We start from the raw sequence: 230,686 nt of genomic DNA on the forward strand, positions 1-230,686 counted from the left end.
AGCGCTGTCAGCGCCGGCGGCACCGAGTTCGCAGCCGTGGAAATGAAGTCGGCCCAGGACAAGCTCAAAGAAGCTGAAATCGCGATGCACGACAAAAACTACGACAAGGCTCGTATGTTGGCTGAACAAGCCGAGTGGGACGCCCGTGTCGCAGAACGTAAAGCCCAGGCTGCCAAAGCTGAGCAAGCGGTGAAGGATTCCCAGAAGGCCGTTGACGAGTTGCGTAAAGAAGGCATGCGCCCGGCTGCTATCCAGCAGAAGTAATCCGAGCCCCTTGACTGCACCGCACCCGATATCGAATTGAAAGGACGACACGATTATGCGTAAACAACTGATGATCCCTGCCCTGTTGGCAATGAGCGTTGCCCTGGCGGCCTGCTCCACCCCGCCGAACGCGAACCTGGAAAACGCCCGCACCAACTTCTCCTCTCTGCAGACCAACCCACAGGCCACCAAGCTTGCGGCGCTGGAAACCAAAGACGCTCAGGAGTGGCTGGACAAAGCCGATAAAGCCTATCGCGACAAGGAAGACCAGAAGAAGGTCGACCAGTTGGCCTACCTGACCAACCAGCGCGTTGAAGTGGCCAAAGACACCATCGTGCTGCGCGAATCCGAAGCGAAGCTGAAGAACGCCGGCGACGAACGTGCCCGCGCCCTGCTGGATGCTCGCGATGCGCAGATCAAGCAGCTGCAGGACAGCCTGAACGCCAAGCAGACCGATCGCGGCACACTGGTCACGTTCGGTGACGTGCTGTTCGCCACCAACAAGTCCGACCTGAAATCCAGCGGCCTGGTTAATATCACCAAGCTGGCTCAGTTCCTGCGCGACAACCCGGACCGTAAAGTGATCGTCGAAGGCTACACCGACAGCACCGGTTCGGACTCGTACAACCAGAGCCTGTCGGAGCGCCGTGCCGCTTCCGTGCAACGTGCACTGGCCCAGCAAGGCGTGGATATCTCGCGCATCGTGACCCAGGGCTACGGCAAGGAATACCCGGTTGCCGACAACGGCAGCGCTTCGGGCCGTGCCATGAACCGTCGCGTTGAAGTGACCATCTCCAACGATAACCAGCCGGTCAAGCCACGTTCGTCCATGGCTAACTGATGGATTGATGCACCCAAAAAAACCACCGGAAACGGTGGTTTTTTTTGCCCTCAGAACGGGATCGGCCCTTTGCTCTCTTCGTAGCCCACCGGCTCAGGCTCCGTCGATTGCTGCAACTTTTCAGGCTGCCGTTGCGACCGCTCCTCATCGCATTCCTGGTACAGATCCAGGCTCGCCTGCGCCCTTGCCATCTCCAGCCATTTAACGATCGCACCAATCTGCATCGCGACTCTCCTGCGCTCGCTGTTTCCAAAGGGTTGGTCAGCCAGGCTGACTGCCCCGTGAGTGGCGACTGAGGCGCAAGGGTTCCAGCTATTTGCAAAGCGTGGGCATCGAGCCAACTATTGCTGCAATTGCGGGGTTTCCTGGCCCATGCAACGCACCGCCTGTTTTTTATTATTCACCAGCACGCCGCTCAGGCCTTTCTGCTCGGTATCGAACATGACCAGCACACCATCCACGCACTGTGCCACTTGGGCGGCCGGGGTCAGGGAGATCTTGTAGTCTTCGCCCGGCACGGTCTTGAGCATGGTGAAATCGCTGAGCAACAGCGCGTCTTCCGGTTTGGCGAAGTGCAGGTAGCCGTAATACCACAGGCAACCGACGGTACCGATGATGGTGCCGATGCCGGTGAGGATCAGCGGGATCATGTTGCGTTCTTCGCTCATTGCGGGCTCTCTGATGGATCAACGTTAGGAGTCGGATAGTTCGGAATTTCGCCCAGGCGCCGCAGGCCATTGAAATGTTGCGGGTCGTCCAGATAGCGCAGCATCACGGTTTGCCAGGTTTTATCGGCAAAGGTCTGCACATGCCCGCCCCGGGTCAATTGCAAGACTCTGGGCGGCGGTGCGGCCTGGTACAGGCGGATGCCATTGGCCACGGGCACGATCGGGTCATCGAGGCTGTGAAACAATAGTTTCGGCACGCCGCTCAACTGGGGCATGGCATTGATCGCACTGTCCGCGTCGGGCACGAGCCAGGATAAGGGCACTTGCAACGGCCATGTTAGCCAGGAGGTGCTCAAGGCGAATTGTCCTACGTCACGATAACTGGCCGGCACGCCGTCCAGCACCAGCGCCTTGAGCTGGGCCTGACGCTGCGGGTGCGCCGCCAGGTAATGCACGGCCAGCGCGCCGCCCAGGCTTTGACCCAGGACTATCAAGGGCTGGCCTTGGGTTTCAGGGGCCTTATCGATCCAGCGGAACGCCGCGTCCACGTCTTGATAAACCGCCGGTAGCGACGGTTTGCCCTGCGATAACCCATAACCACGGTAGTCCAGCAGCAGCACTTGGTAACCCTGCTCCGGCAACCACCAACTGCCGCCCAAGTGCCAGGCCAGGTTGCCACCGTTGCCGTGCAGATGCAGCACCGTGCCCTTGAGCGGCACGCCGGGTTTGGCCGGCAACCACCAAGCGTGCAGCTGGACGCCGTCGGCGGTGGTCAGGGTGATGTCGCGGTAGTCCAGGCGCGCTTTTTCCGGCGTGAACGGCAGGCCGGGTTCGGGATAGAACAAGAGCGAGCTGCAGCCGTTCAATGTGAGTAGCAGGCACAGAATGCCGAGGATTCTCATCCGTTGAAGCCTCGTGAATAACAGCATTTAAAGGATATTGGAGTAGTCCGCCTCGATCCGATCCAGGCTCAGGTGGTTAAGGAAGTTGGAGAAACACATCCATGCCGCCAGGGCGTTCATGTCACGGAATTGATCGGGCAGGTATTTGGGCGGCACCACCAGGCCTTCGTCTACCAGTTGGCGCAGGGTGCGCATGTCTTCCAGGGTGGTCTTGCCGCAGAACAGCAGCGGCACCTGTTCCAGCTTGCCTTTGCGCACGGCCAACTGGATGTAGTTGTAGACCATGATAAAGCCCTTGAGGTAAGACAGGTCCTTGGTAAACGGCAGACCGGTCGGCACCGAGCCACGGAACACGCGGCTGGCGTTGCCGTAGCTTTCAGCCATTTCAAAGCCTTGCTCACGGAAGAATTCGAACACCTGCAGGAAGTCGGCGCCCTCCTCCACCATATGGATGGCGCGCGTGCGGTTGGTCAATTTGCGCAAGCGGCTGGGGTAAGAGGCAAAGGTAATGATCTCCATCAGGATCGCCAACCCTTCCTGGGTCACGGTCGACGACGGCGGCCCCTTGGACAGGAACGTGCAGATCGGCTGGTTCTGGCCGTTGAGCGTGGTGCCCACATGCACCAGGCCTTCATGCACTTCCAATGCGCGCACATCGCGGTCGTTGAACATCGCGTCGGCGCGGATCTTGATGTAGTCGGCTCCCGCCGCCGCGTCGGCGACGATACCGTCGGACTCGAACACGCGGATGGTTTCCTCGGCCTCGCCAAACACCTTGTTCAGGCGGGTCTGCAGCAGGGCCACGGCGTCCTTGGCGGTCAGGGTCTTTGCTTCGTCCTTGAGGTCGCCACGGCCATCGATATTGTTCAAGTAATCGGAGAGCATCAGGCCCAGGTCCGCCAGGGTCGGGTCGCCGGCGTGGAACGCATCGGAAGCAGCGCCGTACAGTTCCTGGGAGATCAGGCCGAAATCCTCGGTGCCCCGGGCCTCCAGCATGCGCACCACCATGCGGTATTCCTTGCACATGCGGCGCATGATCTGCCCGACCGGGCTGAATTGGCCGAGACGGCGGGTGATGTCACGCTCGATATTCTGAAATTCCAGCTTCACCGCGCTGGAGTCGAAGGACAGCGGCCGGTTCAGGTAATAGTCGCGATCCACGGCCGGCATGGCTTTGCCCTTGGCCTTGAGAAACCCCTGACGGATGTTCTCGTCCCACTTCACGGCGTCGAGGACGCGGATCGGGGTTTGCGCCAGCACAATGCGATCGGACAAGGTGCGTATCGTCTGCTGGTAATCGTCCACCCGGTATTTCCTCTTTAAACGTTATTGACCCGCGCGCCGGTAGCGCACGGCTTCAACGAACACATCGGCATTGGCCGGATCATCCAGGTAGGCAAACACCTGGTTCATGGCACTGTCGACCCGTACACCGGCGCCTTCGACGGTGTCCACGGGGCTGCCCTGCAGTAGCTGTTGCCCGATGGCCTGGCGAATCTGCTCGAGGTCCAGGTTATAGACCACCAATTCGTGCTTATCGTCGAACTCGAATCCCGCCAGAAAATAGTGCCCTCCGAACCTGGCCGGCAACGGTGCCGACAGGTACCAGCGGCTGCCATGACGCGTCACGGTAAACAGGTACTCATCGCGCTGCGTCGGCGAGGCTTTAGGGTAGCTCACCGCCTTGTAACGGTGCTCACCGGCGCGGCTGATTTGCAGATTGAGCGGTTCGCCCCAGGCATTCCTGCTGGTCCAATGGCCCAGCAATTCATCCGGCGCCGCCTCATGGGCGGGCAACGGGTCCTTGAACGTTACCAGGCAACCCCCGAGCAACAGGAACCACACGGCGATTACCGCCACACGCCAGGTTTTCATCGGACTCCCCCGGTGTCAGACCGAGGCCAACACCAAATGCATATAACGCTTGAGAATCTCAAGCATCTCGTCAGCGGTCAGAGGCTCCGGGCCGCCCAGCAGGCCCTGATATTCCATCCGACCGATAATCGCCGTCAACACCTTGGCATCCTGTTGCGGCTCGCGGGAACCCAGTACCTGGAAAAACTGCCCGGTGCCCTGCAGCAGGATCTGTTGATGGGAACGCACCAGTTGCGCCAGGCGCGGGTTGAGCAAGGCTTCCTGACGGAACGCCTGTTCGGCCATCAAGTGCTCACGGCGGTTGGTCAATTGGCGCATGACGTAATCGGCGGTCAAGCGCGCGATGTCGTCCGCCAACTGCGAACGCGACTGCGGGCTGCCATCGCCATAGGCAACCATCTCGCGCAGCAAACCTTCGTTACGCACCCACAGCTTGCCCATGAACGCGGCGCTGCGCTCCACGTACTGGGCGAAGGTGTCGGTGAGCAGGTCGTCAATGTCTTTGAAGTAATAGGTGGTCGCCGACAGCGGCACCCCCGCCTCGGCCGCCACCGCGCGATGGCGCACGGCCCGCACGCCATCGCGCACCACGATGCGCATGGCGGCATCCAGAATATCTTGCCGGCGCTGCTCGCTGCCTTGGCGACTGGCCTTGCGGCCCTGGTACTGGACGCTTTCAACCACGGCAGCAGCAATGCCGGCGGCGCCTTCTTGTGGGGTTACGCGGTTCACGACTTACATCCTTGAACAGATCAAAACCTGGCGCTGTTTGCTTGACGCTTATAGACGCCACATAAAAAAGCCGCCTTATAAAAGGCGGCTCTGGATTTCGCGACGGTTACGCTTGTGGCCGCATGTGCGGGAACAGGATCACATCGCGGATCGACGGCGAGTTGGTCAACAACATCACCAGGCGATCGATGCCGATCCCTTCACCGGCGGTCGGCGGCATACCGTATTCCAGGGCGCGGACGAAGTCGGCGTCGTAGTGCATGGCTTCGTCATCGCCAGCATCCTTGTCGGCCACCTGGGCCATAAAGCGCTCGGCCTGGTCTTCCGCGTCGTTCAACTCGGAGTAGGCGTTGGCGATTTCGCGGCCGCCGATGAACAGCTCGAAACGGTCGGTGACGTTCGGGTTGTCATCGTTGCGACGGGCCAGCGGCGACACTTCGAACGGGTACTGGGTAATGAAGTGCGGCTGCTCCAGCTTGTGCTCCACCAGCTCTTCGAAAATCATCACCTGCAGTTTGCCCAGGCCTTCGAAGCCCAGCACCTTGGCGCCGGCTTTCTTGGCGATGGCGCGAGCCTTGTCGATGTCGTTCAGGTCATCGGCGGTCAGCTCGGGGTTGTACTTGAGGATCGAATCGAACACCGAGAGGCGCACGAACGGCTCGCCGAAGTGGAACACCTTGTCGCCGTACGGCACGTCGGTGCTGCCCAGGACCAGCTGCGCCAGCTCGCGGAACAGTTCTTCGGTCAGGTCCATGTTGTCTTCATAGTCGGCGTACGCCTGGTAGAACTCCAACATGGTGAATTCAGGGTTGTGACGGGTCGAGACGCCTTCGTTGCGGAAGTTGCGGTTGATCTCGAAGACCTTTTCGAAGCCACCGACCACCAGGCGCTTGAGGTACAGCTCAGGCGCGATACGCAGGAACATTTCCATGTCCAGCGCGTTGTGGTGGGTTTCGAACGGTTTGGCTGCGGCACCGCCGGGGATGGTTTGCAGCATCGGCGTTTCCACTTCCAGGAAGTCACGCTGCATCAGGAAACTGCGGATGTGGGCGATGATCTGCGAACGGACGCGAAAGGTGTGGCGTACGTCTTCGTTGACGATCAGGTCGACGTAGCGCTGGCGATAGCGCTGCTCGGTGTCGGTCAGGCCGTGGTGCTTGTCCGGCAGCGGGCGCAAGGACTTGGTCAGCAGGCGCACGTTGGTCATTTCCACGTACAGGTCGCCCTTGCCGGAACGGGCCAGGGTGCCTTCGGCGGCGATGATGTCGCCCATGTCCCAGGTTTTCACCGAGGCCAGGGTTTCTTCGGACAGGGTCTTGCGGTTGACGTAGACCTGGATACGCCCGGTCATGTCCTGGATCACCATGAACGAGCCACGGTTGAGCATGATGCGACCTGCCACCTTGACCGGAATCGCCGCTTCAGCCAGCTCTTCCTTGGTCTTGTCCGCGTACTGTTTCTGCAAGGCATCGCAGTAGTTGTCGCGGCGGAAGTCGTTGGGGAAGGCGTTGCCCTTGGCGCGCTCGGCAGCAAGCTTTTCCTTGCGCAGGGCGATCAGGGAGTTTTCTTCCTGTTGCAGGGCTTGCGGGTCGAGTTGTTGGTCGCTCATGTCTTTAGATTTTCCATCACAGGTTCGTTGCCCCCAGGCCTTCGGCCTGGGGATCGCGGGCAAGCCCGCTCCCACAGAGGGTGTTACAGGCCGGACTTCAGGCTGGCTTCCAGGTACTCGTCGATATCGCCGTCGAGCACCTTGTCGCAGTCGCTGCGTTCGATGTTAGTGCGCAGATCCTTGATCCGCGAGGCATCAAGCACATAGGAGCGGATCTGGTGACCCCAGCCGATGTCCGACTTGGTGTCTTCCAGCGCCTGGGACGCGGCGTTGCGCTTTTGCATTTCCTGCTCGTACAACTTGGCCCGCAGCATTTTCATGGCGGTGTCCTTGTTGGCGTGCTGGGAGCGTTCGTTCTGGCAGCTGACCACGGTGTTGGTCGGTACGTGGGTAATCCGCACGGCCGAGTCGGTGGTGTTAACGTGCTGACCACCGGCACCGGAGGAGCGATAGGTATCGATCCGCAGGTCCGCCGGGTTGATCTCGATTTCCACTTTGTCATCGATCTCGGGCGAGACGAACACTGCGCAGAATGAGGTGTGACGACGGTTGCCGGAGTCGAACGGGCTCTTGCGTACCAGGCGGTGCACGCCGATCTCGGTACGCAGCCAGCCAAAGGCGTACTCGCCCTTGATGTGCACGGTCGCGCCCTTGATGCCGGCCACTTCACCGGCCGACAGCTCCATGATGGTCGCGTCGAAGCCGCGTTTGTCGGCCCAGCGCAGGTACATGCGCAGCAGGATGTTGGCCCAGTCCTGGGCCTCGGTGCCGCCGGAACCGGCCTGGATGTCCAGGTAGGCGTTGTTCGGGTCCATTTCGTGGCTGAACATGCGGCGGAATTCGAGCTTGGCGAGGTTCTCCTCGAGACGGGCCAGCTCGGCGACCACATCGCCCACTGCGCCTTCGTCGTTTTCTTCAACGGCCATGTCCAGCAGGTCACGGCAATCGGCCAGGCCGGTGTTCAGCTCATCGAGGGTGTCGACGATCTGCGCCAGCGCAGCGCGCTCGCGACCCAGCTCCTGGGCGTATTCAGGTTTGTTCCAGACACTCGGATCTTCAAGCTCGCGATTGACCTCGGTCAGACGCTCATGCTTTTGATCGTAGTCAAAGATACCCCCGAATAGTTTCGGAGCGCTCGGACAGGTCCTTGATGGTGTTAAGGATCGGGTTGATTTCCATGGCGGGCAGCACTCGTTGGCGAACTTTTGAAAGCCGGCGAGTATAACGGCAAACAGCTGGAAACGGCAGCCCGCTGAGCCGAAAAGGCGGTTTCAACTCCCATGGAAATCCACTGTAAGAGCGGGCTTGCCCTCTCCCACAGTGAGTTGAGCATAGCCTCAGGTCACTCGATACCGACCTGATTGCGCCCATTGTGCTTGGCCGTGTACAGCCCCTTGTCCGCGGCCATGATCACCTGCCGGCAACTGGAGCCCTGCTGCGGCGTCATGGTCGACAGGCCGATGCTGACGGTCAGGCACGAACCCTCGGTCGGGGCGTTGTGCGGGATGTTCAACGCGGCGACGGCCATACGCAGTTTCTCCGCCACCAGACGCGCGCCACCCGGCGAAGTGTTGGGCAGTACCAGGGCGAACTCTTCGCCGCCGTAGCGCGCCGGCAGGTCCGACGGGCGGCTGCTGGCTTCGCGGATGGTGTCGGCCACCTTGCGCAGGGCTTCGTCGCCTTCGACGTGGCCGAAGCTGTCGTTGTAGGTCTTGAAGAAATCCACGTCGATCATCAGCAGCGACAACTGGGTCTGGTCGCGCATGGCGCGGCGCCATTCCAGCTCCAGGTATTCGTCGAAGTGGCGGCGGTTGGACAGCCCGGTCAGGCCATCGGAGTTCATCAACCGTTGCAGCACCAGGTTGGTGTCCAGCAACTGTTGCTGGCTGACCCGCAACGCGCGGTACGCCGCATCACGCTGCAACAGGGTCATGTAGGAACGCGAGTGATAGCGGATGCGCGCCACCAGCTCGATATTGTCCGGCAGTTTGACCAAATAATCGTTGGCGCCGGCTGCAAAGGCCGCGCTCTTGATCAGCGGGTCTTCCTTGGTGGAGAGCACGATGATCGGGATGTTCGCCGTGGCCGGGTGATTGCGGTACTCACGCACCAGGGTCAGGCCGTCGAGGCCGGGCATCACCAGGTCCTGCAGGATTACCGTGGGCTTGATGCGGATGGCCTGGGCAATCGCCTGGTGCGGGTCGGCGCAGAAATGGAAGTCGATGTTTTCTTCCTGGGCCAGGCCACGCCGGACGGCTTCGCCGATCATGGCCTGGTCGTCGACCAGCAACACCATGGCGGCGTTTTCGTCGGTCTTGATGTCGTCGATCTGTAAGTCATTCATCTGCAGTCACCTGAATTACCACCTGCAAACCAGCACCGCGCAAGGCCTTGCTCATTGTGCAAAGACCTCCAGCAGACGAGGCGCAATTCTATCCAGTGGGCGAATTTCAACAGCGGCATCGATTGCCGCCGCCGCTTTGGGCATGCCATACACCGCCGAGCTCTGCTGATCCTGGGCGATGGTCAAATAACCTTGTTCACGCAGCAACTTGAGGCCCTGGGCCCCGTCACGGCCCATGCCGGTCAGCAATACGCCGACGGCATCGCCATTCCAGTGGCTGGCGACGCTCTCGAAAAACACGTCGATCGAAGGGCGATAGATCTCGTTCACCGGCTCGGCGGTATAGGCCAGCGTACCGTTCTTCAATAAACGAATGTGATGGTTGGTGCCGGCCAGCAACACCACCCCGCTCTGGGGCGGCTCACCTTCACGGGCCAGGCGCACCGGCAGGCCGCAAGCGCTGCCGAGCCATTCGGCCATGCCGGCGGCGAATACCTGATCGACGTGCTGGACCAGCACAATGGCGGCAGGGAAATCCCGGGGCAAGCCCTTGAGCAGGGTTTCCAGGGCCGCAGGACCACCCGCCGATGAGCCGATGGCCACCAGGCGCTGGCGTTTACCCTCATGGCGCGGGGGCGCGACTTCAGCGCGCACACGGCTGCCGCGCTGGCCGATCAGCCAACCGATATTGAGGATCTTGCGCAGCAACGGCGCGGCCGCATCCCTGGGGTTGCCCACGCCCAGCGCCGGTGTATCCACCACATCAAGGGCGCCATGCCCCATGGCTTCGAACACACGACTCACGTTGGCCTGGCGGTCGACGGTCACGATCAGGATCGCACACGGGGTCTCGGCCATGATCTGGCGCGTGGCCTCCACGCCGTCCATCACCGGCATGATCATGTCCATCAGGATCAGGTCCGGGGTCAGCTCGGCGCAGCGCTGCACCGCGTCCAGGCCATTGCTGGCCACCCACACCACCTCATGCGACGGCTCGAAACTCAACGCACGGCGCAAGGCCTCGACCGCCAGGGGCATGTCGTTGACGATGGCGATCCTCATGCCCGCGCGCCTCCGATCAGTTCCATCACCGCATCAAGCAAGGCGTCGTCGTGGAAACTGGCCTTGGCCAGATAATAGTCGGCCCCGGCGTCGAGCCCGCGCCGGCGGTCTTCTTCGCGGTCTTTGTACGACACCACCATCACCGGCAACGATTGCAGGCGACTGTCACGGCGCAAGAGTGTGACCAATTCGATACCGTCCATGCGGGGCATATCAATGTCAGTGATCAGCAGGTCGAAGTCCTCGGAACGCAAGGCGTTCCAGCCGTCCATGCCATCAACGGCCACGGCCACTTCGTAGCCACGATTAAGCAACAATTTGCGTTGCAGTTCACGCACCGTGAGCGAGTCATCGACCACCAGCACGCGTTTGCGCGGTGCTTCGGTGGTCTGCTGGCTGCGGCGGGCAATGCGCTCCAGGCGGCCGGTATTGAGCAACTTGTCCACCGAGCGCAGCATGTCTTCGACATCGACGATCAACACCACCGAGCCGTCGTCGAGCAACGCACCGGCGGAAATGTCCTGAACCTTGCCCAGGCGATCGTCCAGCGGCAACACCACGAGCGTGCGCTCGCCGATGAAACGCTCCACCGCGATACCGTACACCGCGTCACGCTCGCGGATCACCACCACTTTCAGCGTTTCTGAAGGGCTCTGCCCCGCCGGGCGCTGCAGCAGCTGGCTGGCGGCGACCAGGCCGACATGCCGGCCTTCGTGCCAGAAATGCTGGCGCCCTTCCAATTGCACAATGTCCTCGGGCGCCAGGTCGCACATGCGCTCGATATGCGCCAGCGGGAACGCATACGCCTCTTCGCCGACCTCCACCACCAGGCTGCGCACCACCGACAGGGTCAGCGGCACCTCCAGATGGAAGCGGCTGCCCTGCCCCGCCGTCTGCTCCAGCACCACCGCGCCGCGCAACTGGCGCACCATATGCTGCACCGCGTCCAACCCGACGCCGCGCCCGGAGACCTCGGTGACTTTGTCGCGCAGGCTGAACCCCGGAAGGAACAGGAACGTCAGCAACTCCTCCTCGCTCAAGCGTAATGCGGTTTCCAGCGGCGACAGCTTGCGCTCGACGATAGTGCCGCGCAGGCGCTCCAGGTCCACCCCATTGCCGTCGTCGCTCAGTTCCAGCACCAGCAACCCCGCCTGGTGGGAGGCGCGCAGGCGGATCAGCCCTTCGGCCGGCTTGCCCGCCAGTCTGCGCTGCTCGGGCATTTCGATGCCGTGATCGACGGCATTGCGCAATAAATGCGTGAGTGGCGCTTCGAGCTTTTCCAGCACGTCGCGATCGACCTGGGTTTTCTCGCCTTCGATCTCCAGACGCACCTGCTTACCCAGGCTGCGGCCAAGGTCGCGCACCATGCGCACTTGCCCACCGAGTACGTCGGCAAATGGACGCATGCGACAGGCCAGCGCGGTGTCATAAAGCACCTGGGCGCGCTGCCCGGCCTGCCAGCCGAACTCATCGAGCTCGGCGGTTTTTTCCGCGAGCAGCGCCTGGGCTTCTGCCAACAGGCGGCGTGCATCGGTCAGGGCCTCCTGGGCTTCGAGGTTCAAGTGCTGGGTCTTGAGCTGACCGTCCAGGGTGTCGAGGGCGCGCACGCTCTGGCTTTGAATACGCTTGAGGCGCTGCAGGCTGACCAGGTACGGCTTGAGTCGCTGGGTTTCCACCAGGGACTTGCTCGACAGGTCCAGCAGGCTGTTCAAGCGCTCGGCGGTCACGCGCAGCACGCGCTCGCCGCCCTCGGTCATGCGCTTGCCTTGGCGCGGCGGGTCGCTGGCGACGGGCGGTGCCGGCTCGGGTTCCGGCGCCAGTGCTTCGGGCGCCGGCTCGGGTACCGTCGGTGGCGCGATTGCGGCGCTCGGTTGCGCGGGGTCCAGCAAGCGCTCCATCGACGCCACGTATGCCTCGATATCCGCCGGCCCTACGTTATTGCCAGGCGTGGCGATGCGCATCAGCAGGTCGGTGCCTTGCAGCAACGCATCGATATGTTCAGGTTGCAGGTACAGACGACTTTCCTGGGCGCTGACCAGGCAGTCCTCCATGACGTGGGCCACGCTGACCCCGGCATCCACCCCCACGATGCGCGCCGCGCCCTTGAGGGAGTGGGCCGCGCGCATGCAGGCCTCAAGCTGGTCGGCCTGGGTCGGGTTACGCTCCAGCGCCAGCAGCCCCGCGCTCAGCACCTGGGTCTGCGCATCGGCTTCCAGGCTGAACAGCTCCAGCAGCGAGGCATCGCGCATCTGGTCGGGGGTCATGTAAGGCTCCGGGTCACGGCAGACAGCAATTGTGCCTCGTCCAGCCAACGCAGACTGCGGCCTTTCCACTGCAGCACGCCCTGGGTGTAGCGCGCGCTGGCCTGGGTGCCGGACACCGACGCCGCGCTCAGCATGCGCTCGTCGATGGCGTGGATACCGTCCACTTCATCCACCGGCACCACCACCGGGCCATCCTGGGCGGAAATGATCAACATCCGCGGCATGCTGCGCCCGCCACCGGGGCCAGCGCCGGCGGCGTCCAGGCCAAGCAGTTCCACCAGCGACAGGCACGCCACCAGCGCGCCGCGCACATTGGCCACGCCGAGCAGGGCGCGTGAGCGCTGGTGCGGCAAGGAGTGAATCGGTTGCAGCGGTGCCACTTCCACCAGGCAACGGGTAGCGATACCGAGCCACTCCTCGCCAAGGCGGAACATCAGCAGTGAACGGGTGACCACGTCCTCGTCGACTGTCTCGGCGACGTGGGCGCGATGATCGCCCTGCTGCAACGCATAGCGGTCCAGCAGGCGCGTGGCGGCGGCGGAATACACCGAGCAGTTCCGGCAGTGGATATGCTCCACCAGCAGCGGGCAGGATTTGTCGCCATGGATGCCGATGCGATTCCAGCAATCGTCGATGGCTTGGGTGTCGGCCAGGGTCAGGTCCAGGCCGGTGGTGTCGAGCGCGTCACTACTCATGGTTTGGACTCACTGTCAGCTCGCTCGCTGCGCACGGCCCGCGCCTGCAAACGACGCGCCCCCGCACGGTCGCCCTGGGACTCCAGCAACGCGGCCAACTGCATCAGGGCCTGCGGATGCTGGGGTTCCAGGTACAAGGCTTTTCGATAATACCCCTGCGCCTGCAGGGCGCTACCTTCCACATCGCTGAGCAGCCCCAGCCAATAAAACACCTGGGCGGCCGGCGGGTGGTTGCTCAAATATTGTTCGCACGCAGCACGCGCTTCGGCACTTTTGCCTTCGTTGGCCAGGGTCGCGATACGGCTGAGCAAGGTGCCCGCCTCGGACGGCGACACCTGGATCGGCATCACCTGGGCACTCACCGTGCTGAACGGCCGAGGCTTGGCGGGAATCGGTGCTGCGCTGCGTTGCGGCCTGGGCGTCGGTACAAAGGTCGGCGCCGGCTTGGTCGGCTCGACATGTCGGCTGAAGGCAAAGGACTGCGGCACGCCAATCGAACGCATGCCATGACGTCCAAGCAGACTGCCCTCGGCCGGGCCGATGAACAGCACGCCGTCAACGTGGGTCAAGCGCTTGAGCACGTCGAACACTTGCTGTTGGGTCGGTTGGTCGAAGTAGATCAACAGGTTGCGGCAGAACACGAAGTCATAACTGGCCTCACTGGCCAGCAGCGCCGGGTCGAGCAGGTTGCCCACTTGCAGGCGCACCTGCTCACGCACGCGCTCGGCGATGTGGTAACCGTCGCCATGCTCGGTGAAGTGGCGTTCGCGAAACGCCAGGTCGCCGCCGCGAAACGAATTTTTGCCGTACACGCCGCGCCGGGCGCGCTCCACCGACAGTGGGCTGACGTCGACGCCCTGCACCTTGAACTGATGCGGCGCCAGGCCGGCATCAAGCAAGGCCATGGCGATCGAGTAAGGTTCTTCGCCGGTGGAACACGGCAGACTCAGGATGCGCAGCGCACGCATCTGGTTGATCTCGGCCAGGCGCGTGCAGGCCAGGCGCGCCAGGGTTGCAAAGGATTCGGGGTAACGGAAAAACCAGGTTTCAGGGACGATCACCGCTTCGATCAGCGCCTGCTGCTCGTCGTGGGAGCGCTGCAGGTGCTGCCAGTAATCATCCGGCGTGCGCGCCTCGACAGCTTTGCTGCGCTGGCGCACCGCGCGCTCGATGATGGCCTCGCCCACCGACGCCACGTCCAGGCCTATGCGCTCCTTGAGAAAAGCGAAAAAGCGCGGGTCGTTACTCATAGGCTTTGCTCGTCGGCGAACAACAGGGCACGCACGTCGTCGGTGAGCAGATCGTTGACGCCGATCCACTGCATCAAGCCCTGTGCATCCTCACGCACCAGCCCCAGGTACGGCGCCTCGCGGTTGTCCAGGCCATACGCTTGGAACTCTTCAAGGCCGCAACGCAGGGTGTCGGTGGCCTGCTCCAGAATCAGCCCCAGCCGGCGCGCCGCAACCCAGGGCTGCGGCTGGTAGTGCACCAGTACCAGCCGCGTGCTGGTGCGGGCCTGGGCCGGTGTGCCGAAAGCCAGGGCGCTGAGGTCGATCACCGGCACCAGCGCGCCCCGATGGGCAAAAATCCCCGCCACCCACGCAGGCGCGTGAGCGATGGGCTTGAGCGGCAGGCGCGGCAGCACTTCGGCCACTTCGGTGGCCCGCAGGGCATAGCGTTCGCTGCCGATATGAAATACCAGGAACAACGCTTTTTTCGCTGCCGGGACGGCGCCGCGTTTAGCCGCGAGGTCGCTCATCAGACTTTGAAACGCGACACGCCGCTGCGCAGACCCACCGCAACCTGGCTCAGTTCATCGATGGCGAAGCTGGCCTGACGCAGAGACTCCACGGTCTGGCTGCTGGCGTCGCCCAGTTGCACCAGCGCATGGTTGATCTGCTCGGCACCGGTGGCCTGGGCCTGCATGCCTTCGTTGACCATCAGCACCCGCGGCGCCAGCGCCTGGACCTGATGAATGATCTGCGACAGCTGCTCGCCCACCTGCTGCACTTCGAACATGCCTCGACGCACTTCCTCGGAGAATTTGTCCATGCCCATCACCCCGGCCGACACCGCCGACTGGATCTCACGCACCATCTGCTCGATATCGTAAGTCGCCACGGCGGTCTGGTCGGCCAGGCGCCGCACCTCGGTGGCCACCACGGCAAAGCCGCGCCCGTACTCACCGGCCTTCTCGGCTTCGATGGCGGCATTGAGCGACAGCAGGTTGGTCTGGTCGGCGACCTTGACGATGGTGACCACCACCTGGTTGATGTTGCCGGCCTTCTCGTTGAGGATCGCCAGCTTGGCGTTGACCAGGTCGGCGGCGCCCATCACCGAGTGCATGGTTTCTTCCATGCGCGCCAGGCCCTGCTGGCCGGAACCTGCGGCCACCGATGCCTGGTCGGCGGCGGTGGAGACTTCGGTCATGGTGCGCACCAGGTCCTTGGAGGTGGCGGCGATTTCGCGGGACGTGGCGCCGATCTCGGTGGTGGTCGCGGCGGTTTCGGTGGCGGTGGCCTGTTGCTGCTTGGAGGTGGCGGCGATCTCGGTAACCGAAGTGGTCACCTGCACAGACGAGCGCTGGGCCTGGGACACCAGGGCGGTCAGCTCGGTCATCATGTCGTTGAAGCCGGTTTCCACCGCGTTGAATTCGTCCTTGCGCGACAGGTTCAGGCGTTTGCTCAGATCGCCGGTGCGCATGGTTTCGAGGATTTCGACGATACGCTGCATCGGCGACATGATCGCGCGCATCAGCAGCAGGCCGCACAGGCCGGCGGCGAGGATCGCCACGGCCAGGGACACGAACATGCTGACTTTGGCGGCAGCTACGGCTTCATCGATAGCGGAGGTGGCGTTGTCGGACACGCCTTTGTTTTCGGTGATGATGTCATTGAGCTTCATACGGCCTTCGGTCCAGACAGGCGTCAGTTGCTCTTCGAGCAGGTCGTGCGCGGCCGGTAAATCATTGGCCTGGATGCGCTCGATCACCTGGGCCAGAACCTTGTTGTAATTGATGTGCGCAGCCTTGAAGTTATCGAACTCCATGCGGTCGGCCTGGTTGCCGATGGTTTTCTCGTAGTTGGCCATCTGCTGTTCGATGCGCTTTTCAAAACTCTGATAATCGCTCTTGTCGGCGCTGGTGAGGGTCTTGTCTTCACGCATGCCGATGATATCGAGGGTCAGCAGATAACTGTCGACCCATGCGCTGCGGATCATGGAACTGAGATACACCCCCGGCACCGCGTCATCGCGCACGGCCTCTTGCCCGGCTTCGATTTTCATTAACCGTGAATAGGAGACCACGACCATTAACAGCATGATGGCGATAACGACCGCAAAACTTGCCAGGATCCGTTGGCGCAAGGTCCAGTTCTTCACAGTAATTCCTCGAAGGCCCATTCAAATGGGGGGGAGTATAGCTGAGCAGCAGCGCTCATTTATGAATGGGTTTTGGTGGGGTACCGACATAAACACTAAAACGTCGGTGGGAGGGGCAGGCCCCTCCCATACTTTGTTTGAAACCGGTGGTTATGGGTTAAGGCGTACCTGCTTTTCCAGTTCCAGCTTCAAGCCCGGCTCCAGTTTGAGCTGGCGCGCCAATTCATCCAGATAGGCCTTTTCCATAAAGTTTTCCTCATCCACCAGCATCACACTGGCGATGTACATCTCGGCGGCCATTTCCGGGGTGCCGGCGGCGCGGGCGACATCGGCAGGGTCCAGGGGCTTGTTCAGTTCGGCGTGCAGCCAATGCTGCAATTCGCGGTCGTTGTCCAGCTTGGTGAATTCGCCTTCGATCAGTGCGCGCTCGCGCTCATCCACATGCCCGTCGGCCTTGGCGGCCGCGACCAATGCCTTGAGGATGCCCTGACTGTGCTGCTCGGCCTGGGCCGGTGGCAGACGGTCGATGGTCTGCGGCTCGCCCTGGGGCGCGCTGGCCTGTTGCGCCTGCCAGTTACCGTAGGCTTTGTAGGCGATGACGCCCAAGGCGGCCAGCCCGCCGTAGGTCAGCGCCTTGCCGCCGAATTTGCGGGCTTTCTTGTTGCCCAGCAACAGCCCCATGGCACCGGCAGCCAGGGCCCCGCCACCGGAGCCACCGAGCAGACTGCCCAGGCCGCCACCGCCGAGCAGACCGCCCAAGGCGCCCTTGTCTTCCTGTTTGCGCTGGCCGCCGGCCTTGTTCTGCAACATGTCCTGGCCGGACTTGAGCAACTGATCGAGCAATCCACGGGTGTTCATAACAGCCTCCAGATACTTGAGTTCATAGGACCAATAGGCCGCCAGCGTAAAACTAAGTGCCAAAAAGCCTGGATCTAGAGTGCTTCCAGATGTAACGCAGCTGCCCTTCGCTAAAACCGATATACACTCGCGCACATCTATAAAAACAGCCTTCTGGTAATTCCCGCATGATGACCTTGCGTCAAATTCGCCACTTCATTGCGGTGGCCGAGACCGGCTCGATCTCCGCCGCAGCGCAGACTGCGTTCATTTCCCAGTCGACTCTGACCCTGGCGATCCAGCAACTGGAGCAGGAGATTGGCGTCAACCTGTTCAATCGCCACGCCAAGGGCATGACCCTGACTCACCAGGGCCATCAGTTCCTGCGTCAGGCGCACCTGATTCTCGCCACCGTCGACAACGCCAAGCGCAGCCTGCAACAGAGCACCGACCAGGTAGCCGGGCAATTGATCATCGGCGTGACCAGCCTGGTGGCCGGCTATTATCTGGCCGACCTGCTGACCCGCTTCCAACGCGCCTACCCCAATGTGGAAATCCGCGTGATGGAAGACGAGCGGCCGTATATCGAGCACTTACTGGTCAGCGGCGAAATCGACGTGGGTGTCCTGATCCTCTCCAACCTTGAAGATCGTCACGCCCTGCAGACCGAAGTCCTGACCCATTCACCTCATCGCCTGTGGCTGCCGGCGCAGCATCCATTGCTGGAACACGACAGCATCAACCTCGCCGACGTGGCGCGCGAACCGTTGATTCAACTGAACGTCGACGAAATGGACCATAACGCCCAGCGCCTGTGGGCCGGCGCCGGCCTGCAACCGCGCGTGACCCTGCGCACGGCCTCCACCGAAGCGGTGCGCAGCCTGGTGGCGGCGGGCCTGGGGGTGTCGATCCAGCCGGACATGACCTACCGCCCATGGTCGCTGGAAGGCGACATCATCGAAGCGCGGCCGATTGCCGACCTCAGCCAGACCCTCGACGTGGGCCTGGCCTGGCGCCGTGGCACCGCACGGCCAACCCTGGTGGACCCGTTCCTCACCGTGGCGCGCGAACAGCCACACCCACGCAAGCCATCTATTTAATCGAATGCTGCATTCAGTATTTAGTATTTGTTGACCTCGCGCCCGCGCTCTACTCTCGGCTCATCCATAAGAGAAAGCCGGGCGCCTTGTAAGAGAACGCCCATGGCCACACAAGAAAAGAGATCGCGAAAAATGTCCGGCGCGCCCACCCCGCTGCTCACTGCGTTGCTGATCGACGGCGAATTGGTTCAGGGCCAAGGATTTGTCGAGCCGATCCTCAACCCGGCCACCGGTGACGTGCTGACTCACATCGCCGAAGCCAGCACCGAGCAAGTCGAAAGCGCCATCCTCGCCGCCCATCGTGCATTTGCCGGTTGGTCGCGCACCACGCCGCAGCAACGCTCCAACCTGCTGCTGGGCATCGCCGATGCCATCGAAAAACAAGCCGACTACCTGGCCCGCCTGGAATCGCTGAACTGCGGCAAGCCGTTGCATCTGGCGCGCCAGGATGATTTGAGCGCGACGGTGGACGTGTTCCGTTTCTTCGCCGGCGCGGTGCGTTGCCAGACCGGCCAACTGAGCGGCGAATACCTGCCGGGCTACACCAGCATGGTGCGGCGCGACCCGATTGGCGTGGTGGCCTCGATTGCGCCGTGGAACTACCCGCTGATGATGGCCGCGTGGAAGATTGCCCCGGCCCTGGCCGCCGGCAATACCCTGGTGTTCAAGCCGTCGGAACACACGCCGTTGTCGATCCTGGCCCTGGCGCCCGTGCTTAAAGCGCTGTTGCCACGCGGGGTGATCAACATTCTGTGCGGCGGCGGCGAAGGCGTTGGCAGCCATCTGGTCAGCCACCCCAAGGTGCGCATGGTGTCGCTGACCGGCGATATCGTCACTGGCCAGAAGATTCTGCAAGCCGCGTCCAAGACCCTGAAACGCACGCACCTGGAACTGGGCGGCAAGGCACCGGTGATCGTGTGCAACGACGCCGACCTGCAGGCCGTGGTCGAGGGTGTGCGCGCCTATGGCTATTACAACGCCGGGCAGGACTGCACCGCCGCGTGCCGCATCTACGCCCAGGCCGGGATTCACGACAAATTGGTCGCCGAACTGGGTGCCGCCGTCAGCAGCCTGCGCTTTGCCGGCAAACGCGATGCCGATAACGAACTCGGCCCGCTGATCAGCACACGCCAGCGCGACCGCGTCGCCAGTTTCGTCGAACGCGCCCTCGGCCAGTCCCACATCGAACGGGTCACTGGCGCCGCGGTGCATTCCGGTGCCGGTTTCTACTACCAACCCACGCTGCTGGCCGGTTGCAAGCAAGGCGATGAAATCGTCCAGCGCGAAGTGTTCGGCCCGGTGGTCACCGTGACCCGCTTCGATGAATTGGAGCAAGCGGTGGACTGGGCCAACGACTCCGAATACGGCCTGGCTTCGTCGGTGTGGACCCAGAACCTGGACAAAGCCATGCAAGTGGCCGCGCGCCTGCAATACGGCTGCACCTGGATCAACAGCCATTTCATGCTGGTCAGCGAAATGCCCCATGGCGGCTTGAAGCGTTCGGGGTATGGGAAAGATCTGTCGAGCGACTCACTACAAGACTACAGCGTGGTGCGCCACATCATGGCGCGTCACGGTCAGCACCTTTAAAACAACAACTAAGCTCATGCGTCACGGCTTCACACACTGCCCCGACCATAATTAAAGAAGAGGGAACCCCCATGTCCGCGCACAAGACCGCACTGCTCAGTGCCTTGACCACCGCGCTGCTGGCCAGCGCCAGCCTGCAGGCCGCCGAACCGCTCAAAGCACTCGGCGCCGGCGAAGGCCAATTGGATATCGTCGCCTGGCCCGGCTATATCGAACGTGGCGAAAGCGACAAAGCCTACGATTGGGTCAGCGGTTTCGAGAAGGAAACCGGCTGCAAGGTCAATGTGAAAACCGCCGCCACCTCTGACGAAATGGTCAGCCTGATGGCCAAAGGCGGCTATGACCTGGTGACCGCCTCCGGCGATGCGTCGCTGCGGTTGATCGTCGGCAAGCGTGTGCAGCCGATCAATACGGCGCTGATTCCCAACTGGAAAAACATCGACCCGCGTCTCAAGGATGCGCCGTGGTACGTGGTCGGCCAGCAGACCTACGGCACCCCGTACCAGTGGGGGCCGAATGTGCTGATGTACAACACCACCGTGTTCAAGACCGCACCCACCAGTTGGAGCGTGCTGTTCGCCCCGCAGAACCTGCCGGACGGCAAGCCGAACAAGGGCCGCGTGCAGGCGTATGACGGCCCGATCTACATTGCCGATGCGGCGCTGTACCTCAAGGCCACCCAGCCGGAGCTGGGCATCCAGAGCCCCTACGAACTGACCGAAGCCCAGTACAAGGCCGTGCTTGACCTGCTGCGTGCCCAGCAACCGTTGATTCACCGCTATTGGCACGACACCACCGTGCAGATGAGTGACTTCAAGAACGAGGGCGTGGTGGCCTCCAGCGCCTGGCCATATCAGGTCAACGGGCTGGTCAACGAGAAACAACCGATCGCCTCGACTATTCCCAAGGAAGGCGCCACCGGCTGGGCCGACACCACCATGCTGCACAGCGAGGCCAAACACCCCAACTGCGCCTACAAGTGGATGGACTGGTCGCTGCAGCCGAAGGTCCAGGGCGATGTCGCCGCATGGTTCGGCTCGCTGCCGGCGGTGCCGGCCGCGTGCAAGGAGAGCGAACTGCTCGGCGCCGAGGGTTGCAAGACCAATGGCTTCGACCAATTCGACAAAATCGCCTTCTGGAAAACCCCGCAGGCCGAGGGTGGCAAGTTCGTGCCGTATAGCCGCTGGACCCAGGATTACATCGCGATCATGGGCGGCCGGTAACGACCTTCAGGTTATCTGAAGGTCTCCTGTGGGAGGGGGCAAGCCCCCTCCCACATTGACCGCACTCACAGATGTTTTGTTTTTTCAGAAGTCCAGGCCGGGCCGCTGCGACGACCCGCGCCTTTTTGGAGCACCGCACCATGACGCTTGCAGTCCAATTCACCCACGTTTCTCGTCAATTCGGCGAAGTGAAGGCCGTTGACCGGGTGTCCATCGATATCCAGGACGGCGAGTTCTTTTCCATGCTCGGCCCCTCCGGCTCGGGCAAGACCACTTGCCTGCGCCTGATTGCCGGTTTCGAGCAACCGAGCGCCGGCTCGATCCGCATTCATGGCGAGGAAGCCGCCGGCCTGCCGCCGTATCAGCGCGACGTAAACACCGTGTTTCAGGATTACGCACTGTTCCCCCATATGAATGTGCGCGACAACGTGGCCTACGGTCTGAAGGTAAAGGGCGTAGGCAAGGCCGAACGCCTCAACCGCGCCGAGGAAGCCTTGGGCATGGTGGCGCTGGGCGGCTACGGTGAGCGCAAACCCGTGCAGCTCTCCGGCGGCCAACGCCAACGGGTAGCCCTGGCCCGGGCGCTGGTCAATCGTCCGCGCGTGCTGTTGCTCGACGAGCCATTGGGCGCCCTCGACCTCAAGCTGCGCGAACAAATGCAAAGCGAGCTGAAAAAGCTGCAACGCCAGCTCGGCATCACTTTTATCTTCGTGACCCACGACCAGACCGAAGCGCTGTCGATGTCCGACCGCGTGGCGGTGTTCAACAAGGGCCGTATCGAACAGGTCGATACTCCACGCAACCTGTACATGAAACCGGCCACGGCGTTCGTCGCCGAATTCGTCGGTACCTCCAACGTGATCCGCGGCGAACTGGCCCGGCGCCTGGGCGGCAGCGCCCAGCCGTTTTCGATCCGCCCGGAGCACGTGCGGTTTGCCGAAGGCCCGCTGGGCGCCGGTGATGTGGAGATCAGCGGCGTGCTGCATGACATCCAGTACCAGGGCAGCGCCACCCGCTTTGAGCTGAAATTGGACAACGGCCAGACCCTGAACATCAGCCAGGCCAACAACCAGTGGCTGGACACCAGCGGCGCCCATCAGGTCGGCCAGCCCCTCACCGCGCGTTGGGCGCGGGAAGCCATGACGCCGCTGACTGACAGCGCAGGCGAGGTGTGACATGAGCCTGGCCCTTTCCCAACACGCGCCGATGCGCAGGTTTTCCAACCTGCTGTACCGCAAGCCCAACCTGTACCTGGCAATGCTGCTGGTGCCGCCGCTGATCTGGTTCGGCGCGATCTACCTGGGGTCGTTGCTGACCCTGCTGTGGCAGGGCTTCTACACCTTCGATGACTTCACCATGGCGGTCACTCCAGACCTCACCTTGGCCAACTTCGCCGCGCTGTTCCAGCCGTCGAACTTCGACATCATCCTGCGCACCCTGAGCATGGCGATCGTGGTGTCGATTGCCAGCGCCATTGTCGCCTTCCCGATTGCGTACTACATGGCGCGCTACACCACCGGCAAGACCAAGGCGTTTTTCTACATCGCCGTGATGATGCCGATGTGGGCCAGTTACATCGTCAAGGCCTACGCCTGGACCCTGCTGCTGGCCAAGGGCGGCGTGGCGCAGTGGTTTGTGCAGCACCTGGGGCTGGAGCCGGTGCTGCATTTCGTGCTGGGCATCCCCGGCGTGGGCGGCAGCACCTTGAGCACCTCGCACCTGGGACGGTTCATGGTGTTCGTCTATATCTGGCTGCCGTTCATGATTCTGCCGATTCAGGCGTCCCTGGAGCGTTTGCCGCCGTCGTTGCTGCAAGCCTCGGCCGACCTGGGGGCCAAGCCGCGCCAGACCTTTATGCAGGTGATTCTGCCGCTGTCGGTGCCGGGGATCGCCGCCGGGTCGATCTTCACGTTCTCGCTGACCCTGGGCGACTTTATCGTGCCGCAACTGGTGGGCCCGCCGGGCTACTTCGTCGGCGGCATGGTGTACGCGCAACAAGGTGCCATCGGCAATATGCCCATGGCGGCGGCGTTCACCCTGGTGCCGATCGTGCTGATCGCGATTTACCTGTCCATCGTCAAACGCCTGGGGGCCTTCGATGCACTCTGAAAAAGCCACTCTCGGTCTGCGCATGGCCGCCTGGGGCGGCCTGTTGTTCCTGCACTTTCCGATCCTGATCATCTTCCTCTACGCCTTCAACACCGAAGAAGCCGCGTTCAGCTTTCCACCCCAGGGCTTTACCCTGAAGTGGTTCAGCGTGGCGTTCGCACGGTCCGACGTGCTGGAAGCGATCAAGTTGTCGCTGCAGATCGCTGCCATCGCCACCCTGATCGCCATGGTGCTCGGCACGCTGGCCTCGGCGGCCTTGTATCGACGGGAGTTCTTCGGCAAACAGGGCGTGTCGCTGATGCTGATCCTGCCGATTGCGCTGCCGGGGATCATCACCGGTATCGCTCTGCTGGCGACGTTCAAGACCCTGGGCATCGAGCCGGGGATGTTCACCATCATCGTCGGCCACGCGACCTTTTGCGTGGTGATTGTCTACAACAACGTCATCGCGCGCCTGCGCCGTACCTCCCACAGCCTGATCGAGGCGTCGATGGACCTGGGCGCCGACGGCTGGCAGACGTTCCGCTACATCATCATGCCCAACCTGGGCTCGGCGTTGCTGGCCGGCGGCATGCTCGCGTTTGCGCTGTCGTTCGACGAAATCATCGTCACCACCTTCACCGCCGGGCATGAACGCACCTTGCCGCTGTGGTTGCTCAACCAGTTGAGCCGGCCACGGGATGTGCCGGTGACCAACGTGGTGGCGATGCTGGTGATGCTGGTGACGATGTTCCCGATCCTGGGCGCTTATTACTTGACCCGCGGCGGTGAAAGCGTGGCGGGGAGTGGCGGTAAATAACTTGGCCACTGAAGGAACGCGGTTCAAATGTGGGAGGGGGCTTGCCCCCGATAGCGGTGTGACAGCCAACACAGCTGTCACTGAACCACTGGCATCGGGGGCAAGCCCCCTCCCACATTTAAATCCGGTTTCTTCAGGGAAATAACACGCGTTTTTTGGAGGACTCAATCATGCAAACCAAACTGCTGATCAACGGCCAACTGGTACAAGGCGAAGGCCCGGCACAAGCGGTGTTCAACCCGGCCCTGGGCCGTGTGCTGGTGGAAATCAACGAAGCCAGCGAAGCCCAGGTCGACGCCGCCGTGCGGGCCGCCGATGCCGCGTTTGAGAACTGGTCGCAGACCGCGCCCAAGGACCGCTCGCTGCTGTTGCTCAAATTGGCCGACGCCATCGAAGCCCACGGTGAAGAGCTGGCCAAGCTGGAGTCGGACAACTGCGGCAAACCCTACAGCGCCGCGCTCAACGACGAGATCCCGGCGATTGCCGACGTGTTCCGCTTTTTTGCCGGCGCCAGCCGCTGCATGAGCGGTTCGGCCGGCGGCGAATACTTGCCCGGCCATACCTCGATGATCCGCCGCGATCCGGTAGGCGTGATCGCGTCCATCGCGCCGTGGAACTACCCGCTGATGATGGTCGCGTGGAAAATCGCCCCGGCCCTGGCCGCCGGTAATACCGTGGTGCTCAAACCGTCGGAGCAAACCCCACTGACGGCGTTGCGCATGGTGGAACTGGCGTCGGAGATCTTCCCGGCCGGCGTGCTCAATCTGGTGTTCGGCCGTGGCCCGACCGTGGGCAGCCCACTGGTGCAGCACCCGAAAGTACGCATGGTGTCACTGACCGGTTCCATCGCCACCGGCGCGAACATCATCGCCAACACTGCCGACAGCGTGAAACGCATGCACATGGAGCTGGGCGGCAAGGCACCGGTGATTATCTTCAACGATGCGGACATCGACGCCGCCGTTGAAGGCATCCGCACCTTCGGCTTCTACAACGCCGGCCAGGACTGCACGGCGGCGTGCCGCATCTATGCCCAGGCGGACATCTACGACGCGTTTGTCGAGAAGCTCGGCGCGGCGGTCGCCAGCATCAAGTACGGTTTGCAGGATGACCCGAACACCGAGCTGGGGCCATTGATCACCGCGCAACACCGCGACCGCGTGGCCGGGTTTGTCGAACGTGCCGTGGCACAACCGCATATCCGTTTGATCACCGGCGGCAAGGCCGTGGAGGGCAATGGGTTCTTCTTTGAACCGACCGTGCTGGCCGACGCCCAGCAGGACGACGAAATCGTGCGCCGCGAGGTGTTCGGGCCAGTGGTGTCAGTGACCAAGTTCAACGACGAAGCCCAGGTGCTGGGTTGGGCCAACGATTCGGACTACGGCCTGGCCTCGTCGGTATGGACAGCCGACGTAGGCCGCGCCCATCGCCTGGCCGCGCGCCTGCAGTACGGCTGCACCTGGGTAAATACCCACTTTATGCTCGTCAGCGAAATGCCCCACGGCGGTCAGAAACTGTCGGGGTATGGCAAGGACATGTCCATGTATGGCCTGGAGGACTACACCACGGTCCGGCATGTGATGTTCAAGCACTGATTCGCCGCCCCCCCCTGCACGCAGGCGCTTGCAGGGGGCTCATAACAATAATTTTCAGGATTGCCCATGGACATCACCCGCCGCGACTTCCTCAACGGCGTCGCCATCACCGTCGCTGCCGGCATGACGCCGCTGCAGATCCTTCGGGCCGCGCCCGACGGTCGCTATTACCCACCCGCCCTCACCGGCCTGCGCGGCAGCCATGTCGGCGCCTTCGAAGTGGCGCACCAGATGGGTTGGGAAAAGAAAGTCTTCGACACCGATAAATTGCCCATCACCGAGCACTATGACCTGGTGGTGGTCGGCGGTGGCCTGAGCGGCTTGTCGGCGGCGTGGTTCTACCGCGAGAAACATCCGAATGCGAAAATCCTGATCCTGGAGAACCACGACGACTTCGGCGGCCACGCCAAGCGCAATGAGTTCCAGGCCGGCGGCCGCATGATCATCGGCTACGGCGGCAGTGAGGCCTTCCAGTCGCCCAACCACCTGTTCAGCAAACCGGTGAACGGCCTGCTGAAAAAACTCGGGGTGACTATCAAGCGCTTCGAAACGGCCTTCGACCGCCAGTTCTACCCAAACCTGGGGCTGTCGCGCGGGGTGTTCTTCGACAAGGAGAATTTCGGCGAAGACAAACTGGTGACCGGCGACCCGACGCCGATGGTGGCTGACGACATCGCCCCGGACCAGTTGCATGCGCGTGCCCTCGGTGACTTCATCAATGACTTCCCACTGCCGACCGCCGACCGCCAGGCGCTGATCGAGCTGCACACCGCCCCCAGGGACTACCTGCCCGGCAAGAATGCCAAGGAAAAGGCTGACTACCTGGCAGCCACCAGCTACCGGGATTTCCTGCTCAAGAACGTGGGATTGTCGGAAGGTGCGGTGAAGTATTTTCAGAGCCGTACCAACGACTTCATGGCCTTGAGCATCGATGCCGTGGCTGCGTCCGATGCCTACAATGTGGGTTTCCCAGGTTTTGGCGGAATGAATCTGGCACCTATCAGCGAAGAAGCCGCCGCAGAAATGGAAGAGCCCTACATCTACCATTTCCCGGACGGCAATGCGTCGCTCGCACGCCTCCTGGTGCGCAGCCTGATTCCGGGGGTGGCGCCAGGGCACAGCATGGACGATATCGTGCTGGCGGCCTTCGACTACGCCAGGCTCGATCAACCCAAGGCACCGGTGCGCCTGCGTTTGAACAGCACGGTGGTGAGCGTGCGCAATGTCGGCGATGGCGTGCATATCGGCTACAGCCGAGGCGGACAACTCGCACAGGTGCGCGGCAAACGCTGCATCCTGGCCTGCTACAACATGATGATTCCTTACCTGCTCAAAGGCCTGCCCGCGCCTCAGGCCCACGCCTTGAGCCAGAACGTGAAATTCCCGCTGGTGTACACCAAGGTAGTGATCCGAAATTGGCAAGCGTTTCAGAAGCTGGGGGTGCATGAAATCTACGCGGCCACCCAGCCGTACAGCCGCATCAAACTGGACTACCCGGTGAGCATGGGCGGTTACGACCACCCGCGCGACCCCACGCAACCCATCGGCCTGCACATGGTCTACGTGCCCACCAGCCCCAACAGCGGCATGAACGCCCGCGACCAGGCCCGCGCCGGACGTGGCCGCTTGTATGGGCAGACATTCGAGCAACTGGAAGCGCAGTTGCGTGACCAACTGCAACGCATGCTCGGCCCAGGCGGATTCAACCATGAGACGGATATTCTGGCGATCACAGTGAATCGCTGGTCCCACGGCTATGCGTATTTTTCCAACAGCCTGTTCGATGACGCCGACGAAAGCGAAGCGCTGATGAACCTGGCGCGCAAACCCCTGGGGCATGTGAGCATCGCCAACTCGGACGCGGCGTGGAGTGCGTACGCCCATGCGGCGATCGACGAGGCGTACCGAGCCGTGGGCGAAGTGGCCTGAAACACACCTCTGACAGACAATACAAAACTCTTTGTGGGAGGGGGCTTGCCCCCGATAGCAGTGGGTCAGCACTGAAATAGTTGGCTGATACACCGCTATCGGGGGGCAAGCCTGCTCCCACATTGGATTTTCATAATTCTTGAGTAATGTGTTCGTCCACAGCCCCGGAAATGTCTTGTCGCATTTGCAATGCCATCACCCCGCCACCAATCAATTTTCCTCCTCCACCGAACCGCTTAAGCTATCCGGCGTCTGTTTAATGTCCGTAGCGTTTGGCCGAAGGCATGTCCGAACCGTATTTTCTGATCCAGCACGTGCCAGGAACGGCGCGGGATTTGCTCACGACAGGTTGTCTCTATGCATCGCAGGAATTTGCTCAAAGCGTCCATGGCCATTGCGGCTTATACCGGTCTGTCGGCCAGTGGCCTGCTCGCTGCCCAGGCCTGGGCCGGGAACCGCGCCGCCGATGGCAAAGCCGTGGCGTTCGACTTCGAAACGCTCAAGGCCCAGGCCAAACAACTGGCCGCAACCGCCTACAAAGACACCAAACAAGTACTGCCGCCGACGCTGGCGACCATGACTCCGCAGAACTTCAACGCGATCGGCTACGACGGCAACCATTCGCTGTGGAAAGAACTCAATGGCCAGCTCGACGTGCAATTCTTCCACGTCGGCATGGGTTTCAAGACGCCGGTGCGCATGCACAGCGTCGACCCCAAGACGCGTGAAGCGCGTGAGGTGCATTTCCGCCCTTCACTGTTCAACTATGAAAAAACCACGGTCGACACCAAACAGCTGACCGGCGACCTGGGTTTCTCCGGCTTCAAACTGTTCAAGGCGCCGGAGCTGGACCGTCATGACGTGCTGTCGTTTCTCGGCGCCAGTTACTTCCGCGCGGTCGATTCCACCGGTCAGTACGGGTTATCCGCCCGCGGTCTGGCGATCGACACCTACGCGAAAAAGCGTGAAGAGTTTCCCGATTTCACGCAGTTCTGGTTCGAGACCCCGGACAAGAACGCCACCCGCTTTGTGGTCTACGCCCTGCTCGATTCGCCGAGCGCCACGGGTGCCTATCGCTTCGATATCGACTGCCAGGCCAACCAGGTCGTGATGGCCATCGACGCGCATATCAATGCGCGCACCGCAATCGAGCAACTGGGCATCGCGGCGATGACCAGCATGTTCAGTTGCGGCACCCACGAGCGCCGCATGTGCGACACCATCCACCCGCAGATCCACGATTCGGACCGCCTGGCCATGTGGCGCGGCAACGGCGAGTGGGTCTGCCGTCCGTTGAACAACCCGGCCAAGTTGCAATTCAACGCATTCGCCGACACCGACCCGAAAGGCTTCGGCCTGGTGCAGACCGACCATGAGTTCGCCAGCTACCAGGACACCGTGGACTGGTACAGCAAACGCCCAAGCCTGTGGGTAGAACCCACGACAGCCTGGGGTGAAGGTTCGATCGACTTGCTGGAAATTCCCACCACCGGCGAAACCCTGGACAACATCGTGGCCTTCTGGACCCCGAAAAAACCGGTGGCCGCCGGCGATTCGCTCAACTACGGCTACAAACTGTACTGGAGCGCCCTGCCGCCGGTAAGCACGCCGCTGGCGCAGGTGGATGCCACCCGCTCCGGCATGGGCGGTTTTACCGAGGGCTGGGCACCGGGCGAGCATTATCCAGAGGTATGGGCACGGCGTTTTGCCGTGGACTTCAAAGGCGGCGGCCTGGACCGCCTGCCGGCCGGCACCGGGATCGAACCGGTGGTCACCTGCTCCCACGGCGAGGTAAAGGATTTCAGCGTGCTGGTGCTCGACAACATCAAGGGCTACCGCATTCTGTTTGACTGGTACCCGACCAGCGACAGCGTGGAGCCGGTGGAATTGCGCCTGTTCATTCGCACCCAGGACCGCACCTTGAGCGAAACCTGGCTGTACCAGTACTTTCCGCCGGCACCGGAGCAGCGCAAGTACACGTGATAACAAGGGGGGAGCACCCGCTCCCCCCTGACTGGAGGGCGGATCAGAACCGCGACACGCTTTTCATCGCGCCAATCAAATAGCGCATGGCCACCTGATCGTCCTCCGTCAATGCGCGATACTGCGCCAGCAGTTCCACTTCGTCCGAACTCAACCTTCGCCCCCGCAAAGACACCCTGCGCGTCAGAAATGACGTCACCACACCCGCTACACCATAGGACTTGGCCATGGACTGCTTCTCCTGATATCGAACAACTACTCCTTGCGCCCATCACCTGCGTCCCGTGAAGCGCAACGCCCCGACGGCAAGCCGACTGACTTCCTGGGCCAGAAATCAGGCTTACCGTAAGCGTAGAAACAATCTCGCAGCGCGTGGGATTTTTTTAGAGTATTCACTTAAAAAAATACTTGGGTAACAAATACCTACAGCCTTTTCCCCATCGCGAGGCGTAAAAAAACCCACCGGGCCAGGGCAATGCCAGTCAGTTAAGGAGGAACACTGTAACTGTGGTGAGCGGGCTTGCCCCGCGTTGGGCTGCGCAGCAGCCCCAATAGGAGCGTCGCAGTATGCGAGGCAGCTCCGGGACTATGTTTTGGGGCTGCTTCGCAGCCCAACGCGGGGCAAGCCCGCTCGCCACAGGGTACTGGTTGCCCGTTCCGTCTCTTAACTGACCGGCATTGACCGGGTCAGGGTGGGTTTTGAAGCGACGAAGGCTAATTCTTCAAGTCAGACTCATGGATCGGCTGATCCCGATGGGTCGCGCGCTGATATTGCGCCGGCCAGGTCGCCTTGCGCCCGCCCAGGTCGTCGTCGGCATGCAAGGGCCAATACGGATCGCGCAGCAGCTCTCGGGCCAGGAAGATGATATCGGCCTGGCAGGTACGCAGGATGTGCTCGGCCTGCGCCGGCTCGGTGATCATGCCGACGGTGCCGGTGGCGATGCCCGCCTCCTTGCGCACGCGTTCGGCGAAACGCGTCTGATAGCCCGGCCCGGTGGGGATCTCGGCGTTGGCGGCGGTGCCGCCGGACGAGACGTCGATCAGATCCACCCCAAGGTCCTTCAGGCGGCGCGCCAATTCCACGGTTTCATCCGGGTTCCAGCCATCTTCGACCCAGTCGGTGGCCGATACCCGCACGAACAACGGCAGCTCCCGTGGCCACGCCTCGCGCACGGCCTCGGTCACTTGCAGCACCAGGCGAATGCGATTTTCGAACGAACCACCGTATGCGTCCTGGCGCTGATTGCTCAGCGGCGAGAGGAACTGATGCAACAGGTAGCCGTGCGCCGCGTGGATCTCCACTATCTTGAAGCCGGCCGTCAGGGCGCGTTTGGCCGCCGCGACGAAGTCGGCGATCACCTGCTGGATCTGGGTTTCATCCAACGGTTTGGGCTGGGTGTGCTGGGGGTCGAAGGCAATCGGCGACGGCGCGACCGGCACCCAGCCACCGTCTTCAGGCTTGACGCTGCCGTGCTTGCCGAGCCACGGGCGGTGAGTGCTGGCCTTGCGCCCGGCATGCGCCAGCTGGATTCCGGCCACCCCACCCTGGGACGCAATAAAGCGCGTAATGCGTTGCAGCGGTTCGATCTGTTGGTCGTTCCACAGCCCCAGGTCCTGGGCAGTAATGCGACCATCGGCGCTCACCGCAGTGGCTTCGGTGAAGATCAGGCCAGCGCCGCCTACCGCACGGCTGCCGAGGTGCACCAAGTGCCAGTCATTGGCCAGGCCATCGGCGCTGGAGTACTGGCACATCGGCGATACGGCGATGCGGTTGGGCAAAGTCAATTGGCGCAGGGTGTAGGATTCGAGCAGTTGACTCATGGCGCACCTCTTCTGGGTTCTGTGGGCACTCTTCAAAGCGTGCTTAGAGCCTAGTCGACAACGCGCGATCGCACAGGGTTCAGCACAACACGGGCGCCGATGGCCGGCGCCCGTGCTGCGTGGGCTTACATCTCGACCTGGGTACCCAGCTCGATCACCCGGTTAACCGGCAGTTTGAAGAAGCGCAGGTTGCCGTTGGCGTTTTTCAACATAAACGCGAACAAGCCTTCGCGCCAGCGCGCCATGCCCTTGATGCGCGAGGCAATCACCGTTTCACGGCTGAGGAAATAGGTGGTACGCATCGGGCTGAAATCCAGTTCGTCCAGATGACACAGCTTCAGCGCCTGGGGTACGTCCGGCTCGTCGGTGAACCCGAAGTGCAGGATGACGCGGAAGAAGCCTTCGCCGTAGGCATCCACCTCGAAACGTCGGGTGGCCGGTACGCGTGGAATATCTTCGTAGACCACGGTCAACAGCACCACCTGCTCATGCAGCACCTGGTTGTGCAGCAGGTTGTGCAACAGCGCATGGGGCACCGCATCCGGGCGCGCCGTGAGGAACACCGCCGTACCCTGCACCCGATGGGGCGGTTGCACGCGGATGCTGCTGATAAAGATCGGCAGCGGCAGGCCGCCTTCGTCGAGGCGCTCCACCAGCAATTGCTTGCCGCGCTTCCAAGTGGTCATCAGCACGAACAGCACGATGCCCGCCAATACCGGGAACGCGCCGCCCTGGATGATCTTCGGCACGTTGGCGGCGAAGTACAGACCGTCGACCAACAGGCAGCAGACCAGCACCGGCACCGCCAGCACCGGCGGCCATTTCCACAGCAGCAGCATCACCGCCGACACCAGGATGGTGGTCATCAGCATGGTGCCGGTTACCGCCACGCCGTAGGCCGAGGCCAAGGCGTTGGACGATTCGAAACCCAGTACCAGCAGGATCACGCCGACCATCAACGACCAGTTCACCGCGCCGATATAGATCTGGCCCTGTTCGGCGCTGGAGGTGTGCTGGATATGCATGCGCGGGATGTAACCGAGTTGGATCGCCTGGCGCGTCAGGGAGAACGCACCGGAAATCACCGCCTGGGAGGCAATCACCGTGGCCAGGGTGGACAACACCACCAACGGGATCAGCGCCCAGCTCGGCGCCAGCAGATAAAACGGGTTGCGCGCGGCTTCGGGATCGCCCAGCAGCATCGCGCCCTGGCCGAAATAGTTGAGTACCAACGCCGGCAACACCAGCATGAACCACGCGCGGGCAATCGGCTTGCGACCGAAGTGGCCCATGTCGGCATACAGCGCTTCGGCGCCGGTCAATGCCAGCACTACCGCGCCGAGGATCGCCACGCCGATGCCTGGATGGGCCTCGAAGAAACGCACGGCCCAGATCGGGTTCAGGGCATGGAGTACCTCAGGGTGCAGGGTGATGCCGTACACACCCAGGCCGCCCAGCACCAGAAACCAGGTCACCATCACCGGCCCGAACAGTTTGCCGATATGGTCGGTGCCGTGCTTCTGGATCAGGAATAGCGCCACCAACACCACCAGGGCAATCGGCACTACCCATTTTTCCAGGCCATCGAACGCCAGTTCCAGGCCTTCCACGGCCGACAATACGGAAATTGCCGGGGTGATCATGCTGTCACCGTAGAACAATGCCGCGCCGCACAGGCCACAGACCACCAGGAAACTGCGCAGCCGTCTGCGCTCCCCCGCCGCCCGCCGCGCCAGCGCGGTGAGGGCCATGATCCCGCCTTCGCCCTGGTTGTCTGCGCGCAGTACAAACAGCATGTACTTGATCGACACCACCCAGATCAGCGACCAGAAGATCAGCGCCAGAATCCCCAGCACGCCATCGTGGTTGACCTGAACCCCATAACCGCCGTTGAACACCTCTTTAAGGGTATAGAGCGGGCTGGTTCCGATATCGCCATAAACCACCCCGACCGCTGCCACCAGCATGCCAATCGGTTTGGCGTTTGAATGCTCGGCACCTACTGCCTGACTACTTGCCTGACCCATCAACCACTCCTGCCCTTTGACCTGAGGTCTTATATGAACAACGCGCCTAAGCCGACGCTAGCATGCGCCGTTTTACTTCTCGTAACAGACGTTTTATTGACCCAAGGGTTTTACCCATGCGCAACGGCGCGAAGCATAGCGCAGCGCTCGTCGTATTTCCCTGCATAAAGCTGGTCAAGTGCGTTGCCCATCGCTAGAATTGCGCACTTTTTGATCAGAGGCGCGCCAAGCGCCCGTCCGCTGCCCTGCCCTTTGCGGCGGCGGCGTCATTCAATACCGAGGTTAGACATGTCCACCACTCCCGCAACGGCCAACCCCAAGGTCGGCTTTGTATCCCTGGGTTGCCCCAAGGCGCTGGTCGATTCCGAGCGCATCCTGACCCAACTGCGCATGGAAGGCTATGACGTGGTGTCCACTTATCAGGACGCGGATGTGGTGGTGGTCAACACCTGTGGCTTTATCGACTCGGCCAAGGCGGAGTCGCTGGAGGTGATCGGTGAAGCCATCAAGGAAAACGGCAAGGTCATCGTGACCGGCTGCATGGGCGTGGAAGAAGGCAATATCCGCAATGTGCACCCCAGCGTGCTCGCGGTGACCGGCCCGCAGCAGTACGAGCAAGTGGTCAACGCTGTGCACGACGTGGTGCCGCCACGCCAGGATCACAACCCGTTGATCGACCTGGTGCCGCCCCAAGGCATCAAGCTGACCCCGCGCCACTACGCGTACCTGAAGATCTCCGAAGGCTGTAACCATAGCTGCAGCTTCTGCATTATTCCGTCGATGCGCGGCAAGCTGGTGAGCCGTCCGGTGGGCGACGTGCTCGACGAGGCCCAGCGCCTGGTCAAGTCTGGCGTGAAGGAGCTGCTGGTGATCTCGCAGGACACCAGTGCCTACGGCGTCGATGTGAAATACCGCACCGGCTTCTGGAACGGCGCGCCGGTAAAAACCCGCATGACCGAACTCTGCGAAGCCCTCAGCAGCCTGGGCGTATGGGTGCGCCTGCACTACGTCTACCCGTACCCGCATGTGGACGAGCTGATCCCGCTGATGGCCGCCGGCAAGATCCTGCCGTACCTGGACATCCCGTTCCAGCACGCCAGCCCGAAAGTGCTCAAGGCCATGAAACGCCCGGCCTTTGAGGACAAAACCCTGGCGCGCATCAAGAACTGGCGCGAGATCTGCCCGGACTTGATCATCCGCTCCACCTTTATCGTCGGCTTTCCCGGCGAGACCGAAGAAGACTTCCAGTACCTGCTGGACTGGCTGACCGAGGCCCAACTGGACCGCGTCGGCTGCTTCCAGTACTCGCCGGTGGAAGGCGCCCCGGCCAACCTGCTGGACCTGGCCGTGGTGCCGGACGACGTCAAGCAGGACCGTTGGGAACGCTTCATGGCGCACCAACAGGCCATCAGCTCGGCGCGCCTGCAACTGCGCATCGGCAAGGAAATCGAAGTGCTCATCGACGAAGTCGACGAACAAGGCGCCGTGGGCCGTTGCTTCTTCGATGCGCCGGAGATCGACGGCAATGTGTTTATCGACGATGCCAGCGGTTTGAAGCCGGGCGACAAGGTCTGGTGCACCGTGACCGACGCCGACGAATACGACCTGTGGGCCGAAAAACGCGACTGATCGCTGGAAACTTGAAAAAGCCCTGCTTCTGGACAAGATGCGGGGCTTTTTTCGGTCTATTGTTTTGCCCATCGGCGCACACATCGGCAAGAGGCAACGGGCATGCGGCAGCATTCGGTCATTCATACACCTAACACCCGCGATTACCCGGAACTGGTCCGGGTGTGGGAAGCGTCGGTGCGCGCCACCCATGATTTTCTGCCCGACAGCTACATCGTATTACTCAAAGACCTGGTGCTGACCCGCTACCTGGATGCGGTGATGCTGGTCTGCACCAAGGACGCCCGCCAGCGCATCACTGGGTTTGCCGGGGTAGCGGCGGGAAAAGTCGAGATGCTGTTCATCGATCCGCAACACCGTGGCCAAGGCTTGGGCCGCCAGTTGCTGCGCTACGCGGTGGAGTGCATGAACGCCGACGAGCTGGAAGTCAACGAACAGAACCCCCAGGCCCTGGCCTTTTACCTCAAGCAAGGTTTCGAGGTGATCGGACGCACCGAGCATGACGGCCTCGGCCAGCCTTATCCGTTGCTGCGCATGCGCTTGCGCCAGCTGTCGTCGCAGGCGCGCCAGGGCTAAATGAAATGGGGCCGGGATTAACCGGCGCCAGGCAGGTACAATAGCCGCCCCCTTTTGTTACGGCCCTTGTCATGACTGACCCCATACGCCTCTCCAAACGCCTTATCGAACTGGTCGGTTGCTCCCGTCGGGAGGCTGAGCTGTTTATCGAAGGCGGCTGGGTCTCGGTGGACGGTGAAGTGATCGACGAACCGCAGTTCAAGGTCACCACCCAGAAAGTCGAACTCGACCCCGAGGCCAAGGCTACCGCGCCGGAACCGGTGACCATCCTGCTGCACGCCCCGGCCGGTGTGGATGCTGATACCGCGATGGCGATGATCAGCGCCGATACCCTGTCGGACGAACATCGTTTCGGCAAGCGTCCGCTCAAAGGCCACTTCCTGCGCCTGAGCGCCAGCGCCGACCTGCAGGCCAAGGCCAGCGGCCTGCTGGTGTTTACCCAGGACTGGAAGATTCTGCGCAAGTTGACCGCCGATGCCGCCAAGATCGAGCAGGAGTATGTCGTGGAGGTCGAAGGCGAGATGGTTGCCCACGGCCTTAACCGCCTGAACCACGGCCTGACCTACAAAGGCAAAGAGCTGCCAGCCGTAAAAGCCAGCTGGCAGAACGAAAATCGCCTGCGCTTTGCGCTGAAAAATCCGCAACCCGGCGTGATCGCGCTGTTCTGCGAGGCGGTCGGCCTGAAGGTCGTGGCTATTCGCCGCATCCGCATCGGCGGGGTGTCCATTGGCAAGGTTCCAGTGGGCCAATGGCGTTACCTGTCCGGCAAAGAGAAATTTTAAGCTGCTCCCCCTTTCGACAGCGCCCCGCCGGGCGTTGTCCACCGTTGAAAACCAGGATTGCCCACCATGATTCACAACGACGTACTGCGCAGCGTGCGCTACATGCTCGATATCAGCGACAACAAGATGGTCGAGATCACCAAGCTCGGCGGCATGGACATCACCAAGGATGACCTGCTGACTTACCTCAAGAAGGACGAAGAAGAAGGCTTCGTGTTCTGCCCGGACGAGGTCATGGCGCACTTTCTCGATGGCCTGGTGATCTTCAAGCGTGGCAAGGATGAAAGCCGTCCACCGCAGCCGATCGAGACGCCGGTCACCAACAACATCATTCTCAAGAAGCTGCGCGTGGCCTTCGAACTGAAGGAAGATGATATGCACGCCATTCTCAAGGCCGCCGAATTCCCGGTGTCCAAGCCGGAATTGAGCGCGCTGTTTCGCAAATTCGGCCACACCAACTATCGCCCGTGCGGCGACCAGTTGCTGCGTAACTTCCTCAAGGGGCTGACGCTGCGGGTGCGTGCGTAAGCCATGAGTCACCTGGTCTCCCCCGTCGGCTTCGTGCGCTCCTGTTTCAAGGAGAAGTTCGCCATCCCGCGCCAACCGCAACTGGCGCCGGCCGCCCGCGGCGTGCTGGAGCTGGTGGCGCCGTTCGACCAGGGCGAGGCCGTTCAAGGCCTGGAGCAAGTCAGCCATGTGTGGCTGCTGTTTCTGTTCCATCAGGCGTTGGAAGACAAGCCGCGCCTGAAAGTGCGCCCGCCACGCCTGGGTGGCAATACGTCCATGGGGGTGTTCGCCACCCGTGCGACCCATCGGCCCAATGGCATCGGCCAGTCGGTGGTGAAACTGGACAGGGTCGAGCCGGGTCGGTTGTGGATCTCCGGGATCGATCTGCTCGACGGCACGCCGGTGCTGGACATCAAGCCTTACGTGCCTTACGCCGACATCATCGACACGGCAAGCAACCGCATCGCCAGCGGGGCGCCGGCGTTGATTCCCGTACAGTGGCTGAAGACTGCGCTGCAGCAAGCACAAGGCCATGCCCAGCGTCTCGGCGAGCCGTTGGTGGAATTGATTGATCAGTGTTTGGCGCAGGACCCCCGGCCCGCGTACCAGACGCCTGGTCCGGAGCGCGAGTACGGGGTGCGCTTCTGGGATGTGGATGTGCGCTGGCACTATCCCGAGGCTGGGGTGATTTGCGTATTAGAAGTGGTGACAGCAGGATAAACCGCAAACCAACTGTGGGTGGGGACAAGCCCCCTCCCACATTCAGGTCTTCTGTATTGTCCAGTCAGCACATGGTTTGGCTGCTTTATTTCTCGACGAATGCGCGTTCGATCAGGTAATCACCTGGCTCGCGCATGCGTGGCGAAACTTTCAGGCCGAAGCTGTTGAGCACTTCGCTGGTCTCGTCCAGCATGCTTGGGCTGCCGCACAGCATGGCGCGGTCGTCCTCGGGGTTGATCGGCGGCAAGCCGATGTCCCGAAACAGCTTGCCGCTGCGCATCAGGTCGGTCAGGCGGCCCTGGTTTTCAAAGGGCTCGCGGGTCACGGTGGGGTAGTAGATCAACTTTTCACGCACGGCCTCGCCGAAGAATTCGTTCTGCGGCAGGTGCTCGGTGATGAACTCGCGGTAGGCCACTTCGTTGACGTAGCGCACGCCGTGGCACAGGATCACTTTTTCAAAACGCTCGTAGGTTTCCGGATCCTGGATCACACTCATGAACGGCGCCAGGCCAGTGCCGGTGCTGAGCAGGTACAGGTGTTTTCCGGGCTGCAAGTCGTCCAGCACCAGGGTGCCTGTCGGTTTCTTGCTGATGAGGACCTCATCGCCTTCCTTCAGGTGCTGCAATTGGGAAGTCAGCGGGCCATCCGGCACCTTGATGCTGAAGAACTCCAAATGCTCTTCCCAGTTCGGACTGGCAATGGAGTAAGCGCGCATGAGCGGGCGGCCGTTGGGTTGCTGCAGGCCGATCATCACGAACTGACCGTTCTCGAAGCGCAGGCCCGGATCGCGGGTGCACTTGAAGCTGAACAGAGTGTCGTTCCAGTGATGAACACTGAGGACACGCTCGTGGTTCATGTTGCTCATGTACGGGGAACTCCTGGAAATGGGTCTGCGCCAAATGTGAAATGCGCAATTGCAGCGCATTCTAATGGCGGCGACAATATCTGTTAACTGGATTATTAAGATAAGGGTTATCGGTTATATCGATATGCGATTTACTCTCCGTCAACTGCAAGTCTTCGTCGCCGTCGCCCAGCAGGAAAGCGTTTCGCGCGCTGCTGGCCTTCTGGCTTTATCCCAATCCGCCGCCAGCACGTCGATTACCGAACTGGAGCGTCAATCCAGCTGCCAATTGTTCGACCGCGCCGGTAAACGCTTGAGTCTCAATGCCCTGGGCCATCAGCTGTTGCCCCAGGCGGTCGCGCTGCTGGACCAGGCCAAGGAGATCGAAGACCTGCTCAACGGCAAGTCCGGCTTCGGCTCCCTGGCGGTCGGGGCCACCCTGACGATCGGCAATTACCTGGCGACGCTGCTGATCGGCAGCTTCATGCAGCAGCACCCCGAAAGCCAGGTGAAATTGCACGTGCAGAACACCGCACATATCGTGCATCAAGTGGCGCATTACGAAATTGATCTGGGTCTGATCGAAGGCGACTGCAGCCACCCGGATATCGAAGTACAGACCTGGGTAGAAGACGAGTTAGTGGTGTTTTGCGCCCCACAGCACCACCTGGCCAAACGTGGCGTGGCGAGCATGGACGAGTTGACCCATGAAGCGTGGATCCTGCGCGAACAAGGCTCAGGCACACGCCTGACGTTTGACCAAGCCATGCGCCATCACCGCAGCGCACTGAACATCCGCCTCGAACTGGAACACACCGAGGCGATCAAGCGTGCGGTGGAGTCGGGTCTGGGGATCGGCTGTATCTCAAGGCTGGCGCTGCGTGACGCGTTTCGTCGTGGCAGCCTGGTGCCGGTGGAAACCCCTGATCTGGACTTGGCACGGCAGTTTTACTTCATCTGGCACAAGCAGAAATACCAGACCTCGGCGATGCGCGAGTTCCTGGAACTCTGCCGCGCATTCACCGCCGGCGTGCAGCGCAGCGACGAAATCGTGCTTCCCAACATTGCCTGAGGCTTAGATCAGGATGACGACCCACACCAGGGTAATCATGGTCAGGGCCACGAATTGCGCGGCGCTGCCCATGTCCTTGGCGTTTTTCGACAAAGGATGACGATCCAGGGAGATGCGATCGATGGCCGCTTCCACCGCCGAGTTGAGCAGCTCGACAATCAACGCCAGCAGGCATACGGCAATCAGCAACGCCCGCTCGACACGGCTGACATTGAGGAAAAAGCTCAGTGGGATGAGGATCACATTGAGCAACACCAACTGCCGGAATGCCGCCTCGCCGGTGAACGCTGCGCGCAGGCCGTCCAGGGAATATCCCCCAGCATTGAAGATACGTTTGATACCGGTTTGACCCTTGAAAGGCGACATAGATGTAGGCAACTGAACCAAAGGAGTGGGGAAACTAGATCACGCAAAGTCAAAAAAGCGTGAATCGGTGAGATCTTAATGCTGCGAAATTGACTCAAGTTGTTGCAGGAGCAACGCCGCCTGGGTGCGGGTGCGCACGTTCAACTTGCGGAAAATGGCAGTGACGTGCGCCTTGATGGTTGCCTCCGAAACTTTCAACTCGTAGGCAATCTGCTTGTTCAACAAGCCCTCGCAGACCATGGTCAATACCCGGAACTGTTGAGGGGTCAAGCTGGCCAAGCCATCACGAGCGGCCTTGGCTTCGTCGGATACATTGACGTGTTCAAATGCTTGGGGCGGCCAGGACATATCGCCATCCAACACGGCACGCACCGCCTTCTGGATATCTTCCATGGCGCTGGACTTGGGAATGAACCCGCTGGCACCAAATTCCCTGGATCGCACCACCACATCGGCCTCTTCCTGCGCCGAGACCATCACCACCGGAATCTGCGGGTACTGGCCGCGTAGCAACACCAGCCCGGAGAAGCCATAGGCACCGGGCATGTTCAGGTCAAGCAACACCAGGTCCCAGTCGGTTTTATCGGTCAGGCAGCTTTCCAGCTCGGCAATGCTGGCCACTTCGACCAGGCGGACATCCGGCCCAAGGCCCAGCGTCACCGCTTGACGCAACGCACTGCGAAACAGCGGGTGATCGTCGGCTATCAGGATTTCGTATGTGGCCATTGATTAAATGATCCTGTTTTTTATGGGAGCCCCAATGGGTTCAAGGGTTCACCAATACACAAGGCGGCGACCAGGCAGCCATCGCCAGAGGGCGTGCTCGACGCAAAACGACGTCGAATCTCCATGCTGGCGCCTCAATCGGCGCACAGCATGCCCAGCGTAGCCTGGGGGGTCAAGCACTACGCCCCTGGGCAGTTTAGCGGGGGAGCGGGTAAGGTGCCATCATGCAAACGTCGTCTGGCTAAAGCGCTGGGACATAGGGCGCAAGACGCGTGTGCACGACATCCGTCGGGTCCAGCGGCAGCTGGAACTTGGCGGCCAGGTAGTGGGCGCTGAATACGTCAAGGTAAGCGTCCAGCACCTCGCTGGCGACCGCATCCTCGGCCAACTCCAGGCACAGCGCCGCCACTTCGGCGGTGCAGAAATGATCATCGCGCTTGGAGCGCCGCAGTTTGTAGCGCGACAGCTGCTCAGGCGCCAGGCTCAGCACCGGCAGATGTTCCAGATACGGGCTCTTGCGGAACATCTTGCGCGCTTCACTCCAGGTGCCGTCCAACAGGATGAACAACGGTCGTCTGCCCTCTTCCACCGTCACGGCACTGACGACCCGCTCCGGCGCCACGAACTCGCCGGGGAACACGACATAGGGCTGCCACTGTGGGTCGGCCAGCAGGAGCAGCAGCTCCGGATCCACTTCGGTGCGCGACCAGGCGAACGCCGTGGTGTCCTTGATGACATCAGCGATCAGCCAGCCGGTGTTGCTGGGCTTCATCGGTTCGACATCGTGCATCAGCAGGCACATGGCAGACCTGGCGGCGACCTTGGGACGCCAGGCGCACAGGCAATATTGCGCAATCACGCGGCAGCCGGAACAGCGCTCAGCGCGCGAGCCACGATTAACGAAGGGTTTGATGGCGCGCGCCAGACGCTGAGCACGCAGGCGGGAGACGGCGTGGCTCATCGGATGCGCCGCATGGACGGGTAAATCGACACAGGGTCACTCAAAATGGGTTGAAGTGGCGGCAGTTTACCAGCGATACGCCTGGCTGTAGTGGCGACGCCTCACCTATAATCGCCCGCCACTGAACGCACAGCGCAGTGGCGGGTCTATGCACCTGTAACCGAATCAGGAGAATTTCATGCTGCGTTCCATGCTGCGTCTTGTCGCCCCATCCGTCGCGCTTGCGCTGGTCCTGCCCATCGGCGCCCAGGCGGCCTCGCTGCTGGAGGCTCAAATGAACAGGAAGCTGCAAAGTGTCGCTGCTGAAAGCAACAAAGGCCTGCCGCGGGAAATCGACGAAAAAACCCTCGAAGTGGCCTACACCGTTGAAGGTATGCAGTTAATTGACCACCTGAGCGTGATGCCTGACCGCGCCGAACAGATGCGCGCCAATCCCAAGGCTGTGTACTTTCAGTTGGGCCGCAGCGTTTGCACGAACGCGGGCTACCGCGAATTGATGGCCAAGGGCGCGGTGATGCGTTATGAAATCACCGAGAACAAAAGCAACCGTCCAGTGGCCTCGGTGAAGTTTGCGGAAGCGGACTGCCCGGCGCCATCGAAGAAGAAAAAGTAACCTGGCCTTATCCTCGCGCTGCGGTCCCGCGGCGCGCTCCCCCGCTTTGACATTGTTCCTCGCCCATCTGACCGACCAATAAGCGGTTGCCAGACAAGGCTTTTTCGGCCCATGATCAGGCCATCCCAGCCCCCCTTGCACAACGGCGCTCACGCCGTCCTGTAACATTTCCCGGGCACAAGAGGGTTGCCCTCCCGCGGACTTGAAGTGCAAAGGTTTTTAAATCAAAAGGACTATACAGAGCGCGCTTTGCCAACAGGCAAACAGGTACAACGCCTATGGCATGCAGCGACACATGCAGTGTCGTGGCCTGCGGACGATCGATTGCCGTCGGTCCAACCTCTGTGAAGAAGGAGACGTTGAATGCCTTACCAACCGAATGACAGTTTGCTACGCCATTTTGAAGAACACGGGCCCCAGCTCGCACAGCAAGTCGACGCGCAGCTCGAGCAGATAGCCCCCAACAGCCCGAATACCCCTCTTTATCGCGACATGATTCTCACCGTGCTGCGCATGGCCCAGGACGACCGCGACCGCTGGAACGCCAAAATCACCCTGCAGGCCATCCGCGAATTGGATCATGCGTTCCGGGTTCTGGAACAGTTCAGGGGCCGACGCAAAGTCACGGTGTTCGGCTCAGCACGTACCCCCGTAGAAAGCCCGCTGTATGCCTTGGCTCGCGAGGTGGGCGCAGCTTTGGCGCGCTCTGACCTGATGGTGATCACCGGCGGTGGCGGCGGCATCATGGCGGCAGCACATGAGGGTGCCGGCCTGGAGCATAGCCTGGGGTTCAACATCACCCTGCCGTTTGAACAACACGCCAACCCCACCATTGATGGCACGGAAAACCTGCTGTCATTCCACTTCTTCTTCACCCGCAAGCTGTTCTTCGTCAAGGAAGCCGATGCGCTGGTCTTGTGCCCTGGCGGCTTTGGCACCCTGGATGAAGCGCTGGAGGTGTTGACGCTGATCCAGACCGGCAAGAGCCCTCTGGTGCCGGTGGTGTTGCTGGACGCACCAGGTGGCGGGTTCTGGCAAGGCGCCTTGGACTTTATCCGCAATCAACTGGAGGCCAATCGCTACATTTTGCCGACCGACCTTAAGCTGGTAAGGCTTGTGTACAGCGCCGAAGAAGCTGTAGAGGAGATCAATCAGTTCTACGCCAACTTCCACTCCACGCGCTGGCTGAAACGCGAGTTCGTGATGCGCATGAACCATCCGCTCAGCGAGCGCGCCCTCACCCACTTGCAGACGGAATTTGCCAGCCTGCGTTTGAGCGGGGAGTTCCAGCAACTGGCATATACCGGGGAGGAACATGATGAGGCGAAGTTCAGCCACCTGACGCGATTGGTGTTCAACTTCAATGGACGGGATCAAGGTCGGTTGCGGGAGCTGGTGCACTACATCAACCTACCGGAGAACTGGGCGCACGCCCAAGGCACGGCGCAGCAGCGGGTGGCACCGGAGCCGGCGTGAATCCATAAACGCAGAACGCAAAAAAGGCCCGCTATTTTCATAGCGGGCCTTTTTGGGTGTATCAGGGGATCGTATTGAGTGGCTATGGGTTACGTCACAGTTTGTCGGAACAAATCTCCGGCTCTCAGTCGTCCATCTCTCGACCGCTGAGCAAGCGGCTGATCATGTCCATCGGAAACCCGCGATAACTCAAAAAGCGTCCTTGTTTTGCACGTTCCCTGGCATCGATTGGCAAATGACCAGAGAACTTGCGGCGCCAGGTATCCTCCAGTTGCGACTGCCAATTGATACCGCACTCGCGCAACGCGAGGTCGATATCGCCACGCTGCAAACCGCGCTGGCTCAACTCCTCGCGAATTCGCGCGGGGCCGTAGCCGGAACGGGCTCTATAGGACACAAAGCTTTCAAGGTAACGGGATTCGGAAAGCAGACCCTCTTCCGTCAACCGGTCGAGGGCGGTTTCGATCATTTCGGGCTCCGCGCCGCGCTGACGCAGCTTACGCGTCAGCTCGACTCGACCATGCTCGCGGCGAGCGAGCAGGTCCATTGCAGTGCGCCGAACGGCGACGAGTGTATCCAGTACAACAGTCATCGCTGGCTTCAGATGTCGGTATCGGCTTCTTCCATCTCGTCAACCGGCTCACGGTTGGCGGCAGCTTTCACATCTGGTGCTGCGGTCAGCAGCTTGTCGCGAATCTGCTTCTCAAGCGTAGCGGCGATGTCCGGGTTATCCGCCAGGAACTTGGCCGAGTTGGCCTTGCCTTGACCAATCTTGCTGCCGTTGTAGGCGTACCAGGCACCGGATTTTTCAACGAAACCGTGCAACACGCCCAGGTCAATCATCTCGCCGTTCAGGTAAATGCCCTTGCCGTAGAGAATCTGGAATTCAGCCTGACGGAATGGTGGAGCCACCTTGTTCTTCACAACCTTGACGCGAGTTTCGCTCCCGACAACCTCGTCACCTTCCTTCACCGCGCCAGTACGACGGATATCCAGGCGGACCGATGCGTAGAACTTCAACGCGTTACCACCCGTGGTGGTTTCCGGGCTGCCGAACATTACGCCGATCTTCATACGGATCTGGTTGATGAAGATCACCAGGCAGTTCGCGTTCTTGATGTTACCGGTGATTTTACGCAGTGCCTGGGACATCAGGCGGGCTTGCAGACCCACGTGCATGTCGCCCATTTCGCCTTCGATTTCAGCCTTGGGCACCAGTGCCGCCACGGAGTCGACCACGATCACGTCGATGGCATTGGAGCGCACCAGCATGTCGGTGATTTCCAGGGCCTGCTCACCGGTGTCCGGCTGGGAAACCAGCAGGTCATCGACGTTGACGCCCAGCTTGCCGGCGTACTCAGGGTCCAGGGCGTGCTCGGCGTCGACGAATGCGCAGGTGGCGCCCATCTTCTGCGCCTGGGCGATCACCGACAGGGTCAGGGTGGTTTTACCGGAAGATTCAGGACCGTAGATCTCAACGATACGGCCTTTTGGCAGGCCGCCAATGCCGAGTGCGATATCCAGACCCAGAGAGCCAGTGGAAATAGCCGGGATCGCCTGACGGTCGTGATCGCCCATACGCATTACGGCACCCTTGCCGAATTGACGTTCGATCTGACCCAGGGCCGCAGCCAAGGCTTTCTTCTTGTTGTCGTCCATTAAAGTCCTCACGTAATCAATAAGGCCTGACGGCCAACACCTGTATAAGTAGACAGTATTGTTCCACAAAGATCGGAGATCGCCTACCCCTGATTTTCTATTTCTAGTGCAGCTCGTCGCAACAAGCCCTCCAGCGCAGCTTTTACCGTTTGTCGACGGACTTCGTCGCGGTTGCCGGAGAAGTGTTCGCGCTGTGCCGTGACCGCCTCCCCCACGCCGAACGCCAGCCACACCGTACCCACCGGTTTTTCCGGCGAACCACCATCCGGCCCTGCCACGCCGCTGACCGCCACGGCGAACCGCGCCAGACTTTTCTCCTGCGCGCCACGCACCATCGCCTCCACCACCTCCTGGCTGACAGCGCCCACCTTGTTGAACAAGCCCTCCGGTACATTCAACTGTCGAGTCTTCTGCCGGTTGGAATAGGTGACGTAACCTGCTTCGAACCACGCCGAACTGCCGGGAATCCGCGTGATAGCCTCGGCAATACCGCCACCGGTACAGGACTCGGCAGTGGTGACATGAGCATTGAGCACCTGGAGTCGGCGCCCCAGTTCAGCGGCAAGTTGAGTGATTTCGTTCACGGTCGTCTCCGGGAATGAGCGGGCGTTCGCCTACCCTACAGGAGCAAATCGCACACGCAAGCGACAGGCTGCATCAGGATGCTAACGCGCGACGGCGTGCACATACGCCTGGCACGCACGCAAGGCAATCACGGCGTTATCGCCGTCATCGGTGATGGCGATAATTCGTTGAGCATGCGCCGGGTCAAGTCGGGCTCGCGGGGCTGCATGAACCACGCCGCCGGCGGGGGCGGGGGCTGGCACCGAGCTGCCATTGGCGGGTTCGGTGGCGTCGAGAAGGACTGACAACCGCACATCAGCAGTGGCCAGGCGATCACGCAAAACCGCTTGATGACGTTGGGCATCGCTTAACTCCTGAGCATGCTGTCGGTCGCTGGCATTGAGCTGTTGCTCAAGAGCCAGGCGCCTGTCTTGTTCGGCCTGCTGCTGATGCAACGCCTGCCGGGTTTGTTGATCGAGCGCCTGCGCGTGCACGGCCGACAACCGCTCAAGCTGTGCGTCATATCGCCAGGCCTGAACCTGCCAGGTCAATCCCGCCGCCATAACCAGCAGCAGGAAATAACCGAGCAAGCGGTAGGACGCTAGGAAGCGCATAACACCGCCTTCGCCCTCGCCCATAGCTGCATACGATGATCCAGGCCATTGAGGCCGCCATTGATACGTCGAGTAATGGTGGTGAACTGGTCCTTGTCGGCCAACTCGTTCAGGCCGTTGCTCTGCCAGAACCAGGCGGCGGATTCACATGCCCATTGGGGTTGTTCCAGCAGTTGAGGCTGGGCCAATAACCGTTCGTCACCGAACAGCGCCCGACTGCACGCCAGGTAATTGCGACGCCCGGTGATCTGTATCAGCCCCCTGCCCCGGTACTGCTGGCCGTCGCCATCCGCTTCAGGGGTATTGCCCAGTCTGGCGGCAAGGGGTCCGATGTCATATTTGCTCAGGTAGCGATCACTGCCCAGTTCGCGCAGGTACTGCAGTTCGCCGGATTCGTGACCGATCTGGGCGAGGAACGCAGCGATGCGCTGGGGGCTGGTAATCGAGTGCCGGGCCATCGCCGCATTTATGGCAGGCAAAAAAAGACCCGCTGTGAGGCGGGCCGTTGGCATGACGTGGACAAGTTGGGGAAGCGAAATCAGCATGGTTTCTACTCTGCAAAAAGGTCTAGATTGACAACCCACCCGCCACAATCGAACTGCGATACCCCGTCACCGGGTCGCCCACATGGGTAACCTGGATAATCGACCAGCGCCCTTGCATATACGAGGGCCAGCTTTCATCCAGGCGCAGCAACCCTTCAGCGGCGAGCAGCGGGTTGCCAGGGCACTCGATCTGCAGTTTCAAATCTTCCCGGCCCACGCGTCGCAGTTCGGCTTCGGCCACGGCACGGGCTTCGGCTTCGTTCTGGCAGCGTTGGCGCAGGTTTTTGAACGGCGCGATGCCCACCTCCACTACATGCTGCTTAGCCCCCACGGCATCCCACCAGGTCACGCGGCAGCCCATATATTTGGAGCGCGACTGCTCGTCGAGCTTGGCGGTGATGAATGCCCGGTCGCCGGGGCGGTTGTCTTGGGTCACGGATAGCGTCACCTCCGGCAGCAGCTGGCCCGAGAGCGAATGGACCTTGCCGGCTTCCGCCAGCACGTACAGTTCGTTGATCGGTTTGGTGACGGCGCTGTAGCGACTGGCCAGGCGCGTGATAAATGCCATGTCGCTTTCGTTGGATTGATCGATATGGGGGATCGGAATGCTTTCCAGTGCCGGCGCGACGCGGGGTGAATAGCCATGTCGACCGATGACCTGGCGAAACAGCGCGCCCAGGGTGGTGGGGCCGTAACTGGCGGAGCGGCGCTGTCGGTAATGGCTGGGGTCCACCGCGCTGAAAGGTGCGGCGGTAGCGACGATCAGCAGGCGCATCGGAAACAGCACGGGAGTGCGCTGCATGATGACAAACTGGCCTTTTTCCACCAATCCCGACTCCTGATAGCCGACTCGCAGGCCGATCTTGCCGCTCAGGCTCGGCAACCCTTCCAGGCCCTCGATGTTCAGTGTCAGTTCGAGCCTGTCGGCTTTGATACCGGCGGCGTCGGTGTGGCTCCAGTGCATCAAGCGTTGATTGAGCAGCGCCGCATTGACGCCGTAGAACTCGACGATCGGGGTGAATCCCTGTGCCATGCAGCCTCCTCAATCCCACGCTGAAACAGGTTGCGACACCGTCGGCCGCGCGGGCATCTCCGGCACCACCACCCACACGCCGGCCGGCAACACCGGGCCATGCTCGGCCAACTCGGGGTTCAAGCGCCAGAGGGTTTCTTCAGCTGCGTCGTCGCAGCGCCCCAACTCGCGGTAAAGCAACAGGTTGACCGAATCGCCGGCAATACTTCGCACTCTACGCATTGACGAATTCCTCCAATTCAAGGGTCCAGGCCACGACCATGGCGGTGCCGTCATCGATCACGTTGCTTTGGGTTTCCACCAACGAATTGATACGCCACAAGCCCCAGTTACGGCCAATGCCATCGACCAGGGGCAATGGCGCCCGCGCATCCTGCAACGCGCGCAATTCGTCCAGGCGCTGCATGCCCACGGCGTACATCGCCATGCCGCTGAACGAGAGCTTTTCCAGTTGCTGGCCGTTCTGCCGTGACTGCGGCTTGCTGGCAATGATTTCCAGGTTGCTCCAGCCGCCGTAACTGCTATGGATGAGCGAGGCGTAGGCGAAGCCACGGGACAGGCCAAAAATAAAATCGCCCAGTACCATCTGTTGTCGCATCAATCACCTCCTGTATCGGTCAGTGCCGCGTTGCGTCGAATGCCCAGGGAATCGGTGACCATGGGCATGCATTGAAACTGCAGGGCTTGCATCACCTGGTTGACGACCTGCTGGGCCTCGGCGGGGTTGACGCCAGTGATCTGGATACTCGGTGAGATCGTGACCTGGACGTTATCGGTGCGAGCACTATTGAGTTCCTTGCTCAGCGTATTCGGCGCGGGCAGGCGATCACTCGATCCGAACAGTTTGTCACCGATCCAACTGCCCGCTTCGCTGCCCAGCAAGCCGCCAATGGCGCCGCCGACCGCGGTGCCGACTCCGGGAAAAATCAAGGTGCCGATCGCCGCGCCAGCGGAAGCCCCGGCCCAGGCGCCACCGGCGGTGCTGAGACCGGCGCCGACAGCCTTCGCGTCGCCATTGCGCACGCCCTGCACCACGTCAATGGCGGTGTCGACATACTTCAGCGGCCCGAGACGGCGGGCGCCGGCGGACTCCAGCTTACTCATCACTCCGGTCAGCCCGGAGGCCGGTATTTTGGGCGCGTGAGTCACCCCAGGCACGGCTGAACGCTCGTGACTGGAGTTCTGCGTGTGCGGCTGGGTAGTTGCGCGCGCGTCGGCAGGCAGAGGCACGCCGCCACGTTCCAGGTTTTCAATCAGCCCAGGGGCTCTGGCTGGGAGCGATTGGCGCAGGTCGGCGTGGCTCGTTCGGCTATTGACCTGCGCGTCGCGCGGCTGCAGGCCCTGCACCGGGGCAACGGCATGGAAACCTGTGGACTGAGCCGGGAAAAACGGTTGCATCAGGCGCTCAGGCAAACCACGCAGCATCGACATCGCGCCGCGACCTTTCAGGGGTGCAAGCCTTGCGGCAGGCGACCGCGCCCCAGATGCCGGTTTCTTCTGAGGGCCCTGTTTCTTCGACGTGCTCTGCGCTTTGCGGTTTTTCTGGGACTTAGGCTTGGAGGTAGGCTTTTTCCCGGCGGACGGGGCTCTGCGACCAGGACGGCGGCTACTCACCGGGGCTTGGGTCGCGGTGGCGCAGCAGCATGGTTGGCTCTTTTTGAAGCCATCGCTTTTGAAGAGCTTGCCAAGCCCGCCAGGCAGTTTGCCCAGCGTCAGATCGAGCACGTTGCCTGTCACCCGGCTTTTGATCGTGTCTCCCATGCCCGAGAAAAAGCCGGTAATCACCGGTGAAAACATCGGCAGAACCACGGCCTCCGCGGTTTTGACAGTGGTGGCGGCGGCTGGCGACTCGCCGGCCCAGGCGTTGGCTTTGTCGGTCACAGCGGTCTTGGTTCGCAGCCACACGTCTTCCCAGAGTACCGGTGCGGGTTTAAGCGTCGTGGAGAGGCGCTCCTCACTCTTTGCCGACGACTCCCGCAGTTGCGCTATTGTTTTTTCCTTGACGGCCGGCGCAGCGAACGATTGTTGAAAAGCGGCAACGGGATCAAGGGCCTTTACGTCGAGCAGCGTCATAGACTCACGGACCAGATGCTGGTCTTTCGATGTACTCGGCTTAACTTCAGTCGTTGCCTTTTGTTCGGTCCCCTTGCCGATTTTAGACGCCTCACTGTCCACCGCCTTAAGCTGCGACAAGGAGGTTTGCAGCGCGTCCACACTGTCACGCAGTAACCCCAGGGCCAGCGAAAGACCGTTGAGTTGCACGCCGGCGTTGGTCAGCGCCAGACTCATCGAAAACAACGGCGCCGCCTCTGCGTGACTTCCAGACGCCAGAGGGCCTGGGTTAACACTGTCGGCACCCTGCGCGCCGTCTGCGTGGCGAAATACACCCTGGCCATCCTTGACCACGGCATACGCGAGCGAATACTTGTCCTGCATCCCGCTTACTCCTGTTTAACGCCAAGGCGAGTGATCGCAATGTCGTAGCGGCGCAATGCTTTTCCGGCGTCCCAGTCGAGGATCTCCGCCTCGTTGACCGAGTAGATCAGCGGCACCACGTCGAGAATCACCTCGATGTCGCGTTCCGAAAGAAGTCCGCCGGTTGATTTAAAAAATCGTCGATCCGCTCCTGCAGCTCGGTCCAGTCGGGCACGGTCAACCCCGCCAGGTCAGGGATCATCAACCCTGTGCAATGGGCGGTAATAAACTCGGCGCGCTCTTTATTGGTGGCGAGCTTTTTCATCACCTTGGTGGCGCGCAGAGCCGGCATCTCCAGAGGCAGTTCAGTCAGGGTTCGGCCGGCTGCTTCCAGGGGCAATAGCAGTTGGACGGGCTGGTCGTAAGGTGGCGCCTCGTGGGCATTCAGGAAAAACGACGCCGGGCGTGTCGACATATCGTGCACGTATTGAGCGATGCTTACGTAGTCCGGGCGTTTCAGCTGATCCAGCTCTTTTTCCGACAGGCCGGTGGCGAGTTTCGCCAGTTCAAAGAACTGGTCGTCCTCGTCGTCACCGGCCCGGGCCAGCGCATCTTTTTGCGCGGCGTAGTACAGCGGTTTGAGTTGCACCTGCTCGATCGTTGCACCGGTGTCGGCGGTGATCGGAGACAGCAGGTGATGCAGCGGTGGCATCCAGGCCATGAGGCAGTTCCTTGTTCAAACAAGGGGCGAGCGTGCTCGCCCCAAGGGGTTTAAGGCATCAGCACGGCGCGGCGGGCATCGCCCAGAATATCGACACCGTTGAGCACGAATTTCTGGGTGCGCACGTCGATATCAATCACCGGGATGCCATTCTCCAGTCGGGTGTAGGTGCGGCAGGACAACTCCAGCGTAGTCAGGGCTTTGTCGCCCATTTTCAGCTTCGCTTCATCGAGTGATTTGAGCTTGCCGCCGACGGTGTGGTAAGTGAAATACGTTTTGCCGTCCTGGTCCTGGCCGGCCTCACGCACGTTCAGCAGGATGTCGTCGCCCATGCGCACGCCCAGGGCCAGCATGATTTCCGGGCCGGCGCCTTGCAGCACCAGCGTGGCGCCGAGCACCTTGCCGCTCTTGGCCATTTCCTCGGCAATAAAGCGGCCGCCGGACATGGATTCCATCTCGAACTCGATCTTCGGCGGGGTGAACTCTTCCACGGTCGCGGACAACGGCAGGCCTTGGAGGGTGGCCGCAATGGCCTGTCTGACTCGGTTGGTAAACATTAGAGAACGTCCTCCAGGAACTGCTCGATGATTTCATCGCGGGCGTTGAGTTGATAAATCATGTGTTCGTTTGGCGCGTAGCGGCCGTAGTCGATGACGATGAACCAGGTGCCGTTCTTGTACTTCTCGACGCTGTTCAACTCCGGGTGCAGGTACACGCTGCCGCCGGGAATGGTTTCGTCGACGACCAGGGTTTGCAGCCAATCGTTGATGCGCTTGACCTCCTGGTCCATGAAGGACTTGGTGAGGTTCTTGGCCATGGCTTTCTGGCCGGCCTTGACCAGCTTGCGGCTGATGGCATCTTCCAGGCCCACATAGCTGATGAACTTACCGGTGATGGAACGGTTACCCAGCAACGAAAAACCGCCAAGGATGGTGCGGGCGTAGTAGCTGACGCCATAGCGATTGAGCAGGTCGCCTTCGGTGGAGGTATCGAGGATGTTGTACTCGACGACGCGGGAAACGTCCTCGGCGAACGTCACCTGATTACCAGGGCTTTCCCACTGTTTGACCTTGGCAAGCGCAGCGATGGCCAGGGACGACGGCGACAGGAACACGTTTTTCTTCGCCGCCTTGGAGTACACCGACGGCATGTTGTGCACCAGCAGGCAACGGTCGAAACCGAGGTCGGCACCGCCCAGTTCGCCGCTGTAGGTGACCTGGTCGGCAACACTGGCATCTTTGCCATCGAGCACGACACGTGCCTTGATGCGCTTGCCGAACGCGGCGAACTCGCCGGCCACGGCCTTGGTGCCGGTGAAGCCTGGAGCGCCGATGATGGTCAAGTCTTCGGGGACGCTGCTCAGGGCGGCCAGGCCCAGTTTGCGGCCGGTCACCGGCTCGTTGCCGCCGATCACGTTGTTGAGGGTGTCAGCGGGCGTCGCGCCCTCCTCCACAATCACCACGTAGACCGGCACCTTTACGACTTTGAGAATCTGGTAGACGGCGTGGAACAGCGTGCCCGACTCGGCCCCGGTGGGGTCCAGCAGCGCCTGGGTGGTGAAGCTATTGATGCGAAACGGTGCGTTTTTCGGAATCGACGCATGGGCGTTCGGCGCGGTGCCGACCAGACCGATCACGTTGTCACCCAGGCCACCCATGGCCTCGGGGGATTCGGTGGCATTCACGGTGATGCCGTTGTGCTCGAAGTTAAGAACCTCAGCCATGGTTATTCAGCCTTCTTGGGGGTGGAGTTGAGGACGCTGGTCAGTTCCAGACGGCCGGCGGTGCGCAGGGCGGATGCTTCGACGTCCAACAGTTCGAGCTCCTCGCCGACGGTGGACCAATGGCCCTTGCCGGTGGGGAATGGGATGAGGACGGTGTAGGTTTGGCGGTCAGACATGAGTGGAATTCTCCGGGTGTAGAACGCCAAAGCCCCTGCGGGGAGGGGCTTTGGGGAGGCGAAAAAAAACCGCTTTCGCGGTGGTTATTTCAAAAAGGCGGGCTTTTCAGGCCATGCAACGATGAATGGATCTCCAACATTTTGCGGAACATCCCGCAAAGCCTTCCGGTAATTTGCAACTTGAATACGCTGTTCCTCATTAAGAGGGCTGTCCTGAACTTGGGTATGATCCGTTTCACGCAATAATTGGTCTCGACGAACTCGAATACATGCCCACTCCAGGAGTTCCAAACCTGCCTGACTAGGGATACGCGACGGAACAGTATCTGCGGAAAATTCGCTCATTTAGAAAACCACCGTTGGAGAAAGAGAAAGTTTAGATTTTATATCACCCACATCAATCGAATGATAATGACCAATCTGCATAGTATCAATTCGCAAAGAAGTCACGTACACATTAGGAATCTTTATGCGACAGATCGCATTACCTGCAGTGTCCGCATAGATGGCTGGCTCAAACTTTCCAAAGCAAGACTGATTGATAACCGCTCTCTGAGGTGAGTAAACGTAACCTGCAAACGTTTCATCCAACACTAGTGAGCTACCGTAACTATAGCCCCGAATATTCAGCCAAAACATCTGATCATCGGTATTAATGGAAAACGGAAGTTTGAAATGAGCGTAAACGCTCAATGACGACCCGAGATCGGTTGCAACCATTCCTCCAGTAGCGCCGACATCGTAAGGAGCGCCAGTCCCCCATATCAGTCCTTGAAACACACTCATCAGAAGTGTCCCCGGCTCACCAATGGTACCAACGACATCTTTTAGCGCTCGAAACTTATCGAACTCTGCACGCGCCTGATCCATTCTCGCGTCGATAGCATCAATTTTCCCGTTCACAGCATTTGTCAGGTTATTTGAAGCCTGAACCAAGTTTGCTATTTGCGTTTCCGTACTCAAAATAGTAGCTCCTTTACTTACCATTTTTAGGCCTCAATGCACCCTGATCGAGTGACAAATCGCGAGACCCGACATATTATCTAATACTTAAACTATGCCTTGCCTAACTTTCCGACACGAAATAGCAAACCTAGGTGCCGAGCCATATTGTCAATGTTAGCAGTAGCGATCACTGCCAACTCATTAGCAATAAGAACGTTCAAGCTCTCAGTACCCACCACAATCGTCACGCTATCCCCCGGCAACGGCGAAACATCCAGCGTAAACTTCTGCAGTACCCGAGCCGCCGCCGCTTTATACGTCAGCAACTTTCCGGCGACGGAATACACCGCCAACAACGTCCCACTGGCGAGATAAAAACCAAACTCGCCAATTTCATATTCACCGTCGCCATCAAACAGCGCGGCCATCCTGAGTTGGTGGTTGCCCAGGTCTTCATAATCCACGATGGCGACCCGCTGGCGTTCGTCGCGCAAGGCCACTTCGCTGCCGTCCGGGTTGTAGCGCCCGGTGCCGGCGCCAATGTGGGTTATTTCACCTTTCAAACCCTGGTTCTTTGCCTGCAGCACTTCATCCAATCCCTTGGAGGTGAAGCGCACCAGGCGCGTAATGTCATCTGTCATGGCTGCGCCCTGAGGTCGTAGTCGTTAATGGTGTAGTGCCGGGCGACGCCTGCACTGTTTAGCCCAGCAACCAGCGCCAATTCAGGCAATGCGCCGCTGAGCGAAAACTCCCCGTCGCTTAAGGGGGCCTCGAGGACTTGCGCAAACGCAAGCTGACCTGCGGTTTCATGCACGATGGTGATCGTCGCCTGATCCCGCTCGCTCTTGGCAGCGTTGATACGCCGGATCAACCGGTTATGGTCGCCACTGGACCAGCTGCGCCCAATAATGGCCTGCACGTCGAACGTATAGGGCACACCCAAAGGCCGCTGCTGGTACCAAGCGCTGATGTTGGGAGTAAAACCCAGTGACTCCACCGCATGGCTCAACGCCTTGGGTGTGCCTGCCTGACGCTGAATCTGCCAGGACAGGCCCACGGTCAGGCGCTTCTCTGTTTCGGTAGCGTGTGCATCCCATTCGCTGACACCGCGGTCGGCCGCCAGGTAGGGAAGAAACTCGACGGGCGTCAGCAGCGGGTTCATTAAGGCGGGAAACGGCGGTATAACGCGGTCGAGCAATGTGCCGAAGCCTACGTCCAACGCCTTCTCCAACGGTGAGCTATTGGCCGGCAACAGGCTCGCGGTGATGTCACTCATAGCGTGCGTACCTCCACCTCGACACCGGTGCAGTAAGGGGCCTGGAAGGCCGTGGTGACGATAGGCTCCAGGGGTTCGAGAATCTGCAATTGCGCCGCGCCGGCGCTGTGAATGGCGTAGTCGATCCAGCTGGGGTCGACGCGTCCTTCAAGGCGATGGCAGGATTCCGCATAGGTTTGCAGCAGACGTTGCGCCGCGACCTGGGTCAAGCCGGAGTCCGGACCGGCGTTGATCCTGGCCACTACGCGGATCTTGTAGGGAAGGATCTGCGCACTCTGCACGCTGACCAGGTCGGTTTCCGGCCGCACATCCGGCCGTGCGAAATGTCGTCGTACACCGTCAAGCAAATCGGCGGAAGCAGTGCCATCACCCTCTCGGGACAGCACGGTGACCATCACTTCGCCTGGGGCGGTGCGTCGTCCATTGCCGTCCTTGACCTGGGCTGCATAGCCGTCCGGATCAAAGGTGTAGCTGACCGTGACCAGCCCCGGTGTAGCGCTTTGCACCTTCACCGACGGCCGCTCGCCCAGGGTGAAGACCTCGCGGCGGTACTGCATCCGCGAACCCGCCGCCGGCGCATGGGGCGCCAGGTAATAGCGCAGGCGGGCATCGTCGTCACTTTCCAGGGTCGGCGGCACGGGCGGGAATGCCGCCGGGTCGCCGGGGTCGAGCACCTGGCGCTCCAGCCCCATGTCGGCCAGGCGTGCATCCAGGTTGCTGCCGTTGGCCCACCAGGCCAGCATCTGCTTGATGCGGGCGTTGTATTTGCGTTCATGGGTTTGCAGGCGCACGCAGAACGCTTCCAGGGCCAGGGTCAGCAGTTCGCTTTCATTGTCCAGGCTGACCTTGAGCTTGGCCGCGCTCTGCGGCGCACGGCTGGCAACGTAGTCGATGACGAACGCTTTGAACTCCGCCAGCAAGGGTTCGAACGCATCCACGGCGATAAGGGCCGGCTCCGCCAGTTGGTTCTGGCCTGGGATCAACATACTCATGTCACGACCTCGAAGGTTTGTTGACGGTTTTTCCAGGTGCCGGCAAAGCGCAGCAACAGGCCGGCGCCTTGCCGCGTGGCGACGATGACGTCGGGTTGAAAGTCGGCGATGCCGTTCTGGGTGTTGTAGAACGCCTGTGCCGCGTGGCTCTGGGCGAGGATCAGCAGGTCGTCGCCCAAGTTCCGGCCGAGCAACTGCGGGATCAGCGAGCCGTACAACGGACGTTTCTGGCGACTGCCCACGGGGGTAGTCAGCGCTCGGGTGGCACGCTGCACAAACTGCAGCCAGTCATCGACGGCTGCCCCGGTATTCCTATCGATTCCGATCATGGCAAATCCTTATGCGCTGCTGATCACGCGGCCCTGGTGATCCACCACCGGGCCGCTTAAATGCACGCCGCCGGCATCCAATCGCAGACCGGCAGCGCCGAGTTGCAGAGTGATGCTGTCGGCCATCATCACCAGATTGGCGGCGCCGACGTTTACGATCACTTGTTCACGAGAGCCTGTGACGGTGGTGGGACCATTACGCCAATTGAATACGTGACTGGCGTCGTCATATTCGCTTTGAGTACCGTCCTGATGCTGGCGACGGGTCAAGGTTGCAAGGCTGGAGACCGGTGGAAACAGACTACTGTTCAGGCCGAACAGGGCTACGGACTGTGCGCCGCCTTCCCCGCTGCCATAGTTGAGCAGCAGGCACTGTTCGCCCACTGAAGGGATGCGGGTTTCCGTCTGCGCACCGGCACTGGGATTGAAAAAACGAATGGCCGGGGTGAGCAGATCGCCGTGGCTGACCTTGCAGGTATGACTGGCGGCGTCGACTTGCTGGCATGTGCCGATGCGGCAGAAGCTGTCGGCGCGGCGGTACAGGTCCTCGAGCTGGGTTTCCATTTCCGCCAGCCGTTCGATGATCGGCCCCAGCTGCATGCGTAGCAGTGCTTCGAACATGGACTACTCCTGCAGTGGGCGGTATTGATCGGGGTCGTCGATATTCGAGACTTCCCAGATGCGGGCAACCAGCGGTATGCCCGTGGGATCGTCGAGCAACGACGGGCCGAGGTAGAGGTTTTGGGTAAAGGAAACCGTCCAGGTGTCGTAGTCCGTTTCGCTACTGACGGATATCGAGGGCGCTGCAACGATGGACATGGGCAGGTCGCAATGCTCGGGCGGCAAGCCCCAGCGGTTGTCCAGGGCCAGGTCCATCAGTTGACTGGCCAGGTCACAGGTATCGAAAGGCGCCGAAGCGTTGGTGATGGTGGCCGTGAGCGAGACCAGCAAGGCATGTGCCTTGCGACCTTCAAGGGTGCGAGTGCCGGAGCCGTTGCGCTCCACGTTGATCAGGATGCCGCTTGTATCCGCAGCGCCCGCGAAGTCCCGGTGATTGCCCACCCTCAAGTGCGGAAACACCGACTTCAATACCGCTGCGATCGCGGCAGGCAACTGGGAAGGTTTTTCGATAAGTGTCATGTCGTTGCTTCCTTGCAGCGATTACTGCTGATCCGGGCGTGAAGTCGGCGTCTCGTTGACCCCAATTCGTTTGGCCGCCCAACGCTCGTAAAGACCAATGGCCACGTCGGCCCCCGCCATAGCGGTGAGGCATCCGATGGCGCCGGCGGTCCAGACCGACATTCCGGCGGCGTAACACAGCATCAGGGCTGAAACCCCACAGACCATGCACGCTCCGGACCTCAAGGCCAGACGTCGAATCAACGACCAGCCGCGGGCACCCTCTTTGTCGGCGCGCCACATTTCGCCGGACACTCCGCCGATCAGGGCCAGTGCGATCACCAGCCAGATAGGCATTTCCGCTAACGCTTGCTGCTCGTTTGTCATGTCACGCCTCCTGGCTGAGCAATGCCGGCTGAACGCCGGTTTTCCGGGTAAATCCATTTATAGGTAGGCATTCCAAAAAGCCCGGTCGCCCGGGCTTTTCAGTAATGCTGTCCTCGAACGTTCGGCGCTACTGGCGCGGTACGGTTCTTTCCTCAATGTTTTTCCGACCACGATCCCTGTCTGCCGGATAACTGCTTCTGGTGCTTTACGCTGCACACCCGGGTCAGTTGCCAACCCTCTGAACCGTTAAGGCCGGTTCATCGCTGCCTGTTCTTGTAAAGCAGTGCCACTAAAGAGCGTCGGCATCCTTGCCGGTGTTGCCTGGCCTCCCTGCCATCGCTCGGATGGCGTCCTTGCCAGTGTTACGTGCCTTCCTTGTCTTCCTTGGCAGCATCCTTGCCGCCTCCACCAGGCCTTGTCGGCTGGCTTGAGACACAGAATATGCATGTATGCATATACAGTCAATGCGTAAATGCATTTATTTTTGCTCAGCATATGCTCCAATGCATTTTTGCGTAGGCGTTCAAGGGGTTGCCAGCTTTTTGCAGGCGAAAAAAAACCCGCAGCTTGGCGGGTTTTGTCCTATTGAACTGGGTTAACGAGCGTACATGCCCCACCAGAACACATGGCCGAGGATACTGATCTGCTCGTCCTGGATGTCCTGGAAGCTATAGTCCTCGTCCGGATGTTCGTCACGATTGAAACTGCGCAGACGAATGCCGGAAGGCAGGCGGTAGAGCTGCTTCACACGCAACTGACCATTGTGATTGATGGCATACAAGTCACCATCAACGATGTCGCCAATGCCGCTCTTACCGGCATTCACCCCGACAGTCGCGCCATCGCGCAGCACCGGCAACATACTGTTGCCTCGCACCGTCACGCACTTGGCCTGGTCGAACTGCACGCCATTGTGCCGCAGGCTGCGCTTTCCAAAGCGCAGGCTGGCCTTCTCGCTTTCCTCGATGACGAATCTTCCTGATCCAGCAGCCAATTCAACCTCGCGCAGAAAGGGGATCGACACCTCATCGTCATTGATAGGGGTGTCGTCGTCCCACAGGCTTATGTCCTTGAGTTCCGAGTGCACCGGGTCGCGCCCTTCGTCCCGCGCCGCGCCCACCGACATGCGCCCGCGCAGTTGGTCGGTGCTCACGCCGAAGTATTCGGCAATGCGGGAGATATGCTTGTCCGACGGATCGACGATCTTGCCGCTGAGGATCCGGGACAGCGTGGATTGAGGCACGCCGGTGCGCCGGTGAAGCTCCGTGGGGGAGATCCGGTCGCGGTCCAGCAGCTCTCTTAGTACGATAGAAACGTTGCGTTTTTGCATAACCGGGATAGTGAACGGAGTTTTTAACGTTGGCAAATGCTATTTTGCATATTTTATGCATAAAGGGCAGATAACCCGTGGCGCCGAGTTTGTGTTTTACCCGGCTGTTTGCGAACTGCGAAGGGCCGACCTCGCGTGTTAACCTTGCGCCCATCGCAAAAAATGCTGGGCCAAGCGCCCCCTTTGCCCCATCACTTTCAACGAATTTGCCTACTACCCAATGAGTAAAAACACGTCCGACCTGTCCTCCCACACCCCGATGATGCAGCAGTACTGGCGCCTGAAAAACCAGCACCCTGATCAACTGATGTTCTACCGCATGGGCGACTTCTACGAGATCTTCTACGAAGACGCGAAGAAGGCCGCCAAGCTGCTGGACATCACCTTGACCGCGCGCGGGCAGTCGGCGGGGCAGTCGATTCCGATGTGTGGGATTCCTTACCATTCGTTGGAAGGCTACCTGGCCAAGCTGGTGAAGCTGGGCGAGTCGGTGGTGATCTGCGAGCAGATCGGCGATCCGGCCACCAGCAAAGGCCCGGTGGAACGCCAGGTGGTGCGCATTATTACGCCGGGCACGGTGAGTGACGAGGCGCTGCTGGATGAGCGTCGCGATAACCTGATCGCGGCGGTGCTGGGTGACGAGCGTCTGTTCGGCCTGGCGGTGCTGGATATCACCAGTGGTAATTTCACGGTGCTGGAGATCAAGGGCTGGGAGAACCTGCTGGCGGAGTTGGAACGCATCAACCCGGTTGAGCTGATGATCCCGGACGACTGGCCCAAGGATTTGCCTGCGGAAAAACGTCGTGGGACAAAGCGTCGCGCGCCGTGGGATTTCGAGCGTGACTCGGCATTGAAAAGTCTGTGCCAGCAGTTCTCGGTGCAAGACCTTAAAGGCTTCGGCTGCGAAACCCTGACACTGGCCATCGGCGCCGCCGGTTGCCTGCTCAGCTACGCCAAGGAAACCCAGCGCACCGCCCTGCCGCACTTGCGCAGCCTGCGCCACGAGCGCCTGGACGATACCGTAGTGCTCGACGGCGCCAGCCGGCGCAACCTGGAGTTGGACACCAACCTGTCCGGCGGACGCGACAATACCCTGCAATCGGTGGTCGACCGCTGCCAGACCGCCATGGGCAGCCGTCTGCTGACCCGCTGGCTGAACCGCCCGCTGCGGGATTTGAAGGTGCTGCAAGCGCGCCAGTCCTCCATTACTTGCCTGCTGGACGGTTACCGTTTTGAAAAGCTGCAACCGCAGCTCAAGGAAATCGGCGATATCGAGCGCATCCTGGCGCGGATCGGCCTGCGTAACGCACGCCCGCGCGATCTGGCACGACTGCGCGACGCCCTTGGCGCCCTGCCGCAACTGCAAGCCGCCATGGCTGAACTGGACGCGCCGCACCTGCAGCAGTTGGCCGTCACCACCAGCACATACCCTGAACTGGCGGCGCTGCTGGAAAAAGCCATCATCGACAATCCTCCGGCAATCATCCGCGACGGTGGCGTGCTGAAGACCGGCTACGACAGCGAACTGGACGAACTGCAGTCGCTGAGTGAAAACGCCGGGCAGTTCCTGATCGACCTGGAGGCCCGCGAAAAAGCCCGCACCGGCCTGGCTAACCTGAAGGTCGGCTACAACCGGGTGCATGGCTACTTTATCGAGTTGCCGAGCAAACAGGCCGAGCAGGCACCGATCGACTATCAGCGGCGCCAGACGCTCAAGGGCGCCGAGCGCTTCATCACCCCGGAACTCAAAGAGTTCGAGGACAAGGCACTGTCGGCCAAGAGCCGAGCCCTGGCGCGGGAAAAAATGCTTTATGAGGCGTTGCTCGAAGACCTGATCGGCCAATTGGCACCGCTGCAGGACACTGCCGCCGCGCTTTCCGAGCTGGATGTACTGAGCAACCTCGCCGAGCGGGCGCTGAACCTTGACCTCAATTGCCCGCGTTTTGTCAGCGAGCCGTGCATGCGCATCGTGCAAGGGCGTCACCCGGTGGTGGAGCAGGTGCTGACCACGCCGTTCGTCGCCAACGACCTGTCGCTGGATGACGATACTCGCATGCTGGTAATCACCGGTCCGAACATGGGCGGTAAATCCACCTACATGCGTCAGACCGCGTTGATCGTGCTGCTGGCGCACATCGGCAGTTTCGTGCCGGCGGCCAGTTGCGAGCTGTCCCTGGTAGACCGGATCTTCACCCGGATCGGCTCCAGCGACGACCTGGCCGGTGGCCGCTCGACCTTTATGGTGGAAATGAGCGAAACCGCCAATATCCTGCACAACGCTACCGACCGCAGCCTGGTGCTGATGGACGAAGTAGGTCGAGGCACCAGTACCTTCGACGGCCTGTCCCTGGCCTGGGCAGCGGCCGAACGCCTGGCGCATCTGCGCGCATACACGCTGTTCGCCACCCACTATTTCGAACTGACGGTATTGCCGGAAAGCGAACCCCTGGTCGCCAACGTGCACCTGAATGCGACCGAGCACAACGAGCGCATCGTGTTCCTGCACCACGTACTGCCTGGGCCGGCGAGCCAGAGTTACGGTCTGGCCGTAGCGCAACTGGCCGGCGTACCAAACGATGTGATCACCCGCGCGCGCGAACACCTCCGTCGCCTGGAAACCACGGCCCTGCCTCATGAAACCGTGGTCGCGCGCCCATCCAAGGCCGCCAGCAAGCCCAGCGCACCGCATCAGAGCGATCTGTTCGCCAGCCTGCCCCATCCAGTGCTGGATGAGTTGGCCAAGCTTGACCTGGATGACTTGACGCCGCGTAAAGCGCTCGAAATGTTATATGCACTGAAGACTCGGATATAACGCATATGCGTGCAAGCTGGTAGACTCTCGCGCGGTTTGGGATGCTGCAGACTCTTAGCCTGGCCTGCAGACTATCGCTCCCGAACCTCGCGAGCCCTGCCATAAAGGGTTTCGCTGCCGCCGCCTGAGGAGAAAATTAGAAATGACCTTCGTCGTCACCGACAACTGCATCAAGTGCAAGTACACCGACTGCGTAGAAGTCTGTCCGGTGGACTGCTTTTACGAAGGCCCGAACTTCCTGGTCATCCACCCGGACGAGTGCATCGATTGCGCCCTGTGTGAGCCAGAATGCCCGGCCAACGCGATCTTCTCTGAAGATGAGGTGCCTGCCGGCATGGAGAACTTCATTGCGTTGAACGCTGAGCTGGCTGATATCTGGCCCAACATCACCGAGAAGAAAGACGCGCTGCCTGACGCCGAAGAGTGGGATGGCAAGCCAGGCAAACTCGCCGACCTCGAACGCTGACAGCGTCACCGTTCGTCAAAAGGCCCCTTGCGGGCCTTTTTGCATTTATTGGCATCTGTTTTTACTTTTCTACAGGCAAAAAAAAGGGGCGGTATGACCCGCCCACATTTTTTCCCTAGTCCCTGTATTCCTTTTCATCATCCTGATGAATCGCGTCCTGCGATATTCCTTGAACCATCGTTCCGTGATGGCCGTGCCAATCCGTGGACACAGGGCTGATGTTAGAGAGTTCCAAGGGAAGTTCAACGGGATGCTACATCCGCACCAGCACCCGACACCATTCAAGCGCACCTAAATAATTGTTATTTTTCAATTAGATAGAAAAAGACTGCATGTTTTTTAGCGTCTTGGTTCGGCTAAAAAACCCATTCGCTTACGAAAAAGTAAGCGAATGCTTACACGTGCAATTGGGCAAAAGCGTAACGACTCCCTACACGCTTCAATCTTCGCTGACGGTAATTGTCGGCATGGCCGGCATTGCGGCTTCCTGCAAGACAATCCGCGCGCCCACGTGACGGGCCAGCTCCTGATAAATCATTGCGATCTGGCTGTCGGGCTCTGCCATCACCGTCGGCTTGCCGCCGTCGGCCTGTTCGCGAATCAGCATCGACAGCGGCAGCGACGCCAGCAACTCGACACCGTACTGAGTCGCCAGCTTCTCGCCACCACCCTCGCCAAACAAATGCTCGGCATGGCCGCAGTTGGAGCAAATGTGCACCGCCATGTTTTCCACGACCCCCAACACTGGGATGTTGACCTTGCGGAACATCTCCACGCCTTTTTTCGCGTCGAGCAGCGCCAGGTCCTGGGGCGTGGTAACGATCACAGAGCCGGCTACCGGTACCTTTTGCGCCAGGGTCAGCTGGATATCGCCGGTACCGGGCGGCATGTCGATAACCAGGTAATCCAGGTCGCCCCAGGCGGTCTGGGTGACCAATTGCAGCAATGCACCGGAAACCATCGGCCCACGCCACACCATGGGTGTGTTGTCATCGGTAAGGAACGCCATGGACATCACTTCCACGCCCAGGGACTCGATAGGCACGAACCACTTCTGATCCTTGACCTGCGGCCGCGTGCCTTCGGCTATGCCGAACATGACGCCCTGGCTCGGACCATAGATATCGGCATCGAGGATGCCCACCCGCGCACCTTCGCGAGCCAGGGCCAGGGCCAGGTTCGCCGCCGTGGTGGACTTGCCCACGCCACCCTTGCCCGACGCTACCGCTACCACGTTCTTGACGTTGGCGAGGCCAGGGATCTGTGCCTGGGCCTTGTGAGCGGCGATCACGCAGTGGATGTCGACGCTGGCCGAACGCACGCCGTCCAGGCCTTCGATGGCCATCTGCAGCATCTGCGCCCAACCGTTCTTGAACAGGCCGGCGGCGTAGCCCAGCTCCAACCGGACCGAGACCTGATCGCCCAGGACCTCGATGGAACGCACACATCCGGCACTGACCGGGTCCTGGTTCAAATAGGGGTCGGTGTACTGGCGAAGAACGGCTTCCACCGCTGCGCGATTCACGGCGCTCATGGGCTACTCCCGAAAAAGACTGACTGAAACAGGCGGCTATCCTAACCGTTCCAGGCGCTTAACGGCATGCTTTCGACAGTTTGCAGGAGGCTGAAACAGCACCACGGGGTGAAATAAATTTGCCGGCGCTTTATAGTGGCCGACCTCCGTTTCATCAAGTAGCCGAGCCCCATGTCCGAGCCACGCAAGATCCTCGTCACCAGCGCCCTGCCCTATGCCAATGGTTCCATCCATCTTGGCCATATGCTTGAGTACATCCAGACCGATATGTGGGTGCGCTTTCAGAAGCATCGCGGCAACCAATGCATCTATGTCTGCGCGGACGACGCCCACGGTTCGGCCATCATGCTGCGCGCCGAAAAGGAAGGCATCACCCCGGAACAACTGATCGCCAACGTGCAGGCTGAACACAGCGCCGACTTTGCCGAGTTCCTGGTGGACTTCGACAACTTCCACTCGACCCACGCCGATGAAAACCGTGAGTTGTCGAGCCAGATCTACCTGCGGTTGAAGGACGCCGGGCACATCGCCACGCGCTCGATCACCCAGTATTTCGACCCGGAAAAGAAAATGTTCCTGGCCGACCGCTTCATCAAGGGCACCTGCCCCAAGTGCGGCACCGAAGACCAGTACGGCGACAACTGCGAGAAATGCGGGGCCACCTACGCCCCCACCGACCTGAAGGACCCGAAGTCGGCAATCTCCGGCGCCACCCCGGTACTCAAGGATTCTCAGCACTTCTTCTTCAAGCTCCCGGACTTCCAGCAGATGCTGCAGACCTGGACCCGCAGCGGCACCTTGCAGGACGCCGTGGCCAACAAGATTGCCGAATGGCTGGATGCCGGCCTGCAGCAGTGGGACATCTCCCGCGACGCGCCGTACTTTGGTTTTGAGATCCCGGGCGAGCCGGGCAAGTATTTCTATGTATGGCTGGACGCGCCGATCGGCTACATGGCGAGCTTCAAGAACCTTTGCGACCGCACGCCGGAGTTGGACTTCGACGCGTTCTGGGGCAAAGACTCCACCGCCGAGCTTTACCATTTCATCGGCAAGGACATCGTCAACTTCCACGCGCTGTTCTGGCCGGCGATGCTTGAAGGCTCGGGCTATCGCAAGCCGACCGGCATCAACGTACACGGCTACCTGACCGTCAACGGGCAAAAAATGTCCAAGTCCCGTGGCACCTTTATCAAGGCGCGCACCTACCTGGACCACCTGTCGCCGGAATACCTTCGCTACTACTACGCCTCCAAACTGGGCCGTGGCGTCGACGACCTGGACTTGAACCTGGAAGACTTCGTACAAAAGGTCAACTCGGACCTCGTAGGCAAAGTCGTAAATATCGCCAGCCGTTGCGCCGGGTTTATCCACAAGGGCAATGCGGGCGTGCTGGTGGCCGAGAATGCCGCGCCGGAACTGACCGACGCCTTCCTGGCCGCCGCGCCAAGCATTGCTGATGCTTATGAAGCCCGTGACTTCGCCCGCGCCATGCGCGAGATCATGGGCCTGGCCGACCGCGCCAACGCCTGGATCGCCGACAAGGCGCCGTGGTCGCTGAACAAGCAGGAAGGTAAAGAAGCTGAGGTGCAGGCGATCTGCGCCACCGGCGTCAACCTGTTCCGCCAACTGGTGATCTTCCTCAAGCCGGTACTGCCCCTGCTGGCCGCCGATGCCGAAGCGTTCCTCAACGTTGCGCCATTAACCTGGAACGACCACGCCACCTTGCTCGGCAACCATCAGTTGAATGCGTTCAAGCCCCTGATGACCCGAATCGACCCCGTGAAGGTGCAGGCGATGACCGACGCGTCGAAAGAAGATCTGGCCGCCAGCCAGACCGATACCGGCGAAGCGACTCCGGCCGGCAATGGCGAACTGACCAAGGACCCACTTGCCCCGCAAATCGATTTCGACGCCTTCGCCGCCATCGACTTGCGCGTTGCCCTGATCGTCAAGGCCGAAGCCGTTGAGGGCGCCGACAAGCTGCTACGCCTGACGCTGGATATCGGTGACGAGCGGCGCAACGTGTTCTCGGGCATCAAGAGTGCTTACCCGGACCCGTCCAAGCTCGATGGACGCCTGACCATGATGATCGCCAACCTCAAGCCGCGGAAAATGAAGTTCGGTATTTCCGAAGGCATGGTGATGGCGGCAGGGCCTGGCGGGGAAGAAATCTACCTGCTGAGCCCCGACAGTGGCGCCAAGCCGGGTCAGCGCATCAAGTAAGTCTGCACAACAGCCCTGTCGTTTCGGCGACGGGGCTATAGAGCAGGTCCCCCTTCTTGCCTGCCGGATAATCAGGCTCTGTTTGGTTCAATCAACCGGCATGCAAACGATCTCAGCATGAACCTCATTCAACATATCGACGCGCTGCTGCCTCAGACCCAATGCGGCAAATGCGGACACCCAGGTTGCAAGCCTTACGCAGAAGGCATTGCTAAGGGCGAAGCAATTAACAAGTGTCCGCCTGGTGGTCAGGAAACCATTGCTGGGCTTGCGCAATTGCTGAGCGTGCCGTTGCTGGAACTGGACACCAGCCGAGGCAACGCTCCAGCCCAGATCGCCTACATCCGCGAGGCCGAATGCATCGGCTGCACCAAGTGCATCCAGGCCTGCCCGGTGGATGCCATCGTCGGCGCCGCCAAGCTGATGCACACGGTGATCATCGACGAGTGCACCGGCTGTGACCTTTGCGTGGCGCCCTGTCCGGTTGATTGCATCGAGATGCGTCCGCCGCTCGGCACCGTTGTGCTTGTGGGTGGTGTGGCGAGCAACGATAAAGAACGCTTTGAGCGCGACGCCAAACGCAGTCGCGCCCGTCGCCGCTTCGAGCAGCGCAATGCGCGTCTGCAGCGCGAAGAAACACACAAACTCGCCGAACGCCTGGCCCGCTCCAAGCGTTCGGCGCCGGTAGAAGCAATGCCGACAGACGCGGCAAACGCTGCACGCGATGCGGCGGTGAAAAAGGCCAGGATCAATGTAACCATGAGCCGCGCCCAACTGCACAAATCCTTGAAAGCCTTTGGGCATCCGCCGACGTTTGAGCAACAATCGCAGCTGGTTGTCCTGCAACAGCAGTTCGAGGCAGCGGAACAGGCCCTGACAGCACTGGAGATCAATAGCGCTCCGGCAGCCGAACAACCCAACAGCAAAACCGCTGACCTTAAACGCGCCAAGATTCAGCTGGCGATGCGCCGCGCCGAGTTGAAGAAGGCCCAGGACCAACAGGCCGACGCGCAGCGACTGGCGGATGCACAACACAGACTCGATGAAGCCCAACGCCAGGTGGATAGCCATGGCGACTGAGCTGTAACAGGCACTGAACCTGGCGCCATTGGCCTTTCGACGCGCAGCCTCAGACATCACATTGATGCCCGTCGGGTTTATTCTGCTTGAACTGTCGTCCATAGGCCCCCCCACATAGGGGTGCCCCACTCGACATCCCGCTGACCGCCTGTAAGGAACACTTCGCCCCATGAATGCCGCAAAACGCCTGGAAATTTTTCGCAGGCTCCACGAAGACAATCCGGAACCCAAGACGGAGCTGGCTTACTCGTCACCGTTCGAGTTGCTGATTGCGGTGATTCTGTCAGCCCAATCCACAGATGTGGGGGTCAATAAGGCCACGGCCAAGTTATTTCCCGTGGCCAATACCCCCGAAGCCATCTATGCCCTGGGGGTTGAAGGGCTGTCGGAATACATCAAGACCATCGGCCTTTACAACAGCAAGGCCAAGAATGTGATTGAAACCTGTCGTTTGCTCGTTGAACAGCATGGCAGCGAAGTACCGCAGACTCGTGAAGCGCTGGAAGCCCTGCCAGGCGTGGGCCGCAAGACCGCCAACGTGGTGCTCAACACCGCCTTTCGACAACTGACCATGGCCGTGGATACGCATATATTCCGGGTCAGTAACCGCACCGGTATCGCTCGCGGGAAAAACGTAGTGGAGGTGGAGAAGCAGCTGATGAAGTTCGTGCCCAAGCCTTACCTGCTCGATTCCCACCACTGGCTGATCCTGCACGGGCGTTACGTGTGCCAGGCCAGAAAGCCGCGCTGCGGCAGCTGTAAGATCGAAGATTTGTGTGAATACAAAGACAAGACTTCTGACGATTGAGGAATTGTTGACTTTCCATATCCTTCGATTGAAAAAATCTTTTTTACCCATTCGCAGATTATCGCTATAAGGAGCGCCAACGGCAGTCTTAGCCTGGAGTTAACCTTATGAGCACTGGCAAAGAAGAATTGGAAATCGAAGACGACCTTGTGGAGTCGGAGGAAGATGGAACTGATGCACCTGTTGCGGAAGTGGCCAAGACCAATCTGAGCAAACGCCGCACCATCGACAATCTTCTGGAAGAGCGACGCTTGCAGAAACAATTGGCCGATTACGACTTCGACCTTTGATCAAGCGGTCGACGACCGGAAGCCTCCCTGACGGAGGCTTTTTTCTGCCGGACACCCTGAGCACGCAGGGTGTTGCGCCCTCCTCTAGACCAGACCGTTGCGTTGAGCCAGCTCGATCAGATCCACCAGGGAACGGGCATTGAGCTTGAGCAGCAGGCGAGTCTTGTAGGTGCTGACAGTTTTGTTACTGAGGAACATGCCGTCGGCGATCTCTTTGTTAGTCTTGCCGCGGGCCAATTGCTGCAACACCATCATCTCGCGCCCGGACAGGCGTTCGACCATGTCGGCTTCACTGGCGTTGCCTATGGTGGAGCGCACCGAGTTGAGCGCCTGGTTCGGAAAATAGCTGTAGCCCGACAGGACAGCCTTGATCGCACTGAGCAACTCGGTCAGGTCCTGTTGCTTGCATACATACCCGGCGGCCCCCGCCTGCATGCAGCGCATTGAAAAATGGCCAGGGGCCTGAGAGGTGAGTACCAGCACCTTGAACGGTGAAGGTTGCTTGGTGGAAGACAAGCGGCATATAACTTCCAGCCCATCCAGTTTGGGAATTCCAATATCCAGTATGACGATATCCGGCATATGTTCCCGTGCAAGTTGCAACGCATCGACACCGTTATCAGTCTCGGCAACGACTTCATAACCATGACGCTCCATTAGCATACGCACAGCAAGACGAATGACAGGATGATCATCCACGATCAGCACTTTATTCATGAGAAAGTCCAATTTCGCTGTTCGAATTATTCAGAGCAAGCACAATAGCCTAGTCGTTTCCTAGTTGGCATAGCGCTCCCCCCCGAGCAACAGCAAGCAGAGACCCAACCCACAACGATAAAGGAATTGCCCTACAAAAAAACACCAACTCGGATGTATCCAGTTTTATGGAGCCTTTCAGACCTTTCCGGGGTTTTACATATTTCGAGTGAAATCTCCTTTGAGAGAGGGGCTTGAGGTAAACGCGGCGCACAGGACTTTCAGCAAATGCCCCTTGCCCGCAGGCACGGGAAGCTGCGGCACGCAGCAAATATCTGATTGTTTCAGTTCCATTCAACATATTTATTTACATCCATTTTTCCTACAGAACTTTCTATGACTTACAGGTCATTACGTTTACATGAGTGAATTTCCTGTAAGACCAGTTCCTACATGGACATAAAAAAATAATTAATTCCTACAAAAAGCTTATGGAGCTCATACACGCCCTCTAGTCTGATAGGCATTATTTGAACCAAGGACTTGTTTTTTAAACAGGAATAAACATCGAACAATGGCTAAAAAAGCTCAAAAAAAATGGCCCCTTGAAAAGGGGCCATTTTCACAACGGGTTCACTCAGAACAACGAGCGGCCCTTATTGGCAGCGATACGCATGCGCAGCGCATTCAACTTGATAAAGCCCGCCGCATCCGCCTGGTTATAAGCGCCGCCATCTTCTTCGAAGGTGGCGATGTTGGCGTCGAACAACGACTCGTCGGACTTACGCCCGGTGACGATCACGTTGCCCTTGTAGAGCTTCAAACGTACCACGCCATTTACGTGAGCCTGGGACGCATCGATCATCTGTTGCAGCATCAGGCGCTCAGGGCTCCACCAGTAGCCGGTGTAGATCAGGCTGGCGTACTTGGGCATCAGCTCGTCTTTGAGGTGAGCCACTTCGCGGTCCAGGGTGATGGATTCGATGGCACGGTGAGCGCGCAGCATGATGGTGCCGCCGGGGGTTTCGTAACAGCCGCGGGACTTCATGCCCACGTAACGGTTTTCCACGATGTCGAGGCGACCGATACCGTGTTCGCCGCCGATGCGGTTCAAGGTGGCCAGTACGGTGGCAGGCGTCATTTCCACGCCGTCCAGCGCCACGATGTCGCCGTTACGGTAGGTCAGCTCCAGGTACTGCGGGGTATCCGGCGCCTTTTCAGGGGAGACGGTCCAGCGCCACATGTCTTCCTCGTGCTCGGTCCAGGTGTCTTCCAGCACGCCACCTTCATAGGAGATGTGCAGCAGGTTGGCATCCATCGAATACGGAGATTTTTTCTTGCCGTGACGCTCGATCGGGATCGCGTGCTTTTCGGCGTAGTCCATCAGCTTTTCACGGGACAGCAGGTCCCATTCACGCCACGGCGCGATTACCTTGACGCCAGGCTTGAGCGCATAGGCGCCCAGTTCGAAACGCACCTGGTCGTTGCCCTTGCCGGTAGCACCATGGGAAATGGCGTCGGCGCCGGTTTCGTTGGCGATCTCGATCAGGCGCTTGGCGATCAGCGGACGTGCGATGGAGGTACCCAGCAGGTACTCGCCTTCGTAGACGGTGTTGGCGCGAAACATCGGGAAAACGAAATCGCGGACGAACTCTTCGCGCAGGTCGTCAATGTAGATCTCTTTCACGCCCATGGCTTGCGCCTTGGCACGTGCAGGTTCGACCTCTTCGCCCTGACCCAGGTCAGCGGTGAAGGTCACCACTTCACAGTTATAAGTATCCTGCAGCCACTTGAGGATCACCGAAGTGTCCAGGCCGCCGGAATACGCGAGAACGACCTTGTTTACGTCGGCCATGCCATCACTCCACGGGGTTGTACGGAAAGGCGTCGATTCTACCGATCAAAACCGTGAATTTACAGGGGCGCGACAGCAAATGAAGATAAAGCGACAGATTATGTCGAAGGGGCGACCGATGGTCGCACCTCAGGAAGTATGCGCCGGGTTGCTCGGAGCGGTCGCTTGGGGCGCCGGTTTCTCCGGCGCGGCCACCCTTTCCAGCTGAATATTCACGCGGCGGTTACGGGCACGGTTGGCCGCATTGGTGTTGGGGGCCAAGGGATAGCTTTCGCCATGGAAGCGTAAGGTAATCTGAGATTCCGCGATGCCATTGGCCTTGAAGTAGTCCATGACCGCCAACGCGCGTCGGCGCGAGACATCGCGGTTGGTCAGGCGATTGCCGCTGTTGTCCGAGTGGCCGTTCAACTCGATATGGTTGACGGTGGGGTCCGCCTTCATGAACGCCAGAATCACCGACAACTTTTGCTTGGCAGCCGCATCCAGCTCGATGCCACCGCCGGGGAAGCCGACCTCGGTCTGCTTGACCTGATCGTAATTCATCGGCAGCAATTTGGCTGTGCACAGCTGGTAGTCACTGTAGGCCTTGTTGAATTTCACCGGCAGCAAACGAATTTCCGAATAACCGCCTTCACGCCCGTAATGCCGTACGGTGGGTGAGCGGCCCTCGAGCAAGCCCGTAAAAAGACGCCCCGCCTGGGCCTGGGAACTGTTGAACAGGACATCGCCGCTGCCGGCGCGCACCGCTCCCAGGTTAATATCGCCGCGCCCCGGCTGCCACGGAGCCGCAGCGGCCAGCAAAGTGGCCGATCCTGCGCCCAGGGAACCGTTATAGGCTTTGAGTCGAAATGTTGCCTGCTCGCCGGCCCGGCGCACGAACTCACCCGATCCGAAATCCGTGATCGGCTGGGTCAGGCGGCACTCGAACTGATCGCCTTCCACCTTCCACTCAATGTTCTCCAGACGGGTCTGGAACGTGAGTGCCATCGCAGGCAGGCTGGCGAACACACTGAGCAGGGCTAGATAATGCTGGCGCACGGGAGGCTCCACTGGTTTCTACAACACTTCAAAGCGTCATACATCGTTAAGGCATACCCAGAGCTATCGGTCGCATCCTGCAAAACTTGATAGCGAGTGCCTGCACGAGTCTTTTCCGGTAGCATTCCCACCAGATTGACCCGCCTGGAATCCCCAATGTCCGACCGCCTGACCCTGCTGCGTCCCGATGACTGGCACATTCATCTTCGCGATGGTGCCGCGTTGCCCCATACCGTGGCCGATGTTGCGCGCACGTTTGGCCGCGCCATCATCATGCCTAACCTGGTTCCTCCGGTGCGTAATGCCGCCGAAGCCGACGCCTATCGCCAGCGTATCCTCGCGGCACGCCCGGCCGGCAGCCGCTTCGAACCGCTGATGGTGCTCTACCTGACCGACCGCACCCAGCCCGAAGAAATTCGCCAGGCCAAGGCCAGCGGTTTCGTACACGCCGCCAAGCTGTACCCGGCCGGGGCCACTACCAACTCCGATTCCGGCGTGACCAGCATCGACAAGATCCTGCCGGCCATCGAAACCATGGCTGAAGTCGGCATGCCGTTGCTGATCCACGGTGAAGTCACCCGTGGCGATGTGGACGTGTTCGATCGCGAGAAGATCTTTATCGACGAGCATATGCGCCGCGTGGTCGAGTTGTTCCCGACGCTCAAGGTGGTGTTCGAGCACATCACCACGGCCGATGCCGTGCAGTTCGTCACCGAGGCCCCGGCCAACGTCGGCGCGACCATCACTGCGCATCACCTGCTGTACAACCGCAACCACATGCTGGTGGGCGGGATTCGGCCGCACTTCTATTGCCTGCCGATCCTCAAGCGCAACACCCATCAGGTCGCCCTGCTGGATGCCGCCACCAGCGGTAATCCGAAGTTCTTCCTCGGCACCGACTCGGCACCTCACGCCCAGCACGCTAAGGAAGCCGCGTGCGGCTGTGCCGGTTGCTACACCGCCTATGCCGCGATCGAGTTGTATGCCGAAGCGTTCGACCAGCGTAATGCGCTGGACAAGCTCGAAGGCTTTGCCAGCCTCAACGGTCCGCGTTTTTACGGCCTGCCGGCCAACACCGACCGCATCACCCTGGTCCGTGAAGACTGGACCGCCCCTGCCAGCCTGCCGTTCGGCGAGCTGACTGTCATCCCGCTGCGCGCCGGTGAAACACTGCGCTGGCGCCTGCTGGAGGAAAGCAAGTGAGTGAAGACCATTACGACGACGAACACGAGCACAATGGCGGCGGTTCCCGTCACCCGATGGCCGAGCGTTTTCGTGGCTATCTGCCGGTTGTCATCGACGTAGAAACCGGTGGCTTCAATTGCGCCACCGATGCCTTGCTGGAAATCGCTGCCACGACAATCGGCATGGACGAGCAGGGTTTCGTGTTCCCGGAACATACCCACTTCTTCCGTGTCGAGCCGTTCGAAGGCGCCAACATTGAAGCCGCCGCGCTGGAATTCACCGGGATCAAGCTTGATCACCCGCTGCGCATGGCTGTGAGTGAGGAAGCGGCGCTGACCGATATCTTCCGCGGTGTGCGCAAAGCGTTGAAGGCCAATGGCTGCAAACGCGCGATCCTGGTTGGCCACAACAGCAGCTTCGACCTGGGTTTCCTGAATGCCGCCGTGGCGCGACTGGACATGAAGCGCAACCCGTTTCACCCGTTCTCAAGCTTCGATACCGCCACCCTTGCCGGCCTCGCGTATGGGCAGACGGTACTGGCGAAAGCCTGCCAGGCCGCCGGTATCGACTTTGACGGTCGCGAAGCCCACTCGGCACGCTATGACACCGAGAAGACCGCCGAGCTGTTCTGCGGCATCGTCAATCGCTGGAAGCAGATGGGCGGCTGGGAAGACTTCAGCGACTGAAGCCAGACCCTGCGCATAAAAAAACCGGCCTTCACAGACCGGTTTTTTTGTACCTCAACCCTGGCTTACAGCTTGCCAGCGTTCTCGGTCAGGTAAGCCGCAACACCTTCGGTGGAAGCAGTCATGCCTTTGTCGCCTTTTTTCCAGTTGGCAGGGCACACTTCGCCGTGCTCTTCGTGGAATTGCAGCGCGTCAACCAGGCGGATCAGCTCTTCCATATTACGGCCCAGCGGCAGGTCGTTGATGATCTGCGAACGCACGACGCCCTTGTCATCGATCAGGAACGCGCCACGGAAAGCCACGCCGCCTTCGGACTCAACGTCGTAGGCCTTGGCGATCTCGTGCTTCATGTCGGCTGCCATGGTGTATTTGACTTTGCCGATGCCGCCATCGTTGATGGCAGTGTTGCGCCAAGCGTTGTGGGTGAAATGGGAGTCAATGGACACCGCAACCACTTCCACGTTGCGCGCCTTGAAATCGTCCATGCGGTGATCCAGGGCGATCAGCTCGGAAGGGCAGACGAAGGTGAAGTCCAACGGATAGAAGAACACCAGGCCGTATTTGCCTTTGATGGCTTCAGACAGCTTGAAGCTGTCAACGATTTCGCCATTACCGAGGACGGCAGGTACGTCGAAATCCGGGGCTTGTTTACCGACGAGTACGCTCATGGGGTATCTCCTGATAGGTGAAGATTGAAGTAATGGGACCGGACAAAGTCTGCCGTGTTCAAGCGACAGGCCTGTGACGCGGTCACGCTTCGTGAAGACCGACCATCATACACGGAAAAAACCGTTCGTCAGCGCGAGGGCCGCCCCGCGAAAAGTGCACGATTCTACTTTGACAATCATTCTCGTTAACATTAAGATCCAACGCACTTAAGCCCTAAACCCGCGACGGTTCTCCCTTATGTATGTGTGCCTGTGTACCGGCGTCACCGACGGAAAAATCCGCGAAGCAATCTACGAAGGTTGCTGCAGCTACAAGGAAGTGCGTGAAGCCACCGGCGTCGCCAGCCAGTGCGGCAAATGCGCCTGCCTGGCCAAGCAAGTGGTAAGGGAAACCCTGACCCAGTTACAGACAGCCCAGACTGCACTCCCCTATTCAGCAGAATTTACACACGCCTGATCAGACGTGTTTTAAAGAACCGGACTTGATGTCCGGTTTTTTTATGTCTGTAATTCAAACAGTTAGCGCCAAGACGCGGAACACAAACATTCTTATTCCGATTAATTTTCATTTATTATTCAATAACTTAGGTTTGACACCAAAGAGTTCGCCGCTCAAACTCCGTCTTATACACAGCTATTACAGGGCAGGACCCCAGTCATGAAAGGCGACATCTCAGTCATCCAGCAACTTAACAAAATCCTTGCCAATGAACTGGTCGCGATCAATCAGTACTTCCTGCATGCGCGCATGTATGACGATTGGGGCCTGGAAAAGCTGGGCAAGCGTGAATACAAAGAGTCCATCAAGGCCATGAAGGACGCCGATGCGCTGATCAAGCGCATCCTGTTCCTGGAAGGCCTGCCTAACGTTCAGGACCTGGGCAAGCTGACCATTGGCGAGCACAGCCAGGAGATGCTCAGCAGCGACCTGGGCTTTGAACGCAAGAGCCACAGCGACCTCAAGGCCGCCATCGCTCACTGTGAAGCGAGCGCCGACTTCGGCAGCCGTGAACTGTTGGAAGACATCCTGGAAGACCAGGAAGAGCATATCGACTGGCTGGAAACCCAATTGGGCCTGATCGATAAAGTCAGCCTGGAGAACTATCTGCAATCGCAAATGGGTGAGTAATCCTTCGCTGGCAGATACAAAAAAGCCCCGCTCTCTTTCGAGAAGCGGGGCTTTTTAATGCGGTCGAATCAAGCGTCTGTCTTGGCCGCCGCGTTTGCCACTGCGTCTTTGATCAGCGCTTGCAACGAACCATCATCCGCCATCTCGACGATGATGTCACTGCCGCCGACCAACTCACCGGCAACCCACAGTTGCGGGAACGTTGGCCAGTTGGCGTACTTGGGCAAGTTGGCGCGGATTTCAGGGTTTTGCAGGATATCCACGTAAGCGAATTTCTCGCCGCACGCCATGATGGCCTGGGACGCCTTCGCGGAAAAACCGCATTGAGGAGCGTTCGGGGCACCCTTCATGTAAAGCAGAATAGTGTTGTTGGCAATCTGCTCTTTGATCGTTTCGATGATATCCATGGAACACCTCTGCAGGAACTTTGCGACTCACAGGTCGGCACTTTGGCGCATTGTAACGCAAAATTCCAGCACGGTGCTCAGGCAAGCTTACGCCGCCGCTACCTGCACGGGCACGCCATTCAAGGCCGCATTGCCGGATAACTCGTCCAATTGCCGCTCGTCGGTCAGGTCATTGGCGCTGGCCCCTGGCTGCTCGCTGGCAATGCTCATCCGCACACCGGGACGGCCATGGCCCCAGCCGTGAGGCAGGCTGACCACGCCCGGCATCATGTCGAGACTGGCGACCACCTCCACCTCGATCATCCCGATACGCGAGCTGACCTTCACCCGCTGGCCATCATGCAATTGACGACGGGCCAGATCGTCGGGGTGCATGTGCAACTGATGGCGCGGCTTGCCCTTCACCAGGCGATGGTAGTTATGCATCCAGGAGTTATTGCTGCGCACATGCCGACGCCCGATCAGCAGCAACTCATCGGCGGTCGGCACCGGCTGCGCCGCGAAGCGCGCGAGGTCAGCAAGAATTACCGCCGGAGCGGCCTGCACCTTGCCATCCGCCGTTTTCAGCCGCGTGGCCAGATTGGGCCGCAGCGGACCCAGGTCCACGCCGTGGGGATGGTCCGCCAGCATTGCCACCGACAGGTTATGGCTGGAGCCATCGCCGTACGCCCCGGCACGCAGCCCGAAGTCGATCATCTGCGCGGGCGGCAGGGTCGGCTTCAGGGCGGCGCCGGTCTTTGCCGCGAACGCTTGGGCCAGGCCCACGAAGATTTCCCAGTCATGCAACGCGCCCTCGGGTTTGGGCAGGATCGCGCGATTGAACCGGGTGACATTGCGTACCGCGAACATATTGAACGTGGTGTCGTAGTGATCGTTTTCCAACGCCGACGTAGACGGCAGGATCAGGTCGGCATGGCGCGTGGTCTCGTTGATGTACAGGTCGACGCTGACCATGAACTCCAAGCCCTCCAGCGCCTGCTCCAGTTGGCGACCGTTTGGCGTGGACAACACCGGGTTGCCGGCCACCGTCACCAGGGCGCGGATTTGTCCTTCGCCCTCGGTAAGCATTTCTTCCGCCAGAGCCGATACAGGCAGCTCGCCACCGTACTCCGGCCGGCCGGAAACCCGGCTTTGCCAGCGGTTGAAATGACCGCCGCCGGTTGACGCCACCAGATCCACCGCAGGCGAGGTGCATACTGCGCCGCCGACACGGTCCAGGTTGCCCGTCACCAGATTGATCAATTGCACCAGCCAGTGACACACGGTGCCGAACGCCTGGGTCGACACCCCCATGCGCCCGTAACAGACCGCCTTGTCCGCCGCTGCGAAATCCCGCGCCAATTGACGGATCTGCGCGGCCGGTACAGCGCACTGGCGACTCATCGCTTCGGCGGTAAAGCCGCTGATCGCATCGCGTACCTCACCCAGGCCTTCAACGGGCAAATGGCTGGTGCGCGTCAGATTCTCGCTGAACAAAGTATTGAGCACGCCAAACAGCAATGCCGCATCGCCGCCAGGCCGTACGAACAGGTGTTGGTCGGCAATCGCGGCCGTTTCACTGCGTCGCGGGTCGACCACCACCACTTTGCCACCCCGGGCCTGGATCGCCTTCAGGCGCTTTTCCACATCCGGAACCGTCATGATGCTGCCGTTGGACGCCAGCGGATTGCCACCCAGGATCAACATGAAGTCGGTATGGTCGATATCCGGGATGGGCAGCAAGAACCCATGCCCGTACATCAGGTGGCTGGTGAGGTGATGGGGCAATTGATCCACGGACGTTGCGGAAAACCGGTTGCGCGTCTTGAGCAGGCCTAGAAAGTAATTGCTGTGGGTCATCAGTCCGTAGTTATGCACACTGGGATTGCCCTGGTAAACCGCGACCGCATTCTGCCCATGCTGCGCCTGGATGCCCGCCAATCGCTCTGCGACCAGGGCAAACGCATCATCCCAAGGGATCGGCCGCCATTCGCTGCCCACCCGCAGCATCGGCTGGCGCAGGCGATCGGGGTCATTCTGGATATCCTGCAGCGCCACGGCTTTGGGGCAGATATGACCACGACTGAACGTGTCATGTGGATCGCCCTTGATCGACGTGATCGCCAGACTGCCGTCGTCGGCTCGAGTGGTTTCCACGGTCAGGCCGCAGATGGCCTCACACAGATGGCAGGCACGGTGATGGAGAGTCTTGGTCATGGCCAGTCTCTTTATAGGGGCTTTGGCCTGACTATGGGCCGTGGCCGCGGCGGGCGCCAGCATCGTTCGTGCCGTGAATCGACAGGCATCAGGCCGGGCCATGCGGGAGTAAGCATGAGCAAATGTTACAGAACCTGGCACAGGCCCACTGAAACCGACGCGGCCTGCCCCAGCCCCGCCCCCGCACATTGCAAAAGGTTGCAGCGCCAGTGTACAAATGGCCCGCTGCTGTCAGGAAATTGTCTTCAAACGCGCCTCGGCGTCCTGCTTGAACACCCCTAAAAACGTAGCCCCTATTGGTAAGACGCGACATTTAATGTCAATATCGCGCCTTCCCCTATTTCGTCGCCCCCGTGCGGCTTCCGCCGCAGGTCTCGCCCGTTGTCACAATAAACAAGGCTTTGAGAATCTGCGGTCTGTTGCAAAAGGTAGTTAATGATGAGCGCAAGGCACTTTCTCTCGCTGATGGACTGCACGCCCGAAGAGCTGGTCAGTGTGATCCGTCGAGGCATTGAGCTTAAAGACCTGCGTAACCGCGGCGTACTGTTCGAGCCTTTGAAAAACCGCGTGCTCGGGATGATTTTCGAGAAGTCGTCCACCCGCACCCGCTTGTCCTTCGAAGCCGGCATGATTCAGCTGGGCGGCCAGGCGATCTTCCTGTCGCCGCGTGACACCCAACTGGGCCGTGGCGAGCCGATCAGCGATTGCGCCATCGTCATGTCGCGCATGCTCGACGCGGTGATGATCCGTACTTTTGCCCACAGCACCCTGACCGAATTCGCCGCCAACTCGCGCGTGCCGGTAATCAACGGCCTGTCCGATGACCTGCACCCCTGCCAGTTGCTGGCCGACATGCAAACGTTCCTTGAACACCGTGGCTCAATCCAGGGCAAGACCGTGGCCTGGATCGGCGATGGCAACAACATGTGCAACAGCTATATAGAAGCGGCGATCCAGTTCGACTTCCATCTGCGCATCGCGTGCCCGGAAGGTTTCGAACCCAATGCCCAGTTCCTGGCCAAGGCCGATGGGCGCGTACAGTTGCTGCGCGATCCGAAAGACGCCGTGGTCGGCGCCCATCTGGTGACCACCGACGTCTGGACCTCCATGGGCCAGGAAGACGAAACCGCCAAGCGCATGGCCCTGTTCGCGCCCTATCAGGTCAACCGCGACCTGCTCGATCTGGCCGCGACGGACGTGCTGTTCATGCACTGTCTGCCCGCGCACCGTGGCGAAGAAATCAGCCTCGACCTGCTCGACGACCCGCGTTCGGTCGCCTGGGATCAGGCTGAAAACCGCCTGCATGCGCAAAAGGCGCTGCTCGAATTCCTGGTCGAGCCGGCGTACCACCACGCATGAGCCATTCATTACTGCTGAACCTGCGCAACCTGGCATGCGGCTATCAAGACCAACGGGTGGTGCAGAACCTCAACCTGCACCTCAATGCCGGTGACATCGGCTGCCTCCTAGGCTCCTCTGGCTGCGGCAAAACCACCACGCTTCGTGCAATTGCCGGGTTCGAGCCGGTGCACGAGGGCGAAATAAGCCTGGCGGGCGAGGTCATCTCCAGTGCCGGCTTCACACTCGCTCCGGAGAAACGTCGCATCGGCATGGTGTTCCAGGACTACGCGCTGTTTCCTCATCTGAGCGTGGCCGACAACATTGCCTTTGGCATTCGCAAGCATCCGCACAAAGAACGCGTGGTCGCCGAGCTGTTGGAACTGGTCAATCTGAAAAACCTGGGCAAGCGCTTCCCCCACGAGCTTTCCGGCGGTCAGCAACAACGCGTGGCCCTGGCCCGCGCCTTGGCGCCGGAGCCGCAATTGCTGCTGCTGGACGAACCGTTCTCCAACCTTGATGGCGAATTGCGCCGCAAACTCAGCCATGAGGTGCGCGATATCCTCAAGGCGCGCGGCACCAGTGCGATCCTGGTCACCCATGACCAGGAAGAAGCCTTCGCCGTGAGCGATCAGGTAGGTGTGTTCAAAGAAGGCCGCCTCGAGCAGTGGGACACGCCCTATAACCTCTATCACGAACCGCAGACGCCTTATGTGGCCAGCTTTATCGGCCAGGGCTACTTCATTCGCGGGCAGTTGAGTTCGCCGGAATCCGTGAGTACCGAACTGGGCGACCTGCGCGGCAACCGTGCCTACACATGGCCCACCGGAGGCGCAGTGGATGTGTTGCTGCGCCCGGATGACATCGTCTATGCGCCGGACAGCGCGTTGAAGGCAAGGATTGTCGGCAAGACTTTCCTCGGTGCATCGACGTTGTACCGCCTGCAACTGCCGACCGGCGCACAGCTGGAGTCGATTTTTCCCAGCCATGCCGATCATCAGGTGGGCACGGAGGTGGGCATTCGTGTTGCGGCTGAACACCTGGTGCTGTTCCAGGCGTCAGGCAGCGTTGCGGCGCAGATTCCGCAAGTCGAATCCGGCGTACGGCGCTACAGCCCTGTCAGTTGATAAATAGGTGGGAGGGCGGAACGTCCCTCCCACATTGGATTCCCGGCTACTTGAATTACGTCCGGCCAATCTCGGCGAACTTGGCCTGGGTATGTTCCGCCAGCACCGCGGCGGGCAACTCCACTTCCAGCCCTCTCCTGCCCGCACTGACAAAAATCGTCGCGAACGGCTGCGCCGTCACATCGATAAACGTACGCAAGCGTTTTTTCTGCCCCAGCGGGCTGATGCCGCCCAGCAAATAACCGGTCGAACGCTGCGCCGCCGCAGGATCGGCCATTTCGACTTTCTTGACCCCCGCCGCATGAGCCAGTGCCTTTAAGTCCAGACTTCCGACGACCGGTACTACGGCCACCAGTAACTCGCCTTTCTCGCTGCTGGCCAGCAGCGTCTTGAACACCTGCGCCGGGTCAAGGCCCAATTTCTCTGCGGCCTCCAGCCCATAGGAGGCGGCCTTGGGGTCGTGTTCGTAACTGTGAATGCGATGTTCGGCGCGAACTTTTTTCAACAGATCCAATGCAGGGGTCATGGACGCTCCAGGCGTGGCGAACGGATGGCCAATTCTAAGCCAACCCCGCACAAAACGCTCTAGTGCGCCGCCTGCCTTGGCACGCGCCACGCTACGGCGACGTGATCATTCATCAGACCAATAGTTTGAAAGTGACTGACAGTTCACTTTCGACCTTTGACAGCGGTCATTCTTGTCTATATTTTTTCGTTTCCGAATACCGTGGAAATAATCCTACGCATTCGAGCAGTAAGCCGTGACGGAGATGGGGATCCCCGCCACGGTGAAAATCGCGCCAGGCCCAACGAGGCCAAACGCCAGACAAGAAAAACAATTGAGGTTTTCCATGACAACTGCTCTTCAACAGCCTTCACTTTCAAGCCAATGCATGGCCGAGTTTCTGGGCACTGCGCTTCTGATCTTCTTCGGTACCGGTTGCGTCGCTGCGCTCAAGGTTGCGGGCGCCAGCTTTGGCTTGTGGGAAATCAGCATCATCTGGGGGGTCGGCGTGAGCATGGCGATCTACCTGAGCGCCGGGATTTCCGGCGCCCACCTCAACCCGGCGGTCAGTATCGCCCTGTGCCTGTTCGCTGATTTCGACAAGCGCAAACTGCCGTTCTATATCCTCGCCCAGATCGCCGGCGCTTTCTGCTCCGCCGCCCTGGTGTACACCCTCTACAGCAATCTGTTTTTCGATTACGAACAAACCCATCACCTGGTGCGCGGCACTCAAGCCAGCCTCGAACTGGCGTCGGTGTTCTCTACCTACCCCCACGCCCTGCTGAGTACCGCCCAGGCATTCCTGGTGGAAATGGTCATCACCGCCATCCTGATGGGCGTGATCATGGCCCTGACCGATGACAACAATGGCCTGCCACGCGGCCCGCTGGCGCCGCTGCTGATCGGTTTGTTGATCGCGGTGATCGGCAGCTCCATGGGACCACTGACCGGTTTCGCAATGAACCCGGCGCGAGATCTGGGGCCGAAGCTGATGACCTTTTTCGCCGGCTGGGGTGAAATGGCCCTTACTGGCGGACGCGATATTCCTTACTTCCTGGTGCCGATCTTCGCGCCGATTGTGGGTGCATGCCTCGGTGCCGCTGCCTATCGCGGGCTGATTGCCCGCCATCTGCCAAGCGCCGCGCCTGCGGTAATTGAAACACCTGACACGGCTGTCAACGGTAATACCCGTATTTCCTGAAAGCGCCGGCCTGGCGCCCTGCCCTTCGCGGCCCAGGCTGGTTTTTGACTTCCTATTTCGTTCAAGGCAATCGACATGACCGACCTTCAGAATAAGAACTACATCATTGCCCTCGACCAGGGCACCACCAGTTCGCGGGCAATCATCTTTGATCGTGACGCCAACGTGGTTTGCACCGCCCAGCGCGAGTTTGCCCAGCATTATCCGCAGGCGGGCTGGGTCGAACACGACCCGATGGAAATCTTCGCAACTCAGAGCGCGGTGATGGTCGAAGCGCTGGCCCAGGCCGGCCTGCACCATGACCAGGTTGCCGCCATCGGCATTACCAACCAGCGGGAAACCACGGTGGTCTGGGACAAAGTCACCGGCCGCCCGATCTACAACGCTATCGTCTGGCAGTGCCGTCGCAGCACCGAGATCTGCCAACAGCTCAAGCGCGACGGTCACGAACAGTACATCAGCGACACTACCGGCCTGGTCACCGACCCGTACTTCTCCGGCACCAAGCTCAAGTGGATCCTCGACAACGTCGAAGGCAGCCGCGAGCGTGCACGCAACGGCGAACTGCTGTTCGGCACCGTCGACAGCTGGCTGATCTGGAAATTTACCGGCGGCAAAACCCACGTCACCGACTACACCAACGCCTCGCGCACCATGCTCTTCAACATCCACTCGCTGGAGTGGGACGCGAAGATGCTGGAGATCCTCGACATCCCGCGCGAAATGCTGCCGGAAGTGAAGTCCTCGTCGGAAATCTACGGCCGCACCAAAAGCGGCATCGCCATCGGCGGCATCGCCGGTGACCAGCAGGCCGCGCTGTTCGGCCAGATGTGCGTGGAAGCCGGCCAGGCCAAGAATACTTATGGCACCGGCTGCTTCCTGCTGATGAACACCGGTGACAAGGCCGTGAAATCCAAGCACGGCATGCTCACCACCATCGCCTGCGGCCCGCGTGGCGAAGTGGCCTACGCCCTGGAAGGCGCCGTGTTCAACGGCGGTTCCACCGTGCAGTGGCTGCGCGATGAGCTGAAGATCATCAACGATGCCCATGACACCGAATACTTTGCCGGCAAGGTCAAGGACAGCAACGGCGTGTACCTGGTGCCGGCATTCACCGGCCTGGGCGCACCGTATTGGGACCCCTATGCCCGTGGCGCGTTGTTCGGCCTGACCCGTGGCGTACGTGTGGATCACATTATTCGTGCCGCCCTGGAGTCGATTGCCTACCAGACCCGCGACGTACTGGACGCCATGCAGCAGGATTCCGGCGAACGCCTCAAAGCCCTGCGCGTGGATGGCGGCGCGGTGGCCAACAACTTCCTGATGCAGTTCCAGGCCGACATCCTCGGCACCCAGGTGGAGCGCCCGCAAATGCGCGAAACCACAGCCCTTGGCGCCGCATACCTGGCCGGCCTGGCCTGCGGCTTCTGGGGCAGCCTGGACGAGTTGCGTGGCAAGGCGGTGATCGAGCGCGAATTCGAACCTCAGCTGGACGAAAAGGAAAAGGAAAAGCTCTACGTCGGCTGGCAGAAAGCGGTCAGCCGCACCCGTGACTGGGAGCCCCACGAAGGCGCTGAATAAGCCAACGTCGGGTTGTAACTGGCAGGGAGCAGATTCCTGCGTCATCATGGGCCACTTTTGTATGGCAGCCCAAAGGACGCCCCATGAATCTGCCTCCCCGCCAGCAACAAATCCTCGAACTGGTCCGCGAGCGCGGCTACGTCAGTATCGAGGAAATGGCGCAGTTGTTCGTTGTCACCCCGCAAACCATCCGCCGCGATATCAATCAACTGGCGGACGCCAATCTGCTGCGCCGCTACCACGGCGGCGCGGCCTATGACTCCAGCGTCGAAAACACTGCGTACGCCATGCGTGCCGATCAGATGCGCGATGAAAAACAACGCATCGGCGAAGCCATCGCCGCCCAGATCCCCGATCACGCCTCGCTGTTCATCAATATCGGCACCACCACCGAATCCATTGCCCGTGCGCTGCTGAACCACAACCATCTGAAAATCATCACCAACAACCTCAACGTTGCCACCATGCTCAGCGCCAAGGACGACTTCGACGTGCTGCTCACCGGCGGCAATGTGCGACGCGACGGCGGCGTGGTGGGCCAGCCAAGCGTGGATTTCATCAATCAGTTCAAGGTCGACTTCGCGCTGGTGGGCATCAGCGGCATCGACGAGGACGGCAGCCTGCTGGACTTCGATTACCAGGAAGTGCGCGTGTCCCAGGCGATCATCGCCAATGCGCGGCAAGTGATACTGGCGGCGGATTCCAGCAAATTCGGGCGCAATGCCATGATTCGCCTGGGGCCAATCAGCCTGGTGGATTGCCTGGTAACTGATCAGGAGCCGGTGCCGGCGCTGGTGCAGTTGCTGAATCAGCATAAGGTTCGGCTGGAAGTCGTGTAGGACCCTCTCCCACCTCGAATGGGTTCACCCACCAAAATGTGGGAGGGGGCTTGCCCCCGAAAGCGATCGATCCGCCCCACATAGGTTGAGCCTGATACAGGCTCATGTTCACAAATTTTCCTTTCCTCGCCCTTCGATGAGTTTTTTCAATCGAAGTCGGGTGGCTGTGCCCGCGTTTATCAGCTACCATTTTCGCAAATGAACATTAATGTTCGAATTCCAATACGAAAAGATCGCGAGGCCAGCCGATGAACCCTTCTACCTTGCCTGCTCCACCGCTTGCCGAAGTCTATGACGTTGCCGTGATCGGTGGCGGGATCAATGGCGTCGGCATTGCAGCAGACGCAGCCGGTCGCGGGCTGTCGGTATTCCTTTGCGAAAAGGATGACTTGGCCAGCCACACCTCTTCCGCCAGCAGTAAGTTGATCCACGGCGGCCTGCGCTACCTCGAGCATTACGAATTCCGCCTGGTGCGTGAAGCCCTGGCCGAACGCGAAGTGCTGCTGGCCAAGGCGCCGCACATCGTCAAGCAAATGCGTTTTGTCCTGCCGCACCGCCCGCACCTGCGCCCGGCGTGGATGATTCGTGCCGGGCTGTTCCTCTATGACCACCTGGGCAAGCGCGAAAAACTCGCGGGCTCCAAGAGCCTGAAGTTCGGCCCGGACAGCCCGCTGAAAAGCGAAATCACCAAGGGTTTCGAGTATTCCGACTGCTGGGTCGACGATGCCCGGCTGGTAGTGCTCAACGCCATGGCCGCCCGTGAAAAAGGCGCCCATATCCACACTCAGACCCGTTGCATCAGCGCCCATCGCAGCAAGGGCCTGTGGGAAATGAACATGGAACGTGCCGACGGCAGCCTGTTCTCGATCCGCGCGCGCGCGTTGGTGAATGCTGCCGGCCCATGGGTGGCCAAGTTCATCAAGGACGACCTGAAACTGGATTCGCCCTACGGCATTCGTCTGATTCAGGGCAGCCACCTGATCGTGCCAAAACTGTACGAAGGCGCTCACGCGCACATCCTGCAGAACGAAGACCAGCGTATCGTTTTCACCATTCCTTACCTGAACCACTTGACCATCATCGGCACCACCGACCGCGAATACACCGGCGACCCGGCGAAAGTGGCGATCACGGAGGGCGAAACCGACTACATGCTTCAAGTGGTCAACGCTCACTTCAAGAAGCAACTGAGCCGCGATGACATCGTGCACACCTACTCCGGCGTGCGCCCGCTGTGCAACGACGAGTCGGACAATCCGTCGGCAATTACCCGCGACTACACCCTGGCACTGTCCGGGGGCACCGGCGAGGCGCCTATCCTGTCCGTGTTCGGTGGCAAGCTGACCACTTACCGCAAGCTCGCCGAATCGGCCATGGCCCAACTGGCGCCGTACTTCACGCAGATGCGCCCGAGCTGGACCGCCACGGCCAGCCTGCCGGGCGGCGAAGACATGAGCACGCCCGAAGCGCTGGCCGAGGCGATTCGCGCCAGGTTCGACTGGGTGCCGAGCGAGATTGCGCGTCGCTGGTCCACCACCTACGGCAGCCGCACCTGGCGCCTGCTGGAGGGCGTGCAATCCCTGGCCGACCTGGGCGAGCACTTGGGCGGTGGCCTGTACACCCGCGAAGTCGACTACCTGTGCGCTGAAGAATGGGCCACCCAGGCCCATGACATCCTGTGGCGCCGGACTAAGCTCGGCCTGTTCACCACCGAACAGGAACAGGAAGGCGTACGGCGTTACCTCTCCAAGGTTGAGCAGAACCGCAGCAAGATCGAAGCGGCCTGATGACCGCGCTGTACTGAGCGAGCTTGCTCGCTCCCCCCGGAAGGCCGCGTTTATTCGGAATAAACGCGGCGTTTTTGCAGTGCTCACGTAGGAATTCGTACCCGGGCCACTGCAGGACCATTCGGATTTCCGAACGCCACACCCCGAGCTATTCGGTTTGCCGGATCGCAGCGCTGGAAAAAACCTATCATACAAACTTAATCTTTATGTAAATCATATATTTAAGCTTTTGTTTCGAGCCTGGCACGACTCATGCTCTACACTCTTGGACGATTGCCGAGACGCCTCAGGAGCCGTCACGGACATTCGCTGTACAAGAGAGCCGTTTAGCTGGCTTCATAAAAAAAACAAATGTCGAGGAAGTATTGATGCGCATCGTTCCCCATATCCTGGGCGCAGCTATCGCTGCTGCTCTGATCAGCACTCCAGTTTTTGCCGCCGAACTCACCGGCACTCTGAAGAAAATCAACGACTCCGGCACCATCACCCTCGGGCACCGCGACAGCTCCATCCCGTTTTCCTATATCGCGGATGGTTCGGGCAAACCTGTGGGCTACTCCCACGACATTCAGCTGGCCATCGTTGAAGCCCTGAAAAAAGACCTGAACAAACCCGATCTGCAGGCCAAGTACAACCTGGTAACTTCGCAGACCCGTATTCCACTGGTTCAGAACGGCACCGTCGACATCGAGTGCGGTTCCACCACCAACAACGCCGAACGCGCCCAACAAGTCGCCTTCACCACCAACATCTTCGAAATCGGCACGCGCCTGCTGGTCAAAAAGGACAAGGACGGCAAGCCAAGCTACGCCGACTTCGCCGACCTTAAAGGCAAGAACGTGGTGACCACCGCCGGTACCACGTCCGAGCGCATCATCAAGTCGATGAACGCCGACAAGCAGATGGGCATGAACGTCATCTCCGCCAAAGACCATGGCGAATCCTTCCAGATGCTCGAAGGTGGTCGCGCGGTAGCGTTCATGATGGACGACGCCCTGCTGGCCGGCGAAGAAGCCAAGGCCAAGAAGCCGGATGACTGGGTCATCACCGGTACCCCACAGTCTTTCGAAGCCTACGCCTGCATGGTCCGCAAAGACGATCCAGCGTTCAAGAAAGCCGTGGATGACGCCATCATCGGCCTGTACAAATCCGGTGAGATCAACAAGATCTACGCCAAATGGTTCGAAAGCCCGGTTCCACCAAAAGGCCTGAACCTCAACTTCCCGATGAGCGACAAGGTCAAGGAACTGATTAAGAACCCGACCGACAAGCCGGCTCCGGAAGTAAAGATCTAAAAGCTGACTAACCTTATCTCCTGAGGGAGCCAACCCTCCCTCAGGCGTCTGCTACTACCTGCTGGTTTTAACTTGGAACACTCGACCTGGCGGTTTTCGAGCCGATCGCGTGTGCCTGGCGTTCAACGTCAGGCGGGAATGGATTTTCCCCAAGCGGGTGCTTGTACATCGATCGATTTCGAGGGGAGACCCTAATGAATTACAACTGGGACTGGGGCGTGTTCTTCAAGTCCACCGGCGTGGGCAGCGAGACCTATCTCGACTGGTACATCGCCGGTTTGGGCTGGACCATCGCCATAGCTGTCGTGGCATGGATCATCGCTTTGCTGCTGGGCTCCATTCTGGGGGTCATGCGCACCGTGCCGAACCGTTTGGTATCGGGCATCGCGACCTGCTACGTGGAGCTGTTCCGCAACGTACCGCTGCTGGTGCAGCTGTTCATCTGGTACTTCCTGGTGCCCGACCTGCTGCCGCAGAACCTGCAGGACTGGTACAAGCAGGACCTGAACCCGACCACCTCGGCCTACCTGAGCGTCGTCGTGTGCCTGGGCCTGTTCACCGCCGCCCGTGTGTGCGAGCAAGTGCGCACCGGTATCCAGGCGCTGCCGCGTGGCCAGGAATCCGCCGCGCGCGCCATGGGCTTCAAGCTGCCCCAGATCTACTGGAACGTGCTGCTGCCCCAGGCCTACCGCATCATCATTCCGCCGCTCACCTCGGAATTCCTCAACGTGTTCAAGAACTCCTCCGTGGCGTCCTTGATCGGCCTGATGGAACTGCTGGCGCAAACCAAACAGACCGCCGAGTTCTCGGCCAACCTGTTCGAAGCCTTCACCCTGGCCACGCTGATCTACTTCACCCTGAACATGAGCCTGATGCTGCTGATGCGCCTGGTCGAGAAGAAAGTCGCAGTGCCCGGCCTGATCTCCGTGGGGGGTAAATAATGGAACTCGATTTCAGCGGCATCATCCCCGCCATACCGGGCCTGTGGAACGGCATGGTCATGACCTTGAAGCTGATGGTCATGGGCGTGGTCGGCGGCATTATCCTGGGCACGCTCCTCGCGCTGATGCGCCTGTCGTCCAGCAAACTGCTGTCGCGGCTGGCCGGCGCCTATGTGAACTATTTCCGCTCGATCCCCCTGTTGCTGGTGATTACCTGGTTCTACCTCGCGGTGCCGTTCGTGCTGCGCTGGATCACCGGAGAAGACACCCCGATCGGTGCGTTCACCTCCTGCGTCGTGGCCTTCATGATGTTCGAAGCCGCGTACTTCTGTGAAATCGTGCGGGCCGGCGTGCAGTCGATCCCCAAGGGCCAGATGGCGGCGGCGCAGGCGATGGGCATGACCTATGGCCAGACCATGCGCCTGATCATCCTGCCCCAGGCGTTCCGCAAGATGACCCCGTTGCTGCTGCAACAGTCGATCATCCTGTTCCAGGACACCTCGCTGGTCTACACCGTGGGCCTGGTGGACTTCCTCAACTCCGCCCGCTCCAACGGCGACATCATCGGCCGCTCCAATGAGTTCCTGATCTTCGCCGGTGTCGTCTACTTCATCATCAGCTTTTCCGCCTCGCTGCTGGTCAAGCGTCTGCAAAAAAGGTTTGCCGTATGATCTCTATCAAGAACATCAACAAGTGGTATGGCGACTTCCAGGTGCTGACCGATTGCAGCACCGAGGTTAAAAAAGGCGAAGTGATCGTGGTGTGCGGGCCGTCCGGCTCGGGCAAATCCACCCTGATCAAGTGCGTGAATGCGCTGGAACCGTTCCAGAAAGGCGACATCGTCGTCGATGGCACCTCCATCGCCGACCCGAAGACCAACCTGCCGAAACTGCGCTCGCGCGTCGGTATGGTGTTCCAGCACTTCGAGCTGTTCCCGCACCTGACCATCACCGAAAACCTGACCATCGCGCAGATCAAGGTGCTCGGCCGCAGCAAGGAAGAGGCCACCAAGAAAGGCCTGCAACTGCTTGAGCGCGTCGGCCTGTCGGCACACGCCCACAAGCACCCTGGCCAGCTCTCCGGTGGCCAGCAGCAACGTGTGGCGATTGCCCGCGCCCTGGCCATGGACCCGATCGTCATGCTGTTCGACGAACCGACCTCGGCGTTGGACCCGGAAATGGTCAACGAAGTGTTGGACGTGATGGTGCAGTTGGCCCAGGAAGGCATGACCATGATGTGCGTGACCCACGAAATGGGCTTCGCGCGTAAAGTGGCCGACCGCGTGATCTTCATGGACGCCGGCAAGATCATCGAAGACTGCCCGAAGGAAGAGTTCTTCGGCGACATCAGCGCCCGCTCGGAGCGCGCGCAGCACTTCCTCGAGAAAATCCTGCAGCACTAAGCAATTAAGCCCGAGCCAGTGTGGGAGGGGGCAAGTCCCCTCCTACATGGCAGCTCTGGTTGACCCAAGGCATCTGTGATGAAATGCGACCCCAACCAATTTCGCGCCGCACCGCCATCACTTGCCGTGAAACCTCGTCTGATTCGCCAGTTGTTCCTGCCGCCGTTGATCATCGCCCTGATGGTCGGCCTGGGTTACATCGGCTTCTGGATCAGCGAGTACTATGGCATCCGCACCCTCAGTGACAATGGCGAGCGCCAACTGGAACTGCATGCCCGCACCGTCGAAAGCGAGATCAGCAAGTACACCTACCTGCCCAGTCTGCTGGAGCTGGAAACCAGCGTCTCCACACTGCTGGCCGATCCGAATCAGGAAACCCGCAAAGCCGTCAACGAATACCTCGAAGGCCTGAACCGTCGCAGCCGCAGCCGCGCCATCTACGTGATGGACACCACTGGCCGCGTGCTCGCCACCAGTAATTGGCGCGATGCCGACAGTTACCAGGGTGAAGACCTGTCTTTCCGCGCCTATTTCCAGAACGCCGTGCGCGGCCAGCCCGGCCGTTTCTACGGCATCGGCAGCACCAACGGCGAGCCCGGCTATTACCTCGCCCATGGCCTGGAAGAGCACGGCAAGATCATCGGCGTCGCCGTGGTCAAAGTGCGCCTCGAAGCCCTCGAAGAACGCTGGCAGCGCGCGCGCCTCGAAGCATTCGTGAGCGACGAGAACGGCATCATCATCCTCTCCAGCGACCCGGCCCGCCGTCTCAAGGCCGTGCGCCCCCTGAGCGATGAGGTCAAGGAACGCCTGGCCCACAGCCTGCAATACTACTGGGCCACCTTGAACGAGCTGGAGCCCCTGGCCCGCGAGCGTTTGAAGGAAGGCACCGAAAAACTGACCTTCCCGGCCAACAGCGAAGTGGTCAATGACGAGCACGCCGTCAGCTACCTGGCGCAGACTCGTCCGCTCAACGACACACCGTGGAGCTTTACCCTGCTCACCCCGCTCAACGACCTGCGTCGCGCGGCCATCAACCAGGGCATCCTGGTGGCAGTGGCCTTCGGCCTGGTCGCCTTCCTGCTGATCGCCTGGAACGAGCGACGCAAGGTCATCGCCACCCGCCTCGCCGCGCGGGAAGCCTTGCAGGAAGCCAACAGCCAGCTGGAGCGCAGGATTGCCGAACGCACCACCGACCTGCGCGCCAGCAACGAACGGCTCAAGGGGCAGATCCGCGAACGGCGCCAGGCCGAAGAAACCCTGCGCCGTGCCCAGGATGAACTGGTACAGGCCGGCAAACTCGCGGCCATCGGCCAGATGTCCACCAGCATCGCCCATGAACTCAACCAGCCATTGGCCGCGCTGCGCACGTTGTCCGGCAACACTGTGCGTTTTCTTGAGCGCGGCGCGCTGGACACCGCCAGCGCCAACCTCAAAACCATCAACGAACTGATCGACCGCATGGGCCGCATCACCGCCAGCCTGCGCTCCTTTGCCCGGCGCGGTGATGACCAGGGCGAGGCCAGCCTGGCCAAAGCGGTGGACGCCGCGTTCCAGGTGCTGGGCGCGCGTCTGGACAACTTGCCGCTGACCCTGCACCGAGACTTCGCCGACGCTGCCTTGCAGATCGATCAGACCCGCCTGGAGCAGATCCTGGTCAACCTGATCGGCAACGCCCTTGACGCCATGCAGGCGCAACCGGCCCCCGAACTGTGGCTGGAAGGCAGCGGCAGCGAGGGCAAGTACCGCCTGCAGGTGCGCGACAATGGCCACGGCATCGACCCCGAGGCGCGCAAGCATTTGTTCGAACCGTTCTTTACCACCAAACCCGGCGAACAGGGCCTGGGCCTGGGCCTGACCCTGTCGGCCAGCCTGGCGGCCGCCACGGGTGGCAACCTCGCCGTGGAGCATCCGGCCAGCGGTGGTACGGCCTTTGTCCTGAGCCTGCCGTTGGCGGGCGCTCAACCCACTGAGTCGACATGAATACAGACCGCAATGACCTCACCGTCCTGATCGTCGAAGACGACCCCCATGTGCTGCTCGGTTGCCAGCAGGCCCTGGCGCTGGAGGACATCACCAGCGTGGGCGTGGGCAGCGCCGAGGAAGCCTTGAAGCGCGTCGGCGAGAACTTCGCCGGCATTGTCATCAGCGATATTCGCCTGCCGGGCATCGACGGCCTGGAGCTGCTCACCCGCCTCAAGGCGCTGGATAAAAGCCTGCCGGTGGTGCTGATCACCGGGCATGGCGATATTTCCATGGCCGTCGGCGCAATGCGCAACGGCGCTTATGACTTCATGGAAAAACCCTTCTCCCCCGAACGCCTGGTGGACGTCGCCCGACGCGCCCTGGAGCAGCGCGGGCTGGCGCGGGAAGTCTGGGCGCTGCGTCGTCAACTGGCCGAGCGCGACTCCCTGGAAGGCCGCATCATCGGGCGCTCGCCGGCCATGCAGAACCTGCGCGAGCTGATCGCCAACGTCGCCGACACGTCGGCCAACGTGCTGATCGAAGGCGAAACCGGTACCGGCAAGGAACTGGTCGCCCGTTGCCTGCACGATTTCAGCCGGCGTCACGCCCACCAATTTGTCGCCCTGAACTGCGGTGGCCTGCCGGAAAACCTCTTCGAAAGCGAGATTTTCGGCCACGAGGCCAATGCCTTCACCGGCGCGGGCAAGCGACGCATCGGCAAGATCGAACACGCCCACGAAGGCACGCTGTTTCTCGATGAAGTGGAAAGCATGCCGATCAACCTGCAGATCAAATTACTGCGGGTCCTGCAGGAACGCACCCTGGAACGGCTGGGGTCCAACCAGAGCGTGGCGGTGGATTGCCGGGTCATTGCGGCCACTAAATCCGATCTGGACGAACTGAGCCGCGCCGGTCAGTTTCGCAGCGACCTGTATTACCGCCTCAACGTGGTGACCCTGGAGCTGCCGCCCCTGCGCGAGCGCCGCGAAGACATCCTGCAACTGTTCGAACATTTCCTGCAGCAGTCGTCCCTGCGCTTCGACCGCACGGCGCCGGAGCTGGACAACCAGACCCTGTCCAGCCTGATGAGCCACGACTGGCCCGGCAATGTCCGCGAACTGCGCAACGTCGCCGAACGCTTCGCCCTGGGCCTGCCCGCGTTCAAGAAAAGCGGCACCGGCAGCGGCGGCCAGGGGTTGGCCTTTACCGAGGCGGTGGAAGCCTTTGAACGCAACCTGCTGATGGACGCCCTGCAACGCAGCGGCGGCAACCTCACACAGGCCAGCCAGGAATTGGGAATGGCCAAGACCACGCTGTTCGACAAGGTCAAAAAATACGGGTTGAGCCACTGATGGATCTGTTTCTGAAGGCCGCCCTGGGCGCGGCGGTGGTGCTGATACTGGCCGCGCTGGCCAAGACCAAAAACTATTACATCGCCGGGCTGGTGCCGCTGTTCCCGACCTTTGCGCTGATCGCCCACTACATCGTCGGCAAAGGCCGCTCGGTGGAAGACTTGAAGACCACCATCCTGTTCGGCATGTGGTCGATCATTCCGTACTTTGTGTACCTGGCTGCGTTGTATGTGATGGTGGACCGAATGCGCCTGGAAGCTTCTTTAGCCGTGGCGGCGCTGGCTTGGCTGATGGCCGCCACAATCCTGGTGAGCATCTGGGTACGCCTCCATACCTGACCGGACTCGGTCAAAAACTGTGGGAGGGGGCTTGCCCCCGATAGCTGTGTGACAGTCAGCTCATCTGTAACTGGGCCACTGCAATCGGGGGCAAGCCCCCTCCCACAGTTTTATCCCGGTTGAGTCAACGGACGATCTTGTCGACCTGGATGCCCAGCTTCTTCAACCGATACCAGAAGCTTCTCTCGGAAATCCCGATCTTGGCCGCCGCCGCGGCCTGCACGCCGTTGCTCTCCTGCAACGCCGCGAGGATGTAGGCTTTCTCGACCTCGGCCAGCGCCGCATCCAGGTCCTGGGGAATGCCCGGTCCGTCGCTGAGAATCGTCGTCACGCCGCCCTCGCTCGGCTTGGACGCAAACAGATAACCCGGCAAATCAATGTCTTCGATCACCGGCGTGGCGGCCACAATGGTCGCGCGTTCCACGCAGTTCTGCAGTTCACGGATATTGCCCGGCCAGTGATAAGCCGCCATGGCCTGCAACGCCTCAGGGCTGAAGCCGGTGATCCGCTTGCCCGCCGTGGCGCTCAGCGCCTGGGCGAAATGCCGGGCCAGGGGTGCGATGTCTTCCACCCGCTCGCGCAGGGCCGGCAGCGGGATCGGGAACACATTGAGGCGGTAATACAGGTCTTCGCGAAACTCCTTGTTGGCCACCGCCTCCAGCAGGTTTTTATTGGTGGCGGCGATTACGCGCACGTCCACCTTGCGCTCGCGCGGGTCACCCACCGGCTCGATCACCCGCTCCTGCAAGGCGCGCAGGATCTTGGCCTGCAACGCCAGGGGCATATCGCCCACTTCATCCAGAAACAGCGTGCCCTTGTCCGCCTGCTGGAAGCGCCCGACCCGATCCGACACCGCGCCGGTGAACGCGCCCTTGCGATGCCCGAACATCTCGCTCTCCAGCAGGCCTTCGGGAATCGCCGCGCAGTTGACCGCCACGAACGGTTGGTCGGCACGGCTACCGTGCTTGTGAATGGCGCGGGCCACCATTTCCTTGCCGGTACCGCTCTCGCCAGTCAGCAGGATGGTGGCGCTGCTGTCGCGCACCGAATCCACCGCCTGCAGCACCTTGCGAAACGCCGGGCTGTCGCCCACCAGGCTGTCGAACTGCGCATGCTCATCCAGCTCGGCGCGCAGGCGTGCGTTGTCGCGCAGGATGTCGCGAAACTGTAGCGCTTTGGCCACGGTGATATCGAGTTCGTCGATATCGAACGGCTTGGCGATGTAGTCGTAGGCACCGTTACGCATCGACTGCACAGCGTTTTTCACCGTGCTGTAGGCAGTCATCACGATCACCGGCACCTGGGGGTAGCGCGTTTTGATTTCCGCCAGCAGCGCCGCACCGTCCATGCCCGGCATGCGCCAGTCGCTGATCACCAGGTCGATGTCTTCCTGCTCCAACACCTTGAGCGCGTGCAGGCCGTTGCCAGCGGTGAATACTTGAATGCCGTTCTGGCCCAGGGCCGAGGCGAGCAAATCACACAGTTTGGGCTCATCGTCGACCACTAATACGTTATGCGTCATGACTGTCCTCCTCGTCTTCGCCCCGCGCCGGAATGTACAGGCTGAACGTGGCGCCGGCCTCTTTCTCACTTGTGCATTCAATGCTGGCGTCGTGACTTTCCATGATCGAATAGACCTTGGCCAGGCCCAGCCCGGTGCCGGAGGCCTTGGTGGTGACGAACGGCGTAAAGATACGCTCGATCATCTCGGCAGGAATGCCTTGGCCGCTGTCGGCAATGCTGATGACCGTATTCTCGCCGACGCTGCGGATGCCCAGGGTCAAACGCCCGCCGTCGGGCATGGCGTCGATGGCGTTGATAATCAGGTTGAGGCAGGCCTGCTTGAGTTGCCGGGCGTCGGCATACAGCGTCGCGCCCGGCGCCTGGTCGTCGATCTGCGCATCGATGTTATGGGTGGCCAGTTCCGGCGCGCAGAAACCGAGGATCTCCTCCACCAGTGCACGCGCCGGCTGTACCACGCGCAGCGGCGGGTTGGGCTTGGCGAAGTCGAGGAATTCGGTGATCAGGTCATTGATGCGGCTGACTTCGCTGATCACGTATTCAAGGTGGCGCTTGTCGGCGGCCGGCAGGTCGGCGCGACGGTGCAGCAACTGGGTGGCGGTCTTGATGATGCCCAATGGGTTGCGGATCTCGTGAGCCAGGCCCATGGCGACTTCGCCCAGCGCGTGCAGGCGGTCGCGGCGACGCAACTGGGCTTCGAGCTGGTGCAATTCGCCCAGGCGCTCGGTCATGTGATTGAAGGTGCTGCTCAACTGCGCCAGTTCATCGCCGCCGCTGACCTCGACGCGGTGTGCGTAATCGCCGGAGATCACCGCGCTCACGCCCTGGGACAAATCCCGCAGCGGCCGGGTCAGGCGCCGCGACACCAGCACCCCGGCGGCCAGTGACAGCGCCGAGCTGAGCAGGAAGATCAGCACGAACAGGTTGCTCTGGTTGACCAGCCCCACCAGGCTGGTGTGGCGCAGCAACCCGCTGAAAATCACGCCTTGCAACTCGCCGGCATCGTTGAAGATCGGCCAGTACAGCCCGCTGTAGTTATGGGTGAACTGCTCGCTGGGTTGGCGCGTGCTGCGCATCGCCGCCTCGACATCCTTGGGGATCCGCGAGGGGTGATCCTCGAAACGCTGGGTCGAGAAAATCTCCGAGAACCCTTCCGGGTTGGCCAGGTACAGCCGCAGGTCGAGGGAATGCACATCGGCCACGCTGGTGAGGAAGCTGCTGTCCAGGTAGGTGCCGACCAGCAGCACGTAATCCACGCCGTCCTGGGTGGTCTCGAAGGTCGAGACCACGATGCCGGTGGACACGCCGCCCACCTGCACGGTCTGCAAGACGGTGTTCCTGGCCAGGCTGATCTGTTTGACGATGTCGTCGGCGGCAGTGCTGAACACCGGTTTGTTGTCACTGACGCGAATCAGCGCGACCACATCGATGTCGGTGGCATCGGCAATGTCCGCCGTCAGCCGGTCGTGCTTGGCCGCCTGTCTGCTCGCGGGCGGGCTGGTGTAGCGCAGGAACAGCTTGGCCATGCGCGCGTTGTCGTGAAGGATATCGCCGATCTCGTCCTTGACGATCTTGGTCGACTCCTGCAGCCAGATGCGCACGTTGCTGTCGAAAATTTCCGACAGCGTGGTGGCGGCCAGCTCCGCCGCGATCATGGTGGGGATCACACTGACCAACCAGAACGCCAGCACCAGCTTGCGCTGGACACTCCAGCGCGAAATGGCAAACGGACGGGCTTTCTGGCGGGTCTTGGTGATCATCGGGATTCGCTTATTGCAGCAGCCATGGCAGGGTCGGAACGATCCGGTCGGATAAACAGTTTTACCAGCGCGAGCAGACCGTTGACCAGGCGGTTACGGTGCCGGAAGAACACCTGGTTGCCCTGGAACTTGCAGCCCAGGCGCAGCTTACTGGCATACCCGGCCTGCCCGCACTCGTACGCTGCAATTTTGTGTTGAATACAGTAGTCGACATTGGTCAGCCAACTGCGAAAGTACAGGTTGTGGTCGCGGGTGAAGGCGACGTCATGCCCGAAGAACTTGTCCACCAGCCGATGTTCGTCCATCAGGATCAGGTTGAACGCCACCAATTGCTCCTCGACCCAGTACAGCACACAGACCGCGCGGCCTTCGAGGCGTTCGAGCACGCCGGTGAAGTAGCTGGCGGGCAGGCGCTCGAACTGCAACTCGGCGCGGGTAAGCGTGGCTTCGTACAGCCTCATGACCTCGGGCAGCACATCATCGATATTGTCTCGCCATTCGACCCGCGGCCCCGGCGCGCGCAGTTTGCGGCGCAGATCCTTGCGCGTGGATTTGCCCAACGAACCGAGGTAGGCGTCCACCGAGCCATAGGGCAGCGGCAGTACGCCAGTAGGCAGGCTCGGCATACTCTGGAAACCGGCGGCGCGGCAGCTTTCGCGCCAGTGCGGGTCGTGGCTGGGGGCATCCTTGACCGCCAGCAGGCCGATGCCGAGGTCATCGGCGTCCTGTCGGGCGGCCTGCAGCAGATGCGTGAGCACCAGCGGGCGGCGCACCTGCGGTACCTCGCTGGCAAACCCGACGTCACAGCGCTCGGCCAGCGGCGAGCCCAAGGCATACAACCCCAGCTGCAACGCCCCCGGCCACAGGCGTTGCAGGCGCGTGGTCAAGCGCTTGCCAACGCCGGACACGGTGGTGTCGAGACGGTAATGGGTAATAAAGGCCGGCGCCACGGCCACCAGCGTTCCATTGTCGTACACGGCCAGGTAGCGCCATTGGAAATCCTCGACGGCGGCGTTTTCCACGGCGACGTAATAGTCCCAATCTTCAAGCGCACCGGGAAAACAATCGTTCCAGGCACTGCGCTGCAGAGCCCGGATGGTTGCAAAGGCTTGGGTGGTGATCACGTGTTCCCCTTTTTTGGCTGAGGATCTGGTTGGGTCAGTTCGAGTGGTGAGCAGGCTTGCCACAGAGCCCGCTCAGCACACCCGTCGCGTTAACCACAACACGCCAACACATCGTCGGTCGCCCGTTCGCGGATAAAAGCGGCGCTCAGTTCGATCACACGCCGGTATTGCAGGTCGACGGTGATCATGTGGTAGCAGTCGTCCAGCAGGATCTTGGTCACCGGTCCGCCCAGGTAGCGCTCGACGTAGTCGGCGTTCCAGCGGCTGGTGATGTCGTCTTCGATCGAATGCAGCACGAGCGCCGGGACGTTGATCGACGGCATGCGTTTCTTCACCACGGCGTTCATCCAGTGCAACTCGCGCACCGTCACCCCTTCCATGGTCAATAACCCCGCCTCGCTGCTTTCACCCTCCTTCATCTGCCGCTCGACGATTGCCCGTAACCGTTGGTTCTTGATGCCGTAGGGCGGCTTTTCAGTAAACCGGAACAGGCGCACGCCGAACGGGATGCGGATCAGCAACGGCGTGATGAACGCCATTTTGCTGATGCTCCAGCCATCGTACTTAAGGGTGGTGGAATACATCAGCAGCCCGGCGACCTGGCCCGGATGCTCCGAAGCCAGGTACATCGACATCACCGCGCCCATGGACAAGCCACCGACGAACACTTGCCCATGCCGCTGGCGCACCTGCACGAAGGTCTTGCGCACGCCTTCGTACCAGTCGCGCCAGCCGGTGGCCTGCAAGTCGCTGTTGCCGCCGCAGTGTCCGGCCAGGGTCGGCACGTACACCGTGCACGTACCGTCCCTGGCCAGGCCCTTGGCGACCTGGCGCAATTCATTCGGGGTGCCGGTCAGGCCGTGGATCAACAGGACCCCGACCGGACCGTTGCCGAGCACGAAACCGGCATCACCTTCACCGAGGTCGAACCCGTGACCGTTCACCGCTTGGTCGCCCGTACCAGCAGTTGTTCCAGCAGCTTGAGGCCCAGTTCGATTTCCGGGTAGCTGATTTCCAAGGACGGCGCCAGGGTGATCACGTTTTTGTAGTAACCGCCCACGTCGAGGATCAGGCCGAGTTTCTGCCCGTCGACCACCATATCGCCCTTCATGCCTTCCTCGACCATGTAGTCCAGGGTCGCCTTGTCCGGGGTGAAGCCATCCGGACCGCAGATTTCGCAGCGCAGGGCCAGGCCCAGGCCGTCCACGTCGCCGATGATCGGGAAACGCTTCTGCAAATCCTGCAAACCTTCAAGGAAGAACTTGCCCTTGGCCATGACCATCGCGCCGTAGTCGACTTCGTTGGTCATCTTGAACATTTCCAGACCCACCGCCGTGCCCAGCGGGTTGGAGGCGAAGGTGGAGTGGGTCGAGCCTGGCGGGAAGATCTTCGGGTTGATCAACTCTTCGCGAGCCCAGATGCCGCCCAGGGGGTTGAGCCCGTTGGTCAGCGCCTTGCCGAACACGATCACATCCGGCTGCACGTCGAAGTGTTCGATCGACCACAGCTTGCCGGTGCGGTAGAAGCCCATTTGGATTTCATCGGACACCAGCAGAATGCCGTGCTGATCCAGTACCTGCTTGAGTTCGCGGTAAAAGTTCATCGGCGGGATCACATAACCGCCGGTGCCCTGGATCGGCTCGACGTAGAACGCGGCGTATTCGCTCTGGCCGACTTTCGGGTCCCACACGCCGTTGTATTCGGTCTCGAACAGCCGCGCGAATTGCTGCACGCAGTGGCTGCCATACTCTTCCTTGGTCATGCCCTTGGGGCCGCGGAAGTGGTAAGGGAACGGAATGAACTGCGCACGCTCGCCGAAGTGGCCATAGCGGCGACGGTAGCGATAGCTGGAAGTGATCGACGAGGCGCCGAGGGTGCGCCCGTGATAGCCGCCTTCGAAGGCGAACATCAAACTCTTGCCGTTGGTGGCGTTACGCACCACCTTCAGGGAGTCTTCAATCGATTGCGAACCGCCGACGTTGAAGTGCACGCGGCCGTCGAGGCCGAATTTGTTCTTGGCGTCGACGGCGATCATTTCCGACAACTCGATCTTGCCCTTGTGCAGGTACTGGCTGGCGATCTGCGGCAGGGTATCGATCTGCTGTTTCAGCGCATTGTTCAGGCGCGGGTTGGCGTAGCCGAAGTTGACCGCCGAGTACCACATTTGCAGGTCGAGGTAGGCCTGGTCTTCGGTGTCCCACACGTAGGAACCTTCACAGCGGCTGAAAATGCGCGGCGGCTCGATGTAATGGACGGTATCGCCGTAGGAGCAGTACTTGGCCTCTTTGTCCAGAAGCACCTGGTCTTCGGCGGTTGCGATGCGGATATCAGACATGATGGAAGAGTTCCTGGGAGTCAGTAGCAAAGGAGGATGTGTTGGCGGCAATGCTCTGCGGGAGCCGCGCCAGCAATGCCGTCACTTCGGCAAAGGTGTCGAAGCGCGCATGGGGGATGGCGTTGGCGACGCAGTACTCGGCGAGGCTGCCCTTGGCGAACACGAAGTCAGCGGTGGAGGCCACGCACATGTCGGACTTGCCGTCGCCGATCACCAGCACCCGCTTGTTGCGCGGGGTGGATTTGCACTTGCAGTTGCCGGACGCGGCGCGGCAGGCATCGCTTGAATAGGGAAAATCGATGCGCCAGCTGTTCTGGTCGACCTGGCGCAGGCGGTTGGCGAGGATCGGCAGCAAGGTCACATAGTTGCGCGACAGAATCCGCGCGATGCCTTGTTCGATGCCGTCGCTGACCACTTCCAGACTCGCCCCCAGGCCGAGGACGTGATCGACGAAATCCGGAAAATCCGGGTCGATCTCGACGCTGTCGAAGTACGTCAGCAATTCGCTGGGCGTGGCCTTGATCAGCGCCAGTTGGCGGCTCAGGCATTCGCGTGAACCGATATGCCCGTCCAGCCATTGCTGCTCGATGGTTTCCCACTCGGGGCCGGCGAAGCGTTGGAGGACGTTGTCGATGACATCGGTGGGCGTGATGGTCCCGTCGAAGTCACACACGATATGCCAGTCAATCATCTGCGTTTACCTTGAAGAGGGCGCGCTGCATGCGCTTGCCCAAGGGGTAGAGCAGAGACTGTGCCAAGTGGCCATCACCCCGTGCAGCCGGGGCTTTGCTCGGGGTGCGGGGCTCATATGCGTCGTGACAGCTACAATTTTTGTAGCTTGCTACAAACAACATGAGTGCTTGCACGGCCACCGTGCTTTGCGCGTTCATGCGCGGGTATTCAATCAAGGAACAGTGACCATGTTGAGGATCACCTGCGCGGCACTCGCCGGTTTGCTTGGCCTGTGGGGCGTTTCCAATACCGCGTTGGCCGACGGCATCAGGGGTGAAGTCGGCGCCGGCCTGAGTTATCAGCCCCACGACCCGACCGGCAGCCGCTACGAAACGCGGCCCGTGCCCTATGTGGATCTGGACTGGGGCAATGTCAGCCTGAGCACCGACGACGGCCTGACCTGGAGCGCGGTGGACACCCACGGTTTCAGCGCCGGGCCGTATATCAATTACCTGCAGGGGCGTACGTCCAACGGCTCGCTGCAGGGGTTGCGCAACGTGTCGGACATGGCCGAGGTCGGTGGCTTCGTGCAATACGCACCGGCTGACTTCTGGCGGGTTTACGCGCAGTTGGGCCAGGCCGTCGGCGGCGGCCACTCCCAGAGCGGCACATTGGGCAAGCTGGGTGGCGAACTGGGCTACCCGCTGGGCGGTGGGATCATCGGCAGCAGCGGCCTGGTGGCGCATTTTGCCGACGCGCGCCAAGCCAATACGTTTTTCGGCGTGGACGACCACGAGGCCGCCGCCACCGGTTTTCGCCCGTATAACGCCAGCGGCGGTTTCCAGAATGTAACGCTGACCCAGAGCTTTGAATTTCCCCTGGCGCCTCACTGGTCGCTGTTGACCAGCGCCAGCTGGGTGCACCTGGTGGGTTCGGCGGCGAACAGCAGCATCGTCAAGCAGACTGGCGATGTGAACCAGGGTCAGGTGCAAACGGCGATCAGCTACAAGTTCGATTGATCCACTGTGGGAGGGGCTTGCCCCTCCCACCCATGAACATCGGGGGGCCAAGCCCCTCGACCATCAGTTCTCTTCGCCTTCGGCCAGCAGGGCGATGCCACCGATGATCACTGCAACCCCCACCCAGTGCAGCGGGCTGATATGTTCCCCCAGCCCCAGCCACGACCCCAGCAGCACCACCACGAACACCAGTGAACTCAGGGGAAAGGCCAGTGACAAACTGCTGCGCCGCAGGATCAGCATCCACACGAAAAACGCGCCGATGTAGCAGGCAATCGCCGCCAGGATGCCGGGGTTATGCGCGACTTCCACCAGCCACTGCCAATTGAAATCCATCTGTCCCAACTGATCGCCGGCGATCTTGGTAAACAGCTGGCCGGCACTCTCGGTGCAGATCAACAAGGCCCACAACACCACCGTGCCCAAGCGTTCGTGCAGCCAACCGGCATTGACGTTTTGCGTACTCATGCCTGCCCTCCTCCAATCGCCACCAACATCACCCCTAATGTGATCACCAACGTGCCCAGCCAGCGCCGGCGGCTGACGGTTTCCCCCAGCACCAGTTTGCCCGCCAGTACCACGCCGCAGTACGCCAGCGCTGCCGCCGGAAACAGCAGGCTCAGCGGCGCGCGGGACAAGGCTTCGAGCCAGACGAAAAACTCGATCACATAGGCGCCGATTCCCGCCCACAACAGCGGCGCGTTGAACACCTGGCCCCAGAACGCATTCAGGCGAAAATCGCCCTCCAGTTCGGGCAAACGGTCCAGGCCCATCTTGAAACACAGCTGGCCGATCACATCGAGCACGATGGAAAACGCCACCAGCACCACCACGGTCAGGCTCACGGGAACAATTCCTCGAACAGGTCGATCAGGGCCGCATTGGTGGCGGCATTGCGCTGCAGATCCTCAGGGCTCCAGCGCTCGGCGGGAGGCTGGTCGGACTTGGCCTCCCAACGCTTGAATGCGTTGCTGAACGTCGGCGTGGCGAACTCGCCGCAGACGTCGATGCCGATGATGCGTTTGTGTGCGGCCAAGGCGCGCAGGGCCTGCAGCAAGTGGGTCAGGCGCATGCCGCCCTGGTCCCAGTTGGTGGCTGCGTCTTCGCTGGCCAGCACGTCTTTATCCACTGTGATCCAGACCGCGTCGGTGGGCAGGCTGCTGATCATCTGTTCGAGAAATGCAGTCCAATCCAGCTCGGCCAGGTTGCGCCAATACAAGTGATCTTCGCGCTGCTGATGCCCGGCGCCATCGCCGATCCGCCCCCATACTTTCGACGGCGCATGCTGCCAGGGAAACAGCTGCAACTGCCCGCGCTTGAGCGCAGCGAGGTTGCCGCCGCGCAGTTGCGGGTTATGCAGGTCATCGCTGCACGGGCCGAGGGTGACAATGCGTTTGATCGCCGGCATCTTCAACGCGCGGTTGACCCATGACCCGCAGTGGCGCTTGGGCGCCAGGCGCACCCAGTCGGGGTGATTGTCAAAGTGGATCAGGCTGACCGGCTCTTTCAAGTCGGCCAGGAACGCCGGCGTGAGGTGGTGGTAATCGCCGGAGCCGACAAACAGGATCTCCGGCCGCGCGTCCGTGGGCCGCGGCCGCCGGGCCAGGCGTTCGACGAAGCGTTTCCAGGTCTTTTCGGTAGACCAGAGGCGCAGCTTCGGGCCCAGGTCCAGCAGATCGATACGCGTCGCCTGTCCGCTGGCCAACCGCCGGGCAATCGGCGCCTGCGCGGTGAGGCTGTGGTCTAGATCGAGAATATTCACGGCAGTGTTCCCCTAAGGCTTTAGGGGGTCAATGCAAGGCGCGGGCCAGCACCTACCCCAAGCACACTGCCAAACCCTGGGGGAGAGGGCTTGCCCTCGCTAGGTGGTTGGGGCGCTACAGGCGCTGACTGACACTCAGCCATCGAATCGTCGCAGCGCCCCTCCCACCTTTGGATATGGGGTTCTAGTTTTTGGCCTCGTTGATGATCTGGCGAATCGCCCCCACAAACGCTTCGGCCGGCTGGCCACCGCTCACGGCGTACTGGTCGTTGAACACGATGGTCGGCACCGAACTCACGCCACGGGAAATCCACAGCTGCTCCTGCTCGCGCACGTCGGCGGCGTATTCGTCGCTGGCGAGAATCGCGGCCGCGCGCTGGATATCCAGGCCGACGCTTTCGGCGATGATCGCCAGGGTGGCGTGGTCGGAGGGGTTCTGCTGGTCGGTGAAGTAAGCCTTGAACAACGCTTCCTTGAGGTTGTACTGCAAGCCTTCAAGGCCGGCCCAATGCAGCAGGCGATGCGCATCGAAGGTGTTGTAGATGCGGCTCTGGCCATCGGTGCGAAAGGCAAAGCCCAACGCCGCGCCCAGATCGCGGATGCGCGCACGATTGGCCTGGGACTCTTCGGCGCTGGAGCCGTATTTCTCGGTGATATGTTCGACGATGTTCTGCCCCTCGGCCGGCATGTTCGGGTTGAGTTCGAACGGCTGGAAGTGGATCTCGGCCTGTACCTCGGCGCCCAGTTGGTCCAGGGCGTCGGTCAGGCCGCGCAGGCCGATGATGCACCAGGGGCAGGACACATCGCTGACGAAATCGATTTTCAGGGGGGTACTCATGCTAGGCAACCTCGCAGGCCATATGCGCCACAAAGGTTGCACCATACACCAATGTCACAGCACCTTCGAAGGTGCCACCGGCTCGATGCGTGCCCAGTGCGCGGCATCCTCGCGATGGGCTTGCAGGTACGGCAGCACCGCCATCAGCAGCGGCGCCTTGAACGCTTCCTGGAACCGGTGGGCCATGCCCGGAATCAGCTTTAACTGGCTGCCCTGGATATGCGCCGCCAGGTGCACGCCGTGCATCACCGGCAGCAACGGGTCGGCGGTGCCGTGGACCACCAGCGTCGGCACGCGCAGCTGGTTGAGCAACGGCACGCGGCTAGGTTCGGCGAGAATCGCCATGATCTGGCGCTTCACGCCTTCGGGGTTGAACGCACGATCGTAGGACAGTGCCGCCTGGTGCAGCAGGGCCTGGCGGTCGTCCTTGATGTTCGGGCTGCCCAGCGCCGCGAGCAGGTCGGCCTGCTGCTCCAGGGCCACTTCGCGGTTGGGCGCACTGCGCCGCGACAACAACTGCACCAACGCCGCGTTCGGCGCCGGCAGCCCTTCGGCGCCGGAGCTGGTCATGACCAGGGTCAGGCTCTCGACCCGCTGCGGCGCCATGGCAGCCAGGTGCTGGGCGATCATGCCGCCCATGCTTGCGCCCAACACATGAAATTGCTGGATCTGCAACGCATCCATCAGGCCCAGGGCGTCATCGGCCATATCGGTCAGGGTGTAGGGCGCCGCCACCGGCAGGCCGAGCTTGTAGCGCAATACTTCAAAGGTCAGATTGGCGCTGGCCGGGGTCTGGCGCCAGGTGGACAGCCCGACGTCGCGGTTGTCGTAGCGGATCACCCGAAAGCCCTGCTGACACAGGGCGACCACCACTTCATCCGGCCAGTGGATCAACTGCCCGCCCAGGCCCATCACCAGCAGCAAGGCCGGGTCGGACGCGCGACCGATGCTCTGGTAGGCGAGGCTCACCTGATCCAGGTCGACCGTTTGGGTCGGGACATTGATATCGCAACGAGAGGCCGCAAAAGACGGCAGGCCGAACAGGAAGGCGGCCAGTAACAGCAACACACGCATGAAAAACACCAAAACGCAGAACCCCAGTAGAGCGCGAGTCTGATGAAGTTTGTTCAAGCGCGCTGCCACAGTTCGATGACAGTTTGATGAAGAGTGCCCGAAGGTCATGGTCGACAGGTTCTACAACATGAGCCAAACTCACGCCATTGTACGCCGTCACAAATTATCTTCATGGAGAGCCCGTGCTCGAGATCCGTCACCTCAAGACCCTGCACGCCTTGCGCGAAGCCGACAGCCTGGTCGAAGCCGCCGAGCGCCTGCACCTGACGCAATCGGCGCTGTCCCATCAGTTCAAGGAGCTGGAGGAACGCCTGGGCATGCCGCTGTTCGTGCGCAAGACCAAGCCGCTGCGCTTCACCAGCGCCGGCCTGCGCCTGTTGCAATTGGCCGATGCCACCCTGCCCTTGCTGCGCGGCGCCGAGCGCGATATCGCGCGCCTGGCCGGCGGCACCGCCGGGCGGTTGCACATGGCGATCGAATGCCACAGTTGCTTCCAGTGGCTGATGCCGACCATCGACCAGTTCCGCGACGCCTGGCCGGAAGTCGAGCTGGACCTGGCCTCGGGCTTTGCCTTCGCACCGCTGCCGGCCCTGGCCCGTGGCGACCTGGACCTGGTGGTGACTTCCGACCCGCTGGAACTGCCGGGCATCACCTATGTGCCGTTGTTCACCTACGAGGCGATGCTGGCCGTGGCCAACCAGCATGCGCTGGCGAACAAGTCCTACATCGTGCCGCAAGACCTGCTCAGCGAAACCCTGATCACCTACCCGGTGGAACGCGACCGCCTGGATATTTTCACGCGCTTCCTGGAGCCGGCCGATGTGGAACCGGCCCAGGTCCGCACCTCGGAGCTGACGGTGATGATGATGCAGCTGGTGGCCAGCGGCCGTGGCGTATGCGGCATGCCCCATTGGGCGCTGCACGAATACAGCTCGCGCGGCTACGTGAAGGCCAAGCGCCTGGGTGAGAAGGGTTTGTTCGCAACGCTGTACGCCGGCATCCGCGCCGACATGCTGGATGCGCCCTATATGCGCGACTTCCTGCTGACGGCCAAGGACACGTCGTTTTCTACGTTGGACGGCGTGAGTGCGGTGCGCTGAGGGGCGAGTCAGCCGACACGGGCCGTCAGGGACGAGCGATAGAACGGCAGGATCAGGTCACGCGTCAGCGGCGCCAGGACCAGGCCGCCGTCGCCGGCCGGGTCGATCCAGCGCACTTCTTCGATTTCGGCGGCGGGCGTCACCGCCACATCGATGTTGACCTGGAACAGCTCGGCTTGCACGGTAAAACCCGGCTCGTTGGCCGCCGGCGCCGAGAAATGGCCCAGGTAGACGGCGGCGTCGGGGTTGATGCGCAGGTTCAATTCCTCGAACAGTTCACGGGCCAGGGCCTCGGCAGGTTGCTCGCCGGCGTCGATCTTGCCGCCGGGTTGCATGAAGGCCTGGGTGCCGCGCTTGCGCACCAGCAGGGTCTGGCCGTCGCCGCCGATCAGGAGCGCGGCAGCGATGCGGATAGTGGTGGACATACGATAAAAAGCCTTGAATTCAAATCAGTAAAAATCACCGCACAAGGCTTACGCCTCGTCCGGTTCCTTGATAAAGACGCTGTACTTGGCACCCTCCATCGCCTCGAACGCAATCAGCTTGTCCACCAGCGGCAGGTTCAGCACCTTGCCGGCGTTGAGCAGCAACATGCCGTTGTCGGCGTTGAGGTTGCGCGCCAGGATCATACCGTCCTGCAGTTCGCGGGTGGTCAGCACCTTGACGGTCGGGTCGCCCAGGGTCACGTCACTCAGGAAGGTGGCGCAGGCCTGCACAAAGCCCTCGACCAGTTCAGGATCATACAGGCGCCCGGCGTATTTGCGGATGAACAACAGCGCTTCATCACTGTTCATCTGCCGCTCCAGGATCAGGCCCTTTTGCAGCTCGATAAAATCCACCGCCAGTTTCAGCAGACGCGAACCGAAGGGGATCGCATCGCCCTTGAGATGGTCGGGAAAGCCGCTGCCATCCCAGCGCTCCTGGTGATGACGAATGATCCGCGCGGCATCTTTCATCGGCTCCAGGGTCATCAGCAGCGATTCGCTTTGGGTGGGATAGCTGCGATAGCGCTCGCGGTCGGTGCTGTGCAGCTTGTCCGAAGGTTCTATCAGCATGCTGTCGCTCCAACTCAGCTTGCCGATGTTGTACAGCGCAGCGGCCATCGCCAGGTCGCGCGAGCTGGCTTCATCGATAAATTGGGCGGCGCAGTACACCCGCACCAGTTCAATCAGCGCGCGGTTGGTTTGCTTGTTCTTGGGCAAGCGCAGGTTGGCCAGCAGCGAGAACACTTCCGTACCGGTCACGTAACTGCGCTTGAGTTCGTCGTAGGCCAGGTCAAGCATGTCGGCGGTCTGCTGCAGCTCGCTGGTGCGCGCCGCCACGCGTTTTTCCAGGTTGGCGTTGAGTTGCTTGAGCTGATCGTTCTGCACCTGGGTCAGGCGCTCCAGGCGCTGGTGCTCCAGGGTCTGGCGCAAGACCAGCTGCAATTCTTCGTCGTTCCAGGGCTTGCTGATGTAGCGGTGGATCTGCCCTTCGTTGATCGCCTTGACGATCGTCGGCAGGTCGGCGTAACCGGTGAGCAGGATGCGGCTGGTGCCCGGGTACAGGCGATGCACTTCGGCCAGCAGCTGCGCGCCGTCCATGCCCGGCATGCGGGCGTCGCTCATTACCAGGTCGATGGGTTGGGCGGCCATGATTTCCAGGGCCTGAGCACCGCTGCCGGCCAGCACCACATCGAACGGTTGACCGCGCAACAGCCGGCGCAGGCTGTTGAGGATCGACTCTTCATCGTCGACCAGCAAAATCGTGGGTTTCGTCGCCAGTTGTTCATCCATGCGTGCTGCGCCTTCAAATTAAACCGAATTGAGCTACATTGAACCGTCGTGCCGAGCCATGATCCCTCGCCGAGGCGCGGGCTTGATTTGACGCCAACTGGCCATCAATTTCAAGGGAGCTCGACTATGCTGTCACAGTAGTCGGCCCCGTTCAGAAGTGAAACCAGGGAAGGAACCGTTATGTCATCGAGCCCTTTGGAAGTACCGGATGCAGGCTCGGCGCGCGCCAACCGCCGCATCCTGATCGTCGATGACGCCGCTTCCATCCATGAGGACTTTCGCAAGATCCTGTGTGCCGACGCAGAAAGCGAACAATCCCTGGACAGCCTCGAAGAGGCCCTGTTCGGCACCACCGCCGCTGTGCGCCAGGCCTTCGTACTGGATTCCGCCTACCAGGGCCAGGAAGCGCTGGCACTGGTGAACCAGGCCCTGGCCGCCAATGCGCCCTACGCTCTGGCATTTATCGACATGCGCATGCCGCCCGGCTGGGACGGCCTGCAAACCATCGAACAGCTGTGGAACGTCGACCCCAACCTGCAGATCGCCCTGTGCACGGCGTATTCGGACTACTCCTTCGAGGCCATCGAGGCACGGTTGAAATACAACGACCAATTGCTGATCCTGAAAAAACCCTTCGACCACCTCGAGATCCGCCAGATGGCCAGTGCCCTGACATGGAAGTGGCAACTGGCCCAGGACGTGGCCCTCAAGGTGATCAGCCTGGAACGCACCATCGAAGAACGGGTGCAGGAACTGCTGAAAGTCTCGCACCTGCTGCAATACGACGCGCTCACCGAGCTGCCCAACAGCACCCTGCTGGGCGACCGCCTGACCCAGGCCATTGCCCTTGGCCGGCGGCACGACACACAGCTGGCGGTGATGTTTATCGGACTCGACCGGTTTAAACGTATCAACAACGCCCTGGGCTACCCGGTGGGCGACGAGGTGCTCCAACAGGTCAGCCACAGCCTGGTCGCAGCGGTGCGCGCGTCGGATTCAGTATTCCGCTACGGCTCCGATGAGTTTGTGATCCTGCTCCACGACGTGCAGCACCCGCAGCAGACCCAGCACATCGCGCACAAGGTGCTCAAGGCCATCAGCGTAACGCGCCACGTGGCCGGGCATGACCTGAGCGTCACCGCCAGCCTGGGCATCAGCCTCTACCCGAACGACAGCTGCAACGCAGTGGAATTGATCAAGCACGCCGAAACCGCCATGCACACCAGCAAGGAACGCGGCGCGAACGACTTCAGTTTTTACACTGAAGACATGAACCTGCGCGCCCAGCGTCAGCAAACCCTGGAGAGCGCGATTCGCCAGGCCCTGGACCGCGATGAATTTGTGCTGCACTACCAACCCAAGCTGGACCTCAAGTCCGGGCGCATCGTCGGTGCAGAGGCGCTGATACGCTGGTTTCAGCCGCGTTCGGGCTGGGTCAGCCCGGTCGATTTCATCCCGGTGGCCGAGGACAGCGGTTTGATCGTGCCGTTGACCCAATGGGTGCTGCGCCAGGCCTGCGAACAGGCACAAGCGTGGCGCGGCATGGGCCTGCCGCCGTTGTGCGTGTCGGTGAATGTCTCGGCCATCGACTTCCGCCAGCGTGATTTCGTCGACAACCTGGCCGCGATCCTCAAGCAAACCGGCCTGCCGCCGGCACGACTGGAGCTGGAGATCACCGAAAGCGTGCTGATGCAGAACGTCGATTACACCGTGGACATCCTGCACAAGATCAAGGCTCTGGGCGTGCGCCTGGCGCTGGACGATTTCGGCACCGGTTACTCCAGCCTCAGCTACCTGCGCCGCTTTCCCATCGACGTGTTGAAAATCGACCAGTCGTTCGTGCGCGGGCTAAACGTAAATAGCCAGGACGCGCAGCTGATCAGCGCTATCATCGGCATGGGCAAGAGCCTGGAGCTGAACATCATCGCCGAAGGGGTGGAAACCCTCGAACAGCTCGCGTTCCTGAAAAGCCAGGCGTGCGAAGAGGGCCAGGGCTTTCTGTTCAGCAAGGCCGTACCGCCGAAGGATTTCGCCCAGTTGCTGCAAGTGGGCAGTCCCACACTGATGCCCAACCCATAGGCCGTGCCTGCAAGGAGTGCTCGCTTGAGCGAAGTCTCACGTTACCGTTTCGGCGTCATGCTGGTGTTGTGCTCGGGCTTGACTCAGTCGCTGGCGGCCGCGCCGCTGGACGAGGCGCTCAAACCGCTGCCGCCGGTGCCCGCGCTGGACCCGGCCAAGGTCGAACTGGGCCGCCGGCTGTTCAATGAACCGCGCCTGTCGGTCAATAACACCCTGTCCTGCGCCAGCTGCCATCAGCTTGAAACCGGAGGCGCCGATAACAAGCCGTTTTCCCTGGGGTTCGACGGCAAGCCGGTGCAGGTCAATACCCCGTCCGTGTTCAATGCCAGCCTGAACTTCAAGCAGTTCTGGAACGGCCGGGTGGACACCCTGCAAGCGCAGATCGAACAGGTGGTCATCAGCCCCATGGAAATGGGCAGCGACTGGAACACCGTGGTGCAGAACCTCACTGCCCTGCCGCTCTACCAACGCGCCTTCAGCCAGGCCTACCCCGACGGTGTCACCGCCGCCAATGTGCAAAACGCCCTGGCCACCTATGAGCGCACGCTGCTCACGCCCAATTCACGCTTTGACCAATACCTGCTGGGCAACACCGAGATCCTGACCCTCCAGGAAAAGTACGGCTACCAGCGCTTCAAGGATTACGGCTGCATCGCGTGCCACCAAGGCATCAATATCGGCGGCAACATGTTCCAGAAGTTCGGCGTGATGGGTGACTACTTCAAGGCCCGCGGCAACCCGGTCGAGGCCGACCTGGGCCGCTACCTGGTGACCCAGGAAGAAGATGACCGTCATGTGTTCAAGGTGCCCAGCCTGCGCAACGTGGCGGTGACCGCGCCGTATTTTCACGATGCCTCGGCCAAGACTCTGGAAGAAGCCGTCGACGTGATGTTCAAGTACCAGTTGGGGCGTAATCCGAACCAGGAAGACAAAGACTTGATCGTGCAGTTTCTCAAGACATTGACCGGTGAATGGGCGGACAAGCCACTATGACGACTCAGTCGCGCCGTCGCTTCACCCAATTCGTGCTTGGTCTGGTGACCGTGCTGCTGGCCTCGACCCTGGTGTTTCTGTACCTGAAGGCCGCCCGCGACCAGACCGCCAGCTACACCCAGTCGCGGGACCTGATCCGCCAGCTGCAACAACTCAATGCGCAGTGGGACAGCGAAGTGCTCAAGGCCAGGATCGCGATCACCCACAATTATGATCCTCTGGTCACACCGCTCACGGAAATGACCCGGATCTGGGCCGAACTGAACCGCCGCGACACCTACCACAACCCAAGCGACCTGAGCGGTTGGCAAGCCACGCAAGCCGCCTACCAGATCGCAGTCCAGGAAAAAGCCCGGCTGGTGGACCAGTTCAAATCCCACAACGCCGTGCTGCGCAACTCCCTGGCATTCCTGCCGACCGCCGAAGACGACATCCAGGCCCAGTTCAATCGCCTGGACGACGAAGGCCGGTTGCAATTGCAAGGCGTGGCCACCGACACCTACGACCTGCTGCTCAGCAGCCTGGAATTCGCTCAGGTCACCAGTGACGATCGGGCCGCCGATATCCTGGTGGGCCTGGGCAAACTGGCCACCAACAAGGAACAACTGCCGAGCGAGTTCCAGGGCCCGGTGGATCTGCTGAGCAATCACATTGCGCTGATCCTGCGCGAACAGCCGGTGGTCAACAACCTGCTTGAGCGAATCGCCGAAGTGCCCGTGGCCGAACGTCTTGACGACCTGACCACCCACCTCGACCAGGATCAGCAGGCGGCTGACCGCATCGACCACCAATACCACCGCTACCTGCTGATCTTCTCGACCCTGCTGGTGGCGATGCTGCTTTACCTGGCGGTGCGCCTGTTGCGCAGCTTCGCCGAGATCAACCGGGTCAACCGCGAATTGCAGGCCGCCAACGAAACCCTGGAACAGCGCGTGGAGCGACGCACCCAGCAGCTCAAGGATGCGCAGAGTGAATTGCTCGACAGCGCACGCCAGGCCGGCATGGCCGAAATCGCGACCAACGTGCTGCACAACGTGGGCAACGTGCTCAACAGCGTGAACATCTCCGCCGATCTGGTCACGCGCAAACTGCGCAGCAGCAAAGCGCTGGGCCTGGGCAAGGCGATGCAGTTGATCAATGAGCATAAAGCGGACCTGGGCACGTTCCTCACCGACGATGAGAAAGGCAAGCTGCTGCCCGGCTACCTCAACCAACTGGTGGACGCCATCGCCTCGGAACAGCAGGCCATGACCGATGAACTGGCGCAATTGAGCAAAAGCGTGGACCACATCAAGGACATCGTCTCTACCCAGCAATCCTATGCCGGCGCCTCCACACTGCTGGAGCCGGTGCATATCAGCGCCTTGATGGAAGATGCGCTGCGCATGAACGCCGGTGCGCTGAGCCGCCATCACGTCACGGTGGTGAAGGAATACGCGCAAATACCGGAAATCCTCGCCGACAAACACCGCCTGCTGCTGATCATGGTCAACCTGATCAGCAACGCCAAGTACGCCATGTCCAAACTCAGCGACCGGCCACGCCAGATAACCCTGAAAGTCCAGGCGCGGGAAGACAACATCTTGCAGATCAGCGTGAAGGACGACGGCGAAGGCATCCCCGCCGAGAACATGACGCGGATCTTCACCCACGGTTTTACCACCCGCAAGGAAGGCCACGGCTTCGGCCTGCACAGCTGTGCGCTGGCCGCCGTTGAAATGAATGGCCAGCTCAGCGCCCACAGCGACGGGCCTGGCCTGGGTGCGGTGTTTACCTTGACGATCCCTATGACCCCTGCCGGAAGCCCCGCATGAACCAGCCTCCCAATCGGCGCATCCTGTTGATCGATGACACGCCGTCGATTCACGACGATTTCCGCAAGATCCTCATGCCAACCGTCGAGAACAACCAGGTTCTCGACGACCTGGAGTCGGCGCTGTTCGGCGACACCAGCAAAACCGAGGTCCAGGCCTTCGAATTGCATTCGGCGTACGGCGGCGAAGAAGGCCTGCAACTGCTCACCGTCGCCATGGCGGAAAAACGCCCCTACGCCCTGGCGTTCGTCGACATGCGCATGCCCCAGGGCTGGGATGGTGCCAGGACCATCGAAGAGTTATGGCAAGTCGACCCCGGCCTGCAAGTGGTGGTGTGCACGGCGTATTCGGATTATTCCTGGGATGACCTGCTGTACCGCCTGAAGGGCCATGATCGCTTGCTGATCCTGAAAAAACCCTTCGACAACATCGAAGTGCAGCAAATGGCCAATACCCTGTCCAGCAAGTGGGACATGGCCCGGCGCGCCTCCTTGAAAACCAGCCACCTGGAACAACTGGTGGCGCAGCGCACCGTGGCGCTGACCCAGGCCAGCGAGGCGTTGCAACTGGAAATCGACGAGCGCAAGCAGTTGGAGAGCCAACTGGTGCAGTCGGAAAAACTCGCGTCCCTGGGGCAACTGGCGGCCGGCGTCGCCCATGAAATCAACAACCCGGTGGGGTTCATCTCCTCCAACCTGAGCACCCTCGACAGTTACTTCAACCAGCTGCAACAGATGCTCGATGCCTACCGGCAGGTCGAAGACAGCCTCACGTCGGCCGAGCAGCGCGACCCGCTCAAAGCCCTGCGCGACGAGCTGGAGCTGGATTTTCTCAAGGAAGACATTCCCATCCTGATCAGAGAGTCCAAGGAAGGCATCGGGCGAGTGGTGCAGATCGTCAAGGACCTGAAAAACTTCTCGCGGGTGGACAATGACCAGACCTGGCAGTGGGCCAACCTGCAACAGGGCATCGACTCCACGCTGAACATCGTCGCCAGCGAACTCAAGTACAAGGCCGACGTGATCAAGCAGTACGGCGCGCTGCCGGAAATCGAATGCCTGGCTTCGCAGCTTAACCAGGTGGTGATGAACCTGGTTATCAACGCCGCCCAGGCCATGGGCCCGGAGCGCGGCACCATTACCATCAGCAACGGCGTGGAGGGCGATAACGTGTGGCTGGAAGTCGCCGACAACGGCTGCGGCATTCCGCCCGAAACCGTGCAGAGAATCTTCGATCCGTTCTTTACCACCAAACCGGTGGGGGAAGGCACGGGGCTGGGGCTGTCGCTGTCGTACGGCATTATCAAGAAGCATCACGGTGATATTTCCGTGAACAGCGAACCGGGCAAAGGTACGACCTTTCGCGTGGTGTTGCCGATTCGGCAGACGGCGGCGTAGGGCTACACACCGCCCGGGCATGCAAACCGGCATCAGCCGCGCCGCAAAACCGGGCACTGCCGATTATCGGAAATACCTGCCGACCTGTTATTTCTGACAGTAGACGCTACCGTTCCTTCCGCTCAAAACTCCAGGCAAGCCACAGGGTTGCCTGACCGCGTAGTACCGATCGTGGTGCCTGGTTACTTTCTTCGAGCAAAGGCCACCATGTCTACGCGCCGCGAGTTTCTGACGTACGCTTCAATGATCGCCCTCCTCACGCCCCTGAGCCGAGGAGCCCTGGCTGCCGACGATGCCGAGCAAGCCAGCGCCTTTTCTTTCGAACACCTGATCGAACAGGCGCAGGCCGATGCCTTGAAACCCTATGTTTACCCCAATCATGCCTCCGCCGCGCTGCTGGCCAAGCTGGACTACAGCGCCCACGGCCAGATCCACTTCAAACCTGAGCAGGCATTGTTCGCCAAAGGGCCGGGGCCGTTTCCGGTAACGTTTTTCCATCTGGGCTCATTCTTTCGCACCCCCGTCAGAATGTATGTCCTGGACAACACCGTGGCACGCGAGATTGTGTACGACCCGGCGCACTTTGACATGCCGGCCGACAGCCCGGCCCACGATCTGCCGCGTAACAGTGGGTTCGCCGGTTTTCGTATCCAGGAGAGCCGCCTGGGCAACCAGGCCAATCTGGCATGGGAAAGGAACGATTGGGTGGCGTTTCTCGGTGCATCGTACTTTCGCGCCATCGGCGAATTGTACCAATACGGTCTGTCGGCACGTGCCATAGCCCTGGATGTGGCCCAGGCCGGTAAAGCGGAAGAATTCCCGGACTTCACCCACATCTGGTTCGAGCCACCCAAGAACGAACACGCCCAATCGATGACCCTTTATGCACGGCTCGACGGACCCAGCCTATGTGGCGCATACCGTTTCGTGATCAGCCGTACCCACGGCGTGATCATGGACGTGGACTGTACGGTTTTCCTGCGTCACAACGTCAGACGATTGGGCATCGCCCCGGTGACGTCGATGTTCTGGTTTGGCGAAGCTGCCAAGCGCACGGCCGCCGACTGGCGACCCGAAGTGCACGACAGTGACGGCCTGGCGCTGTGGACCGGTAACGGCGAACGCATCTGGCGCCCTTTGAACAACCCGCCGCGCACGATGGTATCGGCATTCAGCGATCGTCAGCCGAAGGGCTTTGGCCTGTCGCAGCGCGATCGCAACTTCGACCACTACCTCGATGGCGTGAATTACCAGCGGCGCCCCAGCCTGTGGGTCGAGCCGTTGGGGGATTGGGGCGAAGGCAGCGTGCAACTGATGGAAAACGGCACCGACGACGAGATCCACGACAACATCGTAGCCATGTGGGTGCCCTCGGCGCCTGCGGAAGCGGGCAATCGGTATGACCTGCGTTATCGCCTGCACTGGCTGGCCGATGAGCCCTACCCATCGTCCCTGGCGCGTTGCCTGGCCACGCGCCTGGGCAAGGGTGGTCAACCCGGCCGGACGCGGCCGGCGGGCACACGAAAATTCGTGGTGGAATTTCAGGGCGCGCCCCTGGAAAAGCTCGCGCCCAGCGTCAAACCCGAGGCCGTGATCAGCTGTTCCAGAGGCGAACTCAGCCTGGTCTTGACCGAAGCAGTGCCGAACGGTGTGGCCGGCCATTGGCGCGCTCAGTTCGATCTGACCGTCGACGGTAACGACCCCGTGGAAATGCGACTGTTTCTGCGCCTGGATGGCCAGCCTTTGTCTGAAACCTGGCTGTATCAGTACCACCCCTTCCGCTCGGAATCGACGGCCATCGGTACCCCTTGGCCGGTCGACAACGGCCCACCGACATGAAGTTTTACCGTCAACTGGCACTGATCTACCTGACATTGAGCATGACCGGCGGTGCCGTGCAGGCCATCGAGCAGGACACGGTGGAAGACCTGCTGCGGCAGATGACGCTGCAAGAGAAGATCGACCAGCTCAGCCAGCTCGGCATTCAAACCACGCCGACCGGTCCGGTCATTGACTACGGTGAACTGTCCCCGGCGCCCATCAACACCGTCGGTTCGGTGCTTGGCGCCTATGGCGTCGAGCAGACCCGGCGGTTGCAGGAACAGGCGGTCAACCAATCGCGCCTGCATATTCCGCTGCTGTTTGCCTTTGACGTAATCCACGGTTATCGCACGATATTTCCGGTGCCGCTGGCCGAAGCCGCGGCCTGGGACGCGGACCTGGCCTACCGCACCGCCCGCGCGGCCGCCGTCGAAGCCACGGCCAGCGGCGTGCATTGGACGTATGCGCCGATGGTCGACATTGCCCGTGACCCACGCTGGGGTCGGGTAGTGGAAGGCGCCGGCGAAGACCCGTTCCTCGGTGCCGCGCTGGCGGCGGCCAAGGTCCGTGGGTTTCATGGCGCAGGGCCGCCGGACCGCTCTTTTATGCTGGCGACCGCGAAACACTTCGTGGCCTACGGCGCGGCAGAAGGCGGACGCGATTACAACGTGGCCGACGTTTCAGAGCGCACCTTGCGCGAGGTCTACTTCCCCCCGTTCCAGGCAGCCGTGGCGGCGGGTGTCGACGCGATCATGCCATCGTTCAACGAACTGGCCGGCGTTCCGCTGCACAGCAATACGGCGCTGTTGAGCGATGTGCTTCGCAATCAGTGGCGGTTTACCGGGCTGACTATCAGTGACGCCAATGCCGTCTGGGAACTGAGCCAGCATGGGATTGCCGATGTGCCCGGCGACGCGGCCCGTCTAGCGTTCAACGCTGGGATAGATATCGAAATGGTCAGCCACGCCTACCGAGGATTTTTACCCTCACTGGTGCGCAATGGCCTGGTGCCCGTGGCTGCCGTGGATGACGCGGTGCGCCGCGTCCTCAAGGCCAAGCAGCGTCTGGGCCTGTTTGCCGACCCCTACCGCTACAGCGATGAGGCACGGCAGCGGGCCAGCGTCCTCACGCCGCAGCACCGTGCCCTGGCCCGAGAAGCGGCGCAGCAATCCATCGTGCTGTTGAAAAACACCGACGCGCTCCTGCCGTTGCCCAAGCACCTGCGCAACCTGCTGGTGGTCGGCAGCCTCGCCACGGATGCCCAGGCCACGATCGGCCCATGGTCCGCACAAGGGCGTGCCGACGATTCGATCACCATCCTGCAGGGGATATGCAACGCCGTTGCACCGAACACCGAGGTCGTTTACCTGCCCGACGCCTCCCCGCTCAGTCAAAAGGTTCAAAACCTTCAGGCCATCCGACAGGCTGCGCAGAAAGCCCAGGTCGTGATCGCCGTGCTGGGGGAGAGCGCTGACCAGAGCGGGGAAGCGCACAGCCGCGCCGACCTTGGCTTGCCGGGCAATCAGGACGTTGTATTGCGCGCGCTTCTGGACGCCGGTCAGCCGGTGATCATTGTTCTGATGAATGGCCGCCCGCTGGTGCTCTCTGAGAACGTTCAACGGGCGCCCGCTTTACTTGAGACCTGGTTTCTGGGCACGGAAATGGGCAGTGCCGTGGCCGACATCCTGTTCGGCGATGTCAGCCCCAGCGGTAAATTGCCGATTACCTTTGCCCGTAGCGTCGGGCAAATCCCTCTTTATTACGCACACAAAAATACCGGCCGCCCCCCTCGCGAAGGGGAGAGTTGGGTCAGTGCCTACATTGACACGCCGTGGTCACCGCTGTATCCCTTCGGCTTCGGCCTGAGCTACACCACGTTCAGCTACTCCACGCCTCGGCTCAGCGCTGACCGGATTGCCTCCACCGACACCCTGACGGTGCAAGTCAGCGTCACCAATACCGGCCAGCGCGCGGGCGATGAAATCGTGCAGCTATACCTGCGCGATGACGTCGCCAGCGTGACCCGCCCGGTCCGCCAGTTGCGCGGCTTTCGCAAGGTCCACCTGGAGGCCGGTGAAACGCGGAGCGTGAGTTTTACCCTGGACGCGCAGGACTTTGCCTTGCTGGACGAACACTGGCTGCCGGTGGTAGAAGCCGGTCGCTTCACGGTGTTCGTCGGGGCCGATTCGACGACCGCCAACCAGGCGTGGTTCGACGTCACCGACAGCCGCGCGCTGTCTGAAACGGGGCTGTCCAGGCCGCCCTGAGTGCAGCCTGCGGTTGTCCGGGCCTTCCTTTGCGGCGCAGAATGCCGCACCGACCTGTAAGAGTCCGACCCCAAGGAAACCGTATGAGCCTGTCCTTGCTAAGCCGTTACGCCTTCTTTGCCGTGTGTGTCCTGTTCACCCTCGCCAGCCTGCCGTTTATCCACCATGACTGGCTGTGGCCGATCACCGGGGTTACCGGCCTGCTCAGCCTGATCGGCCTGTTCGACCTGCTGCAAAGCCCCCACGCGGTACGCCGCAACTACCCGATCCTGGGCAATATTCGTTACCTGGTGGAAGCCATCCGCCCGGAAATCCGCCAGTACCTGCTCGAATCCGACAGCGACGCCCTGCCCTTCTCCAGGGCCCAGCGCTCGCTGGTGTACTCGCGCGCCAAGAATGAAACCGCCGACAAACCCTTCGGCACCTTGATCGACGTGTACCAGTCGGGCTTCGAATTTATCGGTCACTCCATGCGCCCCGCGCCGCTGAGCGACCCCAGCGCATTTCGCGTGATGGTCGGCGGCCCGCAGTGCACGCAGCCGTATTCGGCGTCGGTGTTCAATATATCGGCGATGAGTTTTGGCTCATTGAGCGCCAACGCGATCCGCGCGCTGAACCAAGGCGCCAAGCTGGGTAACTTTGCCCACGACACAGGTGAAGGCAGCATCAGCCCCTACCACCGCGAACATGGCGGCGACTTGACCTGGGAGCTCGGCAGCGGCTACTTCGGCTGCCGTACCAGCGACGGCCGTTTCGACCCGGAACGCTTCGCCGCGCAGGCGCAAAACCCGCAGGTGCGCATGATCGAAATCAAGATGAGCCAGGGCGCCAAACCCGGCCATGGCGGAATTCTACCCAAGCACAAAGTGACGAAAGAGATCGCCGAAACCCGCGGCATCCTGATGGGGGAAGACTGCGTCTCACCGTCGCGCCACAGTGCGTTTTCCACGCCGATCGAGCTGATGCAGTTCATCGCCCAACTGCGTGAACTGTCCGGCGGCAAACCGGTGGGCTTCAAGTTCTGCCTGGGCCACCCATGGGAATTCATGGGCATCGCCAAGGCCATGCTCGAAACCGGCATCCTGCCCGACTTTATCGTGGTCGACGGCAAGGAAGGCGGCACCGGTGCGGCACCCGTGGAGTTCACCGACCATATCGGCGTGCCGCTGCGCGAAGGTTTGCTGTTCGTGCACAACACCCTGGTGGGCCTGAACCTGCGCGACAAGATCAAACTCGGCGCCAGCGGCAAGATCGTCAGCGCGTTCGATATCGCCAGTGTGCTGGCCATCGGCGCCGATTGGGCCAACTCGGCGCGGGGCTTTATGTTCGCCATCGGCTGCATCCAGTCACAGAGCTGCCACACCAACAAATGCCCCACCGGCGTCGCCACCCAGGACCCGCTGCGCCAGCGCGCCCTGGTGGTACCGGACAAGGCCCAGCGCGTGTTCAACTTCCACCGCAACACGCTCAAGGCCCTAGCCGAAATGCTCGCGGCGGCGGGGCTGGATCACCCATCACAACTGTCGGCCAAGCACTTGGTGCGGCGCATGTCGGCGACGGAGATCAAGTTGTTCTCGCAGTTGCATGTGTTCCTCAAGCCAGGGGAGTTACTGAGCGGGGAAGTGAACGGCGAGTTTTATTCGCGCATGTGGCAGATGGCGCGGGCCGATAGCTTTGAACCCCTTGAAGTTGCTGCTGCCTGATCTACGCCCTCAGCCCGCCCAACTTGGGCGGGCTGTCGAGACATTCAGTAATACCCAGCCTTTGCAATTGCTTACAAATACCGCCAACCTGCGCCCGCCCGACATGCGGCGTACGACATCGCCGCCACTTGCCCGCCACGACTAAACCTACTGTTCAAGAGCCCGCTGCCATGCTGAACGGACGCGACCCGCGCATCGATTTTTTTCGGGGCCTGGCGTTGATCTTCATTTTCTGGGATCACGTGCCCCACAACCCCCTCGGCCAGATCACCCTGCGCAACATCGGTTTCAGCGATGCCGCCGAGGTCTTTGTGTTCCTTGCCGGTTATGCCTCGGTGCTGGCCTACAGCAAGGTGCTGCAACGCGAGGGCTACTGGATGGCCTGCCTTAAAATACTGCGCAGGGCCTGGGTGTTGTACGTGGTGCATATCTTCCTGCTGGCGATGCTGATGGGCATCGTGTTCTTCGCCAACAGCAAGGTAGAGACCCGCGACCTGGTGCAGGAGATGGGCCTCACGCACTTCATCACCCACCCGCAGCAGGCGTTGACCGATGAGCTGCTGTTGCGTTTCAAGCCCAACCTGATGGACCCGCTGCCGCTGTATATCGTGCTGTTGCTCGGCCTGCCGCTGGTGCTGCCGATACTGGTGCGGGCGCCGCTGGCGGTGGTGGCGGTGTCGCTGACGGTGTACCTGTTGGCGCCGAAACTGGGCTGGAACCTGGCGGCAATCGCCGACGGTGTGTGGTACTTCAACCCGGTGACCTGGCAATTGTTGTTCGTGCTCGGTGGCGCCGCGTCGATTCACTACCGCGCACCGCGCGCGTCTGACACCCGGCCATTGATGCGCCAGCCGTTGTTTGTGGCAGCGGCGGTGTATGCGCTGGCGGCCGGCGTGATCACCCTGTCGTGGCGCTGGCCACACGTTCACGACGCGCTGATGCCGGCGCTGCTCGGCGAATGGTTGTACCCGATCAGTAAGACCGATCTGTCGCCGGTGCGCCTGCTGCACTTTCTGGCCCTGGCCTATGTCACCGCCAAGCTGCTGCCCACCTACGGCTGGACGCAGAACTGGCCGGCGCGGCAGTGCTGTCGCATGGGGCGTTATTCGCTGGAAGTGTTTTGCCTTGGGGTGTTGCTCGCACCATTGGCGGACATGCTCAACGCCCAGGTCGAGGATGCCTGGCCGATGCAGGTATTCAGTGCGTTGCTGGGTTTACTGTTGATGGCGGTGCTGGCGGCCTGGCTGGAATTGAATCAGCGTTTGAGCGCGCCACGGCCGGCCCCGCCGGGCACCGACCGGTAACGCCGACCTGCGACCGCCTTGCGCGATCGCAGGGTTCACCGGCTCAAGCCGACTGCGCCGCCGCTTGGGTCGGTTGCAGCTTGAACACGTAAAACAGCACGGTCAGCAGCACCAGGAACGCGGGGCCGATATACAACGCCACGCGGGTGTCCGGGAAGTACGCCATCAGGCCCACGACCAGCACCAGGAATGCCAGCGCCAGGTACGAGCTGACCGGGTACAGCCACATGCGGTATTTCAAGGCTTTCTGTTCGGCAGGGCTCAGGCTTTTACGGAACTTGAGCTGTGCCAGCAGGATCATCACCCAGGTCCAGATTGCGCCGAAGGTGGCGATCGACGTTACCCACACAAAGACTTTTTCCGGCACCAGGTAGTTGAGCAGCACACCCAGCAGCAGCGCGGCGATCGACAGCAGCAGCGCCCGGCGCGGTACGCCATTGCTGGAAGTCTTGGCGAAGGTGGCCGGTGCCTGGCCGTTCTGGGCCAGGCTATAGAGCATGCGCCCGGTGCTGAAGATGCCGCCATTGCATGACGACAGCGCGGCGGTGATCACCACGAAGTTGATGATGCCGGCGGCGGTCTTGATGCCCAGGCGCTCGAAGGTCATCACGAACGGGCTGCCCTGGGTGCCGATTTCGTTCCACGGGTAGATCGACAGGATCACGAACAACGCACCGACGTAGAACAGCAGGATGCGCCAGAACACCGAGCCGATGGCATTGGGAATGGTCTTCTGCGGGTTGCGCGCTTCGCCGGCGGTGAGGCCGATCATCTCCACGCCCAGGTAGGCGAACATCACCATTTGCAGGGACATCAGCACGCCGGTCATGCCGTTGGGCATGAAGCCGCCATGGGCCCACAGGTTGGAAATCCCCAGGGCCACGCCGTCGTTGCCGAAACCAAAGGCAATGATGCCGACGCCGCCGACGACCATGGCAATGATCGTGACGATTTTGATCAGGGCAAACCAGAACTCGAATTCACCGAACGCCTTGACCGCGATCAGGTTGATGGTGCCCATGCTCACCAGGGCCGCCAGCGCCCAGATCCAGCGCGGCACGTCGGGGAACCAGACGCCCATGTACACCGCCACGGCGGTGATCTCGGCGACGCAGGTCACCAGCCATAGGAACCAGTAGTTCCAGCCGGTCAGAAAGCCCGCCAGAGGGCCAAGGTAATCCTGCGCATAACGGCTGAACGAGCCGGCCACCGGGTTGTGCACGGCCATCTCGCCGAGGGCGCGCATGATCACCAGGATCGCCAGGCCGCCGATGATGTAGGACAGCATGATTGCCGGGCCGGCCATTTCAATGGCCTTGGCCGAGCCGAGGAACAGGCCGACGCCGATACAGGCGCCCAGGGCCATCAGGCGGATATGCCGTTCACCGAGTTCGCGTTTGAGCGGGCCGCCTTGAGCGGTCTCGCCATGGGGCAGGTGGTTGCCGGAGGGCATAGGGATACAACCTCGTCTTGTTATTGGATTGATCCACCGAGTCGTGGGCGTTCGCGCGGGTGAGCGCGTGTGCCTGGAGAACCGCGCCGGCCTCGTGGGCGGACGCGTCTGACAGAACAATCGGGCAGATCAGCGGGCGTGCAGTATAAAAAGCCCGCGACAGGGCTTTTCACTCAATAAATGGCAAAATTTGGCCAGAACTCGCGGCAAAACCCGCTCACACGGAGGGGCATTAACTACCTGGCGGAGCATTGACCCAGCGAAACGGCGGCGAGTATTGCACAGCCTGGGGGCGGCATCCTATCCCTAGGCGCAGCTTCAGGGCTAACGGCGAAGGCTCTGGATCAAGCCTTTGACCAACACCTGGGCCTGCATCCGACACAATCGCCGATGCCTGGCGAACCCCGCGATGCGAGCCCGTCCCGCATTGGCGACGACGATAAAAAAGGACGTGTACGCACGCCTTGCGCACGCCAATCAGCGTCTAAGCTTCATTCAAGTCCGATCAATCTGCGTGAATGGATCAATCGACTATGGGCGCTTTATGGCAAACCGCTTCAACCCAGTGCGCAGCCTCCACCAGCAGCCTGGATGAGCAGCCATTGCCAAAACGCCCGCGTAGAAAACGCTACGGGTGGCGCATGGCAGGGCTGCTGCTGACAATGCTGCTGATTGCCGCCGGCGTGGCCGCCCATCGGGAAATGCGCACCGCCCAATGGCAGTCCCAACAGCTGAGCCGCCTGGCCGCCACCCTGACCTACCAGGTACAGGCCGGGCCCAGCGATGCGATCGTCTATCCCGGCGCCGGGCCCTTCGACAAGCGCCTGGGCTACAGCGACCTCGACACGTTCCTGCCGCGCCTGCTCAAGCGTAATTACCTGATTGAACGCCAGGCACGTTTTTCCGCGCCGTTGATGGCCTATGCCGAGCGTGGCCTGTTCGTGCCTTACGCCGAAAAAATCCAGGCCGGCCTGTCGATCACCGACTGTCGCGCCGCGCCGCTGTACCAGTTCACCTACCCACAGCAGTCGTACCAAAGCTTTGCCGCCATACCGCCGGTGGTGGTCGACAGCCTGCTGTTCATCGAAAACCGCGACTTGCTCGACCCGAATCCGCTCGAAGCCAACCCGGCGGTGGATTGGCCGCGCTTCGCCAAGGCCGCCTGGTCGCAGGTGGCCAGGCTGTTGCATCTGCCGGGGCAGACCGCCGGCGGCAGCACCCTGGCCACGCAGTTGGAAAAATATCGCCATTCGCCCGACGGCCTGACCCTTTCGGGCGGCGAGAAAATCCGCCAGATGATTTCCGCCAGCGTGCGCGCCTATCAGGACGGCCCGCAGACCTTGCAGGCCCGGCGGACTATCGTGCGCGACTACCTCAACAGCGTGCCGTTGTCCGCCGTGCCGGGGCATGGCGAAGTGCATGGCATGGCTGAAGGCTTGCGGGTCTGGTACGGCGCCGACTTCGACAAAAGCAATGCGTTGCTCGCGAGCAGCGACCCCGGCGACCTCGCGCCAAAAGGCCTGGCCCTGCGCGAAGTGCTGTCGCTGATGATCGCCCAACGGCGGCCTTCGCATTACCTGTCCAAGGGCCGTGAAGAGCTGGCGCAGTTGACCGACAGCCACTTGAGGCTGTTGGCGGCAAACGGTGTGATCGAACCGGCACTGCTCACGGCGGCGCTGGCGAGCAAGGTCGATTACCGCGACTGGCAGCAGCAACCGACGATCCAGATGATCGATACCAATAAAGGCGTCAGCGTCGCGCGCAGCCGGTTGGGCGCCCTGCTCGACCGCCCGCTGTATGACCTCGACCGCCTTGATCTCTCCGCCACCAGCACCTTGCAGGGCCAGTTGCAGGAACAGGTCACGGCGTACCTCAAGCACCTGGCCGACCCCACGTTCGCCGGCCAGGTCGGGCTGTTGGGCGAGCGCCTGCTTACTCCGACCAGCACGCCGCAGGTGCGCTACAGCTTTACCCTGTTCGAACGTACCGACGACAGCGCGCGAGTGCGGGTACAGACCGACAATACCGACCAACCTTTCGATATCAACGAAGGCAGCAAGCTGGAACTGGGGTCCACCGCCAAGCTGCGGGTGCTCACGACCTACCTGCAAATCGTCGCCGAACTGCACGACCGCTACGGCGCCCTGGCGCCGGCGGCGTTGAAGAAGGTCGAGGTAGACGAGCAGGACCGCATCAGCCGCTGGGCCGTGGACTATCTACTGCAAAACCCCGGTAAAACACTGGCGAACATGCTCGACGCCGCGCTCGATCGCACCTATTCGGCCAGCCCCGCGGAAAGTTTCTTCACCGGTGGCGGCCTGCATCGCTTCCACAATTTTCGCAACGAAGACAACGGCCGCAACCCGACCCTGCGCGACGCCCTGCGCGAATCCATCAACTTGCCTTTTATTCGCCTGATGCGTGACCTGGTGCGCTACACCACCTACGCCGGCGCCAACAATACCGCGCAATTGCTCAAGGACGACAGCGAGCCTCGCCGCCAGGAATACCTGGCGCAGTTCGCCGACCGCGAAGGCACTGCGTTCCTGCTTAAGTTCTGGAAGAAGTACCAGAAGAAAGAGACCCAGGCTCGCCTGGAAACTTTCCTCGACGGGCTGCACCCCACGGCCAGTCGCCTGGCCGCCGTGCACCGCTACCTGCTGCCGGAAGCCAGCCGGGAGAGTTTCAACGCGTTCGTGCGCGCCCACCTGGTCAGCGCCAAGGGCCAGCAGGCGCTGACCGACAAACGCCTGGACACGCTGTACGACAGCTATGGTCCCGGCGCCTACGACCTCCCCGATCAGGGCTATATCGCCAAAGTGCATCCCCTGGACTTGTGGCTGCTGGGCTACCTGCTCAACCACCCGCAGGCGACGTTCAGCGAGGTGGTCAAGGCCAGCCAATTCGAGCGCCAGGAAGTCTACAGCTGGCTGTTCAAGAGCCGGCACCAGCGCGCTCGCGACAGCCGCATTCGCACCATGCTGGAAATCGAAGCGTTCCTGGAGATTCACCAACGCTGGAAAGCCGTCGGCTACCCGTTCGACCACCTGGTGCCGTCGCTGGCCACCGCCATCGGCAGCTCCGGCGACCGCCCCGCCGCCCTGGCCGAGTTGATGGGCATCATTCTTAACGACGGAGTGCGCATTCCGGTGCTGCGCATCGACAGCCTGCACTTCGCCGCCGACACGCCCTATGAAACCCGACTGGTCAACAATCCCAGCCAGGGCCGAAGGGTCATGCCCTCCGAAGTCGCCACCGCCCTGCGCGGCGCGCTCTCCCAAGTGGTGGACGCCGGCACCGCCAAGCGCGTGGCCGGCAGCTTCAAACAGGAAGACGGCACCCCGATGGCCATGGGTGGCAAGACCGGCACCGGCGACAACCGCATCGAAGCCATCGGCGCCGGTGGGCGCATCCTCAGCTCCAAGGCGATCAACCGCACCGCGACGTTCGTGTTCTACATCGGCGATCACCACTTCGGCACCCTCACCGCGTTCGTGCCCGGCAGCACCGCGCAGAACTTCACCTTCACCTCGGCGTTGCCGGTGCAGGTGCTCAAGGGCATGGCGCCGTTGTTGATGCCGTATTTGCAGGGGGCTGGGGCAGTGGGCTGTCAGCGGCTCTGAATCTTCTCTCACGCATTTAGATACGCCAATTATTTAAAGCTTCAAGCCAACTTCACCAGCATAGGCTCACGGTTTAACCCACCGACAAGCCAACTCCTATGCCTGACGTAAATACGCTTCACCCTCTCGCCGATCCCCTTCAAACAGCGGCCGCCGATGACAAAGGCCCGCACTATCAGTTGATCAAAACCAAGACCCCAGACTGGCTCGCCAATGCCGATCTGGAGAGGGTCTACCCGCTCAACGACCTGGCCCTGCATCGACCCAACTGGCATGTGAACGCCAGCCTGCAACAGCAAGCCACCCTCAATGCGCTCAACGGCCAGGCCTGGGCCGCGCAAAACAAGGTGGACCAGAAACTGCGTCACGTGCAGGACGTTTATGCTTTCGCCGAGCCGTTACTCACACGGGCGATCAAGGACCAGTACGGCCTGGACCTTGATGTCAAAAACACCTATCTGCATATTTACACGCCCAAGCAGCTGCCCTGGTATGCCTTGGCGCTATCCAATGGCGTCACGTCCAGGGACGTGTCCTTACTCGACGCTGCGCTGCATAACTTTGCCCGTCACGAAAGGTTCGAACGGTACTCCTGCTACATCACCCGGCCCGACTATCGCGGCCACTTCAACATCCTGCGCCTGGAGCGCACGATGAGCCTTGAGCAGTTCAAGCAGTTGTGTCGCGGCTTGGACCTTGGAGCGCGCTATCAACGCCATCTCAACGAAAGCCTGCTACCGTCTGAACCGGTAGCCCAGGCGTATCTGCAACTGCACGTTATCGCCAGTCAGAAAGCCGCGCTCAAGGCTGCCGCCCAAGTGGCCCTGATGAAAAATGACCTGGACGCGTCCGGCCATGCGGTCGTAATGGGTGTGCTCGATGGCACGGAAAAACGCGCCACCTTCTACCAACTGAATATGCTCGACACGCCGCTCACCGGAATCCTGTTGATCACCAGTGATCTTGAGAAAGCCAGCCACATCGCCAAGGTCATCGCCTACATACCCCATGACCCGGTCAGCCCGCTCAAGCAATACGCTTCAACCGCCGAGTTCGCGCTGGAACTGTCGCGGCGCCTGCAACTCAACGCGGCACTGGCGTCCAGCAAACACCTGCCGCAACACACCTATCAGCAGTTTTTCAGCCAGTTCGTGCCCCACTCACGGCGCGGCCTGTTTTTCGCCACGCTGGCCGAGCGTTTGTACCACGTGCAATGGCATGAACGCGGCCCGCTGGACCCGGCCCCCGCCTGGTGCGAAGACCCGGTGAGCAAACCTTTGCTGCAATTCGACGTAACCCCGATAACCGGTGACCTGTGGCGGCAGCTGTACCAGGCCAGCTTCAACAAGATCCTCAACGACGCGCGCAGCCTTGCCGTCTCCACGGCCCAGGCGGATGACAATGAGCGTCGCAGGTGGTGGGACAACACCCTGAAGATCGCGTCAAGCCTGTTGAACATGGCGCTGTTGGTGGTGACCCCGTTCGTGCCGTTGCTGGGCGAACTGATGCTGGCGTACACCTTGTACCAACTGACCGACGACGTGATGGAGAGTATCGTCGAGCTAAGCGAGGGCCAGGCTGACGAAGCGGCCCAGCATGTTATCAGCGTGATCACCGACGTGATGCAACTGGCCATTCTGGGCACCGGCGGGGTGCTGGCCAAGGAGGTGCTGTTCAAACCGTCCACGTTTGTCGACAGCCTCAAGGCGGTCACAGTGAACGACCAACCGCGCCTGTGGAACCCGGACCTGACACCTTATGCGCGCAAAGACTTGAGTGTGCCGGAAGGCAGTCAACCCGATGCATCAGGCCTGTATGAGCACCAAGGGCAAAAGGTGCTGCGTCTTGACGACCAGCACTTGATCGTCGAGCACGACGCGCAGAGCAACCTCCACCGGGTCAAACACCCGAGCCGGCCCGGTGCTTATGCCCCCTTGATCGAACGCCATGCCAGTGGCGCCTGGGTGCATGAAGGCGAAGCCCCGGACACCTGGGGCAGCGAGACACTCCAAAGCCGCCTGGGACCGTTGGTCGAGGGGCTCACCCCCGCTCAACGCGAACTCGCCTGCGAGATCAGCGGCACCCACGACGGCGCGTTGCGCATGATGTACGCCAATCGCGACAGCGTGCCGCCCCTGTTGGCCGATAGCCTCAAGCGTTTGAAGCTGCGTGATGAAGTCCAGCTTGGGCCGGAAAAAATCCGCGCCGGGGCCGCCATCGAACTGCCCACCAACTGGTCGGTGCAGGTCACCAGTGAGCTGCCGGGCTGGCCGGCGGGCAAGGCCATCAAGGTGTTCACGAACAGTGATTTGAGCGGCTATTCCATGACCTACGGCGCCATCGACGCGACCGAGGCCAACACCCTGAGGATCAGTCACCAGGCCGTCGAAGCGAACCAGCTACCCGAGCAGCTAAGCGGCTTTTTAAGCGAAGCGCAATTTCGCGCCTTGCTTCCGGGCGCCTTGGCTGAATCCTCGGCAGAACGAACCCAGGCCTTGCGCAACTATCTGGCCGATAAGTTGGAGCAGGAGAACATCGTCATCTTCAACCACCTCTACAGCACCGGTGAGGTACTCGACACCGTTCAGGGCCAACTGCTCCAGCAACAGTTCCCGCAACTGCCCAAAGACCTGGCGGCCAGCCTGCTGCTGCGAGTCTCGCCCCGAGAGCTGGCGGTGATGAGCAGCGAGCAACGCATCCCCCTGCGCCTGAAAAACCTTGGCCGGGCACTGGCCAACGAAGTTCGGGCCAGCCACGCCAGTGAAGGGTTCTACAACGACGCCTGGCTGACACCGGATACCGAGCGCATGGCCCTCAATATCCTGCGCCTGCATACCGATGCGCTGGGCGACCTGACCATTGCCATCCACGAGCAGACCGCCAACGGCGCCTTGCGTTGCCAGTTGGGTCCGGCCGAGGCCGGCAGTCAGAGCATTCTGTTGTACAAGGGACAGGGCCGATATCAGATTCATGAGCCACGGCAACCGGCGCCCCAGGCGCAGTACAGCTTTTATGAGGCGGTGCTGCGTGCCGTCCCGCCGGACGCGCTCGACTACCGACCTGGCCAGGGCGCGATCTTCAAGGCGTGGTTGAAGGAGAAACTGGAGCCACCGGTTGAACGGCGCACCGTGCTGCAAGCGGCGACGCGACGCCGGGTCGACGAGCGTACAGTGCAAACCTTGTTGCAAAGACCCCTGTTCAAAACCTTCCGCCGCTGGCTTCGGGATGACCCGCCCAGGCAACGCCCGACGGTTAAACAGACCTTGACCCGATTGTGCCCTCGCCTGAGCGAGGAACAGATACAACAGGTGACGGCATCGCTGAACACATCGCAAGGCGAAGAACTGCTCAACGCGCTGGAAGCTGACCACACGAAGCTGCTTAAAGAACTGGAAAAGTTCCGCAACAGCCACCCCACACTCGTGCGAGCAGAAGACCTCCTTACGCTTGATGAACGGCTCATGCGAGCCAAAATCATCATTGAATTGCGAAGCAACTGGGAAGACGGCGCCTATCTGCGCATGCTCCCTGCGCAACCGAGAGCTCGCGGCACCCTGCTGGACCTGAGCGAACTGGTACTGGGCCGTTACATACGGCGCCTGGAGCCGCTGGCGGCTGATTTCAGCCATGTCACCCGCTTGAATCTCAGCGGCACGAGGCTGGGGGACGGGGACAGTACCTTCCTGGAAAACTTCCCCAACCTGCGGGCCGTGGACCTATCACACAATAACCTCAGCGCCCTACCGCCCCAACTGCCGAAGATGAATAACCTGCGCGCGCTGAACCTGAGCGAGAACCCCATCGCCTGGCGCCCCTCCGACTACGCGATCCTTGCACAATGTCCACACCTTCGGTCATTGAACCTGGAAGGCAATACCCAACTGGAAATTGCGCCGGACATCAGCCACATGAAGGACCTGCGCCAGCTGGTGCTGCGCCGAACCCGCATCAGCCAATGGCCGAACGGGCTGGAAAGCCCCAGGCTCGATATCCCGGAACTGGACCTGAGCAACACCGCGATCACGACTGTTCCCGAGTTCGCACTGGATTCGGTGGGCGCCCGGATCGTGGCCAGCAGTTGGTTGGACCGCACAAAGCTTGAACGCCTTGATGAAGACCGGTTCGTCAGCTATCGCCGAGGCTTCGGTATCGACCCTTACCGCACCGTTCCGCGCGGCGGCAGGGCTGCCAGCCAGTATTGGGTCGCGGGCCTGGAGGGCGAATCGCTCGCCGTCGCCAGAAAAGTATGGGATGACCTCGAGCGGGAACACGGCTCCCAAGGCTTCTTCGACGTGCTCAGGCTGTTGCAACCGCCCGAACAGTTCCAGACCGAACTCGATGCACAGCTCTATGAGGCGGGCCGCTCGGACCTTTCCATCCGAGTCTGGCAGATGCTCTTCGCGATGGATGAGAACCCACAATTCCGTGAACGGATGTTCAGCCTGGCCGGCGTGCCGGACAATTGCGCCGACGCCGGCGCGTATACGTTCAATCGCATGGGCGTCGAGACCCTGCTGGAAGAGATACACCGAGACAACAGCGCGCCAGGGTTGGCCACCCGGGAAAGCCGCCTGGCACACCTGGCCATGCAGTCCTGGCGACTGGATGAGGTCAACCGTCTGGCCGGCAAGGAAATCGAGTACCGTGTCAAACCCGTCAGCAAGGGCGGACTGGGGTTGGCCTTTGGCAGCGGTGCCAACGAGGTCGACGATGTGCAGGTGCACCTGGCCTACCAGACCGGGCTCAAGACGCGCCTCGACCTGCCGTGGTTATCCGAACATATGGTGTACCGCAACACCGCCAGGGTCACGCAGACACACCTCGACAACGCGGCCATCAAGATTGCCGCGGCCGAAGAAGGCGACGGCCTGGTCGACGGCATGCTGAAACAGCCGTTCTGGAGCGATTATTTACAGGACACGTATCTGGAAGCGTTCAACACTCGACGCGAGGCTCGCAACCAGGCAGGCAGCCAACTGGAAGACTTGCTGGACCTGCAAAAGCAATGGGCCGACGCGTCCGTATCGACTGAGCGCAAAGCCCGCCTGCGCGAGCAACTTGTCGCACTGGCGGACGCTTTGGAGATCGCACAGGACGAGGCGCTGAGCGACCAACCACTGGCGGACGACACCGTGCTGCGGCTCTACACCCATATCCAGCGTGATTACATCGAACTGGGCCGGCAACTGACGCACCAAGCCCTGGCCGACATGATTTGACCGGCATAGGTATCTTCACAAAGGCTTGTCCGCGGTGGCCGTCAATATCTACATAAACCGCACAGGCTGCCACACCACGCTGTGGTGAGCAGGCTTGCCCTGCGCTGGGCTGCGAAGCGGCCCCAAACCCAGGCACCTCGGTGTGTCAGCTAAACCACTTCGCCTCAAATGGGGCTGCTTCGCAGCCCAACGCGGGACAAGCCCGCTCACCACAGCAAGCCCGCTCACCACAAGAACCTCATTTTCTCAGGCTATGTTTTCACCGAAGATGTGTAGCCACCAACCCTAACCACGATGCGAAGCGAGCCGCTCTTGCTCTCGCTTTTGACCTCAGGCGCCCCGTTAACCACGCTGGCCGGAATTCGGCATTGATTTGGAGGGTAAACCGGCAGGGATGCCGGTTTAGCCGCCCCGCGCCATGGATGGCGCGGGGCGGCGGCCCCCCAAATCAATGTCGGATTCCGGGCACACCAAGCCTGAGCGAGGTGCCGAGTGGTGGGGCGAAGCGTTTTTGGTTACTTTTGGCGCTCTTCCAAAAGTGACCCGCCGTAAGGGCGGAACCCATAGCCGCCATGACCGCAGCAACGGATATGTACTCGGTCTGACCCAACATCCTGGTCGGCTGTCAGGCCGCCATCGGGGGCAAGCCCCCTCCCACAGTTAGATTCCTCTGGGTCAGAGAGGGATCACCACTCGCTACATCCAAACACCTAACTCAGCAACACCGCGCCATCCGGCGACTCGGTGCATTTGGCCCCGATAGCCATAGATATCTACACACGTTTCAAAGGTTGAAATAACTCTGTGGTGAGCGGGCTTGTCCCGCGTTGGGCTGCGAAGCAGCCCCATTTGAGACGAAGTGGTTTAGCTGACCCAGCGCAGGGCAAGCCCGCTCACCACAAAAGAATCGCTTATTTTCACCGCAGAAATGTAGATACCCGTGCTGTGCGCCGTTTAGCCGTTCACCTCCACAAGCCTTTGGCTGTCGCCTTCGACCAGATAAAAACGATACGTGCGCCCGGCCTGTTTTTCGAAGCTGAAAGTACGCCCCGGAAAGATATGGTTCTTGGTGGTCGGCGCGCACGACGTGCGCTTGGCCACCGAGCAATCCTTGAACTCATCCACCATCACCACGGTGTTCCCGGCGTTGCGCAACGTATAGCGCTGCCCGCCGTTTTCGATGCGCGTATCGAAGCGGCTGTTATCGGGCCGCACAAAGAATACCGTGCCATACCCAGCCATTACCTGGACACCGCCCACTACGGTTTCTACATAAGCTTTGCGTTCCTCCTCACTCACACCAAACTCGTCGCCTTTCTCCGGCGCAACCGGCAGGTAGCGCACGCGGAAGTAGCGTTCGCGCTGACGGTCGCCGATGAACACAAACCGCGTACTTTGCATGCCATCAGCCGGCACGATCAGGCGCGCGGGGCTGGCGATCAGGCCATTGCGCGTACGGCCGTCCGGGCCGACCTCCAGTGGCACTTCATCGTAGGTGCCGTTGGGCTTGTAGAGCATTTCGCTGATGTTGACCTTGACGAAGGCAGTGGAAGTGCCGCCGTTGTATATCCGCTTCAGATAAGTGCCTTTGTCGCCCGGCAAATAGTCGTAGAAATCGCCGACGCTGATGTTCGGCCCCGCCTGAGCGCCCAGGGAACACAGCAATAAAGCCAGGCCCGCACATACACGTTTCATAATGACTCCTTGGAAAACCATCACGGCCGCACCGCATCGAACAGCAGCTCGACGCTGCCGTAGTACTCACCCGGGGTAAAACCGTCCGCCGGCTGCACCGCCGAGATGTCCAGCAGGACACGCTTGCCCAGCCGCGCCTCGTCATGGGACACCACCAACCTGTCGTCCAGGCCCAGCACCTGGCCGTTGAAGGTCACGCTGAGGTCGATGTAGGTACGCCCTCCATTGAACAGCGTGGGCAACGCGCCCAGGCGTGCATTGATGCCGCCCGCCGAGCTTTTCACGTCGAAGTGTTCGCGCAGCGGCCGCAGGCGCCCCGGCACCAGCTCCCAGACCATCTGCTGCTCACGCTCCAGGAACCCTGGGTCCACCGGCAACACGTAGAAGTCCTGGGTAGGAATGGTCACCGAAACGTCGAACACCTCGACTTCGCGAATCGCCTGCGCCGGGGTGCTGAGCAATACGCCCACCAGCAACACCAGGCCCATCAGGATTTTGTACAGCGCGTCATACGCTGGCCGGGGCCACTCGGGTTGGATTTTTTCACTGACCATCAGCCTTTGACCTCATAGGTTTTTTTCTCGCTGCCTTCGATCAGGCTGAAGCGGTACACCCGCCCCGCCTGCTTATCAAAGCCGAACGCACGGCCCGGCAAAATGTGGTTCTTGGTAGTGGGCTGGCAGTCCGTTGGGTCGGCGGTGGAACAGTCCTTGAACTCATCGACCACCACCACGCTGTTGCCGGCGTTGTTCAACTGATAACGGCCGGCGCTGTCGTCGACGCCGGTTTCGAACCAAGCGGCCTTGGGCCGCACGAAAAACACCGTGCCGTACCCCGCCAGCACCGTAACCCCGGCCGACAAGGCGCCTTTGTAGGCTTCGCGTTCTTCCTCCGGGAGGGCGAACTCGTCGTCCTTCTCGGGCATTACCGGTACGAAGCGCACGCGGAAATAACGCTCTTTTTCCCGCTCGCCGAGGTACAGCAAGCGGGTGCTCTGGACGCCATCGGCCGGCACAATCAGGCGTGACGGGCTGGCCATCAGCCCCTCCCGTACGCTGGGGTCTGCGCCGGGCTTGAGCTCCACCTCTTCGGATGAGCCGTCGGCGTTGTAGAGAATTTCCAACACTTGAATACGCACGAAGGCGGTACTGTCGCCGGCGTTATAGACCCGTTTGAGGTAGGTACTTTTATCGCCGTCCAGGTAGTCGTAGAACACCCCGACGTTGAGGCTGGGGCCAGCGTTCGCGCACAGCGGAAAACCGCACAATGCGCCCAGCACCAATAGATATCTGATCCACATGACTCTCTCCAATAAGACGCGGTACGCCATTACAAATCCGAATCCCAAATCACCGTGGCCTGCCCGGAATAGGTGCTGCCGCCCTGGGTGAGCATGGCCTCGACGTGTTCCCTGGCGACTTCGAAATGCAGGGTTCCAGGACGACGGTTCACGTAGTACCGAGGGTCGAACTGCTCGGTGCCGGCGCCGCTGAGCAGCAAGGGCTGGCGACTGACGGCGGAGCCATCGGGGCGGTTTAGGCCGTTGGGCAGGCTGACGCTGAGGTTGAGCGGCACCTGGTGGCCGGCGGCGTTGCGCAGCGCGCAGGTGTCGCCCATCACGCGCTCGCATTCCAACTGCATCTTGAAACGCGATGAGGCCGAGATCGTGAAGGTCTGGTCGCGGAACAACCGCGCCGGTTTGCGGCCCTGGTTCAGCCAGGCTTGCCAGCCGCCCTGGGGCACCAGTTCAATGCGATTACCGCCGGGGGGGACTTCGACTTTGAGGTCATGTTCAACCCTCAGCGTGAAGTTCAGCGTGAGCAGCGAGTCGTTGGGCAGCATTACATCGCCCATATCGAAATCCTGATGCGGCCCTAGGGTGTACTGATAAGTCCCCTCGTATTCCCCAGACGACATGCCCAGCGGATTAGGCGTGATCAACTCGTAGGTAAAGTCCAGGTAGTTGTAACGCAGCCAGGGAATATCGAAACGGGCCGGCTTGGCACAGACCCCTTCTACAGGCGTTCTCCAGAAAAAAGTGTAATAGGTATCTGTATACGCCGCGAGCCCCGACCCCGTGCAGGGAGGCGCGCTTCTGAGCCAGCCCCCGCCAGTCCATAAGAGCCCGTGTGCCCCGGCAGCGGGGACACCGCCACCTACCAGATCAATCACGTTTTCCGTCACATATGACGAGCCGAAGCCTGCCATGCGTATCTTTACCGTTTCCTGCTCCTGCGTCTGGCGATGCACGACAGTGAGCTCCCTCCATTCAGTCGGGGCGTCGAACATGGCACCTTGCCGGGGATCGGTATGGAGCGCCGCGATGGGTTGGCTGGAATCAAACCGAATGGGCGCCCGCAAGCTGAATATCCCAAGACTCTGGCATTGCGTCGGATACGATGCGCAGTAACCACTGTTGGGTGTCTTGTTTTCAAACTTGTTCAAGTGAGGGTTGGCAGGGTCCGGCTTGAACTCTGCCTCAATGGGCATATCCACGCCCGATGCCGGCATTGCCAGCAATGCCAACAGCAGGCAGGCGCCTGCGCCCAGACATTGCTCTATCGATTGCGATACGTTCACGTGATTGCTCCACATACGTGTCAAAGCTCTGAATCCCAGATCACCGTGGCCTGCCCCGAATAGGTGCTGCCGCCCTGAGCCAGCATGGTCTCGGTGTGTTCCCTGGCGACTTCGAAATGCAGGGTTCCAGGACGACGGTTCACGTAGTACCGAGGGTCGAACTGCTCGGTGCCGGCGCCGCTGAGCAGCAAGGGCTGGCGACTGACGGCGGAGCCATCGGGGCGGTTTAGGCCGTTGGGCAGGCTGACGCTGAGGTTGAGCGGCACCTGGTGGCCGGCGGCGTTGCGCAGCGCGCAGGTGTCGCCCATCACGCGCTCGCATTCCAACTGCATCTTGAAACGCGATGAGGCCGAAATCGTGAAGGTCTGGTCACGAAACAGCCGCGCCGGTTTGCGGCCCTGGTTCAACCAGGCTTGCCAGCCGCCCTGGGGCACCAGCTCGATCCGGTTGCCGCCGGGGGGCACTTCAACCTTGAGATCGTGTTCCACGTTCAGCGTGAAATTCAGCGTCAGCAAAGAGTCGTTGGGTAACATCACGTCGCCCATATCGAAATCCTGATTGGGCCCCACGGTGTATTGATAACTGCCGGTGTACTCACCGGATGACATGCCCAGAGGGTTGGGCGTGGTCAGTTCGTAGGTGAACTCCAAGTGGCTGTAGGTCATCCTTGGGATATCGAACTTGGCCTGTTTGGCGCAGACCGAGCCATCGGGCACTCTCCAGAAAAATGCATAGGACTCTTGTCCAAAGAATGTCCCCCACCCGGTACCCAGGCACGACACCGGCGGGTATACCCAACGCCCGCCCCATAACAGCGAGTGAGCCGCAGCAACGCCGACGCCTCCTCCGACCACTTCAATCAGATTCGGCACGCCATACGTAGAGCCAATCCCGACGATGCGAACCTTCACGGTCTCCACTTCCTGCGTCTGCCGATGCACGACGGTCAAATCGCGCCAATCGGTGGGGACTTTGAACATCGCGCCTTGCCTTGGGTCCGTGTGCAAGGCAGGAATAGTGGCGACGGAATCAACCCGAATGGGCGCGCGCAGGCTGTGAATGTTCAAACTCGTGCATTGGCCGGGGTAGATCACACAAAACCCCACGTTCGGCGTCTTGTTCTCGAACTTGTTCAAATGAGGCTGTGCGGGGTCCGGCCGGAACTCTGCGCGTATATCCAACTCGGCCGCCATGGCGGGCAGTGCACCGGCCCCGCCTAACAGCACGGCTTTCAGCGCAAACCTCAACAACGTCGATGCGTTCAACAGCTTCACCCTCATCACCCCGCCGTTCCAGTGTTAAAGCTTGAGTCAGCCAAGGTATCCGGCGTGCAACGCAGGTCGCCGATCATCAGGACGTTGCTCTCAATGCGCGCCTTGGACGGATCGAGTCGGAACTGGCACAGCAATTGGTTATCGCGGCGAACTTCGAGGGTGGGCGAGCTGGCGTTCATTTCCAGCGAGAAGAAGCCGTCGACCTCACTCACCCCGCGCGTGGCGTGATTGATGATGTGCAGGCCCTTGAGCGGCTTGCCTTGGGAGTCGACCATGCGCCCCAGCACCGTCACGGTCTGCATTACGCTGATCTTGCGATACTCCACGCCGCCCTTGTTCAGGTGATAGCGGGTGCGGGGTGGCTGGATAGCGGCCGACGGCGCGTGATTGCCTTCGAAGTCGAACGCTACCGAGCTGCCCTTGTAGGCGGTGATCGGAATGAAGTTGCGCCCAGGGCGCAGGGCCACGCTGCCGCCGCTCATGTCGTCGGCCCGCAGGGCGATGTCGTCGAGGTCGGTCTCTACGTCGACGATCAGCCCGGAGCCACCGCCGTGGTACTGGCTGGTAAGCACCATCTGGCGTTGCCCCACGGCAAAGGTGCTGTCCAGGTTCAGGCCGCCGCTGAGCTCATCGTTGAATGAAGAGCGCTGGACGAAGCCGTCGCCCCGAACGAAGTCATTCTCGAAGCTGGCCATGCCGGACAGACCGACGCCGTAGGTATCGGTCGTCGCAGTGGCGGAGACGCTCTGCAGCACGTGGTCCTGCAAGTCTTTGCGGTAGGTCAGCGAGGCATTATTGTCGCGCGAGCCATCGCGGGCGGTGCGCGTGCCGATGCTGGCGGACCACTGCTCGCCCGGCGCGCCGAGGGCCAGGCTGACGCTCAGGTCGACCCCGCGATTGCGCTGGTCGCCGGTACTGGCGGTGGCTGGTCGGTCGAACACCGACAAGCGCCAATGGGCATCGTTGTCGAACAGACGCGTACGCTCGGTCCAGCCCAAGTCCAGGCCGACGCCCTCGACATTGCCTTCGCTGTACGAGAGACGGCCATTGATCGAGCGCAGGTTACTCAGGCGGTGATTGACGGACAGCGACGAGTTGCTGGTCTGGCCGACGAAGACATCACGCTGGCGGATGCGCGTGCCATCGGGCAGGGTCTCGTAGGTGTTGCGGGTGTCGAGCCAACTACGGGTGTGGTTGAACACCACGCTGCCGGCACCGTAGTTGTACAGGCCGTTAAGGTCCAGGCCGGTGCCATACTTTTCGGTCCGGTAAATGTTGGCATACAGGTTGGCCTGGTCGGCGACCGTCCAGTCCACCGAAGTACCTAACTGCATGTTGTCCTTGACCTGGCGTCCGGACACGCCCAGCACCACGCGCGGGTGGGCCAGGTAGTTGACGGACACACCGGCGGTGGCGCTGCCGCTGGTCTGCTCGTCGAAGTTACTCAGCAGCTTGCTTTCCTGGCCGGCGAACAAATTGTAGCGCCAGCGCTCTTCGTGGTTGCTCCAGTTGTTGGGCTTGTACACCAATTCCTGGGTGGTGCTGGTGATCTGGCCGTCCTCTACCAGTCGCACCTCCACTTCATAGATGCCGCCAGGCAATGACCGGGTATCCAGGCTTTGCAGGCCGCTGCCAACGGCCTGGGTATTGAGCAACAGGCCATTGCGGTAAATCTCCACCGAAGCCTGGCGGCTGGCGGTGACGTAGATCGGGAACACGGCGGGCTTGGCATTATTGATCATCAAGCTGTCGGAGCTGCCGTACATCACGCCGATGGCTGTATCCGGGCTGGCGCCGAAGGTACGCAACTGGCGCGTCAGCCCTTCGGCATTGGGGGTGAAGTAGCCCAAGCGAAAGAAACGGCCTTCCAGCTCGCGCTGGGTATAAAGCGAATAAACGGCATGGTTGAGGTCTTTGTCATCCGGCCCGCTCAGTCGTGAAAACTGCATGTTCAGGGTCTGGCTCCACAAGCCCAGGCTGCTGCTGGCGTCGATGCCGAAGCGGCCGCCGACGTCCTGGTCCTGGCCACCGGTGAGATTCAACTGGTTGCGTACGATCAGACCGGTGCTGCCACCGGCAGGCAGGAAGTAATAACGCTGCGCCTTGTCGTCGCGCTCGACGTTTTCGGTGAGCAGGGAAACCGTGGAGTTTTCCAGGTTGTAATGCACGGCCATGAGCCTTTCGGGGCAGGCGCTTTCACATGTGCCCAGGGCCACGCCCTGTTTTAGGTATTCGGCCCAACGGTCGCGCTCTTCATCCTGGATCACGCTGCCGTCGTGGTCGGTAAAGTCGAGCAATGTCAGGCGGTCATCACGGGACAAGACAATCATTGCCTCGGAGACAAACTCTCTATCCAGTTCAACCCTGACCGCCAGTGGCACATCGAAAAAGTGCTCTTCAAAGTCCGCCGGCAAACCCTTTGCCTGGGATAACAAACTACGAGGTGTCGTGCCGTCGGTGGTGCCGGCCGCGAGCGCGCCGGCACAAAACAACAAGGCAAGCGCTGCCGCGATGGGAGTCATCGGGAACATGAACTGAATTCTCTGAATTTCGGACTTCATGGGAAAACCGGTCGACCGACAGAAGCTGCCTGTCGACCGGTATCGCTACCCGGCAATAAAACGGTGCTTATTGCTCAGTTGGCTATGCCTCAAGGGGTTACACGTGGCTCGTGGTCAAACACCACGGTGTAGCTGGTGGTGAACAGACCGGCAATGCCAGCCGCTGGCTTGGCGGCAGTCACCACCATGTCGGCTTGGGTACCTGGGGTGGAGCTGGGGTCATCGACCACTTCCAGCGGCGAACCGGTGAGGGTTACGTTGTTGAAGGTGGTGGTCAGCGCGATGGAGTCGGTGCCGTTGGTCAACGACGCTGGGCCGCCTTCGATGTACGCCTTGATGGAGCCGTCGGTGTTTTTCACGTTGTAGGTGGCGCGCAGCGAACTCAGGTCACCGGTGACGGTGTTGTAGTTCATGGTTTCATCGCGACCCCAGTTCGGATCAACCGGCTGTGCATGGAACTGCTGGGTCGGAATCGTCGCCTTGATGTTGATGATGCTGGAGGCTTCACCGGCAGCGAATACGCTGGAGGAGCCGAAAGCCAGCGCCATCAATGGCAGTACGAAAGCGGTCTTCTTAAGCATTTTAAGTACCTGTTTTATCACGTCAGAAAGTTAGTTGAACAACGCATTTCCGTGCGTCGCACAGCCCAATTCGAACCGGGTCTTGCGAAGCACGTAAATAGTCCCTCGAAAACCAACTTAATGAAGCCAGCCGTTTCGCATTAAAGCGTAGTAATGCACAACATGAGCAGAAGGAAAAAAATCATTAAATTCAATATGATGAATAATTACTGTAGTCCGATTACCACAACTAATTAAGCCCAGATACTACTTATCTAATGCACTTAACTGTAAGAAATGTACTACACGCCACAGCCTGCCTGACCATTACTTGTTTTAGAGTAATAACTCCAACTAACAACTGTAAGCGTTATTCACGAAAATGCTATTTATTTAATCGACAACTCTCGATATAGGCGCGGCTTCTCCCTGCCGTTTTCCGTTCTTCGACGCGGGGTGCGGCAGTCGATACCGCTGGTCAGACAACGTTGCTCTTTGCGTAAGATATATCTTAAGTTGTATCTAAATCAGACAGAGGCTACGACCATGAGAGACCCTCATCATCACCGAGACCACGGTGACAGCCGCGACGGCTTCGAAAAACGCCCCGGCCGCGAACGCGGCGGACGTGGCCCACGTGTATTTGCGCCGGGTGATCTGAAATTGCTGCTACCGGCACTGATCGCCGAGCAGCCTTGCCACGGCTATGACCTGATCCGCAAGATCGAAGCCCTGTTCGACGGTGCCTACAGCCCCAGCCCGGGCGTGATCTACCCCACGCTGACCTTCCTGGAGGAAAGCGAATTGATCAGCGGCGACGCCGAAGGCGGAAAAAAACGCTACACCATCACCGACGCCGGCCGTCTCTTCTTGAGCGAACAAGCGGTTGCCCTCGATGGCATTCGCCTGCGCATGGACGTAAGCAAGCGCTCGCTGCGCGGGCATGATCGTCCGCCGGAAATCCACGAGGCGGTGCATAACCTGCGCCACGCCTTGCATTCGCACCACGGGCGCTGGAGCCCGGAAGAAATCGTGCGGGTCGCCGCGTTGCTCAACGGCACCGCCCAAGCCATCGCTGACGGGAAAGCTCAATGAATAGGCCAGTCATCCACCGCGTCACCCACGAAATCAAACGCCGCCGCCTCGACGTGCTGCGCGTTGTCGATATCACCCCACGCATGCGCCGCATCACCCTGGGCGGGCCGCAGCTGGCGGGCTTTATCAGCCTGGGCAGCGACGACCACGTCAAGCTGTTGTTCCCGCGCGACGCCGCCGAACAGGCCGCACTGGAGAGCCCGACGTTCAACATCAAGGGCGATGGCCCGCAACCGGCCATGCGCGACTACACGCCACGCCGCCATGACGCGCAACGCGGCGAACTGGACATCGACTTCGTGCTGCATGGCGACGGCCCCGCCTCCACCTGGGCCGAACAGGCCACACCCGGCCAGCACCTCTACATCGGCGGGCCAAGGGGCTCGTTGATCGTGCCCGACATATTCGACAGCTACCTGCTGATCGGCGACGAAACCGCGCTGCCGGCCATCGGTCGACGCCTGGAAGAACTGCCGGCCGGGCGCACGGTATTGGCGGTGATTGAAATCGCCGATGCGGCGGAGCAACAGCTACTGCACAGTGCAGCCAATGTGAAGGTCATTTGGGTGGTGCGTGGCCAGGATGACCTGGTTCAGACGGTGCAGAACCTGAGGATGCCTGAGGGTTCGCTGTACTGCTTCGTGGCGACCGAAACCAAGGTGTCGCGCCAACTGCGCCGGGTGCTGCTCGACACGCACCGTGTGAACGAGGAGTACCTCAAGGCTGTCGGTTACTGGCGCGCCGACGGTAGCGAAGAGGAATAACTCGTCCCTCCAGAACAGAGGATGATCCAATCCCGATAGCAGCATGTCAGCCAACGATGAACCGGCTGACATGCCCACATCAGAGCGATGGCGACCGCAAAGACTTGTCCACCCCCACCACCACTGCCGCAATCAGCACAAACCCCGCCAGAATCCCCCCGGCATTCACGAACACCTGGGGATAACCCAGCGTACTCACGTCGATGAACGGGTACTGATATTGCCCGAGCAGATCGCCACGCAGCAGCGCGTAGCCGAAATACACCAGCGGGTAGATCACCCACAGGCCGATGTGCGTAAAGCGCAACTGCCCCTTGGGCACGTACCGCCACCAATACACCGCGAACAGCACGGGCATGACGTCGTGCAGCAGTTCGTCGGCAATGAATTGGAAACCTTCGGGCTGCCACAAATGCCGCAGCAACAGGTTGTAGGCCAGGCCCACCACCACGATGCTCACCGCGATGCCACTGCTCACCGCTGGCGCGAGAAAAAATCGCCGCGCCGCCGAGGGGCGATTGACCAGGACATAGCTGAGCACCACCACCGCCAGGGTGTTGGTCAACACGGTGAAGAAACTGAAAAAGTTGATCAGCCCACCCATCAGGCTGGCGCCGGACGTCCAGCGCGAATAGAAAATCAGGTACTGCTGAATCGCCAGGCCCACCCAGCCGGCCAGTGCCGCTGCCGCCGCATACCGCTTCATGGGTTCAATCCAACGGTCGTTTGGTGCGCATCAGCTTCACGTATAGCCCTTCGACTTTTTCCCGCGCCCATGGGGTTTTGCGCAGGAAGGTCAGGCTCGACTTGATGCTCGGGTCGCTCTTGAAACAGCGAATATCAATGCGCTCGGCCAGGCCTTGCCATTCGTAATGCTCCACCAATGTGGTGAGGATGTGTTGCAGGGTGACGCCATGGAGAGGGTCGTTGCTTGTCGCGGTCATGCCAGGCCTATGAAGAATCGGGTCGGAAGGGTGCACACCTTATCACCCCGTCAGACCAGGTAAAAAAGTTCCCGTTCCCCGGCAAAAAGGAATGTTATATTGTAACTATAACTTTCAAATCTTTTCGTCGCTTTTCCAAGGAATGTCCGATGTCCCTCCCCTCCTTCTGGCGCTTGACCCCACTCGCCGCCGCGCTGCTGATCTGCACCGAAACCCACGCCCTTGAGCTGCCAACCCAGGTGGTCACCGGCAACCCGCTGGGCAGCGAACAACTGGCCTCGCCCACCACCGTGCTGGAGGGCGATGAACTGACCCTGCAGCAAAAAGGCAGCCTGGGTGAAACCTTGAATAAACAGCCGGGGGTGTCCTCGTCGTACTTTGGTCCAGGTGCCAGCCGGCCGATCATTCGCGGCCAGGATGGCGACCGCATTCGCCTGCTGCGCAATGGCGTGGGCGCGCTGGATGCGTCGTCGCTGTCCTACGATCATGCGGTGCCGCTGGACCCGGTCAATGTGGAGCGCATTGAAATTGTGCGCGGCCCGGCGGCGCTGTTGTATGGCGGCAGCGCCATCGGTGGCGTGGTCAATACTTTCGACAACCGCATCCCCACCGAAGCCATTGAAGGTATCCAGGGCGCCGGTGAGCTGCGCTACGGCGGCGCGGACACCACCCGCAGCAGCGCCGGCAGATTGGAGGCCGGCAACGGTGCGTTCGCCCTGCACCTGGACGCCAGCGCGCGGGCGTTCAACGATCTGAAAATCCCCGGCGACGCACGCAGCCGGCACGCACCGGACAGCGACGACGGCCCCGGCAGGAACGGTCGCCTGGGCAACAGCGACGGGCGTCAGGACGGCGGCGCGGTGGGCGGTTCCTACACCTGGGACGACGGCTACGCCGGGCTGTCCTACAGCAACTACGACAGCAACTACGGCTCGCCCGCCGAACAGGACGTGCGTATCCGCATGCAGCAGGATCACTACGCCTTCGCGTCGCAGATCCGCAACCTGCAGGGGCCGTTCACCTCGGTAAAACTCGACGCGGGCTACACCGATTACGAACACCGCGAAATCGAAGGCGGCGAGACCGGCACCGTGTTCAAGAACAAAGGCTACGAAGCCCGAGTGGAAGCGCGGCACCAGCCTATCGGGCCGCTCAATGGTGTGGTCGGCGCGCAGGTGACGCGCAACGAGTTCTCGGCCCTGGGCGAAGAAGCCTTTGTGCCGCAAACCGACACCACCGCTGGCGCGCTGTTTATCCTCGAAGAACTGCAGGCCACCGAACGCCTCAAGCTCAGCCTTGGCGGGCGCCTGGAGCACACCCAGGTCGACCCCGACGCCAAAGGCAACGCACGTTTCGCCGGTGCCGACCAAAGCAATACCTTCACCGCCGGCAGCCTGTCGTCGGGCGCGGTGTATACGCTGACGCCAATCTGGTCCCTGGCCGCGACCCTGGGCTACACCGAACGGGCGCCGACATTCTATGAGCTGTACGCCAACGGTGCGCACGTCGCCACCGGCACCTTTGAATTGGGCGATGCCAACCTGAAAAAAGAAAAAGCCGTGTCCAGCGACCTGGCGCTGCGTTTCGACAATGGCACTCACAAGGGCAGCTTCGGCGTGTTCTACAGCCACTTTTCCAATTACATCGGTTTGTTGGGCACCGGTCGTACGCTGAACGACGAAGGTGAAGAAGATCCGACGGGCATCCCCGAGTACGAATACTCCGGTGTGCGTGCGCGATTCGCCGGCTTCGAAGCCCAGGATCACTGGAAACTCGGCGAAAGCGCCTACGGCAAGTTTGCGCTGGAATTGTCAGGCGATTACACCCGCGCCACCAATCTGGACACCGGCGAAGCCTTGCCGCGCATTGCGCCATTGCGCCTGAACAGCGGCCTGCTGTGGGAACTGGACCGCTGGCAGGCGCGCATCGACGTGGAACACGCCGCCGGCCAGGGCCGCGTACCGGATAACGAAAGCGGCACCGACGGCTACACCACCCTGGGCGCCAGCACCGGTTACCGCTTCAATGTCGGCACCAGCCAGTGGCTGGCATTCGTGAACGGCGAAAACCTCACCAACCAGACCGTGCGCTATGCCAGCTCGATCCTGCGCGACATCGCCCCGGCACCGGGCCGTAGCGTGCAGGTGGGCGTTCGCACGACCTTTTAAAAAGCCGAGGCTCTTGTGGTGAAGGGGCCGGCCTCGCGCGAGGCAAGCTCGCTCACCACAAAAAAATCGCTTCTTTTCAGCAAAGAAAATGTAGACACCCGTGCTGTGCGCTGTGGGAGGGGGCTTGCCCCCGATGGCCATCGAGTCTCACAGGCTGACCCACAACGGTGTGGTGAGCGGGCTTGCCCCGCGCGGGGGCAGTTCGTTCGCCATTCAACTCAAGGCTGAAACCACCGTGTATGCAGCGACGTTCTGTCACTGTTACCAAATCGGAAATGATGCATCTTGCGATTTGCGCTTTCTCTCGGCGCGTCATCTCTTTATCCTTGCCGCAACAAACTGAAACGTTTCACGCCTGCGGTCGATCCCATCTTGCCGAATATCTCCCATACCCAAGACAGCGCTGTCTTATCTCGACCTGCGCCTGGGGTTCAATCGCCCGCCGGTGGATAACCCGCCATCCCCCACAAAAACCGAAATAACGCTGAACCAAGCCCGCGCCGAATCGTCATCTACAGTGAGTGAAGCACGGGGTTACACAACTATTCCAACGTCACGGAGAAACACACTATGAGCACTGATGGTGCTTCGAGCCCAAGCCGCCTGCTGCCTAGGCTGCTCGGCGTCTTGCTGCTGATCATGGGCCTGGCCCTGCTGGCCGGCGGTATCAAGCTGACTACGCTCGGCGGGTCGCTGTACTACCTGTTGGCCGGTATCGGTATTACCCTCACCGGCGTTCTGCTGCTGGCCACCCGCCGCGCGGCGCTGGGCCTGTACGCACTGGTGCTGTTTGCCAGCACCGTGTGGGCATTGTGGGAAGTCGGCCTGGATTGGTGGCAACTGGTACCGCGCCTGGCGCTGCTGTTCGCCCTGGGCATCGTCATGCTGCTGCCGTGGGTTCGCCGTCCGTTGCTGCGCGGCCAGCCTGCGCCGCTGGGCACCGGCGCGCTGAGCGTGGCCGTGGTGCTGGCCGGTGCGACCGCCCTGGCCAGCCAATTCACCAACCCCGGTGAAATGGTCAAGACCGGCGAACTGGACCGTGACGCCGTGCCGGGCATGGCCAGCGCTGCGCCGGCCCAGGCCGATGGTGACTGGAATTCCTACGGCCGTTCGGCCTTTGGTGATCGCTACTCGCCGCTGGCGCAGATCACTCCGGAGAACGCGCACAAACTGGTGCCGGCGTGGACCTACCGCACCGGCGACATCCCAGGCCCTAACGATCCGGGCGAGACCACCGCGGAAAACACCCCGCTGAAAGTCAACGGCATGCTCTACGTGTGCACACCGCACAGCCAAGTGATCGCGCTGGACCCGGACACCGGCAAGGAAATCTGGCGCTTCGATCCGAAGATCAGCAGCCAGGGTGCCGAGAACTTCAAAGGCTGGGCGCACATGACCTGCCGTGGCGTGTCGTATCACGATGACGCCGCCTATGCCTCCGAACAGAGCCCGACCGGCAGCGCCAGCCCGGCCGCCGCGCCGAATGCCTGCCCGAAACGCATCTTCGTACCGACCGCCGATACCCGCCTGATCGCCCTGAACGCCGACACCGGCAAAATGTGCGAAGACTTCGGCGACAAAGGCCAGGTCGACCTGCGTGCCAATATCGGTAGCTTCGCCCCAGGCGGTTACTACTCCACTTCGCCACCGGCCGTGACCAAAAACCTGGTGGTCATCGGTGGTCATGTGACCGACAACGTTTCCGTCGACGAGCCAAGCGGTGTGATCCGCGCATTCGACGTGCACACCGGCAAGCTGGTGTGGAACTGGGACAGCGGCAACCCGGACGACACCACCCCGTTGGCCGAGGGCAAGACCTACACCCGTAACTCGCCGAACATGTGGTCCATGTTCGCCGTGGACGAAAAACTCGGCATGCTCTACCTGCCGATGGGCAACCAGATGCCCGACCAGTATGGCGGCGACCGTACCGATGATTCCGAGAAGTACGCTGCGGGCCTGACCGCGCTGGACATCGACACCGGTCACGTGAAGTGGACCTTCCAGTTCACCCACCATGACCTGTGGGACATGGACGTCGGCGGCCAGCCTTCGCTGATCGACATCAAGACCGAAGCCGGCGTGAAGCAGGCGGTGATGGCGTCGACCAAGCAGGGCAGCATCTATGTGCTGGACCGTGCAACCGGCCAGCCGGTGGTGCCGATCCACGAAGTGGCTGTGCCGCAAGGCGCAGTGGCGGGCGACCGTACCTCCCCGACCCAGCCGAAGTCCGAGCTGAACTTTATGCCACCGCCGCTCAAAGAGCGTGACATGTGGGGCGTGACGCCATTCGACCAGATGCTGTGCCGTATCGATTTCAAATCCATGCGCTATGACGGTCCGTTCACCCCGCCGTCGCTGCAGGGTTCGATCGTGTACCCAGGTAACTTCGGCGTGTTCGACTGGGGTGGCATTTCCGTCGACCCGGTACGTCAGATCGCGTTCGTAAACCCGAGCTACATGGCGTTCAAATCCAAACTGATCCCGGCCGCCGAGATCGCCAAGCAAGGCCCGCGCGTCAGCGAAACCGAAGGCGTGCAACCGAACAAAGGCGCGCCGTACGGTGTGATCCTCGAAGCTTTGCTGTCGCCGATGGGCTTGCCTTGCCAGGCGCCGGCGTGGGGTTATGTGGCGGCGGTCGACCTGACCACCCACAAAACCATCTGGATGCACAAAAACGGCACCGTGCGTGACAGCTCGCCGGTTCCAGTGCCGCTGACCATGGGCGTACCGAGCCTGGGCGGCACCTTCACCACCGCCGGTGGTGTGGCGTTCCTCAGCGGCACCCTGGACCAGTACCTGCGTGCCTATGACGTGAAAAACGGCAAGCAACTGTGGGAAGGCCGCCTGCCAGCCGGCGCCCAGACCACCCCGATGACCTACACCGGCAAGGACGGCAAGCAATACGTGCTGGTCATGGCCGGCGGTCACGGCTCCCTGGGCACCAAGCAGGGTGATTATGTGATGGCGTTCAAACTGCCGGACTAAGCGTTACCGGCAGCAAGATAAAGGCGGCTTCCCTTACGGGTAGCCGCCTTTTTCATGGGTTCAATACGGCTGCTGGTCAGCCAATAAAAAGTTCTCACTGCCCCGCCGCCATAGGGGCACAGCTATCTACAAGCCTTCGAAAACATGCGGTTCTTGTGGTGAGCAGACCTGCTGTGGTGAGCAGGCTCACCACAAGGTTGTGGGTCAGCCTGTGAGGTTTATATAGATGCCGCAGGCCATCGGGGGCAAGCCCCCTCCTCCACTGGAAAGGGGTTGGAGCTGAAGTCAGTGCTCGATCACTTCGCCGCGCATGGGCGCCAGGCGAGCGAGCAGGCGGTTTTGTGTGGGCACTGGGATCCCTTCGCTGTCCATCGCTTTGATCAGATCCTCCACCAATGCGTTGAAGTCACTGCGGCTGACGTTCTGGCCTTTGTGGCTCTCGGCCATGCTGTCGCCGGTGTAGGTGCATGGGCCACCGGCTTCGACGCAGAACTGTTCGATCAGTTTGTTGCGCAGGCGCTGGATGTCGATACGCCGGAAGCGCTCGACGATGCGGTCGTCGCGGGCGATGTTGAGCAGCATGCCTTCGACGATGCGAGTGATGCCGGGCATGGCACCGAGGTCGCGGTAGAGGCTGTCGTCCTTGGGCGGTTGCTGGGCGCAGGCGCTGAGCAGCGCCAGCAGCAGCACGGGTAATACACGCATCAGAAACTCCCCTGGACAGACAGGTAGGTGCCGTTCTGGTTATCCAACGTGGCGATCTCGCCAAGGCGGGCATAGGCCAGGACAAACGACACCTGCTTGCTGGGGAAGTAAGCCAGAAACACATCCGCCCAGTCGCTTTCACCGGCGAACGACAGGTTGTTGGGTTTCTCGCGGTACTCCACGCCCAATGCCCAGCGTGGGTTGAACAACAGCGCCACCGAGCCCTCCTTGAGCAGGCTGCGACGGTCGCGGCGGTCGCCACCGAAGCCGAGCAGGCCGGTTTCATTGGCGCGGCTGTAGCGCAGGCCGCCGTTGACCAGCACGTTGTAGCCAAAGGCTGCGCCCATGAACAGACGGCTGGCGGCCAGGTAGCCTTCCACGTCGCTGTCACGCTTGGCGCCGACCAGGCGCGGAATATCGAACGTATTCTGATGCTTGTATTGCAGGCCCAGTGAAACCTGGGGCAAGCGGTCGTAGATCACATCGCCGAGCAGCCGCACTTTTATCCCCAGCACATCCTGGCCGAGGTGGTCGTCGGGTAGGTTCAGCTTATGCACCAAGGTGCCCAGGTCAAAACGTTGCCGAGCGAAGGAGACTTCCACGCGGTTGTCGTAGGCCAGCGCCAACCCGGCGACATCGAGCCGATAATCCGGCAGATTGACCGTGGTGGCGAACGCCGTCGCGCCCCACTCGTGTTGTTCGCCATAACCGCTGAGCACCGCCCACGGCGTGATGCCGCCACCCGCCGCGCCCTCCAGGCTGCTGGCGCCGCCGGTGGCGATCAGGCGACCGTTATCGGCCAGGGCGGCGGGCAGGCTCAGGCTGGCCATGCAACCGATCAGTAGAGAAAGACGCACGTCATAGCCCTCAATGCACCTGCGAAGTTTGCGCACTGAGAGGCAAGGCCACCCAGGCTTCAAAAGCGTCGGCGCTCAAGGGCCGACTGATCAGATAGCCCTGCGCCGTATCGCACTGCCAGCGCTCCAGCAGGCGCAGGCTGTGGGCGTATTCGACGCCTTCGGCGACCACCTTGAGGCCCAGGTTGTGGCTCATCTCGATGGTCGAGCGCACGATCACCGCGTCTTCACTGGTTTCATCCAGGTTGCGCACGAACGACTGGTCGATCTTCAGTTCCTGCACCGGCAGGCGCTTGAGGTGGGCCAGTGACGAATAGCCGGTGCCAAAGTCATCCACCGACAGGCTGATGCCACAATCACGCAGCAGGTGCAGCACCTTCAGGGCCTTTTCCGGCTCGCGCATCACCGCACTCTCGGTGATTTCGAACACCAGTTGTTCGGCCGGCAGGCCATAGCGCCGCAGCAGCGTCGAGACGCGGTGGGCCAGCTCATCGCCGAGCAAGTCCTCGGCCGAGATGTTCAGCGACAGTTGCAGGTACAAGCCGCGTCGGTTCCATTCGCACAACTGGCGGATACCCTCCTCGATAACCCACTGGGTCAGCAACTGAACGCTGCCCGAGCGCTCGGCCAAGGGAATGAATTCCGCCGGCGAGACCATACCGAACTGCGGATGCTGCCAGCGCAACAGGGCTTCGGCCTGGCGCACGTGGCCCTGGCGAATATCCAGTTTGGGCTGGTAATGCAGCAGCAGTTGCCCCTGGCCGGGCGCATGGCGCAGGTCGCGGATCAGGGTGATCTGACGACGGTGGGCGAGGTCGCGCCCCGGTTCGTACACCTGCAGGCGACCGGGCATCTGCGCGGCATCCTTCATGGCGATCGCCGCGCGCTCAAGCAGGCTGTGGGCGGTGTCGCCATCGGCCGGATACGCCGCAATGCCCAGGCGGCAGTCGAGTGCCAGGTCGTGGTCGCCGATACGTTGCGGACGCAACAGCAGTTGCTGGAGCTTGTCGGCCAGGCCTACCGCTTCGTCGCGGCCCGCGCCATCGAGCAGCAGTAAAAACTCGTCGGCCATCAGGTGCGCCAGCGTATCGCGTGGACGCAACGCGGCCTGCAGGCGCCGGCTGACGTTGAGCAGCAGCGCGTCGACGGCCTCCGGCCCGGCGGTTTCGCTGGCGGCGCGCAGGTTGTCGATGCCCAGGCAAATCAACGCCATTGGCCGCTGCATGGCAATCGCACTGCCCAGGCGCTCCACGGCCAGCGCGCGGTTGGGCAACCCGGTGAGCCGGTCATGCAGCGCATTGTGGGCCAGTTGCCGCTCGCGCTCGGCGATGCCGCTTTGCATCGCATTGAGCGCCAGGGCCAGGCGACCCAGTTCATCGCTGCGGGTCAGGGTCACCGGGGTCTGGTAGTTGCCCTGCCCGATGCGCTCGGCCGCCTGGGCCAGTGTCTGCACCGGCCGCGATACACCACGCGCCAGCAGCAAGGCGCCGATCAACGACGCCGCCAGCGCGACCAGGGCGATGGCGAGGATCTTTTCGTCCAGCGGCACAAAGGCTTGCATCGCCGAATCCAGTGGGCTTTGCAGCAACGCCAGCACCTGACTGTCGGCATTGGTGGCCAATACCAGCGATTGGCTGAGAAAACGGTGTTCGAGGTGCTCGGTGGTGGACACACCCTCATGCCTGGATGGCCCGAGCATCAGGCTGACGATACTGTCGCGCAGTACCTGGGGTTGGGTGCTGACCAGCGTTCCCGGCTGCTGGCGGTCGATGGCCAGGAACGACACCTCCAGGTTGCTCAACGAGCGCAATTCATCGGCGAATGCCGTGTCCATGCTGAAGCCCATCACCACCCGTGCGATCGGCAACGGCGCCAGCACCGGCGCTTCCACCAGCAGGTGCGGGGTGCCCTGCAATGGCACGATCAACAGCGCGGCCTGGCGCTGGCGGCGCATTTCGCGCAACGCCTGGTCATAGCGAAAACTGGAACCCTCGGCGACTTCGTCGACGGTGCTGGCCAGGACTGTGCCGTCCATGCCCAGCAGGATCATGTCGCTGGCATTGATGCGTTTGCCGTGGTTGAGCAGCACCGAGCGCATCGTCGCCGAATCGCCACTGGCCACGGCATCGCGAAAGCCGAAGTCGGCGGCCAGCAATTGCACACCGTCGGCCAGGCGCCGGCCGCGTACATCCAGCAAACGCTCGAACACCCGCGTCCCCACCTCCAACTGTGCCGATGCCTGGCCCTGGACAGCCTGGCGGGTGGCGACCTTGACGCTGAAATACAACGCACCGATCACCACCAGCAGCAGCAGGATCAGGACCGTGGCGACCCGCGCCTGGTAACTACTGCGCAGTTTCACGGGCAGCTCGATTGAAAGCGTCGCCGAAGGCCGTCGGGGCCGGGGGCAGGTCCGCCGACGCGGGCTCAAGTGTGAGCAGCATACGGTGGCTCAGGCCTGCGGCGGGAATATGCAGGGTGCCACCGTCCATCGGCTGCAGATCGGCCAGTTGCGGGTGCCACACCGTGGCGCGGTAATCGCCCGGAGTCAGTTGCTCCAGGCGCACGCGGCCCTGGGCATCACTGACGCCGAAGTGCGGATCGTCGGTCACGTAGATGTAGCCGAGCATCCAGTCATGGATATTGCAGCCCAGCACTACCACACCCGGCTTGTCGAACAGCAGCGGCGCCGTCGGCGTGCCTTCGTACAGGCGCAGCTCGAAGCGCTTGGCGGTCGAAAAGGAATACACCTGGTGGCGAATATTGTCGCTGTTGGGGAACCGCACCTGCGTGCCGGTATGCACCGCCAGCACATGCGGCGCGAAGCGCTGGCCGCGTTGGTCCATCTCGGCGCTGGATACGACGGCCGCCGCGCCGGCCGGGCCTTGCAGCGTCACCACCGCGTCGGCGACCGGGCGCCCGTCGGCCTGCTGCATCAGCACTTCAAGGGTCGCTGCCGAAGCAGGACCGGCCGCCGCCAGCAACAGTATTAGGTGGGATAACAGGTGAACACATCGGGCCATGGGAGATCCGGTAGAAAACGGCCAGCCTTGGCGAAAAAGAACGATCACAGCCATGATGCCGCAATCAAGGCAAATTGCCACCATTGAGCCACGGGAGACGCCAAACCGTTGGTCGGTAAAAAACGCTGCAATCGGTCAGGCTGCATCACTGTTATCGACCCTCTGCGAAAAAGCTGAAGCCGGCCAAGGCGATTGCTAGACCGCCGTGCGTTCGCGCCGCATCCACATTTCAAAGGCCATCGCGTTGAGTGGCCGGCTGATCAGGTAACCCTGGGCGGTATCGCAGTTCCATTGCTTGAGCAGCCTCAGGCTGGGTTCGAACTCCACGCCTTCGGCGACCACCTTGAGTCCCAGGTTATGGCTCATCTCGATGGTCGAGCGCACGATCACCCCATCGCCGCCATCGCTGTCGAGGTTGCGCACGAACGACTGGTCGATCTTCAACTCCTGCACCGGCAGGCGCTGCAACTGGGCCAGAGAAGAATAACCGGTGCCGAAATCATCCACCGACAGGCTGATGCCGCAGCCACGCAATTGCTCGAGTACGCTCAGGGCCTGCCGCGGGTCGTGCATGATCGCGCTCTCGGTGATTTCGAACAGCATCTGGCGGGCCTCCACACCATGCTGCGCGAGCAACGTGGTCACACGGATCGCCAGGTCGTCGTCGGCCAGGTCGTCCACCGAGATGTTCACCGACAGTTGAATCAGCAGGCCTCGCCGTGCCCAGTCGGCGATCTGGCGGATGGCTTCCTCGATCACCCACAAGGTGAGGCTGGACATACTGCCGGTGCGCTCGGCCAGGGGGATGAACTCGGCGGGCGAGACCAACCCCAGCCTGGGATGCTGCCAACGCAGCAGCGCCTCGGCCTGGCGGACCTGGCCGTGCTTGAGGTCGAGCTTGGGCTGGTAGCACAGGTGCAGCGCGCCTTCGGCGGCGGCGCGGCGCAAGTCGCGGATCAGGGTGATCTGGCGTTGGTGGGCCAGGTCGCGGTCCTGCTGATAGATCTGCAGATGGCCCGGCAGGGTCGCCGCGTCGTGACGGGCGATGGCGGCGCGGCTGATCAGCTCTTCCACCTGCTGACCATCGGTGGGGTACGCCGCGATGCCGATGCTCACTTGATGGCGCAGTTCGTCGCGGCCGATGCGCTGGGGTTCGGTGAGCAGCGCATAGAGACGGTCGGCGCGGGCCACGGCACGGTCGACCTGGGTATTTTCCAGCAACAGTAGAAATTCGCTGCCGGACACACGTGCCGCCGTGTCGCTGGCCAACAGGCTCATGGACAGGCAGCGGCTGGCTTCGCGCAACATCTCTTCGACGCCCTGGGGGCCGAAGCCTTCGTTGATTGCGCGGTAGTTTTCGATACCCAGGTACAGCAGCACCACCGGCCGCCGCGCACTGATCGCACTGCCCAGGCGTTCCATGGCCAGGGCACGATTGGGCAGGCCGGTGAGGGGGTCGTGCAGAGCGTTATGGGCCAGCTGCCGTTCACGCATGGCAATCGCGCTTTGCATGGCGTTGAACGCCCGCGCCAGCAGGCCGAACTCATCGTGGCCCCGCACCCGCACCGGCGTGCGGTAGTCACCGGCACCGATCCGCCCGGCAGCTTCCACCAGGGCAGTGAGCGGCCGCGACACGCGCCGCGCCAGGAACAATGCGCCGGCCAGTGACACCACCAGCACCGCCAGGGCAATCCCGAGGAATTGCCGATCCAGCGGCGCGAAGGCTTCCACGGCATGGTCCAGCGGGCTTTGCAGCAGCACCCGCACGTCATCACCCTCGCCCGTGTTGCCCAGCGACCGCACCTGGCTGAGCACACGCTCGCCGTAGAAGCGATGGATATGCGCCTCGGTGCCCGGGTGAGCGCCACGCAACAGGTTGAGCACTGCGGCCTGATAGGCGTCGGGCTGGGTGCTGAACAATTGACCGGCCTCCCCGTCCCGCACGCTGAGGAACGACACCTCCAGGTTGCTCATGGAGCGCAGCTCATTGGCGAACAATGTGTCCATGGGAACGCCCATGACCACACGAGCGATGGGCACGTCGTCGACCACCTCGTCCTGCACCAGCAGGTAGGGGCGCCGATCCATGGTCACAATCAATATTTGCAGGCCGCTGCGCCGTGCGCGACGCAGTGCGTCGGCATAGGGGAAGGCCTGGCCGCGGGTGAACCCAGGCGCGGTGCTGACCCTTACCGTACCGTCCAGGCCCAGCACCAGCACTTCGCTGGAACGAATGCCGCTGCCGTGGCGCTGCAGCGCCGCCAGGATCGACGCGCTGTCGCCGTCGGCCACTGCATGCACGAAGGGGCCATCGGCGGTGAGCCAGTCAAGGTCGTATTGCAGGCGCCGGCCTCGCAGATCCAGCAGGCGTTCGAACACCTGGCTGCCGGTTTTCAGTTGGGCTCGCGCCTGGTTTTCCACGGCGCGAGTGGTGGCGGCCTGGACCGCCAAGTAGGTAGCGACGACCACCACCAGCAGCAGCAACGCCCACACGCCGGCGATGCGGGTCTGGAACGTATGGCGCCACGTCATCGGCGTGCCCTCTGGCAACGTTCGTATGTTTGTGCCACTGCGTCCCTGTGTCATGTGCATTCCCTGCGACAGCTGACCTGGCGTCAAAAATACCCGTCCCATTCGGGTATTCGTGTTGAGCAGATTAGCTCGCGGCAGGCGCTTGTCCACCCAATAAAACCGGGGGCCTGGCCGTCAGCTTATTGGCGACAGAGGGTTGGCTTTGCGCGTCAGGCCGGCCCTCGCGCGCGCATGAAATCACCCCAGCGGCGCACCAGGTAATTGTGCTCGTCCATTACCGAGTTCCACACCGCGATATGGCCCATGCGCTGTTCGTAGGAACCGCCGTCGCGCACCTCGCCCCGGTCGATCAGCGGCAGGCCGTCGCTGCCCGGCAGTTCTTCGCGTGCGGGTTTGCCGGCGTACCAGTAATCCCACTCGGCGGCGCTCAGGTGGTCGCGACTACGGGCCGGGTTGCCGATGTAATAGCCCTGGCGCGCCATCACCGCACCGGGCCAGCCCGACAGCCACCAGTTGAGGTAGGCATAGGCGGCGTCCAGCACCGGCCCCTGGGCATGGCGTGACAGCGACAAGCCACCGAACCAGGCGCGATAACCTTCACGCGGCACCGCCAGGCGGTATTTAACGCCGGCACGATGCAGGCGCATCAGGGTCGGCGACCACAGACTCTGGATATCAATATTCGGGCTGAGCATCAGTTGCGCGGCTTCTTTGTCGTCCGACCAGAACGCTGCGAAGTGCCCTTCCTTCTGCTTGCGCACCAGGATATCGGCGAGCACGTCGATGTCTTCGATGCTCATGTTGCCAATGTCCTTGAAGCTGGCGAGCCCGGCGCCCTGCACCGCCAACGCGGCATCCAGCGCGCCGATGGCGGCGTCGCTTTGCAGCGCGGTACGCGCGCGCCATGCCGGGTCCAGCAGCCAGCCCCAGCTTTCATTGCCGTGGCAAAAGCCGTCGGGCAGACGCTCCGGGCGGTAGGCAAAACTGTCGGCATTGTGGGTCAGGGGCAGCATGCTGATGCGTTCGGTCACGGTGCTGCCGAGGCTGCCGTCGTGCTGCACGAACAGGCGCTCGCTGGGCACGCTGCCGCTGCCCAGGCGGTCACCGGGGCTGAGGCGCCCGCGCTTGGGCAGGTCGTTGATCTCGTGCCACAGCGCGATGCGTCGCGTGTCGATGGGCTGGATCGCCCGCGCCGGCCAGACGAAATCGACGTTATGGAACCATTGGTCATAAAGGTCGTAGCTGTCGGGTTGCATCACCGCAATGCGCTGGGCCTGCTCGACATCGTGCACCTGGTAGACCAGGCGGATGCCAAGTTCCTGCTCGGCCCGCACGCGCAAGGTTTCGAGCAAGGTCACGGAGGTGCCGAGGACGCGCAGCGTAATCATCGGGCGAACCGCCGCGAAAACACCTCGAACGATCGGCGTAACCGCGCGGCATCCAGGCCGCGCAGGATAAATACCAAGCGTGATTGGCGGTCGCTGCCCGGCCATGCAGGCAAGTGCACCGGCGCATGCAGGCAATGCTGCACGCCATGAATGACGATGGGGGCGGTACTGGCGTTCACGTTGAGCAGTCCTTTGACCCGGAGGATTCGGTCGCCGTGGCATCTTAGCAGCATCGACAACCACACCCCGAAGCCCACCCAGTCCAGCGGCTGTTCGAAGGTCAGGCAGCACACCTGCGCGGCGCCGTGGGTCGCGGTGGTGGATCGGTGCAATTGCCAGCGCTGCACCTCCAGCGCGGGCTCGGCGCTGCGCACACCTTCGCCCAGCAGCAATTGGTCGCCGCTGAGGATGGCGTGGGTATCGAGGATCGGTGTACCGGCGTTCAGCGCCCGCAAATGCGCGCGCAACCACGTGCAGTCGCCGGCCAGGTCGGTCTTGCTCAGCAGCAGGCGGTCGGCCGCCGCTACCTGAGCCAGCCACTCAGGGTGCAGACGCTCCTGCAGGGCGGCGTGGCTGGCGTCCACTAACGTGATGACCAGGCCTATATGGAAACGCCCGCGCAGTTGCGCGTCATTGTTCAGTGTGGCCAGGATCGGCGCCGGGTCGGCCAGGCCGGTGGTTTCCAGGATCACGCGCTTGAACGCCGGGATCTCACCGCGCTCGCGGCGCTGCAACAGGGCCAGCAGCGCGTCTTTCAACTCGCCGCGAATCGAACAGCAGATACAGCCGCCGGGCAGCAGCACGGTGTCCGGCGCGACCTCTTCGACCAACAGATGGTCAATGCCCACATCGCCGAATTCGTTGATCAACAACGCCGTTTCGCCCAGGCTTTCACCTTGCAACAGGCGCGTGAGCAAGGTGGTCTTGCCGCTGCCGAGGAAGCCGGTGATGACATTCAAGGCAATGCTCATGAGGTTGACTCCAAGTGATCCAACAGCCTTGGGTCGAGCGGGTCCAACGGGCGGCCGAGCATGCTTTCGGCCGCCTGCCAGAGCTGATCCAGGCCGCTGGCCAGGGCCTGTTTGCCGGTCGCGCCCATCAGCAAATAGGAGGCGCCCTGGAAGTCTTCGACTTTGAGGCGGAACACTGCGAGCACCTGGTTGATCGCGGCGATGCGGCGCAGGCGCTCACGGCGCCTGGGCACGGCATCGCCCAAGGGGTCGCTCCAATGCAGGTCTTCGCCGAGCAGTCCGCAGAGTCCGCACATGGCTATACCCCGCTCATGGCATGACATCGCCGGCATTCGGGCCCAGCGTCTGGCCGACGAACAGATTGCCGCCCGGCTCGCTGGCCAGCAGCACGGCGGTGGGCGCCACTTCATCGGCCAGGCCGAAGCGACCCAGAGGTAACTCGGCAGCCTTGGCGCGTTTCCAGGCCGCGCTGATCCCGCCTACCAACGGCGTTTCGATCGGGCCGGGGGCGATGGCGTTGACCAGCACGTTGTCCTTGGCGACTTCCAGAGCCAGGGACTTGGTAAAGCCAATCACCCCGGCCTTGGCGGCGGCGTAGTGGCTCAGCTCGGCGCCGCCCTTGATGCCCAATTGCGAGGCCACGTTGATAATCCGCCCCCAGCGCTGCGCCAGCATGTGCGGCAAGGCGCGCTGACTGGCGACGAATACGCTGGTGAGGTCGACGCGCAGCATGTCGTTCCACCTTTCGATGGACAGATCGACGCAACGCGCCTGGGTCAGCATGCCGGCGTTGTTGACCAGAATATCGATGCCGCCGAAGTGCTCGACACACCGGTCGACCCCGGCCTGAGCGCCTTCGACCGTACCGACATCGGCCACGCACTCGACCACCTCGGCCCCCAGGTTGCGGCAGGTGATGGCGGTTTCGGCGAGGCTGGCGGCATTGCGGTCGGCCAACAACAGGCGCGCACCTTCAATTGCAAAGGCCCGGGCAATGGCGGCACCAATGCCGCTGCCGGCACCGGTGATCACAGCGCGACGATCAGTGAGTTGGGGCATATCGATTCTCCAGAAACAAACACAATTCCAATGTGAGAGGGGTCTGCCCCCCGATTGCAGCGGTTCAGCCAGGACAGCTGTGTCTGGCACACCCCCATCGGGGGCAAGCCCCCTCCCACAGTTGAAGCCAGTACATCCGCCGGGCCAGTGTCCTTCCAATGTGAGAGGGAGCTTGCCCCCTCACACCGTTAAAGCGAGTACATCCGTCGGGCAGCGGCATTCCAATGTGGGAGGGGGCTTGCCCCCTCCCACCGTTAAAGCGAGTACATCCGTCGTCCAGCGGCATTCCAATGTGGGAGGGAGCTTGCCCCCTCCCACCGTTAAAGCGAGTACATCCGTCGGGCAGCGGCATTCCAATGTGGGAGGGGGCTTGCCCCTGATTGCGGCGGTTCAGCCAGGACAGCTGTGTCTGACCCACCACCATCGAGGGCAAGCTCCCTCCCACCCATCAGTCAGGCCAGCGTACGGTCAGGCCACCGTCGATGACGATGCTCTGGCCGGTCAGGTAGCTGGACGCATCACTGGTCAAGAACTGCACCAGCGACGCCACTTCATCCGCCCGCCCTACCCGGCCCAACGGAATAGCGCGGGCGGCTTTGGCCAGGCCTTCAGGGCCGAGGGAGTTTTTTGCGTCCAGGGACTGCGGCGTCTCGATCAACCCCGGGATCACTGCGTTGCACCGAATGCCCAGTGGCGCCAGTTCCACCGCCAGGGAGCGGCATAACCCCGGCACACCAGCCTTGGCGGCGGCGTAGTGACTATGGTCCTGCCAGCCATACACGCCGCCGGCAATCGACGAGATTGCCACCAAGGCGCCGCCCTCGCGCATATGCCGGCTGGCGGCGCGGAACGTGCGCATGACGCCGGTCAGGTCGACATTGAGCATCTCGTTCCACAGCGCATCGGTCATCTCCAGCAACGGTGCGCGACGCAGCAGGCCGGCGTTGGCCACCGCATAGTCGAGCCGACCGAAATGCTGCATGGCCTGTGCGGCCAAGGCGTCCACCGAGGCGGTGTCGCCCACGTCCAGCGGCAGCATCAGGCACACGCCGCCGGCCTGTTGCACCAGGCTCACGGTGGTGTGCGGGTCATGGGGATCGGCCGGGAAATACCCGCCCACCACCGTCACGCCGCTGCGCGCATAGGCCACGGCGAGGGCTTGGCCGATGCCGCTGGCGGCACCGGTGATCAAGGCAACTTTACGATTCATCTCCCACTCCTTACTGCACGGTTTCCGGGCGGACATGGCGCGCGGCGAACATCAGCGCACCGGACAGGAAGCACGGCACCGCGCCGAACCACAGCGCGGCGGTCTGCCAGTCGCTGCCGGCGGACAACACCTGGGTGGCACCAAAGCCTGCCACCACCGCACCGATAGGCCCCATGGCATGGATGATCGCGCCGCCGGTGGCGCGGATGCTGGTGGGGAAGCTTTCGCTGATAAAGAACAGCGCCGCCGAGTACGGCCCGATCAGGAAGAACAGGCCCAGGCTATACAAACCGACCACCATGGCCATGTTGCTGGGGCCGAACAGCATGCCGGCGAACGACAGGCCGCCAAGCATCCAGCCCAGGCCGATCACATTGCGGCGGCCGATCTTGTCGCCCATCCAGCCATGGCTGAGGTAGCCGCAGTAACCCACCAGGTTCGACAGCACCAGGATGATCAGCGAGTTCTCGAACGAGATGTGGTGCACGCTGACGATCACCGACGTGCCCAGCACACTGAACACCTGGATCGCCGCCCAGTTGAGCAACAGCGCGGCGCCGATCACCAGGGTGGCGCGGCGTGCCGGACCACGGAACGCAGCTTTGAGCCCGGCCTTGCTGTGTTCGTCGTAGTCCACGCCATAGGTCGCGGCGACGTTCTGCGCTTCGTTCACCGCGCCGCTTTTACGCAGCTCGCTGATGCGCTGATGGATCTGGAACTGCGGGCTCTCCTTGAGCTTGCGCGCCATGATTGCGATGACGATGGCCGGGATCGCCGCGAAGATAAAGCAGCCCTGCCAGCCGATAACCGGCAGCAATAACGCGGTCAACCCCGCCGCAATCAACGCCCCTACCGGCCAGCCGCCCTGCACCAGGCTGTAGATGAAGCCGCGACGTTTGGTCAGTCGCGGGTCTTGCGAGGCGCCGTACAGTTCGGTCAGGTAGGTGGCGTTGACGGTTTCTTCGGCATAGCCCAGACCGCCCAGGGAACGGATCAGAATCAGCGGCGACTTGCCCCATGCCCCGCCGATCGCGGTCAGCGCCGAACACAGCGCCGACCCGGCCACGGTGAAAATAATCCCTTTGCGTCGCCCCAACTTGTCGACGATGGGGCCGATGGCCAGGGCGACTACGGCGGTGCCCACCGCCACCCAGGTCGCGATCTCGGCTTGCTCCACTTCGCCCCAGCCGAAATGCCGGCCGATCTCCGGCAGCAAGGTGCCGAACAGGATGAAGTCGTACACCGCAAACACCCAGGCGAAAAACGCGATCCAGGTGGCGAAGCGCACTTCCTGGGACGACAGTTGCCGGGGCTTCCAACCGGTCAGGTCAAGCTTGTTGTAGATGGACATGGGTGGCGCCTCAAGGGATGGGGTCAGGTACGCGGTTGGCGACGGATAAAGTCGTCGGCGATTTCATCGAACGTGACAAAACGCACCCCGGCATGGCCCTGGATGTGCTCGATCAGGCGCTCGAGCATCAGCAGCACTTGCGGACGGCCGGATACGTCGGGGTGGATGGTCATGGTGAACACCGCGTGTTCGTGTTCGCGGTAGACCCAGTCGAACTGGTCGCGCCACATTTCTTCGAGGTGACGCGGGTTGACGAAGCCGTGGCTGTTGGGGGCTTTCTTGATGAACATCATCGGCGGCAGGTCATCCAGGTACCAGTTGGCCGGGATCTCCACCAGGTCGGTTTCTTCGCCGCGCACCAGGGGTTTCATCCAGGTGTCGGGGTGCTGGCTGTAGTCGATCTTGGTCCAGCTGTCGCCCTTGCGTACGTAGTAGGGGTGGAAGTCGTTGTGCATCAGGCTGTGGTCGTACTTGATGCCTTTTTTCAGCAGCAGCTCGTTGGTGACCTTGCTGAATTCCCACCACGGCGCAACGTAGCCGGTGGGGCGTTTGCCGGTGACCTGGGTGATCAGTTCGATGGACTTGTCGAGGACGATTTCTTCCTGCTCGGCGGTCATCGCAATCGGATTTTCGTGGCTGTAGCCATGCACACCGATTTCGTGGCCGGCCTCGGCCACCGCCTTCATCTGCTCGGGGAAGGTTTCCATCGAGTGACCGGGAATAAACCAGGTGGTGCGCAGGCCGTAGCGCTCGAACAACTTGAGCAGGCGCGGCGCGCCGACTTCGCCAGCGAACAGGCCGCGGGAGATGTCGTCCGGCGAGTCTTCGCCGCCGTAGGAACCGAGCCAGCCGGCGACGGCGTCAACGTCGACGCCAAATGCACAGAGGATGTCTTTAGCCATGGTGTGTCTCCTTAAACGTTAAGTACGGATTCGACGGACAACGCGGCGCGCAGCAGGCGCGCGTCCTCCCCCGTCGGGGCGCTGAGCAGCATCCCGGTGGGCAGGCCCAGGGCGTCGCGGCCGCTGGGCAGGGTCACGCCGGGCATGTCCAGCAGGCTGCCGGGCATGGTCAGGCGCAGGGTGGCGAGGTTGGTGGTGGCGAAGAGTTGATCGTCGGCTTCCAGTGGGGCCAGGGGCGGGGCGACGTGGGCGACGGTGGGTGTGATCAGGATCGCGCCGTCGAGGTCGTCGACCACGTGTTGTTGCAGGCGTTGGCGCGCTTCGATCAGGCCGATCAACTGGCTGGCCGGCAGGCCGCGCGCGGTTTCAAGGCGGCGCCGCACGCGTGGATCAAGTTGCGCGGCGTGGCAGCTGTCGAGCAGGGCCTCGTGCAGGGCGAAGGCTTCGAAGGCACCGAGCCAGCCTTGTTGCTGGATCAGTTCCAGCGTGGCCTTGAAAGCCGGGCTTTCCCGATTTTCGATCAAAGCACCGGCGGCCTTCAGTTGCTCCACGGCGCGCAGCAGGTTATTGCCCACGGCCGGCTCAACGTTGCTCAGCACACTGTGCTCCAGCACAAACCGCTGCCCCTTGAGGCTGCGCGGCATGTGACGTTGAGCTCGGCCGTGGAGCAGATCGTCCAGGGTCAGTGCATCGCGCACGCTGCGCGTCAACGGGCCAAGGCTGTCGAGGGTACGGGCCAGGGGGAAGACGCCGTCGCGGCTGTAGCGCCGGCTGCTGCTGCGATACCCCACCAGGCCGTTGAGCGCCGAGGGGATGCGGATCGACCCGGCGGTGTCGGTGCCCATGGCGATCGGCACGATACCGGCGGCGACGGCCACCGCCGAACCGGACGACGAGCCGCCGGGTATCCGCGGCTGATCGCTGCCATAGGGGTTGTGCGGCGTACCGTAATGCGGGTTGAGGCCCAGACCGGAATAGGCCAGTTCACTGAGGTTGGTTTTGCCGACGCTGACCATCCCAGCGCGGCACAACAGGCCGACAATGGGCGCATCGAGCACGGCGGCGGGCGCATTACGACGGTAGGCGGTGCCGGCGGTGGTGACGCTGCCGGCGACGTCGAACAAGTCTTTCCACGCCAGGGGCACACCATCGAACCCGCTCAGTGGCTGACCGGCACGCCAGCGGGCGGCGGCGGCCTCGGCTTCACGGCGGGCGCGCTCGGCGGTGAGGCTGATAAACACGCTGCTCGACCGTTGGGCCTGGTCGAGCGCATGTTCAAGCGCTTGCACCGGATCGCTGCGACCGCTGGCGAAATCCTCGGCCATTGACGTGGCATCTGGCATCATCACACCCCCACCCTAAAACGTACATATTAATAAAATGTACATTTTGCAAAGGCAGTATCCGTGCCAGCCTGTGTTCGTGGGTTGACGATTAATCCGTGGCTGTCGCTAAGAATCGCGGGATAGAGGCTTTTCCAACGTTGGAAAAATCTGACGGGTAAAGGAAATCTCCGCCAGGCCCAAATAATGTATGTTTTATTAATAAATACATTTTGGTGCAGAAAAGTAACAACGCCTCGGCCAAGGCCCCAAAAAAGTGCCTCCGGCGTGGCGCAGAGTGACAGGCGCTTCTATGAGAGAATCCCCGGCCATCGTCCTACATGCCTTTGAGAAATCGATGAAAGCAGCATCCGCCTCGGCCTCCCGTTACGCGATGATTCACCAGGTGTTGCGTGACGCGATTGTGAGCGGCACCGCGCGGCACGGGCTGGTATTGCTGGAAGCGCCCCTGGCCGAACTGTTCGGCACCAGTCGCGTGCCGGTGCGCAAGGCGTTGGATCTGCTGCATGACGAAGGCCTGATCTGCCGCTTCAACGGCCGTGGTTATCTGATCAACCCCGAAGGCCTGGCGATGGAGCCGCTGCGCCTGCCCTTGAGCCATGCGCACCTGGGCCTCAATGGCGAGGCCGAACTGATGGACACTCGGCCGCTGGGCGAGCGCATCGTCGAGGAGATCGGCGCGGCGCTGTCCACCTGTATCGCCTTCGGCCATTACCGCCTGGATGAGCAAGCCGCCGCCGACCATTACGGGGTAAGCCGCGCGGTGGTGCGTGAGGCGCTGATGCGCCTGCGCGACCGCGGCCTGGTGGAAAAGGAGCCCTATTCACAATGGCTGGCGGGGCCTCTGACCGCGCGGGAAGTCACCGAAGATTACGAATTGCGCGCCTGCCTGGAACCCGAAGCCTTGCGCCAGAGTGCACCGAACCTCGACCGCGACATGCTGGAAGCCATGCTGCAGCGCGTACTGGATGCCCAGGCCAGCCCCCAGTGCAGCCTGGAAGCCATCGAGCAGATCGAAGAGGACTTGCACCAGCGCTGCCTGGCCGGCCTGCAAAATCGCAAGATTGCCGCGTTGATTCGCCAGGGCCAGAGCCCGATGATCATCAGCCGGATCTTTTACCGATTGCTGGGGATCGGCGCCGACCCGGCGATGCTCGCCGAACATCGCTTGATTTTGGAGCTGCTGCTGCATGGCGCATTCGATGCGGCGGCGTTGAACCTGCGCGAGCACTTGCAACGGGCCCGGCAGCGGATGCTGCAGCGCTTGAAAGTGCTATCGGTGCTGCCGGAACAGCCACTCCCCGCCTACCTTCATAAAATCAGCTGACCCAATGTGGGAGCAGCCCCCTCCCCCATGAGCGGGTCGCCGCAGTAATTTCATGCAATATGTTGCTATCTCACCCCCACCATTGAAACCACCGCTACCTCGCCCCATCTAAGCACCATACTTCCTGATGCAGGTGCCCCATGAGCGACCAGCAAGAATTTCCTGATTACGACCTTAACGACTACGCCGATCCCGAAAACGCTGAAACCCCCTCGACCAATACCGGCCTGGCCCTGCCCGGTCAGAACCTGCCGGACAAGGTCTATATCATCCCGATCCACAATCGGCCGTTTTTCCCCGCGCAAGTGTTGCCGGTGATCGTCAATGAAGAGCCCTGGGCCGAAACCCTGGAACTGGTGAGCAAGTCCGAGCATCACTCCCTGGCCCTGTTTTTCATGGACACGCCGCCGGAAGACCCGCGCCACTTCGACACTTCCAGCCTGCCTTTGTATGGCACCCTGGTGAAGGTGCACCACGCCAGCCGCGAAAACGGCAAACTGCAATTCGTCGCCCAGGGCCTGACCCGCGTGAGGATTCGCACCTGGCTCAAGCACCACCGCCCGCCGTATCTGGTGGAAGTCGAATACCCGCACCAGCCGTCCGAGCCGACCGACGAGGTCAAGGCTTACGGCATGGCGCTGATCAACGCCATCAAGGAGCTGCTGCCCCTCAACCCGCTGTACAGCGAAGAGTTGAAGAATTACCTCAACCGCTTCAGCCCCAACGACCCGTCGCCGCTGACCGACTTCGCCGCCGCCCTCACCTCCGCCACCGGCAACGAGCTGCAGGAAGTGCTGGACTGCGTGCCTATGCTCAAGCGCATGGAGAAAGTACTGCCGATGCTGCGCAAGGAAGTCGAAGTCGCGCGCCTGCAAAAAGAGCTGTCCGCGGAGGTGAACCGCAAGATCGGCGAGCACCAGCGCGAGTTCTTCCTCAAGGAACAGCTCAAAGTCATCCAGCAGGAGCTGGGCTTGACCAAGGACGACCGCAGCGCGGACGTCGAGCAGTTCGAGCAGCGCCTGGAAGGCAAAGTGTTGCCGGCCCAGGCGAAAAAACGCATCGACGAAGAACTGAACAAACTGTCGATCCTGGAAACCGGCTCGCCGGAATACGCGGTCACGCGCAACTACCTGGATTGGGCCACCTCGGTGCCATGGGGCGTGTACGGCAAGGACAAGCTCGACCTCAAGCACGCCCGCAAGGTGCTGGATAAACACCACGCGGGCCTCGACGACATCAAGAGCCGCATCCTCGAATTCCTTGCCGTGGGCGCCTACAAAGGCGAAGTCGCCGGTTCTATCGTGCTGCTGGTGGGCCCGCCGGGCGTGGGCAAGACCAGCGTGGGCAAATCCATCGCCGAATCCCTGGGCCGGCCGTTCTACCGTTTCAGTGTCGGTGGCATGCGCGACGAGGCCGAGATCAAGGGCCATCGCCGCACCTACATCGGCGCCCTGCCGGGCAAACTGGTGCAGGCGTTGAAAGATGTGGAAGTGATGAACCCGGTGATCATGCTCGACGAGATCGACAAGATGGGCCAGAGCTTCCAGGGCGACCCGGCGTCGGCGCTGCTGGAAACCCTGGACCCGGAGCAGAACGTCGAATTCCTCGACCACTACCTGGACCTGCGCCTGGATCTGTCCAAGGTGCTGTTCGTGTGCACCGCCAACACCCTGGATTCCATCCCCGGCCCATTGCTCGACCGTATGGAAGTGATTCGCCTGTCGGGCTATATCACCGAAGAAAAAGTCGCCATCGCCAAGCGCCAACTGTGGCCCAAGCAACTGGAAAAAGCCGGTGTGGCGAAGAACAGCCTGACCATCAGCGACGGGGCATTGCGCGCGCTGATCGACGGTTACGCCCGTGAAGCCGGGGTGCGCCAGCTGGAGAAGCAGCTGGGTAAACTGGTGCGCAAGGCCGTGGTCAAGTTGCTGGATGCGCCGGACACGGTGATCAAGATCGGCAACAAGGATCTGGAAAGCTCCCTGGGCATGCCGGTGTTTCGCAACGAACAAGTACTGTCCGGCACCGGGGTCATCACCGGCCTGGCGTGGACCAGCATGGGCGGCGCGACCTTGCCGATCGAAGCGACGCGCATCCACACCCTCAACCGTGGCTTCAAGCTCACGGGCCAGTTGGGTGAAGTGATGAAGGAGTCCGCCGAAATTGCCTACAGCTACATCAGTTCGAATCTGAAATCGTTTGGCGGCGATCCGAAATTCTTTGACGAAGCCTTCGTGCACCTGCACGTACCGGAAGGCGCCACACCGAAGGACGGCCCGAGCGCCGGGGTGACCATGGCCAGCGCGCTGTTGTCGCTGGCACGCAACCAACCGCCGAAAAAAGGCGTGGCCATGACCGGCGAGCTGACGCTGACCGGACATGTGCTGCCGATTGGCGGCGTGCGCGAAAAAGTCATCGCGGCGCGGCGTCAGAAGATCCATGAACTGATCCTGCCGGAGCCCAATCGCGGCAGCTTCGAAGAACTGCCGGAGTACCTGAAAGAAGGCATGACGGTGCATTTCGCCAAGCGTTTTGCAGATGTGGCGAAGGTGCTGTTCTGATGGACCGTTAGCGCTTGCACTGGCCTCATCGGGGGCAAGCCCCCTCCCACACTTGAATGGGTTCACAACTCAACCTGTGGGAGGGGGCTTGCCCCCGATGGCGTAAGTGACCGCAACCTGTATCCAGCGTGTAACACCCGGTCTTATCTTCGGTTATGCTCGGTCTTCGTCGCCAAACAACGGAGCCCTCATGACCGCTGCCCGCCTGCTTCTCCCCTTGAGCCTTGCCCTGCTGACCGCGTGTGCCAGCGCGCCGAAGCAAAATGTCAGCGTGGACAATCAGAGCGCCTGCCCGCTTCAGCTGAAAAGCGGACAAAACCTGATCCTCACCCTGCCCAGCAACCCCACCACCGGTTACCGCTGGGCCATCCAGGATTCAGCCGGCGGGGTGTTGCGCGCGCTGAGCCCCGAGGTCTATAGCAGCAGCGAATCCGGGGTGATCGGCGGGGGCGGCCAATCGACGTGGCGCTTCCAGGCCTTCGCACCGGGCCAGGGCCGTTTGCGCCTGACTTCCCAGCAACCCTGGGAGCCCGAAGCCGAGCCCGTCGAGAGCTTCGACTGCGCCATTACGGTCAACTGACATGCCTTGGCTGATTCTCGCGCTGATGGGCGCCGGCACCTTTATCTACGGCCTGACCACTCACGCCACGCTGTTGTGTCTGCTGGTCAAGCCGTTGCCGGTGCTGGCGCTGTTGGGCTGGCTGCATGATGCGCCACCCACCGACTATCGACGCTGGATCAGCCTGGGACTGATTTTTTCGCTGCTGGGCGATGTACTGCTGGCCTGGCCGGGAGACCTGTTTATCTTTGGCCTGGGCGCGTTTTTGCTGGCGCATCTGGCGTACCTCAAGGCTTATTTCAGCGATTGCCGGCGTCTGGCGCTGCTGCCGTTGATCCTCGCGCTGGGCGTGGGCGCCGTGTTGCTGAGCATCCTGATTGGCCACGGCCTGGGCGACCTGCTGGTGCCGGTGGTGGTCTACGCCCTGGTGATCAGCGCCATGCTCTGGCGCGCGCTGGCCCGCTTGGGCAGCGATGTGCCCAAGCGTTCGGCGCTGCTCGCCGCGGCGGGGGCAGCATCCTTTGTGTTTTCCGACACGCTGATCGGCATCAATCGTTTCGTGGTGGCGTTTGAGGCAGCTCCCTATTTGTTGATCGCAACCTATTGGCTGGGCCAGTGGGGCATCACGGCCTCGGCTTTCCATCAGACAACCCGCGCATCCGCTGACCAACTTGGCTAAAATGCCGGCCTTTCCCCCACCGTCGCCGGAACAACCGTGAGCCAAGAACCCGATCGCCTATTCGCCCAGCCCCTTCCCCAGGTGCCGGACTTCGCCTTTAACGAGGACGTGGTGCGGGTGTTCCCCGACATGATCAAGCGTTCGGTGCCCGGTTACCCGACCATCGTCGAAAACCTCGGCGTGCTGGCCGCGCAGTTCGCCCAGCCCCACAGTGTGCTCTACGACCTCGGTTCGTCCCTTGGCGCAGTGACCCAGGCGTTGCGGCGCCATGTACGCACTGAGGGTTGCACGGTGATCGCGGTGGATAACTCGGCGGCAATGGTCGAGCGCTGCCGCCAGTACCTCAATGGCCAGGACTCGATGTTTCAGGAGTTGCTGCCGGTGGAGGTGGTCGAGGGCGATATTCTCGCGCTGCAATTCCAGCCGGCCTCGGTGGTGGCGCTGAACTTCACCTTGCAGTTCATCGCGCCCGAGGAGCGCCTGGCATTGCTCGGGCGTATCCGTCTGGCGCTGCTGCCCGGCGGAGCGCTGATCCTCTCGGAAAAACTGCGCTTCAATGACCTTGAAGAACACGCGCTGCTCACCGACCTGCACATCGCGTTCAAACGCGCCAACGGCTACAGCGAACTGGAAATTGCCCAGAAGCGCAGCGCCATCGAAAACGTCATGAAGCCCGACAGCCTCGAAGAACACCGCGAACGCCTGTTGGCGGCCGGATTCTCGAAAGTGGTGCCGTGGTTCCAGTGTCTTAACTTTGCCTCGTTGATTGCCTTGCCATGATTGATTTGTCCCCCCTCGCCCGCCATCTGGTCGGTACTCCCCTGGCCGTCTGGGCCCAGGGCCTGCAGGCGCAGCTCGACAGCAAGATGGAGAAGGGGCATGGCGACCTTGCGCGCTGGCAAAGTGCGTTGGATGCGCTGCCAGAGCTTCAGCCCAGCCAAGTCGACTTGCTCAATGGCCTGACCCTGGACGCCGATTGCGACGACGCCACCCGCGCACAAATGCACACCGCGCTGATGGGCCTGAGCCCGTGGCGCAAAGGCCCGTTCCATTTGTTCGGCGTGCATGTGGACACCGAATGGCGCTCGGACTGGAAGTGGTCGCGCGTGGCCCCGCACCTGGACCTCAAGGGCAAACGCATCCTCGATGTCGGTTGCGGCAACGGTTACTACATGTGGCGCATGCTCGGTGCCGGCGCCGACAGCGTGATCGGCGTGGACCCCAACTGGCTGTTCTTCTGCCAGTTCCAGGCTGTGCAGCGCTATCTGTCCGAGCCCAGGGCCTGGCACCTGCCGTTCCCCTTCGAAGACCTGCCGGCGAACCTGGAAGGCTTCGACACGGTGTTTTCCATGGGCGTGTTCTACCACCGTCGCTCACCCATCGAGCATTTGCTGGCGCTGAAGGACACCCTGGTCAAGGGCGGCGAGCTGGTGCTCGAAACATTGGTGGTGGAAGGCGATCAGCAACAGGTGCTGGTGCCGGAAGACCGTTATGCGCAGATGCGTAACGTGTGGTTCCTGCCGTCGGTGCCGGCGTTGATGCTTTGGCTGCGGCGTGCGGGGTTCAGTGAGGTGCGTTGTGTGGATGTGAGCGTGACCACGGTGCAAGAACAGCGCGGCACGGAGTGGATGAAGTATCAGTCGCTGAGTGACTTCCTGGATCCGGATGATCACAGCAAGACCATTGAAGGGCTGCCGGCGCCTATGCGGGCCGTCATCATCGCCAAAAAGTAAGCCCCCGTCCCGCTGGAAAAATGAAGCTCAAAATATGGGTGGAGGCTTGCCCCCGATTTCAGAGTGTCGGTCAGCATAGCCTTAGCTGACCCGCCGTCATCGGGGGCAAGCCCCCTCCCACATTTGATCTGCTGTGTTCTTTAGAGGGCGGGTTTGGCCCGGCGGGCTTTGAAGAATTCGCTCAGCACCGTGCCGCACTCCTCGGCCAGCACACCGCCTTCAAACAACACCCGATGATTCAAAAAAACCTGGGTGAAAAACTGCCCCTGGCTTTGCACAATCCCGGCCTTGGGCTCCAACGCGCCATACACCACCCGCGCGATGCGTGAATGCACGATCAGCCCGGCGCACATGCTGCACGGTTCCAGGGTCACGTACAGCGTACTGCCCGGCAGGCGGTAGTTGCTGACAGCTTGCGCGGCGGCGCGGATGGCGACCATCTCGGCATGCGCGCTGGGGTCGTGGGTGCTGATGGGGCAGTTGAAGCCACGCCCGATGATTTCGCCGTCCTGCACCAGCACCGCGCCGACCGGCACTTCACCCAGCGCCGCGCCTTGGGCGGCGAGGGCCAGGGCTTGGCGCATGAAGTCCTGGTCACGGCTGCGGTCGATGATTGCGATGGGGCGAAACTGGCGCATCACGCCACCTCGATGGCGGCCATCAGGCCGGTTTCCATATGGTCGATCACGTGGCAGTGGAACATCCACACCCCTGGGTTATCCGCCACCAGCGCTACGCGCGCGCGTTCGTTCTTGCCCAGCAGGTAGGTGTCGGTGAAGTACGGGATCACCTTGTGGCGGTTCGAGGCGATCACCTTGAAGCTCATGCCGTGCAGGTGGATGGGGTGCTGGTACTGGGTCATGTTCTTCAATTCGAAAATGTAGCTCTTACCCTTTTCCAGCCTGGCGATCGGGCGGTCGGCGCAGGTCTTGTCGGTGATGTCCCAGGCCTGCCCGTTGATCTGCCACAGGCTCGGCGGCTTGCCGTTGTCGACATTGACCGAGACCGAACCGACCCACTCGAAATTGAAGTTGAGCTTCTCGGCATTGGCCAGGTCCGGCTCGCTGATCGGGTTGGCGGGCAACGCCGCGGGCCACTCGGCGGGCGCGTCGGAGCCAGGCACCGAACGAAAGGTGCCCAGGCGCACCGGGCCGTTGCGGATCGACAGTTCTTCACCCGCCGGCGGCGCCTTGATCGCCAGGCAGATGCGCATGCCCGGGCCCAACCAGTATTCCTTGCCCAGCGGGCGCGGTTCGACGGGATTGCCGTCCAGCGCGTAGATCCGTGCTTCGACGTCGGGAATATTGATGCGATAGGTCAGGGTGTTATCGAGGTTGAGCAGGCGCACGCGGGTAATCTGCCCGGCCGGCAGATCGATCACCGCCTGGGACACGCCATTGATCGTCGACAAGCGCCCGGCCGTACCGCCACGCGCGGCCTCACGGGGAATGCTGAAAGCGACAAAGGCGCCCTCGTCATCCACGTGCCAGCTTTTCAGGCTCAGGGTGCGTTCGTGCTTGAAACCGGTGGGTTCGCGTTCTTCGATGATCAACGGCCCGACCAGGCCCCGGCCAAGTTCTTCGCTGCTGTTGACGTGGGGGTGGTACCAGTAGCTGCCAGCGTCGGGCACGCGGAATATGTAGTCGAAATATTCGCCGGGCAGCACCGGCAACTGCGAGACGTAGGGTACCCCGTCCATTTCCAGCGGCAGGCGGATACCGTGCCAGTGGATGGTGGTGGCGACCGGCAGATGGTTGATAAAGCGCACCCGCAACCACTCACCCTGGCGCACACGCAACTCGGTGCCCGGCGCCGATGGGCCGAACGCCCAGGCTTGAGTCTTGTGTCCCGGCACCAGCTCAACATCCAACGGTGCCGCGATCAGTTCGTAATCGTGCCCCGCTTCGGCCTCGGCGACTTTCCCCAGCCAGTAGCGGTAGGCGCCACCGGCACCGACGCCCACTACGGCCAGGCCTGCCAGGCCACCCAGGATTTGTCGACGGGAAAAGGATCGGGACACAACAACCTCACGTATCGGCCGCAGGCGCGTGGCCTGCAAAGGGCAGATACGATACACCTGCGCGGGCTAAACAGTAAGGGTTCTCATGTGGGAGGTGACGCCCTCCCACATTGCAGCTTGGCTGTTTTTAGTGCTTGGCGGCGGCCAAGATCAGGGCCTTCATTTCGGCAACCGCGCCTTTGAAGCCGACGAACAGCGCGTGGGCCACCAGGGCATGGCCGATGTTCAGTTCGTTGATGCCCTTGATCGCGGCGACGGCCTCGACGTTGTGGTAGTGCAAGCCGTGACCGGCATTGACGATCAAGCCTTCATTGAGACCGCAGTTCACGCCTTCGATAATGCGTTGCAGCTCGTCTGCGACCTCTGTCGGCGTGGTGGCATCGGCGTAGCGGCCAGTATGCAGTTCGATGGCGGGCGCGCCGACGCGGCGCGAGGCCTCGATCTGGCGCGGGTCGGCGTCGATAAACAACGACACTTCGCTGCCGATCTTCGACAAACGCTGCACCGCCGCCTTGATCCGCGCTTCCTGGCCCGCCACATCCAGGCCGCCCTCGGTGGTCAGTTCCTGTCGGGTTTCCGGCACCAGGCAGATATGCGCCGGACGAATGCGCTCGGCGAAGGCCATCATTTCTTCGGTAACGCCCATCTCGAAGTTCATACGGGTTTGCAGCACATCCTTGAGCAGCAGCACATCGCGCTCCTGAATGTGGCGGCGGTCTTCGCGCAGGTGCACGGTGATGCCGTCGGCGCCCGCTTCTTCGGCGTCCAGCGCGGCCTTGACCGGGTCCGGGTAGCGCGTGCCCCGGGCCTGGCGCAGGGTAGCGACGTGGTCGATGTTGACGCCAAGAAGAATGCGATTGCTGGTGGTCACGGAAGCGCTCCTGAAAAGGGGAAAGAAACGCTGCACAGCATACACGGGGATGTCAGGGCTTTCGAAACAACTCGCGACTGACCAGCGGTCGCCCGCCCAGGTGCACGGCCAGGGCCTGGCGCATCAGGCGCTTGGCGGCGGACAAGGCGCCGGGCGCGGTCCAGTCGGCTTCGCTCATGGCCAGCAGCTCGGTGCCCTGAAATAGACCGGGTTGCAGCAAGTAGACACGCTCCAGCCCCGCGTCCACTTGCAGGCGATACATGCCATCGGCGGCGATGGGGTCGCCGTGCAGGTCGTTGTGCAGTTCGAAGCCGTAGCCCAGGTCGTCGAGCAGGCGCCATTCGAAGGCGCGCAGCAGCGGCTCCAACGCGCGTCCTTCGGCCAGGGCCAGCAAGGTGGCGGCGTAGTGATCGAAGACCGCCGGGTGCGGGTCTTCGGCGGGCAGCAGGCGAATCAGCAGCTCATTGAGGTAGAGACCGCTGAACAAGGCATCGCCATTGAGCCAGGCCGATGTGCCGACACTTTCCAGGCGGCCGACGTTCTTCAGCTCGCCCTTGCCGCGAAACTCCACGTCCAACGCCACAAAGGGCCGCGCCAATGTCCCGGCCTTGCCCCGCGCGCTACGCAACACCGCGCGCAGGCGGCCTTGGGGCGTGAGGAAATCCACCAGCGCGCTGGTCTCGCGGTAGGCACGGCTGTGCAGGACATAGGCGAGTTGGCTGGGGGGTTGGGATTGGGACATGGGTTCTCTATCGTGAAAACAACACAAACCTAATGTGGAAGGGGCTTGCCCCCGATGGCGGTGGCTCAGTCACGTATTTATTAACTGATCCACCGCTATCGGAGGCAAGCCCCCTCCCACATTTTTGGCCCTGCGGCGTCCTTACAGGTCGCCGTAGCCAAGGGAACGCAACGCGCGCTCGTCATCGGACCAGCCGCCTTTCACCTTCACCCACAGGTTGAGCATGATTTTGGAGTCGAACAGCAATTCCATGTCCTTGCGCGCTTCGGTGCCGATGCGCTTGATGCGCTCACCCTTGTCGCCAATGATGATCTTCTTCTGGCCATCGCGCTCCACGAGGATCAGCGCATGGATATGCAGGGTCTTGCCCTGCTGTTTGAATTCTTCAATTTCGACGGTGATCTGGTAAGGCAGCTCGGCGCCCATCTGGCGCATGATTTTCTCACGCACCAGTTCGGCGGCGAGGAAACGGCTGCTGCGGTCGGTGATCTGGTCTTCCGGGAAGAAGTGCTCGTTCTCCGGCAGGTGCTCGGCGATTACGCGCTCCAGAGCATCGAGGTTGTGGCCGTGCTGGGCGGAGATCGGGATGATCTGCGCGTTCGGCAGTTGTTCCTGCAGCCAGCTCAGGTGCGGCATCAGCTCGGCTTTGTCTTCGATGCGGTCGGTCTTGTTCAGCGCGACGATCAACGGGCCGGTGACGTATTGCACACGCTCCAGAACCATTTGGTCTTCGTCGGTCCACTTGGTGCGGTCGACCACGAAGATCACCACGTCGACGTCTTTCAACGCCGCCGAAGCGGTCTTGTTCATATAGCGGTTGAGGGCTTTCTCGCCACCTTTATGCATGCCCGGCGTGTCGACGTAGACCGCTTGCACGTTGCCTTCGGTCTTGATGCCCAGCATGTTGTGGCGGGTGGTCTGTGGCTTGCGCGAGGTGATCGCGAGTTTCTGCCCGAGGATGTGGTTGAGCAGCGTGGACTTGCCCACGTTGGGGCGGCCGACGATGGCAACATAGCCACAGCGTGTTGCGGTTGAATCAGTCATGGCCATTCTCCACGCCCAGGGCAATCAGTGCTGCGGCGGCCGCTACCTGTTCGGCAATACGACGGCTCACACCCTGACCTCGGCTTTTTTCGTTCAATAAGGTGATTTCACATTCCACGAAGAACACGCGGCAATGGGGCTCGCCCTGGATATCCACCACTTCGTAGCGTGGCAGTTCGCACCCGCGCGATTGCAGGAATTCCTGCAGGCGGGTCTTGGGGTCTTTGTTGGTGTCGACCAGGGTAAGGCTTTCGATTTCCGACGTCAGCCACGCGGTAACCCGCTCCTTGGCCGCTTCCATGCCTGCATCCAGGTAGATCGCACCGATCAGCGCCTCGAGGGCATCGGCCAGGATCGATTCACGACGAAACCCGCCGCTTTTCAATTCGCCGGAACCCAGGCGCAGATATTCGCCCAAGCCAAAGCCACGAGCCAGTACGGCCAGGGTCTCGCCTTTCACCAGGCGTGCGCGCAAACGCGACAGCTGGCCTTCACGGGCTTGAGGGAAACGCTCAAACAGCGCTTCACCGGCAACGAAATTGAGAATGGCATCACCGAGGAATTCCAGGCGCTCGTTATTGCGCCCGGCGAAACTGCGGTGTGTGAGGGCAAGGACCATCAGTTCCTGGTCCTTGAAGGTGTAACCGAGCTGGCGCTCGAGACGACTGAGAGAAACGGTCACGGTTTATCCATATTGAGTTGGTGGCACCGGCGGCCATCGACGATTGACGCAGTGTTCAAATTCAAATCCTGGTGGGTGCTGCCTGAGGGCGGAATTGTCCACGCCCCAGAAAAGCATTCGGCGCTGTGTTCACAGCGCCGTCTGTATTACTTGATCAACCCGACCCGCGAGAAATTCGGCAGGTGGCTGAGCTTGGGTTCCGGCCAGCTCATCCAGACGGCGAAAGCCTTGCCGACGATATTCTCGTCGGGGACCATGCCCTGGAGCTCCTTGGGAATCGTTGCATCATCCCAGTAGCGGCTGTCATTGGAGTTGTCGCGGTTATCGCCCATCATGAAGTAATGGCCGGCCGGTACTTTCCACTGACCTCCCTGCATGGTACGGCTCATGGCCTTGTGCACCAAGTGCTCGGAGTCTGCGCCCAGTTGTTCCTTGTACACGGCGACATCACCCAGTTGCGGGTCGTACGTGGTGCCGATCATCTGATCGGTGATCAATTGATCGTTCACATACAGATGCTTGTCGTGCGTATAGCGAACGGTATCGCCGGGCAAGCCGATCACGCGCTTGATGTAGTTGACGCTAGGGTCCGCGGGGTAGCGGAACACCATCACATCGCCGCGTTGCGGGTCGCCGACTTCAATGACTTTCTTGTCGATCACCGGCAGGCGAATCCCGTAGGAAAACTTGTTCACCAGAATGAAGTCGCCCACGTCCAGGGTAGGTTTCATGGACCCCGAAGGGATCTGAAACGGCTCCACCAGGAACGAACGCAGCACCAGCACGATGAACAAAACCGGGAAGAACGACTTGCCATATTCAACCAGCAGGGGCTCTTTGTTCAGCTTCTCGATCACCACGCCATCGGGCTGGCTGACGCTGCCCTGATAGGACGCGATAGCCGCCCGACGACGCGGGGCGAAGAACACCAGATCGAGCAACGCCAGGAGGCCGCACACGGCAACGGCGATGACCAGCAACAGCGGGAAATTTAGCGACATAGGACCTAACTATCCAACCTGAGCACCGCAAGGAAGGCTTCTTGTGGAACTTCCACGTTGCCCACTTGCTTCATGCGTTTTTTACCGGCCTTTTGCTTCTCAAGCAGCTTGCGCTTACGGCTTACGTCACCGCCGTAGCATTTGGCCAGTACGTTCTTTCTGAGTGCCTTGACGGAAGTTCGCGCGATGATCTGCCCGCCGATGGCGGCCTGGATCGCAACGTCGAACATCTGGCGCGGAATCAGTTCTTTCATTTTCTCGGTCAACTGGCGACCTTTGTAGTGCGCGTTGTCCTTGTGCACGATCAGTGCCAGGGCATCAACCTTATCGCCGTTGATCAACACATCCAGTTTCACCAGATTAGCCGATTGGTAACGGTCGAAATGGTAATCCAGCGAAGCATAGCCGCGACTGGTGGACTTGAGACGGTCGAAGAAGTCCAGGACCACTTCGTTCATCGGCATGTCGTAGGTCACTTGGACCTGGGTACCGAGGAACAGCATATCGCGCTGCACGCCGCGCTTTTCGATACACAGGGTAATGACGTTGCCCAAGTGTTCCTGCGGAACCAGGATATTGGCCCGCACGATAGGCTCGCGCATGTCTTCGATCGCCGACAGATCCGGAAGCTTGGAGGGGTTGTCGACGTAAATCGTTTCACCGGTTTTGAGCAACAGCTCGAAAATAACGGTGGGAGCGGTGGTGATCAGGTCCAGGTCGTATTCGCGCTCGAGGCGCTCCTGGATGATTTCCATGTGCAGCATGCCCAGGAACCCGCAGCGGAAGCCGAAGCCCAGGGCGTCGGAGCTTTCCGGGGTGTACTGCAACGACGAGTCGTTGAGGGTCAGCTTTTGCAGGGCTTCGCGGAAATCTTCGAAATCGTCGGAGCTGACCGGAAACAGGCCTGCATATACCTGCGGCTGAATGCGCTTGAAGCCCGGCAGCACGTCGACGTCCGGCGTGGAGCTGAGCGTCAGGGTGTCACCCACCGGCGCGCCGTGGATGTCCTTGATGCCGGCGATGATGAAGCCTACTTCACCGGCTTTCAGATCAACGGTCGCGGTGTGCTTGGGGTTGAACACCCCGACGCTGTCCACCAGGTAGATCTTGCCGGTGGATTTGACCAGAATCTTGTCGCCCTTCCTTACGCGGCCGTGACGCACGCGCACCAGGGAGACGACGCCCAGGTAGTTGTCGAACCAGGAGTCGATGATCAACGCCTGCAGCGGATCTTCGATATTGCCGGTGGGGGCCGGAATGGTGTGGACCAGGCGCTCGAGCACTTCGTCGACACCCAGGCCGGTCTTGGCGCTGCAGGTGACGGCGTCGGTGGCGTCAATGCCGATGATCTTCTCGATCTCTTCCTTGACGCGCTCGGGCTCGGCCTGCGGCAGGTCGATCTTGTTCAGCACGGGCATGACTTCCAGGCCCTGCTCGATCGCGGTGTAGCAGTTTGCAACCGACTGGGCTTCAACGCCCTGGCCGGCGTCGACCACCAGCAGGGCACCTTCACAGGCCGCCAGGGACCGGCTGACTTCGTAGGTGAAGTCAACGTGGCCCGGGGTATCAATGAAGTTCAGCTGGTAGGTGATGCCGTCTTTGGCCTTGTAGTACAGCGTGACGCTGTGGGCCTTGATGGTGATCCCGCGCTCGCGTTCGAGGTCCATGGAGTCCAGGACCTGGGCTTCCATTTCACGCTCGGCAAGGCCGCCGCACATCTGGATGAATCGATCGGCCAGCGTCGACTTGCCATGGTCAATGTGGGCGATGATGGAGAAATTGCGGATATGACTCAAATCACTCACGGATCAACACTCAAAAAGGCTGCAGGCAGATTGCCCGCTGAAAAATAGCCGGGAATTGTACCTGATGGTCAGGCCAGGCGTCATCTTTGCTGACCAGAACAAAAATGCCCCGATCTTCCAACCGGGGCATTTTTTATTCATAAGCGCGCTATCAACCGGCTCGACGCAGCAGCCAGAACCCGGCCAGGGCGCAGATGGCGGTGGGCACCAGCACTGCGAACAGTGGCGAGAAGCCAAACACCAGGCTCGAGGGACCGAGCAGGTCCTGGGCAATCCGGAAGGTAAAGCCCACCAGCACGCCGGTGAACACCCGCTGGCCAAGGGTCACGGAACGCAGCGGCCCGAAGATGAACGAGATCGCCATCAGCACCAACGCGGCGGTCACCACCGGTTGCAATACCTTGACCCAGAAAGCCAGCCAGTAACGACCGTTATTCAAGCCTTGATCCTTGAGGTAGTGGATGTAGCTCCACAGGCCGGAGATCGGCAGGCTTTCCGGGATCATCACCACCGTATTGAGCAGTTCCGGCTTGAGGGCGATGTCCCAGGCCTCGGTCGGCACGTTGATCACTTCGGTGCTGGCCTTGGTGCCTTGGCCGGCGTTGCGGAAATAAGTGGTGGTGACATCGCTCAGTTGCCATTTTTCCGCGTCGTACTGCGCACGTTTGGCGAAACTGGACGACAACATGTGGCGTTCTTTGTCGAAGGTATAGCGCGTCACACCGATCAACAAACCGCCAGGTTGCACGGCGTTGATGTGGATGAATTCTTCACCCTGACGATGCCAAAGGCCGTGCTTGGCGCTTTGCGCGTCGCCCGAACCCTGGGCCAGGGCGCGGTTGGCCTGGGCCGTGGACTCGGCTGGCGGCGCCACGTATTCACCGATCAGCACGCTGCACAGCATCAACAGCAGCATGGGTTTCATCACCGCCCACACGATACGACCGATGGACACACCGGCGGCACGCATGATGGTCAGTTCGCTGTTGCTGGCCAGGCTGCCGAGGCCGATCAGGCAACCGATCAGCGCGGCCATCGGCATCATGTCGTACAGGCGACGCGGCGCGGTGAGCGCTACGTAGCTGAGCACGTCGGTGACCGTATAGGTATCGCTGACGTTACCCACTTCATCGATGAAGGCAAACAACGAGGCCAGGCCCAGGATGATGCCCAGTACCGCCAGGATGGCGATGAGCACACTGCTACCGATGTAGCGATCAAGCTTAGCCACGGGCCAACTCCTTCTGGCCACGACGGCTCTTCATCTTCAAACGAACAGGTTCCCAATAAAGCAGCCCCAGGCCGATCACCAGGAAGATTGCGTGCACCCCCCACAGGCCTAAGACCGGCGAAAGCTTGCCTTTCTCCAGGGAACCACGAGCGGAAATCAGCAGGGTGAGGTAAGCCATATACAGCAGAATTGCCGGCAACAGCTTGAGGAATCGGCCCTGGCGTGGGTTGACGCGCGACAGCGGCACGGCCATCAAGGTCACGATAAACACCAGCAGCGGCAGGGAAAGACGCCATTGCAGCTCGGCGATGGAGCGCAGCTCCGGGTTGCCGAACAGCTGCGCCGTAGGAATTGCGTCGCGGTCGGTGACTTCGTTGCTGACGTCCGGACGAGCCAGCATCACACCGTACGTGTCGTACTTGATCGCGCGGTAATCGGCCTGGCCCGGGCTGCCGTCATAGCGGTAGCCGTTTTCCAGGATCAGATAGCGGCTGCCGTCGGGACGCACTTCCTGGCGACCCGAGTCGGCCACCAGCACGGAAATGCCACGGTCCTTCTTATCCTGGCCCAGGCGTTTTTCGGAGATGAATACCCCACCCAGGTTGGCGCGGTCTTCGGTCATGGTTTCGGTGTAGGTCACCCGAGTGCCATCGCTGAGCGCCTGGAAACGGCCCGGCTCAAGGGTGTCGAACTCGGTCATGGCATCCTGTTTGTTCAGCACCAGCTGGAACTGCATGGCGCCCTGGGGGGCCAGGCTCAGGCTCAGCCAGGCTACGATCAGAGCAATGCCGGCTGCCGGGATCATGGTCATGGCCAGCAGGCGCTGCTGGCTCATGCCGGTGGCCGAGAGCACGGTCATTTCGCTTTCGAGGTAGAGGCGACCGTACGCGAGCAGGATCCCGAGGAACAGGCCCAGCGGCAGGATCAGTTGCAGGAACCCCGGCAGGCGAAAGCCCATGATCAGGAACAGTGAACCTGGGTCCAGGGCGCCGGAAGCCGCCTGGGCGAGGTATTTGACGAAACGACCACTCATGATGATGACCAGCAGCACCGCACTCACGGCACTCAGGGTCAACAGGACTTCGCGGGACAGATAACGGAAGACGATCAAACCAGACACTCCAGGGTTGTCAGGCTAAGGCGGCCAAACAAGCAAGCATACCGAGTCAGCCCCCTTTACGAGGGGCCGGCTAAAAAGATGGCGCATTATCCTGTGATTGACCGCGCCTGTCACTGCGCAACCTCACGTGCATGCACAAAGGCTGCGCCAAGGGTTGTCAGGCTCCGCCGGCGAGGTTCAAACTGCGGCCTTTGTCGCTGGCGGTTTACACGACTGCCAAGCTTTAAAGCCTGGGTACAGACGCCAGGCTCACAGACCTTTATAAGGGACCCGAACATGGAATTGGTTGTAAAAAGCGTTAGCCCCGAAACGTTGAAGACCGCCACCCTCGTGGTCGCCATCGGCGAAGACCGCAAGCTCGGTGTCGCCGCCAAGCAACTGGATGAGCTCAGCGGCGGCGCGATCAGCGCGGTGCTCAAGCGCGGTGACCTGGCCGGCAAAGTGGGCCAGAGCCTGCTGCTGCAAAGCCTGCCCAACCTCAAGGCCGACCGCGTGTTGCTGGTGGGCGTGGGCAAGGACGCCGAACTGGGCGACCGCCCGTTCCGCAAGATCATCAGCGGTGTGCTCGGCACCCTCAAGGGCCTGGGCGGCGCCGATGCGACGCTGGCACTGGATGAAATCGTGGTCAAAGGCCGCGACAGCTACGGCAAGACCCGCCTGCTGGCCGAAACCCTGGTGGACGGCGGCTACGTATTCGACCAGTTCAAGAGCCAGAAAGCCGAACCCCGTGCCCTGAAGAAAATCACCCTGCTGACCATCAAGGCCGCCCAGGCTGAAGTGACCCGCGCCGTGACCCATGCACAAGCCATCGCCAAAGGTATGTCGTTCACCCGCGACCTGGGCAACCTGCCGCCGAACATCTGCCACCCGACGTTCCTGGGCGAGCAGGCCAAGGCGCTGGGCAAGGAATTCAAGGGTCTCAAGGTTGAAGTGCTGGACGAGAAGAAGATCAAGGACCTGGGCATGGGCTCGTTCTATGCCGTGGGCCAGGGCAGCGACCAGCCGCCACGCCTGATCGTGATGCAATACAACGGCGCCAAGAAATCCGAGAAGCCATACGCCCTGGTAGGTAAAGGCATCACGTTCGACACCGGCGGTATCAGCCTCAAGCCTGGCGCCGGCATGGATGAGATGAAGTACGACATGGGCGGCGCCGCCAGCGTGTTCGGCACCCTGCGCACCGTACTGGAGCTCAAGCTGCCGATCAATCTGGTGTGCATCCTGGCGTGTGCCGAGAACATGCCGAGCGGCGGTGCTTCGCGACCAGGCGATATCGTGACCACCATGAGCGGCCAGACCGTGGAAATCCTCAACACCGACGCCGAAGGCCGCCTGGTGCTGTGCGATGCCCTGACCTACGCCGAGCGTTTCAAGCCGCAGGCCGTGATCGACATCGCCACCCTGACCGGTGCCTGCGTGGTCGCTTTGGGCGCTCACACCTCCGGCCTGTTGGGTAATAACGACGAACTGATCGAGCAACTGCTCAGCGCCGGCAAGGCCGCCGACGACCGCGCCTGGCAACTGCCGCTGTTCGATGAATACCAGGAACAGCTGGACAGCCCGTTCGCCGACATCGCCAACATCGGTGGGCCGAAGGCCGGCACCATCACCGCAGCGTGCTTCCTGTCGCGCTTTGCCAAAAACTTCAACTGGGCTCACCTGGATGTCGCCGGTACCGCCTGGACCAGCGGCGGCAAAGACAAGGGCGCCACCGGCCGTCCAGTGCCGTTGCTGACTCAGTACCTGCTCGATCGCGCCAAAGCTTAACCAACGCCCCCTCCCCCCTTTGCCTCTATAAAAGGGGGGCGGGCCGTTGCAGGAACCCACATGCCCCAAGTCGACTTCTACATATTGCCCAGCGCCGATCCCTCCGCGCGCCTGGACTTTGCCTGCAAACTCACGGAAAAAGCCTGGCGCATGGGCCATCGCATCTACCTGCATTGCAGCGATGACGCCCAACGCGAGGAACTCGATGCCCGCCTGTGGCGCTTCAAAGGTGAGAGCTTCGTGCCCCACGGCCCTGCGGAAGCCGAACCCGAAGGCCGGGTGGTGCTGGGGCTGGGCGATAACTGCGGCGACCACCAGGACCTGCTGGTCAATCTGGACTTGAAAGTCCCCTCCTTTGCCGGAATATTCGCCCGCGTAGCGGAGGTGGTGGTGGAAGATCCGGCTATTCGTCAGGCTGCGCGGGAGAGTTTCCGTTTCTACCGCGAACAGGGCTATCCTTTGCAAGATCACCGGTTACAACGACTTTGAGCACACGATGGACACTTCCAACCCGTTAAAAAAAGATGACCACCTGCTGGACGACCTGGAGTCGATCCGTCAGTTGCTGGGTGATGAGGGTTTGCAACCGCCACTGCTGACCGAAGCGGTCAATGGTGAGGTACAGATCCCACTGTTGTTCGACATGGTCGGCGGCAAGCCGGTTGCGCCGCAGCCGAGTGTCGAAGCCCCGGCCGTCGTGGAAGCCGCGCCTGCCGAAAAGGCACCCGACGCCTTGCTGCTGCACCTGGACAACGAACTGCGCGCCGCCGCACAACTGATCATGCAAGACGTGATCGACGACTTTGCCCCGCATATCGAAACCGAGATCAAACGCCGGATGGATGCGCGGATGGAGCGGCTGATCGCCGCTGCTACAAACAACTAGCCACAAGCCGCAAGTTAAAGCACTGCACGCCACTTGCAGCTTGTGGCTTATAGCTTGCAACTGCTTCACACCGCTATACTTGCCGGCTTTCCTGAATAAATGCCAACTAGGGTCCCGCCGCGCATGGATAAGACCTACCAGCCCCACGCAATTGAAACTTCCTGGTACCAGACCTGGGAGTCCGAGAACTATTTCGCCCCACAAGGTGCGGGCGAGTCCTACACCATCATGATTCCGCCACCGAACGTCACTGGCAGCCTGCACATGGGCCATGGCTTCAACAATGCGATCATGGATGCACTGATCCGTTTCCGCCGCATGCAGGGCCGTAACACCCTGTGGCAACCGGGCACCGACCACGCCGGTATCGCCACGCAGATGCTGGTGGAGCGTCAACTCGAAGCCACTGGCCAGAACCGCCATGACCTGGGCCGCGAGAAATTCCTGGAAAAGATCTGGGAATGGAAGGATCAGTCCGGCGGCAATATCAGCCGTCAGATCCGTCGCCTGGGTTCGTCCGTCGATTGGAGCCGCGAGCGCTTCACCATGGACGACGGCCTGTCCGAGGCCGTAAAAGAAGCCTTTGTGCGCCTGCACGAAGACGGCCTGATCTACCGCGGCAAGCGCCTGGTCAACTGGGACACCAAACTGCACACGGCGATTTCCGATCTCGAAGTGGAAAACCACGACGAGAAAGGCTTCCTGTGGAACCTCAAGTACCCGCTGGCAGACGGCGCCAGAACCGCCGAAGGCAATGACTACCTGATCGTGGCCACCACCCGTCCGGAAACCATGCTCGGCGACGCCGCCGTCGCGGTTAACCCGAACGACGCGCGCTACCAGGCGCTGATCGGCAAGTTCGTCGAGCTGCCATTGGTCGGTCGCCGCATCCCGATCATCGCGGACGACTACTGCGACCCTGAATTCGGCACCGGCTGCGTGAAAATCACCCCGGCCCACGACTTCAACGACTATGAAGTCGGCAAGCGCCACAACCTGCCGCTGCTGAACATCTTCGACAAGAACGCCACTGTGTTGCCGGCCTGCCAGGTCTTCAACCTGGACGGCAGCCTCAACGACAGTGTCGACGGCAAGATCCCGGCTGAATTCGCCGGTCTCGACCGCTTCGAAGCACGCAAGCAGATCGTTGCCGCCTTCGACGCCGCCGGCCTGCTGGTCAGCGTTGACGACCATGGCCTTAAGGTGCCGAAAGGCGACCGTTCCGGCACCGTGATCGAGCCGTGGCTGACCGACCAGTGGTACGTCTCCACCAAGCCGCTGGCCGAGCCTGCGATTGCTGCCGTGGAAGATGGCCGCATCCAGTTCGTGCCTAAACAGTACGAGAACATGTATTTCTCGTGGATGCGCGACATCCAGGATTGGTGCATCAGCCGTCAGCTGTGGTGGGGCCACCGTATTCCGGCCTGGTACGACGAGTCGGGCAAGGTCTACGTAGGCCGCGACGAAGCCGAAGTGCGCGCCAAGCACAACCTCGGTGCCGACGTTGCGCTGCAGCAGGACAACGACGTACTGGACACCTGGTTCAGCTCGGGCCTGTGGACCTTCTCCACCCTGGGCTGGCCGCAGCAGACCGAATTCCTGAAGAAATTCCACTCCACCGACGTGCTGGTCACCGGCTTCGACATCATTTTCTTCTGGGTTGCCCGGATGATCATGCTGACCATGCACCTGGTGAAGAACGAGGACGGCACCCCGCAGGTACCGTTCAAGACCGTGTACGTGCACGGCCTGGTCCGCGACGGCCAGGGCCAGAAGATGTCCAAGTCCAAGGGCAACGTGCTGGACCCGCTGGACATCATCGACGGCATCGACCTGGAGACCCTGGTGCAGAAACGCACCTCGGGCCTGATGCAGCCGAAACTGGCGAAGAAGATCGAGAAACAGACCCGCGACGAATTCGCCGACGGCATCGCCAGCTACGGCACCGACGCCCTGCGCTTCACGTTCTGCTCGCTGGCGTCTACCGGCCGCGACATCAAGTTCGACATGGGCCGCGTCGAAGGCTATCGCAACTTCTGCAACAAGATCTGGAACGCCGCACGCTACGTGCTGGACAAGGGCGAAGACTGCGGCCAGAACGGCGAAGCCTACGAGCTGAGCCTGGCCGACCGCTGGATCATCTCGCAGTTGCAGCGCACCGAAGCCGAAGTGACTCGCCAGCTCGATCAGTTCCGTTTCGACCTGGCGGCCCAGGCGTTGTACGAGTTCATCTGGAACCAGTATTGCGACTGGTACCTGGAACTGTCCAAGCCGGTGCTGTGGGACGAAAACGCGCCGGTGGAACGCCAGCGCGGCACCCGCCGTACCCTGGTGCGCGTGCTGGAAGTGGCGCTGCGCCTGGCGCATCCGTTCATGCCGTTCATCACCGAAGAAATCTGGCAGCGCCTGGCGCCGCTGGCCGGTATCGAAGGCAAAACCATCATGCTGCAACCTTGGCCGGTGGCCAATGAAGCCCGCATCGACGAGGCGGCCGAGAGCGATATCGAATGGCTCAAGACCCTCATGCTCGGCACGCGCAACATCCGCGCCGAGATGAACATAGGTCCAGGCAAGCCACTGGCCGTGTTCGTCAAGAACGCCAGCGCTGAGGACCAGCGTCGCCTCAGTGAGAACGATGCGCTGCTCAAGAAGCTGGCCAAGCTGGAGTCGATCACCGTATTGGCTGCCGATGCCGAAGCACCGCTGTCCGCCACCGCACTGGTCGGCGACATGGAAGTGCTGGTGCCGATGGCCGGGTTGATCGACAAGGGCGCGGAACTGGCCCGTCTCGACAAGGAAATCGCGCGCCTGCAAGGCGAAGTGCAGCGGGTGGGCGGCAAACTGTCCAACGCGGCGTTCGTCGACAAAGCGCCGGCCGAGGTGATCGAGAAAGAACGCGCCAAGCTGGCTGAAGCTGAACAGGCTTTGGGCAAACTGGCCGAGCAGCATGCGCGGATTTCCAGCCTCTAAGGCTTGATTCGCGTGAAGAAAGAGACCTTCGGGTCTCTTTTTTTTGCCTGCATTTTCCCAAGCCCTTGCCTGCAACACTGCCATAGGGGCAAGCCCTCCCCCACATTTGCCCGAGTTGAGCTCAGGATGTGTGACAATGGCCGCCACATTGAGCCAAACCCAGAATCAACATGACCGCCCCCAGCACACCGAAACCTCCGCGCAAGAAGCCTAAATCCGCCGCCGCAGCCAAGCCTGTGGTGCCGCGCAAAGAGGCAACCCTGCACCCGCGCAACCGCCACACGGGCCGTTACGACTTCCCGGCCCTGATCAAGACCACGCCGGAACTGGCGCAATTCGTGATCATCAACCCCTACGGCAAAGAGAGCATCGACTTTGCCAGCCCGGATGCGGTGCGGGTGTTCAATCGCGCGTTGCTCAAGGCGTTCTATGGTGTCCAGCACTGGGACATTCCCGCCGATTACCTCTGCCCGCCGGTGCCGGGGCGTGCCGATTATGTGCACTTCCTCGCCGACCTGCTGGCCAGCGTCAACGACGGCAAGATCCCGCGCGGCTCGATCGTCAAGGTGCTGGACATCGGCATGGGCGCCAACTGCGTCTACCCGCTGATTGGCTACATGGAGTACCGCTGGAACTTCCTCGGTTCGGAGGTCGACCCTATCGCCGTGGCGGCGGCCAAGGCCATCGTGCAGTCCAACGACCTGAGCAAGGTCATCCAATTGCGCCAGCAGACCAACCCCAAGCAGATCCTGCTGGGCCTGCTCGAACCGGGCGAACGCTTTGACCTGACCATGTGCAACCCACCGTTCCACGCGTCCATGGAAGAAGCCACCAAGGGCAGCGAGCGTAAGTGGCGCGCCCTGGGCAAGGCCGACCCCAAGCGTAAGTTGCCGGTGTTGAACTTCGGTGGCCAGTCTGCCGAGCTGTGGTGCGAAGGCGGCGAAGCGCGGTTCGTAACGCAGCTGATCGCCGAAAGCGCACATTTTGCTCACAAGGTGTTGTGGTTCAGCACCCTGGTGTCGAAAGCGTCGAACCTGCCAGCCATCGAAACCGCACTGAAAAAGGCCGGGGTGCTGGAAAGCCAAGTGGTGGAAATGTCCCAGGGGCAGAAGCAGAGCCGCTTCGTGGCCTGGACCTTCCAGACCAAGAACGAGCAGCAGATCTGGCGCCAGCGCTGGGTGCGCTAGCGCCCGAATCGCAGGCAACAAAAAACCGTGCCCGGATCGCTCCGAAGCACGGTTTTTTTTGCTGCGTCTTACTTGTTAACAGCGTCGGTCAGGCCTTTGGCCACAACCAGCTTGATAACTTTCTTGGCAGCGATTTCGATGGCAGCGCCAGTCGAAGGGTTACGGCCAGTACGGGCAGGACGCTCGGTCACTTTCAGTTTGCCAACGCCTGGCAGAGTGATTTCGCCGCCGTTTTCCAGCTGATCGGCAACAACCTGGCTCAGTTGGTCCAGCAGAGCGCGCACGGTGGTTTTCGGTGCGTCTACTGCTTCAGCCAGATCAGCGATCAGTTGGTCTTTAGTAATAGCCATTGTGGTGTTCCTTCCCTATCAAATTCATATGGATTGCAGAGTGCAGTGTCAGCCGTCGAGCCCGACCGTCTAGGCCTGGCACCCCTGGCTATAACCGCGGAGATCGGGGTTATAGATGCTTGAAACGGGGATTGGTTCGACCTGACAAATGCTGAATGCACGCTTATCGCCGAGACTTGGCGTAAGACGGGGCAAAACTAGCACAGAGACGGGGAAATATCCGCTTCTACCTACCCATTTGGTCAGCTTTATCGCTCTAAACCGTGAAAAAAAGGCATATGCCCCGTCGGACGGCATGCAAAACCCCGTTCCAGGCGCGTCTTGACCAATGGGTGCGGTACACTGGGCAACTTTTCGGGGAGGCCGACCGCTCCCCTTCAACCAGCCGAGAAGCCTATGCCGATCCGTCATTGCATCGTCCACCTGATCGACAAAAAACCCGACGGCACACCTGCGGTTCTCCATGCCCGCGACTCCGAGCTTGCCGAGTCCGCCGCCATCGAGAACATGCTCGCCGACCTCAACGAGAGCTATAACGCCAAACAAGGCAAGGCCTGGGGTTTCTTCCATGCCGAGTCCGGCGCGCACCCGTTCAGCGGCTGGTTGAAAGAGTATTTCGACGGCGGCCAGGATTTCACCGCGTTCAGCCGCACCGCGGTCGAGCACCTGCAAAAGCTGATGGAAGAGTCCAACCTTTCCACCGGCGGCCATGTGCTGTTTGCCCACTACCAGCAAGGCATGACCGACTACCTGGCCATCGCCCTGCTGCACCACAGCGAAGGCGTGGCGGTGACCGACGAGCTGGACGTGACGCCCTCGCGTCACCTGGACCTGGGCCAACTGCACCTGGCGGCGCGTATCAACGTCTCCGAGTGGCAGAACAACAAACAGTCCAAGCAGTACATTTCGTTTATCAAAGGCAAGAACGGCAAGAAGGTCTCGGAGTACTTCCGCGACTTTATCGGTTGCCAGGAAGGCGTCGACGGCCCGGGCGAAACCCGCACCCTGCTCAAGGCCTTCAGCGACTTCGTCGAAAGCGAAGACCTGCCGGACGAATCCGCCCGCGAGAAAACCAAGACCCTGGTGGATTACGCCAGCAGCCAGGCCAAGCTCGGCGAGCCCATGGGCCTGGAAGAATTGTCCGGGCTGATCGATGAGGACCGGCCCAAGGCGTTCTACGACCATATCCGCAACAAGGACTACGGCCTGTCGCCGGAAATCCCCGCCGATAAGCGCACCCTCAACCAGTTCCGCCGCTTCACCGGGCGCGCCGAGGGCCTGTCGATCAGCTTTGAAGCGCACCTGCTGGGCGACAAGATCGAGTACGACGAGGCCGCCGGCACCTTGATCATCAAGGGCTTGCCGACCCAACTGACCGACCAGCTCAAGCGCCGCAACTGATGCTTGGCGGGGTTTTCAAGAAAGTCCTGCTGGTGTTGCTGGTGGTGGTGGTCATTCAGAACTGGGGCAAGATCGAGCGGGTGTTCAACCCATCCCAGGCGGTGTCCGAGCAGGTACGCGCCCAGGCGCGCGTGGTGCTCTACACCACCGAGTGGTGTGGCTACTGCAAGCAGATCCGCCGCTTCCTGGACCAGAAAGGCATTCCCTACCAGCAATTCGATATCGAAAAAGACGCTCAGGCGCGCAAGGTGTACGAGGCGCTGGGCGGTGGCGGGATTCCGTTTGTGGACGTCAATGGCACGCTGATTCGCGACTACCAGCCTGAACAGATCATGGCGGCGCTGAAATAGTCAGCGCACCACGATCACCCGGTCCAATAAGCTGTGCTGTTGGAAGCCCAGCACCGCCTGCAGCGCATTCAGCACTGCTTGCGGGTCCTTGCTCGGGAAACTGCCGCTGACGCGCTTGGCGCCCATCTCCTTATTAAACAACAGGATGCGGCCCGGGTAATAACGTCCAAGATCCTCGACCACATCGGCCAACGCAGCCTTGTAGTAATTGAGCCAACCGTCGCGCCAGGCCAGGCGCGATTCGCTGTCGACCGCTTGCAAGGGTTCGGCGATGCCATCGGCATAAGCTACCTGCTGGCCGGCGATCAGCACCTGCTGCTGGCCGTTTTTAGAGGGTGTGACCCCGACACGCCCGGTCAACACCGTCACCTGCGCGCCCGCCGGTTGCAGGCGCACTTCGAATTGCGTCCCCAGCACACGCGCTTCACCACTGCCGGCCTCCACCACAAATGGCTCACCGGTGTGGGTCACGCTGAAAAAGCCGGCGCCGCGACGCAACTGGATATGCCGCTCGCCGTGGCTGTAATCCACCGCGATGGCACTGTCGGCATCCAGGGTCACTTGAGTGTTATCCGCCAGGGTCACGGTCTTCACCTCCCCCGGCGCGCTCACATAATCGGCACCGAAGTCATCGATCCAGCGCGACGGCTGCCACCCGGCGCCCATCGACATCATCAGCAGCAGGCACGCGGCCATGGCCAGTGCGCCGGACCAACGCAGCGCCCGCGAGCGCTTCGCGCGGTTCATAGCGTCGAGGTAGCCCTGCAGCGCCTGGGCATCTTCATGCACGAGCTGGCGCGCGGGCACTTCGCTCAACTCCCACAGCACCTGAGCCTGGGCGTAGGCTTCGACGTGGGCCGGGTCGGCGCGCAACCAGCGGCTGAACGTGGCCTGATCGCCACTGCTGGGCTGGTCGTGCAGCAGACTCAGCCAGGCCAGGGCGGCTTTTTCCTGCTCGGGCGTGGGGGTGAGGTTCACAGTGCTTTCCCTGGCGTGCGTGGGGTCGATGGCTCGCGAAGGCTGGCCTTGCAGGCTTCGAGGGCACGCATCATATGTTTTTCCACGGCGCTTTGGGACAGGCCCATGGCCTTGGCGATGTCGGCGTATTTACGCCCATGGATGCGGTTGAGCAGGAATATGTGCCGGGTGCGCTCCGGCAGGCTGCGCAGGGCGGCTTCGACATGCCGCAGATCATTGCCTGCCTCCAACGCGGCCTGGGGTTCGCAGCCATGATTGTCGCGCTGCTCCGGCAACCAGCCTTCGTTGCTGCGCACCCGCGCGCCTTCGCTGCGCAGGTGGTCGATGGCGATATTACCTGCGCAACGCAACAGGTAGGTGCTGAGCTCTTCGACCTGCACCAGGGGCCGGCGCCAGAAGCGCAGGAACAAATCCTGCACCAGGTCGGCCGCCGTGGCGCGGCAGCCGACGCGGCGATTCACCAGAGCTTCCATCTGCGCACGCTGGGACAGGAACACCTGCAGAAAATGCGCGCGCCCACCCGGCGTGTCGGGCTGGGGCGAGTCCTGGGAATCGGGTGGGTTGCCGATCATGATGCAAACACACTCAGAGGATGGCGAAGGCCGCAACGGGACTGGCCAGCAGGCCGACGCCCGCCAGAATCAAGGCCAGCCTTGGCCGATACGGCAACAACAGCACCAATAGCAAAGCGCTGAGCATTAACACCGCGCACCACTCCACCAGGCCCTGGGCCCAACCGGACACCCAGACCGCCGGCCCTATGGCCAGTGTCAGCAACAGCCCGCCCGCCACACGCAAGCCCAGACGCCGAGCCGGCGACGGTTTGCTGCGCAGCAGTTCGCCATGATGACGGTCGGTGGCCAGGCACAATGCGGTGAAACCCGCGTAGCACATCAACATCGCGATCAGCATTCAGTGGGCCTCACGTTTGAGGGTCAACGGGCGTGCGCGCTCAGCCTTGGGCGCTGGCACGCCGCGACGCTGCATCTTGCGGGCTGCCCAGGCGAAAAATACACCGCAGGCCAGGCAGGTCAGGTCGAAACCGGCCATAGCCCAGTCGCCGCTGGCCAGGGCCACGCCCAGGTGATGGGACGTGGTCAACGCATTGATCACCGGGATCGCCATAAACAGCAGCGCGGCGACGCTCAGTTGCTCGACCCACCCCCGGCGGCCACGGCGCACACTCGCGTGCAGCAGGCTCAAGCCCCAGGCAATGAAGAAGGTTTGAACTTCCCAGCCGGAACGTTCGGCGAAGCTCACCGGCAGCAGACGATTGGCCCAGAAGAATGCGGCGATGGCGATCAGCAGGCCGGACATGCTGGCGATGTTCAACACCTCCACCAGACGTAATTCAAACGGCATTGCGTGGGCTTTGGCATGCTTGAGTTGACGCTTGCCGAGCCAGATCACCAGCCCGGTGCCGATCATCGCCGTGCCCGCCAGGCCGCAGATAAAGTACAGCCATCGCAGCACCGGCCCGGCGAAACGGCCCATGTGCAGGCCATAGAAACTGCCGCCGACCACCGCCGGCAACGACGGCTCGCCGCTGACCCGCAGCAGCTCGCCGGTGGTGCCGCTGAACGACACGGTGCTGCCAAAGTCGTGCACCACGCTGTCGGAACCGGCGCGGAACACATTGACCGACGCATTTACATCGCTGGGGTTATTTACCGCCACCCGGTCAACATGGCCACCCGCCCATTGCGCCCGCGCCTCCTGATACATCGATGCCAGCGGCAGCAAGCGACCGGGCTGGCCGAGCGCGGGAGCATTATCGGTGGCCGGGAATACGTCGCTGAAAAACGCCTGGGTGTCATTGCCATAGGCGGCCAGAATCGGCGCCGGCATCACCATGCTCATAAAAATCACCAGGCTGCTGTAGGTAATCATCAAGTGGAACGGCAGCACCAGCACTCCCACGGCATTGTGTCCATCGAGCCAGGAACGCTGGCCTTTGCGCGGGCGGAAGGTGAAGAAGTCCTTGAAGATTTTCTTGTGGGTGATGATGCCGGTGATCAGCGCGACGAACATCACCATCGCGGCCAGGGTGGAGAGCCAACGCCCCCACGGATAGGGCATTTGCAATTGGAAGTGGAAGCGATAGAAGAACTCGCCGCCCATGCTTTCGCGCGCCTGCACGGCAAGGCCGCTGACCGGGTCGAGGGTTTTGCGCATGAAATTGCCGCGCTGGCCGGGGTCTACCTTGTCCTGCCACATCACCGACAGGCCGGGCTCGCGGGCGTCCGGCAGGTTGATAAACCAGCGCGCGGCGGTCGGGGCGTTTGCCTGCAGGTACTGCTGCGCCACATTCAAGCTGCGCACGTCATCGACCGGGTGGGTCTGTACTTCGGGCTGCATCCAGTGGCTGATTTCTTCCTTGAAATAGGCCAGGGTGCCCGTCAGGAAAATCGCGAACAGCAGCCACCCGAAGATCAATCCGGCCCAGGTGTGCAACCAGGCCATCGCCTGGCGAAAGCCCTCTCTCATGTGCGCGTCATCCAAAAACCAACGCCCGCCAGGGTCGCAAACAGGGCACTGGGCAGCATCACGCCAAGCCATGCACGCGCGGCGCTGCGGCAGGCGAAGCACCAGAGCACCGCCAGCAGGTAGAACACAAACGAGCTCATCATCCCGGTGATCACCGCGTCGGCACGCGCGGTGGGCAACCACAGTGCCAGGCAGATACTGGCCAGGGAGGCCATGAGGTAACCGCCAATCACCGCCGCCAACACGCGCGAGGTGACAGCAAAGCGGTAAGCCAGGGGCAATGAGGTTTTGCTTTTCATGGGGAACGGCGCCAGGTTCGTCAGCGCGCAATATTAATGATAAATATTCTCATAAGCAAAACAGAACGGATGAATCACCTCCCCGTGCCGATTGCCGAACCTCGGTGCCGGCCCTACAATGCGAACAATTCTTGTTCTCTAACGCCTGCCGATGCCTGCGGAGTGTTCGCGTTGTCGCCGTCCAACACCGTCGAAGTTTTGTACAACGACCATCATCACTGGCTCACGGGCTGGTTGCGACGCAAGCTCGGCTGCCCGGAAAGTGCCGCCGACCTGGCGCAGGACACCTTTATCCGCGTGCTCACCGCCCGCGAAACGCCCACACTGATCGAACCGCGCGCCTTCCTTACCACCGTCGCCAAGCGCGTGCTGTACAACTTCTATCGCCGCCAGGATCTGGAGCGCGCCTACCTCGACGCCCTCGCGCAGATGCCCGAGCAATTAGCCCCCTCGGAAGAGGAACGCGCGATCATCCTGCAAACCCTGATGGAGCTGGATCAACTGCTCGACGGCCTGCCCGTCCAGGTTAAACGCGCCTTTCTGCTGGCCCAGCTCGACGGTCTCACGTACGCGCAGATCGGTGCCGAACTGGGCATCTCCATCGCCACCGTCAAACGCCACCTGCATAAAGCGACACTGCGCTGCTACTTCGCCCTATGAACATTTCCAGCCATGTCGCCGACCAAGCCGTGCACTGGCTGCTGGAAATGCAGCAAGGCACGCTCACCCCACGTCAACAGGCGGCCTGGCAGCAGTGGTTGAACGCCCACAGCGAACACCAGCGCGCGTGGGAGCATATCCAACGCGTCAATCAGCGCCTGCGCGGCATGCCCTCGCCCCTCGCCCATGCAACGCTTACTGCTCCGACCAGCAGTCGGCGTCAGGCGCTGAAGCTGTTGTTGCTCCTGGGTGCCGGCTCGGCCGCGGCCTGGGGCTTGCGCCGACAGCACATCCTGCCGCCGCTGACTGCCGATTACCGCAGCCCAGTCGGCCAGCGCCGCCAGGTGCAGTTGGCGGACGGCAGCCAGCTGCAGCTCAACACCGGCAGCGCGGTGGATGTGCATTTCGATGGTGAACAACGCCTGGTGCGCCTGCTCGAAGGCGAGATCCTGCTCAGCGCCAACGCCGGCAGTTCCGCGCTGCAGGTACTGACCGGCCAGGGCCTGCTCAGCAGCCAGGCCGCGCGCGTCAATGTGCGTCAGTTCAACGACCACACTCAGGTGGCCGTGCTCAAAGGCCGCGTCGAGGTGATGCCCAACACCTACAGCGGCCTGCCGCTGGTGGTCGAAGCCGCGCGCCAGGTCAATTTCACCCGTAAGGGCTGGGATACCCCGCGCGCCACCGACGCCAACAGCGGCGCCTGGGCCGAAGGCATGCTGATGGCCGCGCATATGCGTCTGGAGGACTTCCTCGACGAACTGGGCCGCTATCGCCGAGGCCAGCTCAACTGCGATCCGCAGGTAGCCAATCTGCTGATTTCCGGCAGCTACCCGCTGGATGACAGCGAACGCATTCTCGACCTGCTGGAAATCAGCCTGCCGGTGAAAGTCCGCCGCTTCACCCGCTACTGGGTCACGGTGCAGGCCCGCGCATAAATTATTTTTCAACACCGTGAGCCGTTTTCCGTACCTCGCGTGACAGAGAAGGAAAGCCCCCTTGATCCTTCCTTCTCAGGACCGCCCTTCATGCCCCAGCAACCGACCCTTCTTGCCCGCACCCTGCGCCAACTGCTGCTCGGCGCCAGCCTCAGCCTGACGGTGCTGCCGTCGGTCATGGCGGCCCAGACCCAGCCTTATCACATTGCCCCCGCCTCCCTTGAAGCAGCGTTGAATCAGTTTGGCCGCGAAGCCGGTGTGTTGATTTCGTTCGGCTCCGAGGTAACCGCCGGCCTGCAGAGTCGCGGCCTGTCCGGCAACTACAGCGCCGCCGACGGCCTGCAAACGTTGTTGGAAGGCACCGGCCTGCAAGCACGCGCCGAAGGCGCCAACGCCTACAGCGTGCAACCGGCCAGCGCGCCCGCGACCATTGAGCTGGGCACCTCCAGCGTGGTCGGCGACTGGCTCGGCGATGCGGCGCAGACCCATGTGTTCGAACACCCCGGCGCCCGTGACGTAATCCGCCGCGAAGACTTCGAACGCCAGGGCGCCACCCAGGCCCGCGACGTGCTCAACCGCATCCCCGGCGTCAACGCGCCGGACAACAACGGCACCGGCAGCCACGACATGGCGCTCAACTTCGGCATCCGTGGCCTCAACCCGCGCCTGGCTTCGCGCTCCACCGTGCTGATGGACGGCATTCCGGTGCCGTTCGCGCCGTATGGCCAGCCGCAGCTGTCCTTCGCGCCGATCAGCATGGGCAACATGGACGCGGTGGACGTAGTACGCGGTGGCGGTGCCGTACGCTACGGTCCGCAGAACGTCGGCGGCGTGGTCAACTTCGTGACCCGTGCGATTCCGGATGCGCCCACCGTCAAAGGCGGCCTGCAGACTGAAACCAGCCCATCCTCCAGCCACGATGGCTTCAAGACCACCGGCAACCTGCTGGCCGGCGGCACTGCCGACAATGGCCTGGGTGGCGCGCTGCTGTACTCCGGCACCCGTGGCGGCGATTGGCGCGAACACAGCGACACACGCATCGACGACCTGATTCTCAAGGGCAAGTACCAGCTCGACGACGCCAACAGCTTCAACGCCATGGCGCAGTATTACGAAGGCCAGGCCGATATGCCGGGCGGCTTGAACGTCGCGGATTACAAGGCCGACCCGTATCAGTCCACCCGCCCCTACGACAAATTCTGGGGCCGCCGCACGATGTTCAACGTCGGCTACCGCTACGAGCAGGACCGTCGCGAGTTCACCGTCAACAGCTTCTTCACCAAGACCCTGCGCAGCGGCTACCTGGACCAGGGCTCGTTCCTGTCGTTGTCGCCGCGCGAATACTGGGTACGCGGTCTGGAAACCCGCTTCGCCCAGGGCTTCGACCTCGGCCCGACCAACCATGAAGTCGGCGTCGGCTACCGCTACATCAACGAAGCCGGCCACGAACTGCGCTACCGCACGCCGATCAACGCCAATAACCAGCAGATCCCGAGCACCGATAGCCGCAATGACCGTGACACCCGGGGCGGCACCGAAGCCAATGCGTTTTTCATCGATGACCGGATTGATATCGGCAAATGGACCTTAACCCCAGGCATTCGCTACGAGATGATCGAGTCCCAGCAGACCAACAACCTCAGCAACGTCAAGTACAAGGGGGATTACAACACCGCGCTGCCGGCGCTCAATGTGCTGTATCACGTGACCGACGACTGGAACCTCTACGCCAACACCGAAGGCTCGTTCGGCAGCGTGCAGTACAGCCAGATGCCCAACCGCGTGACCAGCGGCGAAGTCAAACCGGAAAAAGCCCGCACCTGGGAACTGGGCACCCGTTATGACGACGGTACCCTGCGCGCGGAAATCGGCGCGTTCCTGATCAACTTCGACAACCAGTACGAAAGCAACCAGACCAACGACTCGGTGATCGCCCGAGGCGAAACCCGGCACCAGGGCATCGAGACCAGCGTCAACTACGCGCTGGACGGTTTGAACCCGGCGCTGGCCGGCTTCGATGTCTATGCGTCCTACGCCTACGTCGACGCCACCATTCGCGAAGACGGCCCGAACAAAGGCAACCGCGTGCCCTTTTCCTCCAAGCACAAAGGCACGCTGGGCGTGGGTTACACCGAAGGTCGCTGGAAACTCAACCTGGACAGCAGCTACCAGAGCAGCCAGTTTGCCGACAATGCCAACACCCGCGCCGAAACCGCCGACGGCGCCAACGGACGCATCCCCGGCTACATGCTGTTCAGCAGTCGCGCGGCGTACGACTTCGGCCCGCAGCTGTCGGACCTGAACGTGGCCGTCGGGGTGAAAAATATCTTCAACAAGCAGTACTTCACCCGTTCGTTCGATGACAACAACAAGGGCAAATACGTCGGCGAACCGCGCACGGTGTATGTACAGACGTCCATCGCGTTCTGATCAGCTGCCCGCCAGGCACGACGGCGTGCCGGCCACCAGCGCATCGATGGCACAGCGCGTCTTGGCCGGCATGTGCGTGGCCGTCGGCCAGATCACATGGATCGGCGCAGGCTGCTCACGGCAATCCGGCAGCACCGCCTCCAATTGCCCACGCAGCACGTAATGCGCAATCAACCAACTCGGCAACCAAGCCAGGCCGACACCCGCAATCGCGGCATCGGCCACGGCCTGGAGGTCGTCCATGATCAACGGCGAGGCGATACCGGCACGCTGCGAGGGTTGGCTGCGGTACGCGATGCCACGGTGATTGGCGAGGTCTTCGACCCGCAGGATCGGCCCCAGGCGCTTGAGGTAAGCCGGGGACGCGGCCAGCCCCACCACCTGTTCGCCCAGGCGCCTGGCGCTGAGTCGATCGGTGTCGGGCAGCGCACCGATGCGTACGGCAATATCGAACCCTTCCTGCGCCAGGTCCGTCAGTCGATCGGCGAAGCAAATCTCCACCTCCAGCCCCGGATAACGGTCCATCAAGCCCCACAGCGCCGGCGCCGCATAGTGATGACCGAACGCCAACGGTACGCTCGCCCGCAGGCGCCCGCGCGGTTGCTGCCGACCGCTGTGCAGCACCGATTCGGCGGCCTCCAGTTCGGCTTGCGCGCGCAGACAATGCTCGTAGTACGCCTGGCCATCCTCAGTCAGACGCTGGCGACGGGTGGAGCGCTGCAACAGACAGGTGCCAAGCCGCGCCTCCAGCCGTGCCAGGCCCTTGCCGACGGCGGACCGGGTGAGGTTCAGGCGTTCGGCGGCCTCGGTCAGGTTGCCGCTTTCCACGATCTGCAAAAACAATTCAACGCCATCGAAACGGGGGGTGACCATAATGTGATTGTCGCCTTGAATTCCCTAACTGACGGAAAAATTATCACGGATAAAGAATTAAATTCCCCTGAAAATGGCTAATCCATCCGTTTACAGGAGAATCCCATGCCCGCCGCCGCTACCTTGACCGCCAGCCCCGAGCGCGCTCCCCGACAGGCCGTCGCCCTCACCGCCGTGTGCCTGGTGGCGCTGATGTTCGGCCTGGAAATCTCCAGCGTGCCCGTGCTTCTGCCCACACTTGAACATGCACTCGGCACGGGTTTCCAAGACGCCCAATGGATCATGAATGCCTACACCCTGGCCTGCACCAGTGTGCTGATGGCGGCGGGCACCCTGGCTGATCGCTTTGGCCGCCGGCGCGTGCTGGTGCTGTGCCTGTGGGTATTCGGGCTGGCCTCGCTGGCCTGCGGGCTGGCCGACAGTGCCGCCACGCTGATCGCGGCGCGCTTCGTCCAGGGCATCGGCGCCGGCGCAATGATGATCTGTCAATTCGCGATTCTCTCGCACCTGTTCCGCGAACCGGCGGCGCGGGCACGGGCGTTCGCCATCTGGGGCGTGATCGCCGGTATCGGCCTGGGCTTCGGGCCGATGGTCGGCGCGCTGATCGTCGCGGTCGCGGATTGGCGTTGGGTGTTCCTGGTGCATGTGCCGCTGACGCTGTTCACCCTGGTACTGCTGCGCGTCAGCGTGCAGGAATCCCGCGATCCGGCCGCCCATCGCCTGGATATCGGCGGCATGCTGACCCTGACGTTGGCGGTGTTTGCCCTGGTGTATTTCATCACCCAGGGCAGCGAAAACGGTTTCGCTACGCCGATGATGCTGGGCTGGGCAGGCGTGTCGGTGCTCGCCTTGCTGTTGTTTGTGCTGATCGAACGGCGCAGTGCGCACCCGATGTTCGATTTTTCGGTATTCCGCATCCGCCGCTTCAACGGCGCGTTGATGGGGTCGATCGGCATGAACGTCAGTTTCTGGCCGTTCATGATCTACCTTCCGCTGTATTTCCAGTCCGGCCTGGGCTACGACACCCTGACCACCGGCCTGGCCCTGCTCGCCTACACCCTGCCGACCTTACTGGTGCCGCCCTTGGCCGAGAGGCTGGCATTGCGCCATGGCGCCGAGCGCATCATTCCATTGGGCCTGGGTTTGATGGGGGTGGGTTTTCTGGCGATGGCGGCCGTCAACCGAGTCGAGCACGCTGCTGTCGGGTGGGTGCTGGCCAGCTGTGTGATCGCCGGGGTGGGTCTGGCACTGATCAACTCGCCGACCACCAATACCACCACCGGTTCGGTGTCGGCCGATCGCGCGGGAATGGCCTCGGGCATCGATCTGAGCGCGCGCCTGATTACGTTGGCGCTCGCCATTGCGCTAATGGGCCTGGTGGTATTGCTCGGCATTGGTCATTACCTGGCCGGCGTATTACCCACTAGTTCGGCGCAGGAATGGCGGGCCATCAGCCAGCACCTGGCGTCGGGCAAGCTTACCGCGGTGGGGCTGAGCTCGGCCGATGCGCAGGCGGCGCTGCGCCACGGAGCAGGCTGGGCGATGGTATTTGCCGGGCTGGGCGCGGCTGGACTGGGGCTATTGAGCAGGTATTTTTTCCGACGAACCCAGTAACGAAAAACGGGCCTGCATGTGCAGGCCCGTTTCCAGAGGGGATGACAGAACGGTCAGTGATCAGCCGTTGAAAACGGCGCGTTCTTTTTCCAGGAACTCCTGTTCAAGCTCATCTTCGTTGACTTTGGTGGTCGGCTGGCCTTTGCCGGCAGCGCGGGGCTTGCCTTGCAATTTGCCGAAGAGGTGTTCCAGCGCGTGGTCCAGCTTGGTCGCCGCACCGTCGATGGCCTGTTCCAGGGTATCGGCCTTGTGCAGGACCGACAGCGGTTGATGGCCTTTCGGCCGCGCTTCGAGGCGGCAACTCAGATCATGGGGGCCAGGCTTGTCGCCGTTCTCATCCCGCAGGTAGACCTCGACACGGGTCAGGTCTTCTTCATAACGTTCGAGCGTGCTCTCAATGGTAGTACGTACCCACTCCTCCAGTCGGATGCTGCTTTCAATATGGTTATCGCTATTGACTTGGATTTGCATAGTTCTTCCCTTATTTCAGCTAGCTCGCGAGAGGTCACAAACTGCAACACCGTTGTGGTGAAACCATGACCTCTTGATTACACAATTGAGCACCTGCGGAAACAATTCAACCCCTTTGCAAAGATAAATCCTACATTACAAATTAACCCTGACGACGAGCAAAAACGCTGTTAGGGTGGGGAGTTAGTTACATCTTCTTACGTCCTCTCGATCGTCATAATTGCCCCTCTCCCAACGGGTGCACACTGCGAAAAACCGCCGCTTCCTCCACCAGCCAGTCATGCACCGCACGCACGCCTGGGTGGCTCAACGCGCCTGGGGCATACAGCAATACGTAGCGTTTGTGGTTCGGCACGGCAAGGCCGAACGGTACGATCAAGGTGCCGCGCTCCAGCTCATCATTGAGCAGGGTACGTCGTGCAATGGCCACGCCCATGCCGGCGATGGCCGCCTCGATGGTCAGATGGTTACGGTTGAAGGTGTGGCCGCGTCGCACATCGGCGTCGTGATAGCCGATGGCATTCAAGTAGAACTCCCACTCGGCGTACTCATAACTCCCACGCCAGGCGGTGATGTCGTGCAACAGCGGGAAATGCGCCAGGTCGGCGGGGCCGTGCAGCGGTGGCCGTCCGCGCAGCAGGCTCGGCGCGCACACAGGGAAGATCTGTTCGTCGAGCAAGGCTGTGGATAAAAGTCCGGGGTAGCTGCCGTCGTTGAGGTCGATGGCCAGGTCGAAGTCGCCTTCGTGCAGGGCGACGCTGCTATCTTCGGCGACCAAGCGCAGTTGGATATCCGGAAAGCGTTGCTGCAGACGCGGCAAGCGCGGGGTCAACCACTTGCCGAGAAACGACGGGATCGACCGCAGCCGCAAGGTGCCGCTGATCATGCCCGCGTCCAGCCGCTGCAACTCTGCGTCAATGCTGCCGTAGGCCTCCCCTACCGTCGCCGCTAATCGCTGCCCTTCGGCACTGAGTTCCACACCTCGGGCGCGCCGATGGAACAGGCGAAAGCCTAGGCGCTCCTCCAATTGACGAATCTGCTGACTCACCGCCCCCGGCGTGATGTGCAGTTCTTCGGCGCAGCGGGTGAACGACAAATGCCGCGCCGCACAGGAGAAAACATGCAGCCAGACGTAAGTCTGACCATGGAGTGGCCGAGCCATATGGTTTAGTCCTGCTAAAGAGTGTCTTAGGAGAATTCGTTGGTCAGTGGTGTTACAGGCGCTCAGTATCGCGCCAATTGCGCTCGTCCTACAAAAAATGGCAGCGATTCCTACTCCATTGCTTGTAAGGCTTTAGCATGGCTATCAGTGTTTTCGATCTATTCAAAATCGGCATCGGCCCGTCCAGCTCCCACACCGTCGGGCCCATGCGCGCGGCGGCGACCTTTGCCCAGGCGCTCACCGAGCAACAATTGCTCAGCCAAACGCGCCGGGTCGAAGTACGCCTGTACGGCTCGCTGTCCGCCACCGGCGTCGGCCACGCCACTGACCGCGCCTGCGTGATGGGGTTGATGGGCGAGTGGCCCGATCAGGTCGCCCCTACCTCGATCAATCCGCGTATTCAGCAACTGCGCGACAGTAGCCGCTTACTGCTGGCAGGCACCGAGGACATTGCCTTCAACTGGCACACCGACCTGCTGCTGCTCGAAGAGAGCCTGCCCTACCACCCCAACGCCATGTCCCTGCACGCCTATGGCGACCATGGTCTGTTGTGTGAAGAAACGTATTACTCGGTGGGCGGAGGTTTCATCATCGAGGCTGCCGAGGCGGCGTCGGGCATCGCGCCGGTCAGCGATGTGGCATTGCCTTATGACTTTTCCAGCGCCGCCGAACTACTGGCCCTGTGCAAACAGCACGGCCTGCGGGTGTCGGAGCTGATGATGGCCAACGAACGGGCGTGGCGCAGTGACGAAGAGATCCACAGCGGCTTGCTGCATATCTGGTCCGTGATGCGCGAGTGCGTGGAACAAGGCCTGCGCGATGAAGGCATCCTGCCTGGCGGCCTCGACGTTCCGCGCCGCGCAGCGAAATTGCACCGTAGTCTGTTGGAAATCGGCAAACCAAATGTGATCACGTCCACCTTGTCGGCAATGGAATGGGTCAACCTGTTCGCCCTGGCCGTTAACGAAGAAAACGCCGCCGGGGGGCGCATGGTGACCGCGCCGACCAATGGCGCGGCCGGGATCATCCCGGCGGTGCTGCATTACTACATGAAGTTCAACGCCGACGCGTCCGACGATGACGTAGTCAATTTCTTCCTGGCGGCGGCGGCCGTCGGCATTTTGTGCAAGAAAAACGCTTCCATCTCCGGCGCCGAGGTCGGTTGCCAGGGCGAGGTCGGCTCAGCCTGCGCCATGGCCGCCGCCGGTCTGGCGGACATCCTCGGCGCCACACCCGAGCAATTGGAAAACGCCGCCGAAATCGGCCTGGAACATAACCTGGGCCTGACCTGCGACCCCGTCGGCGGCCTGGTGCAAGTGCCATGCATCGAGCGCAACGCCATCGCCGCGGTCAAGGCGATCAATGCCACTCAAATGGCCTTGCGCGGAGACGGCAAGCACTTCATTTCCCTCGACCGGGTGATCCGCACCATGCGCGACACCGGCGCCGACATGCATGACAAATACAAAGAGACCTCACGGGGCGGCCTGGCGGTGAGCTGGGTGGAATGCTGACTGCGCTGTGTGGGATCGTTTTGCTGACAGTGCCCTGAAATAGATCACGGGCCAGAAACAATTGTGGAAAGGGGCTTGCCCCCGTTATCGGCGTGTCAGCCAATAAATACTCAGCTGAAAGAGCGTTATCGGGGGCAAGCCCCTCCCACTTCAGGACGGTCGTTATACGGCACGGCCCTTGCTGTACAGCTCACGAGGCAAACGGAATTTGTGCCCCTCAGCGACGAAGTGGCCGGTGGTCAGGCGATGCGAACTAATCCTGACACCGGTCGTCAATGACTGCATGTTCTTATCAGGCGGTAACGCACCATGGACAATCCTTTTCAGATCATCACCGATACCTTCAGCCCAAAGTACCGCGTCAACTTGAGCATCCAACGGCTCGACGGCAGCATCATGCTCACCCTCTCGGATGAGACGGGCGTGGTGGCCAAGCGCATGATCAGCGCCGAGCAACGCAACGACCCCGAACGGCTCAAACGCCTGGTGCAGAGCATCCAGTTCGGCATCGCCATCGAGCAGGGCCACAGCGCCATGGAAATCCTGGCGGTGATGACCGACGGCGACAGCCACAAACTGATGCAGCCACCGCCGGCCCGCGACCTCCCGCTCAGCGTCGGGCTCTAGAGCTCGCCCTTCTCGGTCTCCAGGCTCGCCTCGCCCTTGCGGCGCGGGCCTTCGACCTTCACCGAGGGGAACGCCGACGACGCATAGCGCACCACCAGAATCGCGAACGCCAACAGCAGAATCCCGCCGCACAGGTAAATGATGCCCAGATCCGGCGGATTGTGGTGGGACACGTTCGAGATCAACAGACGCGTGAGCGCGGTGATCGCCACATAGATCAGGAAGCGCACGGGCATGTGGTTGGTCTTGAAGTAAATCCCGACCATCGCGCCCAATTCCAGATAGATGAACAACAGCAGGATGTCATCGATCTTGATATGCCCGTTTTCCAGCATACCCAGAAACTCCATCACCGCTGCCCAGGCGGTTACCGCACCAATGGCGAACAGCGCCAGATAGTGAAACGACTCGACAAACAGATTACCCAGCGACTCGGCCAGGCCATGGACCTGGTGGCGCAGCTTTTCGGCCCAGTTGATTTTCACGATGATGCTTCCTTAGGTCGACTCGACCGGATAATGCGGGTTGGACGTGACGGTTGTTCTGCATGCAGAAAAAAGGCCAGAGGCGGGTATAAGATGATGGCGGGGTGACATGAGACACGTGGGAGGATGAGCAGAGTGGATACTTTGCCCATTCGAGAAGCGGATTTTTCAAGGATATCGCTGGCGGTCGTGTAAAACCGAGATGACCCGAATGTTGTCTGTCACTTTATAAACGACCAGATAATTCGGGTGTACCACCATCTCTCACGTACCGATGACACGCCCAGGGCGGTAAAGATGGGGCCTACGAGAAAGAGCCAGCACGGAGGCTTCTATTGCTTGGTTTACCTCAAGCGCAGCAACTGGACTGCAGTCGCTGATGTAATCAGTAATTTGCCGGAGTTGCACCCGCGCTGCGGGAGCCCACTCAGCATCGCCTTACTTGCGTTTGGATTCGATGAAGAAGGAGTCTAGTCGCTGGAGTTTTACTGTCGTGCTCCGAGCGATGAAGTGAGCAACAGGAAAACTCGAAGCCATTTCTTGACCGCTCCCATAAACGCAGGAACGGTCAGAGGGCTTGGCATCAAACTGGTGCGACTTTCTCTAGCGCTTGGTCGACTAACAGACCGCCAATCTCAACCAATTGGTGAATGGCCAATACCAGACTTCGCTGCGGACCTTCAAGGTCGAATGCCAGCATATTAGCCATTTCACGGGCGCTGTTCAGGGTTTCGCTGGCGTTAGCCAGTAAGGTTTCTGTGTCAGCTTCAGGCGTAACGCTAAATAGCGTCGAATCGGTGGGCGAGGGGTTGGGAGTGATTTTTTTCATAGATTAGTTCCTTAGTTAAGAAACCATCACCGCCTGCCGCCAAGCAGGTTGGGTGACGGATTGCACAAGGTTGGCGGACCGGCAAGGAACAACCCGGCACCCCGAAGGGTCCATGCGCAACCCGCCATGACACAAGAATGCAAATGCAAAAAACGCCTGCAATCTTATAGGGGGGTTGTTGCGCTTCCTTGTTGGGCCGCCAAGCCCGCTAGCTGCATTTGCAGCGCCCGGTGAAAGTAAGCCACCGGACAAATCCAGCGCAACCCCGGCAAGTTGTCAGAAATTTCCGGTGTAGCAAACCCCCGTTTCCCAACTACATTAAAAAACTGCTACCCAAACCCCACGGTTTGGCTTACTCTTTTAGCTGTATATAAATACAGTAGTCGCAAAAGACAACTATCGTGAAGGCATGTGAGGTGGTGAATGGCCGTCGAAGTGGTATACCGCAGCAGCCGAGATCTGGAGCGTTTGTTCATGGATAAAGCCGAAGCTGACCGTCATGACAAAATGCTTGAACTCGCTGAGTTGCTGGCAGAAGTGTTGCAAAAAGCCGTGCCGTCTCTGAGCGAGCAGCAGGTGGAGGAAGCCGGGATCTACATGGCGAAGAATCGCGATGTATTTGCCAAGGCCTTCAAGAGCCAGCCGGACGCGCTGTCCGAGTTGCTGAACGCGCCGGCGGAATAAAGCCCGAATTGAACAGGCCCTGAATCGTTGATTCAGGGCCTTTTTAATAAGCGGTCATGGGTAGAGCAGACGCTCGGCCAGTTCATCGGCCACCCGCGCGGGTGAGCGTTTTTCGGCTTGGGCGTGGGCGTAGATTTCGGTCAGGCGTGTGGCAATGTTCGACAGGTGTGCCGTGATGGTGGGTAGCTCGGCGCCGCTGTGCTTGAGCGCGACGTAGATCAGGCCGCCGGAATTGATCACATAGTCGGGCGCGTAAAGAATGCCGCGCCCCTCCAACTGATCGGCCACTTGCAGATTGGTCAGTTGCGCGCTGGCGGAACCGGCCACGGCGGCGCAGCGCAGTTGGGCAACGCTCTGGCGATTGAACACGGCCCCCAGGCCACAGGGCGCCAGGATGTCGCAGGGCGTACTGAGCAACGCGTCATTGGCGATGGGGTGCGCGCCGAATTGTTCCATGGCCAGTTGCACCTTGCCGTGGTCGATGTCGCTCACCAGCAACTCGGCGCCGGCCGCGTGCAGTTGTTCGGCGAGGGCATAGCCGACGTTGCCCAGGCCCTGGATCGCCACGCGCAGGCTTTCGAGGTTATCGCTGCCCAGGCGCGCCATGGCCGTGGCGCGGATGCCGGTAAACACGCCCATGGCGGCGTGGGGCGCAGGGTCGCCGGCGGCGCTGGTGCTGGTGACGAAGCGGGTCTGTTGAGCGATGCAATCCATGTCGGCCACCGAGGTGCCGCTGTCGATGGCGGTGATATAGCGACCGTCGAGTTGTTCCACGCAGCGCCCGAACGCTTCGAACAGCGCCGCACGGTTTTCCACATGAGCAGGCCGCAGGATCACTGCCGTGCCACCGCCCACCGGCAGGCCGGCCAGTGCTGCCTTGTAGCTCATGCCCTGGGCCAGGCGCGCGGCATCGGCCACGGCACTTTCGTCGTCGGGGTAGGCAAGGTAACGACAGCCGCCCAGGGCAGGCCCCAGGCGGCTGTTGTGAATGGCTATGACCGCCTTCAAGCCTGTCACCGGGTCGATGCTCAGGTGCAGCGATTCAAGGCGGGTGCTGTGCATGAGAGCAAACATCGTCGAGCTCCCGAATCACTTCTTGTGTCGCCAAGTATAGGCTCGCGGTAGAAAACTGCCGAAGCGCGCGGGAATAAGTCGTCCGATTTTGTAGGTTCTGCGACATAAGCCCGCAGGATCTTTCTTAAGTTACTGGACGAAAATTCCCAGCAAGGCTAAAACGGGGCATCCGCCGGAGAACGCAATGAAGCCCCGCCAAGCCTTTTTCGCCTGTCTGGAACGCTCGCCCCCTGCACTGTTCGAGGCCGCGCTATGGATTGCCGCTGAACATGACGCAACCGTGCAACCGTTACAGATTCTGCAGGAACTGGGGTTGCTGCAACAGCAAGTGAGCGCAGGCATGCCCGTGCTGCCGGCGGATGAGCTGGGCCAACCACTGCTGCGGCGCATGAACGACCTGGGGTTTGCCCAGGATGACCTCACCCCCCTGCGCCCCGCGGCCGCACTGTTGGATAAAGTCCTGCTGCGCAAACGCGGGCAGCCTCTGGCCGTAGGCTTGATCGCCATGGAGCTGGCGCGTCGCCTGCATCTTCCCATGGTCGGCGTGAATTTCCCTGGACACTTCCTGCTGCGGGTGCCCGGCGCCGACCATCTGCTGGACCCTTGCGGCGGTCGACGCCTGTACCCCAACGACTGTCGCGAACTGCTGCAACGCCAATATGGTCCCCATCTCAAACTGCAGGCCCACCACCTGCTCACCGCAGAGCCACGGTTGATCCTGCAACGCTTGTCGCGCAACCTGCGCCAGTTGCACCTGGCCAATGACGATCCGCTGGCCGCGCTGATCGACGCCGAGCGCGTGCTGGAACTGGGCAACGCCAGCGCTGCGGACTACCTGGCGCGGGCCAGCCTGTATCAACGCCTGGACTGCCCCAACGCCGAGCGCTTCGACCTGGAACATGCGCTGCTGCTCAGTGAAGACCCGATCCAACGCCTGCGCCTGACCGAGCGGTTGGGGCATTTGCCGCCCAACACGGTGGTGCATTGACGGACGCTTTGGCTCTGATTAAGACGCCAGTTTTGCGTGGTAAGCGCGCCCGTCAGTGATTGACCGGCGTCTTGAGAATATCGCCATGCAACGGGCTCCTCGGCGTCCCGGCAGCCGGCGAGCGCACCTGGATAATCAATAACGCTGCCATCACCGCTGGAATCGCGCAGAAGAAGAAAATCTGCTGCACGGGCATGTGCAGCGCGAGCAACAGACTCCCCAATAATGGCCCAAGGATCGAACCGAAGCGCCCCACCCCCAGCGCCCAGCCCGTGCCGGTGGCGCGCACATGGGCCGGGTAGAAGTTGCTGGCGAAGGCATTGAGGGTCAGTTGCCCGCCGATGATGCAGAAGCCGGCGGCAAACACGCATGCGACCAGGTAACGCGGATTGTCGTGGTTCAGGCCCAACAGTACGGTGCACAGCGCCGCAGCCAGCAGCACGCCACAAAGCAGGCGCACTTTGTTCTTAAGGCGGTCGGCAAACCAGGCCATGCCGATCGCACCGATGGTGCCGGCAAACAGGAACATCGACGTCACCAGGTTGGCTTGCTTAAGCGCCAGGCCACTTTCCAGCAGCAGCGACGGCAGCCAGCTGATCATGAAATACAGCAGGATCAGGCTGACAAAAAAGGTCGCCCAGATCAGCAAGGTCGGCCGCGCGTAACCGTGCCGAAACAACTCCACCACCGTCAGTTGACTGCCGCGTGTTTGCGCGTCGTCAGCCGCACTTGCCAGCGGCGGTTGCCAGTCGGGCAACAGGCGTGCCGTAACCCGTTGCAAACGCCGATAGGGCGGCGCATCCCGCAGCAGACGCGGGAGGGATTCGGGCAGCAGCCAAACGAGGAATGGAAACAGCAGCAGCGGCGTGACGCCTCCGGCCAGGAACACGGCTTCCCAGCCGTAGTGCTCGATAAACCCCGCAGCCACGAACCCGCCCGCCGCGCCGCCGAACGAAAAGCCACAAGCGGCCAAGGTCACCATCAAGGTGCGCAGGCGCGGCGGCGAATAGTCTGACATCAACGCCATGGCACTGGGCATCGCGCCGCCCATGCCGATCCCGCAAATGAACCGCGCGGCCATCAGCGTGGTCAGCGAGTCGGCGAACACCATCAACACCGTGAGGCTGGCGTAGATCAGCACGCAGGCCAGCAGAACCCGCCGTACACCGAAGCGATCCGCCAGCGGCGTTACCAACAGTGAACCGAGGGTCAGCCCCAGCAGGTTGGCACTGAACACCGGGCCGAACGCGGGCTTTTCCAGCCCCCAGTCCGCGGCCAGCGCCGGCACCACGTAGCCCAGCACCTGGGCATCGTAGCCGTCGGTCACCAGCAGTAACGCCAGCAACAGGAGGATCAGCCACTGGTAGCGCGACACCGGACGGGCGTCGAGTGCCGCGCGAAAGCTGGCAATCTGAGAGTGCATCGCAAGGTACCTGTTTATTTTTATGGGTGTCACACAACGGATTTACGAAGCGTCAGGGGTATCCGGTTGGTTGGCGGGATGGGCCTGGATGAACGCCGGATGCTCCTTCGCCAACGCCGCGACCCTGCCGATACGCGGATAATCGGCCAGCGACACCTTGAACCGCTCGGCCGCGTACAACTGCGGGATCAGAAACACATCGGCCATGCCCGGCTGCTCGCCAAAACAGAACCCTTCAGCACCGATCAACTGCTCCACCGCGCCCAGCCCCTGGCTGATCCAGTGCTCGATCCACGTCAGTACCTGCCCTTCGTCATGCCCCCTTTGACGCAGGAGGTTCTGGGTACTGGAGTTGTGCAGCGGGTGGATATCACAGCCGATGATCGACGCCACGGCGCGCTCGTGGGCACGGGTCGCCAGGTCTTTGCTCAGCAGCGGCACGTGTGGATAACGTTCCTCGAGGTATTCGATGATCGCCGGCGACTGGATCAACAGATCGCCGTCGTCAGTGCGCAGGGCCGGCACGCGACCCTGTGGGTTAATCGCCAGGTACTCCGGCTGACGGTTGGCGCCCCCTGCCGGCACCAGCAGGTTGACCGGCACCGCTGTGAACGCCAGGCCTTTGAGGGCCAGGGCGATACGCACCCGGTACGACGAAGTGGAGCGGTAGTACGTATAGAGTTCCATCCCCTGCCCCCCTCAGCGCGCCGCAACCACGGTGCCACGGCATTCGCCGAAACCGATGGAAGCGTAGCCATCTCGCGTGCAGCGCGCGCGCAGGATGATTTCATCGCCATCCTCCAGGAATTTACGCACTTCGCCGGACGCCAATTCGATCACTTTCTTACCGCCTTCGGTGATCTCCAGCAGGCTGCCGAGCTGGCCCGCTTCGGGCCCGGACAAGGTGCCGGAACCGAACAGATCGCCGGGCTGCAGCTGGCAACCGTTGACGCTGTGGTGGGCCACCAACTGCGCGACGGTCCAGTACATATGCAGGCTGTTGCTCAGGGCCAGGCGATGGGCCGGCAGGTTTTGCTCGCGCATGGCGGCAGTGCTGAGCAGCACTTCCAGTTCGATATCCAGAGCACCGCCGGCCTGGTCGCGTTGATCCAGCAAGTACGGCAGCGGTTGCGGATCGCCTGCGGGACGTGGCGGTTGAGCCTTGCGGAACGGCGCCAGCGCTTCGGCCGTGACCACCCACGGCGAGACGGTGGTGATAAAACTTTTCGACAGGAACGGCCCCAGCGGCTGGTATTCCCACGCCTGGATATCCCGCGCCGACCAGTCGTTGAGCAAACAGAAACCGGCGATATGCTCGGCCGCGTCACCGATGGCGATCGCTTCGCCCATGGTGTTGCCCTGGCCGATCCAGATGCCCAGTTCCAACTCGTAGTCCAACCGCGCACAGGGGCCGAAGGTGGGCTCGGTCTGGCCGGCAGGCAGGGTCTGGCCTTTGGGGCGACGCACCTCGACGCCCGAGGGGCGAACGGTGGAGGCGCGGCCGTGATAGCCGATCGGTACGTACTTGTAATTGGGCAGCAACGGGTTGTCGGGACGGAACAGTTTGCCGACGTTCTGTGCGTGCTCGATGCCAACGTAGAAGTCGGTGTAGTCACCGATTTTCGCCGGCAAGTGCAGCTGGCAATCAGCAGCGCGGTGCAGCACCTGCGCCTCACGGGCTTGCAGTGGGCTGCCCTCGGCCAGCAGTTCCAGCAGGCGCTCGCGCAATGCTACGCGGGGGCCACGCCCCAGGGCGAACAACCCGTTCAACTGGCCGCCGGCAGTCGCTTGCACCGCACGGCGGGCCTCGCCGTCGAACGCGTCCAACGCCGCGTGCAGATCGAGGATGCAATCCCCAATCGCCACGCCGCTGCGCGGGGCCGCGTGGTTGAGGCTGAAGATGCCCAGCGGCAGGTTCTGCAGCGGGAAGTCCGCGTGACCGTTGGCGGACGCTACCCAACTGCGGGCAAGGGTGGGCTGAGTCATGGGTTATCTCCGATTCGGGTTGAAGGTGACGGGCAGCGAGGCCCAGCACGCGTCGTAGGCAGGTTGCAGTTGCGGGCAGTCCAGGGCGAACCGGGTGGGACGCAGCACTTGGCTGGTCTCGAACATGAAGGCCATGGTGTTATCGATCTTGTGCGGCGCCAGTTCCACGTTGATGGCCTTGGTGCAGGTCTCGCCATCCGGGCCGTGGGCGCTCATGCAGCTGTGCAATGACGCACCGCCGGGCAGAAAGCCCTCGGCCTTGGCGTCGTAGGCGCCCTGGATCAAGCCCATGTATTCGTTCATCAGGTTGCGATGAAACCACGGCGGACGGAAGGTGTTCTCGGCCACCATCCAGCGCGGCGGGAAGATCACGAAGTCGAGGTTGGCCAGGCCGTGCACGCTGGTGGGCGAGGTCAACACGGTGAAGATCGACGGGTCCGGGTGATCGAAACTGACGGTGCCGATGGTATTGAAGCGGCGCAGGTCGTATTTGTAGGGCACGTTGTTGCCGTGCCAGGCCACCACGTTCAGCGGTGAATGATCGAGTTCGCAGGCCCACAGTTCGCCGAGGAACTTCTGCACCAGGGTGGTCGGTTGCCGCAGGTCTTCGTAATGGGCGACGGGGCTGAGGAAGTCCCGCGGGTTGGCCAGGCCGTTGCTGCCGATGGGCCCCAGGTCCGGCAGGCGCAGCGGCGCGCCGTGGTTTTCGGCGATATAGCCGCGCGCCTGGGCATCCAGCAGTTCGACCCGGAATTTAAGGCCGCGCGGCAGCACGACGATTTCCAGCGGCTCGACCTCAAGCACGCCCAGTTCAGTGACGAGGCGCAGGCGGCCGTGCTCGGGGACGATCAACCATTCGCCGTCGGCGTTGAAGAACACCCGCTCCATGGAGCGGTTGGCGCGGTAGTGATGAATGCTGATGCCTGAAGGTTTTTCCGACGCCGAGTTGGCGACCATGGCGACGAGCCCGTCGATAAAATCGGTCGGCTCGCTGGGCATATCCAGCGGGTTCCAGCGCAGCCGATTGGGTGTCACCGCGCCCAGCGGACCGCCGGCCAACTGCCGCTCCAGTTTGGCGAACGCCGGGTGATTGGCCGACGGCTGGATGCGGTACAACCAGGTTCGCCGGGCTTCGCTGCGGGCCATGGTGAACGCGGTGCCGGAGAACAGCTCGGTGTACAGGCCGTAGGGTGCTTTTTGCGGGGAGTTCTGGCCGACCGGCAAGGCGCCGGGCAGGGCTTCGCTGGCAAATTCATTGCCGAAGCCCGACAGGTATTCGAGGGTCATGGATCGTCCTCTGTACGGAAGTTGTTTTTATCGTAATCCAGTTACGCATAACGTAATTTGATCGCTATCGAGCGTCAAGCTATAAAGACGCCCATTCATCTTTCGGAACCCCGCCTCTCCATGGAAAAGCCCCGCGACACCGGTAAACAGAAAGTCCGCTCGGCCGAAGTGGGCACCGATATTCTCAAGGCCCTGGCTGAGCTGTCGCCGGCCACGTCGCTGTCGCGCCTGGCCGAACATGTGCAGATGCCGGCGAGCAAGGTGCATCGCTACCTGCAAGCGTTGATCGCCTCGGGGTTCGCCGAACAAAACGCCGCCACCAACCATTACGGCCTGGGCCGCGAAGCCTTGCGCGTGGGGCTGGCCGCACTGGGCAGCATGGACGTACTGAAAGTCGGTGCCCTGCCCCTGGCGGAACTGCGCGACCAACTGAATGAAACCTGCTTTCTGGCGGTATGGGGCAACCAGGGCGCGACCGTGGTGCAGATCGAGCCGGCGGTGCGCGCGGTGACGGTGGTGACGCAACTGGGCTCGGTGCTGCCGCTGCTCAGTTCATCCACCGGCCTGGTGTTCAGCGCGTTTCTGCCCACGCGGGAAACCGTGGAGCTGCGCCAGCAGGAGATCGAGGCAGGCATCGCCCACGCCCTGGCGGACGACCAGGCCTACGCCATCACCTGCCAACAGATCCGCCAGCGTGGCCTGCATTTTGTGCATGGCTTGCTGATGCCGGGGGTGGACGCTTTGTCGGCGCCGGTGTTCAACGCCGTCGGCCAGGTGGCGGCGGTAATGACCGTGGTCGGCCCCACCTCGCTGTTCCACGCCGACGAAGACGGCCCGGCGGCCCGGCAATTGCTGGCGGCGACCCGGGCGGTGAGCTGGCGCATGGGCTATCAGCCCTGATTCAGTCCTGCCACTGAGCCAGGGCCCGGGCCACGCGGTTCTCCACGGCGCGCACCGGCGCGGCGTAGCTGAGGTAGTTGTTGCTGACCATCGAAAACACCAGGCGCCGGCCGTTGGCGTCGGTGATATAGCCACTTAACGACGACACACCGGCCATGGAACCGGTCTTGGCATGCAGGTTGTTCTGCGCCGCCGTCCCGCGCAGGCGATAGCGCAGGCTGCCACCGACCATGCGGTCCGGGTCGCCGGCAATCGGCAGGGCGGTGTACCAGGCGTCGAACCAGGGTTGCCGGGCGCTGGCCAGCAGCAGGTCGGTGAAGGTCTGAGATGACACCAGATTGCGCCGCGACAGGCCCGAACCGTCCACCTGGCTCAGGGCGGACGGGTCCAGGCCCTGACGTGTCATAAAGCCCGCCACCGCCGCCACGCCCGCCGCCGCAGTGCCGGCATCCGCGGTCTTGCGGCCCATGGCCTTGAGCAGGGCTTCGGACATGTTGTTGTTCGAGAGTTTAAGCAACGGCGTGATCAAGTCCTGCAACGGCGCCGACTGATGTTCGGCCAGCGTCGTCGCCGTCGCGGGCGTAGCGCCACCGATCACGCGCCGGCCCTGCACCTTGATGCCCTGCTGAGCCAGCGCCTGTTCAAACAGGTTCGCCACCAACTGGGTCGGTTCCCACACACTCACCCATTGCCGGCTCTGCTTGCCAGGCGCCAGCGCACCGCGAAGTTGCAGCAGGTTGGTGCCGTGCTGACGGGTGATGCCGTAATCGTTGCCGGGGCCGCTGACGGCGCGATTGCTCAGTTGCACGTAATCGGTGGCCGGGCTCACGGAGACGTTCACCGGCTGGCCGACTGCCACAGGTGCCTTGGCCGTGACGATCAGAGTGCCCGCATCGAAATCCGAGTCGGGCGACACTGTCAGCGCGGAAATCTGCGCGCCGTAGTAAGTGCTTTCGTCATCCTGGGCCCAGTCGACGCCCAGGCGCTCGGCGTCGAACCAGGTATCGTCGAACACCAGATCGCCCTGCACCTCGCGCACGCCCTGACTGGCCAGTTGCGCCGCGAGTGCCTGGTAATCGGCGAACTGCACGGTGGGGTCGCCCAGGCCGCGCAGATACATATTGCCCGCCAGCCGCTCGCCCTGGCGGCCGCCCGTGCTCAGCACCTGCGTGGAAAACCGGTAGTGCGGCCCCAGTACATCCATCGCCGCCGCCGTGGTCAGCAACTTGAGGTTGGAGGCCGGCACCAGACGCGTGCGCGCGTTGTGCTGGTAGAGGGTGGTGCCGCTGCGGGCGTCGCGCACCATCAACGAGACCGTTGCGCCGTTGAAGGCCGGATCGGCCAGCAGGTGGTCGAGGATGGCCGGGGTGGAGGTTGGCGAGACACTCGCACAACCGCCTATGAAAACGCTCAGGCACAGCAGGGGTAGCCATCGTCCAACATGCATCAGTGTGAAATTCCGCAAAATCTTCAGTGGCGGCAACGCTAACAGCTCCGCATGCCGGTGGCGAGCGGGCCTACCACCAGCCTTAGAACTCCAGTGTGCTGGACACCGACACCTGCCGCGCATCGCCCATGGACACGAAGAACCGGCTGGCCGCCGAGGTGTAGTACGTGCGGTCGAACAGGTTTTTCACGTTGAGCTGGAATTTGACCTTCTGCCCGTCGAGTTTCGTGTCGTAGGTGGCAAAGGCATCGGCCACGGTGTAGCCCGGCAAGGTGAAGTCATTGGCGGCATCGCCCGCGCGCTCGCCCACGTAGCGCGCACCCGCGCCCATGCGCAGTCGATCGCCGCCAAACAGGCTGCCAAAGTCATAGGCCAGCGCCAGCGAGCCGGTGTGTTTGGCGACGTTCTGCAGGCGGTTGCCTTCCAGGGTCGGGTCGTTGTCCTTGATGTCTTCGGCGTCGGTGTAGGCGTAGCTGCCGATCACGCTCCATTGGTCGCTCAACTGGCCGGTGGCGTCCAGTTCAAGGCCACGGGAACGCACCTGGCCGGCGATGCTGTAGATCGTGTTCGCGCCGGAACCCACCGAGACCAGCACATTGCGCTTGTCGATGGTGAACAACGCCGCGCTGGCGGTGATGCGCCCGGGAATGTCGAGCTTGGCTCCCAGTTCCCAGGACTTGGCCTGCTCAGGCGTCAGATCGCCGGTCAAGGTGCTGCCATCGGCCAGGGCGGCGATGGTGGAGTTGGGTTTGAACGACTCGGTGTAACTGCCATAGAACGACAGTTCATCGGTATAGCGGTACACCAGCCCGGCACGCGGCACCCAGGCCTGGCCCTTGCCGTCGGTATTGGCTTTGAACGGCACGCCCTTGCCGGCGTACTGGTCATACATCTGGTAGCGCGCGCCGGCTACGAAAATCCACTGGTCGGTCAGGTGAATCGCATCCTGGAAAAACAGCGAATCGCTGCGCAGCAGGTCGGTCTGGGCACTGTCGGCGGCACTGACGCTGGTGCCTGCCACTTCGTTGCCGTACACCGGATTGTTGTAGTTGAACGGGCCGCGCGAGGCCTGGCGAATCAGGTCGGCGCGGTAGATTTTGCGGTATTCGTCATCCAGGCCGAACACCAAGTCATGTTGCATGCCCAGTACGTTGACCTTGCCTTCCAGGCTGGCAGTGCTGAAACGGTCGGTGGTGAGTGCGCCCTGGGTGCCGTCCATTCTGCGCGTCAGGGTGCCATTGGCGTTCACGGCACTGACGCGTACCTGGCTGGCGTCGTAGGTTTCGCGGTTCCAGCTGTAGCCGAAGTGGGCTTTCCAATCGTCGTTCAGATCGTGGTCGGCTTCGAAGCGGTACAGGTCGGAGCGGCCTTCCATGTTGTTGAACGGCTCATCCAGGCGGCGGGTCGCCGGAATATCCAACGGATGGTTGGTCTTGGGATCGATGGCCGTGCCCCGGTCGAACGGCGAGAGAAATTCACGGTGCTCATAAGCGAACAGCAGTTGAGTGGAGTCGCCGTACCAGGCCAGGGACGGCGCCACCAGCGATTCGCGATGGGTGCCGAAGTTGCGCCAGTAGTCTTCGTCTTCATGGTCGACGATCAGCCGATACGCCAGGCCCGAATCCCCCAGGGGCCCGGTGGTGTCGAGGTTGCCGCCACTGCCGTTCTTGCCGTCGCCGAAGGTGGAGCCGCGCACCGTCAGCGCGGTGAACGGCGTCAATTCCGGCTTTTTGCTCACGATATTCACCACGCCGCCCGGATCCTGGATGCCGTACAGCAGCGACGACGGGCCTTTGAGCACTTCAACCCGCTCGGCCGTGGCGTTCAGCGCACGGCCCTGCACCACCGGCATGCCGTCGCGCATGATCGAACCGTTACGGTTGTCGCCGAAGCCGCGCAGCATCACCGCGTCCTGGGTGCTGGCCAGGGTGTTGGCCTGGGTGATGCCGCTGACATTGGCCAGGGCGTCGTCCAGGTTGCGCGGGGTCTGGTCACGCAGCACCTGGGCCGGCACCACGTTGACGGTTTGCGGGGTTTCCAGCAGCAGGCCGTGGGAACGCATCACCGAGCTGGTGGGTGGCGGCTGGTAGCTGCTGCTGTCTTCGACCTGGCCGATGCCGCTGATGGTGGTGGCGCCCAGGTTGAGCGCGCCGTCGGTGGGCACCGGTTCGAGGGCCAGAGTGCGGGCGTCGATCTGGCGGAAGGTCATGCCGGTGTTGCTCAACAGCCGTTGCAGGGCCTGGGTCGCGCTCATCTGCCCGCGCACCGCCGGCGCACTGAGCCCGTAGGGCGCTTCATCGGTGTAGATCACGCTGATCCCGGTGACCCGGCTGAAATCGCTGAGGGCCTGGGGCAGCGGTTTGGCCGCCAGAGCAAAGTTAAAGGCCGTGCTTTGCTGCTCCTGCGCCCGCGCCACGCTCAACGGCAGCAAGGCCACGCCTGACACCGCCAGTACCGAAGCCCCCAGCCACTGTTTTACCCAACCGCCCGCCATCGACTTCATGCTGTGAGAACCCGTGTAGAAAACGCTGTTAATGCGAATTGATCGCAGTTTCAAGCACTACACGGATGGGCCGGCGGTTTACCTCATCGGTTCTGGATAAATAATTTCAGTCAGTGCGCCTGGATACGGAAACCAAAGCGTGGGAAATGCACATGCACGGTGCCGGCGCGCTCGTCGGTGCGGCGCAGGATCAGCTCCTCGCGCCCGGCGAACAACAGCTCGCCGGCCACCGGGTCGACGCCGTAGTCAGTGGCGCTGATGCTCACCGCCTGGCCGGCGTGAAAGCCGTTCAGGTCCTCAAACGCCTCGTCCGGCAGCGGTGCCGATGCAGCGTTGCGCGCAATCTCCAAGGCCTGGTCGGCGGTCATCTGGCTGGGCGTGCCGTGGCCGAACCCGAGCACACGTCCCAGCCACGCGCACACCGCCGGGTAGGCATCCACCAGCGGCGCCGTCACCGGCGTGGCCTTTAAAAACCACAGCGAATGAGCCAGGGCGAAATCGGCAATCGACGGTTGGCCAAATAGAAAGTCCCCCGCCTGGCGCTGCAACTGCTGCTCCAGGCGCGTCATGATCGCCGGCCATTGATGCTTGGCCACCTCGGCACTGAGCTTGCTCGCCGAACCGCCGCTGAACAGCGCGGCGCGGTCGGCCATAAAAGCGTTGATCGCTTCCGGCGGCAACTTGCCAAAGCGCACCGCCACCGATTCCGGCTGGAACACCAGGCTCACGGCGTGGGCAAAGACCACGCTGTCGGCCCAGGTGGCGAAGGTCTGGGTGATCATTTCCTGGCCGAGAGGGAACAGCGCCGGCGCGGACTTTTCCTGCTCCAGGCGCCGGGCGATCAACGCGGTGTCGCAATAGATATCGGCGCCGATCTGCAGCACCGGGGTCTTGCGGTAGCCGCCGGTGAGCGCGGTGAGGTCCGGCTTGGGCATCACCGGCGAAATCAGTACGGACTGCCAGGACAGCCCCTTGAAGCCCAGCAACAACCGGGCTTTTTCCGCAAAGGGGGACGTGGGGTAGTGATGAAGAATGAGCTCAGACATGCCGCGGTCCATTTAACCAGTTGAACCGCCAGCTTAGCGCGCAATGTGCAGCGATGCCGTGATGAGCATTCATCAGTCAGATCAATGAACCACTCGCCGCCAGGCATTCCTTGGCGCTCTTCTTCAGTCGCTTGATCAAGCGCTCCTGGCGCAGCGCTTCGCCCTTGCTCGCACACTGCTCGGTGTACACCAGCGCCACGGCCGGGCTGGACAGGAAAAACCGCGCGCCCTTGCCGCTCTGGTGCATCGCGAAGCGGCGCTGCGGGTCATTGCTGATGCCGCAATACAGCGCGCCATTGGCGGCGCGCACCAGGTAGACGAACCAGGGTTTGGTTTGAACAGGATCAGTCACGGGCAACGTCAATCAACCGGGGAAGCGCCAAGCTTATCAACGACCGGCCTGGAATGCCTTCAAGCCTTTGCGCGCCTGGGTGCGCACGGCGTTCTTGACCAGCGGCGTCCAGCCCAGCAACAAGCCCTTGGTACCCAACGCCTGGCGCGACCAGCGCCACAGGTCGAAGCTGTCGTGGTGCGCGCAGATCCTGCCGTCGCGAAACACGAACCGCGCCTGGATATCGTTGACCACTGTGTTGCCGGTGGCGCTGAACAGATACGTCGCGACCCAATGCGCGCTACCGCGGGCGTCATCGCTGCGCACACTGTCGAACGTCAACGAGAAATCCTGGGCGCGCGAAGTGAGCATGCGCCACATGTCGCCGGCGTCACGCCCGCGCAATTCGCCGAAAACCGGGTCGCTGAAGACCACGTCGTCGGTGTAACAGGCGCTCATGGCGTCGGCGTCCAGGCGCTGGAACGCGCGGTAGAACTCGGTGATCAGGGCGTTATGGGCGTCACTCATGGGCAGGCTTCCGTTGGCGGCGAAAAAGATAGCCGCACGATAAGCCGCCTGCGCCGCCAAGGCTACTGGCATTCACCCTCCCGATAGCGTGTCTTACGGCACCATGCCGCAACTGCGGGCATAAGCGAACAGGTCCACGTCCGTGGAAATGCACAACCGGTTCATGGCCGTGCACTTCTGCTTGCTGATGGTGGACACACTGCGGTTGACCCGCGCCGCGATCTGGCTGACGGTCATGCCGCTGGCCAGCATGCGCACCACTTCGCGCTCCTTGCCGGACAGCTGTGGTTGCTGTGATTGGTCGCCCGGCCCCGCCTCCACCAGTTGGTTGCGCAAACACTCACTGACAAAGGTCTGGCCGGCCCCCACCGCCCTGATCGCCAGCGGCAGCTCCTTGGCCGAGGCACTTTTGGCGACAATGGCCTGGGCGCCATGGGCAAACGAAGCGCGCAGGGTGGCGACATTGGCGAACATGGTCACCAGAATCACCGGCAACGTCGGGTACTGGCGGTGCAGCAGGCCAAGCAGGCCGTAGCCATCGGCCTGCTGGTCGCCCGGCATGGCGAAATCGGTAACAAGCATATCGCAAGGCATGGTGCTTAACAGTTTGAGCAATTCATCGGGGCCATTGGCCTCACCCACCACTTCGCACCTGCCTGCCGCCTCGATCACCACCCGCTGTCCGATGCGAACAATGGGGTGATCGTCAGCAATAATTACTCGAAGCATAAGTACCCACGGATGATGGCGACCTGAATCCGCGCAAAATAACCCTGCGGGCGATCCTCAACAACCGGCAACTTCGAGTCTGTCCAAGCATCGCCCAATGTTTGGTAGCTCATAACATTTAACCTACAAAACACCAGGAAAGCTCTTACATACTCGAAACACATTAAAGTCATTCAAATCATCACAACACACTCAAGTAAGTGAGATACGCCGTTAAATCCCGCATAAAAACATCCAAATGTACGCAACTGAGCAACATCCCTTGGGTGCGTATCTCGTGGATCAGCGCGATTCCCCTGGCCTCCAGTTCAGTCCCGCCAAGAAAAGCCAGGCTGCCCACCAGGCGATGCAGGCACTGCTCGGTCAGCGCGGCATCCAGGATCATTCGGGCATGCGCCAGGGCCGAGCTGTCCGCACGCGCTTCAACGAGCAGGCCGGCGAGCATCTGGTCGACCACCTGCCCGCTGCCGAACATCTGGATCAGATCGGCGCGGGTCGGCCATGTCGACGCCCGGGTTGCCGGCGCGCCGGGTCGCTGCACATGAATCGGACCAGGCAGCCAGCGCGACAGCAACTCGTGCAACTGGGCGAGGGTCAGTGGCTTGAGCAGCCAGGCGTCCATGCCGGCGTCGCGGCACCGTTGCGGATCGTCGTGCAACAGGTTGCCGGTCAAGGCGATGATCGGGACTCGCCCATGCCCCAAGGCCTGCTCATGTCGGCGAATGGCGCGGGCCATGGCGTAGCCGTCCATCACCGGCATCTGGCAGTCACTGATCACCAGGTCGAAGCGCTTGCGCGCAACGGCAACCAAGGCGCTGCGCCCATCCGCGACCAATGTGTGGGTAAGCCCGAGCTTGTGTAGAAACCAGCCCATCATGGCTCTGTAGGTTGAATGGTCCTCTGCCACCAGCACGCGCAAGTGCCGCCAATGCGCAGGTGGGGAAGCAAGGCGTTGCAGTTCCCGCGAAGCGACATCGCTCGAAAGCACGCTCGCATACCTCATGGTTGCTTTCGTTTTTCCAGTGCCCTGTGGATCGGGACGAACGATTGTGATCCCGCGGGCACTGACGCGACAGTCAAAGAGGCGCACTGTGCAGCGGTTACATGACACATACATGACCATCGTCGCCTGAACAGAAATAGCCTCGATCAACCGCAGCCGACATACGAAAACTACGAAAAGGCAGTTTTTCCTACACGTGCGATTACTTCTTCTGACACTGATTCGGCTGTAACGTCACCTCCAATTCTTTGTCGTAAAAGTTGTATATCCCCGACCACCCTGCACCGCTAAATTCCGCACCACCCCGTTAGAGGGTGACGATCCGCCACTTCGACAGGCGGTTATAAAACCAGACCGGACACACCGCCCGACAGTGCCAGCACTTGATGCTGAGTCATCGGCGCGTGTGCGCCTGTCAGCCACACACCGGAACAGCATCGACATGAACAAGCATTTGGTTGCGCTCGGCAGCGCGCTACTCTTCACCGCCTCCCTGCCAGTGCTGGCGGCAAGCACCACGGAGCTGACCGTCACCGGGGTGATCACGCCCAGCGCCTGCACGCCGACGCTCCCAGGCGCAGTCGACTACGGAAAAATCTCCGTGCAGGACCTCCAGGCGGACCGCTATACCAATCTTGAGCGGCGCACCCTTCAACTGAGCGTGAACTGCGACGCCGCCACGCTGTTCGCGATCAGCCCTATCGACAATCGTGCAGGCTCAGCAATCCACGGTTCTGCGTTTGGCCTGGGCCTGATTAACGAGAACCAAAAGCTGGGCCGTTATCACTTGACCTTCGGCAATCCCGCCGCGGACCCCCCTTCCACGCTGCTGACCAGAGACGAGGTGAACAACCGCTGGTACCTCCTCTTTGACGATGATGCCGTCAGGCCAAACGATCTGGTCGCGCTGGGCAGCCTGACCGACAGCGGCTGGATACCCCACCCTTTGCAGAACGCAACGATGGACATCACCCTTCACACCGCCATCGCGGCAACCAACACCTTGACACTGACCAGTGAAGTCGCGCTGGACGGTTCCGCGACTATGGAAGTGAAGTACCTGTAGCGCCGAGCTCCGCCCCAAGATGACACCTGACAAAGGGCTATTTGCACATGCACACTTTTGCCTCCCGCCTCATATTTACGTTGCTGTTGGCCCCGCCTGCATTCGCGGCCAGTTCCATGGACCTGGCCGTACGGGGCTCGATCACCCCCAACGCCTGCGAACCGCTGATCGGCGGTGAAGGTACGATCGACTACGGAAAAATGTCGTTCGCCACCCTCAACCCTGACCACCACACCGCGTTGCCTGCGCAAACGATGCCAATCAGCGTGCGGTGCGAAGGCCCGACGTTCTTCACCCTCACCACCATCGACAATCGTGCCGGCACCTCCGCCAATCACGAGCATTGGCACGGGCTTGGCCTCACGCCTGATGGAGAAAAAATCGGAGGCGCCGCGTTTCATCTTCATAACGCCGTGGCCGACGGTGCGCCGGCCCACCTGATCGTTTCCTGGGATGGCGGCATGAGCTGGGCGCCGGACAACGTCCTCAGTAGCGCCACCCTGACGGCGATTTCAGCCAGCAACACAGACCTTGTGCCCGCTGCCGTCAAGGATTTGGATGCCGACATCGGGGTGCTTACCCACCTCGTCCCTACCGATCGCATAACGCTGACCGATGAAGTCCCGCTCGACGGTTACGCCACCGTGCAATTGAGCTACCTCTAAGCGCCACCCAAGATAGAAGTGAAAGGAACTCAGCCCCATGAAAAAGCCCCTCATCGCCCTTGCCACCAGCTTGCTGATCAGCAGTCCCGCAGCCTTCGCCGCCTCAACCGTGGACCTTACGGTCAGAGGCTTGATCATTCCGAGCGCCTGTACCCCGAGCCTGTCGAGCAACGGGGTGATCGACCACGGCAAGATCTCCGCCAAGGACCTGAACACCGATAATCCGACCCACATCGGCACGCACAACCTCACCCTCGCGGTGTCCTGCGATGCAGCCATTCCTTTTGCATTGCATTCGATCGACAACCGGGCCGGCTCATCGATCATGTCTTCCGACTATGGGCTGGGCCTGATCAACGGCGACCAAAAGCTCGGCTGGTTCTCGCTGACGCTGAGCAATCCGGTCGCCGACGGTACAGCGGTACAACCCATTGCGTCGTTCAACGGCCAGGATAATTGGTACAGCGAAAGAGTCTGGAATGCCGGCCTGTACATGTCGGTTGCCAGCATGGATGACCCCACTCAACCGGTGCCGGTCCAGGAACTGGTGGCGCAACTGCAGGTGCAAACTATCATCGCCCGCACCGACGGGCTGGACCTGAGCAACGAGGTGACCCTCGATGGCTCCGCCACCCTTGAAGTGAAGTATCTGTAACGCCGTGGACGTACATGCCTTGCAGCCACTGACGGGCAGGACGTTTTCCCGTATCGGCCATACTCACCTCTGCCAGCGGCCCAACCGATGAACACGCTTTTTCGTATCCTGACGGTGCCGCTGGTGCTGGCGATGGCCACCACGACCCTCGCCGCTTCATCGGTAGACCTCACAGTGACCGGCCGATTGACGCCAGACGCCTGTCAAGTGGAACTGTCCGAGGAGGGCAGCGTCGATCACGGGAAAATCCCGGCCCACACGCTTAACGCCAATGAGTTCACCGTGCTGCCCAGCCGTTGGCTGGCGTTGAGCGTGCACTGCAGCCGACCGATGCTGTTTGCGCTGGTGGGTGTCGACAACCGCGCAGAGTCCTCGCTGGCGCCCGACTATTTCTATGGCCTGGGAAGAAATATTCATGCCCCCGCAGAATTGCTGGGCTCCGTGGCGTTGTCCTACCGCAACCCGGTGGGTGATGCACAACCCTTGCAAGTACTGGCCTCAAGCGACAGCGGTGAAACCTGGACACAGGAATCCAATGCCTACCCACGTACCTACATGGGTTTCGCCTTGCCAGGGGACCGTCAACCCGATTTCTTCAGCCAGTTGGCTACCCAGTTGCGGATCGACACGTCGATCAACCTGTCCCGGTACCTGAGCCTGGATCAGGAGATACCGCTTGACGGTTCCATCGTGCTGGATCTGCGCTATCTCTAACCCCCATGTTGCCCCAATGGAAACCTGCGTCATGACGACAACCTTGTTGAAAATCGCGGCACTGGCCTTGCTGATCAGTACACAGGCACTGGCCGACGGTATGGTCCCGGAGACATCCGTAGTGATCGTTAATGAAGCGGATGGGGAGGCCGCCGTTTCGGTCACCAACACCGACAGCCAACTGGCACTGCTGCACGTCACCCTGGAAGATATTCCCGAGGACACCGAGCCGTTGCTGGTGCTGACCCCGCCGCTGTCGCGGGTGGAAGCCTCTGCATCGCAGTTGGTGCGCTTCATTCTGCAAAACCGGCAACCGTTGCAGACCCAACGTCTGAAAAGGGTGATTTTCGAAGGCATGCCGCAAGGCCGCCCCGCCACCGAAGCCGGCCATGCGCGAGTCGGGGTGACGGTACGGCAAAACCTGCCCGTCATCATTCACCCCAAGGGGCTTGCTCCCAATCGCACTCCGTGGACCGGGCTGACCTGGTCGCTCAAAGGAGGCTCCTTGCAGGTGCGCAATGACACCCCGTACGTGGTGCGACTGGCTCAGGAGCTGCGCCTGCTGCCCGGCGATGGCAAGGCCATGTTGCCACGCACCTATGTGCTGCCGGGGGAAACCCTTAGTGTGCCGGCAACAGGCGGCGCGGCCAGCAAGGTACGCCTGCAGCCGGCGACGGTGTATGGCTTTGCCGTTTCCGCCTACGAAGCGCCTATCACCTTCTGAAAAAACCAGGCGCCACCGCGCCTGCACAACGAAGTGACGGCTCAAGGACCGTCACCGGGACACCCAGGTATCCCTTACTCGAGTGCATTTCGTGAAAACAGTATTGAGTTACCGTGACGGCGAAGCCGTGCCCAATGCGCCCACCCGACTGACCTTAGCGGCGACGCTGTTGGCGTGCGCCTTGTGGCCCGCCAGGGTGTGGGCCGATGAACGCCCTGAGTTCGATGCCAAGACCTTGCTCCAGCGCGGCATTGATCCGCAACTGGCCAGCCTGCTGCTGGACTCACCGCGTTTCGCCGCCGGCCGCCACGCCGTTACCCTGCGCGTCAATGGCCAGCGCCGTGGCCGAGTGGAAGTCAGTTTCGACCAACAGGGCACCCTGTGTTTTGACCACGCGTTGCTGGAGGCCGCCAACCTGGTGAACCCAGGCGACGGCGAGCGCTGTAACGACTTTCTCGCCCGGTACCCGCAAAGCCTGGTGGAGCCGGACCCGGCCACGCTCACGGTTTCGCTGGTGGTGCCGACCGAGGCTCTGCGTCCGCTGCGGCAGGACGTCTCCGGGTATCAAACCGGTGGCTTCGCGGGTTTGCTCAATTACGATCTCACCGGTTTTTACAATCGTCTGGGCGATGATGCCAGCCGCTTCGGCTCGGCCAATACCGAGGTGGGCCTCAATGCCGGTGACTGGATCGTGCGCAGCCGCCAGGTGAAAACCTGGCAGGACGGGCTAACGCGCAGCACCCACCTGGAGGCCTATGCCCAACGCACCTTCGCCAGCCATCAGGCGGTGGTGCAGGCCGGGCAGATCAACCTTTACAACCCGGTACTGGCGGGTGCGCAGATCACCGGGGTACAGGTGCTCACGGAGCAGGCGCTTCAGGAGCAGGGCCAGGGCGCGACCATCAACGGCATCGCCGACAGTCCGGCGCAGGTCGAGGTTCGCCAGAACGGCGCATTGATTCATTCCACGGTAGTCCCCGCCGGGCCGTTTTCGCTGACCGACGTGCGACGCTTGAACACGCGCTCGGACGTCGAAGTCACGGTCAAGGAAAGCAGCGGCGGCGAGCGGCGTTTTACCGTGCCGGCGGCCATGCTCGGCCTCGGTCTGCCCGCCCCCGGCTATTCGGTGGCGGCCGGACGCGTGCGCACTATCGGGGATGCCCGAAGTGACAACCCGTGGGTTGTCAGTGCTGGCTGGACGGGCGCCGTGCACCCGCAATTGACCCTCGGCAGCGGCGTGCTCACGACCAGCGACTACAGTGCCGTCGGACTGAGCCTGGGCTGGCTGCCGTGGCTGGACGGCCAGATCCAGCTCTCCAGCCAGGTCGCCGACGCCCGCGCCGGGAACAGCGCACGCGGCGTGCAAACCGACCTCGCCTGGTCGCAGCGGCTCAATGAACAATGGTCGTTCAGCGCCGCCAACTCCTGGCGTACGGCCGGCTATCGCGAGCTGGAAGAAACCACATACGGGGCTGAAACCAGTCAACAACGGCGCTCGCGCTATCGCGATCAACAAAGCCTTACCTTGGGCTGGGCCCATGCGTGGCTGGGGGCTTTCAGTGTCGGCGCTTCGCGTTCCAGCAGCTTTGATGGCAACAGCAGCAGCCGGGGGCTGGCATCGTGGGGCACCAGCGTCGGCGGGGTATCGCTGTCGGCCAGTGCCGAGTGGCAGATGGGTGGGCGCCAGCAGCAGGACAACGCGGTCTACCTGAACGTCAGCGTACCGCTAGGCGCAAGCCGCCGGGTTCGCGGCTGGGTGCGCAACTCAGACGGCGAACAGCGCACAGGGTTGGGCCTGAACGAACAGGTCAACGATCAATTTGGCTATCGGCTCAGCGCCGAGCACGACACCCGTGACCAGCAGGTGGAAACCACACTGGGCGTCTCAGTCCTGCCGCGCTACAGCCAACTGGACTTCAGCTACAGCCGCTCTGACGCCGAGCGATCGAGCTACCAGGGCGGCGCGCGCGGCGGCGCAGTGCTGCATGGCGGCGGGGTCACGTTGTCGCCGTATCCAGTGCGCGACACCTTCGCCGTGGTCTCGGTGGGCGACATGAGCGGCATCAAGCTCAACACCCCCAGCGGCCCGGTCTGGACCGACTGGCAAGGCCAGGCGGTGGTGCCCCAGGTCAGCGCTTACGGCCGCAGCCCGGTCGAAGTCCACACCCGCTCGCTGCCGCGTAATGCCGATATCAATAACGGCCTGGCGATGATCTCCGCCGGACGCGGCGCCGTGGACCGGGTTGAATTTGGGGTGTCGCTGACCCGCCGGGTACTGCTGACCGTCAGTGACGATCGGGGCGCCCCGCTGCCGCGAGGCGCCACCGTCAGCACGGCCACCGGCGAGTTCGTCACGCTGGTCCAGGACGCCAGCCAGGTATTCCTGCCCAACGTACTGGATCAAACCACGCTGTGGGTCACCACCAGCGCCAACAAGCGCTGCGAATTACGCTTCAACCTGCCGGAAAAAGGTGATCCATCGGTGTATTTCGAAACCGCATCCGCGCGCTGCCACACGCCTTGAGGAAAACCGACATGCCGCTTGAAAACCGCTTGCGACACCTGAGCGCCTGGTTGCTGATCGGTGCCTTGGGCACCGCCCAGGCCCAGGACGACTGCCAACTGACCATCAGCGAACCGTTACTGGACTTCGGCCTGATGAACCGCACGGCGCAAAAAGATAGTGCACCCCAGCGGTGGCTTGGCGAACGCCGGTTGAGCGTGCACTTCAATTGCCCGCAACCGACCGATATGAGCCTGTTCTATCGCGCGCTGGCGGCAGGCTCGCAACGCCTGCGATTTACCGAACATGGCAGTTATGAAATACAGGCTGGGGATGGCGTGCTGGATGGCCAGGCCGTCGAGTTGGGATTGCTGCCCGCCAACGGTCAACCCCCCGTGCTCAATGGCGCAGTATTGAACTGGCGGGCTGACCACGGCATCGCTCCGGTACAAAACGGCTCGGTATTAACGGGCAGACGCTTTTCACTGCAGTTGACTGTCGGCGCCTGGGCCGATGTCGGCGCCACCCATGTTCGAGACGCCACCACTTGGGAGGCCTATGGGACATTTCACAATGGCCGCAGCGGCTACTCCCAGGAACTCACATTGCGTGCCCACTTCACCCCCGTCGCCTGCCGTCCGCTGCTGTCCAACGATGGCTTGGTGGATTACGGCACCTTGCTGGTCAAGGATCTGAACGCGACCAGCGAAACGCCACTGCCTACTCGCACCTTGCAGCTGTCCATCAGCTGTGACGCGCCGGCACGTTTCGCCCTGCGTATGCACGACAACCGCCAGGGCTCCGCCACCGGTGGCACCGACGAGACCGCCTACGGCCTGGACCTGGATAACAGCCAGAACAAGATCGGCCGTTTTTACCTGACTATCGATCCGGCGGAATTCACCGCCGACGCGTTCGCCAGGCTCTATCGCACCGACTCCACCAGCGGTGGCGCGGCCTGGAGCAGTTCCAGTTCACGACAAATCCCCATGGCCGCCAACAGCATCATGGGTTTTACCGACAGCACCGGGAGCACACTCGGCCCGGTGGCGATCCAGAATCTGTCCGGCACCGTTCGCATCAAGACCTATCTTGCGCCGACCCAATCCCTGGACCTGCGCAACGTGGTGTACATCAACGGCTCCGGCACCCTCGAAATCATCTACCTGTAATCCCCTGGAGTGCACATTATGAAGATGCGTCGCATCGCAGTTTCCTTCCTGCTGCTGACCAGCGCCCAGTACAGTCTGGCCGCGTCCACGGTGGACCTTAGCGTCAATGGTGCGATAACGCCCACCGCATGCACACCCCGGCTTTCAAGCGCAGGCGTGATCGACTACGGCAGGATTTCCCAGCAGGATTTGAATATCGACAGGGGCACGCGCCTGGCGGCCAGGCATCTGCAAGTCAGCTTGTATTGTAACGGCGCGAGCCGCTTCGCCCTGCGCATGCGTGACAACCGTGACGGCACGGCCATGGTCAACAGTGAGATTTACTACGGGTTGGGGCTCGACAACAGCGGCAATCGCATTGGCCTGTATTCCATGACATTCGATCCGCGCCAAAGCCTGGTCGACAGTGCAACGCAGGTCTACGGCACCGAATCCACCACCGGCGGCGTGGCGTGGCGTACCGCCAACTTGAATCCCATCGATATCGGGGCCAA

At 61.6% G+C, this 230,686-nt stretch carries 212 protein-coding genes and 1 pseudogene (2 of these 213 cut by a window edge); 88 read left to right on the forward strand and 125 right to left on the reverse strand.

Annotated features, from left to right (window positions below; translation table 11 throughout):
- Positions 1 to 264: the 3' portion of a DUF4398 domain-containing protein gene (locus QRN10_RS01765; protein ID WP_065886057.1), read on the forward strand. It extends 162 nt beyond the left edge of the window; only the last 264 of its 426 coding nucleotides appear in the window; its start codon lies off the left edge, out of view; it ends in the stop codon at positions 262 to 264.
- A 55-nt stretch (positions 265 to 319) separates the two neighbouring features.
- A complete protein-coding gene (lptF, locus tag QRN10_RS01770; RefSeq protein ID WP_181079170.1) occupies positions 320 to 1,105 on the forward strand; it encodes a lipotoxin F family OmpA-related lipoprotein LptF in 786 nt (261 codons plus the stop codon).
- Positions 1,106 to 1,155: 50 nt separating this feature from the next.
- On the opposite strand, the gene QRN10_RS01775 is transcribed toward lptF (QRN10_RS01770), so the two are convergent.
- The 16 genes from QRN10_RS01775 to QRN10_RS01850 all read right to left on the reverse strand — a co-directional run bounded on the left by QRN10_RS01775 (position 1,156) and on the right by QRN10_RS01850 (position 17,495).
- Positions 1,156 to 1,329: a hypothetical protein gene (locus QRN10_RS01775; RefSeq protein ID WP_181079167.1), complete on the reverse strand. Its 174-nt coding sequence runs from the start codon at positions 1,327 to 1,329 to the stop codon at positions 1,156 to 1,158.
- A gap of 117 nt (positions 1,330 to 1,446) precedes the next feature.
- Positions 1,447 to 1,773, reverse strand: a complete 327-nt coding sequence (locus QRN10_RS01780) for a PA3694 family proteiin (protein ID WP_003172217.1) — start codon at positions 1,771 to 1,773, stop codon at positions 1,447 to 1,449.
- Positions 1,770 to 2,675: an alpha/beta hydrolase gene (locus tag QRN10_RS01785; protein ID WP_181079164.1), complete on the reverse strand. Its 906-nt coding sequence runs from the start codon at positions 2,673 to 2,675 to the stop codon at positions 1,770 to 1,772. Before QRN10_RS01785 ends, QRN10_RS01780 begins: the two co-directional genes overlap by 4 nt.
- Before the next feature lie 27 nt (positions 2,676 to 2,702).
- A complete protein-coding gene (locus tag QRN10_RS01790; RefSeq protein ID WP_181079161.1) occupies positions 2,703 to 3,980 on the reverse strand; it encodes a flavohemoglobin expression-modulating QEGLA motif protein in 1,278 nt (425 codons plus the stop codon).
- Positions 3,981 to 4,001: 21 nt separating this feature from the next.
- Positions 4,002 to 4,550 (reverse strand): hypothetical protein, encoded by a 549-nt coding sequence (locus QRN10_RS01795; RefSeq protein WP_181079157.1) that lies wholly within the window; start codon positions 4,548 to 4,550, stop codon positions 4,002 to 4,004.
- 15 nt (positions 4,551 to 4,565) lie between these two features.
- Positions 4,566 to 5,282 carry a TetR/AcrR family transcriptional regulator gene (locus QRN10_RS01800; protein ID WP_181079154.1) on the reverse strand — a complete coding sequence of 239 codons (717 nt, stop codon included), beginning with the start codon at positions 5,280 to 5,282 and terminating at the stop codon, positions 4,566 to 4,568.
- Between the two features lie 106 nt (positions 5,283 to 5,388).
- Positions 5,389 to 6,891, reverse strand: coding sequence for a lysine--tRNA ligase (gene lysS, locus QRN10_RS01805; protein WP_181079152.1), 1,503 nt, complete (start codon positions 6,889 to 6,891; stop codon positions 5,389 to 5,391).
- Between the two features lie 83 nt (positions 6,892 to 6,974).
- Positions 6,975 to 8,070 (reverse strand): peptide chain release factor 2 gene (gene prfB, locus QRN10_RS01810; RefSeq protein WP_098100956.1). Its coding sequence is split into 2 segments (ribosomal slippage): positions 6,975 to 7,997 and positions 7,999 to 8,070, totalling 1,095 coding nucleotides; the frame shifts between segments, so codons are not numbered across the junction.
- A 163-nt stretch (positions 8,071 to 8,233) separates the two neighbouring features.
- Positions 8,234 to 9,235 (reverse strand): response regulator, encoded by a 1,002-nt coding sequence (locus tag QRN10_RS01815; protein WP_181079150.1) that lies wholly within the window; start codon positions 9,233 to 9,235, stop codon positions 8,234 to 8,236.
- 51 nt (positions 9,236 to 9,286) lie between these two features.
- A complete protein-coding gene (locus QRN10_RS01820) occupies positions 9,287 to 10,297 on the reverse strand; it encodes a chemotaxis response regulator protein-glutamate methylesterase (RefSeq protein WP_285427749.1) in 1,011 nt (336 codons plus the stop codon).
- Positions 10,294 to 12,561: a hybrid sensor histidine kinase/response regulator gene (locus QRN10_RS01825; RefSeq protein WP_266248201.1), complete on the reverse strand. Its 2,268-nt coding sequence runs from the start codon at positions 12,559 to 12,561 to the stop codon at positions 10,294 to 10,296. Before QRN10_RS01825 ends, QRN10_RS01820 begins: the two co-directional genes overlap by 4 nt.
- Complete coding sequence (locus QRN10_RS01830; RefSeq protein ID WP_285427750.1) at positions 12,558 to 13,256, reverse strand: chemotaxis protein CheW; 699 nt, start codon at positions 13,254 to 13,256, stop codon at positions 12,558 to 12,560. Before QRN10_RS01830 ends, QRN10_RS01825 begins: the two co-directional genes overlap by 4 nt.
- The gene (locus tag QRN10_RS01835; RefSeq protein WP_253510871.1) at positions 13,253 to 14,506 is read right to left on the reverse strand and encodes a CheR family methyltransferase; all 1,254 of its coding nucleotides are present in this window, start codon (positions 14,504 to 14,506) and stop codon (positions 13,253 to 13,255) included. Before QRN10_RS01835 ends, QRN10_RS01830 begins: the two co-directional genes overlap by 4 nt.
- Positions 14,503 to 15,015, reverse strand: coding sequence for a chemotaxis protein CheW (locus QRN10_RS01840; RefSeq protein WP_181079136.1), 513 nt, complete (start codon positions 15,013 to 15,015; stop codon positions 14,503 to 14,505). Before QRN10_RS01840 ends, QRN10_RS01835 begins: the two co-directional genes overlap by 4 nt.
- Positions 15,015 to 16,637, reverse strand: coding sequence for a methyl-accepting chemotaxis protein (locus tag QRN10_RS01845; protein ID WP_181079133.1), 1,623 nt, complete (start codon positions 16,635 to 16,637; stop codon positions 15,015 to 15,017). Before QRN10_RS01845 ends, QRN10_RS01840 begins: the two co-directional genes overlap by 1 nt.
- A gap of 150 nt (positions 16,638 to 16,787) precedes the next feature.
- Positions 16,788 to 17,495 (reverse strand): tellurite resistance TerB family protein, encoded by a 708-nt coding sequence (locus QRN10_RS01850; RefSeq protein WP_181079130.1) that lies wholly within the window; start codon positions 17,493 to 17,495, stop codon positions 16,788 to 16,790.
- Between the two features lie 167 nt (positions 17,496 to 17,662).
- Between QRN10_RS01850 and QRN10_RS01855 the strand changes: the two genes are divergently transcribed.
- The 9 genes from QRN10_RS01855 (at position 17,663) to QRN10_RS01895 (ending at position 29,802) form a co-directional block, all read left to right on the forward strand.
- On the forward strand, positions 17,663 to 18,574 hold the full coding sequence (locus QRN10_RS01855; RefSeq protein WP_253510865.1) for a LysR family transcriptional regulator: 912 nt from the start codon (positions 17,663 to 17,665) through the stop codon (positions 18,572 to 18,574).
- A 132-nt stretch (positions 18,575 to 18,706) separates the two neighbouring features.
- The gene (locus QRN10_RS01860) at positions 18,707 to 20,164 is read left to right on the forward strand and encodes a gamma-aminobutyraldehyde dehydrogenase (protein WP_285427753.1); all 1,458 of its coding nucleotides are present in this window, start codon (positions 18,707 to 18,709) and stop codon (positions 20,162 to 20,164) included.
- Positions 20,165 to 20,235: 71 nt separating this feature from the next.
- Positions 20,236 to 21,387 (forward strand): putative ABC transporter substrate-binding protein YdcS, encoded by a 1,152-nt coding sequence (gene ydcS / locus QRN10_RS01865; protein WP_181079121.1) that lies wholly within the window; start codon positions 20,236 to 20,238, stop codon positions 21,385 to 21,387.
- A 140-nt stretch (positions 21,388 to 21,527) separates the two neighbouring features.
- Entirely contained in the window at positions 21,528 to 22,562 is a 1,035-nt protein-coding gene (locus QRN10_RS01870) for an ABC transporter ATP-binding protein (protein WP_253510863.1), read from the forward strand.
- A 1-nt stretch (position 22,563) separates the two neighbouring features.
- The gene (locus tag QRN10_RS01875) at positions 22,564 to 23,496 is read left to right on the forward strand and encodes an ABC transporter permease (protein ID WP_285427754.1); all 933 of its coding nucleotides are present in this window, start codon (positions 22,564 to 22,566) and stop codon (positions 23,494 to 23,496) included.
- On the forward strand, positions 23,486 to 24,295 hold the full coding sequence (locus tag QRN10_RS01880; RefSeq protein WP_253510856.1) for an ABC transporter permease: 810 nt from the start codon (positions 23,486 to 23,488) through the stop codon (positions 24,293 to 24,295). Before QRN10_RS01875 ends, QRN10_RS01880 begins: the two co-directional genes overlap by 11 nt.
- Positions 24,296 to 24,465: 170 nt before the next feature.
- Entirely contained in the window at positions 24,466 to 25,890 is a 1,425-nt protein-coding gene (locus QRN10_RS01885) for a gamma-aminobutyraldehyde dehydrogenase (protein WP_285427755.1), read from the forward strand.
- A 66-nt stretch (positions 25,891 to 25,956) separates the two neighbouring features.
- Positions 25,957 to 27,819 (forward strand): NAD(P)-binding protein, encoded by a 1,863-nt coding sequence (locus tag QRN10_RS01890; RefSeq protein ID WP_181079107.1) that lies wholly within the window; start codon positions 25,957 to 25,959, stop codon positions 27,817 to 27,819.
- 357 nt (positions 27,820 to 28,176) lie between these two features.
- On the forward strand, positions 28,177 to 29,802 hold the full coding sequence (locus QRN10_RS01895) for a glucan biosynthesis protein D (protein ID WP_181079104.1): 1,626 nt from the start codon (positions 28,177 to 28,179) through the stop codon (positions 29,800 to 29,802).
- Positions 29,803 to 29,845: 43 nt separating this feature from the next.
- Here the strand turns inward: QRN10_RS01895 and QRN10_RS01900 are convergent, their stop codons facing one another.
- The 3 genes from QRN10_RS01900 to QRN10_RS01910 all read right to left on the reverse strand — a co-directional run bounded on the left by QRN10_RS01900 (position 29,846) and on the right by QRN10_RS01910 (position 33,650).
- Entirely contained in the window at positions 29,846 to 30,031 is a 186-nt protein-coding gene (locus QRN10_RS01900) for a hypothetical protein (RefSeq protein WP_181079101.1), read from the reverse strand.
- 485 nt (positions 30,032 to 30,516) lie between these two features.
- Positions 30,517 to 31,623: an NADH:flavin oxidoreductase/NADH oxidase gene (locus tag QRN10_RS01905; RefSeq protein WP_285427756.1), complete on the reverse strand. Its 1,107-nt coding sequence runs from the start codon at positions 31,621 to 31,623 to the stop codon at positions 30,517 to 30,519.
- A gap of 125 nt (positions 31,624 to 31,748) precedes the next feature.
- Entirely contained in the window at positions 31,749 to 33,650 is a 1,902-nt protein-coding gene (locus QRN10_RS01910) for a potassium transporter Kup (RefSeq protein WP_181080577.1), read from the reverse strand.
- Positions 33,651 to 33,938: 288 nt separating this feature from the next.
- Between QRN10_RS01910 and rimO the strand changes: the two genes are divergently transcribed.
- The 5 genes from rimO (at position 33,939) to tsaA (ending at position 37,864) form a co-directional block, all read left to right on the forward strand.
- Entirely contained in the window at positions 33,939 to 35,279 is a 1,341-nt protein-coding gene (gene rimO, locus QRN10_RS01915) for a 30S ribosomal protein S12 methylthiotransferase RimO (protein ID WP_181080576.1), read from the forward strand.
- Between the two features lie 102 nt (positions 35,280 to 35,381).
- The gene (locus QRN10_RS01920) at positions 35,382 to 35,855 is read left to right on the forward strand and encodes a GNAT family N-acetyltransferase (protein ID WP_266248182.1); all 474 of its coding nucleotides are present in this window, start codon (positions 35,382 to 35,384) and stop codon (positions 35,853 to 35,855) included.
- Between the two features lie 71 nt (positions 35,856 to 35,926).
- Positions 35,927 to 36,637 carry an rRNA pseudouridine synthase gene (locus QRN10_RS01925; protein ID WP_181080574.1) on the forward strand — a complete coding sequence of 237 codons (711 nt, stop codon included), beginning with the start codon at positions 35,927 to 35,929 and terminating at the stop codon, positions 36,635 to 36,637.
- Positions 36,638 to 36,703: 66 nt separating this feature from the next.
- Positions 36,704 to 37,165 carry a YehS family protein gene (locus QRN10_RS01930; RefSeq protein ID WP_181080573.1) on the forward strand — a complete coding sequence of 154 codons (462 nt, stop codon included), beginning with the start codon at positions 36,704 to 36,706 and terminating at the stop codon, positions 37,163 to 37,165.
- 3 nt (positions 37,166 to 37,168) lie between these two features.
- Positions 37,169 to 37,864 carry a tRNA (N6-threonylcarbamoyladenosine(37)-N6)-methyltransferase TrmO gene (gene tsaA, locus QRN10_RS01935; protein WP_181080572.1) on the forward strand — a complete coding sequence of 232 codons (696 nt, stop codon included), beginning with the start codon at positions 37,169 to 37,171 and terminating at the stop codon, positions 37,862 to 37,864.
- 85 nt (positions 37,865 to 37,949) lie between these two features.
- Here tsaA and fpr read toward each other — a convergent pair whose 3' ends face one another.
- Positions 37,950 to 38,729 (reverse strand): ferredoxin-NADP reductase, encoded by a 780-nt coding sequence (gene fpr / locus QRN10_RS01940; RefSeq protein WP_285427757.1) that lies wholly within the window; start codon positions 38,727 to 38,729, stop codon positions 37,950 to 37,952.
- 124 nt (positions 38,730 to 38,853) lie between these two features.
- On the opposite strand from fpr, the gene QRN10_RS01945 reads away from it, so the two are divergent.
- The gene (locus tag QRN10_RS01945) at positions 38,854 to 39,780 is read left to right on the forward strand and encodes a LysR family transcriptional regulator (RefSeq protein ID WP_071492650.1); all 927 of its coding nucleotides are present in this window, start codon (positions 38,854 to 38,856) and stop codon (positions 39,778 to 39,780) included.
- A 3-nt stretch (positions 39,781 to 39,783) separates the two neighbouring features.
- Here the strand turns inward: QRN10_RS01945 and QRN10_RS01950 are convergent, their stop codons facing one another.
- The 3 genes from QRN10_RS01950 to QRN10_RS01960 form a co-directional block, all read right to left on the reverse strand.
- A complete protein-coding gene (locus tag QRN10_RS01950; protein ID WP_248075753.1) occupies positions 39,784 to 40,146 on the reverse strand; it encodes a diacylglycerol kinase in 363 nt (120 codons plus the stop codon).
- Between the two features lie 75 nt (positions 40,147 to 40,221).
- Complete coding sequence (erdR, locus tag QRN10_RS01955) at positions 40,222 to 40,872, reverse strand: response regulator transcription factor ErdR (RefSeq protein WP_253510826.1); 651 nt, start codon at positions 40,870 to 40,872, stop codon at positions 40,222 to 40,224.
- 241 nt (positions 40,873 to 41,113) lie between these two features.
- The gene (locus QRN10_RS01960; protein WP_253510823.1) at positions 41,114 to 41,833 is read right to left on the reverse strand and encodes a tRNA-uridine aminocarboxypropyltransferase; all 720 of its coding nucleotides are present in this window, start codon (positions 41,831 to 41,833) and stop codon (positions 41,114 to 41,116) included.
- Positions 41,834 to 42,011: 178 nt separating this feature from the next.
- Here QRN10_RS01960 and QRN10_RS01965 point away from each other — a divergent pair, with 178 nt between their 5' ends.
- A complete protein-coding gene (locus tag QRN10_RS01965; RefSeq protein WP_253510820.1) occupies positions 42,012 to 42,446 on the forward strand; it encodes a PA3611 family quorum-sensing-regulated virulence factor in 435 nt (144 codons plus the stop codon).
- A 363-nt stretch (positions 42,447 to 42,809) separates the two neighbouring features.
- A complete protein-coding gene (locus QRN10_RS01970; RefSeq protein ID WP_285427758.1) occupies positions 42,810 to 43,922 on the forward strand; it encodes an LOG family protein in 1,113 nt (370 codons plus the stop codon).
- A 124-nt stretch (positions 43,923 to 44,046) separates the two neighbouring features.
- On the opposite strand, the gene recX is transcribed toward QRN10_RS01970, so the two are convergent.
- The 24 genes from recX to QRN10_RS02090 all read right to left on the reverse strand — a co-directional run bounded on the left by recX (position 44,047) and on the right by QRN10_RS02090 (position 59,750).
- Positions 44,047 to 44,514, reverse strand: a complete 468-nt coding sequence (recX, locus tag QRN10_RS01975) for a recombination regulator RecX (RefSeq protein WP_181080566.1) — start codon at positions 44,512 to 44,514, stop codon at positions 44,047 to 44,049.
- 8 nt (positions 44,515 to 44,522) lie between these two features.
- Positions 44,523 to 45,581 (reverse strand): recombinase RecA, encoded by a 1,059-nt coding sequence (gene recA / locus QRN10_RS01980; RefSeq protein ID WP_123714828.1) that lies wholly within the window; start codon positions 45,579 to 45,581, stop codon positions 44,523 to 44,525.
- Between the two features lie 83 nt (positions 45,582 to 45,664).
- Entirely contained in the window at positions 45,665 to 46,165 is a 501-nt protein-coding gene (locus tag QRN10_RS01985) for a CinA family protein (RefSeq protein ID WP_181080565.1), read from the reverse strand.
- Between the two features lie 81 nt (positions 46,166 to 46,246).
- Positions 46,247 to 46,759: a lysis system i-spanin subunit Rz gene (locus QRN10_RS01990; RefSeq protein WP_181080564.1), complete on the reverse strand. Its 513-nt coding sequence runs from the start codon at positions 46,757 to 46,759 to the stop codon at positions 46,247 to 46,249.
- Complete coding sequence (locus tag QRN10_RS01995) at positions 46,747 to 47,304, reverse strand: glycoside hydrolase family 19 protein (protein ID WP_181080563.1); 558 nt, start codon at positions 47,302 to 47,304, stop codon at positions 46,747 to 46,749. The genes QRN10_RS01990 and QRN10_RS01995 overlap by 13 nt, the downstream gene beginning before the upstream one ends.
- A gap of 22 nt (positions 47,305 to 47,326) precedes the next feature.
- Complete coding sequence (locus tag QRN10_RS02000) at positions 47,327 to 48,337, reverse strand: contractile injection system protein, VgrG/Pvc8 family (protein ID WP_285427760.1); 1,011 nt, start codon at positions 48,335 to 48,337, stop codon at positions 47,327 to 47,329.
- Positions 48,338 to 48,346: 9 nt separating this feature from the next.
- A complete protein-coding gene (locus QRN10_RS02005) occupies positions 48,347 to 48,559 on the reverse strand; it encodes a tail protein X (RefSeq protein WP_181080561.1) in 213 nt (70 codons plus the stop codon).
- A complete protein-coding gene (locus tag QRN10_RS02010; protein WP_253510800.1) occupies positions 48,552 to 48,935 on the reverse strand; it encodes a phage tail protein in 384 nt (127 codons plus the stop codon). Before QRN10_RS02010 ends, QRN10_RS02005 begins: the two co-directional genes overlap by 8 nt.
- Positions 48,935 to 50,773: a glycine zipper domain-containing protein gene (locus QRN10_RS02015; RefSeq protein WP_285427761.1), complete on the reverse strand. Its 1,839-nt coding sequence runs from the start codon at positions 50,771 to 50,773 to the stop codon at positions 48,935 to 48,937. Before QRN10_RS02015 ends, QRN10_RS02010 begins: the two co-directional genes overlap by 1 nt.
- Before the next feature lie 5 nt (positions 50,774 to 50,778).
- Positions 50,779 to 50,904 (reverse strand): hypothetical protein, encoded by a 126-nt coding sequence (locus QRN10_RS02020; RefSeq protein ID WP_017844653.1) that lies wholly within the window; start codon positions 50,902 to 50,904, stop codon positions 50,779 to 50,781.
- Positions 50,901 to 51,473, reverse strand: coding sequence for a phage tail assembly protein (locus QRN10_RS02025; RefSeq protein ID WP_181080558.1), 573 nt, complete (start codon positions 51,471 to 51,473; stop codon positions 50,901 to 50,903). Before QRN10_RS02025 ends, QRN10_RS02020 begins: the two co-directional genes overlap by 4 nt.
- Before the next feature lie 50 nt (positions 51,474 to 51,523).
- Positions 51,524 to 52,030, reverse strand: coding sequence for a phage major tail tube protein (locus QRN10_RS02030; protein WP_181080557.1), 507 nt, complete (start codon positions 52,028 to 52,030; stop codon positions 51,524 to 51,526).
- The gene (locus QRN10_RS02035) at positions 52,030 to 53,196 is read right to left on the reverse strand and encodes a phage tail sheath protein (RefSeq protein WP_253510791.1); all 1,167 of its coding nucleotides are present in this window, start codon (positions 53,194 to 53,196) and stop codon (positions 52,030 to 52,032) included. The genes QRN10_RS02030 and QRN10_RS02035 overlap by 1 nt, the downstream gene beginning before the upstream one ends.
- 2 nt (positions 53,197 to 53,198) lie before the next feature.
- Positions 53,199 to 53,372 (reverse strand): hypothetical protein, encoded by a 174-nt coding sequence (locus QRN10_RS02040; RefSeq protein WP_181080555.1) that lies wholly within the window; start codon positions 53,370 to 53,372, stop codon positions 53,199 to 53,201.
- A gap of 84 nt (positions 53,373 to 53,456) precedes the next feature.
- Complete coding sequence (locus QRN10_RS02045) at positions 53,457 to 53,717, reverse strand: tail fiber assembly protein (RefSeq protein WP_253510788.1); 261 nt, start codon at positions 53,715 to 53,717, stop codon at positions 53,457 to 53,459.
- On the reverse strand, positions 53,718 to 54,335 hold the full coding sequence (locus tag QRN10_RS02050) for a hypothetical protein (protein ID WP_285427763.1): 618 nt from the start codon (positions 54,333 to 54,335) through the stop codon (positions 53,718 to 53,720). It lies immediately after the preceding gene.
- A 92-nt stretch (positions 54,336 to 54,427) separates the two neighbouring features.
- Complete coding sequence (locus QRN10_RS02055; RefSeq protein WP_285427764.1) at positions 54,428 to 54,958, reverse strand: hypothetical protein; 531 nt, start codon at positions 54,956 to 54,958, stop codon at positions 54,428 to 54,430.
- A complete protein-coding gene (locus QRN10_RS02060; RefSeq protein ID WP_181080551.1) occupies positions 54,955 to 55,593 on the reverse strand; it encodes a phage tail protein I in 639 nt (212 codons plus the stop codon). The genes QRN10_RS02055 and QRN10_RS02060 overlap by 4 nt, the downstream gene beginning before the upstream one ends.
- Positions 55,590 to 56,585 carry a baseplate J/gp47 family protein gene (locus tag QRN10_RS02065; RefSeq protein ID WP_253510778.1) on the reverse strand — a complete coding sequence of 332 codons (996 nt, stop codon included), beginning with the start codon at positions 56,583 to 56,585 and terminating at the stop codon, positions 55,590 to 55,592. The genes QRN10_RS02060 and QRN10_RS02065 overlap by 4 nt, the downstream gene beginning before the upstream one ends.
- Positions 56,582 to 56,914: a phage baseplate protein gene (locus QRN10_RS02070; RefSeq protein ID WP_181080549.1), complete on the reverse strand. Its 333-nt coding sequence runs from the start codon at positions 56,912 to 56,914 to the stop codon at positions 56,582 to 56,584. The genes QRN10_RS02065 and QRN10_RS02070 overlap by 4 nt, the downstream gene beginning before the upstream one ends.
- A gap of 9 nt (positions 56,915 to 56,923) precedes the next feature.
- Positions 56,924 to 57,535, reverse strand: a complete 612-nt coding sequence (locus tag QRN10_RS02075; protein ID WP_266248159.1) for a phage baseplate assembly protein V — start codon at positions 57,533 to 57,535, stop codon at positions 56,924 to 56,926.
- Between the two features lie 3 nt (positions 57,536 to 57,538).
- Positions 57,539 to 58,054, reverse strand: coding sequence for a hypothetical protein (locus tag QRN10_RS02080; RefSeq protein ID WP_253510773.1), 516 nt, complete (start codon positions 58,052 to 58,054; stop codon positions 57,539 to 57,541).
- A 21-nt stretch (positions 58,055 to 58,075) separates the two neighbouring features.
- Complete coding sequence (locus QRN10_RS02085; protein WP_285427765.1) at positions 58,076 to 58,420, reverse strand: phage holin family protein; 345 nt, start codon at positions 58,418 to 58,420, stop codon at positions 58,076 to 58,078.
- A 595-nt stretch (positions 58,421 to 59,015) separates the two neighbouring features.
- Positions 59,016 to 59,750, reverse strand: a complete 735-nt coding sequence (locus tag QRN10_RS02090) for a LexA family transcriptional regulator (protein WP_285427766.1) — start codon at positions 59,748 to 59,750, stop codon at positions 59,016 to 59,018.
- Positions 59,751 to 59,970: 220 nt separating this feature from the next.
- On the opposite strand from QRN10_RS02090, the gene mutS reads away from it, so the two are divergent.
- Positions 59,971 to 62,562, forward strand: a complete 2,592-nt coding sequence (mutS, locus tag QRN10_RS02095) for a DNA mismatch repair protein MutS (protein ID WP_181080544.1) — start codon at positions 59,971 to 59,973, stop codon at positions 62,560 to 62,562.
- Between the two features lie 142 nt (positions 62,563 to 62,704).
- The gene (gene fdxA, locus QRN10_RS02100) at positions 62,705 to 63,028 is read left to right on the forward strand and encodes a ferredoxin FdxA (RefSeq protein ID WP_181080543.1); all 324 of its coding nucleotides are present in this window, start codon (positions 62,705 to 62,707) and stop codon (positions 63,026 to 63,028) included.
- A 439-nt stretch (positions 63,029 to 63,467) separates the two neighbouring features.
- Here fdxA and apbC read toward each other — a convergent pair whose 3' ends face one another.
- A complete protein-coding gene (apbC, locus tag QRN10_RS02105; protein ID WP_285427767.1) occupies positions 63,468 to 64,562 on the reverse strand; it encodes an iron-sulfur cluster carrier protein ApbC in 1,095 nt (364 codons plus the stop codon).
- A 171-nt stretch (positions 64,563 to 64,733) separates the two neighbouring features.
- Here apbC and metG point away from each other — a divergent pair, with 171 nt between their 5' ends.
- The 4 genes from metG to QRN10_RS02125 all read left to right on the forward strand — a co-directional run bounded on the left by metG (position 64,734) and on the right by QRN10_RS02125 (position 68,963).
- Positions 64,734 to 66,785 (forward strand): methionine--tRNA ligase, encoded by a 2,052-nt coding sequence (metG, locus tag QRN10_RS02110; RefSeq protein WP_181080541.1) that lies wholly within the window; start codon positions 64,734 to 64,736, stop codon positions 66,783 to 66,785.
- A gap of 117 nt (positions 66,786 to 66,902) precedes the next feature.
- Complete coding sequence (gene rsxB / locus QRN10_RS02115; protein ID WP_285427768.1) at positions 66,903 to 67,865, forward strand: electron transport complex subunit RsxB; 963 nt, start codon at positions 66,903 to 66,905, stop codon at positions 67,863 to 67,865.
- 169 nt (positions 67,866 to 68,034) lie between these two features.
- Positions 68,035 to 68,673, forward strand: a complete 639-nt coding sequence (nth, locus tag QRN10_RS02120) for an endonuclease III (RefSeq protein ID WP_181080539.1) — start codon at positions 68,035 to 68,037, stop codon at positions 68,671 to 68,673.
- 107 nt (positions 68,674 to 68,780) lie between these two features.
- Entirely contained in the window at positions 68,781 to 68,963 is a 183-nt protein-coding gene (locus QRN10_RS02125; protein ID WP_253510761.1) for a PA3496 family putative envelope integrity protein, read from the forward strand.
- An 84-nt stretch (positions 68,964 to 69,047) separates the two neighbouring features.
- On the opposite strand, the gene QRN10_RS02130 is transcribed toward QRN10_RS02125, so the two are convergent.
- From QRN10_RS02130 to QRN10_RS02140, 3 genes are all read right to left on the reverse strand, one after another.
- Positions 69,048 to 69,680, reverse strand: coding sequence for a response regulator transcription factor (locus QRN10_RS02130; RefSeq protein ID WP_181080537.1), 633 nt, complete (start codon positions 69,678 to 69,680; stop codon positions 69,048 to 69,050).
- A 616-nt stretch (positions 69,681 to 70,296) separates the two neighbouring features.
- On the reverse strand, positions 70,297 to 71,514 hold the full coding sequence (locus QRN10_RS02135) for an argininosuccinate synthase (protein ID WP_034096138.1): 1,218 nt from the start codon (positions 71,512 to 71,514) through the stop codon (positions 70,297 to 70,299).
- A 129-nt stretch (positions 71,515 to 71,643) separates the two neighbouring features.
- A complete protein-coding gene (locus QRN10_RS02140) occupies positions 71,644 to 72,552 on the reverse strand; it encodes a flagellar protein MotY (RefSeq protein ID WP_181080536.1) in 909 nt (302 codons plus the stop codon).
- Positions 72,553 to 72,708: 156 nt separating this feature from the next.
- On the opposite strand from QRN10_RS02140, the gene pyrC reads away from it, so the two are divergent.
- Positions 72,709 to 73,755 carry a dihydroorotase gene (gene pyrC, locus QRN10_RS02145; protein WP_181080535.1) on the forward strand — a complete coding sequence of 349 codons (1,047 nt, stop codon included), beginning with the start codon at positions 72,709 to 72,711 and terminating at the stop codon, positions 73,753 to 73,755.
- Positions 73,752 to 74,423, forward strand: coding sequence for a ribonuclease T (gene rnt, locus QRN10_RS02150; RefSeq protein WP_181080534.1), 672 nt, complete (start codon positions 73,752 to 73,754; stop codon positions 74,421 to 74,423). Before pyrC ends, rnt begins: the two co-directional genes overlap by 4 nt.
- Positions 74,424 to 74,488: 65 nt before the next feature.
- On the opposite strand, the gene QRN10_RS02155 is transcribed toward rnt, so the two are convergent.
- Positions 74,489 to 75,091, reverse strand: coding sequence for a peroxiredoxin (locus QRN10_RS02155; RefSeq protein ID WP_003231418.1), 603 nt, complete (start codon positions 75,089 to 75,091; stop codon positions 74,489 to 74,491).
- Between the two features lie 238 nt (positions 75,092 to 75,329).
- Here QRN10_RS02155 and QRN10_RS02160 point away from each other — a divergent pair, with 238 nt between their 5' ends.
- Entirely contained in the window at positions 75,330 to 75,548 is a 219-nt protein-coding gene (locus QRN10_RS02160; RefSeq protein WP_083351544.1) for a bacterioferritin-associated ferredoxin, read from the forward strand.
- A gap of 201 nt (positions 75,549 to 75,749) precedes the next feature.
- Positions 75,750 to 76,220, forward strand: a complete 471-nt coding sequence (gene bfr / locus QRN10_RS02165; protein ID WP_181080533.1) for a bacterioferritin — start codon at positions 75,750 to 75,752, stop codon at positions 76,218 to 76,220.
- A 68-nt stretch (positions 76,221 to 76,288) separates the two neighbouring features.
- On the opposite strand, the gene grxD is transcribed toward bfr, so the two are convergent.
- Entirely contained in the window at positions 76,289 to 76,627 is a 339-nt protein-coding gene (grxD, locus tag QRN10_RS02170; protein ID WP_253510755.1) for a Grx4 family monothiol glutaredoxin, read from the reverse strand.
- A gap of 87 nt (positions 76,628 to 76,714) precedes the next feature.
- A complete protein-coding gene (locus QRN10_RS02175; RefSeq protein WP_285427769.1) occupies positions 76,715 to 78,823 on the reverse strand; it encodes a molybdopterin oxidoreductase family protein in 2,109 nt (702 codons plus the stop codon).
- Between the two features lie 438 nt (positions 78,824 to 79,261).
- On the opposite strand from QRN10_RS02175, the gene argF reads away from it, so the two are divergent.
- Positions 79,262 to 80,182, forward strand: coding sequence for an ornithine carbamoyltransferase (gene argF, locus QRN10_RS02180; RefSeq protein WP_253510748.1), 921 nt, complete (start codon positions 79,262 to 79,264; stop codon positions 80,180 to 80,182).
- Positions 80,179 to 81,288 carry an ABC transporter ATP-binding protein gene (locus QRN10_RS02185; protein WP_181080530.1) on the forward strand — a complete coding sequence of 370 codons (1,110 nt, stop codon included), beginning with the start codon at positions 80,179 to 80,181 and terminating at the stop codon, positions 81,286 to 81,288. Before argF ends, QRN10_RS02185 begins: the two co-directional genes overlap by 4 nt.
- 55 nt (positions 81,289 to 81,343) lie before the next feature.
- Here the strand turns inward: QRN10_RS02185 and ybaK are convergent, their stop codons facing one another.
- Positions 81,344 to 81,814 carry a Cys-tRNA(Pro) deacylase gene (gene ybaK / locus QRN10_RS02190; RefSeq protein ID WP_253510745.1) on the reverse strand — a complete coding sequence of 157 codons (471 nt, stop codon included), beginning with the start codon at positions 81,812 to 81,814 and terminating at the stop codon, positions 81,344 to 81,346.
- Positions 81,815 to 82,139: 325 nt separating this feature from the next.
- On the opposite strand from ybaK, the gene QRN10_RS02195 reads away from it, so the two are divergent.
- From QRN10_RS02195 to QRN10_RS02245, 11 genes are all read left to right on the forward strand, one after another.
- A complete protein-coding gene (locus tag QRN10_RS02195; RefSeq protein WP_034096127.1) occupies positions 82,140 to 82,994 on the forward strand; it encodes an MIP/aquaporin family protein in 855 nt (284 codons plus the stop codon).
- Between the two features lie 75 nt (positions 82,995 to 83,069).
- A complete protein-coding gene (glpK, locus tag QRN10_RS02200) occupies positions 83,070 to 84,575 on the forward strand; it encodes a glycerol kinase GlpK (protein WP_285427770.1) in 1,506 nt (501 codons plus the stop codon).
- An 83-nt stretch (positions 84,576 to 84,658) separates the two neighbouring features.
- Positions 84,659 to 85,414 (forward strand): DeoR/GlpR family transcriptional regulator, encoded by a 756-nt coding sequence (locus QRN10_RS02205; RefSeq protein WP_285427771.1) that lies wholly within the window; start codon positions 84,659 to 84,661, stop codon positions 85,412 to 85,414.
- Between the two features lie 248 nt (positions 85,415 to 85,662).
- Complete coding sequence (glpD, locus tag QRN10_RS02210) at positions 85,663 to 87,201, forward strand: glycerol-3-phosphate dehydrogenase (RefSeq protein WP_181080527.1); 1,539 nt, start codon at positions 85,663 to 85,665, stop codon at positions 87,199 to 87,201.
- Between the two features lie 368 nt (positions 87,202 to 87,569).
- On the forward strand, positions 87,570 to 88,496 hold the full coding sequence (locus QRN10_RS02215; RefSeq protein ID WP_181080526.1) for a glutamate/aspartate ABC transporter substrate-binding protein: 927 nt from the start codon (positions 87,570 to 87,572) through the stop codon (positions 88,494 to 88,496).
- A gap of 194 nt (positions 88,497 to 88,690) precedes the next feature.
- Positions 88,691 to 89,437: an amino acid ABC transporter permease gene (locus tag QRN10_RS02220; protein ID WP_181080525.1), complete on the forward strand. Its 747-nt coding sequence runs from the start codon at positions 88,691 to 88,693 to the stop codon at positions 89,435 to 89,437.
- On the forward strand, positions 89,437 to 90,108 hold the full coding sequence (locus QRN10_RS02225) for an ABC transporter permease subunit (RefSeq protein WP_181080524.1): 672 nt from the start codon (positions 89,437 to 89,439) through the stop codon (positions 90,106 to 90,108). Before QRN10_RS02220 ends, QRN10_RS02225 begins: the two co-directional genes overlap by 1 nt.
- Positions 90,105 to 90,839, forward strand: a complete 735-nt coding sequence (locus tag QRN10_RS02230) for an amino acid ABC transporter ATP-binding protein (protein ID WP_042560754.1) — start codon at positions 90,105 to 90,107, stop codon at positions 90,837 to 90,839. Before QRN10_RS02225 ends, QRN10_RS02230 begins: the two co-directional genes overlap by 4 nt.
- Before the next feature lie 78 nt (positions 90,840 to 90,917).
- Entirely contained in the window at positions 90,918 to 92,819 is a 1,902-nt protein-coding gene (gene aauS, locus QRN10_RS02235) for a two-component sensor histidine kinase AauS (protein WP_181080523.1), read from the forward strand.
- On the forward strand, positions 92,816 to 94,153 hold the full coding sequence (gene aauR, locus QRN10_RS02240; protein ID WP_277526189.1) for a two-component response regulator AauR: 1,338 nt from the start codon (positions 92,816 to 92,818) through the stop codon (positions 94,151 to 94,153). Before aauS ends, aauR begins: the two co-directional genes overlap by 4 nt.
- Positions 94,153 to 94,491: a GlpM family protein gene (locus tag QRN10_RS02245; RefSeq protein WP_253510736.1), complete on the forward strand. Its 339-nt coding sequence runs from the start codon at positions 94,153 to 94,155 to the stop codon at positions 94,489 to 94,491. The genes aauR and QRN10_RS02245 overlap by 1 nt, the downstream gene beginning before the upstream one ends.
- Positions 94,492 to 94,615: 124 nt before the next feature.
- Here QRN10_RS02245 and QRN10_RS02250 read toward each other — a convergent pair whose 3' ends face one another.
- The 6 genes from QRN10_RS02250 to QRN10_RS02275 all read right to left on the reverse strand — a co-directional run bounded on the left by QRN10_RS02250 (position 94,616) and on the right by QRN10_RS02275 (position 101,922).
- Positions 94,616 to 96,013 carry a sigma-54-dependent transcriptional regulator gene (locus QRN10_RS02250; protein ID WP_285427772.1) on the reverse strand — a complete coding sequence of 466 codons (1,398 nt, stop codon included), beginning with the start codon at positions 96,011 to 96,013 and terminating at the stop codon, positions 94,616 to 94,618.
- The gene (locus tag QRN10_RS02255) at positions 96,003 to 97,772 is read right to left on the reverse strand and encodes a sensor histidine kinase (protein WP_266248136.1); all 1,770 of its coding nucleotides are present in this window, start codon (positions 97,770 to 97,772) and stop codon (positions 96,003 to 96,005) included. The genes QRN10_RS02250 and QRN10_RS02255 overlap by 11 nt, the downstream gene beginning before the upstream one ends.
- Positions 97,769 to 98,896 carry a GNAT family N-acetyltransferase gene (locus QRN10_RS02260; RefSeq protein ID WP_285427773.1) on the reverse strand — a complete coding sequence of 376 codons (1,128 nt, stop codon included), beginning with the start codon at positions 98,894 to 98,896 and terminating at the stop codon, positions 97,769 to 97,771. The genes QRN10_RS02255 and QRN10_RS02260 overlap by 4 nt, the downstream gene beginning before the upstream one ends.
- An 89-nt stretch (positions 98,897 to 98,985) precedes the next feature.
- Positions 98,986 to 99,840: an alpha/beta hydrolase gene (locus tag QRN10_RS02265; protein WP_266248132.1), complete on the reverse strand. Its 855-nt coding sequence runs from the start codon at positions 99,838 to 99,840 to the stop codon at positions 98,986 to 98,988.
- Positions 99,837 to 101,231, reverse strand: coding sequence for an aspartate aminotransferase family protein (locus QRN10_RS02270; RefSeq protein ID WP_181080516.1), 1,395 nt, complete (start codon positions 101,229 to 101,231; stop codon positions 99,837 to 99,839). The genes QRN10_RS02265 and QRN10_RS02270 overlap by 4 nt, the downstream gene beginning before the upstream one ends.
- Complete coding sequence (locus QRN10_RS02275) at positions 101,224 to 101,922, reverse strand: MtnX-like HAD-IB family phosphatase (RefSeq protein WP_285427774.1); 699 nt, start codon at positions 101,920 to 101,922, stop codon at positions 101,224 to 101,226. Before QRN10_RS02275 ends, QRN10_RS02270 begins: the two co-directional genes overlap by 8 nt.
- A gap of 229 nt (positions 101,923 to 102,151) precedes the next feature.
- Between QRN10_RS02275 and QRN10_RS02280 the strand changes: the two genes are divergently transcribed.
- Complete coding sequence (locus QRN10_RS02280) at positions 102,152 to 102,922, forward strand: MipA/OmpV family protein (protein WP_253510718.1); 771 nt, start codon at positions 102,152 to 102,154, stop codon at positions 102,920 to 102,922.
- Between the two features lie 63 nt (positions 102,923 to 102,985).
- Here the strand turns inward: QRN10_RS02280 and QRN10_RS02285 are convergent, their stop codons facing one another.
- From QRN10_RS02285 to QRN10_RS02305, 5 genes are all read right to left on the reverse strand, one after another.
- Entirely contained in the window at positions 102,986 to 103,390 is a 405-nt protein-coding gene (locus tag QRN10_RS02285; RefSeq protein ID WP_181080513.1) for a DMT family transporter, read from the reverse strand.
- Complete coding sequence (locus QRN10_RS02290; RefSeq protein WP_181080512.1) at positions 103,387 to 103,767, reverse strand: DMT family transporter; 381 nt, start codon at positions 103,765 to 103,767, stop codon at positions 103,387 to 103,389. Before QRN10_RS02290 ends, QRN10_RS02285 begins: the two co-directional genes overlap by 4 nt.
- Positions 103,764 to 104,684: an arginase family protein gene (locus QRN10_RS02295; protein WP_253510715.1), complete on the reverse strand. Its 921-nt coding sequence runs from the start codon at positions 104,682 to 104,684 to the stop codon at positions 103,764 to 103,766. The genes QRN10_RS02290 and QRN10_RS02295 overlap by 4 nt, the downstream gene beginning before the upstream one ends.
- A gap of 184 nt (positions 104,685 to 104,868) precedes the next feature.
- Entirely contained in the window at positions 104,869 to 105,522 is a 654-nt protein-coding gene (locus QRN10_RS02300) for a DsbA family oxidoreductase (protein ID WP_181080510.1), read from the reverse strand.
- 54 nt (positions 105,523 to 105,576) lie between these two features.
- A complete protein-coding gene (locus QRN10_RS02305; protein WP_181080509.1) occupies positions 105,577 to 106,596 on the reverse strand; it encodes an alpha/beta fold hydrolase in 1,020 nt (339 codons plus the stop codon).
- A 182-nt stretch (positions 106,597 to 106,778) separates the two neighbouring features.
- Between QRN10_RS02305 and metR the strand changes: the two genes are divergently transcribed.
- Positions 106,779 to 107,696, forward strand: coding sequence for a transcriptional regulator MetR (gene metR, locus QRN10_RS02310; protein ID WP_056858838.1), 918 nt, complete (start codon positions 106,779 to 106,781; stop codon positions 107,694 to 107,696).
- Between the two features lie 8 nt (positions 107,697 to 107,704).
- Here metR and QRN10_RS02315 read toward each other — a convergent pair whose 3' ends face one another.
- Positions 107,705 to 108,121 carry an NUDIX hydrolase gene (locus QRN10_RS02315; RefSeq protein WP_285427775.1) on the reverse strand — a complete coding sequence of 139 codons (417 nt, stop codon included), beginning with the start codon at positions 108,119 to 108,121 and terminating at the stop codon, positions 107,705 to 107,707.
- A gap of 48 nt (positions 108,122 to 108,169) precedes the next feature.
- Complete coding sequence (nosR, locus tag QRN10_RS02320) at positions 108,170 to 109,471, reverse strand: response regulator c-di-GMP phosphodiesterase, NosR family (protein WP_181080507.1); 1,302 nt, start codon at positions 109,469 to 109,471, stop codon at positions 108,170 to 108,172.
- A gap of 180 nt (positions 109,472 to 109,651) precedes the next feature.
- On the opposite strand from nosR, the gene QRN10_RS02325 reads away from it, so the two are divergent.
- From QRN10_RS02325 to QRN10_RS02360, 8 genes are all read left to right on the forward strand, one after another.
- Positions 109,652 to 111,550 carry a putative bifunctional diguanylate cyclase/phosphodiesterase gene (locus QRN10_RS02325; RefSeq protein WP_285427776.1) on the forward strand — a complete coding sequence of 633 codons (1,899 nt, stop codon included), beginning with the start codon at positions 109,652 to 109,654 and terminating at the stop codon, positions 111,548 to 111,550.
- Positions 111,551 to 111,607: 57 nt separating this feature from the next.
- A complete protein-coding gene (locus QRN10_RS02330; RefSeq protein ID WP_409567534.1) occupies positions 111,608 to 112,543 on the forward strand; it encodes a cytochrome-c peroxidase in 936 nt (311 codons plus the stop codon).
- A complete protein-coding gene (locus QRN10_RS02335; RefSeq protein WP_181080504.1) occupies positions 112,540 to 114,357 on the forward strand; it encodes a DAHL domain-containing sensor histidine kinase in 1,818 nt (605 codons plus the stop codon). The genes QRN10_RS02330 and QRN10_RS02335 overlap by 4 nt, the downstream gene beginning before the upstream one ends.
- Positions 114,354 to 115,754, forward strand: a complete 1,401-nt coding sequence (locus tag QRN10_RS02340) for an ATP-binding protein (RefSeq protein ID WP_285427778.1) — start codon at positions 114,354 to 114,356, stop codon at positions 115,752 to 115,754. The genes QRN10_RS02335 and QRN10_RS02340 overlap by 4 nt, the downstream gene beginning before the upstream one ends.
- A gap of 243 nt (positions 115,755 to 115,997) precedes the next feature.
- Positions 115,998 to 117,593, forward strand: a complete 1,596-nt coding sequence (locus QRN10_RS02345; RefSeq protein WP_285427779.1) for an OpgD/OpgG family glucan biosynthesis protein — start codon at positions 115,998 to 116,000, stop codon at positions 117,591 to 117,593.
- Positions 117,590 to 119,842 carry a beta-glucosidase BglX gene (gene bglX / locus QRN10_RS02350; protein WP_285427780.1) on the forward strand — a complete coding sequence of 751 codons (2,253 nt, stop codon included), beginning with the start codon at positions 117,590 to 117,592 and terminating at the stop codon, positions 119,840 to 119,842. The genes QRN10_RS02345 and bglX overlap by 4 nt, the downstream gene beginning before the upstream one ends.
- 83 nt (positions 119,843 to 119,925) lie before the next feature.
- A complete protein-coding gene (locus QRN10_RS02355; RefSeq protein ID WP_253510686.1) occupies positions 119,926 to 121,545 on the forward strand; it encodes an FMN-binding glutamate synthase family protein in 1,620 nt (539 codons plus the stop codon).
- 170 nt (positions 121,546 to 121,715) lie between these two features.
- Positions 121,716 to 122,849 (forward strand): OpgC domain-containing protein, encoded by a 1,134-nt coding sequence (locus QRN10_RS02360; protein WP_285427781.1) that lies wholly within the window; start codon positions 121,716 to 121,718, stop codon positions 122,847 to 122,849.
- 43 nt (positions 122,850 to 122,892) lie between these two features.
- Here QRN10_RS02360 and QRN10_RS02365 read toward each other — a convergent pair whose 3' ends face one another.
- Positions 122,893 to 124,302 (reverse strand): amino acid permease, encoded by a 1,410-nt coding sequence (locus QRN10_RS02365; RefSeq protein WP_181080497.1) that lies wholly within the window; start codon positions 124,300 to 124,302, stop codon positions 122,893 to 122,895.
- A 533-nt stretch (positions 124,303 to 124,835) separates the two neighbouring features.
- Here QRN10_RS02365 and QRN10_RS02370 point away from each other — a divergent pair.
- Together QRN10_RS02370 and QRN10_RS02375 are read left to right on the forward strand one after the other, a co-directional pair.
- Positions 124,836 to 127,925: a transglycosylase domain-containing protein gene (locus tag QRN10_RS02370; protein WP_285427782.1), complete on the forward strand. Its 3,090-nt coding sequence runs from the start codon at positions 124,836 to 124,838 to the stop codon at positions 127,923 to 127,925.
- A gap of 98 nt (positions 127,926 to 128,023) precedes the next feature.
- Positions 128,024 to 133,144, forward strand: coding sequence for an NEL-type E3 ubiquitin ligase domain-containing protein (locus tag QRN10_RS02375; protein WP_285427783.1), 5,121 nt, complete (start codon positions 128,024 to 128,026; stop codon positions 133,142 to 133,144).
- A 954-nt stretch (positions 133,145 to 134,098) separates the two neighbouring features.
- Here QRN10_RS02375 and QRN10_RS02380 read toward each other — a convergent pair.
- The 7 genes from QRN10_RS02380 to QRN10_RS02410 form a co-directional block, all read right to left on the reverse strand.
- Positions 134,099 to 134,839, reverse strand: a complete 741-nt coding sequence (locus tag QRN10_RS02380) for a molecular chaperone (protein WP_181081874.1) — start codon at positions 134,837 to 134,839, stop codon at positions 134,099 to 134,101.
- 20 nt (positions 134,840 to 134,859) lie between these two features.
- Positions 134,860 to 135,393: a CS1 type fimbrial major subunit gene (locus QRN10_RS02385; protein WP_253510673.1), complete on the reverse strand. Its 534-nt coding sequence runs from the start codon at positions 135,391 to 135,393 to the stop codon at positions 134,860 to 134,862.
- On the reverse strand, positions 135,393 to 136,133 hold the full coding sequence (locus QRN10_RS02390) for a molecular chaperone (RefSeq protein WP_409567478.1): 741 nt from the start codon (positions 136,131 to 136,133) through the stop codon (positions 135,393 to 135,395). The genes QRN10_RS02385 and QRN10_RS02390 overlap by 1 nt, the downstream gene beginning before the upstream one ends.
- Before the next feature lie 35 nt (positions 136,134 to 136,168).
- Positions 136,169 to 137,434 (reverse strand): hypothetical protein, encoded by a 1,266-nt coding sequence (locus QRN10_RS02395; RefSeq protein ID WP_409567476.1) that lies wholly within the window; start codon positions 137,432 to 137,434, stop codon positions 136,169 to 136,171.
- A 5-nt stretch (positions 137,435 to 137,439) separates the two neighbouring features.
- Positions 137,440 to 138,699 (reverse strand): hypothetical protein, encoded by a 1,260-nt coding sequence (locus tag QRN10_RS02400; RefSeq protein WP_285427784.1) that lies wholly within the window; start codon positions 138,697 to 138,699, stop codon positions 137,440 to 137,442.
- A complete protein-coding gene (locus QRN10_RS02405; protein WP_181081870.1) occupies positions 138,699 to 141,224 on the reverse strand; it encodes a CS1-pili formation C-terminal domain-containing protein in 2,526 nt (841 codons plus the stop codon). Before QRN10_RS02405 ends, QRN10_RS02400 begins: the two co-directional genes overlap by 1 nt.
- Positions 141,225 to 141,343: 119 nt before the next feature.
- Positions 141,344 to 141,835, reverse strand: coding sequence for a CS1 type fimbrial major subunit (locus QRN10_RS02410; protein ID WP_253510667.1), 492 nt, complete (start codon positions 141,833 to 141,835; stop codon positions 141,344 to 141,346).
- A 525-nt stretch (positions 141,836 to 142,360) separates the two neighbouring features.
- On the opposite strand from QRN10_RS02410, the gene QRN10_RS02415 reads away from it, so the two are divergent.
- Together QRN10_RS02415 and QRN10_RS02420 are read left to right on the forward strand one after the other, a co-directional pair.
- Complete coding sequence (locus QRN10_RS02415; RefSeq protein ID WP_181081868.1) at positions 142,361 to 142,909, forward strand: PadR family transcriptional regulator; 549 nt, start codon at positions 142,361 to 142,363, stop codon at positions 142,907 to 142,909.
- Positions 142,906 to 143,673 carry a siderophore-interacting protein gene (locus QRN10_RS02420; protein WP_181081867.1) on the forward strand — a complete coding sequence of 256 codons (768 nt, stop codon included), beginning with the start codon at positions 142,906 to 142,908 and terminating at the stop codon, positions 143,671 to 143,673. The genes QRN10_RS02415 and QRN10_RS02420 overlap by 4 nt, the downstream gene beginning before the upstream one ends.
- A 79-nt stretch (positions 143,674 to 143,752) precedes the next feature.
- On the opposite strand, the gene QRN10_RS02425 is transcribed toward QRN10_RS02420, so the two are convergent.
- Together QRN10_RS02425 and QRN10_RS02430 are read right to left on the reverse strand one after the other, a co-directional pair.
- Complete coding sequence (locus QRN10_RS02425; RefSeq protein WP_285427785.1) at positions 143,753 to 144,379, reverse strand: Pr6Pr family membrane protein; 627 nt, start codon at positions 144,377 to 144,379, stop codon at positions 143,753 to 143,755.
- A gap of 4 nt (positions 144,380 to 144,383) precedes the next feature.
- Positions 144,384 to 144,617 carry a VF530 family protein gene (locus QRN10_RS02430; RefSeq protein ID WP_034096082.1) on the reverse strand — a complete coding sequence of 78 codons (234 nt, stop codon included), beginning with the start codon at positions 144,615 to 144,617 and terminating at the stop codon, positions 144,384 to 144,386.
- 149 nt (positions 144,618 to 144,766) lie between these two features.
- On the opposite strand from QRN10_RS02430, the gene QRN10_RS02435 reads away from it, so the two are divergent.
- Both QRN10_RS02435 and QRN10_RS02440 read left to right on the forward strand, forming a co-directional pair.
- Positions 144,767 to 146,785, forward strand: coding sequence for a TonB-dependent receptor (locus QRN10_RS02435; RefSeq protein ID WP_285427786.1), 2,019 nt, complete (start codon positions 144,767 to 144,769; stop codon positions 146,783 to 146,785).
- A 570-nt stretch (positions 146,786 to 147,355) separates the two neighbouring features.
- Positions 147,356 to 149,773 carry a glucose/quinate/shikimate family membrane-bound PQQ-dependent dehydrogenase gene (locus QRN10_RS02440; protein ID WP_253510661.1) on the forward strand — a complete coding sequence of 806 codons (2,418 nt, stop codon included), beginning with the start codon at positions 147,356 to 147,358 and terminating at the stop codon, positions 149,771 to 149,773.
- Positions 149,774 to 150,058: 285 nt separating this feature from the next.
- On the opposite strand, the gene QRN10_RS02445 is transcribed toward QRN10_RS02440, so the two are convergent.
- The 13 genes from QRN10_RS02445 to QRN10_RS02505 form a co-directional block, all read right to left on the reverse strand.
- Complete coding sequence (locus QRN10_RS02445; RefSeq protein ID WP_370694745.1) at positions 150,059 to 150,478, reverse strand: group I truncated hemoglobin; 420 nt, start codon at positions 150,476 to 150,478, stop codon at positions 150,059 to 150,061.
- Entirely contained in the window at positions 150,478 to 151,308 is an 831-nt protein-coding gene (locus QRN10_RS02450; protein ID WP_253512057.1) for a DUF3034 family protein, read from the reverse strand. The genes QRN10_RS02445 and QRN10_RS02450 overlap by 1 nt, the downstream gene beginning before the upstream one ends.
- A gap of 37 nt (positions 151,309 to 151,345) precedes the next feature.
- A complete protein-coding gene (locus QRN10_RS02455) occupies positions 151,346 to 153,697 on the reverse strand; it encodes a putative bifunctional diguanylate cyclase/phosphodiesterase (RefSeq protein ID WP_266248096.1) in 2,352 nt (783 codons plus the stop codon).
- Positions 153,681 to 154,358, reverse strand: coding sequence for a methylamine utilization protein (locus tag QRN10_RS02460; protein WP_285427787.1), 678 nt, complete (start codon positions 154,356 to 154,358; stop codon positions 153,681 to 153,683). The genes QRN10_RS02455 and QRN10_RS02460 overlap by 17 nt, the downstream gene beginning before the upstream one ends.
- Positions 154,359 to 154,553: 195 nt before the next feature.
- Complete coding sequence (locus tag QRN10_RS02465) at positions 154,554 to 156,890, reverse strand: putative bifunctional diguanylate cyclase/phosphodiesterase (protein WP_285427788.1); 2,337 nt, start codon at positions 156,888 to 156,890, stop codon at positions 154,554 to 154,556.
- 209 nt (positions 156,891 to 157,099) lie between these two features.
- Positions 157,100 to 158,278 carry an ABC transporter substrate-binding protein gene (locus QRN10_RS02470; RefSeq protein ID WP_181078309.1) on the reverse strand — a complete coding sequence of 393 codons (1,179 nt, stop codon included), beginning with the start codon at positions 158,276 to 158,278 and terminating at the stop codon, positions 157,100 to 157,102.
- A complete protein-coding gene (locus tag QRN10_RS02475; protein ID WP_181078312.1) occupies positions 158,275 to 159,249 on the reverse strand; it encodes a CobW family GTP-binding protein in 975 nt (324 codons plus the stop codon). The genes QRN10_RS02470 and QRN10_RS02475 overlap by 4 nt, the downstream gene beginning before the upstream one ends.
- Positions 159,246 to 159,545, reverse strand: coding sequence for a hypothetical protein (locus QRN10_RS02480; RefSeq protein ID WP_181078314.1), 300 nt, complete (start codon positions 159,543 to 159,545; stop codon positions 159,246 to 159,248). Before QRN10_RS02480 ends, QRN10_RS02475 begins: the two co-directional genes overlap by 4 nt.
- Positions 159,546 to 159,558: 13 nt before the next feature.
- A complete protein-coding gene (locus tag QRN10_RS02485) occupies positions 159,559 to 160,308 on the reverse strand; it encodes an SDR family NAD(P)-dependent oxidoreductase (protein ID WP_253510655.1) in 750 nt (249 codons plus the stop codon).
- A gap of 448 nt (positions 160,309 to 160,756) precedes the next feature.
- Positions 160,757 to 161,518 (reverse strand): SDR family NAD(P)-dependent oxidoreductase, encoded by a 762-nt coding sequence (locus tag QRN10_RS02490; protein ID WP_285427790.1) that lies wholly within the window; start codon positions 161,516 to 161,518, stop codon positions 160,757 to 160,759.
- Between the two features lie 10 nt (positions 161,519 to 161,528).
- On the reverse strand, positions 161,529 to 162,869 hold the full coding sequence (locus QRN10_RS02495; protein WP_266248087.1) for an MFS transporter: 1,341 nt from the start codon (positions 162,867 to 162,869) through the stop codon (positions 161,529 to 161,531).
- A 23-nt stretch (positions 162,870 to 162,892) separates the two neighbouring features.
- Positions 162,893 to 163,771 carry a polysaccharide deacetylase family protein gene (locus QRN10_RS02500; protein WP_266248086.1) on the reverse strand — a complete coding sequence of 293 codons (879 nt, stop codon included), beginning with the start codon at positions 163,769 to 163,771 and terminating at the stop codon, positions 162,893 to 162,895.
- 11 nt (positions 163,772 to 163,782) lie between these two features.
- Complete coding sequence (locus tag QRN10_RS02505; protein ID WP_285427840.1) at positions 163,783 to 165,114, reverse strand: amidase; 1,332 nt, start codon at positions 165,112 to 165,114, stop codon at positions 163,783 to 163,785.
- A gap of 337 nt (positions 165,115 to 165,451) precedes the next feature.
- On the opposite strand from QRN10_RS02505, the gene QRN10_RS02510 reads away from it, so the two are divergent.
- The 6 genes from QRN10_RS02510 to cmoB all read left to right on the forward strand — a co-directional run bounded on the left by QRN10_RS02510 (position 165,452) and on the right by cmoB (position 171,973).
- The gene (locus QRN10_RS02510) at positions 165,452 to 166,441 is read left to right on the forward strand and encodes a GntR family transcriptional regulator (RefSeq protein ID WP_253510650.1); all 990 of its coding nucleotides are present in this window, start codon (positions 165,452 to 165,454) and stop codon (positions 166,439 to 166,441) included.
- 140 nt (positions 166,442 to 166,581) lie between these two features.
- Positions 166,582 to 169,002, forward strand: a complete 2,421-nt coding sequence (gene lon / locus QRN10_RS02515) for an endopeptidase La (RefSeq protein ID WP_285427792.1) — start codon at positions 166,582 to 166,584, stop codon at positions 169,000 to 169,002.
- Positions 169,003 to 169,192: 190 nt separating this feature from the next.
- On the forward strand, positions 169,193 to 169,582 hold the full coding sequence (locus QRN10_RS02520) for a protease inhibitor I42 family protein (protein WP_181078328.1): 390 nt from the start codon (positions 169,193 to 169,195) through the stop codon (positions 169,580 to 169,582).
- A gap of 1 nt (position 169,583) precedes the next feature.
- Complete coding sequence (locus tag QRN10_RS02525; protein ID WP_266248083.1) at positions 169,584 to 170,240, forward strand: lysoplasmalogenase; 657 nt, start codon at positions 169,584 to 169,586, stop codon at positions 170,238 to 170,240.
- A gap of 36 nt (positions 170,241 to 170,276) precedes the next feature.
- Positions 170,277 to 171,020, forward strand: a complete 744-nt coding sequence (gene cmoA / locus QRN10_RS02530; RefSeq protein ID WP_266248082.1) for a carboxy-S-adenosyl-L-methionine synthase CmoA — start codon at positions 170,277 to 170,279, stop codon at positions 171,018 to 171,020.
- On the forward strand, positions 171,017 to 171,973 hold the full coding sequence (gene cmoB, locus QRN10_RS02535; RefSeq protein WP_266248080.1) for a tRNA 5-methoxyuridine(34)/uridine 5-oxyacetic acid(34) synthase CmoB: 957 nt from the start codon (positions 171,017 to 171,019) through the stop codon (positions 171,971 to 171,973). The genes cmoA and cmoB overlap by 4 nt, the downstream gene beginning before the upstream one ends.
- A gap of 140 nt (positions 171,974 to 172,113) precedes the next feature.
- On the opposite strand, the gene tadA is transcribed toward cmoB, so the two are convergent.
- The 10 genes from tadA to lptF (QRN10_RS02585) form a co-directional block, all read right to left on the reverse strand.
- Complete coding sequence (gene tadA, locus QRN10_RS02540; protein ID WP_285427793.1) at positions 172,114 to 172,611, reverse strand: tRNA adenosine(34) deaminase TadA; 498 nt, start codon at positions 172,609 to 172,611, stop codon at positions 172,114 to 172,116.
- Positions 172,611 to 173,993, reverse strand: coding sequence for a multicopper oxidase family protein (locus tag QRN10_RS02545; RefSeq protein WP_181078338.1), 1,383 nt, complete (start codon positions 173,991 to 173,993; stop codon positions 172,611 to 172,613). The genes tadA and QRN10_RS02545 overlap by 1 nt, the downstream gene beginning before the upstream one ends.
- 127 nt (positions 173,994 to 174,120) lie before the next feature.
- Positions 174,121 to 174,864 carry a pyridoxine 5'-phosphate synthase gene (gene pdxJ / locus QRN10_RS02550; RefSeq protein WP_034096056.1) on the reverse strand — a complete coding sequence of 248 codons (744 nt, stop codon included), beginning with the start codon at positions 174,862 to 174,864 and terminating at the stop codon, positions 174,121 to 174,123.
- A gap of 52 nt (positions 174,865 to 174,916) precedes the next feature.
- A complete protein-coding gene (recO, locus tag QRN10_RS02555; RefSeq protein WP_181078340.1) occupies positions 174,917 to 175,606 on the reverse strand; it encodes a DNA repair protein RecO in 690 nt (229 codons plus the stop codon).
- 141 nt (positions 175,607 to 175,747) lie between these two features.
- The gene (era, locus tag QRN10_RS02560) at positions 175,748 to 176,650 is read right to left on the reverse strand and encodes a GTPase Era (protein WP_016978271.1); all 903 of its coding nucleotides are present in this window, start codon (positions 176,648 to 176,650) and stop codon (positions 175,748 to 175,750) included.
- Positions 176,643 to 177,332: a ribonuclease III gene (rnc, locus tag QRN10_RS02565; RefSeq protein ID WP_033902449.1), complete on the reverse strand. Its 690-nt coding sequence runs from the start codon at positions 177,330 to 177,332 to the stop codon at positions 176,643 to 176,645. The genes era and rnc overlap by 8 nt, the downstream gene beginning before the upstream one ends.
- Positions 177,333 to 177,478: 146 nt before the next feature.
- Positions 177,479 to 178,333 (reverse strand): signal peptidase I, encoded by an 855-nt coding sequence (gene lepB, locus QRN10_RS02570; protein WP_181078343.1) that lies wholly within the window; start codon positions 178,331 to 178,333, stop codon positions 177,479 to 177,481.
- A 5-nt stretch (positions 178,334 to 178,338) separates the two neighbouring features.
- Entirely contained in the window at positions 178,339 to 180,138 is a 1,800-nt protein-coding gene (gene lepA / locus QRN10_RS02575) for a translation elongation factor 4 (protein ID WP_285427794.1), read from the reverse strand.
- Positions 180,139 to 180,289: 151 nt separating this feature from the next.
- On the reverse strand, positions 180,290 to 181,369 hold the full coding sequence (gene lptG, locus QRN10_RS02580) for an LPS export ABC transporter permease LptG (RefSeq protein ID WP_253510644.1): 1,080 nt from the start codon (positions 181,367 to 181,369) through the stop codon (positions 180,290 to 180,292).
- Positions 181,362 to 182,480 (reverse strand): LPS export ABC transporter permease LptF, encoded by a 1,119-nt coding sequence (gene lptF, locus QRN10_RS02585; protein WP_181078348.1) that lies wholly within the window; start codon positions 182,478 to 182,480, stop codon positions 181,362 to 181,364. The genes lptG and lptF (QRN10_RS02585) overlap by 8 nt, the downstream gene beginning before the upstream one ends.
- 285 nt (positions 182,481 to 182,765) lie before the next feature.
- Here lptF (QRN10_RS02585) and QRN10_RS02590 point away from each other — a divergent pair, with 285 nt between their 5' ends.
- From QRN10_RS02590 to rlmF, 5 genes are all read left to right on the forward strand, one after another.
- Entirely contained in the window at positions 182,766 to 184,256 is a 1,491-nt protein-coding gene (locus QRN10_RS02590; protein ID WP_285427796.1) for a leucyl aminopeptidase, read from the forward strand.
- Positions 184,257 to 184,316: 60 nt separating this feature from the next.
- Positions 184,317 to 184,745, forward strand: coding sequence for a DNA polymerase III subunit chi (locus QRN10_RS02595; protein WP_285427797.1), 429 nt, complete (start codon positions 184,317 to 184,319; stop codon positions 184,743 to 184,745).
- A gap of 7 nt (positions 184,746 to 184,752) precedes the next feature.
- The gene (locus QRN10_RS02600) at positions 184,753 to 185,142 is read left to right on the forward strand and encodes a DNA polymerase III subunit chi (RefSeq protein WP_181078354.1); all 390 of its coding nucleotides are present in this window, start codon (positions 184,753 to 184,755) and stop codon (positions 185,140 to 185,142) included.
- Between the two features lie 123 nt (positions 185,143 to 185,265).
- A complete protein-coding gene (locus tag QRN10_RS02605) occupies positions 185,266 to 188,112 on the forward strand; it encodes a valine--tRNA ligase (protein WP_181078356.1) in 2,847 nt (948 codons plus the stop codon).
- A gap of 170 nt (positions 188,113 to 188,282) precedes the next feature.
- Entirely contained in the window at positions 188,283 to 189,299 is a 1,017-nt protein-coding gene (gene rlmF, locus QRN10_RS02610) for a 23S rRNA (adenine(1618)-N(6))-methyltransferase RlmF (protein ID WP_181078358.1), read from the forward strand.
- Between the two features lie 68 nt (positions 189,300 to 189,367).
- Here rlmF and QRN10_RS02615 read toward each other — a convergent pair whose 3' ends face one another.
- Positions 189,368 to 189,649 carry an HU family DNA-binding protein gene (locus QRN10_RS02615; RefSeq protein WP_003188840.1) on the reverse strand — a complete coding sequence of 94 codons (282 nt, stop codon included), beginning with the start codon at positions 189,647 to 189,649 and terminating at the stop codon, positions 189,368 to 189,370.
- A gap of 396 nt (positions 189,650 to 190,045) precedes the next feature.
- Between QRN10_RS02615 and yejK the strand changes: the two genes are divergently transcribed.
- Together yejK and QRN10_RS02625 are read left to right on the forward strand one after the other, a co-directional pair.
- Entirely contained in the window at positions 190,046 to 191,050 is a 1,005-nt protein-coding gene (yejK, locus tag QRN10_RS02620) for a nucleoid-associated protein YejK (RefSeq protein ID WP_123480628.1), read from the forward strand.
- A complete protein-coding gene (locus QRN10_RS02625; protein ID WP_285427798.1) occupies positions 191,050 to 191,400 on the forward strand; it encodes a glutaredoxin family protein in 351 nt (116 codons plus the stop codon). Before yejK ends, QRN10_RS02625 begins: the two co-directional genes overlap by 1 nt.
- Here QRN10_RS02625 and QRN10_RS02630 read toward each other — a convergent pair whose 3' ends face one another.
- The 5 genes from QRN10_RS02630 to QRN10_RS02650 are packed head-to-tail and all read right to left on the reverse strand — an operon-like array spanning position 191,401 to position 195,164.
- On the reverse strand, positions 191,401 to 192,378 hold the full coding sequence (locus QRN10_RS02630; RefSeq protein WP_285427799.1) for a FecR family protein: 978 nt from the start codon (positions 192,376 to 192,378) through the stop codon (positions 191,401 to 191,403).
- Positions 192,375 to 192,950, reverse strand: coding sequence for an RNA polymerase sigma factor (locus tag QRN10_RS02635; RefSeq protein WP_286670994.1), 576 nt, complete (start codon positions 192,948 to 192,950; stop codon positions 192,375 to 192,377). Before QRN10_RS02635 ends, QRN10_RS02630 begins: the two co-directional genes overlap by 4 nt.
- A gap of 13 nt (positions 192,951 to 192,963) precedes the next feature.
- Positions 192,964 to 193,290 carry a DUF3325 domain-containing protein gene (locus QRN10_RS02640; protein WP_253510631.1) on the reverse strand — a complete coding sequence of 109 codons (327 nt, stop codon included), beginning with the start codon at positions 193,288 to 193,290 and terminating at the stop codon, positions 192,964 to 192,966.
- Positions 193,291 to 194,865: a PepSY-associated TM helix domain-containing protein gene (locus QRN10_RS02645; RefSeq protein WP_285427800.1), complete on the reverse strand. Its 1,575-nt coding sequence runs from the start codon at positions 194,863 to 194,865 to the stop codon at positions 193,291 to 193,293.
- Entirely contained in the window at positions 194,862 to 195,164 is a 303-nt protein-coding gene (locus QRN10_RS02650; RefSeq protein ID WP_181078368.1) for a DUF3649 domain-containing protein, read from the reverse strand. The genes QRN10_RS02645 and QRN10_RS02650 overlap by 4 nt, the downstream gene beginning before the upstream one ends.
- Before the next feature lie 171 nt (positions 195,165 to 195,335).
- Between QRN10_RS02650 and QRN10_RS02655 the strand changes: the two genes are divergently transcribed.
- The 3 genes from QRN10_RS02655 (at position 195,336) to fecA (ending at position 199,189) form a co-directional block, all read left to right on the forward strand.
- Entirely contained in the window at positions 195,336 to 195,824 is a 489-nt protein-coding gene (locus tag QRN10_RS02655; RefSeq protein ID WP_285427801.1) for a sigma-70 family RNA polymerase sigma factor, read from the forward strand.
- Positions 195,821 to 196,759, forward strand: a complete 939-nt coding sequence (locus QRN10_RS02660) for a FecR domain-containing protein (RefSeq protein ID WP_285427802.1) — start codon at positions 195,821 to 195,823, stop codon at positions 196,757 to 196,759. The genes QRN10_RS02655 and QRN10_RS02660 overlap by 4 nt, the downstream gene beginning before the upstream one ends.
- 90 nt (positions 196,760 to 196,849) lie before the next feature.
- Entirely contained in the window at positions 196,850 to 199,189 is a 2,340-nt protein-coding gene (fecA, locus tag QRN10_RS02665; RefSeq protein ID WP_285427803.1) for a TonB-dependent Fe(3+) dicitrate receptor FecA, read from the forward strand.
- Here fecA and QRN10_RS02670 read toward each other — a convergent pair whose 3' ends face one another.
- Entirely contained in the window at positions 199,190 to 200,062 is an 873-nt protein-coding gene (locus tag QRN10_RS02670) for a LysR family transcriptional regulator (protein WP_253510622.1), read from the reverse strand.
- Positions 200,063 to 200,167: 105 nt separating this feature from the next.
- Between QRN10_RS02670 and QRN10_RS02675 the strand changes: the two genes are divergently transcribed.
- A complete protein-coding gene (locus tag QRN10_RS02675; RefSeq protein WP_285427804.1) occupies positions 200,168 to 201,676 on the forward strand; it encodes an MFS transporter in 1,509 nt (502 codons plus the stop codon).
- A 60-nt stretch (positions 201,677 to 201,736) separates the two neighbouring features.
- Here the strand turns inward: QRN10_RS02675 and QRN10_RS02680 are convergent, their stop codons facing one another.
- Together QRN10_RS02680 and QRN10_RS02685 are read right to left on the reverse strand one after the other, a co-directional pair.
- Positions 201,737 to 202,147, reverse strand: a complete 411-nt coding sequence (locus QRN10_RS02680) for an HPF/RaiA family ribosome-associated protein (RefSeq protein WP_034096034.1) — start codon at positions 202,145 to 202,147, stop codon at positions 201,737 to 201,739.
- 214 nt (positions 202,148 to 202,361) lie between these two features.
- Positions 202,362 to 203,309, reverse strand: a complete 948-nt coding sequence (locus QRN10_RS02685; RefSeq protein ID WP_266248049.1) for a LysR substrate-binding domain-containing protein — start codon at positions 203,307 to 203,309, stop codon at positions 202,362 to 202,364.
- 137 nt (positions 203,310 to 203,446) lie between these two features.
- Here QRN10_RS02685 and QRN10_RS02690 point away from each other — a divergent pair, with 137 nt between their 5' ends.
- A complete protein-coding gene (locus QRN10_RS02690; RefSeq protein WP_285427805.1) occupies positions 203,447 to 204,823 on the forward strand; it encodes an L-serine ammonia-lyase in 1,377 nt (458 codons plus the stop codon).
- A 309-nt stretch (positions 204,824 to 205,132) separates the two neighbouring features.
- On the forward strand, positions 205,133 to 205,450 hold the full coding sequence (locus QRN10_RS02695) for a DUF3509 domain-containing protein (protein ID WP_181078387.1): 318 nt from the start codon (positions 205,133 to 205,135) through the stop codon (positions 205,448 to 205,450).
- Here the strand turns inward: QRN10_RS02695 and QRN10_RS02700 are convergent.
- The 3 genes and pseudogenes from QRN10_RS02700 to QRN10_RS02710 all read right to left on the reverse strand — a co-directional run bounded on the left by QRN10_RS02700 (position 205,447) and on the right by QRN10_RS02710 (position 206,764).
- Positions 205,447 to 205,935, reverse strand: a complete 489-nt coding sequence (locus QRN10_RS02700) for a phosphate-starvation-inducible protein PsiE (RefSeq protein ID WP_181078389.1) — start codon at positions 205,933 to 205,935, stop codon at positions 205,447 to 205,449. The genes QRN10_RS02695 and QRN10_RS02700 overlap by 4 nt on opposite strands.
- A gap of 168 nt (positions 205,936 to 206,103) precedes the next feature.
- A pseudogene (locus tag QRN10_RS02705) lies at positions 206,104 to 206,364 on the reverse strand (type II toxin-antitoxin system RelE/ParE family toxin); the annotation flags it as partial.
- A 154-nt stretch (positions 206,365 to 206,518) separates the two neighbouring features.
- Positions 206,519 to 206,764, reverse strand: coding sequence for a DUF6124 family protein (locus QRN10_RS02710; RefSeq protein WP_181078393.1), 246 nt, complete (start codon positions 206,762 to 206,764; stop codon positions 206,519 to 206,521).
- Between the two features lie 423 nt (positions 206,765 to 207,187).
- Here QRN10_RS02710 and QRN10_RS02715 point away from each other — a divergent pair, with 423 nt between their 5' ends.
- Positions 207,188 to 207,448, forward strand: a complete 261-nt coding sequence (locus QRN10_RS02715) for a YebG family protein (protein ID WP_012722374.1) — start codon at positions 207,188 to 207,190, stop codon at positions 207,446 to 207,448.
- 54 nt (positions 207,449 to 207,502) lie between these two features.
- Here the strand turns inward: QRN10_RS02715 and QRN10_RS02720 are convergent, their stop codons facing one another.
- The gene (locus QRN10_RS02720; protein ID WP_181078395.1) at positions 207,503 to 208,522 is read right to left on the reverse strand and encodes a Leu/Phe/Val dehydrogenase; all 1,020 of its coding nucleotides are present in this window, start codon (positions 208,520 to 208,522) and stop codon (positions 207,503 to 207,505) included.
- Between the two features lie 184 nt (positions 208,523 to 208,706).
- On the opposite strand from QRN10_RS02720, the gene QRN10_RS02725 reads away from it, so the two are divergent.
- Positions 208,707 to 209,510 carry a SirB1 family protein gene (locus QRN10_RS02725; RefSeq protein WP_253510612.1) on the forward strand — a complete coding sequence of 268 codons (804 nt, stop codon included), beginning with the start codon at positions 208,707 to 208,709 and terminating at the stop codon, positions 209,508 to 209,510.
- Positions 209,511 to 209,562: 52 nt separating this feature from the next.
- Here the strand turns inward: QRN10_RS02725 and QRN10_RS02730 are convergent, their stop codons facing one another.
- From QRN10_RS02730 to hmgA, 4 genes are read right to left on the reverse strand one after another with little or no spacing between them, the layout of a single operon-like run.
- On the reverse strand, positions 209,563 to 210,933 hold the full coding sequence (locus tag QRN10_RS02730; protein ID WP_285427807.1) for an MFS transporter: 1,371 nt from the start codon (positions 210,931 to 210,933) through the stop codon (positions 209,563 to 209,565).
- 42 nt (positions 210,934 to 210,975) lie between these two features.
- Positions 210,976 to 211,620 (reverse strand): maleylacetoacetate isomerase, encoded by a 645-nt coding sequence (maiA, locus tag QRN10_RS02735; protein WP_253510608.1) that lies wholly within the window; start codon positions 211,618 to 211,620, stop codon positions 210,976 to 210,978.
- 12 nt (positions 211,621 to 211,632) lie between these two features.
- Complete coding sequence (gene fahA, locus QRN10_RS02740; RefSeq protein WP_285427808.1) at positions 211,633 to 212,919, reverse strand: fumarylacetoacetase; 1,287 nt, start codon at positions 212,917 to 212,919, stop codon at positions 211,633 to 211,635.
- A gap of 3 nt (positions 212,920 to 212,922) precedes the next feature.
- A complete protein-coding gene (hmgA, locus tag QRN10_RS02745) occupies positions 212,923 to 214,206 on the reverse strand; it encodes a homogentisate 1,2-dioxygenase (RefSeq protein ID WP_181078405.1) in 1,284 nt (427 codons plus the stop codon).
- A gap of 120 nt (positions 214,207 to 214,326) precedes the next feature.
- Here hmgA and QRN10_RS02750 point away from each other — a divergent pair, with 120 nt between their 5' ends.
- Complete coding sequence (locus QRN10_RS02750; protein WP_253510603.1) at positions 214,327 to 215,106, forward strand: IclR family transcriptional regulator; 780 nt, start codon at positions 214,327 to 214,329, stop codon at positions 215,104 to 215,106.
- Position 215,107: 1 nt separating this feature from the next.
- Here the strand turns inward: QRN10_RS02750 and dacB are convergent, their stop codons facing one another.
- From dacB to QRN10_RS02785, 7 genes are all read right to left on the reverse strand, one after another.
- On the reverse strand, positions 215,108 to 216,553 hold the full coding sequence (gene dacB, locus QRN10_RS02755) for a D-alanyl-D-alanine carboxypeptidase/D-alanyl-D-alanine endopeptidase (RefSeq protein ID WP_285427809.1): 1,446 nt from the start codon (positions 216,551 to 216,553) through the stop codon (positions 215,108 to 215,110).
- A gap of 82 nt (positions 216,554 to 216,635) precedes the next feature.
- The gene (locus QRN10_RS02760) at positions 216,636 to 219,056 is read right to left on the reverse strand and encodes a TonB-dependent siderophore receptor (protein WP_285427810.1); all 2,421 of its coding nucleotides are present in this window, start codon (positions 219,054 to 219,056) and stop codon (positions 216,636 to 216,638) included.
- A gap of 110 nt (positions 219,057 to 219,166) precedes the next feature.
- Positions 219,167 to 220,102 (reverse strand): glutathione S-transferase family protein, encoded by a 936-nt coding sequence (locus QRN10_RS02765; protein ID WP_285427811.1) that lies wholly within the window; start codon positions 220,100 to 220,102, stop codon positions 219,167 to 219,169.
- Positions 220,103 to 220,178: 76 nt separating this feature from the next.
- Positions 220,179 to 220,454 carry a GIY-YIG nuclease family protein gene (locus tag QRN10_RS02770; RefSeq protein WP_181078415.1) on the reverse strand — a complete coding sequence of 92 codons (276 nt, stop codon included), beginning with the start codon at positions 220,452 to 220,454 and terminating at the stop codon, positions 220,179 to 220,181.
- Between the two features lie 36 nt (positions 220,455 to 220,490).
- Positions 220,491 to 220,961: a nuclear transport factor 2 family protein gene (locus tag QRN10_RS02775; protein ID WP_285427841.1), complete on the reverse strand. Its 471-nt coding sequence runs from the start codon at positions 220,959 to 220,961 to the stop codon at positions 220,491 to 220,493.
- Between the two features lie 93 nt (positions 220,962 to 221,054).
- The gene (locus QRN10_RS02780) at positions 221,055 to 221,690 is read right to left on the reverse strand and encodes a response regulator (protein ID WP_181078419.1); all 636 of its coding nucleotides are present in this window, start codon (positions 221,688 to 221,690) and stop codon (positions 221,055 to 221,057) included.
- Between the two features lie 181 nt (positions 221,691 to 221,871).
- Positions 221,872 to 222,678: a response regulator gene (locus QRN10_RS02785; protein WP_253510597.1), complete on the reverse strand. Its 807-nt coding sequence runs from the start codon at positions 222,676 to 222,678 to the stop codon at positions 221,872 to 221,874.
- Positions 222,679 to 223,135: 457 nt separating this feature from the next.
- Here QRN10_RS02785 and QRN10_RS02790 point away from each other — a divergent pair, with 457 nt between their 5' ends.
- The 8 genes from QRN10_RS02790 to QRN10_RS02825 all read left to right on the forward strand — a co-directional run.
- Positions 223,136 to 223,759, forward strand: a complete 624-nt coding sequence (locus tag QRN10_RS02790) for a DUF1120 domain-containing protein (RefSeq protein WP_285427812.1) — start codon at positions 223,136 to 223,138, stop codon at positions 223,757 to 223,759.
- A 47-nt stretch (positions 223,760 to 223,806) separates the two neighbouring features.
- On the forward strand, positions 223,807 to 224,424 hold the full coding sequence (locus QRN10_RS02795) for a DUF1120 domain-containing protein (RefSeq protein WP_181078425.1): 618 nt from the start codon (positions 223,807 to 223,809) through the stop codon (positions 224,422 to 224,424).
- A 37-nt stretch (positions 224,425 to 224,461) separates the two neighbouring features.
- Positions 224,462 to 225,079: a DUF1120 domain-containing protein gene (locus tag QRN10_RS02800; protein WP_181078427.1), complete on the forward strand. Its 618-nt coding sequence runs from the start codon at positions 224,462 to 224,464 to the stop codon at positions 225,077 to 225,079.
- A gap of 132 nt (positions 225,080 to 225,211) precedes the next feature.
- Positions 225,212 to 225,793 (forward strand): DUF1120 domain-containing protein, encoded by a 582-nt coding sequence (locus QRN10_RS02805; protein WP_253512000.1) that lies wholly within the window; start codon positions 225,212 to 225,214, stop codon positions 225,791 to 225,793.
- 31 nt (positions 225,794 to 225,824) lie between these two features.
- Positions 225,825 to 226,517: a fimbria/pilus chaperone family protein gene (locus QRN10_RS02810; RefSeq protein ID WP_181078431.1), complete on the forward strand. Its 693-nt coding sequence runs from the start codon at positions 225,825 to 225,827 to the stop codon at positions 226,515 to 226,517.
- Positions 226,518 to 226,620: 103 nt separating this feature from the next.
- Complete coding sequence (locus QRN10_RS02815; RefSeq protein WP_502941362.1) at positions 226,621 to 229,041, forward strand: fimbria/pilus outer membrane usher protein; 2,421 nt, start codon at positions 226,621 to 226,623, stop codon at positions 229,039 to 229,041.
- An 11-nt stretch (positions 229,042 to 229,052) separates the two neighbouring features.
- Entirely contained in the window at positions 229,053 to 230,192 is a 1,140-nt protein-coding gene (locus tag QRN10_RS02820; RefSeq protein WP_266248030.1) for a DUF1120 domain-containing protein, read from the forward strand.
- Positions 230,193 to 230,210: 18 nt separating this feature from the next.
- Positions 230,211 to 230,686: the 5' portion of a DUF1120 domain-containing protein gene (locus tag QRN10_RS02825; RefSeq protein ID WP_181078437.1), read on the forward strand. 172 nt of this gene lie beyond the right edge of the window; only the first 476 of its 648 coding nucleotides appear in the window; it begins with the start codon at positions 230,211 to 230,213; the stop codon falls past the right edge of the window.

Origin of the sequence: Pseudomonas sp. lyk4-R2A-8, from assembly GCF_030209095.1 — a bacterium.
Classification (GTDB): domain Bacteria; phylum Pseudomonadota; class Gammaproteobacteria; order Pseudomonadales; family Pseudomonadaceae; genus Aquipseudomonas; species Aquipseudomonas quebecensis.

Coding starts and splice junctions, on each gene's coding strand:
- QRN10_RS02490 (WP_285427790.1), bottom strand. CDS start 161,518: ATGAATCGTAAAGTTGCCTTGATCACCGGTGCCGCCAGCGGCATCGGC.
- QRN10_RS02485 (WP_253510655.1), bottom strand. CDS start 160,308: ATGCCCCAACTCACTGATCGTCGCGCTGTGATCACCGGTGCCGGCAGC.
- QRN10_RS02445 (WP_370694745.1), bottom strand. CDS start 150,478: ATGCGTGTATTACCCGTGCTGCTGCTGGCGCTGCTCAGCGCCTGCGCC.
- QRN10_RS02405 (WP_181081870.1), bottom strand. CDS start 141,224: ATGTTCCCGATGACTCCCATCGCGGCAGCGCTTGCCTTGTTGTTTTGT.
- QRN10_RS02750 (WP_253510603.1), top strand. CDS start 214,327: ATGGAAAAGCCCCGCGACACCGGTAAACAGAAAGTCCGCTCGGCCGAA.
- QRN10_RS01925 (WP_181080574.1), top strand. CDS start 35,927: ATGACTGACCCCATACGCCTCTCCAAACGCCTTATCGAACTGGTCGGT.
- maiA (WP_253510608.1), bottom strand. CDS start 211,620: ATGGAACTCTATACGTACTACCGCTCCACTTCGTCGTACCGGGTGCGT.
- QRN10_RS02005 (WP_181080561.1), bottom strand. CDS start 48,559: ATGCGTAGAGTGCGAAGTATTGCCGGCGATTCGGTCAACCTGTTGCTT.
- QRN10_RS02600 (WP_181078354.1), top strand. CDS start 184,753: ATGGACACTTCCAACCCGTTAAAAAAAGATGACCACCTGCTGGACGAC.
- QRN10_RS02650 (WP_181078368.1), bottom strand. CDS start 195,164: ATGAAAAGCAAAACCTCATTGCCCCTGGCTTACCGCTTTGCTGTCACC.
- QRN10_RS02250 (WP_285427772.1), bottom strand. CDS start 96,013: ATGACGCATAACGTATTAGTGGTCGACGATGAGCCCAAACTGTGTGAT.
- mutS (WP_181080544.1), top strand. CDS start 59,971: ATGAGTAAAAACACGTCCGACCTGTCCTCCCACACCCCGATGATGCAG.
- QRN10_RS02725 (WP_253510612.1), top strand. CDS start 208,707: ATGAAGCCCCGCCAAGCCTTTTTCGCCTGTCTGGAACGCTCGCCCCCT.
- QRN10_RS01775 (WP_181079167.1), bottom strand. CDS start 1,329: ATGCAGATTGGTGCGATCGTTAAATGGCTGGAGATGGCAAGGGCGCAG.
- grxD (WP_253510755.1), bottom strand. CDS start 76,627: ATGGATATCATCGAAACGATCAAAGAGCAGATTGCCAACAACACTATT.
- fpr (WP_285427757.1), bottom strand. CDS start 38,729: ATGAGCAACATGAACCACGAGCGTGTCCTCAGTGTTCATCACTGGAAC.
- QRN10_RS02325 (WP_285427776.1), top strand. CDS start 109,652: ATGTCATCGAGCCCTTTGGAAGTACCGGATGCAGGCTCGGCGCGCGCC.
- recO (WP_181078340.1), bottom strand. CDS start 175,606: ATGTCCCAATCCCAACCCCCCAGCCAACTCGCCTATGTCCTGCACAGC.
- QRN10_RS02375 (WP_285427783.1), top strand. CDS start 128,024: ATGCCTGACGTAAATACGCTTCACCCTCTCGCCGATCCCCTTCAAACA.
- QRN10_RS02070 (WP_181080549.1), bottom strand. CDS start 56,914: ATGATCGGAATCGATAGGAATACCGGGGCAGCCGTCGATGACTGGCTG.
- QRN10_RS02450 (WP_253512057.1), bottom strand. CDS start 151,308: ATGGCCAGCCTGAGCCTGCCCGCCGCCCTGGCCGATAACGGTCGCCTG.
- QRN10_RS01870 (WP_253510863.1), top strand. CDS start 21,528: ATGACGCTTGCAGTCCAATTCACCCACGTTTCTCGTCAATTCGGCGAA.
- QRN10_RS02790 (WP_285427812.1), top strand. CDS start 223,136: ATGAACAAGCATTTGGTTGCGCTCGGCAGCGCGCTACTCTTCACCGCC.
- recA (WP_123714828.1), bottom strand. CDS start 45,581: ATGGACGACAACAAGAAGAAAGCCTTGGCTGCGGCCCTGGGTCAGATC.
- QRN10_RS02435 (WP_285427786.1), top strand. CDS start 144,767: ATGTCCCTCCCCTCCTTCTGGCGCTTGACCCCACTCGCCGCCGCGCTG.
- QRN10_RS01930 (WP_181080573.1), top strand. CDS start 36,704: ATGATTCACAACGACGTACTGCGCAGCGTGCGCTACATGCTCGATATC.
- QRN10_RS02205 (WP_285427771.1), top strand. CDS start 84,659: ATGAATCTGCCTCCCCGCCAGCAACAAATCCTCGAACTGGTCCGCGAG.
- QRN10_RS02475 (WP_181078312.1), bottom strand. CDS start 159,249: ATGAGCATTGCCTTGAATGTCATCACCGGCTTCCTCGGCAGCGGCAAG.
- fahA (WP_285427808.1), bottom strand. CDS start 212,919: ATGACTCAGCCCACCCTTGCCCGCAGTTGGGTAGCGTCCGCCAACGGT.
- recX (WP_181080566.1), bottom strand. CDS start 44,514: ATGACTGTTGTACTGGATACACTCGTCGCCGTTCGGCGCACTGCAATG.
- QRN10_RS01825 (WP_266248201.1), bottom strand. CDS start 12,561: ATGACCCCCGACCAGATGCGCGATGCCTCGCTGCTGGAGCTGTTCAGC.
- QRN10_RS02695 (WP_181078387.1), top strand. CDS start 205,133: ATGGACAATCCTTTTCAGATCATCACCGATACCTTCAGCCCAAAGTAC.
- argF (WP_253510748.1), top strand. CDS start 79,262: ATGAGCGCAAGGCACTTTCTCTCGCTGATGGACTGCACGCCCGAAGAG.
- QRN10_RS02500 (WP_266248086.1), bottom strand. CDS start 163,771: ATGGCTAAAGACATCCTCTGTGCATTTGGCGTCGACGTTGACGCCGTC.
- glpK (WP_285427770.1), top strand. CDS start 83,070: ATGACCGACCTTCAGAATAAGAACTACATCATTGCCCTCGACCAGGGC.
- QRN10_RS02370 (WP_285427782.1), top strand. CDS start 124,836: ATGGGCGCTTTATGGCAAACCGCTTCAACCCAGTGCGCAGCCTCCACC.
- QRN10_RS02635 (WP_286670994.1), bottom strand. CDS start 192,950: ATGATCGGCAACCCACCCGATTCCCAGGACTCGCCCCAGCCCGACACG.
- QRN10_RS02160 (WP_083351544.1), top strand. CDS start 75,330: ATGTATGTGTGCCTGTGTACCGGCGTCACCGACGGAAAAATCCGCGAA.
- metG (WP_181080541.1), top strand. CDS start 64,734: ATGTCCGAGCCACGCAAGATCCTCGTCACCAGCGCCCTGCCCTATGCC.
- QRN10_RS02605 (WP_181078356.1), top strand. CDS start 185,266: ATGGATAAGACCTACCAGCCCCACGCAATTGAAACTTCCTGGTACCAG.
- QRN10_RS02280 (WP_253510718.1), top strand. CDS start 102,152: ATGTTGAGGATCACCTGCGCGGCACTCGCCGGTTTGCTTGGCCTGTGG.
- QRN10_RS02510 (WP_253510650.1), top strand. CDS start 165,452: ATGAAAGCAGCATCCGCCTCGGCCTCCCGTTACGCGATGATTCACCAG.
- QRN10_RS02305 (WP_181080509.1), bottom strand. CDS start 106,596: ATGCGTGTGTTGCTGTTACTGGCCGCCTTCCTGTTCGGCCTGCCGTCT.
- aauS (WP_181080523.1), top strand. CDS start 90,918: ATGAAATGCGACCCCAACCAATTTCGCGCCGCACCGCCATCACTTGCC.
- QRN10_RS02760 (WP_285427810.1), bottom strand. CDS start 219,056: ATGAAGTCGATGGCGGGCGGTTGGGTAAAACAGTGGCTGGGGGCTTCG.
- QRN10_RS02000 (WP_285427760.1), bottom strand. CDS start 48,337: ATGGCACAGGGATTCACCCCGATCGTCGAGTTCTACGGCGTCAATGCG.
- QRN10_RS02410 (WP_253510667.1), bottom strand. CDS start 141,835: ATGCTTAAGAAGACCGCTTTCGTACTGCCATTGATGGCGCTGGCTTTC.
- QRN10_RS02245 (WP_253510736.1), top strand. CDS start 94,153: ATGGATCTGTTTCTGAAGGCCGCCCTGGGCGCGGCGGTGGTGCTGATA.
- QRN10_RS02800 (WP_181078427.1), top strand. CDS start 224,462: ATGAAAAAGCCCCTCATCGCCCTTGCCACCAGCTTGCTGATCAGCAGT.
- QRN10_RS02480 (WP_181078314.1), bottom strand. CDS start 159,545: ATGTGCGGACTCTGCGGACTGCTCGGCGAAGACCTGCATTGGAGCGAC.
- QRN10_RS02425 (WP_285427785.1), bottom strand. CDS start 144,379: ATGAAGCGGTATGCGGCGGCAGCGGCACTGGCCGGCTGGGTGGGCCTG.
- QRN10_RS01835 (WP_253510871.1), bottom strand. CDS start 14,506: ATGAGTAACGACCCGCGCTTTTTCGCTTTTCTCAAGGAGCGCATAGGC.
- QRN10_RS01965 (WP_253510820.1), top strand. CDS start 42,012: ATGCTGCGTTCCATGCTGCGTCTTGTCGCCCCATCCGTCGCGCTTGCG.
- QRN10_RS02395 (WP_409567476.1), bottom strand. CDS start 137,434: ATGTGGAGCAATCACGTGAACGTATCGCAATCGATAGAGCAATGTCTG.
- QRN10_RS02460 (WP_285427787.1), bottom strand. CDS start 154,358: ATGGCCCGATGTGTTCACCTGTTATCCCACCTAATACTGTTGCTGGCG.
- QRN10_RS02645 (WP_285427800.1), bottom strand. CDS start 194,865: ATGAGAGAGGGCTTTCGCCAGGCGATGGCCTGGTTGCACACCTGGGCC.
- QRN10_RS02470 (WP_181078309.1), bottom strand. CDS start 158,278: ATGATTACGCTGCGCGTCCTCGGCACCTCCGTGACCTTGCTCGAAACC.
- QRN10_RS02060 (WP_181080551.1), bottom strand. CDS start 55,593: ATGAGTGACATCACCGCGAGCCTGTTGCCGGCCAATAGCTCACCGTTG.
- QRN10_RS02040 (WP_181080555.1), bottom strand. CDS start 53,372: ATGTCTGACCGCCAAACCTACACCGTCCTCATCCCATTCCCCACCGGC.
- QRN10_RS02335 (WP_181080504.1), top strand. CDS start 112,540: ATGACGACTCAGTCGCGCCGTCGCTTCACCCAATTCGTGCTTGGTCTG.
- pyrC (WP_181080535.1), top strand. CDS start 72,709: ATGTCCGACCGCCTGACCCTGCTGCGTCCCGATGACTGGCACATTCAT.
- fdxA (WP_181080543.1), top strand. CDS start 62,705: ATGACCTTCGTCGTCACCGACAACTGCATCAAGTGCAAGTACACCGAC.
- fecA (WP_285427803.1), top strand. CDS start 196,850: ATGCCCCAGCAACCGACCCTTCTTGCCCGCACCCTGCGCCAACTGCTG.
- QRN10_RS01820 (WP_285427749.1), bottom strand. CDS start 10,297: ATGAGGATCGCCATCGTCAACGACATGCCCCTGGCGGTCGAGGCCTTG.
- QRN10_RS02330 (WP_409567534.1), top strand. CDS start 111,608: ATGCTGGTGTTGTGCTCGGGCTTGACTCAGTCGCTGGCGGCCGCGCCG.
- QRN10_RS01945 (WP_071492650.1), top strand. CDS start 38,854: ATGCGATTTACTCTCCGTCAACTGCAAGTCTTCGTCGCCGTCGCCCAG.
- QRN10_RS02080 (WP_253510773.1), bottom strand. CDS start 58,054: ATGACACTTATCGAAAAACCTTCCCAGTTGCCTGCCGCGATCGCAGCG.
- QRN10_RS02380 (WP_181081874.1), bottom strand. CDS start 134,839: ATGAAACGTGTATGTGCGGGCCTGGCTTTATTGCTGTGTTCCCTGGGC.
- QRN10_RS01885 (WP_285427755.1), top strand. CDS start 24,466: ATGCAAACCAAACTGCTGATCAACGGCCAACTGGTACAAGGCGAAGGC.
- QRN10_RS02035 (WP_253510791.1), bottom strand. CDS start 53,196: ATGGCTGAGGTTCTTAACTTCGAGCACAACGGCATCACCGTGAATGCC.
- QRN10_RS01920 (WP_266248182.1), top strand. CDS start 35,382: ATGCGGCAGCATTCGGTCATTCATACACCTAACACCCGCGATTACCCG.
- QRN10_RS01960 (WP_253510823.1), bottom strand. CDS start 41,833: ATGAGCCACGCCGTCTCCCGCCTGCGTGCTCAGCGTCTGGCGCGCGCC.
- QRN10_RS02680 (WP_034096034.1), bottom strand. CDS start 202,147: ATGCAAATCCAAGTCAATAGCGATAACCATATTGAAAGCAGCATCCGA.
- tsaA (WP_181080572.1), top strand. CDS start 37,169: ATGAGTCACCTGGTCTCCCCCGTCGGCTTCGTGCGCTCCTGTTTCAAG.
- QRN10_RS02065 (WP_253510778.1), bottom strand. CDS start 56,585: ATGAGTATGTTGATCCCAGGCCAGAACCAACTGGCGGAGCCGGCCCTT.
- QRN10_RS02670 (WP_253510622.1), bottom strand. CDS start 200,062: ATGGTCACCCCCCGTTTCGATGGCGTTGAATTGTTTTTGCAGATCGTG.
- QRN10_RS02360 (WP_285427781.1), top strand. CDS start 121,716: ATGCTGAACGGACGCGACCCGCGCATCGATTTTTTTCGGGGCCTGGCG.
- QRN10_RS01950 (WP_248075753.1), bottom strand. CDS start 40,146: ATGTCGCCTTTCAAGGGTCAAACCGGTATCAAACGTATCTTCAATGCT.
- yejK (WP_123480628.1), top strand. CDS start 190,046: ATGCCGATCCGTCATTGCATCGTCCACCTGATCGACAAAAAACCCGAC.
- QRN10_RS02805 (WP_253512000.1), top strand. CDS start 225,212: ATGGCCACCACGACCCTCGCCGCTTCATCGGTAGACCTCACAGTGACC.
- QRN10_RS02730 (WP_285427807.1), bottom strand. CDS start 210,933: ATGCACTCTCAGATTGCCAGCTTTCGCGCGGCACTCGACGCCCGTCCG.
- QRN10_RS02595 (WP_285427797.1), top strand. CDS start 184,317: ATGCCCCAAGTCGACTTCTACATATTGCCCAGCGCCGATCCCTCCGCG.
- QRN10_RS02075 (WP_266248159.1), bottom strand. CDS start 57,535: ATGTTCGAAGCACTGCTACGCATGCAGCTGGGGCCGATCATCGAACGG.
- QRN10_RS01990 (WP_181080564.1), bottom strand. CDS start 46,759: ATGCGCTTCCTAGCGTCCTACCGCTTGCTCGGTTATTTCCTGCTGCTG.
- QRN10_RS02780 (WP_181078419.1), bottom strand. CDS start 221,690: ATGCTTCGAGTAATTATTGCTGACGATCACCCCATTGTTCGCATCGGA.
- QRN10_RS01900 (WP_181079101.1), bottom strand. CDS start 30,031: ATGGCCAAGTCCTATGGTGTAGCGGGTGTGGTGACGTCATTTCTGACG.
- QRN10_RS01795 (WP_181079157.1), bottom strand. CDS start 4,550: ATGAAAACCTGGCGTGTGGCGGTAATCGCCGTGTGGTTCCTGTTGCTC.
- QRN10_RS02430 (WP_034096082.1), bottom strand. CDS start 144,617: ATGACCGCGACAAGCAACGACCCTCTCCATGGCGTCACCCTGCAACAC.
- lon (WP_285427792.1), top strand. CDS start 166,582: ATGAGCGACCAGCAAGAATTTCCTGATTACGACCTTAACGACTACGCC.
- QRN10_RS02420 (WP_181081867.1), top strand. CDS start 142,906: ATGAATAGGCCAGTCATCCACCGCGTCACCCACGAAATCAAACGCCGC.
- QRN10_RS01895 (WP_181079104.1), top strand. CDS start 28,177: ATGCATCGCAGGAATTTGCTCAAAGCGTCCATGGCCATTGCGGCTTAT.
- aauR (WP_277526189.1), top strand. CDS start 92,816: ATGAATACAGACCGCAATGACCTCACCGTCCTGATCGTCGAAGACGAC.
- rlmF (WP_181078358.1), top strand. CDS start 188,283: ATGACCGCCCCCAGCACACCGAAACCTCCGCGCAAGAAGCCTAAATCC.
- erdR (WP_253510826.1), bottom strand. CDS start 40,872: ATGGCCACATACGAAATCCTGATAGCCGACGATCACCCGCTGTTTCGC.
- rsxB (WP_285427768.1), top strand. CDS start 66,903: ATGAACCTCATTCAACATATCGACGCGCTGCTGCCTCAGACCCAATGC.
- era (WP_016978271.1), bottom strand. CDS start 176,650: ATGACTGATTCAACCGCAACACGCTGTGGCTATGTTGCCATCGTCGGC.
- bfr (WP_181080533.1), top strand. CDS start 75,750: ATGAAAGGCGACATCTCAGTCATCCAGCAACTTAACAAAATCCTTGCC.
- QRN10_RS02195 (WP_034096127.1), top strand. CDS start 82,140: ATGACAACTGCTCTTCAACAGCCTTCACTTTCAAGCCAATGCATGGCC.
- QRN10_RS02590 (WP_285427796.1), top strand. CDS start 182,766: ATGGAATTGGTTGTAAAAAGCGTTAGCCCCGAAACGTTGAAGACCGCC.
- QRN10_RS02440 (WP_253510661.1), top strand. CDS start 147,356: ATGAGCACTGATGGTGCTTCGAGCCCAAGCCGCCTGCTGCCTAGGCTG.
- ybaK (WP_253510745.1), bottom strand. CDS start 81,814: ATGACCCCTGCATTGGATCTGTTGAAAAAAGTTCGCGCCGAACATCGC.
- nth (WP_181080539.1), top strand. CDS start 68,035: ATGAATGCCGCAAAACGCCTGGAAATTTTTCGCAGGCTCCACGAAGAC.
- QRN10_RS02215 (WP_181080526.1), top strand. CDS start 87,570: ATGCGCATCGTTCCCCATATCCTGGGCGCAGCTATCGCTGCTGCTCTG.
- QRN10_RS02400 (WP_285427784.1), bottom strand. CDS start 138,699: ATGAGGGTGAAGCTGTTGAACGCATCGACGTTGTTGAGGTTTGCGCTG.
- QRN10_RS01815 (WP_181079150.1), bottom strand. CDS start 9,235: ATGAATGACTTACAGATCGACGACATCAAGACCGACGAAAACGCCGCC.
- QRN10_RS02220 (WP_181080525.1), top strand. CDS start 88,691: ATGAATTACAACTGGGACTGGGGCGTGTTCTTCAAGTCCACCGGCGTG.
- apbC (WP_285427767.1), bottom strand. CDS start 64,562: ATGAGCGCCGTGAATCGCGCAGCGGTGGAAGCCGTTCTTCGCCAGTAC.
- QRN10_RS02685 (WP_266248049.1), bottom strand. CDS start 203,309: ATGGCTCGGCCACTCCATGGTCAGACTTACGTCTGGCTGCATGTTTTC.
- QRN10_RS02465 (WP_285427788.1), bottom strand. CDS start 156,890: ATGACGTGGCGCCATACGTTCCAGACCCGCATCGCCGGCGTGTGGGCG.
- QRN10_RS02675 (WP_285427804.1), top strand. CDS start 200,168: ATGCCCGCCGCCGCTACCTTGACCGCCAGCCCCGAGCGCGCTCCCCGA.
- QRN10_RS02125 (WP_253510761.1), top strand. CDS start 68,781: ATGAGCACTGGCAAAGAAGAATTGGAAATCGAAGACGACCTTGTGGAG.
- QRN10_RS02085 (WP_285427765.1), bottom strand. CDS start 58,420: ATGACAAACGAGCAGCAAGCGTTAGCGGAAATGCCTATCTGGCTGGTG.
- QRN10_RS02720 (WP_181078395.1), bottom strand. CDS start 208,522: ATGTTTGCTCTCATGCACAGCACCCGCCTTGAATCGCTGCACCTGAGC.
- QRN10_RS02520 (WP_181078328.1), top strand. CDS start 169,193: ATGACCGCTGCCCGCCTGCTTCTCCCCTTGAGCCTTGCCCTGCTGACC.
- QRN10_RS02230 (WP_042560754.1), top strand. CDS start 90,105: ATGATCTCTATCAAGAACATCAACAAGTGGTATGGCGACTTCCAGGTG.
- QRN10_RS02525 (WP_266248083.1), top strand. CDS start 169,584: ATGCCTTGGCTGATTCTCGCGCTGATGGGCGCCGGCACCTTTATCTAC.
- QRN10_RS01830 (WP_285427750.1), bottom strand. CDS start 13,256: ATGAGTAGTGACGCGCTCGACACCACCGGCCTGGACCTGACCCTGGCC.
- nosR (WP_181080507.1), bottom strand. CDS start 109,471: ATGGATGAACAACTGGCGACGAAACCCACGATTTTGCTGGTCGACGAT.
- QRN10_RS01780 (WP_003172217.1), bottom strand. CDS start 1,773: ATGAGCGAAGAACGCAACATGATCCCGCTGATCCTCACCGGCATCGGC.
- QRN10_RS02615 (WP_003188840.1), bottom strand. CDS start 189,649: ATGGCTATTACTAAAGACCAACTGATCGCTGATCTGGCTGAAGCAGTA.
- QRN10_RS01860 (WP_285427753.1), top strand. CDS start 18,707: ATGTCCGGCGCGCCCACCCCGCTGCTCACTGCGTTGCTGATCGACGGC.
- QRN10_RS02285 (WP_181080513.1), bottom strand. CDS start 103,390: ATGAGTACGCAAAACGTCAATGCCGGTTGGCTGCACGAACGCTTGGGC.
- QRN10_RS02270 (WP_181080516.1), bottom strand. CDS start 101,231: ATGTCTGATATCCGCATCGCAACCGCCGAAGACCAGGTGCTTCTGGAC.
- QRN10_RS02025 (WP_181080558.1), bottom strand. CDS start 51,473: ATGGCCTGGATGCCACCGCTGCATCACCTGCTGTCTCCGATCACCGCC.
- hmgA (WP_181078405.1), bottom strand. CDS start 214,206: ATGACCCTCGAATACCTGTCGGGCTTCGGCAATGAATTTGCCAGCGAA.
- QRN10_RS01905 (WP_285427756.1), bottom strand. CDS start 31,623: ATGAGTCAACTGCTCGAATCCTACACCCTGCGCCAATTGACTTTGCCC.
- QRN10_RS01910 (WP_181080577.1), bottom strand. CDS start 33,650: ATGGGTCAGGCAAGTAGTCAGGCAGTAGGTGCCGAGCATTCAAACGCC.
- QRN10_RS02315 (WP_285427775.1), bottom strand. CDS start 108,121: ATGTCCACCACTATCCGCATCGCTGCCGCGCTCCTGATCGGCGGCGAC.
- cmoB (WP_266248080.1), top strand. CDS start 171,017: ATGATTGATTTGTCCCCCCTCGCCCGCCATCTGGTCGGTACTCCCCTG.
- QRN10_RS02155 (WP_003231418.1), bottom strand. CDS start 75,091: ATGAGCGTACTCGTCGGTAAACAAGCCCCGGATTTCGACGTACCTGCC.
- QRN10_RS02255 (WP_266248136.1), bottom strand. CDS start 97,772: ATGATCACCAAGACCCGCCAGAAAGCCCGTCCGTTTGCCATTTCGCGC.
- QRN10_RS02795 (WP_181078425.1), top strand. CDS start 223,807: ATGCACACTTTTGCCTCCCGCCTCATATTTACGTTGCTGTTGGCCCCG.
- QRN10_RS02135 (WP_034096138.1), bottom strand. CDS start 71,514: ATGGCCGACGTAAACAAGGTCGTTCTCGCGTATTCCGGCGGCCTGGAC.
- QRN10_RS02340 (WP_285427778.1), top strand. CDS start 114,354: ATGAACCAGCCTCCCAATCGGCGCATCCTGTTGATCGATGACACGCCG.
- QRN10_RS02810 (WP_181078431.1), top strand. CDS start 225,825: ATGACGACAACCTTGTTGAAAATCGCGGCACTGGCCTTGCTGATCAGT.
- QRN10_RS02385 (WP_253510673.1), bottom strand. CDS start 135,393: ATGGTCAGTGAAAAAATCCAACCCGAGTGGCCCCGGCCAGCGTATGAC.
- QRN10_RS02710 (WP_181078393.1), bottom strand. CDS start 206,764: ATGAAAAAAATCACTCCCAACCCCTCGCCCACCGATTCGACGCTATTT.
- QRN10_RS02625 (WP_285427798.1), top strand. CDS start 191,050: ATGCTTGGCGGGGTTTTCAAGAAAGTCCTGCTGGTGTTGCTGGTGGTG.
- tadA (WP_285427793.1), bottom strand. CDS start 172,611: ATGCGCCAGTTTCGCCCCATCGCAATCATCGACCGCAGCCGTGACCAG.
- QRN10_RS02175 (WP_285427769.1), bottom strand. CDS start 78,823: ATGACCAAGACTCTCCATCACCGTGCCTGCCATCTGTGTGAGGCCATC.
- QRN10_RS01995 (WP_181080563.1), bottom strand. CDS start 47,304: ATGCTGATTTCGCTTCCCCAACTTGTCCACGTCATGCCAACGGCCCGC.
- QRN10_RS02495 (WP_266248087.1), bottom strand. CDS start 162,869: ATGTCCATCTACAACAAGCTTGACCTGACCGGTTGGAAGCCCCGGCAA.
- lepB (WP_181078343.1), bottom strand. CDS start 178,333: ATGTCGCTAAATTTCCCGCTGTTGCTGGTCATCGCCGTTGCCGTGTGC.
- QRN10_RS01855 (WP_253510865.1), top strand. CDS start 17,663: ATGATGACCTTGCGTCAAATTCGCCACTTCATTGCGGTGGCCGAGACC.
- QRN10_RS02015 (WP_285427761.1), bottom strand. CDS start 50,773: ATGCAGGACAAGTATTCGCTCGCGTATGCCGTGGTCAAGGATGGCCAG.
- QRN10_RS02415 (WP_181081868.1), top strand. CDS start 142,361: ATGAGAGACCCTCATCATCACCGAGACCACGGTGACAGCCGCGACGGC.
- QRN10_RS02055 (WP_285427764.1), bottom strand. CDS start 54,958: ATGACAGATGACATTACGCGCCTGGTGCGCTTCACCTCCAAGGGATTG.
- QRN10_RS02715 (WP_012722374.1), top strand. CDS start 207,188: ATGGCCGTCGAAGTGGTATACCGCAGCAGCCGAGATCTGGAGCGTTTG.
- QRN10_RS01880 (WP_253510856.1), top strand. CDS start 23,486: ATGCACTCTGAAAAAGCCACTCTCGGTCTGCGCATGGCCGCCTGGGGC.
- QRN10_RS01850 (WP_181079130.1), bottom strand. CDS start 17,495: ATGAACACCCGTGGATTGCTCGATCAGTTGCTCAAGTCCGGCCAGGAC.
- QRN10_RS02660 (WP_285427802.1), top strand. CDS start 195,821: ATGAACATTTCCAGCCATGTCGCCGACCAAGCCGTGCACTGGCTGCTG.
- QRN10_RS01840 (WP_181079136.1), bottom strand. CDS start 15,015: ATGAGCGACCTCGCGGCTAAACGCGGCGCCGTCCCGGCAGCGAAAAAA.
- QRN10_RS02765 (WP_285427811.1), bottom strand. CDS start 220,102: ATGTCTGAGCTCATTCTTCATCACTACCCCACGTCCCCCTTTGCGGAA.
- QRN10_RS02355 (WP_253510686.1), top strand. CDS start 119,926: ATGAGCCTGTCCTTGCTAAGCCGTTACGCCTTCTTTGCCGTGTGTGTC.
- QRN10_RS02345 (WP_285427779.1), top strand. CDS start 115,998: ATGATCGCCCTCCTCACGCCCCTGAGCCGAGGAGCCCTGGCTGCCGAC.
- QRN10_RS02820 (WP_266248030.1), top strand. CDS start 229,053: ATGCCGCTTGAAAACCGCTTGCGACACCTGAGCGCCTGGTTGCTGATC.
- QRN10_RS02185 (WP_181080530.1), top strand. CDS start 80,179: ATGAGCCATTCATTACTGCTGAACCTGCGCAACCTGGCATGCGGCTAT.
- bglX (WP_285427780.1), top strand. CDS start 117,590: ATGAAGTTTTACCGTCAACTGGCACTGATCTACCTGACATTGAGCATG.
- lptF (WP_181079170.1), top strand. CDS start 320: ATGCGTAAACAACTGATGATCCCTGCCCTGTTGGCAATGAGCGTTGCC.
- QRN10_RS02640 (WP_253510631.1), bottom strand. CDS start 193,290: ATGCTGATCGCGATGTTGATGTGCTACGCGGGTTTCACCGCATTGTGC.
- QRN10_RS02300 (WP_181080510.1), bottom strand. CDS start 105,522: ATGAGTACCCCCCTGAAAATCGATTTCGTCAGCGATGTGTCCTGCCCC.
- lysS (WP_181079152.1), bottom strand. CDS start 6,891: ATGAGCGACCAACAACTCGACCCGCAAGCCCTGCAACAGGAAGAAAAC.
- QRN10_RS02690 (WP_285427805.1), top strand. CDS start 203,447: ATGGCTATCAGTGTTTTCGATCTATTCAAAATCGGCATCGGCCCGTCC.
- QRN10_RS02090 (WP_285427766.1), bottom strand. CDS start 59,750: ATGCAAAAACGCAACGTTTCTATCGTACTAAGAGAGCTGCTGGACCGC.
- glpD (WP_181080527.1), top strand. CDS start 85,663: ATGAACCCTTCTACCTTGCCTGCTCCACCGCTTGCCGAAGTCTATGAC.
- QRN10_RS02010 (WP_253510800.1), bottom strand. CDS start 48,935: ATGCGACAACAGATGGTACTGGGCGATTTTATTTTTGGCCTGTCCCGT.
- rimO (WP_181080576.1), top strand. CDS start 33,939: ATGTCCACCACTCCCGCAACGGCCAACCCCAAGGTCGGCTTTGTATCC.
- QRN10_RS02275 (WP_285427774.1), bottom strand. CDS start 101,922: ATGATTGACTGGCATATCGTGTGTGACTTCGACGGGACCATCACGCCC.
- QRN10_RS02365 (WP_181080497.1), bottom strand. CDS start 124,302: ATGCCCTCCGGCAACCACCTGCCCCATGGCGAGACCGCTCAAGGCGGC.
- QRN10_RS01785 (WP_181079164.1), bottom strand. CDS start 2,675: ATGAGAATCCTCGGCATTCTGTGCCTGCTACTCACATTGAACGGCTGC.
- QRN10_RS02045 (WP_253510788.1), bottom strand. CDS start 53,717: ATGAGCGAATTTTCCGCAGATACTGTTCCGTCGCGTATCCCTAGTCAG.
- QRN10_RS02775 (WP_285427841.1), bottom strand. CDS start 220,961: ATGAGTGACGCCCATAACGCCCTGATCACCGAGTTCTACCGCGCGTTC.
- QRN10_RS01875 (WP_285427754.1), top strand. CDS start 22,564: ATGAGCCTGGCCCTTTCCCAACACGCGCCGATGCGCAGGTTTTCCAAC.
- QRN10_RS02030 (WP_181080557.1), bottom strand. CDS start 52,030: ATGTTTACCAACCGAGTCAGACAGGCCATTGCGGCCACCCTCCAAGGC.
- QRN10_RS02505 (WP_285427840.1), bottom strand. CDS start 165,114: ATGCCAGATGCCACGTCAATGGCCGAGGATTTCGCCAGCGGTCGCAGC.
- QRN10_RS02225 (WP_181080524.1), top strand. CDS start 89,437: ATGGAACTCGATTTCAGCGGCATCATCCCCGCCATACCGGGCCTGTGG.
- QRN10_RS01970 (WP_285427758.1), top strand. CDS start 42,810: ATGCCTTACCAACCGAATGACAGTTTGCTACGCCATTTTGAAGAACAC.
- QRN10_RS02130 (WP_181080537.1), bottom strand. CDS start 69,680: ATGAATAAAGTGCTGATCGTGGATGATCATCCTGTCATTCGTCTTGCT.
- dacB (WP_285427809.1), bottom strand. CDS start 216,553: ATGCATGTTGGACGATGGCTACCCCTGCTGTGCCTGAGCGTTTTCATA.
- QRN10_RS01890 (WP_181079107.1), top strand. CDS start 25,957: ATGGACATCACCCGCCGCGACTTCCTCAACGGCGTCGCCATCACCGTC.
- ydcS (WP_181079121.1), top strand. CDS start 20,236: ATGTCCGCGCACAAGACCGCACTGCTCAGTGCCTTGACCACCGCGCTG.